182 protein-coding genes and 9 pseudogenes (2 of these 191 running past the window's edge) are annotated in these 230,686 nt (G+C 48.5%); 152 read left to right on the top strand and 39 right to left on the bottom strand.

Annotated features, from left to right (window positions below; translation table 11 throughout):
- The 3 genes from IEY46_RS21095 to IEY46_RS21085 all read left to right on the top strand — a co-directional run.
- Positions 1–231, top strand: the final stretch of a protein-coding gene (locus IEY46_RS21095) for a M20 family metallopeptidase (RefSeq protein WP_188994729.1). 1,095 nt of this gene lie to the left of the window's left edge; only the last 231 of its 1,326 coding nucleotides appear in the window; the start codon falls outside the window, past its left edge; it ends in the stop codon at positions 229–231.
- Between the two features lie 148 nt (positions 232–379).
- The gene (locus tag IEY46_RS21090; RefSeq protein ID WP_188994727.1) at positions 380–1,138 is read left to right on the top strand and encodes an SDR family NAD(P)-dependent oxidoreductase; all 759 of its coding nucleotides are present in this window, start codon (positions 380–382) and stop codon (positions 1,136–1,138) included.
- A 106-nt stretch (positions 1,139–1,244) separates the two neighbouring features.
- Positions 1,245–2,222: a Gfo/Idh/MocA family protein gene (locus IEY46_RS21085; protein WP_188994724.1), complete on the top strand. Its 978-nt coding sequence runs from the start codon at positions 1,245–1,247 to the stop codon at positions 2,220–2,222.
- A gap of 145 nt (positions 2,223–2,367) precedes the next feature.
- Here IEY46_RS21085 and rbsK read toward each other — a convergent pair whose 3' ends face one another.
- Together rbsK and rpe are read right to left on the bottom strand one after the other, a co-directional pair.
- Positions 2,368–3,303, bottom strand: coding sequence for a ribokinase (rbsK, locus tag IEY46_RS21080; RefSeq protein ID WP_188994722.1), 936 nt, complete (start codon positions 3,301–3,303; stop codon positions 2,368–2,370).
- 37 nt (positions 3,304–3,340) lie between these two features.
- Complete coding sequence (gene rpe / locus IEY46_RS21075; RefSeq protein WP_188994720.1) at positions 3,341–4,009, bottom strand: ribulose-phosphate 3-epimerase; 669 nt, start codon at positions 4,007–4,009, stop codon at positions 3,341–3,343.
- 251 nt (positions 4,010–4,260) lie between these two features.
- Between rpe and IEY46_RS21070 the strand changes: the two genes are divergently transcribed.
- From IEY46_RS21070 to IEY46_RS21025, 10 genes are all read left to right on the top strand, one after another.
- Positions 4,261–6,024 (top strand): cache domain-containing sensor histidine kinase, encoded by a 1,764-nt coding sequence (locus IEY46_RS21070; protein ID WP_188994718.1) that lies wholly within the window; start codon positions 4,261–4,263, stop codon positions 6,022–6,024.
- Positions 6,025–6,029: 5 nt separating this feature from the next.
- On the top strand, positions 6,030–7,478 hold the full coding sequence (locus IEY46_RS21065; protein WP_188994716.1) for a response regulator transcription factor: 1,449 nt from the start codon (positions 6,030–6,032) through the stop codon (positions 7,476–7,478).
- A 121-nt stretch (positions 7,479–7,599) separates the two neighbouring features.
- Positions 7,600–8,919, top strand: coding sequence for an ABC transporter substrate-binding protein (locus tag IEY46_RS21060; RefSeq protein ID WP_188994714.1), 1,320 nt, complete (start codon positions 7,600–7,602; stop codon positions 8,917–8,919).
- Positions 8,920–8,987: 68 nt separating this feature from the next.
- Positions 8,988–9,872, top strand: coding sequence for a carbohydrate ABC transporter permease (locus tag IEY46_RS21055; RefSeq protein ID WP_188994712.1), 885 nt, complete (start codon positions 8,988–8,990; stop codon positions 9,870–9,872).
- A 13-nt stretch (positions 9,873–9,885) separates the two neighbouring features.
- Positions 9,886–10,698 (top strand): carbohydrate ABC transporter permease, encoded by an 813-nt coding sequence (locus tag IEY46_RS21050; RefSeq protein ID WP_188994710.1) that lies wholly within the window; start codon positions 9,886–9,888, stop codon positions 10,696–10,698.
- 32 nt (positions 10,699–10,730) lie between these two features.
- Positions 10,731–12,971: an FAD-dependent oxidoreductase gene (locus IEY46_RS21045; protein WP_188994708.1), complete on the top strand. Its 2,241-nt coding sequence runs from the start codon at positions 10,731–10,733 to the stop codon at positions 12,969–12,971.
- Positions 12,972–12,993: 22 nt separating this feature from the next.
- Positions 12,994–14,049 (top strand): NAD(P)-dependent alcohol dehydrogenase, encoded by a 1,056-nt coding sequence (locus IEY46_RS21040; RefSeq protein WP_188994706.1) that lies wholly within the window; start codon positions 12,994–12,996, stop codon positions 14,047–14,049.
- A 243-nt stretch (positions 14,050–14,292) separates the two neighbouring features.
- On the top strand, positions 14,293–15,252 hold the full coding sequence (locus tag IEY46_RS21035) for a phytanoyl-CoA dioxygenase family protein (RefSeq protein WP_229750441.1): 960 nt from the start codon (positions 14,293–14,295) through the stop codon (positions 15,250–15,252).
- An 82-nt stretch (positions 15,253–15,334) separates the two neighbouring features.
- On the top strand, positions 15,335–17,479 hold the full coding sequence (locus tag IEY46_RS21030) for a glycoside hydrolase family 36 protein (RefSeq protein ID WP_188994702.1): 2,145 nt from the start codon (positions 15,335–15,337) through the stop codon (positions 17,477–17,479).
- Positions 17,480–17,527: 48 nt separating this feature from the next.
- Positions 17,528–18,631, top strand: a complete 1,104-nt coding sequence (locus IEY46_RS21025; protein ID WP_188994700.1) for an aldose 1-epimerase family protein — start codon at positions 17,528–17,530, stop codon at positions 18,629–18,631.
- Positions 18,632–18,695: 64 nt separating this feature from the next.
- Here IEY46_RS21025 and IEY46_RS21020 read toward each other — a convergent pair whose 3' ends face one another.
- Positions 18,696–19,382, bottom strand: a complete 687-nt coding sequence (locus IEY46_RS21020) for a GntR family transcriptional regulator (RefSeq protein ID WP_188994698.1) — start codon at positions 19,380–19,382, stop codon at positions 18,696–18,698.
- A 317-nt stretch (positions 19,383–19,699) separates the two neighbouring features.
- On the opposite strand from IEY46_RS21020, the gene iolC reads away from it, so the two are divergent.
- The 12 genes from iolC (at position 19,700) to IEY46_RS20960 (ending at position 37,202) form a co-directional block, all read left to right on the top strand.
- Positions 19,700–20,707 carry a 5-dehydro-2-deoxygluconokinase gene (gene iolC / locus IEY46_RS21015; RefSeq protein WP_188994696.1) on the top strand — a complete coding sequence of 336 codons (1,008 nt, stop codon included), beginning with the start codon at positions 19,700–19,702 and terminating at the stop codon, positions 20,705–20,707.
- Positions 20,701–21,543 carry a class II fructose-bisphosphate aldolase gene (locus IEY46_RS21010; RefSeq protein WP_188994694.1) on the top strand — a complete coding sequence of 281 codons (843 nt, stop codon included), beginning with the start codon at positions 20,701–20,703 and terminating at the stop codon, positions 21,541–21,543. Before iolC ends, IEY46_RS21010 begins: the two co-directional genes overlap by 7 nt.
- Entirely contained in the window at positions 21,543–23,003 is a 1,461-nt protein-coding gene (locus IEY46_RS21005) for a CoA-acylating methylmalonate-semialdehyde dehydrogenase (RefSeq protein ID WP_188994692.1), read from the top strand. The genes IEY46_RS21010 and IEY46_RS21005 overlap by 1 nt, the downstream gene beginning before the upstream one ends.
- Before the next feature lie 28 nt (positions 23,004–23,031).
- On the top strand, positions 23,032–23,796 hold the full coding sequence (locus IEY46_RS21000) for an SDR family oxidoreductase (protein WP_188994690.1): 765 nt from the start codon (positions 23,032–23,034) through the stop codon (positions 23,794–23,796).
- Positions 23,797–23,909: 113 nt separating this feature from the next.
- Positions 23,910–24,881 (top strand): ABC transporter permease, encoded by a 972-nt coding sequence (locus tag IEY46_RS20995; RefSeq protein WP_229750440.1) that lies wholly within the window; start codon positions 23,910–23,912, stop codon positions 24,879–24,881.
- A gap of 13 nt (positions 24,882–24,894) precedes the next feature.
- Positions 24,895–25,788: a carbohydrate ABC transporter permease gene (locus IEY46_RS20990; RefSeq protein WP_188994686.1), complete on the top strand. Its 894-nt coding sequence runs from the start codon at positions 24,895–24,897 to the stop codon at positions 25,786–25,788.
- Between the two features lie 42 nt (positions 25,789–25,830).
- Positions 25,831–27,465 carry an extracellular solute-binding protein gene (locus tag IEY46_RS20985; protein ID WP_188994684.1) on the top strand — a complete coding sequence of 545 codons (1,635 nt, stop codon included), beginning with the start codon at positions 25,831–25,833 and terminating at the stop codon, positions 27,463–27,465.
- Positions 27,466–27,549: 84 nt separating this feature from the next.
- Complete coding sequence (locus IEY46_RS20980) at positions 27,550–28,425, top strand: SMP-30/gluconolactonase/LRE family protein (protein ID WP_229750439.1); 876 nt, start codon at positions 27,550–27,552, stop codon at positions 28,423–28,425.
- A gap of 24 nt (positions 28,426–28,449) precedes the next feature.
- A complete protein-coding gene (locus IEY46_RS20975; RefSeq protein ID WP_188994680.1) occupies positions 28,450–29,421 on the top strand; it encodes an aldo/keto reductase in 972 nt (323 codons plus the stop codon).
- Between the two features lie 41 nt (positions 29,422–29,462).
- Positions 29,463–30,275: an SDR family NAD(P)-dependent oxidoreductase gene (locus tag IEY46_RS20970; protein WP_188994678.1), complete on the top strand. Its 813-nt coding sequence runs from the start codon at positions 29,463–29,465 to the stop codon at positions 30,273–30,275.
- The gene (locus IEY46_RS20965) at positions 30,276–32,294 is read left to right on the top strand and encodes an alpha-galactosidase (protein WP_188994676.1); all 2,019 of its coding nucleotides are present in this window, start codon (positions 30,276–30,278) and stop codon (positions 32,292–32,294) included.
- A 48-nt stretch (positions 32,295–32,342) separates the two neighbouring features.
- Positions 32,343–37,202, top strand: a complete 4,860-nt coding sequence (locus tag IEY46_RS20960) for a carbohydrate binding domain-containing protein (RefSeq protein WP_188994675.1) — start codon at positions 32,343–32,345, stop codon at positions 37,200–37,202.
- Between the two features lie 259 nt (positions 37,203–37,461).
- Here IEY46_RS20960 and IEY46_RS20955 read toward each other — a convergent pair whose 3' ends face one another.
- Positions 37,462–38,301 (bottom strand): AraC family transcriptional regulator, encoded by an 840-nt coding sequence (locus tag IEY46_RS20955; RefSeq protein WP_188994673.1) that lies wholly within the window; start codon positions 38,299–38,301, stop codon positions 37,462–37,464.
- 264 nt (positions 38,302–38,565) lie between these two features.
- Between IEY46_RS20955 and IEY46_RS20950 the strand changes: the two genes are divergently transcribed.
- Together IEY46_RS20950 and IEY46_RS20945 are read left to right on the top strand one after the other, a co-directional pair.
- Positions 38,566–41,688 (top strand): family 78 glycoside hydrolase catalytic domain, encoded by a 3,123-nt coding sequence (locus IEY46_RS20950; RefSeq protein ID WP_505813641.1) that lies wholly within the window; start codon positions 38,566–38,568, stop codon positions 41,686–41,688.
- Entirely contained in the window at positions 41,637–43,805 is a 2,169-nt protein-coding gene (locus IEY46_RS20945) for a family 78 glycoside hydrolase catalytic domain (protein WP_188994669.1), read from the top strand. The genes IEY46_RS20950 and IEY46_RS20945 overlap by 52 nt, the downstream gene beginning before the upstream one ends.
- Positions 43,806–43,955: 150 nt before the next feature.
- On the opposite strand, the gene IEY46_RS20940 is transcribed toward IEY46_RS20945, so the two are convergent.
- From IEY46_RS20940 to IEY46_RS20930, 3 genes are all read right to left on the bottom strand, one after another.
- Positions 43,956–44,684, bottom strand: coding sequence for a VOC family protein (locus IEY46_RS20940; RefSeq protein WP_188994667.1), 729 nt, complete (start codon positions 44,682–44,684; stop codon positions 43,956–43,958).
- A 60-nt stretch (positions 44,685–44,744) separates the two neighbouring features.
- Positions 44,745–45,677: a sigma-70 family RNA polymerase sigma factor gene (locus tag IEY46_RS20935; RefSeq protein WP_188994665.1), complete on the bottom strand. Its 933-nt coding sequence runs from the start codon at positions 45,675–45,677 to the stop codon at positions 44,745–44,747.
- A gap of 218 nt (positions 45,678–45,895) precedes the next feature.
- The gene (locus IEY46_RS20930) at positions 45,896–48,334 is read right to left on the bottom strand and encodes a DUF5722 domain-containing protein (protein ID WP_188994663.1); all 2,439 of its coding nucleotides are present in this window, start codon (positions 48,332–48,334) and stop codon (positions 45,896–45,898) included.
- Between the two features lie 338 nt (positions 48,335–48,672).
- Here IEY46_RS20930 and IEY46_RS20925 point away from each other — a divergent pair, with 338 nt between their 5' ends.
- From IEY46_RS20925 to IEY46_RS20825, 20 genes are all read left to right on the top strand, one after another.
- Positions 48,673–49,806, top strand: coding sequence for an ABC transporter ATP-binding protein (locus IEY46_RS20925; protein WP_188994661.1), 1,134 nt, complete (start codon positions 48,673–48,675; stop codon positions 49,804–49,806).
- A gap of 14 nt (positions 49,807–49,820) precedes the next feature.
- Positions 49,821–52,808 (top strand): extracellular solute-binding protein, encoded by a 2,988-nt coding sequence (locus IEY46_RS20920; protein ID WP_188994659.1) that lies wholly within the window; start codon positions 49,821–49,823, stop codon positions 52,806–52,808.
- Positions 52,795–53,757 (top strand): carbohydrate ABC transporter permease, encoded by a 963-nt coding sequence (locus tag IEY46_RS20915; protein WP_188994657.1) that lies wholly within the window; start codon positions 52,795–52,797, stop codon positions 53,755–53,757. The genes IEY46_RS20920 and IEY46_RS20915 overlap by 14 nt, the downstream gene beginning before the upstream one ends.
- Positions 53,750–54,616 (top strand): carbohydrate ABC transporter permease, encoded by an 867-nt coding sequence (locus tag IEY46_RS20910; RefSeq protein ID WP_188994655.1) that lies wholly within the window; start codon positions 53,750–53,752, stop codon positions 54,614–54,616. Before IEY46_RS20915 ends, IEY46_RS20910 begins: the two co-directional genes overlap by 8 nt.
- Positions 54,617–54,637: 21 nt before the next feature.
- Complete coding sequence (locus IEY46_RS20905; protein ID WP_229750436.1) at positions 54,638–56,785, top strand: YIP1 family protein; 2,148 nt, start codon at positions 54,638–54,640, stop codon at positions 56,783–56,785.
- Positions 56,782–59,049: a DUF5696 domain-containing protein gene (locus IEY46_RS20900; protein ID WP_188994653.1), complete on the top strand. Its 2,268-nt coding sequence runs from the start codon at positions 56,782–56,784 to the stop codon at positions 59,047–59,049. Before IEY46_RS20905 ends, IEY46_RS20900 begins: the two co-directional genes overlap by 4 nt.
- Complete coding sequence (locus IEY46_RS20895; RefSeq protein ID WP_188994651.1) at positions 59,039–59,896, top strand: carbohydrate ABC transporter permease; 858 nt, start codon at positions 59,039–59,041, stop codon at positions 59,894–59,896. The genes IEY46_RS20900 and IEY46_RS20895 overlap by 11 nt, the downstream gene beginning before the upstream one ends.
- A 39-nt stretch (positions 59,897–59,935) precedes the next feature.
- Positions 59,936–60,841, top strand: a complete 906-nt coding sequence (locus IEY46_RS20890) for a carbohydrate ABC transporter permease (protein ID WP_188994649.1) — start codon at positions 59,936–59,938, stop codon at positions 60,839–60,841.
- A gap of 224 nt (positions 60,842–61,065) precedes the next feature.
- Positions 61,066–62,388, top strand: a complete 1,323-nt coding sequence (locus IEY46_RS20885) for an ABC transporter substrate-binding protein (protein WP_188994647.1) — start codon at positions 61,066–61,068, stop codon at positions 62,386–62,388.
- 107 nt (positions 62,389–62,495) lie between these two features.
- Positions 62,496–67,601 carry a DUF5722 domain-containing protein gene (locus IEY46_RS20880; RefSeq protein WP_188994645.1) on the top strand — a complete coding sequence of 1,702 codons (5,106 nt, stop codon included), beginning with the start codon at positions 62,496–62,498 and terminating at the stop codon, positions 67,599–67,601.
- A gap of 139 nt (positions 67,602–67,740) precedes the next feature.
- The gene (locus IEY46_RS20870; protein WP_188994642.1) at positions 67,741–70,953 is read left to right on the top strand and encodes a discoidin domain-containing protein; all 3,213 of its coding nucleotides are present in this window, start codon (positions 67,741–67,743) and stop codon (positions 70,951–70,953) included.
- 355 nt (positions 70,954–71,308) lie between these two features.
- Positions 71,309–72,562, top strand: a complete 1,254-nt coding sequence (locus IEY46_RS20865) for a DNA polymerase IV (protein ID WP_188994640.1) — start codon at positions 71,309–71,311, stop codon at positions 72,560–72,562.
- Complete coding sequence (locus IEY46_RS20860; RefSeq protein ID WP_188994639.1) at positions 72,559–73,029, top strand: YhjD family protein; 471 nt, start codon at positions 72,559–72,561, stop codon at positions 73,027–73,029. Before IEY46_RS20865 ends, IEY46_RS20860 begins: the two co-directional genes overlap by 4 nt.
- 324 nt (positions 73,030–73,353) lie before the next feature.
- Positions 73,354–75,735 carry a glycoside hydrolase family 95 protein gene (locus tag IEY46_RS20855; RefSeq protein ID WP_188994637.1) on the top strand — a complete coding sequence of 794 codons (2,382 nt, stop codon included), beginning with the start codon at positions 73,354–73,356 and terminating at the stop codon, positions 75,733–75,735.
- Positions 75,736–75,811: 76 nt separating this feature from the next.
- Positions 75,812–76,093 (top strand): hypothetical protein, encoded by a 282-nt coding sequence (locus IEY46_RS20850; RefSeq protein ID WP_188994635.1) that lies wholly within the window; start codon positions 75,812–75,814, stop codon positions 76,091–76,093.
- 385 nt (positions 76,094–76,478) lie between these two features.
- A complete protein-coding gene (locus tag IEY46_RS20845; RefSeq protein WP_188994633.1) occupies positions 76,479–77,294 on the top strand; it encodes an AraC family transcriptional regulator in 816 nt (271 codons plus the stop codon).
- Between the two features lie 131 nt (positions 77,295–77,425).
- A complete protein-coding gene (locus tag IEY46_RS20840; protein ID WP_188994631.1) occupies positions 77,426–78,730 on the top strand; it encodes an ABC transporter substrate-binding protein in 1,305 nt (434 codons plus the stop codon).
- Between the two features lie 101 nt (positions 78,731–78,831).
- Positions 78,832–79,719, top strand: coding sequence for a carbohydrate ABC transporter permease (locus tag IEY46_RS20835; RefSeq protein ID WP_188994630.1), 888 nt, complete (start codon positions 78,832–78,834; stop codon positions 79,717–79,719).
- 5 nt (positions 79,720–79,724) lie between these two features.
- Positions 79,725–80,546, top strand: coding sequence for a carbohydrate ABC transporter permease (locus IEY46_RS20830; RefSeq protein WP_188994628.1), 822 nt, complete (start codon positions 79,725–79,727; stop codon positions 80,544–80,546).
- 153 nt (positions 80,547–80,699) lie between these two features.
- Positions 80,700–81,449 (top strand): phytanoyl-CoA dioxygenase family protein, encoded by a 750-nt coding sequence (locus IEY46_RS20825; RefSeq protein ID WP_188994626.1) that lies wholly within the window; start codon positions 80,700–80,702, stop codon positions 81,447–81,449.
- 163 nt (positions 81,450–81,612) lie between these two features.
- Here the strand turns inward: IEY46_RS20825 and IEY46_RS20820 are convergent, their stop codons facing one another.
- Positions 81,613–82,554: a helix-turn-helix transcriptional regulator gene (locus tag IEY46_RS20820; RefSeq protein WP_188994624.1), complete on the bottom strand. Its 942-nt coding sequence runs from the start codon at positions 82,552–82,554 to the stop codon at positions 81,613–81,615.
- Between the two features lie 114 nt (positions 82,555–82,668).
- Between IEY46_RS20820 and IEY46_RS20815 the strand changes: the two genes are divergently transcribed.
- Complete coding sequence (locus IEY46_RS20815) at positions 82,669–83,394, top strand: alpha/beta fold hydrolase (protein WP_188994622.1); 726 nt, start codon at positions 82,669–82,671, stop codon at positions 83,392–83,394.
- A gap of 58 nt (positions 83,395–83,452) precedes the next feature.
- A complete protein-coding gene (locus IEY46_RS20810) occupies positions 83,453–84,337 on the top strand; it encodes a phosphotransferase (RefSeq protein WP_188994620.1) in 885 nt (294 codons plus the stop codon).
- A gap of 130 nt (positions 84,338–84,467) precedes the next feature.
- Here IEY46_RS20810 and IEY46_RS20805 read toward each other — a convergent pair whose 3' ends face one another.
- Positions 84,468–84,905, bottom strand: coding sequence for a MarR family winged helix-turn-helix transcriptional regulator (locus IEY46_RS20805; RefSeq protein WP_188996067.1), 438 nt, complete (start codon positions 84,903–84,905; stop codon positions 84,468–84,470).
- 208 nt (positions 84,906–85,113) lie between these two features.
- Here IEY46_RS20805 and uvrA point away from each other — a divergent pair, with 208 nt between their 5' ends.
- From uvrA to IEY46_RS20775, 6 genes and pseudogenes are all read left to right on the top strand, one after another.
- Entirely contained in the window at positions 85,114–87,636 is a 2,523-nt protein-coding gene (uvrA, locus tag IEY46_RS20800) for an excinuclease ABC subunit UvrA (RefSeq protein WP_188994618.1), read from the top strand.
- Positions 87,623–89,149 (top strand): MDR family MFS transporter, encoded by a 1,527-nt coding sequence (locus tag IEY46_RS20795; RefSeq protein WP_188994616.1) that lies wholly within the window; start codon positions 87,623–87,625, stop codon positions 89,147–89,149. Before uvrA ends, IEY46_RS20795 begins: the two co-directional genes overlap by 14 nt.
- Before the next feature lie 151 nt (positions 89,150–89,300).
- The gene (locus IEY46_RS20790) at positions 89,301–89,645 is read left to right on the top strand and encodes an ArsR/SmtB family transcription factor (RefSeq protein WP_188994614.1); all 345 of its coding nucleotides are present in this window, start codon (positions 89,301–89,303) and stop codon (positions 89,643–89,645) included.
- A 1-nt stretch (position 89,646) separates the two neighbouring features.
- Positions 89,647–90,171: an SRPBCC family protein gene (locus tag IEY46_RS20785; RefSeq protein ID WP_229750435.1), complete on the top strand. Its 525-nt coding sequence runs from the start codon at positions 89,647–89,649 to the stop codon at positions 90,169–90,171.
- 108 nt (positions 90,172–90,279) lie between these two features.
- A pseudogene (locus IEY46_RS20780) lies at positions 90,280–90,645 on the top strand (pyridoxal-phosphate dependent enzyme); the annotation flags it as partial.
- A 295-nt stretch (positions 90,646–90,940) separates the two neighbouring features.
- Positions 90,941–92,728, top strand: coding sequence for a glycoside hydrolase family 36 protein (locus IEY46_RS20775; RefSeq protein ID WP_188994608.1), 1,788 nt, complete (start codon positions 90,941–90,943; stop codon positions 92,726–92,728).
- Positions 92,729–92,734: 6 nt separating this feature from the next.
- On the opposite strand, the gene IEY46_RS20770 is transcribed toward IEY46_RS20775, so the two are convergent.
- The 3 genes from IEY46_RS20770 to IEY46_RS20760 form a co-directional block, all read right to left on the bottom strand.
- A complete protein-coding gene (locus IEY46_RS20770; RefSeq protein WP_188994606.1) occupies positions 92,735–93,319 on the bottom strand; it encodes a TetR/AcrR family transcriptional regulator in 585 nt (194 codons plus the stop codon).
- A gap of 17 nt (positions 93,320–93,336) precedes the next feature.
- Entirely contained in the window at positions 93,337–94,095 is a 759-nt protein-coding gene (locus tag IEY46_RS20765) for an alpha/beta fold hydrolase (RefSeq protein WP_188994604.1), read from the bottom strand.
- 119 nt (positions 94,096–94,214) lie between these two features.
- Positions 94,215–95,060 carry an AraC family transcriptional regulator gene (locus IEY46_RS20760; protein WP_188994602.1) on the bottom strand — a complete coding sequence of 282 codons (846 nt, stop codon included), beginning with the start codon at positions 95,058–95,060 and terminating at the stop codon, positions 94,215–94,217.
- A gap of 231 nt (positions 95,061–95,291) precedes the next feature.
- Between IEY46_RS20760 and IEY46_RS20755 the strand changes: the two genes are divergently transcribed.
- Positions 95,292–96,827 (top strand): ThuA domain-containing protein, encoded by a 1,536-nt coding sequence (locus IEY46_RS20755; RefSeq protein WP_188994600.1) that lies wholly within the window; start codon positions 95,292–95,294, stop codon positions 96,825–96,827.
- Positions 96,828–96,840: 13 nt separating this feature from the next.
- Positions 96,841–97,824 (top strand): zinc-dependent alcohol dehydrogenase, encoded by a 984-nt coding sequence (locus tag IEY46_RS20750; RefSeq protein WP_188994598.1) that lies wholly within the window; start codon positions 96,841–96,843, stop codon positions 97,822–97,824.
- Between the two features lie 328 nt (positions 97,825–98,152).
- Here IEY46_RS20750 and IEY46_RS20745 read toward each other — a convergent pair whose 3' ends face one another.
- The gene (locus IEY46_RS20745) at positions 98,153–98,428 is read right to left on the bottom strand and encodes a hypothetical protein (protein WP_188994596.1); all 276 of its coding nucleotides are present in this window, start codon (positions 98,426–98,428) and stop codon (positions 98,153–98,155) included.
- Between the two features lie 209 nt (positions 98,429–98,637).
- On the opposite strand from IEY46_RS20745, the gene IEY46_RS20740 reads away from it, so the two are divergent.
- On the top strand, positions 98,638–99,177 hold the full coding sequence (locus tag IEY46_RS20740; protein WP_188994594.1) for a P-loop nucleotide/nucleoside kinase family protein: 540 nt from the start codon (positions 98,638–98,640) through the stop codon (positions 99,175–99,177).
- Between the two features lie 5 nt (positions 99,178–99,182).
- Here IEY46_RS20740 and IEY46_RS37080 read toward each other — a convergent pair.
- Positions 99,183–99,344, bottom strand: a pseudogene (locus IEY46_RS37080) (hypothetical protein); the annotation flags it as partial.
- A 178-nt stretch (positions 99,345–99,522) separates the two neighbouring features.
- Between IEY46_RS37080 and IEY46_RS20730 the strand changes: the two are divergent.
- The gene (locus IEY46_RS20730) at positions 99,523–99,975 is read left to right on the top strand and encodes a VOC family protein (RefSeq protein WP_188994590.1); all 453 of its coding nucleotides are present in this window, start codon (positions 99,523–99,525) and stop codon (positions 99,973–99,975) included.
- Between the two features lie 208 nt (positions 99,976–100,183).
- Here IEY46_RS20730 and IEY46_RS20725 read toward each other — a convergent pair whose 3' ends face one another.
- On the bottom strand, positions 100,184–100,795 hold the full coding sequence (locus IEY46_RS20725) for a TetR/AcrR family transcriptional regulator (RefSeq protein WP_188994589.1): 612 nt from the start codon (positions 100,793–100,795) through the stop codon (positions 100,184–100,186).
- 155 nt (positions 100,796–100,950) lie between these two features.
- On the opposite strand from IEY46_RS20725, the gene IEY46_RS20720 reads away from it, so the two are divergent.
- The 3 genes from IEY46_RS20720 (at position 100,951) to IEY46_RS20710 (ending at position 103,735) form a co-directional block, all read left to right on the top strand.
- Positions 100,951–101,310 (top strand): DoxX family protein, encoded by a 360-nt coding sequence (locus IEY46_RS20720; protein ID WP_188994587.1) that lies wholly within the window; start codon positions 100,951–100,953, stop codon positions 101,308–101,310.
- A 264-nt stretch (positions 101,311–101,574) separates the two neighbouring features.
- On the top strand, positions 101,575–102,018 hold the full coding sequence (locus IEY46_RS20715; protein ID WP_188994585.1) for a cell wall hydrolase: 444 nt from the start codon (positions 101,575–101,577) through the stop codon (positions 102,016–102,018).
- 214 nt (positions 102,019–102,232) lie between these two features.
- Positions 102,233–103,735, top strand: a complete 1,503-nt coding sequence (locus IEY46_RS20710) for a leucine-rich repeat domain-containing protein (RefSeq protein WP_188994583.1) — start codon at positions 102,233–102,235, stop codon at positions 103,733–103,735.
- Positions 103,736–103,841: 106 nt separating this feature from the next.
- Here IEY46_RS20710 and IEY46_RS20705 read toward each other — a convergent pair whose 3' ends face one another.
- Positions 103,842–104,753, bottom strand: a complete 912-nt coding sequence (locus IEY46_RS20705) for a helix-turn-helix transcriptional regulator (protein ID WP_188994582.1) — start codon at positions 104,751–104,753, stop codon at positions 103,842–103,844.
- Positions 104,754–104,917: 164 nt separating this feature from the next.
- On the opposite strand from IEY46_RS20705, the gene IEY46_RS20700 reads away from it, so the two are divergent.
- The 3 genes from IEY46_RS20700 to IEY46_RS20690 all read left to right on the top strand — a co-directional run bounded on the left by IEY46_RS20700 (position 104,918) and on the right by IEY46_RS20690 (position 107,606).
- Entirely contained in the window at positions 104,918–105,379 is a 462-nt protein-coding gene (locus IEY46_RS20700) for a VOC family protein (protein ID WP_188994580.1), read from the top strand.
- A gap of 286 nt (positions 105,380–105,665) precedes the next feature.
- On the top strand, positions 105,666–106,499 hold the full coding sequence (locus IEY46_RS20695) for an AraC family transcriptional regulator (protein ID WP_188994578.1): 834 nt from the start codon (positions 105,666–105,668) through the stop codon (positions 106,497–106,499).
- A 117-nt stretch (positions 106,500–106,616) separates the two neighbouring features.
- Complete coding sequence (locus tag IEY46_RS20690; RefSeq protein ID WP_188994576.1) at positions 106,617–107,606, top strand: aldo/keto reductase; 990 nt, start codon at positions 106,617–106,619, stop codon at positions 107,604–107,606.
- A gap of 91 nt (positions 107,607–107,697) precedes the next feature.
- Here IEY46_RS20690 and IEY46_RS20685 read toward each other — a convergent pair whose 3' ends face one another.
- On the bottom strand, positions 107,698–108,549 hold the full coding sequence (locus tag IEY46_RS20685; protein ID WP_188994574.1) for an aldo/keto reductase: 852 nt from the start codon (positions 108,547–108,549) through the stop codon (positions 107,698–107,700).
- Between the two features lie 173 nt (positions 108,550–108,722).
- Between IEY46_RS20685 and IEY46_RS20680 the strand changes: the two genes are divergently transcribed.
- Complete coding sequence (locus IEY46_RS20680; RefSeq protein WP_188994572.1) at positions 108,723–109,172, top strand: MerR family transcriptional regulator; 450 nt, start codon at positions 108,723–108,725, stop codon at positions 109,170–109,172.
- Between the two features lie 221 nt (positions 109,173–109,393).
- Positions 109,394–110,161 (top strand): DeoR/GlpR family DNA-binding transcription regulator, encoded by a 768-nt coding sequence (locus tag IEY46_RS20675; RefSeq protein ID WP_188996065.1) that lies wholly within the window; start codon positions 109,394–109,396, stop codon positions 110,159–110,161.
- A 124-nt stretch (positions 110,162–110,285) separates the two neighbouring features.
- Here IEY46_RS20675 and mraY read toward each other — a convergent pair whose 3' ends face one another.
- Positions 110,286–111,239, bottom strand: coding sequence for a phospho-N-acetylmuramoyl-pentapeptide-transferase (gene mraY / locus IEY46_RS20670; RefSeq protein WP_188994570.1), 954 nt, complete (start codon positions 111,237–111,239; stop codon positions 110,286–110,288).
- A gap of 353 nt (positions 111,240–111,592) precedes the next feature.
- Here mraY and IEY46_RS20665 point away from each other — a divergent pair, with 353 nt between their 5' ends.
- The 17 genes from IEY46_RS20665 (at position 111,593) to IEY46_RS20585 (ending at position 131,160) form a co-directional block, all read left to right on the top strand.
- Positions 111,593–112,795 carry a Gfo/Idh/MocA family protein gene (locus IEY46_RS20665; protein ID WP_188994568.1) on the top strand — a complete coding sequence of 401 codons (1,203 nt, stop codon included), beginning with the start codon at positions 111,593–111,595 and terminating at the stop codon, positions 112,793–112,795.
- Between the two features lie 493 nt (positions 112,796–113,288).
- On the top strand, positions 113,289–115,367 hold the full coding sequence (locus IEY46_RS20660) for a HelD family protein (RefSeq protein ID WP_188994566.1): 2,079 nt from the start codon (positions 113,289–113,291) through the stop codon (positions 115,365–115,367).
- A gap of 467 nt (positions 115,368–115,834) precedes the next feature.
- Entirely contained in the window at positions 115,835–116,992 is a 1,158-nt protein-coding gene (locus tag IEY46_RS20655) for an ROK family transcriptional regulator (RefSeq protein ID WP_188994564.1), read from the top strand.
- A gap of 31 nt (positions 116,993–117,023) precedes the next feature.
- On the top strand, positions 117,024–118,028 hold the full coding sequence (locus IEY46_RS20650; RefSeq protein ID WP_188994562.1) for an asparaginase: 1,005 nt from the start codon (positions 117,024–117,026) through the stop codon (positions 118,026–118,028).
- A gap of 81 nt (positions 118,029–118,109) precedes the next feature.
- Entirely contained in the window at positions 118,110–119,717 is a 1,608-nt protein-coding gene (locus IEY46_RS20645) for a glutathione ABC transporter substrate-binding protein (RefSeq protein WP_188994560.1), read from the top strand.
- 112 nt (positions 119,718–119,829) lie between these two features.
- Positions 119,830–120,753 carry an ABC transporter permease subunit gene (locus IEY46_RS20640; protein WP_188994558.1) on the top strand — a complete coding sequence of 308 codons (924 nt, stop codon included), beginning with the start codon at positions 119,830–119,832 and terminating at the stop codon, positions 120,751–120,753.
- 86 nt (positions 120,754–120,839) lie between these two features.
- Entirely contained in the window at positions 120,840–121,742 is a 903-nt protein-coding gene (locus IEY46_RS20635) for an ABC transporter permease (protein ID WP_188994556.1), read from the top strand.
- 13 nt (positions 121,743–121,755) lie between these two features.
- Complete coding sequence (locus IEY46_RS20630; RefSeq protein ID WP_188994554.1) at positions 121,756–122,778, top strand: ABC transporter ATP-binding protein; 1,023 nt, start codon at positions 121,756–121,758, stop codon at positions 122,776–122,778.
- Positions 122,756–123,748: an ABC transporter ATP-binding protein gene (locus IEY46_RS20625; RefSeq protein WP_188994552.1), complete on the top strand. Its 993-nt coding sequence runs from the start codon at positions 122,756–122,758 to the stop codon at positions 123,746–123,748. The genes IEY46_RS20630 and IEY46_RS20625 overlap by 23 nt, the downstream gene beginning before the upstream one ends.
- A 41-nt stretch (positions 123,749–123,789) precedes the next feature.
- Positions 123,790–125,238: a M17 family metallopeptidase gene (locus IEY46_RS20620; protein ID WP_188994550.1), complete on the top strand. Its 1,449-nt coding sequence runs from the start codon at positions 123,790–123,792 to the stop codon at positions 125,236–125,238.
- Positions 125,235–125,933 (top strand): copper homeostasis protein CutC, encoded by a 699-nt coding sequence (locus tag IEY46_RS20615; RefSeq protein ID WP_188994548.1) that lies wholly within the window; start codon positions 125,235–125,237, stop codon positions 125,931–125,933. Before IEY46_RS20620 ends, IEY46_RS20615 begins: the two co-directional genes overlap by 4 nt.
- 26 nt (positions 125,934–125,959) lie before the next feature.
- Positions 125,960–126,919 carry an ROK family protein gene (locus IEY46_RS20610; protein WP_188994546.1) on the top strand — a complete coding sequence of 320 codons (960 nt, stop codon included), beginning with the start codon at positions 125,960–125,962 and terminating at the stop codon, positions 126,917–126,919.
- A 41-nt stretch (positions 126,920–126,960) separates the two neighbouring features.
- Positions 126,961–128,235, top strand: coding sequence for an alpha-L-fucosidase (locus IEY46_RS20605; protein ID WP_188994544.1), 1,275 nt, complete (start codon positions 126,961–126,963; stop codon positions 128,233–128,235).
- Between the two features lie 389 nt (positions 128,236–128,624).
- Entirely contained in the window at positions 128,625–129,167 is a 543-nt protein-coding gene (locus tag IEY46_RS20600) for a DoxX family membrane protein (protein ID WP_188994542.1), read from the top strand.
- A 113-nt stretch (positions 129,168–129,280) separates the two neighbouring features.
- Positions 129,281–129,778, top strand: a complete 498-nt coding sequence (locus IEY46_RS20595; protein WP_188994540.1) for a DinB family protein — start codon at positions 129,281–129,283, stop codon at positions 129,776–129,778.
- Positions 129,779–129,853: 75 nt separating this feature from the next.
- Entirely contained in the window at positions 129,854–130,855 is a 1,002-nt protein-coding gene (locus IEY46_RS20590) for a helix-turn-helix transcriptional regulator (RefSeq protein WP_188994538.1), read from the top strand.
- Positions 130,852–131,160: a putative quinol monooxygenase gene (locus IEY46_RS20585; protein ID WP_188994536.1), complete on the top strand. Its 309-nt coding sequence runs from the start codon at positions 130,852–130,854 to the stop codon at positions 131,158–131,160. Before IEY46_RS20590 ends, IEY46_RS20585 begins: the two co-directional genes overlap by 4 nt.
- 63 nt (positions 131,161–131,223) lie before the next feature.
- On the opposite strand, the gene IEY46_RS20580 is transcribed toward IEY46_RS20585, so the two are convergent.
- The gene (locus IEY46_RS20580; RefSeq protein ID WP_188994534.1) at positions 131,224–131,505 is read right to left on the bottom strand and encodes a toxin-antitoxin system YwqK family antitoxin; all 282 of its coding nucleotides are present in this window, start codon (positions 131,503–131,505) and stop codon (positions 131,224–131,226) included.
- A gap of 266 nt (positions 131,506–131,771) precedes the next feature.
- Here IEY46_RS20580 and IEY46_RS20575 point away from each other — a divergent pair, with 266 nt between their 5' ends.
- The 6 genes from IEY46_RS20575 to IEY46_RS20550 all read left to right on the top strand — a co-directional run bounded on the left by IEY46_RS20575 (position 131,772) and on the right by IEY46_RS20550 (position 139,934).
- Entirely contained in the window at positions 131,772–133,550 is a 1,779-nt protein-coding gene (locus tag IEY46_RS20575; protein ID WP_188994532.1) for an RNA polymerase sigma factor, read from the top strand.
- 11 nt (positions 133,551–133,561) lie between these two features.
- The gene (locus tag IEY46_RS20570; protein WP_188994530.1) at positions 133,562–134,677 is read left to right on the top strand and encodes an ABC transporter substrate-binding protein; all 1,116 of its coding nucleotides are present in this window, start codon (positions 133,562–133,564) and stop codon (positions 134,675–134,677) included.
- A 461-nt stretch (positions 134,678–135,138) separates the two neighbouring features.
- Positions 135,139–136,659: an FTR1 family iron permease gene (locus tag IEY46_RS20565; protein WP_188994528.1), complete on the top strand. Its 1,521-nt coding sequence runs from the start codon at positions 135,139–135,141 to the stop codon at positions 136,657–136,659.
- A gap of 56 nt (positions 136,660–136,715) precedes the next feature.
- Positions 136,716–137,915: an iron uptake system protein EfeO gene (gene efeO / locus IEY46_RS20560; RefSeq protein ID WP_188994526.1), complete on the top strand. Its 1,200-nt coding sequence runs from the start codon at positions 136,716–136,718 to the stop codon at positions 137,913–137,915.
- A 16-nt stretch (positions 137,916–137,931) separates the two neighbouring features.
- Complete coding sequence (efeB, locus tag IEY46_RS20555) at positions 137,932–139,164, top strand: iron uptake transporter deferrochelatase/peroxidase subunit (protein WP_188994524.1); 1,233 nt, start codon at positions 137,932–137,934, stop codon at positions 139,162–139,164.
- 239 nt (positions 139,165–139,403) lie between these two features.
- Positions 139,404–139,934 (top strand): hypothetical protein, encoded by a 531-nt coding sequence (locus IEY46_RS20550; RefSeq protein ID WP_188994522.1) that lies wholly within the window; start codon positions 139,404–139,406, stop codon positions 139,932–139,934.
- Positions 139,935–140,019: 85 nt separating this feature from the next.
- Here IEY46_RS20550 and IEY46_RS20545 read toward each other — a convergent pair.
- From IEY46_RS20545 to IEY46_RS20530, 3 genes and pseudogenes are all read right to left on the bottom strand, one after another.
- Positions 140,020–141,084 (bottom strand): annotated as a pseudogene (locus tag IEY46_RS20545) (MFS transporter).
- Between the two features lie 323 nt (positions 141,085–141,407).
- Positions 141,408–141,872 (bottom strand): GNAT family N-acetyltransferase, encoded by a 465-nt coding sequence (locus IEY46_RS20535; protein ID WP_188994517.1) that lies wholly within the window; start codon positions 141,870–141,872, stop codon positions 141,408–141,410.
- Between the two features lie 207 nt (positions 141,873–142,079).
- Positions 142,080–143,057 (bottom strand): quinone oxidoreductase family protein, encoded by a 978-nt coding sequence (locus tag IEY46_RS20530; RefSeq protein ID WP_188994515.1) that lies wholly within the window; start codon positions 143,055–143,057, stop codon positions 142,080–142,082.
- A 97-nt stretch (positions 143,058–143,154) separates the two neighbouring features.
- Here IEY46_RS20530 and IEY46_RS20525 point away from each other — a divergent pair, with 97 nt between their 5' ends.
- The 4 genes from IEY46_RS20525 (at position 143,155) to IEY46_RS20515 (ending at position 146,076) form a co-directional block, all read left to right on the top strand.
- The gene (locus IEY46_RS20525) at positions 143,155–144,102 is read left to right on the top strand and encodes a helix-turn-helix transcriptional regulator (protein WP_229750434.1); all 948 of its coding nucleotides are present in this window, start codon (positions 143,155–143,157) and stop codon (positions 144,100–144,102) included.
- A gap of 395 nt (positions 144,103–144,497) precedes the next feature.
- The gene (locus IEY46_RS20520) at positions 144,498–145,124 is read left to right on the top strand and encodes a DUF7010 family protein (protein ID WP_188994514.1); all 627 of its coding nucleotides are present in this window, start codon (positions 144,498–144,500) and stop codon (positions 145,122–145,124) included.
- Positions 145,125–145,508: 384 nt separating this feature from the next.
- Entirely contained in the window at positions 145,509–145,808 is a 300-nt protein-coding gene (locus IEY46_RS36470) for a GNAT family N-acetyltransferase (RefSeq protein WP_229750525.1), read from the top strand.
- The gene (locus IEY46_RS20515) at positions 145,696–146,076 is read left to right on the top strand and encodes a GNAT family N-acetyltransferase (RefSeq protein WP_229750509.1); all 381 of its coding nucleotides are present in this window, start codon (positions 145,696–145,698) and stop codon (positions 146,074–146,076) included. Before IEY46_RS36470 ends, IEY46_RS20515 begins: the two co-directional genes overlap by 113 nt.
- A 129-nt stretch (positions 146,077–146,205) precedes the next feature.
- Here IEY46_RS20515 and IEY46_RS20510 read toward each other — a convergent pair whose 3' ends face one another.
- On the bottom strand, positions 146,206–147,702 hold the full coding sequence (locus IEY46_RS20510; RefSeq protein WP_188994512.1) for a DHA2 family efflux MFS transporter permease subunit: 1,497 nt from the start codon (positions 147,700–147,702) through the stop codon (positions 146,206–146,208).
- Positions 147,703–147,924: 222 nt separating this feature from the next.
- Between IEY46_RS20510 and IEY46_RS20505 the strand changes: the two genes are divergently transcribed.
- From IEY46_RS20505 to IEY46_RS20415, 19 genes and pseudogenes are all read left to right on the top strand, one after another.
- Positions 147,925–148,536 (top strand): TetR/AcrR family transcriptional regulator, encoded by a 612-nt coding sequence (locus IEY46_RS20505; protein ID WP_188994510.1) that lies wholly within the window; start codon positions 147,925–147,927, stop codon positions 148,534–148,536.
- A 96-nt stretch (positions 148,537–148,632) separates the two neighbouring features.
- Positions 148,633–149,439, top strand: a complete 807-nt coding sequence (locus tag IEY46_RS20500) for an SDR family NAD(P)-dependent oxidoreductase (RefSeq protein WP_188996061.1) — start codon at positions 148,633–148,635, stop codon at positions 149,437–149,439.
- A 304-nt stretch (positions 149,440–149,743) separates the two neighbouring features.
- Complete coding sequence (locus IEY46_RS20495) at positions 149,744–151,219, top strand: protein adenylyltransferase SelO (protein ID WP_188994508.1); 1,476 nt, start codon at positions 149,744–149,746, stop codon at positions 151,217–151,219.
- Positions 151,220–151,482: 263 nt separating this feature from the next.
- A complete protein-coding gene (locus IEY46_RS20490; protein ID WP_188994506.1) occupies positions 151,483–152,205 on the top strand; it encodes a response regulator transcription factor in 723 nt (240 codons plus the stop codon).
- Between the two features lie 22 nt (positions 152,206–152,227).
- The gene (locus IEY46_RS20485; protein WP_188994504.1) at positions 152,228–153,958 is read left to right on the top strand and encodes a cache domain-containing sensor histidine kinase; all 1,731 of its coding nucleotides are present in this window, start codon (positions 152,228–152,230) and stop codon (positions 153,956–153,958) included.
- Positions 153,959–154,459: 501 nt separating this feature from the next.
- A complete protein-coding gene (locus IEY46_RS20480) occupies positions 154,460–155,890 on the top strand; it encodes an SWIM zinc finger family protein (protein ID WP_188994502.1) in 1,431 nt (476 codons plus the stop codon).
- Between the two features lie 58 nt (positions 155,891–155,948).
- A complete protein-coding gene (locus tag IEY46_RS20475) occupies positions 155,949–157,889 on the top strand; it encodes a HEAT repeat domain-containing protein (RefSeq protein WP_188994500.1) in 1,941 nt (646 codons plus the stop codon).
- Between the two features lie 55 nt (positions 157,890–157,944).
- Entirely contained in the window at positions 157,945–159,036 is a 1,092-nt protein-coding gene (locus IEY46_RS20470; RefSeq protein ID WP_188994498.1) for an ATP-binding protein, read from the top strand.
- Positions 159,036–161,330: a DUF5682 family protein gene (locus tag IEY46_RS20465; protein WP_188994496.1), complete on the top strand. Its 2,295-nt coding sequence runs from the start codon at positions 159,036–159,038 to the stop codon at positions 161,328–161,330. Before IEY46_RS20470 ends, IEY46_RS20465 begins: the two co-directional genes overlap by 1 nt.
- A gap of 66 nt (positions 161,331–161,396) precedes the next feature.
- Positions 161,397–162,575, top strand: coding sequence for a VWA domain-containing protein (locus tag IEY46_RS20460; protein ID WP_188996059.1), 1,179 nt, complete (start codon positions 161,397–161,399; stop codon positions 162,573–162,575).
- A 193-nt stretch (positions 162,576–162,768) separates the two neighbouring features.
- A pseudogene (locus tag IEY46_RS37075) lies at positions 162,769–162,870 on the top strand (acetyltransferase); the annotation flags it as partial.
- Positions 162,871–162,890: 20 nt separating this feature from the next.
- Entirely contained in the window at positions 162,891–163,874 is a 984-nt protein-coding gene (locus tag IEY46_RS20450) for an FAD-dependent oxidoreductase (RefSeq protein ID WP_188994494.1), read from the top strand.
- A gap of 1,315 nt (positions 163,875–165,189) precedes the next feature.
- Positions 165,190–166,149, top strand: a complete 960-nt coding sequence (locus IEY46_RS20445) for an ABC transporter permease (protein ID WP_188996057.1) — start codon at positions 165,190–165,192, stop codon at positions 166,147–166,149.
- Positions 166,143–167,012 (top strand): carbohydrate ABC transporter permease, encoded by an 870-nt coding sequence (locus IEY46_RS20440; RefSeq protein ID WP_188994492.1) that lies wholly within the window; start codon positions 166,143–166,145, stop codon positions 167,010–167,012. The genes IEY46_RS20445 and IEY46_RS20440 overlap by 7 nt, the downstream gene beginning before the upstream one ends.
- Positions 167,013–167,045: 33 nt before the next feature.
- On the top strand, positions 167,046–168,614 hold the full coding sequence (locus IEY46_RS20435; protein WP_188994490.1) for an extracellular solute-binding protein: 1,569 nt from the start codon (positions 167,046–167,048) through the stop codon (positions 168,612–168,614).
- Complete coding sequence (locus IEY46_RS20430) at positions 168,611–170,902, top strand: FAD-dependent oxidoreductase (protein ID WP_188994480.1); 2,292 nt, start codon at positions 168,611–168,613, stop codon at positions 170,900–170,902. Before IEY46_RS20435 ends, IEY46_RS20430 begins: the two co-directional genes overlap by 4 nt.
- Before the next feature lie 55 nt (positions 170,903–170,957).
- Positions 170,958–171,710, top strand: a complete 753-nt coding sequence (locus IEY46_RS20425) for an SDR family NAD(P)-dependent oxidoreductase (RefSeq protein WP_188994478.1) — start codon at positions 170,958–170,960, stop codon at positions 171,708–171,710.
- Entirely contained in the window at positions 171,707–172,900 is a 1,194-nt protein-coding gene (locus tag IEY46_RS20420; RefSeq protein WP_229750433.1) for a hypothetical protein, read from the top strand. Before IEY46_RS20425 ends, IEY46_RS20420 begins: the two co-directional genes overlap by 4 nt.
- A 45-nt stretch (positions 172,901–172,945) precedes the next feature.
- Complete coding sequence (locus IEY46_RS20415; RefSeq protein ID WP_188994476.1) at positions 172,946–175,240, top strand: NHL repeat-containing protein; 2,295 nt, start codon at positions 172,946–172,948, stop codon at positions 175,238–175,240.
- Between the two features lie 254 nt (positions 175,241–175,494).
- Here the strand turns inward: IEY46_RS20415 and IEY46_RS20410 are convergent, their stop codons facing one another.
- The gene (locus tag IEY46_RS20410) at positions 175,495–176,676 is read right to left on the bottom strand and encodes an epoxide hydrolase family protein (RefSeq protein WP_188994474.1); all 1,182 of its coding nucleotides are present in this window, start codon (positions 176,674–176,676) and stop codon (positions 175,495–175,497) included.
- A 152-nt stretch (positions 176,677–176,828) separates the two neighbouring features.
- Between IEY46_RS20410 and IEY46_RS20405 the strand changes: the two genes are divergently transcribed.
- The 7 genes from IEY46_RS20405 (at position 176,829) to IEY46_RS36800 (ending at position 180,846) form a co-directional block, all read left to right on the top strand.
- On the top strand, positions 176,829–177,791 hold the full coding sequence (locus IEY46_RS20405; protein WP_188994472.1) for a helix-turn-helix transcriptional regulator: 963 nt from the start codon (positions 176,829–176,831) through the stop codon (positions 177,789–177,791).
- Between the two features lie 219 nt (positions 177,792–178,010).
- Complete coding sequence (locus tag IEY46_RS20400) at positions 178,011–178,325, top strand: hypothetical protein (RefSeq protein ID WP_188994470.1); 315 nt, start codon at positions 178,011–178,013, stop codon at positions 178,323–178,325.
- Positions 178,325–178,972 (top strand): RHS repeat-associated core domain-containing protein, encoded by a 648-nt coding sequence (locus tag IEY46_RS20395; RefSeq protein ID WP_188994468.1) that lies wholly within the window; start codon positions 178,325–178,327, stop codon positions 178,970–178,972. Before IEY46_RS20400 ends, IEY46_RS20395 begins: the two co-directional genes overlap by 1 nt.
- On the top strand, positions 178,924–179,436 hold the full coding sequence (locus IEY46_RS20390) for a TreTu family toxin (protein ID WP_188994466.1): 513 nt from the start codon (positions 178,924–178,926) through the stop codon (positions 179,434–179,436). Before IEY46_RS20395 ends, IEY46_RS20390 begins: the two co-directional genes overlap by 49 nt.
- 3 nt (positions 179,437–179,439) lie before the next feature.
- On the top strand, positions 179,440–179,745 hold the full coding sequence (locus IEY46_RS20385) for a hypothetical protein (protein ID WP_229750431.1): 306 nt from the start codon (positions 179,440–179,442) through the stop codon (positions 179,743–179,745).
- 379 nt (positions 179,746–180,124) lie between these two features.
- Positions 180,125–180,430, top strand: coding sequence for a hypothetical protein (locus IEY46_RS20380; RefSeq protein ID WP_188994462.1), 306 nt, complete (start codon positions 180,125–180,127; stop codon positions 180,428–180,430).
- Between the two features lie 293 nt (positions 180,431–180,723).
- Positions 180,724–180,846, top strand: coding sequence for an imine reductase family protein (locus tag IEY46_RS36800; RefSeq protein ID WP_268239532.1), 123 nt, complete (start codon positions 180,724–180,726; stop codon positions 180,844–180,846).
- Between the two features lie 62 nt (positions 180,847–180,908).
- On the opposite strand, the gene IEY46_RS36465 is transcribed toward IEY46_RS36800, so the two are convergent.
- The 5 genes and pseudogenes from IEY46_RS36465 to IEY46_RS36445 form a co-directional block, all read right to left on the bottom strand.
- On the bottom strand, positions 180,909–181,184 hold the full coding sequence (locus IEY46_RS36465; protein WP_308422834.1) for a MerR family DNA-binding protein: 276 nt from the start codon (positions 181,182–181,184) through the stop codon (positions 180,909–180,911).
- Between the two features lie 12 nt (positions 181,185–181,196).
- Complete coding sequence (locus tag IEY46_RS36460; RefSeq protein ID WP_229750429.1) at positions 181,197–181,328, bottom strand: MerR family DNA-binding transcriptional regulator; 132 nt, start codon at positions 181,326–181,328, stop codon at positions 181,197–181,199.
- A gap of 263 nt (positions 181,329–181,591) precedes the next feature.
- Positions 181,592–182,413 (bottom strand): annotated as a pseudogene (locus tag IEY46_RS36915) (transposase); the annotation flags it as partial.
- 107 nt (positions 182,414–182,520) lie between these two features.
- Entirely contained in the window at positions 182,521–183,450 is a 930-nt protein-coding gene (locus IEY46_RS20360; protein ID WP_188994458.1) for an NAD(P)-dependent oxidoreductase, read from the bottom strand.
- 340 nt (positions 183,451–183,790) lie between these two features.
- A complete protein-coding gene (locus IEY46_RS36445) occupies positions 183,791–184,084 on the bottom strand; it encodes a hypothetical protein (protein ID WP_229750427.1) in 294 nt (97 codons plus the stop codon).
- 140 nt (positions 184,085–184,224) lie between these two features.
- Here IEY46_RS36445 and IEY46_RS20350 point away from each other — a divergent pair, with 140 nt between their 5' ends.
- The 4 genes and pseudogenes from IEY46_RS20350 to IEY46_RS20335 all read left to right on the top strand — a co-directional run.
- Positions 184,225–184,656, top strand: a complete 432-nt coding sequence (locus IEY46_RS20350; protein ID WP_188996053.1) for an Rrf2 family transcriptional regulator — start codon at positions 184,225–184,227, stop codon at positions 184,654–184,656.
- A 126-nt stretch (positions 184,657–184,782) separates the two neighbouring features.
- Positions 184,783–185,952 carry an MFS transporter gene (locus tag IEY46_RS20345; protein WP_188994454.1) on the top strand — a complete coding sequence of 390 codons (1,170 nt, stop codon included), beginning with the start codon at positions 184,783–184,785 and terminating at the stop codon, positions 185,950–185,952.
- Positions 185,953–186,578: 626 nt separating this feature from the next.
- Positions 186,579–187,130 carry an AraC family transcriptional regulator gene (locus IEY46_RS37070; protein WP_373288848.1) on the top strand — a complete coding sequence of 184 codons (552 nt, stop codon included), beginning with the start codon at positions 186,579–186,581 and terminating at the stop codon, positions 187,128–187,130.
- Positions 187,131–187,868: 738 nt separating this feature from the next.
- A pseudogene (locus IEY46_RS20335) lies at positions 187,869–188,363 on the top strand (IS256 family transposase); the annotation flags it as partial.
- Positions 188,364–188,502: 139 nt separating this feature from the next.
- Here the strand turns inward: IEY46_RS20335 and IEY46_RS20330 are convergent.
- From IEY46_RS20330 to IEY46_RS20315, 4 genes and pseudogenes are all read right to left on the bottom strand, one after another.
- Positions 188,503–189,534, bottom strand: coding sequence for a S66 family peptidase (locus tag IEY46_RS20330; RefSeq protein WP_188994450.1), 1,032 nt, complete (start codon positions 189,532–189,534; stop codon positions 188,503–188,505).
- Positions 189,535–189,677: 143 nt separating this feature from the next.
- Positions 189,678–189,920, bottom strand: a pseudogene (locus IEY46_RS20325) (MerR family transcriptional regulator); the annotation flags it as partial.
- A pseudogene (locus IEY46_RS20320) lies at positions 189,920–190,193 on the bottom strand (DUF2268 domain-containing putative Zn-dependent protease); the annotation flags it as partial. The pseudogenes IEY46_RS20320 and IEY46_RS20325, both read right to left, overlap by 1 nt.
- 136 nt (positions 190,194–190,329) lie before the next feature.
- On the bottom strand, positions 190,330–191,100 hold the full coding sequence (locus IEY46_RS20315) for a metallophosphoesterase family protein (RefSeq protein WP_188994448.1): 771 nt from the start codon (positions 191,098–191,100) through the stop codon (positions 190,330–190,332).
- Positions 191,101–191,605: 505 nt separating this feature from the next.
- On the opposite strand from IEY46_RS20315, the gene IEY46_RS20310 reads away from it, so the two are divergent.
- Positions 191,606–191,992, top strand: a complete 387-nt coding sequence (locus IEY46_RS20310) for a tyrosine-type recombinase/integrase (RefSeq protein WP_229750426.1) — start codon at positions 191,606–191,608, stop codon at positions 191,990–191,992.
- A gap of 126 nt (positions 191,993–192,118) precedes the next feature.
- Here the strand turns inward: IEY46_RS20310 and IEY46_RS20305 are convergent, their stop codons facing one another.
- Positions 192,119–192,676 carry an NADPH-dependent FMN reductase gene (locus IEY46_RS20305; RefSeq protein ID WP_188994446.1) on the bottom strand — a complete coding sequence of 186 codons (558 nt, stop codon included), beginning with the start codon at positions 192,674–192,676 and terminating at the stop codon, positions 192,119–192,121.
- Between the two features lie 132 nt (positions 192,677–192,808).
- Positions 192,809–193,027, bottom strand: a complete 219-nt coding sequence (locus IEY46_RS20300; protein WP_188994444.1) for a hypothetical protein — start codon at positions 193,025–193,027, stop codon at positions 192,809–192,811.
- A 259-nt stretch (positions 193,028–193,286) separates the two neighbouring features.
- Between IEY46_RS20300 and IEY46_RS20295 the strand changes: the two are divergent.
- The 8 genes and pseudogenes from IEY46_RS20295 to IEY46_RS20260 form a co-directional block, all read left to right on the top strand.
- A pseudogene (locus tag IEY46_RS20295) lies at positions 193,287–193,586 on the top strand (Tn3 family transposase); the annotation flags it as partial.
- A gap of 87 nt (positions 193,587–193,673) precedes the next feature.
- A complete protein-coding gene (locus tag IEY46_RS20290) occupies positions 193,674–195,923 on the top strand; it encodes an AraC family transcriptional regulator (protein ID WP_188994440.1) in 2,250 nt (749 codons plus the stop codon).
- Positions 195,924–196,087: 164 nt separating this feature from the next.
- Positions 196,088–197,029 carry an ABC transporter permease gene (locus IEY46_RS20285; RefSeq protein WP_188994438.1) on the top strand — a complete coding sequence of 314 codons (942 nt, stop codon included), beginning with the start codon at positions 196,088–196,090 and terminating at the stop codon, positions 197,027–197,029.
- A 7-nt stretch (positions 197,030–197,036) separates the two neighbouring features.
- Positions 197,037–197,897: a carbohydrate ABC transporter permease gene (locus IEY46_RS20280; RefSeq protein WP_188994436.1), complete on the top strand. Its 861-nt coding sequence runs from the start codon at positions 197,037–197,039 to the stop codon at positions 197,895–197,897.
- A 36-nt stretch (positions 197,898–197,933) separates the two neighbouring features.
- Positions 197,934–199,472 carry an extracellular solute-binding protein gene (locus tag IEY46_RS20275; RefSeq protein ID WP_188994434.1) on the top strand — a complete coding sequence of 513 codons (1,539 nt, stop codon included), beginning with the start codon at positions 197,934–197,936 and terminating at the stop codon, positions 199,470–199,472.
- An 86-nt stretch (positions 199,473–199,558) separates the two neighbouring features.
- Positions 199,559–201,025, top strand: coding sequence for an arylsulfatase (locus IEY46_RS20270; protein WP_229750425.1), 1,467 nt, complete (start codon positions 199,559–199,561; stop codon positions 201,023–201,025).
- Positions 201,026–201,226: 201 nt separating this feature from the next.
- Positions 201,227–201,637, top strand: coding sequence for a hypothetical protein (locus tag IEY46_RS20265; protein ID WP_188994431.1), 411 nt, complete (start codon positions 201,227–201,229; stop codon positions 201,635–201,637).
- A 700-nt stretch (positions 201,638–202,337) separates the two neighbouring features.
- Complete coding sequence (locus IEY46_RS20260) at positions 202,338–203,219, top strand: copper amine oxidase N-terminal domain-containing protein (protein WP_188994429.1); 882 nt, start codon at positions 202,338–202,340, stop codon at positions 203,217–203,219.
- Here the strand turns inward: IEY46_RS20260 and IEY46_RS36795 are convergent.
- Entirely contained in the window at positions 203,206–203,337 is a 132-nt protein-coding gene (locus tag IEY46_RS36795) for a hypothetical protein (RefSeq protein WP_268239530.1), read from the bottom strand. The two genes, IEY46_RS20260 and IEY46_RS36795, sit on opposite strands and share 14 nt — an antisense overlap.
- Positions 203,338–203,456: 119 nt before the next feature.
- Here IEY46_RS36795 and IEY46_RS20255 point away from each other — a divergent pair, with 119 nt between their 5' ends.
- From IEY46_RS20255 to IEY46_RS20205, 11 genes are all read left to right on the top strand, one after another.
- Entirely contained in the window at positions 203,457–204,593 is a 1,137-nt protein-coding gene (locus IEY46_RS20255) for a copper amine oxidase N-terminal domain-containing protein (RefSeq protein ID WP_188994427.1), read from the top strand.
- 315 nt (positions 204,594–204,908) lie between these two features.
- A complete protein-coding gene (locus IEY46_RS20250; protein ID WP_373288875.1) occupies positions 204,909–205,901 on the top strand; it encodes a cation diffusion facilitator family transporter in 993 nt (330 codons plus the stop codon).
- A 135-nt stretch (positions 205,902–206,036) separates the two neighbouring features.
- Positions 206,037–206,825: an IclR family transcriptional regulator gene (locus IEY46_RS20245; RefSeq protein ID WP_188994423.1), complete on the top strand. Its 789-nt coding sequence runs from the start codon at positions 206,037–206,039 to the stop codon at positions 206,823–206,825.
- Positions 206,826–206,841: 16 nt separating this feature from the next.
- Positions 206,842–207,837: a 2-dehydro-3-deoxygalactonokinase gene (locus IEY46_RS20240; protein ID WP_188994421.1), complete on the top strand. Its 996-nt coding sequence runs from the start codon at positions 206,842–206,844 to the stop codon at positions 207,835–207,837.
- Positions 207,834–208,469, top strand: a complete 636-nt coding sequence (locus IEY46_RS20235; RefSeq protein ID WP_188994419.1) for a bifunctional 4-hydroxy-2-oxoglutarate aldolase/2-dehydro-3-deoxy-phosphogluconate aldolase — start codon at positions 207,834–207,836, stop codon at positions 208,467–208,469. Before IEY46_RS20240 ends, IEY46_RS20235 begins: the two co-directional genes overlap by 4 nt.
- A gap of 35 nt (positions 208,470–208,504) precedes the next feature.
- On the top strand, positions 208,505–210,247 hold the full coding sequence (locus IEY46_RS20230) for a cache domain-containing sensor histidine kinase (protein ID WP_188994417.1): 1,743 nt from the start codon (positions 208,505–208,507) through the stop codon (positions 210,245–210,247).
- An 11-nt stretch (positions 210,248–210,258) separates the two neighbouring features.
- Positions 210,259–211,737, top strand: coding sequence for a response regulator (locus IEY46_RS20225; protein WP_188994415.1), 1,479 nt, complete (start codon positions 210,259–210,261; stop codon positions 211,735–211,737).
- Between the two features lie 183 nt (positions 211,738–211,920).
- A complete protein-coding gene (locus tag IEY46_RS20220) occupies positions 211,921–213,216 on the top strand; it encodes an ABC transporter substrate-binding protein (RefSeq protein WP_188994413.1) in 1,296 nt (431 codons plus the stop codon).
- 44 nt (positions 213,217–213,260) lie between these two features.
- Positions 213,261–214,142, top strand: coding sequence for a carbohydrate ABC transporter permease (locus IEY46_RS20215; RefSeq protein WP_188994404.1), 882 nt, complete (start codon positions 213,261–213,263; stop codon positions 214,140–214,142).
- A 16-nt stretch (positions 214,143–214,158) separates the two neighbouring features.
- The gene (locus IEY46_RS20210) at positions 214,159–214,977 is read left to right on the top strand and encodes a carbohydrate ABC transporter permease (RefSeq protein ID WP_188994402.1); all 819 of its coding nucleotides are present in this window, start codon (positions 214,159–214,161) and stop codon (positions 214,975–214,977) included.
- Between the two features lie 24 nt (positions 214,978–215,001).
- A complete protein-coding gene (locus IEY46_RS20205) occupies positions 215,002–215,922 on the top strand; it encodes a dihydrodipicolinate synthase family protein (protein ID WP_188994400.1) in 921 nt (306 codons plus the stop codon).
- 208 nt (positions 215,923–216,130) lie between these two features.
- Here the strand turns inward: IEY46_RS20205 and IEY46_RS20200 are convergent, their stop codons facing one another.
- Positions 216,131–217,321, bottom strand: coding sequence for an MFS transporter (locus tag IEY46_RS20200; protein WP_188994398.1), 1,191 nt, complete (start codon positions 217,319–217,321; stop codon positions 216,131–216,133).
- A 108-nt stretch (positions 217,322–217,429) separates the two neighbouring features.
- On the opposite strand from IEY46_RS20200, the gene IEY46_RS20195 reads away from it, so the two are divergent.
- The 6 genes from IEY46_RS20195 (at position 217,430) to IEY46_RS20170 (ending at position 228,071) form a co-directional block, all read left to right on the top strand.
- On the top strand, positions 217,430–218,374 hold the full coding sequence (locus tag IEY46_RS20195; protein WP_188994396.1) for a helix-turn-helix transcriptional regulator: 945 nt from the start codon (positions 217,430–217,432) through the stop codon (positions 218,372–218,374).
- Between the two features lie 420 nt (positions 218,375–218,794).
- Positions 218,795–221,926 carry a GxGYxYP domain-containing protein gene (locus IEY46_RS20190; RefSeq protein WP_229750424.1) on the top strand — a complete coding sequence of 1,044 codons (3,132 nt, stop codon included), beginning with the start codon at positions 218,795–218,797 and terminating at the stop codon, positions 221,924–221,926.
- Between the two features lie 308 nt (positions 221,927–222,234).
- Positions 222,235–224,286 (top strand): helix-turn-helix domain-containing protein, encoded by a 2,052-nt coding sequence (locus IEY46_RS20185; protein WP_229750423.1) that lies wholly within the window; start codon positions 222,235–222,237, stop codon positions 224,284–224,286.
- A gap of 275 nt (positions 224,287–224,561) precedes the next feature.
- Positions 224,562–225,494 carry an ABC transporter permease gene (locus IEY46_RS20180; protein WP_188996049.1) on the top strand — a complete coding sequence of 311 codons (933 nt, stop codon included), beginning with the start codon at positions 224,562–224,564 and terminating at the stop codon, positions 225,492–225,494.
- Positions 225,495–225,512: 18 nt separating this feature from the next.
- Positions 225,513–226,394, top strand: a complete 882-nt coding sequence (locus IEY46_RS20175; RefSeq protein ID WP_188994390.1) for a carbohydrate ABC transporter permease — start codon at positions 225,513–225,515, stop codon at positions 226,392–226,394.
- A gap of 57 nt (positions 226,395–226,451) precedes the next feature.
- A complete protein-coding gene (locus tag IEY46_RS20170) occupies positions 226,452–228,071 on the top strand; it encodes an ABC transporter substrate-binding protein (RefSeq protein ID WP_188994388.1) in 1,620 nt (539 codons plus the stop codon).
- 431 nt (positions 228,072–228,502) lie between these two features.
- Here the strand turns inward: IEY46_RS20170 and IEY46_RS20165 are convergent, their stop codons facing one another.
- On the bottom strand, positions 228,503–228,916 hold the full coding sequence (locus IEY46_RS20165; RefSeq protein ID WP_188994387.1) for an NUDIX hydrolase: 414 nt from the start codon (positions 228,914–228,916) through the stop codon (positions 228,503–228,505).
- Positions 228,917–229,043: 127 nt separating this feature from the next.
- On the opposite strand from IEY46_RS20165, the gene IEY46_RS20160 reads away from it, so the two are divergent.
- Both IEY46_RS20160 and IEY46_RS20155 read left to right on the top strand, forming a co-directional pair.
- On the top strand, positions 229,044–229,571 hold the full coding sequence (locus tag IEY46_RS20160; protein ID WP_188994385.1) for a GNAT family N-acetyltransferase: 528 nt from the start codon (positions 229,044–229,046) through the stop codon (positions 229,569–229,571).
- Positions 229,572–229,640: 69 nt separating this feature from the next.
- Positions 229,641–230,330, top strand: a complete 690-nt coding sequence (locus IEY46_RS20155; protein WP_188994383.1) for a class I SAM-dependent methyltransferase — start codon at positions 229,641–229,643, stop codon at positions 230,328–230,330.
- A gap of 168 nt (positions 230,331–230,498) precedes the next feature.
- Here IEY46_RS20155 and IEY46_RS20150 read toward each other — a convergent pair whose 3' ends face one another.
- Positions 230,499–230,686: the 3' end of an ROK family protein gene (locus IEY46_RS20150; protein WP_229750422.1), read on the bottom strand. Its footprint extends 982 nt past the window's final position; only the last 188 of its 1,170 coding nucleotides appear in the window; its start codon lies beyond the right edge, outside the window; the stop codon is at positions 230,499–230,501.

The following is a 230,686-nucleotide window of genomic DNA, read 5'->3' as shown; positions in this document are numbered from 1 at the left end:
GTGCTCGATTTCTCACCAGCTTCTCCGGTAGGTTCACCGTTTGCATGCGACGGCTTTATGTTTAATTTATACAGCCATACACCCGCGCTGGTACTCGGGCCTTGCGGTGGAAACGCACATGCAGCCGATGAATTTCTCGATTTAAATTCCTATGAACAGCTTATTCAATGGTACGCACAGATCATTGTCGATTGGTGCGGTGTTCTTGAAGTGGAAGGGGAACTACTATGAAGCTTGCCTTAGTGGTATTTCAAATCGGACAGTGATTTATGGTACATCTCAACCGCACATCGTAAATCAGATATGGAAGAAACCTTGCAAGCTATAGATCGCGTATTGGTTCAATTATAATGACAAGGAAAGGATGAGTTGTTAGCGCATGAGATTAAACAATAAAATAGCCCTAATCACAGGAGGCTCGCAAGGCATCGGAAGAGCGATAGCCGTCCGTTTTGCTGCAGAAGGCGCTAAAGTTGCTATCTCTGGACGTGGTCTTGAAGCTCTTAAAGAAACAGCTGCTTATATTACAGAGCAAGGTGGCCAAGTCCTTATTTTTGAGGGAGATGTCCAGTATAAGGATCAAGTCAATCAGATGGTAGACAGCGTGATTAACCAGTGGGGACGGATTGATATCCTTGTCAATAATGCGGGTGTAAACCACACTGCGGCTTTTCTTGAAATTACGGAGGAAGATTGGGATTGGCATATGAACATCAATCTCAAAGGTACCTTTCTTGTCTCCCAGCGGGTATCTTTGGAGATGGTGAAGCAGAATCAAGGTGGATCCATTATCCAAATGTCGAGTGTCAACGGTCTTGCCGCCGAAGCCGATCAAGCGCATTATAATACCACTAAAGGCGGAATCAACCTTCTGGCCATGTCGATGGCATTGGAGCTAGCGCATTATAACATTCGGGTGAATGCCCTTTGCCCTGGGTTTATAGAAACGCGTCTAACCAAGCCGCTTATTGATAATCCGCCAGCTATAACCAGCTACTTACAAACCATCCCGATGAAGCGTGTTGGACAGCCCGAAGATATCTCCGCAGCTGCTTTGTTTATGGCAAGTGATGAATCCAGCTATATGACGGGACATTGTATGGTAGTTGACGGAGGTCAGATCATCAAGCTTTCGTAACCTCCTACTCCGAGACGATTAATACCTGACCAAGCTGGTCAGCAAATATGGGGATACGGTATTGAAGCGTTCCGGTTATAAATACAGGAAAGAATAGGAGGCTAACATGAGGAAAGTAGCTGTTATTGGTGGCGGAGCCATTGGTGTCGGCCATCTGGAGGCCTTACAATCTATCGAAGGGTTGACCGCATGTGCCATTGTAGAATTTAATCCCTTGAGAGGACAAGAGTTGGCTGATCGTTTTGGCATTCGTGCTTATGTGCTGGAAGACGACATGTATGGGCAAGAGCGCCCGGATATTATAATTATCGCACTTCCACACGATCTGCACAGGCCATCTGCGATTCGTGCTGCTAACCAGGGCTGCCACATCCTTCTAGAGAAGCCTATGGCTCTCAACGTTCAAGAATGCGACGACATTATGGCAGCGGTTGCACGAAACGGAGTACGCTTGATGGTGGGACATACGCAGCAGTATTTACCCGAGAATCGTAAAGCCCGCGAGATCATCGCTGGCGGAGAGCTCGGTGAACTGATTATGATTCATGATGTCCGCCATGCGGATTATTTCCATCCTGACCGTCCAGCATGGTTTTTAGTAAAAGAGGCATCAGGGGGAGGCATTATTGCCAATCTAGGCTCTCATTCCATCGATAAAATCCAGTGGTTATCAGGCAGTCCCATCGCTAAGGTGAAAGCTTCATTAAGCTTTCATGGCAACCGCGGAAATGTGGAGGGAAGCGGAATGTTATTTCTTGAGACCGCCAGCGGTATCCCTGCTTGCATCACACAGTCTGGCTATCCGGGAGTTTCAAGGAACGAGACAGAACTTATTTTTACGAAAGGCATGCTAAAGATTCAAACAGGTGTTGGCGTGTTTATTTCACGCAATCGTAAATATGAGTTGGTTCCAAGTGAACCTACTGCTTCGCCTCTTCTACTTCAGTTACATGACTTGCTCCATAGCATCCAAGAGGGGAAGGACCCAGAGTGCTCAGGGCATTACTCACGTTCGGTTGTATCGGTGTTGGATAGCGCTTATTTATCCCATGAAACAGGGGTAGAGCAGATAGTAGCACAGTAGATAGATCATAGCAGTTGATATTCGTTGTTAAAAAGTAGCAATAAACCGATAAGGCCGCCGATTACTTCGGTGGCCTTATGTGCATATATCGAGAAACGGCGCAAATCGCCAGAAGATTGATGTCTCGGAATGAATTCAATAAGAGTCAGATATCGAGGGTTAGATTACGCGACAGACAGAACGCCTTTACTTCCTTCATCGTAGGAATACCGTCTTGGGCACCGTGTTTTGTCACTTTAAGGGCACTCACGATGGATGCGAATTTAGCGGCATTCGTTAGGCTTTTCCCCTCTGCCAAGGCAAAAGCGAGTGCTCCCGCATAAGAATCTCCTGCTCCTACCGTATCGACTGCGCGGACGGAAACGACATGGATATGCTCGCATTCTCCATCCTGGTACACAAGGGACCCTTGTCCCCCCAGTTTGATGATCGATTTGGCGATTCCATAATGTTCATGCAGATAGATTGCAGCTTCAATGGCGGAAGGGACATCGTGAACGTCAATATGCGTGAGAACCTTCGCTTCTTGTTGATTCGGGACGATAATGTCCGCATACCGAAGAGAAGCTGTACGGATGCCGTCGGCTGGCGCAGGATCCAGCACGACGGTTATACCATGTTTTCTGGCAATTATCATCGCTTGCCTCGTGACTTCTTCGCGTATTTCCATTTGCACGAGCAATATTCGGCTTTTCCTAATCGTATCCTCGCAGGCTTGAATATCCTCAATCGTCAGGCTATCATTCGCACCCTTCACAACGAGAATGGTATTCTCGGCGGAGGAATCAACCGTTACCTGCGCGATTCCTGTCCTCGCATCGCTTACTGTTTGCATATGTTCAACATTGACATGGTTGCTCTGCAAGTTGCTGAACAGCGTTTGTCCGAAGGAATCGTCGCCGACGCAGCCGATGAAGTAAGTTTCTGCACCAAGTTTAGCGCATGCGGTTGCTTGGTTGGCTCCTTTTCCTCCGGGCGAGTATCGAATTTCTTGGCCGAAGACGGTATCTCCGCGCTGCGGATAATGCTCCGTCCTAAAAACAATATCCATCATGGTGCTCCCGACTACTGTAATCGTCACCTGGTTTGCCTCCTTAATGCTTCGTTCTATCGATCTGCTAACCGGCCTGTTCAATCAGCGCTTTGACTTGTCTCACGGAATGCTCCAGCGGTTGTCCCGGGATAAATATGCTCGATGTGCCGCATACGAGCATTTCAGCGCCATTGCTTATCACTTCGGGAATAATCGCGTTGCTGATATTTCCGTCTACTTCGATAGAGATGTCCGGATTCTCCCGATCGATCTTTTGCCTGAGGTCTTTAATTTTGCGAAGCGTACTCGGAATGAACTTCTGACCGGCGAATCCGGGATTAACGGTCATTACACAGACGTAATCCATGCAATCCATTACGTAATCCAACATGCATAGCGGCGTGGAAGGATTAAGCGCAACTCCGGCTTTAAGGCCATAGCTTCTAATTCGCTGAAGCGCCCTCTGTAAATGCACCTTGGATTCCGAATGGATGGATATCATATCCGCTCCTGCTTCGGCAATCAGCTCTATAAACCTCTCAGGCTCTTCGACCATCAGATGCGCATCGAACGGTTTGTCGGTATGCGGACGTAATGCTCTAAGTAGATCGGGTCCCAAAGCAATATTAGGAACAAAGTTGCCATCCATAATATCGAAATGATAAAAGTCTACCTCGGCTTGATCTAACAGGTGGATATTCTCGAGTAATCGGCCAAGATCCGCGCACATTAAAGATGGACCAATTTTCCCCATTTCACACTCTCCCCTTATTATCCAGTTCAATCATTGGTGGAACGATTTATAATCAAACTATATAAATAGGCGAGACCTAAGAGAATGAACGTATCCAACGACTTATTAGAACAAAAAGTAGCGATTTCGAGGCATGATATCAATGATTTGTGCCATCAAGCTATAAGATTTGTTCCATCAGCATCCTACAGTAATCTATTAAAATAAAAGATAGAACGGATCTTAAGACACAGGGGAAGGGAAGCGCATAAATGATGACGATCTATCACAGAATAAAACCGAAAAGATTAAAGACAAAGCTCTTTTTATCCCTGTTCATTCTCATTATTACTCCCTTAATTTTTTTATATCTTTATTTGTTCAACCAGTTTGAAGTGGCCTTGCAGGACAAAATCGTTTCACAAAGCTCCAAAGGCTTGGATCAAGTCCAGCAATCTACCGAGGATCTGATGAGCTTGGTTTATAAAACCTTAGTCATGGTTCAGAATGACAAGGTGATTTACGATGTGTTGACGAAGCCCGAGAAATATACAGAATTGGATCGGGTGCATCTGATCGAGCGGGTATTGAAAAATATCGATAATAGTATTTTTTTATTTAATTCGCAAATCGTGTACTATACCGTGCTTGATGATTATGGAAGCGTTTATACTTCCTTTCCGCCGCAACAAATGTTAGATTATAACGCCATTAAAAACGAGAATTGGGCGAAAGGGTTACATGTCGATCGTCCTTATTTGTGGATTGCGAATGACCCGAATTATGTTTCGCGGGATGTCTCGAGCAGCAAGTATTTGCTGACGCTAGGATCGACAATGAGAGATACGAGCAATACACCATTCAGCTTAGCCCGAATAAGTATCGACTATGAGAAATGGTTTAAAGCCTTCGTGAATAGCGACGAAGAACATCAGTATTACATTATCGATAAGACAGGGGCGCTTGTTTCTTCTTTTAACAGCGAACTCGTGCTCGATACACAAGTCCTCTCTTTCTTTAACGAAACAAAGGAAAAGAGCGGCTTTTATTTCGATCAAGGCTCGGATTCTCTTATTAATTACCGAAGTATTCCCCAATTGGACTGGTACTTCGTTGATATTATTCCTAGAAAAGTTCTCTTCAATGAGATCTGGGATCTTAAAGTTAAGTTTTTTAGCATTTTTATTGCATTTATTGTCCTGTTCATCGCCATAAATATGTTTATTTCCCACAAATTCACCAAGCCATTAACGGTGCTGGAAAAGAAAATGAGCAATATCGTCAATCAAAATTTAAAAATCACGATTTCGGAAAAGAACTATTCGGGAGAAATTCTTCAACTTATACGTTCCTTTAACAAGATGACAGCGGATATGAACAAGATGGTGAAATTATTGAAAGACGAGCAGAAGCAAAGAGAGTTTGTACATTTTCAAATGCTGCTGTCGCAGATCAATCCCCATTTCCTGCTGAATACGTTAAATACGATCAAATGGATCGCCATCAGACAAGGTGACAAAGACATCCCCGATATTTGCGTCTCGTTAGGCAATATTCTCGAAACGAGCTTACACTCGGAGGTGGAATTAATTTACCTCAAAGACGAGCTTAAACTGATTGAGGATTACTTGCTCATTCATGAATTGCGTTACAATGACCAACTTAACGTTGACTATGAATATAACTCGGGAATGGATTATGCGCTTGTGCCGAAATTAAGTATTCAGCCTTTAGTAGAGAATTCAATTTTGCATGGCATATCTGCGCTTAAGGAACAGGGGAACATCATGATTCGTATTTTTACCGAGAATAAGCTTCTATACATTGAGATCGAAGATAATGGGATTGGCATACAAGAACAAAATAAAGCGCAAAAAGGAAGAAGCCGCAAAGGGATAGGTCTGCAAAATTTGAAGGACAGGCTTCAGATCTTATTCAAAGAAGACGGCAAGCTGGAAGTAATTCCTTTAGAGCAAGGGACATTAGTTCGCATGCAATTGCCTTACTTTCTATCAAGACCTTATGAAGGAGGCTGACAACGATGTGGAAGGTACTTCTAGTCGAGGATGAATTGTTTGTAAGAGAATCTATAAAGATGATTGTTAATTGGGAGGAGCTTGGCTTTACAATTCTGGGGGAAGCGGATCATGGAGCAGAAGCGCTGCGGCTGCTTCAAGAAATGCATTTCGATCTAGTAATTACGGATATTAAAATGCCTGTTATGGACGGAGTCGAACTGTTAAAGCGAGCAAGAGCGCATGATTTGAATTGCAAGTTCATCATGTTGAGCTGCCTGAACGAGTTCGAATATGTGAGACAGGCTCTGGAATATGGCGCTTCGAATTATATCCTGAAGCTGTCCATGAGCGTATCCAGTCTAGTCGAATCCTTATCCAAGATTAAATCGGAGCTTGAGGTGCGTAACCAGTTCGCAGACCAGAAGATCAATTCTTACTATGGGCAGATTTGGCGCAGTATTAACGAGCTGGATCAAGATGAGCATGTACCTTCCGTCATCTCGGAGCTGCAGCATTTCAACCTCACGATCGTATCCGTCATTCGCGGCGAGGAACGATGGGGTGCCCAAGAATATAAGCAGGCTTTGCCTTTTATTCAATTCCGCTGCACAGAAGCAACTCATCTGTACCACAGTGACGGTCTGACTACCGTATTTGTCTGGCACAAGCCGGGAATAGTGATCGTTGAAGCCCCTGCAGCCTATCAGAAATATGCGATCGTGTATGCAACCGATATTCACCATTCGAAATTGAACATGCAATGGAAAAGATTGATTCAACAGTTGGGTTCCGCGTGGTACGAGGGGACGAAAGGGGTATTTTCCGTGGATGACATCGAATACAAGGAATCCGCTCCCTATTTTGCATGGAGAAAAAAACGAGAGCTCGTGTCCAGCTTTGAAAAAGGAGAAGAAAAACGTTGCTATGAGCTAGTCGATGAAATATGGATGGATATGCGCAATAGTCATTTGACGATGATTGACGCGAAGAGAATAGCAGCGGATGTGGATTATACGCTCTATTCGATGATCCAGAAGGGAAGCCACAATCAAAGCGCGTTGTTTGATGCAAGAGATCATGAGGAATTGAAGCAAGCGATGATAACGAAACTGCACGCTTACTTGGAAGCCTATAATCAAACGCAGCCCGCGATCATAACGGATCATCCGGAAGTGAATAAGGTTATTGCATACATCAACGAGAATTTTCACAAAGAGATTTCGGTGAAGAGCATGGCGGCTCTGATTTCTATGGACGAGAATTATTTCAGCAGTTTATTCAAAACCAAGACAAAAGAAAGTCTGATCACTTACGTGCATCATCTTCGGATCAACAAAGCGATGTTTTATTTAACGCAGACAGATCTTACGATTAATCAAATCTCAGACCAGGTAGGGTTTAACAATATTAATTATTTCAATCGGATTTTCAAACGAATTACGGGAACGACTCCTTCGCAATACCGATACTAATACGGAATCGAAATTCAATGGTTTTGTTCTAATCGGTTAATGGATATGTTCATTCTTTTGATCTTCAATCCTTTATATGATGGACAGCGTAAGATCAAAAACAGATGGAGGTCAAAAGAAGATGAAGAAAACAGGCATCGTTCTAGTGCTTATGTTGATTGTAGTATCTGTCTTATCCGCTTGCTCAAGTAACGGCAATAACAGCAAGGATTCGAGCGGGCAAGCAGGAGCATCGACCGAACCTTCGAAAGATGTAGTGAAGCTGACGTTCTGGGGAGGAGTACCGCCCGAAGCGGGTCCGCAAGAGATCGTGGATAACTGGAATAAAGCAAATCCTAATATCCAAGTGACCTACGTTCGATATGTAAACGATGACAGCGGGAACTTGAAACTGGATACGGCTCTCATCTCGGGCCAAAGCGTAGATATATTCGCAAACTATACGAAACCCTTGTTAGCCAAACGGGTATCGTCCGGATCGGCACTCGATCTAAGCCAATTCACGGATTATGGCATCGATGACAAGATGGGTCCGGGTGCAAAGGAATGGGCAGTGGATGATAAATATTACGCTATGCCGACAAAGAGAAACATACATTTCGTATGGATGAATAAGGATGCTCTTGATGAAGCGGGGCTTCCCGTTCCAACGGATTGGACGTTAGCGGACGTTGAGAAATATGCGAAAGCGCTGAGAACCGACACGAGATGGGGATATGCAATGTTTCCGTTCTGGAGAGATATCGTTTCGTTCGACGGATCTTTGGCGGTACAGGGATATGTCAAGGAAGACGGAACCTCTAACCTTGGCGCGCCTATCGTGTCAGAAGCTTTGCAGCGCCAATACGATATGATGCACACTTCTCAGGTGAGCCCGCCTATCAGCTTGATCGAGACGACGAAAATGAATTTAATCGCTGAGTTTTTGGGTAATAAGCTGGCAATGCTGAATGCGGGAGAATGGGTTTTCCGCGATGCTAATAATGGGAAGGATTATCCGCGCGACTTCAAGGTTGCATTCGCTCCATTGCCGCGAATCACGCAGGAGCAAGACGATTTCAGATATTTGGGCGGCTTGGGTGATGCCCTCGCTATTAATGCCAAATCGGAACACAAAGAAGAAGCTTGGCAGTTTTTGAAGTGGTACGCTGACGGCGGCATGCTGCCGATGGCGAAGGGAGGCCGTATTCCGGCATCGAAGGATGCGGATCAAGCTAAGGCTCTCGAGTTATTGCTAGGCGACTCGAAGGATAAGTACGACGTTGAGTCTCTTCAGAGAATTCTAAACAACGATCTGCCTACTTTCCAAGTTACGCTTCCGCAAGAAGTCATTGATATTAGACGCGAAGAGTTCGATAAATACTACATTAAATCCCAGTCCTTAGCGGACACGATTAACAATGTCGTCAAGAGACACAATGATTATATGAAGCGGAAATGACGCTGCATTAACAATAAGAGTAAGGACATTGAAGGTAATGTTCCTTACTCTATTAGGAGAGGCTGTAGATGAAGTTAAACTGGATGAGAAGACAACAACTGACAGGGTATTTGTTCATTGCTCCTAATATGATTGGTGTTTCTCTCTTTATCATTATTCCCGCTTTGTTTTCTATCTTTTTAGCTTTTACGAATTGGGAGTTTCCGCAGCTTAAAGCCGATTTTGTCGGTCTGAATAATTTTACGCGATTGTTTCAAGACGAAGTCTTCTATACTTCATTAAAAAATACGTTGATCTTCCTAGGATCCGTTCCAATATCCGTAGGTCTTGGATTTATGACGGCGCTTGTCTTGAACAAAAGTGTATTTCTCAAAAACGCGCTTCGTACCATGTTCTTTCTTCCGTACATTACAACGGGAGTTGCGATTGCTTTTGTATGGATGTTAATCTTTCAGCCCGAAGACGGACCTATCAATACGTTATTAATGAGTATTGGAATCGATCATCCGCCCGGCTGGCTCTCCTCGACTTCTTCGGCCATTTTCGTATTCGACATTATTTGGATATGGTATCTGCTTGGGTACAACATTATCGTCTATTTAGCGGCTTTACAGGAAGTATCCAACGAGCTGCTTGAAGCTTCCAGGATCGATGGCGCCCGCAAGCTGCATACGATTCGATTCGTAATCTGGCCCTTGGTCAGTCCGACAACGCTGTTCCTGCTTATGACGGGATTTATCGTATCGATCAAGCAAATGGGAATCTTCCAAGCGATTACGGACGGCGGCCCGGGAAACAGCACGACCGTGCTTTCCTTATTTATCTATAAAACGGCCTTCCGATATTACGATATGGGGTATGCGTCCGCAATATCGGTATTCCTTCTGTTTATTATAATCGCAATTACAGCTATACAATGGATCGCACAGAAAAAATGGGTTCACTATTCATGAAGGGATAGAGCATATGCGTAAACTTTTCTCCACCATTATGATGTTTATGTTTGCACTCGTCATGATCTATCCGTTTCTTTGGATGATAAGCACATCCTTTAAGCAGCCTTTCGAAGTGTTTGAGTATCCGTTTCATTGGATATCCAATCAACCCACACTCAAATATCACGAGAATGTATGGACGGGGCATGCTAGCTTTGTAAATTATTATATGAATTCGTTGAAAATATCTCTTATTAGCACGATCGGAGCCGTTTTTCTTGCTGCGGTTGCCGCTTATGGATTCTCGAGAATCGAATTCAAAGGCAGAGACACAATGTTCGTCATCTATCTCGTCGCGATGATGATACCAAATCAAATTATATTTATCCCGAAATTTATTATGTTTAACGCGATCGGGATCTATAACACGCATATGGCATTGATCTTGCCAGGCATATTTACCGTTCTTGGCGTATTCATGCTGCGACAATTTTTCATTGCTGTGCCTAAAGATATTTCGGAATCGGCCATGCTCGATGGCGCGGGCCATTTCGGGATCTTCCTTCGCATGATGCTGCCGATGGCCAAGCCTTCACTAGCTACATTTGCCATTATCGATTTCTCGTGGCATTGGAACGATTTCGAGAATGCGCTTATTTTCTTGTTGGATGAGAAGCTGTACACGGTTTCACTTGGTTTGCAAAACTTTGTTCTGGAGAACACCGTGGATTACAACGGAATGATGGCGGCGGCAACGGCCGGAATGATTCCGATGATTATCGTCTTTCTAATCGGTCAGAAATTTATCGTAGAGGGATTGGCGAGCTCTGCAGTTAAAGGATAACGAAAAGCGGGTTGCCGAAAGGGGTAAATGAAATGAGATTTGAATCGGTGAAGTCGGATGTTACGGTTATCGGAGGCGGGCTGTCGGGAGTGTGCGCAGCCGTAGCGGCCGCTAGAAACGGAAAACAGGTAGCTTTAGTGCAAAACAGGCCCATGTTAGGCGGGAATTCAAGCAGCGAGATTAGAGTCTGGGTGGTCGGCGCCACTGGGCATGGCGTGAATCGATATGCGCGAGAGACCGGTATTATGGGTGAGATGTTTCTTAAAAACCAGTATGTAAACCCGGACGGCAATCCGTATTTATGGGATATGGTCGTTCTGGAGACGGTTAGAAACGAAAAAAACATTCAGTTATTTCTAAATACGGACGTTCACGAGGTTGAAGCCGATGGGCTGCAAGACGAACGGGTTATCCATTCCGTGACAGGGTGGATGATGGGCTCCGAGCGTAAAATCAGGTTCGAAAGCCCTGTGTTCCTGGATTGTACGGGCGATGGTCTTGTCGGTTTCTTGGCGGGAGCGAAATATCGGATCGGGCGGGAAGCCCATTCCGAATTCTTCGAAAAATGGGCGCCGGAAGAAGCGGATGATATTACATTAGGCAGCACGTTACTGTTCTATACGAAGGAAGTGGATCATCCCGTCAACTATATCGCGCCAAGCTTTGCGAAGGATATTACCCAAACTCCGATTCCGATCAAAAGAGTGCTTAGAAGTGGCGATTCCGGATGCCATTATTGGTGGATAGAGTGGGGAGGAGAAATCGACACGCTTCACGATAACGAACGCATTCGGGACGAGCTGTGGTCAGTGATTTACGGGATCTGGGATTACATCAAAAACTCGGGCAAATTCGACGCCGAGCGAATGACTCTGGAATGGGTGGGCAGCATACCCGGAAAACGAGAATACCGGCGTTTTATCGGCGATTACGTCCTGAATCAAAATGACCTCGAAGTCCAAACGCTATTCGACGATTGCGTGACTTTCGGGGGCTGGTCAATCGATTTGCATCAGAAAGAAGGGATGTACGCCGTAGATCACTTGTCCATGCACTTCCATAGCGACGGCACGTTCCAAATCCCATATCGTTCCTTGTATTCCACCAACGTCCGCAATCTGCTCTTTGCAGGACGGAACATTAGCGCGACCCATATCGCGTTCGGTGCAACCCGTGTAATGGGTACGTGCGCTACTATCGGCGAGGCAGCAGGGACCGCTGCGGCTTTGTGCGTGGAATATGGCGTAACACCGCGTGGGTTATATGAGAGTCATATCAAGGAGTTACAGCAAGCCTTATTATGGCAGGATGCTTCGATTATCGGCATCAGGCATGAGGACGAAAAGGAATTGGCACGACAAGCGAAGATTTCCGCATCCAGCTATACTGCGACAATCAATATTGATTCCTCGGATGAGAAGCATCCACTGGTCGCAGATGCGGGTATTCTGCTGCCAGTCGATCCAGACATCGCTAACATTGAGATCCTAATGGATGTCGCGGAAGCGACGACCGTAGAGGTCGAGCTTTGGCGTACAGGCAGACCGGAAAATTACATTCCCGTAGCGCTGCAGGTTAAGGATGCCGTCCACGTTCAAGCAGGCAAAATGCAGTGGGTTTCATTCCATTTGCCGTGGAATCCGGCACAAGCCGAGAACGCATTTATTATCGTTAGAGAAAATAGTAACGTACAACTTCATTTATCGCATAAGCCTTGGAGCGGTGTGCTCTCCTTCGTGAGGGAAAAAGCATTGAACGCGGCCAGAGGATTGGAAGGCCTTGATCCGAATCAGCTTGTGGTTCAATGGAGCATGAGACGAACGGTAAGGAAGCCATTCTGCATGAGGCGGCATGAGCTAACCGAAGTCTATCACCCATCTAAAGCGGTCGATGGTTATATGAGGCCTTACGGCGGTCCCCATATGTGGTCTGCCGAAGCTTCCGGTCAGCCAGAGTGGTTGCACTTAAAGTGGGATGATCCGGTTGCAGTGAATGAAGTGCATCTTACTTTCAACGACGACGTGAATGAGGATTTAATCAATCTCCATCATCATCGTACGCCTTTCGAGGTCATCCCGGAGCTTGTCAAGAGTTACAAGATCGAAATCCATTGCAACGAGGAGTGGGTTATGGTCGCAGAGGTGGACAACAACCGGCAACGGAAGCAAGTCCATCATTTCGAAGAATCGCTTACGATGCAGGAAATGCGAATCGTCTGTACGGAGACGAATGGTCATTCGCAATTCGAAATCGCGGGAATTCAAATTCGTTAGCAGAGAGGCTGGGAAGCAGATCATGGGGAACGTTAAGATGAATGCGGCGATCATGAAGGAAAAATTACGCATCGAAGTCGGGCAAATCGCACGCCCCGTTCCGGGACCGACTGAAGTATTAATTAAAGTACAGTGCATTGGCATTTGTGGATCGGATATCCATTATTATGAACATGGTCGAATCGGAAGATATGTGGTGGAAGAACCGCTGATTCTTGGACACGAGGTAGCGGGAACGGTCGCCGCAGTAGGGACCAAAGTCACCAACGTAAAAGTAGGGGACAGGGTGGCGGTTGAACCCGGAGTGCCTTGCGGGCAATGCGACTATTGTAAGGGGGGAAGATATAACCTGTGTCCGGATGTCTTCTTTCTGGCCACCCCGCCCGATAACGGAGCTTGGGCCGACTATATTGTCATGCGTAGCGATGTCCTGTTTAAGCTGCCAGATACGATGAGCTTCGAGGAAGGAGCCTTATTGGAACCCTTGTCGGTTGGCTATCATGCCATGAATCGTGCAAATGTTAAGCCTAGCGATAAGGTGTTCATCACAGGTCTTGGTCCAATCGGCCTGTTAGCAATCCAAGCTGCCAAGCTGTTCGGCGTACGAGAGATATACGCCAGCGACGTTGTGGCGTTTCGCCGGGAGTTTGCCCTGAAGATGGGGGCAACCGCGGTCTTTAATCCGCTCGAAGATTCGATCGCCGAGGAGATTGCGAAGCTCACGGATAACAACGGAATCGACGTCGTGATCGAATCCTCAGGTAATCGGAGCTCCATCTCAAGCACGGTGAATGTGGTGAAAAGAGGGGGTAGAATCGTATTTGTCGGTTTGCCTCCCGAAAATGAAGTTCCGCTTAACGTAGAAAAAATTATTGATTCCGAATTAAATATATACGGCGTCTTTCGATACGCCAACACCTATGCGGCAGCCATACAGGCCTATGCCAAGAGCGGGCTCGATATTAGCAAGGTCATTACGCATCAGTTCGACCTGCTGGATATTAACGAGGCTTTGCAGCTTTCCAGAACGCAGAAGGATAAAGCGATAAAAATTATGATCTATCCGAAATCGGACTAGCATACTCGAAAACCTTGATGACCGGATACCATGGTCTATCAAGGTTTTTTTGCTTTGTTTAAAATATCCGCATGCAAAGTCAGACGGGATACAATTAATTTATTTGTACACAATTTATGATTATAGTTGAAATAATATATGTTTGGTATAATATAATAAAAGGAGTTATAAAGTGAAAAAGTAAGTGAACGCTTAAGGAAGTTAATTTAGGAATGGTTGACTGATAAGAGAGGGGAGGGGATCTTGCAAAGGTTCCATCACGTTATGTACAAAAACGTGAAAGCGGTTGCTATGGAATCGGATCAGAATCGTGTCTACCTCGTACATAAAGCTGTTCTAGCAGCCGTTTTTATTTGCAATAATTTGATGAGAGGGGAGTTTCCTATTAAACTGTCACAACAGCAAGTTGAGTTTTTTAATACCTTTGGGTTTCTTAAATTGACAGGTATGTTCAAGGATGACATTGACGACATCACAGAAGCGTTTGAACGCGTGCTTCAAGCTTATCAAGAAAAGTCAACGATCCATGACGGAAGTAAACGAACCATGGTCGGCGGATGTGTGGATTCCAGCGCTCGATTGTCTGCGCTGTTGGATGATCCGCGAATCCTTGGTGCATGTTCATCTTTACTTGGCGACGATTTCATTTACTGGGGAAGCGACGGCAACTATTATTCAGGTGATACGGGTTGGCATCCTGATGGACAGGAAGAGAATCATTTGCATATTAAAGTAGCCTTCTACCTCGATCCGTTGGATGGCACGAATGGTGCTCTGCGTGTAATTCCTGGCAGCCACCGTATGGGGGAGCAATACGCCAAGGATATTAAACGCACAGTCATGAACAGTGAGCAATACTTAGGCATTCATGGCTCGGAAGTGCCGGCACAGGTGCTGGATGTCATTCCAGGAGATGTGCTTATCTTCGACCATCGGACTTTTCATTCCGCCTGGAATGGCAGTACCCTTCGCAGGATGTTCACAATGAATCTATGCCGCCAATATCCGGAGGACAAGCTCGATGAATTACGGAGCATGATTGTCAATCATGTTTCATCTCACATCACGGAATATTACGGTATTCAAATGCGTGAAACAGCCGACTCTGAGCGAATGAAGCATCTCGTAACGATGCTGGGTTTAATGGATTGGGATAAGCAAACAAAACATCTTAAAGAAAAAATTTATATATCCGTCGATTAAAAAGTCGCTCGGTTATGGTCTTGAATGGCATTGTCTAGTAAATCGAATCTAGAAGATGAACGGACTTCAAGGAGGTAACAGGGTGGAAAAGGTATTTGTTGATGTACATGTTGGCAATGAGCCATTTTTTATCGTCACTTATCGGAGTGGACTGATGGTGTATGAAGAAGGCTTAGTGGATGGTATTTATGCATCTCTCGGGTGGAATGGTGCGGGATACAGCGGAGTTACGAATAACATCCCTCGTCCGGAAGTGCTGGATATCAAGAAATTTGCCGAGCCGCAGGCTTTTATGGTGGAGATCGACGGGCAATCACTGGGTTCTCATTGGGAATTGGAGCACTATGAGTCTAATAAAGAGTCCAAAGGGCTTCATGTGATCATTACGCTTAAGCATACGATTCGACCAGTAACCGTTAAGATCCATACATTGCTGGATGGAAGTCCAATCCTCACAAGATGGATTGAAATTGTCAATTTGCATAACCAACCAGCCGCACTTGGCCTGGTGGTTCCTCTCGGCGGAGGATTGCAAACGGTGAAAAGATGGAGAAATCATGTGAAGGACCAGAAGAAGCTGTACCGGCTCGGATATATGGAATATACGGAGCATATGCGGGAGGCGATCTTTGCATGGCATGATCTGCCCAATGCGGGGTATTATTTTGGTGGCCGTTTCCTAAGAAATCGATACCGTCATCCGATGTTCGTGTTGGAGGATAAGGCGATGGGCAGCCACTTTATTTGCCAATTTGCCTGGTCGGGTGGTTATCGATTCACCTTCGATCTGAACAGCGAATCCGATGATGCGCATCTGGCCTTCAAAGCGGCGCATGATGCGCCCTCTCCGATTAGAATACTTGAACCAGGCGAACATGTGAACTCGGCTGAGGTTCACATGGGGATGATGTATGGCGACTTCGACGATTGTATCAATGCGATGCACAAGCATGTCAGGGAAAGTGTCTTGCTGCCCCAGGCTCGCGGGCGCGGATTGTGGATCGAATCTGGAATCGGACCAGAGGTGGATATGTCGCAGGAATCAGTGCTGCATGTTATTGATGCTTCGGCAGAAGCGGGTTGTGAAATTTTCTTCATCGATGCTGCATGGTTTAGTGCGCCTGGCGAGGAGAAAACATGGTACGCCAAGGTCGGTGATTGGGAGCCTGACCTTGATCGGTATCCGATGGGAATTGAAGGGATCAGGGATTATGTTCATGCAAAAGGGATGTTATTCGGTCTGTGGATGGAACCGGAACGATTTGGACCCAGCAGTAAAATGTTTGAATTGCATCCCGAATGGTGCACGATTGGTTATGACGGTAAAATAAAAGGCGCTATTGATGGTGGCGGCGGAATGGTCGATCTTGCGAAATCCGAAGCTGGTATATGGGTTGAGCAGCAAATGGCCACCTTAATTGATCGATTTAAGCTGGATTTCTTCCGGTTGGATTTTAATGTCGGGACGATGACGCCTTTCTCATTTAACCTGAAGGACAATTATTTAGAGAATAGTGATTGGCGCTATTATGAAGTATTCTATAGCATAATGATGCGACTGAGGGTCCGATTCCCCGAGGTTGTCTTTGAAGCGTGCGCTGGCGGAGGCGGGCGAACTGATCTGGGATTTACCCGTTATTATGCGCATACCTGGGGAACCGATCATCAGCTTGCCCCACGCAGCTTCGCAATAACAAACGGTCTTACAATGTGTCTGCCGCCGGAGCATGTGGATAGGCTGCTAACCAACCAGGCGGGATTCACGACGGCAAGCTTAGAATTCCAGGCGAGACTCCTTTTGTTTGTTCGGCCAACTATCGGAAGTGCGACCCCGCCAACTTTCATGCCGAATCCTCTTCAATTAGAGAAGATTACACATATGATAGATTTACACAAAAACTTTGTGAGGCCGATGATGAATGCCTCTAATATTTATCACCATACGCCTGAAGTTGACGGGCTTGATCCGAAAGGGACAGGTATTCTGGAATTGGCATCGGAATCGAAAGAGAGAGCGCTCATGGGAATTTTCCAGCTTTCTAATCCGGAGACTAACGACATTCAAGTGGTTTTTAAGGGCGTGAGTGCGTCTAAGCGATATGTAGTTACACTGGATAATAGCGGGGAAACCTTTGAGGTGGAAGGTCATAAGCTTAAGATGGGCGGATTGACAATCAGGTTGGGTAATGCGTTGACTAGTGAACTCATATTGGTCGAGGCACTCTAATTGTGACGGGCCCGGGGATCATTTGGCTCGCGGGAGGTGTGAATAAGAATGGCTGAGCTTTTCGGGGAGAAGTTGGATCGAAGAAATATACTTAGAAAAGCAGGCAGCATGGCCCAATTGAGCTATGTTCGTCCCTTTACGTATAGTGGCAGCAAATCGGACGGGATAAAGGCATATGAAGTTTCCAATGGTACGGGGCTTGACTTTACGGTATTGGAGAGTAAGGGATTAGACATCATTAGCATGAAGTACAAAGGGATGAACCTGAATTACTATCCTAAATCCGGAATGGTTTCCCCGGCGCTTGTCGATAGGAATGGAACCGAATTCATGCGCTCGATCTCTGGTGGGCTACTGTATACTTGCGGATTATTAAACGTTGGAGACGCTTGTGTTGACAATGGATTTGATCAAATATTTCATGGGCGGATGAAAACGACACCTGCGGATAACGTCTCAGCTCAAGCGGAGTGGGAGGGTGACGATTATGTCTTGAAATTGTCAGGAGAAATGCGTGAAGCGGCTATTTTTAATGATAATTTAGTTCTTAAGAGGACCATCTCCGCGAGGATAGGTGACAAGTCAATCGAAGTGCGGGACAGCGTGGAGAATCAAGGCTTCGAAGCCCAAGAATTGATGCTGCTCTATCATGTGAATATCGGATATCCTGTGCTGGATGAGGGTGCCCGTGTGTTGATGCCAAGTCTGGAAGCAAGGGGCAAGGATGAAGAGTCTGAGGCCGAAGTGGAGCGTTATGCAGAGGTGGTCGGACCTATTGATGGGTATGGTGAGCAAGTGTTCAAGCACCGTCTCGCCAGTAATAGTGCTGGTATAACGGGCGCTGCCGTCATCAATGATAAGCTCGGAATCGGTGTGTATATTAAATATGATGCTAATCGGTTACCACATCTCGTCCAATGGAAATCCATGCGATCCTCAGATTACGCTATGGGTATTATGCCTGCAACCTGCTTCGTTAACGGTAGGGTTGAAGAGAAGTCCAACGGCACAATGAAGGTCATCGCTCCGTTAGATACGCTGGATTTCGTGCTAGAGATCGGGGTGCTTGATGGTGCAGCCGATATTACCGAATTTGAGAGTTTTGTAACAAGTACTAAAGAGGGATATCTCAAACGTCAGCAAAAATCATAAGTCGATTTCATAAAACGAGGGGCTTCCCATAAGACATATGGGAATGCCTCTTTTTGGTTTACCCTTAAGATTTAGCTATGTTGTCCTCAAGCCGCTGTATGATAATCTTCTTCGCTTTGCTAATATGTGCAGTCAGTTCAGTCAGACATTCAGGATTTCTCTGAATGATCAGGTTGGCTAAATGTTGATGGTCATCATAAAATTCACGGTAGGTTGAACTGGTCATGTTCGTAATCTCAAGCAGGGTTTGGAAAATATTAGCCATTGTGTTCCAAGCGACCAATAAGGGGTTGTTCTCTGACATTAATAGCAGGCTTCGATGGAACAAAATATCAGCCTGGGAGGTATCAACACTGGAAATTTCATGATTGGCCGAAGTCTCCAAGTGTAACTTCAGCTGATCCATACTCTCGAAGATCGGCCGATATTGGAAGTTGGAATTAAGGATGATGAGCTCTAATGCTTTCGTTTCCAACATTAAACGCAGGTCGAACAGATCGCTTACCTGTTTGACGGAGAACCCAACGACTTCCCTACCGCCGTTTGACAGATTCAGGACAAGTCCTTCTTGGGCTAACAGCTGAAAGGATGTACGTACAGGTGCTCTGCTGGTGCCGAGCTGATCGGCGATCTTAGCCTCGATTAATCGTGAACCTTTTTTATATTTGCCGAGAATGATATCGGTACGCAGTCTCTTGACGATTTCTCTCGTATGATTCGCTCGCAATAGTGGATCATCTACGTTAGCCATCATTATCCCTCGCATATTGTTTTAAATTATCATATCAATTCGCTTTCCGTATTGTCAACTTTATCAGTATGGTGTTTGTAATTTATATATTTGGTATCCTTTGAAAAATTGATTTTTTTAAATTGTAGTTGTTGATTACAAAAATTTAATATTGTATACTAAATTCAAAAGATGTATGTGTAAAATTTTGAGACAAAGCGTTATAGCGCGGAGGGAAGAGGCGAGAATGGGAATTGTGAATAAAGTAGCATTGGTTACTGGATCTGGTAATGATTAACGGATGGGGCGAGTGATTAACAGAGGAAAGGAATTGTTTTATGAGCAGCAGATGGTTTCCCGAAAATAGAATCCTCGATTGCATAGGCCTCGGTCGTCTTTGTATGGACTTGAATGCCAACGAAATTCACAGGCCGATTGAGCAAACATTGACGTTTACAAAATATGTCGGAGGCTCACCGGCCAATATTACGATTGCGATGGCCAAACTTGGACTACGGATGGGTTTTATTGGTCGTATTTCCGATGACGGATTCGGGAATTACATCCGATCTTATCTGAAGCAGTCAGATATTGATGTATCCCAACTGGTTGTTGATCTTTCTGGTAGTGTGACCGGTCTTGCGTTCACGGAAATAAGATCCCCGGAGGAATGCAGCATTCTGATGTATAGAGACAATGTCGCGGATTTGAAACTGACACCTGCTGATATTTCCGAGACTTATATTGGGAGTTCGAGGGCACTGATCATTTCAGGAACGGCGTTAGCGCAAAGTCCCTCCCGGGAGGCCGTATTTCAAGCTTTGGAATATGCAAGGAAACAGGGCACCACCGTAATATTCGATATTGACTATCGGCCCTATTCCTGGAAGAACACCGAAGAAACGTATGTTTATTGCCGAATGGTCGCTGCGCAATCGGATATTATTTTTGGAGGAAGGGAAGAATTCGATCTGCTTGAACGCTCGACTGGACAGTCACCCGATGATGAAGCAACAGCCAGGGAATGGCTGAAGGAACGGGCCAAGCTCGTTGTTGTGAAGCATGGCGGAAGGGGATCAGTCGCGTTCGTCCAATCCGGCGAACGGTTCCAGGCAGGTGTATTCCCCACTCGGGTGGTCAAGACATTCGGTGCCGGTGATTCTTTTGCAGGCGCTTTCTTGTACGCTTTATTGCAGGACTGGGATATCGCCAAGTGCTTGGAATGGGGGTCGGCTGCCGCGTCGATCGTGGTATCCAGCCATAGCTGCTCGGATGCAATGCCAAACAGCAGCCAAATCAAAGAACGGATCGCACAGCAGGGGAAGAAGGAGGAGAGCGAATGCTAGCCGATTTGAGAACAATCGTGGATAAAGCGGCGGCATCCGCCTATGCTGTTGCCGCCTTCAACGTATTTGGGTACGAGGATGCCTATGCGGTTGTGCAAGGAGCCGAACAATTAGGCTCACCAGTTATTCTGGCGGCTAATCTGAATGCGATCCAGCATATGCCGGCACCGGTAATTGGGCCACTTCTGAAGTGTATTGCGGAACGGGCATCCGTTCCGGTCTGTGTGCATCTGGACCATGGGAAAGATTTCGATTACGTGATGCAGGCAATCAAATATGGCTTTTCATCCGTCATGTTCGACGGTTCACAGCTGCCTTTCGAAGACAATGTGCAACAGACTCGGGAAATTGCCAAAGCCGCTCATGCTTTTGGTGTTTCCATCGAAGCAGAGATCGGCTCTGTAGGATACAGCGATCCGGCTGTTAATATGAAGCATCAGCTATCGGACCCTGTGGAGACAGCTTCATTCGTTGAGCAGACCGGTGTTGATGCTGTTGCAGTGTCGGTGGGAACCGTTCACCGGATGGAAGCGCAGAGCGCAGCTATTGATTTTGCACGCTTGGAAGCGATTCAATCGAAAGTATCCATACCGCTCGTCATACACGGAGCAACTGGCGTGCCCGATGAAGTACTGGGGAAGCTTGTGACTATGCGTGTCGGTAAGGTGAATATTGGTACAGCTCTTCGGAGAGCTTTCGGCCGATCCCTGCGGGAGGAAATGGAACGAAGGCCGGATGAGTTTGACCGCATTATGCTATTCCAGGCGCCAATGGATTCCGTTAAAGAGGCAGCTATTCAAAAAATGCGGCTTTTAGGCTGCGGGAGGTTAAGCTGATGAGTAATACCGAGGAGGTTATCCGGATAAATAACTTTATCGGAGGGCAATGGGTCGCGTCCCGTTCGGGAATGGAAGACATCGTGCCTAATCCGGCGACGGGGAAGCCGCTGGCGAGGGTTCCGCTCTCTGGAGCGGACGAGACGACTGAGGCGGTTGCTGCTGCGGCGGCAGCATTTCAGGAATGGAGCAGAGTGAGCGTGCCGAAACGTGCGCGAATTCTGTTCCGGTACCAGCAGCTGCTGGTTGAGAATTGGGAGGAACTGGCCCGGCTTATCACGATGGAGAACGGCAAGAACTATTCGGAAGCTCATGGGGAGGTATTGCGGGGGATTGAATGTGTCGAGTTCGCCGCCGGAGCTCCGACACTGATGATGGGCAGTCACCTGCCCGATATCGCGACTGGGATTGAATCAGCGATGTATCGTTATCCACTTGGCGTCATAGCAGGCATCACTCCATTTAATTTTCCAATGATGGTGCCCTGCTGGATGTTTCCGCTCGCGATTGCTTGCGGGAATACGTTCGTGTTGAAGCCATCTGAGCGGACGCCTCTACTGGCCAATAGACTTGCTGAATTGTTTACTCTCGCTGGTTTGCCTGCAGGCGTCCTCAATATTGTACATGGTGCTAGCGAGGTGGTTAACGAGCTGATCAGCAACGAAATCGTCAAGGCTGTATCTTTCGTTGGCTCTCAGTCGGTGGCTGAGTATGTATACCGGGAGTCGGCGGCGGCAGGTAAACGAGTTCAAGCGCTCGGAGGGGCGAAGAACCATTCCATAATTCTGGAGGATGCCAATCTGGAACTCGCAGTAAAGGAAATTATTAATGCAGCCTTCGGCTCGGCAGGTGAACGCTGTATGGCTTGCTCTGTCGTAATAGCTGTAGGAGAAATTGGGGATCAGCTCGTCTCCCAGTTAAGATCAGCGGCTGGTACGCTTACGATGGGTGATGGTCAGGAAGAGAATGTGTTTCTCGGGCCGGTTATTCGCCAGTCTCACAAGGAGAGGGCATACGGTTACATAGCTTCCGGACTTCAGGAGGGGGCACAATTGTTACTTGACGGAAGAGACGCTGAAGCTATGGCAAGCAAAGGTTATTTTGTCGGTCCGACTATTTTTGACGGTGTTACACAAGAGATGAAAATTTGGAAAGACGAAATCTTTGCTCCGGTTTTATCTATTATACGAGTTGAAACGCTCAATGAAGCGATCAATCTAACGAACGCTTCCGAATATGCAAACGGAGCTTGTCTGTTTACGAACGATGCAAGGGCTATCCGACAATTCCGGGAAACGATTGATGCAGGTATGCTCGGGATAAATGTGGGTGTCCCCGCTCCTATGGCATTCTTTCCTTTCTCAGGATACAAGAAGTCCTTCTATGGGGATTTGCATGTCAACGGGCGTGACGGCGTTGAGTTCTATACCCGCAAAAAGATGGTTGTGGCACGGTATTAATTCTGAGTTTAGTAGGAGGAGGGTCAGAATGCGCACCGACTTATTTGATTTGTCTGGCAAAAAAGCGATTGTTACAGGTGGCGGACGTAATCTCGGCAAAGGAATTGCAGAAGGGCTTCATCTTGCAGGAGCTGAAGTGGTGCTAATGGATATTAGCGAAGACATCTCAAGTGTTGCTGCAGAGATGGGCAAGGAGGGTGCGCGGGTTAGCGGCGTACAGGTTGATCTGCTTGACCGTGGACAATTGAATCGAGCGTTTGAGGAAGCGGTCGGGAACCTTGGCGGCCGGGTGGACATTCTCTTTAACAACGCAGGCATCCATGATCGACGCGCTTGTCTGGATCTTCCTGTTGAAGCCTGGGACAGAGTGCTGGAGTTGAATCTGACCACTGTGTACCAGCTGTGTCAGCTGGCAGGAAGGCGAATGATCGCGCAAGGAAGCGGTAAAATCATCAATACGGGCTCGATGCTCAGCTTCATCGGTGGATTTAACGCCACAGCCTACGCTGCAAGTAAAGGCGCTATTGCGCAGCTCACAAAATCGTTGTCTAACGAATGGGCGGGTTCAGGCATCCAGGTCAATGCGATTGCACCGGGCTATATGGATACCGATATGAATTCGGATCTGAAGAAGGACTCGGTACGTTACCCTCAGGTGACGGCACGTATTCCTGCAGGACGTTGGGGGACTCAACAGGATTTGCATGGCATCGCCATATTCCTCGCTTCCCAAGCTTCGAATTATATTACCGGTACGGTTATCCCTGTAGATGGAGGTTATCTGGTGCGATAGTTTATTGATATTTCGGTACACAAATACAATTGTTTACTTTAATTAATTAATGAGTGGGTACCTATTAATGGAAATGGAAGCGGTTAAAATGTATTTTGATGGAAGGTGAAACTATGGCCCATGTCTCAAGAAAGCAGAATGTGCTGCCTGGATCAACGAATCCCAACGTACATTCTTTCCTTCATACTAGAATGAAGAAAATAAAGCCGAATCTCTCTTTATATGTCTTGATTTCGCTTCCGTTGGCTTACTTTATTATCTTCTGCTATTGGCCCATCTATGGCGTTCAAATCGCTTTTAAGAATTTCAGTGCTGTACAAGGAATAATGGGGAGTCCCTGGGTTGGCTTCGCACATTTCCAAACGTTCTTTGACTCCATCTTTTTTGACAGAGTCGTTTGGAATACGGTCAAAATCAGTGTGTTTTCGATTGTGTTGGGTTTTCCAGCACCCATTATTCTTGCCCTGCTCATCAATGAACTGAAAAATCGGTATTTTCAAAAAGTAGTTCAAAATATATCCTATGCACCTTATTTTATCTCGCAAGTCGTGATGGTAGGAATATTGATTGTATTCCTGTCGCCTTCGACGGGGCTGATTAATCAGTTAACTGCTCTATTTGGATGGGAACCGATTTCTTTCATGCAAGAATCGGGGTGGTTCAAGACCATTTTCATCACATCCGGGATATGGCAAGGTACCGGATGGGGAACGGTTATCTACATGGCTGTACTGGCGGGTGTCGATCATGAGCAGATTGAAGCTGCAGTTCTGGATGGGGCGAACAAATTTCAGCGAATTTGGTATATTTCCTTGCCTTACATTATGCCTACTGCGGTAATCCTATTTATTCTCTCCGCGGGGAGCATCATGAACGTCGGTTTTGAGAAGGTTTTTCTGATGCAAAACTCTTCCAATATGGAAGCTTCGGACGTTATTTCAACCTTTGTTTATCGTAAAGGCCTTCTTAATATCGAATATAGCTTTGCAACCGCAGTCGGCTTGTTCAACTCATTGATCAATTTCTTCATTCTAATTGCAGTGAATAGGTTTGCCAGACGAACTGGAAATATGAGCCTATGGTAAAGGAGGCGGCACAATGGCAAATCGAATCGCAGAGACTAGAGCAGATCGCATATTCGACAGAATAAACATTGTGGGGATGTGCTTCGTTACACTGCTCTTCCTGTATCCCCTTCTATTTATATTGAGTGCATCGGTGAGCGACCCCGCAGCCGTTCTTGGCGGGAAGGTGTGGCTGTTTCCGAAAGGATTTACGATCGTCCCGTACATCAAAGTGTTTCAGAATGCAGAGTTTTTCATCAGCTACTGGAATACGATCGTATACACGGTAGTCGGAACCTTTGTGAATCTGGTATTGACTATTATGGCCGCATATCCTCTAGCCAGGAAAGATTTCTACGGCCGCAACACACTGACCATTATTTTCACATTTACGATGTTTTTCAGCGGTGGGCTAATTCCACTCTACATCGTCATTCAGCAATTACATTTGCTTAATAACTTTTGGGTGATGATATTACCTTCTGCCGTCTCTTTCTTTAATGTCGTCGTGATGAGAACCTACTTTCAGACTTCCATTCCGGAAGAATTATATCAATCGGCCGAAATTGATGGCTGTACGCGGATTGGGGTGCTGCTTCGAATCGTACTTCCCCTTTCTGGTCCAATTATCGCGGTCATGGTTTTATTTTACGGTGTTGGCCACTGGAACAGTTACTTTAACGCGTTGATCTTTCTGTCCGATCGGGATAAATTTCCGTTGCAATTAATTTTGCGGGAAATTCTAATTCAGAGCGATACGCAGAATCTGATGAGCAGCACGACCAATTACATAATCGACTCGGCACAATATGGAACGAGCATCAAATACGCTGTTATTATCATTTCGAGCTTGCCGGTTCTCATCCTATATCCTTTCTTGCAAAGATATTTTGCCAAAGGGGTCATGATTGGAGCAATTAAAGGTTAGTCGAGGAGAAGTTCTCATTATATGATTTGGGGAGGAAATACAATGTTAGGGAAGAAGAAAAAGAAGCTAAGCACCATTCTAGTGATGACGATGTTATTGGCACTGATGTTGCAGGTCGCTTGTAGTAACCAATCAAATGAAGGATCTCAACAATCGTCTACAAGTCCATCTACAAGCACGCCAACCACTACAAGCAAGCCGCAAGAGTCCATAACATTGAATGGGCTTACCTCCAAACACGTATTTCAAGCGGATTGGAATGACATGCTCGTGTTTCAAAAAAGACAAGAGGAAACGGGGATCCATGTGAAATGGGAGAATGTGTCAGAGGACGGCTGGGTTGAGAAAAGAAACCTGCGGATGGCAACAAATGATTTACCCGATTTCATTTCCAGATCCGGATTTAATGATGCCGAAATCGCGACTTATGCCGCTCAAGGGATGATTATCCCGCTTAATGATCTCATTGAGAAACATGCGCCGAACTTGAAAGCGATTTTGGATGCAGATCCCACCAAACGGAAAGCGATTTCAGATTCAAAAGGAAATATTTACGCGTTGCCTGCTTTCAACGGATGGATGGGCGACAATGCTTCCAAGCTATGGATGAATAAGTCGTGGCTTGATAAGCTTGGGATTCCAATGCCGACTACGCTAGATGAATACTATGATGCGCTTGTTGCCTTCCGTGATAACAATCCTGGTGGCAATGGCGTCATTCCTCTAACAGACTTTTCGAACTCCTTCGCCAGAGATTTGCTCTATTTCGCTGGTTCATTTGGTCTGGGTACGAAAGGTCCCAATTTCTTCGGGGACGGTGTCGACTTAGGGCCTGACGGCAAAATGCGTTTCGTCAAAACAGACGAACGTTATAAGTCTCTTTTAGAATTCATGAACAAGCTCTGGAGCGCAAAATTGCTCGATCCGGAATTGTTGACACACGCTAGCGAAGCTTGGACAGCGAATTCCAAAGCAGGCGTAATCGGTTCGTTCGTCCTTGCAGGTCCGGAAGCGAACAACCCTGTTGAATATGAAGTGCTGCCACCGCTTAAGAGCCAATATGGTGATGAAATTTTGAGCATGGTCAGCACTGGACTTCGAAAGAACAACACCGTAATCACAAGCGCCAACAAACATCCGGAAGAAACAATGCAATGGCTGGATTATTGGTATTCCGATGAAGGCTGGGTCAGACTTCAGTATGGTATAGAAGATGTTACGTATAAGGTTGATGAGAACGGGGCTTATGCTTTGCTGCCTGAATATGATCCGGATATTGCACCGATCGAGAAGAGCCGTGGCTTGTATTCCCCCATGTTCGGTGATGGAATCCCTTACAATATGTCCCCGGACGAATTTGATAAGCGTCCAACCCCGGTTAAAGAAGGCTCGGCATTCCCGAAAATACTGGCCGGTGCAGATATGTTGAAGCCATATTATGAAGGAGTCTTAGCTAATGGCGCAGATTACTTCGCCTTTACGGATGAGGAATTTGCGGTCAAAAAGCAATTTGCCGATGAAGCGATGCAGTATATTACTGAAATGGAAACGAAATTTATTACAGGCAAGGAACCGTTCAGCTCTTGGGATAAATATGTTGAGAAAGTAAGAAGTCTGGGTTTGGATAAATATATGGAAGCGTATAACGCAGCACTTGAAAGATACAATAGCCTCTAAAGTTAAGGACGCAACAAGGGACGCAACGAGGGGGGCTGTGGAGTCTCCCCTTGTTATCATCGCAACCGTAGAAGTGAGGGATGAATGATGACAGAAAACGGTGAACCGCTGGTCGGGCATGCTGAATTGGAAGTCGTTGTAGATGGAACGTTATCCGACCCGCAGTTAAATCATCCGGAAGGCATATGCAGTGATGCGGATGGAAACCTGTGGTGCGGTGGGGAACGGGGGGAGATTTACCGGATTGACAGGGTCTCTCGCAGCTTCAAGCAAGTTGCTACTACGAACGGTTTCGCTCTAGGGTTGAATTTCGATGACCAAGGGAAGTTGTATATTTGCGATTCAAAGCATCAGTCCGTATTTCGTTACACACCTTCGAGCGGGGAACTGGTCAACTTCAGCGACGGCTCGGATCTGGCTAAAATGAGGTTTCCGAACTATCCGGTATATGATCCGCTGCGCAAAGTATTATATGTGTCAGACAGCTACGGTTTTGGCGAATCGGGCCCGGGCATATGGCGAATCGATGTGGAGACGGGTGAGACGGTCCTGTGGTGCAGTCGGTCATTCGACTTCGCGAATGGGCTGGCACTTTCACCGGATGGGAAGATTCTATATTTGGCTGAAAGCCGTGGTGATCGCAATATTTACCGGATTCCAATCGGCGCTGACGGAAGGGCGATGGAGGCAGAAGTGATTGTCTGCGTACCCAATGTTATATTAGACGGCTTGGTCTTGGCGAATAACGGTAGACTCTATTTAACCTGCTACGAGCCAAGTCGGATTTATAGGATCGATACGTACAATCCTAGTTCCGGTCTCGAGATCGTTGCCGAGGATCGGACTGCTCATGAGTTGTGCCATCCGACGAATGGGGTGCTTGTTGGCACCGACTTATATGTATGTAATCTCGGTCGGTGGCATATTACCCGCATTCCGCTAGAACGGGTTGGGGTATAACCTGAATGGAAAGGGGGTATTTGAATGCAGCTGAAGCGGCATGTATTGCCAGGAACCGATTTGAAAGTATCTTCTTTCTGTTATGGTGTGATGAAGTTCGGCTCTGTCGTGAAGGGAAGCGAAATGCTTGAGCTGTATCGCCAGTATTGCGCAGCAGAAGGCAACTTCTTCGATACGGCACACAGCTATGCCTGCTGGATTAAAGATGGAGATGGTGCAAGTGAACGCGGCTTAGGCGAATGCTTGCGCAAATTCGGTAACCGCAGCGATGTTGTGATTTTGACTAAGGGAGGACACCCGCGTCAAGGCGATATTTATATCCGTCCCGACGATTGCATGACGATGGAAGTCATTTCTGCGGATATTACGGAGAGTCTGGACCGTTTGCAAATCGATAGCATTGACATCTACATGCTTCATCGTGACGATATCTTGCATCCTGTCAGCGAGATCATCGAGATGTTAAATGAGGAAATCAGGCGCGGCAGAATACGTTATATTGGGGCCAGCAATTGGTCTACCGAACGTTTGAGAGCGGCTAATACCTATGCAGCCGAGAAAGGATTGCAAGGTTTTGTCGTGTCTTCTCCACAGTGGAATTTGGCGCAGCCGAACCATTCTCCCATCGGCTGGGATGGTGAATATGACGCAACCGCACTGATGATGAAGGATGAAGACTTGGCATGGCATAAGGTAAGCAAGTTTCCGGTAATGCCATGGACACCATCGGCTTATGGCTATTTAGCTGGTTCTATGAGCAGCAATGCCCTTTCATTCGACAATTCTGTTAGTCAGGAGAGGCGCGTGCGTGCCAGGCAATTGGCGAGCGAATTGAGGTGCACGCCAAATCAGATCGCACTGGCCTTCTTGTTGGCGCATGATTTCCCGGTATTTCCCATCCTGGGTACGATGAATCTCGAGCATCTTAATGAGTCGCTTGGGGCTGATCAAATCAGTCTAACAGCAGAGCAGCGAGAATGGCTGTTAAGTGGATAAGATGAAATGGATTGGAACAGCTATGAGGAGGAGGCGTCCGTATGATCAGTCTTGGATTAGACGGTAAAATTGCGATTGTAACCGGTGGATCAGCGGGGATCGGCTTCGCTATCGCATCCGAATTGGCCGAGGCGGGGGTTGCTGTGGTACTAGCGGATGTGGCGGAGGAAGGTGCAGCTAAAGCGGAGATGCTGCGTGGGAGAGGAGCGAAGGCGCACTTCGTCCGAACGAATGTGGCGGTTTCGAACGATGTCGTAACGCTTGTCGATGAAGTAATGGCGTCCTTCGGAAGAATTGACATTCTGGTCAACAATGCAGGCATTTATCCGCGCGGTGGGCTGTTGGATACGTCTGAGGAAATGTGGGACAGAGTAATGGACATTAACCTCAAAAGCATGTTTCTGTGCAGTCAGGCAGTTGTTCCTCATATGAAGAAGCAGGGAAAGGGCTCCATCGTTAACCTGAGCTCCAGCCATGCATTCATCGGATTGCCTGAATTGTTAGCGTATTCGGTATCTAAGGGTGGAATTAGCACACTTACCCGCAATTTAGCTGGAGCACTTGCCAGAGACCGTATTCGCGTGAATGGGGTTAATCCGGGATGGGTTGCGACAGAGAAAGAATTAGCGGAGCGACAGGAAGCAGGCCAATCGCTGGAATGGTTGATCGAGCGTGGTAAAGAATTGCCCTTGGGGAGGATGCAGACCGGACAGGATGCGGCAAATGCTGTGCTGTTTCTGGTCAGTGACCTTGCTGACCAGGTCACAGGACAGATTATCCATGCAGATGGCGGCAAAGAAGTAGCGACGCTGTTCGACGATCGAAGTCTGGAAGTAAGGAAGGAGGTACTCTAATTGAGCAGCTTTGATTCGAACGGGGATTCACATAAATTGAGAGCTTGGGTGGATCGGCATTTGCAGCTGAGTAGCGGTGAGTGTGCAGAAGTGGCAACTGAGAGATTGCCATTCTCCTTTCAATATGGTGCTCTAGTGTCCGTGAAATATCTTGCCCGTCTTCCGGTTGAAACCAAGACTTCTGTTCAAGAGAGCAAGAAGCAGACGATTAAGACTTGGAAGGATAAACGTAGCGGTTTGGAAATTCGATATGAGGCAGTTGAGTACACCGATTACCCGGTCGTGGAGTGGACGGTGTATTTCCGTAATATCGGCGACAGTCTAACGGATGTCATACAAAACATACAAGGACTTGATACACTTTTCCTTAAGGATGCTGACGGAGACTTTGTACTTAATGGCCATAAAGGAGATTCGTGTGACACAGAAAGCTATGAGCCCTATTCCAACATCATGGGCGAATCCTTTGAAAAACGGTTCGCTCCCGGAAATGGCAAGTCGAGCGGTGGGGCCGATGGCTGGCCGTATTACAATGTGCAGATGCCTGGCGGCGGAGTAATCGTGGCCATAGGCTGGCCGGGACAGTGGACGAGTACCTTCACCCGCACTGGAGAGGACGGGCTGCACATCAGGGTTGGGCAGGCTCAGACACATCTGCGTCTGCAGCCGGGCGAGGAGATTCGTACCCCGCTCATCGCCATGCTCTTCTGGCAGGGCGACAATATTGTGAATTCGCAGAATGTGTGGCGCCGCTGGTTCTGGAACCATAACTCACCGCGTCCTCAAGGAATTCCGCCTGTGCCGCTTACGAGTATTCAATTGGGAAATTCGGAGCGCGGCTTATGGGAGGAAACGGATAAGTTCATGGCTGCGGGTATCCGTCCCAATATTGGCTGGAGGGATGCCAACTGGTACCCGACGGACGGTGGACCATTCAAGGACAATATGTCCTGGTTGAATACCGGAACCTGGGAACCGGATCCAGTCAAGTACCCGGACGGTTTCCGTGCATACAGCGACTGGGCGCGAGATCGAGGGATTCAATTTATGCTCTGGTTTGAACCTGAGCGGGTCGGCGATCCGGAATCCTATCTTGCCAAGCATCATCCGGAATGGCTGCTGGAGGGTCCGGAAAGCTGCGGCCCTATTCTGAATTTGGGAGATCCGCAGGCATGGAACTGGATAACTAACCATGTGGATGCGATGATCCGCAAAGAAGGCATCGACTGGTATAGGGAAGACATGAACGGTCCCGGTCCCCTTCCCGCATGGACGAACAATGATGGACCCGATCGTGTAGGTATGACAGAAAATCTGTATGTACAAGGCCATCTGGCATTCTGGGACGAATTGGTACGCCGGAATCCTGAGTTGCGCATAGATACGTGCGCTTCCGGTGGCAGGAGGAACGATCTGGAAACGATGCGACGGGCTGTGCCGCTGCTGCGCAGCGATTACCAATTTCCAGAAGACCGGTTTCCCGATCTGAATCAGTCCGATGTCCGTGAAGCGAATCAAGGCCACACCTATGGTCTGGCATCCTGGTTTCCTTATTATGGATCGGGGGCCTATGTGACGGATGAGTACGGTGTACGCAGCTTCTATATGCCTGCATTTGGTGTTATTCCGCAAGCAGGTTGGGAACAGGACAAGCAGGAAACACAAGCTGTTCGGCGGGCTTACGATGAGAATGTTCGGGTTGCCCCATTCATGCTCGGCGATTATTATCCGCTGACACCGTATAGTTTGAGCCAAATGGCTTGGATCGCCTGGCAGTTCGACAGACCGGAATCCGGGGATGGGATCATCCAGGCTTTTCGCCGCAGGATGTGTGTGGAAGAGAGTCTATTTGTTCGGTTATCCGGACTGGATCCTGCCGCTTATTATGATGTTGTTACAGTGGAAGGAAACGATCTGCTGCATGAGCGGGGAAGTGTTCTAATGGAACGGGGCATGGCTGTCAATATCCCCGATGCGCCAGGAGCTGCAATATTATTATATAGGGTAAATAACGCTTGATTCGAATGGACGCCGTTTACAATTGACTTGAAATGGAGAGATGTACTCATGTTAAAGAAGCGAATGATTGGTCTGATTCTAGCTATCTTTATGGTCATCAGCACGGTTTCTTCCATAACCTCGTTACAATATACAAATGCAGCGTCTCCAGCTAATAACATAGCTGAAAACGCTTCCTTTGAATTAGGCTCCGGGACAACACCGACGGGATGGTCATTGGGGGCGAACCATGGGCGTGCAAATGATAGGTCCCATGATGGGAGTTACTCCCTCAAGTCGACAGCGACAACGACGTCTGTCACGGCTCGCACGGTTATCGTACAACCGGATACGACATATAAATTGTCGGTGTGGATATACAAAACGAACAACAATGGTACTGCATATATAGATATGAATGATATTTCCGGTGAAGCGCAGACGGGGACGGGCGTCGGTTTGGGCGCAGGTCAGTGGTCTTACAGCGAAGCACTCTGGAGTAGCGGCAATGCGACCAGCATTACACTTCGAGCCGTAACGGATGCGAGTCCTACTGGAACCATCTGGTTTGATGATATTCGGCTGGTTCCCATTGCTTCAACGAACCTGATCGATAATGGATCTTTTGAATCAGGCTCCGGGACAGCGGCGACAGGCTGGACGCTGGGTACAGGGCATGAACGCAGCGATGACAGATCTTATGAAGGTGAATATTCACTTAAGTCGACAGCGACAAACACCTCGGTATCGAGTCGGACGGTTAGTGTTCAGCCCAACACGTCCTACACATTGTCTGCATGGATCTATAAAATGAACAATTCCGGAACCGCTTACATCGATATGGACAACCGGCCGTTTGAAGTGGAAATTGGAATGGGTGAGGGGCTGGGCGGAGGGGAGTGGAGCTATGTCGAGGCTCTCTGGTATAACGATACTGCGACGAGTATCACCTTAAGGGCAGTTGTAGATGGGAATCCAACCGCAGAGATCTGGTTCGATGACTTTGTACTTGTTCCATTGCCGTCAACAGCAAATAAAGTAGTTAATGGATCGTTTGAAATCGGCTCCGACGACGCGGCAGTGACCTGGACGCAAGGGTTGAACCACTCACGCAGCAACGATAGAGCCTATGAAGGGGAATACGCGCTGAAATCAACTGCGACAAGCACCTCAACGTCTAGCACTACGGTGATCGTTAAGCCAGACACGTTGTATAAGCTATCCGTGTGGATTTACAAAACAAATAATGATGGCAGTGCTTACATCGATATGAACGATATGAATGCCGAAGCTGAGATCGGAACCGGATCCGGCCAGGGAGGCATGCAGTGGAGTTACAGTGAGACGATTTGGAATAGCGGGGCACTTGAAAGTATTACGCTGCGTGCTGTGACCGATGACAATCCAACCGCTGCAATCTGGTTTGACGATATCCGTCTGGAGCCAATCACTGCTTCCAGCAGTTTGGTTGACAACGGTTCTTTTGAAATAGGCTCGGGAACGACAGCGACCGGCTGGATGCAGGTTGCAAGTCATGTTCGTACGAACGATAAGTCACACGATGGCAGCTATGCACTAAAGTCAGTTACTTCAGGCACGGCGGCTTCCGCCCAGACGATTCCGGTGGAGACGAATACAACGTATAAGCTGTCGGGTTGGATCTATAAGTCGAATGGCGATGATATTGCGTATCTTGATATGGATGATCAACCGGGTGAAGCACAGGTGGGAGTAGACGCAGGAGACGGGGAAGGCCAATGGGTCTATGTCGAAACGCTCTGGAACAGCGGCTCAACCGCTTCGATTGGTTTAAGGACCGTTAGTGTCACCAATTCGACCGACGCAATCTGGTTCGATGATATTCGCCTTAATCCGGTTTGGAAACTGCATACCGGGGATACGGATATGATGCTGGAGGTGTCGAATAACCGACCGGCTATCTCACAGTTGAAAAACACGGAGAAGAATTGGAACTGGACGCCGGCATCGACATCCCTGCCCCTGCTTGATCGAGTGGATGTCGGGGGAACGCCCGTCACACCGGATTGGCTATATCAAGATGCGGTCGTTGACACGTCTCAAGGTAAAAAGGTAACGCTGCGCTTCGTAAGCGACACTCCGAATCTTGAACTGAAATCGATCTGGTGGGCTCGTCCGGATTCGGGTCCAATCGAGCATTGGATGACCATCGAGAACAAGACGGGTGGAACGATTACCGTATATCAGCAAGAATCTCTGCAAATCGACGTTAAAGGCGACAGTAATCCAACGCTATGGCGCTTCCATAAGGAGAGCGGACAACCGGATGCAGCAGGCACATACAAGACGTTGTTGACTCATTCAGACAGCTTGTCAGCGTGGACGAATACAAATCAGGATTTCAATTCGAATGGATTTATTCCTCTTGTGTTTTTGGACGTAAATGCTGAGCATGGTTTGTATATTGGTTGGGAATGGCCGGAAGGCAGGATATTGACGGAAACCGCGGCTGCCGGCATACCAGCTGTTATTACGGTTAATGCTGGACTTAATAATGATTTCAAGACGGATATTCCGGAAGAAGGCTTCTATGAAATCCCTTCGGCTTATATTGGCGCCTATAACGGGGATGTGGATAACGGGAGCAATAAATTCAAAAGATGGTTTTTCAATAACAAGGCGCCTGAGAAGATGAGAACCGATACTCGAGAGCCGTATGCTCAAATGGCGGAACAATTGCTCGGGTTGAATTATGATTTGGCCAGTTGGGGCGTGGATTCTATCCAGTGGGATTACGGCTGGTGGCCGGGCAGTCCTTCTGGAGGCTGGAGAACGGGTGAAGGTGACTGGCGATTGGGTAATCCTCAATATTATGAGGGACTTGATGCTCGTGGTCTAACGACCTGGAGCGAATATGGGGAGTATCTGGAAAGTGCAGGGCTGGAATATACGAACTATTTCCTGCTGCACGACGGTTTATCCAGTGATCCGAACGCGCTCTCGTCTATCGGACCTAATGCGCATCCCGAATGGTTCTCAAACCGGCAAATTTCTGCGGGCAGAAGTGTCGATCTTGGGAACAGTGAAGCGGTAGATTTTATGAAACAACGATTGCTGGCCGTCATGAGCGAGAACAAAATTGATACGTATCGGAGCGATTTTGAACCTATTGTGAGAGCAAGCGATAAGACGAACAGACATCAATATTCGTCGGATGTTCAATACTGGAGCGCCAAAGGCTTCTATGAAATATTGGACTACATGTTCGAGAACTTGCCTGGCTTCCGTTACGAGAATAATAGCTCGGGAGGCAGCTTGAAAGATTATGCGACGATGAGTCGTTCCAATGTCGTTGTGTATAATGATACTGCTAATTATGAAGATGCTCGCAAAACATTTTATACGACTTCATATGGTATTCCTTCGGCTCAGTTAATATCGTATATTAATCCGGATCTATTCTCCAGTATACCGGGTGAAGATGATTACGGTTGGCGGAGCATTATTCTCGGTACGATGCACATAGCTAGTCCGGGTGCGGTCGGAGGTCATCTTCCATACAACGGGGATTACTATGCAGAGAAGTATTTCGGCATGTTTAGGGACAAGCTGAAACCGTTAGTACGGAATGCGGACCTATACCATATTTTACCGCGCCCTGATGGCACGCATTGGGACGGTATCCAGTATTTTGACCCGGCTGCAACAGGTGCAGGTGAGATCAAAGGGGTGACCTTCCTCTTCAAACCGGGCAATGCAGAAGGAAATACAAAGACAATTAAGTTCAGAGGACTGGATCCGCTGGAGAGCTATGCGGTGGAGTTCGAGGATCGCTCCGAGCAGAATACGATCAAAACGGGTGCTGAGCTCATGGCTGGACTTGAAGTAACCATTGCAGAAAATAGAGGTTCGGAAATGATATGGCTCAAAGATGACCCCGGGCTCTTTCAGAACAAAATTGTGCAAGGCACCAGCGGTACCGGCACAGCTGAGATTTCCGCTCCTGCAAGCGATTATACGCAGACGCCTGATTTTGCAAGTCGTTATACCCATTATTTCGATCAGCAGTTCAGCGATCAGCCACTGCAGCTGGCGGTCACTGCTCCTGGTATCGTAGCGAGCGGGGATTATACGGTATCCCAGAGTAATAACAGCGAACAACTGCCCAGCTTGAGTTATGGAGGTTCAGTTGAGATCTCGAATTCATATGGTTCTATGTCGATAGGAGATGCCGCCACATTAGGAACAACGGCGATATACAGTGGAAGCTCTTGTGTGATTGGCCCGACCTCCAATCTGGTCATCTACGGCGATGTTGTTTGCAATGGACCCATTCTGTTCAACGGGAACATTGACGGCTTGACTATTCACGGCAATGTGATCGCTGCAGGGGATATTACCTTTAACAGCAATGTAGACACATTCACGATTGAAGGGACGATGAGTTCCCAGGGCAGTATTACTTTCAAAGGGAGTAATGTGACTTCGGGTAACATTGAGGGAGATTTGATCGGACAGGGCATACGATTCAATGGTTTGAATACTCTTGTAGTATCAGGCAATGTGAGCAGTTCGCAGGATTTCATGCCTAGTAATGGAAATTATTCGGGCCTTCTAATCGGCGGATCTTTATATGTATCGGGTAATTCACAATTTTCGACCTTCAGTAAGGTAACCATACAGGGGTCCTATTTTGGAAAGGGTAACATTAATATGCAGGGTCAAATTTCCGGAAATGGCCTCCGGGTAGGACATTCTATGCTTTCCAATGGAACAATTGATTTCCAGGGGATTGGCGGACAGGTATACGTCGGAGAATATCTTGGAGCGTTATACCAATTGAATTTCAAGGGGAACATCTCTGGTGCCATGCATCTCGGTGGAATATTGGCGGGGAAGATCAACATTATGAATAATTATGCTCCGGCTAATATTTTTCTGGACAACTAGTGTGATCGGAAACAATCTTGAGCTTTTCATGTAAGAAGCATGTTGTGAGAAGAAGGGGGCTTGTCGCCCCCTTCTTACTCGATTACGACTCGAATCCCAATGATAGGCCCATAGGTGCCTGTACCTCATCGGCATGGGAATCAACATGGAAGGCAGCCCGGTTCATGGTCTCGTTCGCCCAGAGGGCGGTCACAACCCAATCATTTCACTGGCAGACGCAAGCTTATAGGCAGGCCTCGTATAGCTCATGTCCATTCGATCAAAGGACATGGGTTCTTTTCCATTCGGTCGGGCTCTCCCCGAATTTCTTCTTGAACATTCTGCTGAAGTAATGAATATTTGGAAATCCGACCGTTTCAGCGATTTCCTGTACGCTCATCGGAGTCGATTGCAGATAAGAAGTGGCCGCATCCATGCGCAGCTCGAACAGGTATTGCAGGGGAGTGAGAGTCGTCATTTCTTTGAAGAGACGTATGATGTAGGAAGGTGTATACCCGGAACGTTTGGCAAGATCGTCCAAGGTGATGCCTTGCATGTAATTGTCCTCCATATACCGGATCTGATCGTAGATGTAGCTCTGGGCGGACCATTTGTCCGGGAGAGCTTCTGCAGACAGCAGCTCCTGGGGACAGCGTTGTTTCTGCGCATAATAGTTGACCTGCAGCAGCAGTTTCTGGATATCGCACATCATGATGTGAAGGAAGGTATCGCCTTGTTTTTTGGGGAGGTCGTCAACGATGGCTCGTTGAATCGAGCCTAATGTCGCGCATAAGTCCTCGTTTTCGTTCAAACTCAAGGGATTTTGGCTTTGCGCCACGTTCCATGTATTCAGATTATCGATTCCCGGCACATAGTCCTTATCCTGGGGACGCAATTCAACAAACCAGCATTCCAGGAAGGGGGACACCTGTACGATCTGGTGCGGCGAAGAAGGCGGAAAAATAAAAAGAGCAGGCGCCTTGGCTTTGAATACGCTTCCAAGCCAATGCAGGTTCAATTCACCAACGAGTACGAATAACACTTCATGATAAGGGTGAATTCCTCCAATGACTTTACCTTTAGCATCGGAAACAAAATGGTTGTATTCACGAATGTACATGTTCATTCTCCCCTTCTGTAGTCTGTGAAGGTGTTCGCAGGATATAGAATCAGTATAATGCATTGTCGGCAAGAAGAGAAGTTGTCATGAATAATCCTGATGCGCAGTTTAATATTGTGCAAATTCATAAGCCATCGTCATATAGCAATTGACTTTAAGCTGTCGAATCTTTCCCACAAAAGGTAAATACAAAACAATGCCCTTCCCATAAACTGATTCAAGAAAGGAGTGAGTTGTCTGGGAACTTTGTTTAACATCGAAGAGATGACCTTGGATTACGGAAGGAATCCGATTGGGACGGATCACCCTCAGCCTGCATTTAGTTGGATGCTGCAAGCAGGGCAGGACACCCGCGGTTGCAAACAGTCGGCTTATCGGATCATTGTTTCGAATGAAGAGGATCACATTGTACATAACAGGGGGGATGTGTGGGATACGGGAAAGGTGTTATCATCCCAGTCCCAGCATTTGATCTACAACGGTTCCCCGCTTGCATCATGCACGCGTTATTATTGGAAAGTCAAAGTATGGGACCAGCACGGCGCGGAGAGTGAATGGAGTAAGCCGTCTCATTGGGAAACAGCTTTCCTGTCTGCCTCTGACTGGCAGGCTGATTGGATTACTGCGCCTTTCCTGCAAGATCCGGTTCCCGAGCCTGATCTTCTGAAGGGGGTTCCGGTGATTTGGGATATTCAAGAGCCGGAAATTCCGATAACGGATCCCATCCGGTATTTCCGGTTGAGATTCTCGGTCCAGGAGCAACGGCCGCGTGCGGCAAAATTGCAGATCTACGCTGTGGATTCCGTCTATATCTATGTAAATGGGCAGGATCAAGGCTTGTTTTTTCCCTATGCGCAAACCGTTACACTGGATATATTGGAGTGGACCCGACAGGGAGATAATGTCATCGCAGTCCGTTCCGACGGAGGGGATAAGGGCTTCATTGCCGTACTTTCCATTACTAGCCACCAGGGCATTGAACAGTTGTATACGACCGCTGACGAATGGAAAGTCTCCCACACTCCGGCAGAAGGGTGGCTGGATCCGGCGTACGACAGCGGCCATTGGCGGTCCCCGGTTGCAATCGGCCAGTTCGGAGAAGGGGAATGGAGCAGCTACAAAAGAATCTTGTATCCGGTCAATCGCGGCTACGGGCCCAATCCCGTATTCGGAACAACATTTCATGTGAAGGCCAGTCTGGCGCAGGCCAGATTATATATTTCTGCTCTTGGCATATATAGTTGCCGCTTGAACGGCGAGCCGGTAAGCGGGGATAAATTCGCGCCCGGCTGGACGGACTACCATACCCGCATTCCTTATCAAACCTACGATATCACCCCGCAGCTGTCAGCCGGTGACAATCGGTTGGAAGCGATCGTCGCTTCTGGCTGGTACGCGGGCTTAATCGGTATTTGCGGCCCTTATCAATACGGGGGGAGAACGGCATTGCGGGCACAGCTTCAACTTCATTATACAGACGGCTCGATGGAAGTTATATCGACGGATGAACAGTGGCAGGTGTCGGAAAGCGCTGTCCGGACGTCCGATATGCTGATGGGCGAATGTTATGATGCGCGCATGGAGGAGGCTTCGCCGCCATGGCAAGCTGCGATTCTTCTGGATAATCCGGCAGCCGGAGAGATGAAGGCAGCGGAAGGCCCGCCGATCAGGCATATGCGGAGCTTGCCGGTGAAATCGATAGCACATATTGACGGCTCCAAATACCTGGTGGATATGGGGCAGAACATGGTCGGCTGGGTTCGCCTGCGCATGACAGGTACACGCGGCGAGCATATCCGGTTGCGTTACGCGGAGCGGCTGGATGCGGGTGGGAAGCTGTATACCCTCAATCTTCGCTCAGCCAGGCAAACGGATCATTATACCCTTAAAGGGGGAGGCGAAGAAGTATTCGAGCCCATGTTTACCTACCACGGCTTTCAATATGTCGAGATTGAAGGTTATCCGGGAACGTTAACGGCGGACATGATCGAAGGCATCGTCATTCATTCCGCCTTGGAAGAAGTCGGGCAGATGAGCACCTCCAATCCCATGGTCAATCGCCTGCTCGAGAACATCCGTTGGAGCCAGCGCGGCAACTTCATCGGGGTTCCGCTCGATTGTCCGCAGCGGGATGAACGGCTGGGCTGGACGGGAGATGCCCACGCGTTCGCGCGAACGGCCACCTACAACATGAACAGCGCGGCTTTTTACCGGAAATGGCTGACGGACATCCGCGACGCGCAGCGCGAGGACGGCGCCTATCCGAATGTGGCTCCGGACGTCGTTAGTCTGGGGGCGGGATTTGTATTTTTCGGTGACGGAGGCGTTATTACGCCCTGGACGCTCTATAAAGCATATGGGGACAAAAGATATATTCTGGATAATTATGACGCGATGAAAAGCTGGATCGCATTCCTGAGAAGGGATTGCGACGAGCGGCTCCTTCGCCGGACCGAAACCTTCGGCGATCATCTTTCCTATGGCTCGGAAACGCCGAAGGCCGTCATCAATGCGGCTTTCTTTGCTTACAGCGTAAAATTGATGAGAGAAATGTCGGAGGAAATCGGGGAAACAGCAGATGCCGCCGAATATGGCAGGCTGTTCGAGCAGCTCAAGCGAACCTTCCAGGAGCATTTCGTCGCGGATGATGGGCGGATTGCCGGACATACGCAGACAGCCTATGTCCTCGGGTTGAAGGTGGGACTGCTGTCCGAGGAGAATATTCCGCGCGTCGTGCAATATTTGGTGGAAGATATTCGGCGCCACGACTGGCATATTACGACGGGATTCATGGGAGTCAGCTATATACTGGCGGTATTAACCGATTATGGGCAAGCGGATACGGCATTCCGGCTGCTGCTGCAAGACACGTTTCCATCCTGGCTGTATCCGGTTAAGAACGGTGCTACTACGATGTGGGAACGTTGGGACGGCTGGAATGAGGAGAAGGGATTTCAGGATCCGGAGATGAATTCCTTTAATCATTATGCTCTGGGATCCGTCGGCGAATGGCTGTACCGGTATTTGGCCGGAATTGATGTGGCAGAAGGATTGTACGGATTCCAGAAATTCATAATAAGGCCTATAATTGGTGGAGGATTCACGAATATCAATTGCCGGTATAAGTCGTTGTACGGATGGATCGAGAGCTCATGGGAGCATGCGGACGGCGTGCTGAACATGCTTGTGGAGGTGCCGGCCAACACGACAGCGGAAATTGCCGTTCCTGCCCGTGACAGCGCAAGCGTGACAATCGACGGAGAAAGCGCGACGACCGCTGACTGGTCGGCAGCTGACGGGAGCTGGACGCTGCTGCGCCAGGAGGAAGGCATCGTATGGCTGAGAGCCGGATCCGGGCGGTACAGGCTAAAGTCTACATTAGAATAGAGGCGTTAGAAATGGATGGAATAGACAAGAACCATAAGGCGACCTGGATCTGGTATCCGAATGATTATGAGCTATGGCTGCATGTTCAAGTGTCTATGAAGCGGCAGTTCCGGGGGTATATTTGTCCCCCCTTCTGGCGTATGGACACCGCTTATTCGAATGTCATGTTCCGCAAGAAGCTTAAGCTGGAGCGGCCGGAGAGTCTGACCTTGTCCGTGCAGGGCGCGTTTGTCGTTCATCTGGACGGAAGCATGCTTCCGATGCCATACGAACGGAAGCCAATCACCTCGGTGCTTATTCCCGCAGGCGAGCATGAACTGGTCGTTAAAGTGTTCATGGACACCGCAGTTCCCGCGCTCTATGCGGCAGGCGAGACAATAACATCGGATGGGACATGGGAAGTGACCTGTCATAACGGTCAATGGCTGAATGCGGGTTCAGACCGCTTCGATGATCCGGCCTCTCCTCCCGGGGCGTTCCCGTTTGCTTATGAGACCGTGCATCCTGTCCACGTAGCTAAAGCCAAGGGGACGGTACTTGTTGATTTCGGTCAAGAGACATTCGGTTATGTCACCTTCTTGGAGCTGAAGGGACGTGGCGTCATCCGCCTGTATTACGGCGAATCCATGGAAGAGGCTCTGGCTGGAGAAGAAGCCGAGACGTCAGACGAGCTGGAGATCGATTTTACAGAACCTCAATCCTTGACCACGCCAGTCACCCGTGCTTTCCGATATGTCCAGATTCGTGCAGATGAAGGGCTGACGTGGCAGAGCGTACAACATGAGTATGAGTATTTGCCGATGGAACGCCGCGGTTCATTCCGCTGCTCCGATGAACGCATCAACCGAATCTGGGAGGTGGCCGTTCGAACGCTTCAACTTACGACGATGGAATTCATGTACGACGGTATGAAACGGGATCGTTGGGTGTGGAGCGGCGATGCCTATCAGAGCTTCATGATGAACAATTACGTCTTCTTCGATCAGGCGGTCACGAGGCGGACCTTGGTCGCGCTGCGCGGCAAAGATCCCGTGAACATGCACATCAATACCATTATGGATTATACCTTCTACTGGTTTATCAGTTATCACGATTATTATCTCCATACAGGGGATCTCGCATTTATTTCTTCCTCCTATCCGAATATGCTGTCGTTGATGGAATTCTGTCTGAAGCGCCGCAATACGGATGGGATGATGGAAGGATATCCCGAGGATTGGGTGTTTATTGACTGGGCGGACATGGAGAAGCGCGGTGAAGTATGCGCCGAACAGCTGCTGTTCTGCCGCAGCCTGGAAATCATGGGGACGTTTGCGGGATTGCTTGGTGACGGCGGCAACGAACAGAAATTTACCGATCTGGCGCAGGAGCTGCGCAGCCGCATATTCGAACTGTTCTGGGACGAGGAGCGGGGCGCGTTCCTTCACGGCCGGCTGGACGGCAAGATAAACGATCGCATTCTGAAATATCCGAGTATGTTCGCTCTCAGACTTGGATATTTGAACAACGCGCAGTCTGAGCTTGTCGCGCGGAACGTTCTGCTTAATGAATCGGTGCAGAAAATCACAACGCCGTTCATGCGTTACTTTGAGTTGGAGGCGTTATGTGAAATCGGGCAGCAGACCCATGTTCTGCACGAGATGCGCGAATATTGGGGCGGCATGCTGGACCTGGGGGCGACAACGTTCTGGGAAGAGTATGATCCCGGTCAACCGGCGGAGCTGCAATATGATATGTACGGGGACAAATACCGCAAGAGCTTGTGTCACGCGTGGGGAGCCGCACCGCTGTATCTGCTCGGTAAATATTGGACGGGCGTCCGGCCGGAGGCGTCGGGGTATTCGCAGTACAGGGTCGAACCGTGCCTTGGCGGCCTCGAGTGGTTTGAAGGAACGGTTCCTACACAGGACGGTGAAATTAAAGTGTTCATGGATCGGTCGCGCATCGCCGTCTTCACGAATGCTGTCGGTGTCGGCACTCTGAGGTTCAAGAGTGAAACGTATCCGGAAACGAATGAAGGAGAGATCCGGCAGATTGGCAGCGGCGAGTACGAATTGGAGCTTGTCCGTCCTGCCTTCGCGTATGAGGTGAGGATAAAGCATCCCATATCCGAATAAACAAGCAAGCCCCGAAGCGGATTTTATATTCCGCTCGGGGCTGTTTTTTTTGTTCGACTAGATCTGAAAGGATAAAGTTAACAAAAACGGCTGCCGAAGCAACCGATTATCCACTCTTGTATCTATATGCTATCGTTCTCATCGCCTTTACTATTCTCGATACACAATACGCAACGGTCGATCCGGATACTCGCGGTTAAGCTTCTCGAACGTTTCAACCAGTTGTTGCAATCCTTCTCTGTCCGACTGGCGCAGTTCACTACAACCAATAATCTGGATACGCCGTGACACATCCCGCGATCCTTCACGCACTCTGGCTATGAATCCGCTCAATTCACCGTGAAAGTAGCAATTGACGAAACCGAATCTCTCCTCCAATCTTGTAGCCGCTGGCACTTCGGCTTTGCGCCAGACCATCGTCTGTAATTCCCACGCTGTAAATTTGTTGCCGTCCGGATCATAAAAGTAAAAGCCTATTCCACACCCGTCATTATCCCGCAGTTCTTCAAGCTTCACCTCGCCGCTTTCCAGCAGCTTTTGGTGCAGGTCGACGATATTGTCGACTTCGAAAGACAGCATTGACATTTGAAAGTTGGGCCCCGACCAAACATCAGTCTGGAACGTCATCCGGGATCCTTTTTCCGCTCGTAAAATAAATAATTCCATTCCGTTTCCAAGTTCGAGGGATTCCCCGTTCGTATCCTTCTTTACTTCTTTCGGATGACGCAAACCAAAATGTCGTTCAAACCATTTGATCGTCAGATAAGGATCGGAAGCCGGAACGTAAATGCAGTTTACTCGTTTCAGCACAGGTACCGATGGAGGTACGACTTCATTTGCCGTTAACTCGGCGAACTCCTCAATTGCTCGATTTACCATTGCCTCATCTCCTCAAAAATTCATTTCAATAAACAAGACGAAGAAAACGCCATTATCCTGTCAAACAATCTTTTGGATCAATGAAAATATATGACCGTCCGGGTCCACAAACTTGCTAAGTAATCGCTTCCCGCTCCGTTCAACCATTTCGACGCTCACACCTTTTTGCCGGAGTCGGGCCACGAGAGATGCCAGATCATCCACTTCGAAGCTTAGCAACTCGAATGGTTTCGGATAACCACTGCTCGCTCCGATCGATTTCAATAAGAAAATTTCCATCCCTGAACCGATAGGGAGCGATACGCCGCTGCAGCCCGGTTCCGGTGCCGAACCGGATGAAAGGCCGAAATGCTCGTTATACCACATCGCCGACGAGAAAGGATCGGCGACCGGCAAGTAGAAGCAATTGAGCTGCCTAAACAACAAGGTCGTAACCTGGATACGAAATGCTTCATCCAACTGTCTTGCGGCCAGCGTCTCCCGGGCGAAATCAAACAGCTCTTGCTTAAGAACGGCCTTCGCTCGCCGCAATCGGCTTTCCACCGCACTTGTCGTGGCGCCTACCAACCTGTGGATCTCCGATGCGGACATACCACCAATTAGATGCAAAATTGCCGTCTCGCGGTATAGCTCATTAAGCTTGTTCAAAGCAAGCCATACTTTTTCGCTCTGCTCGTTACTTTCCACGATATCTTCTATGGCATGCGGATCCTCAAGTTCAGGCGAAAGTTCGAGCTCAACCGGGAACCGCCGTCTCTTTCTTTTAAAGCCGAACGCAGTGCGGCGGGTGATGGTATATAGCCAAGTGGCAAACTTCTCAGTATTTTGTAAATCGGGAAGCCCGAGATATCCTTTAATCAGCGCTTCCTGTGCAATATCCTGCGCTAAATGGAAGTCACCGGTAATATGAAAGCCTATAGCATACAACGCGTTCATATAGCGTCCAATCAGCTCTGCATAAGCCACGCCTTCCCCTTGCAGTGCTTGTTCCACCAGTTGCCCGTCCGTCTTCACCTCACTAAAGCCTCCAATTGTATTTTTAAAGATTCTCCGCTTGTTCGCTTAAATTTCCAAATTTTATAATTATTATATATGTAGCGGCTTGTTGCCGCCAGCCTTTGGTGGCTTTTTTCATCCATTTTAAGAGGAGCGATTCATATGCGCGAGTAGCGCTGTATTGAAGGCGGTGAAGCCGGATCTCCTTGGTCCAGTCAATTGGCGGCGAACGCAACGGAGTCGATCAGCAGCTGCCCGGCCCAATTTCTCGTGCTGTCTCCGGCCGCCCAAATTTTGATTCTGTCAATGGCATGCCGGTTGTCCCAATCGCTTAAGTCCAGGGCAAGTGACACCCAGCCCTGAGCGGGATCGATTAAGGCCGTGCCCGCGGCCCACTCCTTCCCGCTGAATGCCTTAACGCGGATATGGTAAGACTCTTCGTTCGAGTAGCCCGTCAGCTTTACGCTCAGTTTCAGGATCGGGGCGGGCGATGCATTGTACGGGCTAGAGAATCGCTTCTGCACGCCGCGCCATTTCTTGGAGGTAGCGGAGAATTCGGCTTGAAGCGTCCCTTCCCCGCTGTGCGCCTCATCATCCGGAATATAGATATGATTCGCATGATCGGCCCGTTCCCAGCCCTCCGTGTCCATTGCGCCCGCGTAATCCGATACAATGCGAAGGGGAACCGAAGCGGGAATCGGCCGTGCCTCTAATGCGCTTGGATCGAAGCCCGGTATGGCCTCGTTCCAATCGGAAATGCCGATAAGGGGTTTGGCGAATTCGGTCAGCTCCAGGGAGCGGTCCGTATCGATATATTGGAACACATCATAGATGTATTTGCGGTTCAGCGGAACGAATCCCTCGGAAGTGGCAGGATCTTGTGTCCATAAGCCCATATGCAAGCCGAAGAATGGAACATCAATATGCGAGAACATGATGAACAAGTCGATCTCGGGCAGGAATTGAGCCTTGTAATAGCTGTAAGCATAAGCGGCTGCTTGTATTCTTTCCGTCTCCAGGGAGTCGTCAGCCGTGTGGAAGCCTTGCTCGGACAGAATGATTCTACGCCGTTCATGGCCGCAGAGCAGTTCGGCTCGTCCCATATAATCGACCAGCACGTGAAGATTTTTAAAGGTGATATGCGGTGTATCCCAGTGATCGAGAGCCTGCTCGTCGTTCCACGTGTCCAAATTTAGGAAATCTTCCGGATAAGCATGAAAGGCGACATGCCAAGGATAATCGCCATGTTTCTTGGACTGCGCATTCACAAGGTCGACGATATCGCGGCCGCGGTAGTATTTTTTTGGATCAAATTTATGGGGCTTCATCCAGTTGTTTGTCAGTGAAAGGAACACCCGCGCCTGGTCGTAATATTTGCGGGATACCAGATAGAAGAGGCGCAGAGCTTGTTCATAGTGGTCGACGAATTGATGAACAGATTTCTCCCCCATATTCTGCCAATCCCACTGGGCGTCGATTTCATTGCCCACGATATAATTGACGACGCGTCCGTACTTCTGATCCTCCCTGGTGTAACGGGCGAACAGAAACTCGGTGGCCGCTTTTATATAACGAAACCCTTCCCCGGTCACAACATTAAATCCGTGAACGCCCAACCCCTCGATTCTTGCAGCTTCGGGATGGATCATGATTTCGGTGATGCGGTGGTGGTCCTTGATCAGAATCAGCACGATGGTAATCAGGACGCCATTATCGGATAACAGCTTGATTTTATGGTCCATCGTTTCGTAGTACGTTTTATTAAAATAATAGGTTTGGCCTTCTAATTCGAATGGAATCGCATCGAGTCTGTTCGTGTCGTCGGGGTTCAGCATCGATTCATTAACGGTAAAATTGATCAGCGCATGGGAAATGCCGAGCTCCTCGGCATCGTCCGTCATCTCCACATTGACTCCCTTCTTGCTCTGCGCGACCGGATAGGGGAAATGATTCACGGAATCAAAATCCATATGCGTTGCATATTTCGCATGATCGACAAGCTGTCCGGGTCCAGAAGCAGCCCCGTCCTGAAGCGCAACGGCGAACTTGGAGTAGTAGCGATCATGATGCCCGTCAAATCGATCGACGACGAACGCGAAGCTGTGCTCCGCAGCAGGCGTTACAGCCAAGGGCGTTGTTAACATGGCCGGATTGGATTCATGCTGATAAGAGGCCAACTCGTACAGAGACAGCGTCTTGCCTTGGAGTTCGATACCGCTTGTGACGATCCCGTTGACCGTAATTGAATCGGTGGAGACATGAACACTTGTAACTTCGCCGATCGGATGTACAGGCGCATGGTCGACTTTGGAGAAAGCCACCTCTTCAATAAGCAGGGAGCTTTCGCCGCCGGAGGCGTCCTCCGATCTGATCTGTAAAGTCGTAATGACGCCGTTCCAGCCCGCAGTATCTGCCAGGCAGATTTCATATCCGGCAGTCTCCGGATGGTTCGGATGCAATGGGATAGCCATCGATTTGTCTTCATTAAAGTGATGATCCGTTTCCGTTGTCCAGCAGAGCAGTGCACTTGAGCATGCCGATGCGTTCCTGATTCTGACGGTTACGAGGTTATGGTCATCGGCATTCAGATTCAGATTCCAGAGCGTTAAGCGCTCTTTCAGGGTTTTGCTGATCCGTCCGTCATTTTCATTCACTTGTTAGAGACCCTCCCGGTATTCTGATTTATTACATCTATTAGACTGCCTTTCCATTGTATGCCAACTGGAAATGGTTGTATTTATCATATCTATCGAAGTTTGCCGGTGCGGCCCTGTGCATAATGGGAAGGAATAAATCCGGATTTGCACAATAATGAACTGATGAACGATGCCCTGGACGTCCCCAGTCCAATATAGTATAAATCAGCTCCTTTTCTTTCAGTTGAACAGCGTTTAATTCCGGCTTTATTTTAATACATAAGGTAAATACTTTCCGAAGACCTTGTGATAGAATCCAATATATGGATAAATTAAGTCGAAAGGAGCATGGATTTATGGCCCGGATTTTGCTCAATCATATTTACAAGAGTTATGGCAAAGAGAAGGATACGGTCGTAAAAGACTTTCATCTCCAGATTGAGGATCGCGAGTTTATCGTGTTTGTCGGTCCTTCCGGATGCGGTAAATCGACCACGCTGCGGATGATTGCAGGTCTTGAGGACATTAGCGAGGGCCAGATTTATATAAACGATCAGATCATGAATGATTTGCCCCCAAAGGACAGGGATATTGCGATGGTGTTTCAGAATTATGCGCTGTATCCTAACATGACGGTATACGAGAATATTGCATTCGGTCTCCGATTGCGGAAAATGCCCAAGCATGAAATCGAGCTGCAGGTGCATAAGGCGGCGAGGGTGCTGGAGATCGAGGCTTTCCTCGACCGCAAGCCGAAGCAGCTGTCCGGAGGCCAACGGCAGCGTGTGGCGCTTGGACGCGCCATCGTCCGGAACCCGCAAGTGTTCTTAATGGATGAACCGTTATCCAATTTGGATGCCAAGCTCAGGGTCCAGATGCGGACGGAAATCATCCGCTTGCACAAATCGCTGGGTGTCACGACAATCTATGTCACCCATGATCAGACCGAGGCGATGACGATGGGCAGCCGCATCGTCGTGATGAAGGACGGGGTGATTCAACAGGTGGATACGCCGGAAAACATCTATAATGTACCGGCAAATATATTCGTCGCGGGCTTTATCGGTTCGCCTCCGATTAACTTTGTAACAGGCAAAATCGAAGAGAGCGGAGAGCATATCGCCTTTCAGACGAAGCGATTCTCGCTGCGAATTCCGCAAGGACATCCGCAGAATGCCAAGCTGAAAAATCTGGTTAACCGGGAAGTCACCTTAGGTGTCCGGCCTGAGAACGTCAGCGTAGAGCGGATCGTCCTCGAAGGCTATCCTGATGCCTCCTTCCGCGGCATCTATCGTCTGGATGAGCTGATGGGAGCGGACCGCTTCATCTATATGGATATCGGAACAAATACAGATCTTATTGCCCGGGTGAATCCACGCCATACCTTCAACGAGAATGAGCAGGTGGAGCTGGCGATGGATATGCATAAGGTCATGTTTTTTAACAGCGCAACCGGACAACGAATTGAATCCGGCGTGGACGTTTGCTAAAAGGTGGTGTCGGGATGTCAGACAAAGGATTGAAACGAAATCGTACAGCGCTGATTTGGCTGGCTGGCGGAATTATATGCCTGTTGATTTTCTTTGGCGTAAGTGGGCTAAACAAGCGTTCTTCCGCAGACGTCGCAAGCCGGGCTATAGGGCCGGTAACGGATGGAATTCCAGTGGCGGAGGTTTCCGAGCAGCAGAAAACCTATTACAGCTATGTTCTGGGTGAGTGGCGCAAGCAGGGATTCACGGATGCGATGCAAACGATAACCGTTCCCGGAGGACAAATCAGCAACCAATCCGAGGGTGCGGATACGACGGTTGGCCCTTACAAGGGCATGAATCAGGCATTGATCTGGAACAATGATAGCACCAACTGGGTCGAGTATGACATCGAAGTGGAGCAAGCCGGATTGTATGAATTGGAGCTCGAGTACCATGCCAATGAAGCGGAAGATAAGGATGACCGTCTCCATTCGGCCGTGCTTGCCGTGAGCATCGACGGCGATTTTCCGTTCCGTGAGGCGCGGGCGGTGGAGCTTCCGTGGAAATTCCGGGACCAGCTTCCGCTTCGGACGAATGCGGACGGCAATCAATTGCAGCCTGGCCAGGTCGGAGTCGAAGAGTGGCAGCGGGTGCCGTTTCAGGATGCGGAAGGCAGATACGCCGTGCCGTTCAGATGGCATTTGACGGAGGGTGCGCACACCATCAGGCTTCAAGGCGTCGATTCGATGATCATCGGAAAGTTACGGCTGCAGCCACCAACCCAAATAGCTGCCTATAAGGATGTTGCGGCGGGGTACCCGAAGACGCCGTCTCCCGCTCGGGACATTATTGAGATCGAAGCGGAGCAGCTGCTGGAGAAAAATGCGATGGCGATCCAGATACAATCGGAGCGGGATGCACTGATGAGCCCGCCGGCAAAGGGAAAGAACATTTTTAACGCGGTCGGGGGATATGCATTGGAAGAAGGTAGACAGACCGTCGTTTGGAAATTCAAGGTACCCAGGAGCGGCATCTATCAAATCGTACTGCGTGCCTATCAAGGCTATACGGCTAGTCAGGCCTCTTTCCGTACGGTATATATCGACGGCAAGGTTCCGTTCGAGGAGCTGCTTGCCTACCGGGTTCCCTATGCGGACGAGTGGGCCAGGACGGCGCTGGAATCCAGTCCGGATCAGCCGTACCCCTTTTATCTGGAAGCAGGAGAACACACGCTGGCATTGGAGGCGACCATTGCCCCGCTTCATGAAGCACTGGTCCTGCAGGAAGATATTTTGCGCAAGCTCAATGAGGTTTCTTATGATTTGAATGCACTTGTAGGGGGTGTCGTAGACCGGAACCGGACCTGGGATATTAAGAATGGATTTCCCGAGCTGTTGAGCGCCTTGCAATCCGTCTCCGGCCAAATGCGGATGATGGCTGACGAACTGCTTGCAGCCAATGGCGGCCAAACGAACGAAAACGTACAAAACGTGAGAACTTCCATCAAGAATATGGAAAGCCTGCTGAAATATCCGAACGAGATTCCCCACAAGCTGGATCAGCTGGGCAATATTCGGGAGAAGGTTGCCTCAGCACAGCGTTCGATGCTGTCTTCGCCGCTGCTGATCGACAAAATTTATATTGCGCCGCTGGATGCGCAGCTGCCCCGCATGAAGGCGAACTTCTTCGAGAAGGCGCGAACAACGACCGCAAGGTTTCTCGGATCCTTCGCATCCGGCAATCGGATTTCCCAAGTTGGCGACGGAGTCGTGGACGTCTGGATGCAGTATGGCCGGGATAATGTTAGCGTGCTCCAGGAAATGGCGGATGAATCATTCACGCCGATGACCGGCATTAAGGTCAAGATCAACCAGCTGGCCAAAGAAGAAGTGCTGGTCATGGCTAACGCAGCCGGAAATGTGCCGGATGCGGCTCTGGGCATTACATCGGCGCAGCCGATTCAAATGGCGCTGCGCGGAGCTGCTGCAGATTTGTCCAAGTTCGCGGGCTTCGATGAACTGGTGCAGTCTTTCGCCCCAGGGTCCATGCAGCCCTATTATTATGATGGAGGTTATTATGCTTTCCCGGAGACGCTGAACTTCAAGATGCTTTATTACCGCAAGGATATTTTGCAGCGGCTGGGTGCCGAGGTGCCCGAGACCTGGCAGGATGTTATACGACTGCTGCCGACTCTCCAGCAAAGCAATTACAATTTTTTCGTACCGCACGAATATGAGTCCTTTGCCTTCCAATACGGCGCCGAATTCTGGAGACAAGGCCGTCTTGAATCGGCTTTGGAGTCTCCTGCAGGTTTGCAAAGCTTTAAGTTAATGACGGATCTGTACCGCAAGTATGGGATTGAGAAGCAGGTATCCAGCTTCTATCAGCATTTCCGGGACGGGACGATTCCTGTCGGCGTATCGGATTTCCAGACGTATCTGCAGTTATCGATAGGTGCTCCCGAATTGATCGGAATGTGGGATGTCGCTCCGGTGCCGGGCGTGCGGCAGGAGGATGGGCAGATCGTCCGCTGGTCGGGAGGCGCTCAATTATCGGCACTGATCATGAAGGACTCGGCGGACAAGGAGGAAGCCTGGAAGTTCCTGCAATGGTGGTTGTCCGCGGATACTCAAGCACAGTTCGGCATGAGAATGGAAAGCTATTACGGGCCGGCCTTCCGCTGGAATACGGCTAATGCCGAGGGATTCGCCCGTCTCCCCTGGCGTAAGGAGGAATTGGATGCATTTCTGGAGCAGTGGCAATGGTATACAACCATGATGCATGTGCCAGGTTCCTACTTTGTCGAGCGCGAGATGAATAATGCATGGAACCGGGCGGTTGTCGGAGGCGTGAACGACCGCGAGTCGTTCCGGATGGCCATTGATAATATTAACCGCGAGGTCAGGCGGAAATCGATAGAGTTCGGGTTGATGGATGAGCAGGGCAAAGTGATTCATTCCATTAAACTCCCACAAATTTCAAAACCATGGAAAGAGGTGTTGGACTATGGCGGCAAGTGAGCTGGTTCTGCACAAACGGAAACAGAGGATCGGCGTCGGCAGAGGCGGCTTGCTCCACCAAATCTGGCAAGCGCGGGTGTCCTATTTGTTGATTGCTCCGTTTGTCGTGGTGTTTGCCGTCTTTATCCTGGTTCCGATTATCTCGGCATTCGGCCTTAGCTTCACTTCCTTCAACGGGGTGGAATCGCCTGAATTCATTGGCTGGGGCAATTTTAAATATTTGCTTTCGCAAGATCAGATATTTCTGCAGCATGTGCTGCCAAATACGATTAAATTCGCTGTCATTGTCGGTCCCGGCGGATACGTGCTGGCCTTCATGCTGGCTTGGGTCATCGCCCAACTGCCAGGCCGCATGAGGATCTGGTTCGCGATGGTTTTCTATGCTCCGTCGCTTGCAGGCGCCGTCGTGCTGCAGCTGGTCTGGCAGCCGCTGCTCACTGGCGACCGCATCGGCTACCTGAACCATTATTTGCTTCAGCTCGGGATCATCAGCGAGCCCCGGCTATGGGTGCTTGATCCGGCCTACTTGATGAATGCCATGATTGTCGTCACCTTGTGGTCCAGCATGGGGATCGGTTTCCTGGCGATGATGGCGGGTATTCTGAATGTCGATCGGACGATGTACGAAGCCGCCAGAATTGACGGCGTCAAAAGCAGGCTGCAAGAGATATGGTACATTACCATCCCGATCATGAAGCCGCAAATGCTGTTCGCTGCTGTTATGGCGATTGTAGGCGCTTTCAAGGGTGGGGAGATCGGCGCTCTGCTATCCGGTCAGAATCCGACACCCGAATACGCGGGTCATTTGTTTCAAAGCCATATTCATGACCATGGGCTTATTCGGTTTGAAATGGGTTATGCCTCGGCGCTATCCGTGTTTCTGCTGGTCATCATTTACTTGTTCAACAAGCTGAGCTGGCGGTTATTCGGCGCGAAGGAGGATGAGTAGGTTGCTGCATCGCATGATCCGCATGGATAGAACGCAAGTGGTAATCACCTTGCTGCTTGTCGTGTTTGGCGTTTTTATGGTACTGCCGCTTTTGTTTATATTCAATAACGCATTCAAGCCCAGATCAGAGTTGTTCATTTTCCCGCCAACCTTATTCGTCCGCGAACCGACATGGGCCAATTTTGCGGCTCTGTCCAGAATCACGGAGGATTCGATCGTTCCGTTCTCCAGATATCTATTCAACAGTATCGCCGTATCGGTGTCAGGGACGCTGGCGGTGCTGTTGATCAGCGCCTTGTGCGCATACGCCCTGTCCAAACACAGCTTCCCCGGCCGAAACCTGCTCTTTGCCGCGATCATTCTGTCTTTGATGTTCGTACAGGAGGCCGTTCAGATTCCGACCTATATTCTGGTCTCCGAGCTTGGCATGATGAACTCTTATTGGGCGCATCTCCTGCCGCATATTGCTTCCCCTGTAGGGGTTTTTCTCATGAAGCAATTCATCGACCAGATTCCGAACGAGCTGATCGAAGCGGGCAAGATCGATGGGGCCCGGGAATTTTCGATCATTATGCGGATCGTTCTTCCTGTGGCGATGCCCGCTGTGGCAACCTCGGCTATTCTTCAATTTCAAACGATTTGGGGAGACCCGAACACCTCGATCCTGTTTATGCAGGACGATACCATGAAGACGCTGCCCTATTTCATGTCCACGCTTATCAGCGCGTCTGCCAACAGCGTAGCCAGACAAGGAGCGGCCGCGGCGGCCGTACTGATCTTATTCGTGCCTACGCTGCTCATTTTCCTTGTATTCCAACGCAAGGTAATTGCGACTATGGCGCATTCCGGTCTCAAATAAAGAAAGAAAGGAGGGGGATCCATGTATGTTCGTAAGCACTTGTTGAAATGCCTGTTGGCTTTAGCGCTCGTCGCGGGCGGACTAATGGTCCAAGCTGAAGCTTATGCGGCAGTGCCATACGATACATTTGCCAGGGATGGTTATGGCAAAATCATTTATGCGAAGTCCGCTTATTATCCCATGCAGATTGTGGGCAAACAGTTTCCGGAAACCGACCCGGAGCATCCGGAGACCAAGATGGCAGCCGCATTATCCAGTCCTCAGGACTTGTTCATCGATTCCCGTGACCATCTCTATATCGCGGATACCGGCAACAACCGGATTGTGGAGTTTAATCCGGCGGGCGGATTCGTTCGGCAGCTGACCGTGCCGGAAAGTCCGCTTTCGAAACCTGAAGGCGTTTTCGTAGACGCAAGCGGCGAGCTGTATGTTGCCGATACAGGCAACGCGCGCATTGTCCGGCTGAGCGCGACCGGGGAGATGATCCGGGAATACAAGCGGCCGGATTCACGTTTCATCCCTGAGGATTTCCAATACGATCCGATCAAGATCGTTGTTGATGAGAGGGGATATCTTTATATCTGTTCGCGAGGCGGCTATTTAGGATTGCTTCAGCTGTCCCCGGAGGGACAATTCCAGCGGTTCTTCGGTGCGAATCCGACGCCGTTCTCCGCGATCGATGCTTTCAAGCGCGCCGTATATACGAAGAAAATGTACGAGAACGAGAAAAGCAAGCTGCCGCCCCCTCCGAACAACGTCATGATTGACGGCGAGGGGCTCGTCTATACGGTTACGAGCCAGGAAAACGCGGGAGTGGATCAAGTCAAGAAATTGAACTATAAGGGAACAAACATCCTGGTCCAATCCGATAAATTCGGCACGGCGAATCGGACGTTCGGGGAAATGACGTCATTGGAACGTTATCGCGAAGCCGGAAAACAACCGCATTTGGTCGATGTTGCGGTCGACCGGGAGGGGAATCTGACCCTGATTGACGACAGCCTCGGTTATGTGAGTCATTATGATGCGAACGGAAGACTGCTGTATTTCTGGGGAGGCGCCGCGAATCCGAATACGACACAAAGGGGATTAATCCGAAGTCCGGTTGCCGTCAGCGTCAATTCGAGCGGGGAGCTGTTCATCCTTGATGATGAAGAGAACGTGGTTCATACCTTTGGTCTGACGGATTTCAGTGCCAATGTCTTAAAGGCTAACCGCCTGAGCATGGACGGCCAATATTTGCAGAGCAAGCCGATCTGGTCGGAAATTTCCCATGCGCTCTCTTCCTATACACCGGCGCTGACAGGGCTTGCACAAGCCGCGTATGAGCAAGGAAATTACAGCATGGCGGCGGAGTTGTTCCGCGAAGCCGGCAACCAGAAGGGATACTCGGAGTCATTCTGGAAAATACGGATCCAGTGGTTTCAGGAGCAGTTCTCCACGATCGCTACAATTGCCGCCCTGCTGCTCATCTCATTCCTTCTTATCGGTAAGCTTACGAAAAATACGAGGTGGAGGTCGGAATGGAGGGACCGCAAAAAGTCCCAGCATCCTTTCTTTGTGCAGTCCCGGCATTGGCTTTACGTGCTGCGGCATCCCTTTGACGGCTTCACCGCGTTGAGATACGAGAATAAGGGAAGCTACATCAGCGCATTCCTTATTCTGGCTCTTGTGCTCGCTTCGATCGTTTTCTCCGCTTATTATACAAGCTTCAGCTTCAGCAAAACGATGATCGAGAGAATCAGCCTTTTGCCGATTGTCGCGCCTTATGTGTTCATTTGGCTGGGCTGGGTCGTTTGCAATTATTTGGTCAGCTCCATCTACCGCGGGGAGGGGCGTTTCCGGGATACCTTCATCGGGAGCAGCTATGCGATGCTTCCAATCCTCATTGTCGGTGTATTGCTTGCGATCATGTCCAATGCGATGACCTTGTCGGAAAGCGCAATCTATTCGTATTTGAACTTGGCCATGCAGATATGGAGCGGATTGCTGCTGTTCTGGAGCGTTCAAACGCTGCAGAATTACCAATTCGGGGAAACGGTCGTCAATGTTTCCTTGACTTTGTTAGCTATGCTTGTGCTCGGAGTACTTGTTTTTATCGTGTTCGGATTAACGAGCGAGCTGCGTTCATTCATCGTGGAGGTTTATCAGGAGGTGATTTGGAGATGAGGAAACAATGGCTGCCTGGCAAGCGTCAGATCGTCCCGCTGCTGGCTGTTCTCCTGATTCTGCTTGCGCTGACGCAGCTTCGGATCACGTTCTATTCGGCCGATAAAGAAGGCACGGCAGCCGGGAGTCCCGCTGGAGCGGTTTCCGGCGGTACTGCTCAAACGAAAGAGGCTGTATTGCCGCAGGACGAGGCGTTCGAGCAGGTGTCGGAAACCGGGGCACTGCGACTCAAGCTGGACCCGGCAAGCGGGCATTTCATTGTAGAGAACAAAAGAAACGGGCAGGTGTGGCGCTCCTACCCGAATCCCGACCAATGGCAGGAAGAGTCTGTCGGCGGCATGTGGCGCAGTCATCTCGCCGCTCCCTTAATGCTGCAGTTCAAAGATTTCACGCGATTCAGCTCGCAGCCCAAAGAAACGAATTTCATCGATGCGAAAGGGTCAGTCGAGCAGATTACACCGATACCGGGCGGTGTTCGATTCGTATTGTCGATGCCTTCGCTCGGCATGGATATTCCGATTCAAATCCGATTGGAACAGGACTTTGTCGAGACGAAAATCATCGATTCCGGATTGAAGGAACGACTGGAAACGAAGCTAATGTGGTTGCGCTTATATCCGTTCTTCGGCGCCGAGCATTCAGCCGGGCAGGAGGGCTACCTGTTTATACCGGACGGTTCAGGGGCACTTATCGACTTTAATCAGAACGGGCAGCACTCCAACCGGATTTATCAGGAATCGATTTATGGCCCGGATTCGTCCTATGAGCAGGGGCCTAACACCCGCGAACGCATTGTGATGCCTGTATTCGGACTCCGTTCGGAGAACAGAGCTTTCTTGGCGGTCGCGGAAGAAGGAGAGGCGCATGCCCAGATTACCGCCTCGCCTGCCGGTGTATTCAGCGATTACAATTGGGTGACAGCGCAGCAATTATACCGTGCTCCGTTCTACCAGGTCGTCAGTAAATCCAAGGATAAAGGCTATATGGCGTACAGCAGGGATGACCGGTTCGAAGGGGACCGCACCTTACGGTACTACTTGCTGGATGAGAGCTCGGCGAATTATGTGGGGATGGCGTCGCGCTACAGACAATACTTGATGGAAGACAGAGGGATTGCCCGATTGGACGGAAACGGCGGCAAGCTGCCGCTCTATGTGACGCTGCTTGGCGGCGACACGGAGCAGGGGCTTGTGAAGGACCGGTATTTGCAAGCCACGACAACCTCCGAAGCGAAAGAAATCGTGCAGCAGCTGCATGAAAGCGGGATCGGGAACTTGTCCATCACTTATAAGGGCTGGCAGGCTGGCGGGTATGGCAAATTCGGCGGATACAGGGCGGTGGCCGCAAAGCTTGGCGGCAATGAAGGAATGAAGTCTTTCATCGATTATGCACATACGCTGGAAGTTCCTGTTTTTCTGGGAATCAATTACTCCGCGAACACAGGCGTGCAAGGATTCAAGGCGCGTTATCATGCGATTCAGAATAAGGCGGGAACCATTATGGACCGTTACTTCGGAGACTACAAGGCCCCGCTTGCCAGTGTGAAATACTCCAGCCGCATACTGTCGGAGGATATTCCGCACTACCAGTCCCTCGGGGCGGATGGACTTGTGCTGATCGGCAGCGCTCAGGCTCTGACAAGCGATTATAACAATGATTATCACAGCAGCCGGGCCGAAGGACAGCAGACCGAGGACGGAATGTTCGCCAGTGTGAAGAGCAAGCTGGGGGCGCTGGGGCTTGAGAATGCCAATTTCTACGCATTGCCCGCAATAGAGCACATCCGGCATCTGGCAGATGATTACTCGTATGATTTATTTTCCACCCAAGCGGTGCCTTTCGCCCAGATTGCGCTGCATGGACTGGTCGAATATACGTCAGAGGATGAGAACGAGCAGGAACAAACCGTTCGGGGCTTCCTGAAGGATATCGAATACGGGGCCATTCCTTCCTATACATTTACTTATTCCGATACCCGGACGCTTCAATATGCCCAGAGCTTGAAGGTCGGCAGCTCATCTTTCAAGGACTGGAAGGAGAGAGCGATTCAGGATTACCGCCGTTATGAGGAAGCGCTTGGCCCTGTGCAGCATGAATTCATTGTCGGGCATCGGCAGCTGTCGGAAGGCGTGATGGAAACGGAATATGCCAGTGGAAGACGAATTGTCGTGAATTATAACAGCAAGCCTTACCGGAGCGGCAATTTGGTTATACCCGGACAAGATTACCGGATCGTCGGGGAGGAGGTCTCTCATGGTCAGTAAGCGCAGATTAAAGGCGAAAGATATTCGCAATATCGAAGGCTCGCTCTTCATTGCGCCTTGGCTTATCGGCTTTCTGGCCTTTGTCGCATTTCCTCTGGGCTACTCCTTCTATATGAGCTTCAATGACGTCAAAGTGCAGGCTACCGGGATCCGAATGGTTTTCCGCGGACTGGAGCATTACAAATATATCTTGTTCACAAACGGAGGCGTACTGTACGAGTATTTGATCCCTTTCTTGCTGGAATCGATGCTGGTTATTCCTACAATCATTATTTTTGCGCTGCTGGTCGCGATTCTTCTGAACCAGAAATTCAGGGGAAGGGGCATATTCCGCGCGATCTTCTTCTTGCCGGTTATCTTTTCTACAGGGCAAGTGGTCACTGAATTTATTACGCAAGGGGAAGGCGATCTGGGCTTTCTCGACCGCTACAATATCGAATCATTCGTCACGGACGCGATTCCGGGCGGCTTATCCGCGCCATTGCTGGCGCTATTGAATTCCTTTGTTATCGTCCTATGGTATTCAGGCGTCCAGGTTGTGCTTTTTCTTGCCGGACGTCAGACGATCTCCTCGAGCATCTATGAGGCAGCGCGGATCGACGGGGCCAATCCATGGGAAAGCTTCTGGAAAATAACGCTGCCCGGGATGACGCCATTTATTTTATTGAATCTCATCTATACGATCGTGGATTTGTTCACGTTTCCGACCAATCCCGTTATCTCGCAGGTTACCTCAACCGATTACGGAAGGTCGAGTGCGCTCGCGTGGATTTATTTTACGATAATCCTGCTTTTTCTCGGCATAGTGTTTTTCGTATTTTCCCGGTTGAGCCGGGCGGAGAAATAAGAGCCGCAAGGCATCCAATATACTTACGGGGGTGGAAGCATGAAACAGATCAGGAAATTGATTTTCGGGCTGGAAGCGGACAGGGGCCTGCTGTTCAAATGTTTTATTTATTTGATCCTGATTGATGTCGCTTATATCTACTTGAATCCGATTCTCTATATGGTGACCACGATGGTCAAAAATCGCTATGATCTGTTGGATCCCGCCGTCATTTGGGCCCCGAGGGAAATCTATCTGGGCGTTATCCAGCAAGCTTTCGACAAGATGAATTATCTCAAAGGATTTATGCTCAGCACATCCATATCGAGCGTCATTGCCATTTGTCAGACGTTATCGTGCGCGGTGGCAGGCTATGCTTTTGCAAGGCTGCAATTTCCGTTCAAGAGACTGCTTTTCTTTTGTCTCATCCTTGCATTTATTGTACCTCCGCAAGTGACGATTTTGCCGATGATTCTAGGTGCTGGACAGCTGCATATTCTCAACACATATTGGCCGTTAATTCTGCCTGCGCTCTTTGGACATGGCTTGAAAGGCGCACTGTTTGTCATTATTTACAGACAGTTCTTCTCCACACAGCCCAGGGCGCTGGAGGAGGCAGCCAAGATGGACGGAGCGAACGTCCTTACGATTTTTTATCGCGTGATGCTGCCCTTAGCCAGACCGGCCATCGTTGTAGTCTTCTTGTTCTCTTTCGTATGGAACTGGAATGACTCCTATTATCCGGCAATATTTGTAGGCAGTAATGGCGATCTGCCGTTGTCGCTGGGAATCTCGCAACTATCCGCCATCCTGGACGAGGAGACGAAGCGAAGCGGTCCCTCGGTCTTTGATGAATCGATGAAAATGGCCGCTTCCTTCCTGATCATTCTTCCCGTTGTCATCCTGTATTCGTTCACCCAGCGTTGGTTTGTCGAAGGCGTCGATCGAACCGGGCTGGTAGAGTGACGTCCGATAGAGCCGTTCAAGAGCGTTTTTCAATATAGTATAAATGCCCGGAAGATAACCCTGATCTGCTTATGCATCGGGCAGGCTATAGAAGCGGATATGTGATAAATACATCTCGATGGAGATGGGATAAACTTGATGATGTCAGGGAGGTGGGCGGATTGGCATACAATCGCCCGGCTGCCCTTGGCAAAGGGCATTTATGAATACAGGAGGGGTTATTTTTGAAAAAGAGGTTTTCCATCGTATTGATCATCGTTCTTGCAATCGCTGTCATAGCGGGATGCTCCGGTGGCAATAACGGTAACACAAATTCGCCGCCGAGTCCGGCAAACAGCCAACCTCCCGCCAACTCAGATGCGAGCGATCCGCCCGCAAATGAACCGGCGCCGGATTCCCCTGTGGTCAACGACGCAAAAGCAACGATCAGCATTGCATGGGTCGCGGATGAAGCCTATGCGGACTTGATGACAAAGAATGAGATTATCAAAGAAAAATTCCCCAACGTGACATTCGAATTCCATGTGGTCGGCGACCTGGAGAAGATGGTGACCGCCAAGGAACAAATCGACATCATCAACTATGGGGATGACGGATTCCTGCAGCTGGACCAGTGGGGATTGCTGGGGGATTTGACCGAATCGATCCAGGCGGCGAATATCGACCTGGGCACCTATCCGCCGGAATTGATTGAAAGGCTGAAGAAGCTAGGCCCGAATGGCGAGCTTTATGCGCTTCCGGAAATTACGAACCCTGGCAAGACGTTCTGGGCAATGGTCTACAACAAGGATATTTTCGATAAATTCGCGGTTTCGTATCCGACGGACGGCATGACCTGGGACGAAGTGATCGAGCTTGCCAAGAACTTCAACCGCACGGACGGCGGTGTTCAATACCGCGGCGTCGAGATGATGTTGAATTTTGATTATCTGATGTATTCGATCAATCCGGAATTCAAGGTCACAGATGGCAAAATCGACTTGTCCGATCCGAAATGGAAACAGATTTTCACAACCAGTAAAGCCGCATACGAGGCGAACGGCGGCTGGCTGCCATGGCCGGGATACCCGAATAATTGGCCGGTCGATAAAACGACGGCGATGTATGTCGGAGTCACGACGCCCATGCTTCACGATTCGCAGAACTTTCCCGACTTGAATTGGGATGTTGTCACCTTCCCTTCCTTTGAAAAGGGGAAACCGACGGTTCCGTTGTTCCTTGGCACGTTCGTCGTTCCACCGACGAGCAAAAACAAGGAGCTTGCACTCCAAGTCATTCAAGCGTTCAACTCTCCCGAGCTCGTAGCCCAGAAGCCTGGAACGGACAAATGGGATAACGAAATTCTGAAGACGAAGAACCAGAACGGCTTTACGAATATTCCACCTTCGCCGTTCCTGCAAACACTTGATATTCAGAAGTCCAAAATATGGGATGTCATGAGACCGTTGATGGAGGAATATCTCACCAAGAACGTTGATGTGAACACAATTTTGCAGCGTGCGCAGGAAGGGCTGCAGAAGAATTACGACTTGGCACAAAACCAATAGGCATGGCATCAAGAGAGGCGGAGAAGAAGAGTGGTTTAGTCTTCCCCGCCTCTTTATATTCACTGAATGAAAGCGCTTTAACACTAACCTTTAAAGGGGGCATTGTAATGAATTCATGGTTTAGAACCTGTTTAACCGCTTTGATTGGTTTGGCCATCGTATTGACGATTAAGCCTGGCGGCGCTCAGACCGCCTATGCAGACCCCATCGAAGTGACGGGGTGGCAGTTCTCCACTGCGGGTAATGCGGAAGGATGGACGGGCAATGGCTCGGTAAGCGGAATCTCCGTCTCGAACGGCAGCCTGTCATTTACAGCCAGCGGCTCCGCACCTGCGTTAACATCCGGGGCTTTCACGCTCAACGCGTCGGAATATAACGTCGTGGCCGCCAATTTGAAAAATTCCACCGCGAATACGCAAGGCGTACTGTATTGGACGACCGCCGCGGATACGGTCTTTAATGCGGCCAAATCAAAACCCTTCAGCTTGCTTCCAGGTGACGGCGATTTCACCGAATACCAGATCCAGCTTAAGGGCCATGCCGCATGGACGGGTCAAATTACGAAGCTTAGAATCGCGATTGCGGACAGTCCGACCGCAACCGGCCAAATGCTGCTCGACGAGGTCCGGTTCGACATTCACGATCGTATACCGGTTAACTACGTTGGAAGTACGACGGGCGTATCGGTAAATACGACCACTATTACCGTCGCCGGTATCACCGGCCCGTCCGGGGGAGGCGCGGGGTCGCAGCTGCAGCTGTATGAGCTGGCTCCCTATCAATACGAGGGAAATATCGGGGCGTTAACCCCGGTCATATCGCAGGCGGCTCCGGCCGGAGGCGGATCGTTCAGCATCACGATTCCGAGATTCGACGGATCGCGCGACCGCTACTATTCCAAATTTCTGGTAACCGAGCAAGTGCCCGGTGTACCGTCTTCGCTTCAATATATCGACCATCCCAAATACGCGACGAATATCCTTTTTGGTGCCAGCCACTCCTTCACTTATCCGACTACCGCCACGAAAAAAGGCATTCTCGCCGAAATGAGCGATGATGCGGAGGAACTGGGCATCGATCACGCCGTCGTTAATGTCGAGCTATCCAATATGATGTACAAGGAGAACTTGAATCCATCCAATACGCTGACTTACGCGATGGATGGCCAAAATTACTATTTTCGCAAGGATACCATCGAATCGCTGGATAAGCAGATTAAGACGCTGTCCGACAACAACATTGTCGTGAATCTTGTCCTCATCCTATATCCGAATTTTCCCACGAACAGCATGACGGACGTCCTCCATCACCCGAATGCGGTGCTCGGCACGGGCGGCGGCGTACTTGCCTTCAATACCGTACAAGCGAATGGTCTACAGGCATTCAAAGCGGTCATGGAATTTATCACGGACCGCTATACGAGAGAAGATCAGCTGTACGGACGCGCGCTTGGCTACATCGTTGGAAACGAAGTGGATGCGCAATGGGAATGGCAGAACATGGGGTATGCGACAGTCAATCAGTTCGTGGAGCAATACGAGCCGGCGATGCGCATTGCTTATCTGGCCGCCCGCAAGCATTATGCGGACGCGCGTATCTATACGTCTTTAACGAACCACTGGGCAAAAGCCTACGATCCGAATCCGAAAAAAGGGTACCGGGGCCGCAAATTGGTCGATCTGCTTAACCGGCAATCCAAGCTTAACGGCGACTTTCCCTGGCATGTCGCGTACCACCCGTATCCCGAAGACTTCTTCAACACGGATACATGGAATGACGCCTTGGCCCCAGACAGCCTGGACGCGAATTATATTACATTCAAAAACATTCACATTCTGAACAATTACATGGGACTTCAGCGATTGAAATTTGGCGCTGACAGAAGACGGATCATCTTGTCTGAACAAGGTTTTCATACGGCGGACAATTCACTTGCGACGGCTAAGAATCAGGCGGCTGCGTTCGCTTACGCTTACTATAAGACCAAATTTCTGGATGGCATCGATTCCTTGATTATGTTCAGCCATGTGGATATTCCGTCTTATGGCTTGAATATGGGGTTATGGACGCAAGATCCAGCCACCACTACCCCTATGGTGCCGAAGGACAGGAAATATATCTACGATGTATTCAAATATATCGACACGAAACAATCCCTGGGCATCACTGATTTCGCGAAACCCATCATCGGGATCAATGACTGGAGCGAAGTGGTTCCCGGGTTCAACGCCAATGCTTTGGACTTGCGCGAGCCGCCGTTGTTGCTGCCGATGGTACAGGAGACGTCTACTCCTGCGGCCGCATCGGGGGACAATTTCAACACATCAACGGATGGATGGATCGCGTCCGATAACGCGGCCGCGGTCATTCGTACGACAGCCGACAAATATGCGGGTGCCGGAGCACTGGAGGTTGATTTCTCCGCTCTTGCTCTCAAGTGGCGGGGTGCGGCGAAGAGTTTCGCGACGCCTTACAATGCGACGGCAACGCCTTATCTTCGTCTGGCAGTTAAGATGACCGGAACGACAACGGGATTGCCTTATCAGGTGAAGGTAAAGGCCTACAGCGGAGACCACGTGGCGGAAGGCGTTGCTTTGGTTGACCCGGCGAGCGGCTGGACATCCCTGACGCTCGATTTGAAGGACTGGAGCTATAAAAATGCGATCGATCGAATTAAAGTATGGGCCGGCTCCAAAGGCAACAGCACCTGGACAGGGAAGCTGCGCATAGATGAGGTGTCTTTCGCGGCGAGCGGGACGGCAACCAGCAACAATACGGGGGTCAACCTGCTCTCGTCGTACGAAAGAATTGTTTATAACTTCGAAGGCTCCGCGCAGGAATGGACGGCAGGGGACAACGTAGATTCGGTGCAGAGCGTCAAGACCATGGCGAATACTCCAGCTGTCCCGGATGTGGGTTCATATATGCTGGAGGCGAAATTCCCGACGGCGGCCGCGGACATCTGGAGGACTGTCTCGGTCATACCGTCTGGCGGATTGAACCTGACCGATGCGGATCAGCTCGTATACGCCATCAATAGCTATGGCGGCAGCGGCGGAACTGGCTACGAGACGCGGGTCCGGCTGCACAGCGGTGTTAACGTGCTGGAGAAAACCTTCACGATCTCTGCCGATAATTGGAATCATGTCGGCATCGACTTGACCGGGTGGGCATATCGCAATTCGGTGACCAAGATCGAGATTTCATTCCGTGCCGTTGGAACTTCAGCCTCGTGGTACGGCTCGAGATTTCAGCTCGATACGATCCGATTTGTTGCCCATGACAATCTGGAGAACGAGTCCAATCTGGAAGCGCTGAGCCTAGCGCCATTCTGGCAGGGAACCACGATGTACAGCGAGTCGGTGCTGATGGTATCGAATGCGGGGGCGCTTCCGGAAGCCGATCTCCTGTTCCCGCCGAATGCCATTTTGTCCGTCAAGAGCGCGCGGCTGGACCGGGAATACGTACAGAATGTCGATTGGATTCTGGACAACGGGAAGCTGAAGCTGACTGCGCAATCGAGCATTCCCTATTTGACGGACAGCGTGGTCTACACTCCGAGCTACATTCCCGGCCTCACGATGCCCAGGAACGGAGGCGGAGGTGTAATCTATCGGGAAGGCTCTTACTTTCACGATAGGCAAATCGTCGTCACATACACACATGCGGCGAACGTCTGGACCGGCCCCACACCGGCGCTGGCGGATCTGAAGCTGACGGGAACCTTCAGCAAACTGCGCAAAGGCGAACCGATTCGAATGGTGCTGTACGGGGATAGCATATCGGTCGGAGCGAATGCCAGCGGATTCACGGAAACACCGCCACATCTGCCTATTTGGGGGCGGATGGTCGCGAACGAACTGGAACGGTATTACGGCTCGGATGTTACATTCATTAATCCAAGCGTCGGCGGCCAAACATCCACATGGGGCAAGGATCAGGCGACGGCGCTAGTAGCCAATCAGCATCCGGATTTGGTCGTCATCGCCTTCGGGATGAATGACGGTTCGGGCACGGGAGCGGGCGACGGCACGGCACCGGCCATCTTCAAAAGCAATGTCCAGTCGATCATTAACAGCGTTCGGGCGGTAAATCCGGCAGCCGAATTCATTCTGGTCGGAACGACCTTGCCGAATGCGGAAACGTTCTTCTACGACGAACAGCCGAATTATTACGCGCAGCTGAGCAGTCTGGCTTCCACAACGAGCGGCGTGGCCGCTGCCGATATTACAGGTGTTCACGCGAAATTATTGTTGAAGAAGAAGTTCATCGATATGACCGGGAATAACATCAATCATCCTAATGATTTCCTGTCCCGGTGGTACGCGCAATTCCTGATCGGCATGTTGAAGGATACGGCCGCCGTTCCGGCCCAGCCTGCGGGAGAGAGGCTGCTGTACAGCTTCGAAAGCTCCGTCCAGGGGTGGAGCACAGGAACAAACACGACATCGGTCAACAGGGTAAACAGCTTCGCAAACCTGCCTAATACGCCTGCCCATGGCAGTTACGTGCTTGAAGCGCAATTTCCGACGCAGGCAGCCGATGTTTGGAGAACAATCAAGGTCACGCCGCAGCATGCGCTGGATCTGTCGGAGGCGGGCAATTTCTTCTACAGGATCAACAGCTATGGAGGCAGCGGCGGGACCGGATACGAAACGAAGCTGCGGCTGCTGAGCGGCGTGAACGCTGTGGAGTTCACGACGGCTATGAACGCGGATGCCTGGAATGTCATCAAGAAGGATATAAGCGGCTGGGCGTACAAGAATAACGTGACTTCCATTGAAATTTCATTCCGTGCGACGGGCAGCTCGGCTACGTGGTTCGGTTCGCGCTTCCAGATCGATTACATCGGCTATCAGACGAGAGACACCCGCCTGTACGATTTCGAAGGTTCGCTTAACGGTTGGACGGCTGGAACCAACGTCACCTCGGTCAGCAGCGTCGACAAAATTGCGAACGTGCCGGCTAAGCCGATCAGGAATGCTTATGCGCTGGAGGCGATATTCCCGACGCAAGCGGCCAACGAATGGCGCACGGTATCGATCACACCGGGGGCGGCATTGAATCTCACCGGGGCCGGCCGATTCTATTATCATATCAACAGCTATGGCGGCAGCGGGGGAACCGGATATGAGACGCGGCTGCGCTATACAGCGGAGCAAATGTGCTGGAACAGACCACGACGATGGGTGCGGATACCTGGAATCGTATAGAGAAGGACATAAGCGGATGGGCATTCAAGAACAATATTACGAAAATCGAGATTTCGTTCCGCGCCACGGGCACCGCGGCCGTGTGGTACAGTTCACGATTCCAAATTGACGATATCGGATACACGGGAGGTTGAGCGAGATGAAGCTGCAATTACCCTTGAGCATTATTCCTTACAGCAGGCGGACAGCCATACGACTGGCTGCGGCCATTGTGATCTTTGTCAGCTGCATGATCTTCCTGCCAAGGCTGGGTCATGCAGCGGGAGAACCAGGGTGGGCTAAGCTCTATTCAAGTGACGGAGCATACAGTGCTGCCGCGATCACATCCGGCCAAACGCGGGGTGAACAATTCTTCTCGGCGAATTCCTTTAATGCCTTGAGAGTTCTTACCCCGAGCTATTCCAATAACATCGGCAACCTGACCCTGACGCTGTATGCCTGGAATAGCAATTATTCGACGACAATCGGAGGAACGCCGATCGCAACCCAGACGTATACAAATTTCGCGGACAATTCCTGGTTGACCTTGAATATGGCGACCCAGCGTTCGGGCCACTATTTATGGGTGCTTAGCGGAGCGACGGAGAATGTTGGGGTATGGGCTTATTCTGCGAGCACCCATCCCTCGACGGCTTATTTTCAAGGAAGCACGTCCGGAGTCCAGAGCTACGACTACATTTCGGAAATTTACGACCTGGGAGCGGCGCCGAACGTCGTGCCCAGCCTAAGGGAATGGGAGAGCCATTCGGGGACGTTTCATCTTGCGGCCGGCTCCCGGATTGTAGTCGATAGTGCATACAGTACGGTACTCATGAACACTGCGAACACGTTCGCGGAAGATATTCTGGCGTTGAACGGGAGGACGCTTAATGTTGTATCGGCAGGGAGTCCGCAGGCAGGCGATTTCTACCTGACCTTAAACAATTTGGATACGGGGATTGGCAGCGAGGGCTATATTCTGCAAGCGGACCAGTTCGTGACCCTTAAAGCGAATTCGGTGAAAGGGGTGTTCTACGGAACGAGAACGGCGCTGCAGATCTTGAATCAAAGTCCGGAGAAATCAGATATTCCCAAAGGAACAGCCAGAGATTATCCGGCCTATAAGGAACGCGGATTTATGCTGGATGTCGCGCGTAAATATTTCACGGTTGGGTTCATCAAAGACTATATTAAATTTCTGTCTTATCATAAGATGAACGATCTGCAAATCCATTTCTCGGACGATTCGGCGTTCCGGCTCCAGAGCGATACCTATCCCGGCCTGGCGGATGCCCAGAGCTACTCCAAAGCGGAATTGCGGGAAATACAGGATTTGGCGCTGAAATACAACGTAACAATCACACCGGAAATTGATTTGCCGAGCCATGCGGCTGCGATCATCAGATTTAATCCGGCTATCAAGACTCAAACTTGGGACAATGTGGTCGATCTTTCACTACCGGCTACCTTTACGTTCATCAACAATTTGCTGGATGAATTCGTGCCGCTGTTTGATGCTCCGGACTTCCATCTGGGTGCCGAGGAGACGCCGAACGATGCCAGGGGAACTACTCCTTACGGCTACTCGCACGTGGATGCGGATCCAAGAACGCATAACTATGCGATCGCTCAAGGCTATTCAACTGCCGGCGAGCTTTATCGGAAGTACATCAATGATTATAATGCGTATCTTCAAAACAAAGGCAAGAACACGAGGGTGTGGGCTTGGTTCGATACGCTTCCAGGCTCTATTCCCATCGACACGGATACGATCTACGATGCATGGCTGGCCGACGGTATCCAGTCCGTATCCCAGAGGGGCTTCAAGATCATCAACTCTTCATCCAAGTATCTGTACAGCATACCGGGATCGGGATGGCAATCGGATAACATCCACCTGTACCAGAACTGGCACCCTTATATGTTCGACTCGTTCAATACGTCCAATCAATTGGCGCCGAGCGACCCGAATATCCTTGGCTTAAAGTTTCACAATTGGAATGACATTTCCTTTGAGAAGGAATTCACCGAACAGGAGATCGACAGAATTGTGGCGATGCCGAATAGAATTGTATCCGAGATTGGCTGGGGAGGACCCCGCTCCACCGAAGGATATCCGGCTTTCATAAACCGGTCGGCATTGGCCGGGGAAGCTCCGGGATTGTCCGCGCTTGGAAACCGTGCTCCGGTCAACCTGGCGTTAACCCGCCCCGTGACGGCATCCTCGGCCGTACATCCTGCGACTGCTGCTGTGGATGGGGGGGCGGCAAAGACGAGATGGGCCAGTGCTGAAGGAGCGGATCCGCAATGGATCTACGTGGATTTGGGCGCGCCATCAAGCTTTAACCGGATCAAGCTGAATTGGGAGGCTGCCTACGCGGCTTCGTATACGATCTCCGTATCCGACAATGCGGCCAATTGGACGACGATTTATTCGACGAGCTCCGGAGACGGCGGTATCGATGAAGTTTCTCTGCCCGTGACGACGGCGCGCTACGTCAGGGTGCATGGCACCCAGAGAGGCACGGCTTGGGGATATTCGCTGTGGGAGCTCGGTGTTTATTATGACGCGCCGAAGGGAGGCAATCTCTCCTTGAACAAGACAGCTCAGGCTTCCTCCGTGTATCCTTCATGGACGAGTGTGGCTAATGTTCTCGACGGCAACGATATGACGAGATGGTCCAGCGTAGAGGGAAGCGATCCGCAATGGATTCATGTCGATCTGGGCAGCGCGATGACGCTGAACAGGGTCCAGCTGAAATGGCAGACGGCCTACGCCAAGTCCTATCTCATTCAAGTTTCAACCGACGCGGTCAACTGGACGGATGTCTATTCCACGACGAACGGCAACGGCGGGACCGATGATATCGGATTTGCATCGACGACAGCCAGATATGTGAGAATGTACGGTACACAAAGAGGCACCGCTTACGGGTATTCCTTATACGAATTTGGCGTATATAATGATAATCCGGCGCAGACGAATTTAGCGTTGTCTAGGGCGGCCACGGCATCCAATGTGTATCCGGCAGGCAATACCGCGGGCAATGCAACCGATAGCAGCTTGTCCACCAGATGGTCCAGCGCGGATGGAGTCGATCCGCAATGGTTATCCATCGATCTGGGATCGGCGCAGAGCTTTAATGAGATCCGGCTTCACTGGGAGAGCGCCTACGGAAAGACCTACAAGATTCAAATCTCCAACAATGGCTCGTCCTGGACGGACATCTATCAAACGTTCACGGGGGATGGCGGGCTCGACGTCATTCATTTACCGAATGTGAACGCGAGATACGTCAGGATGTATGGAGTAGAAAGGGGAACGACCTGGGGATATTCCCTGTACGCGATGGAAGTGTTTAACCGAAATTAGATTGTTTCAGGTCGGATTGCACGTTGGATGTAAACCATCTTGCCTGGACTCACGCGGGATGCATAAGCAGAATCAGCCGGAGGAGAAGCGGTTTTGAGCAGGACTTCTTAAAAGTTTCCCCAATGCCGTACGCGTTTATCCTCTCCAACAAATCTTGCCCAATGCCGACAAATGCTTGTCGTCACTGGGCTTTTTTGTTTTGCATCAAATCTTACCGTAAACGCCGGAGCGTCATCAAGACCTGATTCTTGAAAAATTTGCTCCAAAATCAAACAGGAAATTTTTTACCAGTATACGAACTGAGGTTCCCGTCATATAATATACTAGAACAAATGTTCGTGTAGGGGTGAACGAAATGGAACGGACAATATTTTTGGTTGACGGTCAATCGTTTTACGCGTCGGTCGAAAAAGCAGCGAGGCCTGACCTGCGGGATAAACCGATAGCCGTTGGCGATCCGGATCGTCGCGGAGGAATCATACTTGCGGCCTGCCCTATGGCGAAGGCGCGCGGAGTGACTACAGCCTCGCGCGTCAGTGAGGCTAAGGGTAAGTGTCCCGAGCTCGTGATCGTCCGCCCGCGTATGCAAACGTACGTAACCCTGTCCCTGTTTATTTCCGAAATCTTCGCATCCTTTACGGATCAGGTCGAACCGTATTCGATTGACGAACAATTTCTCGACGTAACAGGCTCCATTAAATATTTCGGTTCGCCGCTGGCGATTGCGCGTCAAATACAGGAACGTGTACTTTTCTCGACTGGCGTATGGTCGCGGGTGGGGATTGGACCTACGAAAATACTCGCGAAAATGGCTACGGATAACTTCGCCAAGAAACATCCGGACGGTATTTTCGAATTGAACCAGAATAATATTGAAACGGAATTGTGGCCGCTGCCGGTTCATCAAATGTTTATGGTCGCGAATCGGATGACACGTCATTTTGTCCGGATGGGACTCCATACAATCGGCGACATAGCGCGCTTGGACTTCGGCGATTTCAAGGCGCGTATGAGGCGCCGAATGGGCCGTCAAAGCGATATTCAAGCGGGTTACTACTGGCAGACAGCGAGAGGGATCGATCCATCGCCGGTTGTATCGAATATCAGGTCGCAGATCAAGAATATAAGTCATGGCAAGACGCTCAGATGGCGTCTGTATACCAAGCTGACAGATATTGAGGTTGTACTGCTGGAGTTAGTCGTAGAGGTGTGCCGGCGGGCGCGGCGTTATGGCTATCAGGGGCGCGTTGTAGCGGTTGGCGCGGGAGAGACGGACGGGGAAAGATCGGCTGGATTTGGCCGGCAAATGACGCTGCATCAACCGACGTCGTTAACGCATGAGGTCGCAGCCGCCGCACATACGCTGTTTGTCAAGCATTGGAGCGGATTGCCCGTCAGCCATCTCAGCGTAACCTTAGGGCAGTTAACCACAGACAGCGTCATGCAGCTGACGTTATTCGAGGACCGTTCCCGCGTTTACCGTAAAGAACGTGCGATCGACGAGATAAAAAACCGGTTCGGGAGCAGCGCCATTATGCACGCCTCCTCGCTTCTTGAAGCCGGAGTAGCCCGCGAAAGATCGGAGCAGATTGGAGGTCATTTTAAATGAGCAAACTCGACGGGAACGAACGGTGGAAGTCGAAAATGCTGCTGACTGAACATGCGGAACAATACGATCAGAAGCAAGCAGCGAGCGCTGTAAAGCATTTAACGACAGAAGAACGAGTCATGATCCGCGATTATATCCTGCTGCCGCATATGGAGAAGATGATTCAGAAAAGCATCTCTGACGTCGAGAGCTCGTCAAACGTGTTGAAACGGCTTTACCTCGCCGCCGGCCACAAAATCTTAATATCGGTAGCCGAAGACTATTATCGATTACGCGGCGAGTTAAAGAAGCGGAACATTCGGGTTATCACAGAAGAACAGGAAGATATGGTCATTTATCACAAATGTTATTATCGGGGGTACGAAGAACGATTCGGAATGACGCGTGACGTTATGCGCTCGGAGATCAGTGTCCGGCTAACGAAGTATACGGCGGAGCTGGTCGCGCGGCTGAAGGCGAAAGGGTAAGCGCGTATCATTAATGTGAAATCTGGAGCGGAGACGCCAGCCATGTCCTCTCATATGCCCTGTCGCAAAGGCCAGGGCATATGAACGTGCGGCGGTATACCAGCTGGTTGCCATTCTAACGCTATTACCGTAATTTGCATTTAATCTTGTTTTTTACAGCTTGATCTTTTATGGTTTAGGTAGAACCATTGCGACTGAAATCAAATAATCCAACTGTATGGTTGGAGCTGAAAAGCAGCGAACGTTAAGAGATATGATAACGGTTACAACCAGGAGTCTCTGTGCATATAGGGACGTCCATGTCTATCATTTGGGGGAGGACTTATGAAATTACATTACAATCATCCGGCAAACGTATGGACCGAAGCGCTGCCTGTGGGAAATGGCCGGCTTGGGGCGATGATATTCGGCAGTGTGGAGAAGGAACGTATTCAATTGAACGAGGATACCTTGTGGTCGGGATTCCCCCGGGATTGGAACAATCCCAAAGCGAAGGAGCTGCTGCCTGAAATCCGCAAGCATATCCAGGAAGGCCGCTATCAGGAGGCAGAGCGCGTCAGCAAAGAAATGATGGGGACCTACACCCAGTCCTACATGCCGCTGGGGGATCTGCTGCTTCATTTTGAGCATGGCGGTCACTTCAACGAATACCGGCGTGAGCTGGATCTGGAGCAGGGGCTGTCGACGGTCAGCTACCGGGTCGGCGATGTGGATTACAGGCGCGAAATATTCGCATCCCACCCGCATCAGGTTATTGTTGTACGGATTACAGCGAGCGTACCCGGCAGGCTTAGCTTTCATGCCCGGCTGGACAGTCCGCTCCGTTACCGCACATCAACCGAGGGGAACCAGTTCGTGCTTCAAGGTACCGCGCCGGAGCAGGTATGGCCGAACTATTACCTGTCCGGGCATCCAATCGAATACGGCGATCCGCAAAGCACGAAGGCGATGAGCTTTCAAGCCCGATTGTTTGCGAGGAATGAAGAGGGGACCTTGCAGGTCGATCACGATGGGATTCATGTCACCGATGCCACAAGCGTTACCTTATACTTCAGCGCCGCGACCAGCTTTAATGGGTATGACCGGATCCCGGGAAGGGAAGGACGGGAACCCGGACCGATTGTCCGGGGCATTCTGGAGCAGGCCGTACAAATCTCATATGACGAGCAGCGCAAGGCGCATATTACCGACTATCAGGCGTTGTTCAACCGGGTACAGCTGTCATTGGGACAAAGCCTGGCACCGGAGGAGCTGCCGACCGACCGCAGAATCGCCGAGTTCGGCGGAAAAGATCCGGGGCTTGTCGAGCTGCTGTTCCAGTATGGCCGTTATTTGATGATCGCAAGCTCCCGTCCGGGAACCCAGCCGGCGAACCTGCAAGGAATATGGAACAAGGAGACCCGCCCGCCATGGAGCAGCAACTGGACCTTAAATATTAATGCGGAGATGAACTATTGGCCAGCCGAAACATGCAACATGGCTGAACTGCACGAACCGCTGCTGGACTTTATTGGCAATCTGGCGAAGAACGGCAGCCGGACGGCGGAGGTCAATTACGGCACCCGTGGCTGGACCGCTCATCACAACTCCGATATTTGGGCGCAGTCGGCACCTGTCGGCGACTTTGGACATGGAGATCCGGTGTGGGCGAGTTGGCCGATGGGCGGCGTGTGGCTTTGCCAGCATTTATGGGAGCATTATGCGTTTGGACGGAATGAAGTGTATTTGCGCGACAAAGCGTATCCGGTCATGAAAGAAGCAGCATTATTCTGCCTGGACTGGCTGGTCGACAACGGCGCCGGTAAGCTGATTACATCGCCGTCCACCTCTCCGGAGCACAAATTCCAGACTCCGAACGGACTGGCCGGCGTCAGTGCCGCGACCACCATGGATCTTTCCTTGATCTGGGATTTGTTTACAAATTGCATGGAAGCATCCGAGATCTTGCAGGCTGATGAGACATTCAGACAGGAGCTGGCCGATGCCAGGGAACGGCTGCTTCCACTGCAGATTGGCAGATACGGCCAGCTGCAGGAATGGTCAGAGGACTTTGAGGATGAAGATGTTCATCACCGCCATGTCTCTCATTTGTTTGGCGTTTATCCCGGCCGGCAGTTGACGGAAAAGAGTGTGCCAGAGCTGTTCGCGGCTGCAAGAACTTCTCTTGAACGGCGCGGGGACGAGGGTACAGGGTGGAGTCTGGGCTGGAAAGTTGGCCTGTGGGCGCGTTTTGGCGACGGCAACCGTGCTCTGGGGCTGATCTCCAATCTGCTGAAGCTTGTCCGGGAGAACGAGCCGGATAACTACCAACGCGGCGGCGTATATCCGAATCTGTTCGATGCACATCCGCCATTCCAGATCGATGGCAATTTCGCAGCGACGTCCGGTATTGCCGAGATGCTGATCCAATCCCATCAGGGTTACCTCCAGCTGCTTCCGGCACTCCCGGATTCCTGGCCGAAGGGATACGTCAAGGGGCTGCGCGCACGGGGCGGCTTCGAAGTGAGTCTGGCCTGGGAAGGCGGCAAATTGACGGAAGCGGAGATTATTTCCCAGCATGGGGGAAGATGTGCGATTGTTACCCAAGAGGCGTTCCGTATCGCCGATGGGGAAGACGCCGTCGTTCAACAGGATGGGGTGTATGTATTTCAGACTGCCCAAGGCAGACATTACCGGCTGTTATTCCGGGAACGGAATCTCCCTTAGATCATAAGGGTGTGACAATGAATCGGAGTAAACTATTAATCGTGCGGCCATCATGAGGCATCCAAGAGGAGAATGTATGAAGACATTTTTGATCAGTACTCAAATTCTTTATCTGCTTTGTACGGTGCCATGGCTTCTGATATGGGGAGTATCTTTTATGGGCTTTGACCAGGGAATAAGCTTCTTTAACGTTGCGCTGGTCATCTTGATTGGTGTCTATCCGCTGGTGGTGGTGGTCTGTTCCATAATCGCCTGGGTCCTCCGAAAACGCAGGCAGCGTATGTCCGTTATCGTGAATCTGGTTCCGATGTTATGGGTTCTCGGAATTGGACTGCCTGTACTGCTCCTTCAATTTTAGGATACGGCCAGACCAGAAGGGATGCCTAATATTCGACTATATGTTCATTTAACAGCATGTACTTATTTCCCAGGCAATTTATTTATGAGGAAACATGTTGTTTTCTGGAGATTTCTGAATGTGGAATGAGGTTGGCTCGGAAGCGGTATCAGATTCAGATCCCGCAGGAAATCTATAACGGCCTGCCCGAAAAAACAAATCGCTGTTCCGGAATGAACGGATCGGGGAGCCGTTTCAGACTGGATATCATAATCTTCATTTATAGTAGAAGACGCCTCCAGTGCGCTGCTGTTCGAGCAGCTGCACATTTTATGGAGGCGTCTTATTATTTTCCGTGTAAGATGGTAGATTCTAAAGGAAAGATCTTGTAAAGGAGATGTTGTTCATGGATAAGAATCATTCATTGTTTTCCAGCGGACAGGCAGCGTTCGCCGATTGCGGTTCAATTGTCTATTCACCCGGAGGACGATATGGGCCGCGTTTTCAAAATGATGTGCAGCTTGTCCTGCTTCACACCGGGCAAATGGATATCAGGGTTAACGGGAGCTCCCATACTGTCATGCCGGGGCATGTGATTCTGCTGAAGCCAGGCTATGAAGAGTATTTTGAATTTGCCAAAGAGAACGATACCTGGCATCGCTGGATCGCGATCAGAGTGGAAAACTTGACAGATCAGCAGTTCGAAGCGCTAAGCCGGCTTCCGTTTCAACTGCCCATATCCGCTGAGCTTAACAAACTAACCGATATTATGAGCGAGCTCAAAACCTTTGCTCCCCTTGATGGCAGTCTTATTCGGCACCTGGGACTGGCTGCTCTCCACCTCTATGCTTCCGAGCATTTGCGGCACTATGGAAGCGCACAGATACAACTCTCCGTGAATGCCGCCAAAAAAATCATTCATGAGCGGTACGCGGAGGATTGGTCGCTGAACGGGCTGGCCCGCTGCGTGAACGTGGCGCCCGAGCATCTGGTGCGATTGTTTCGGCAGCATGATAATACGACGCCGATTAAATATTTATGGAGCTTCAGAGTCCGCCAGGCGATCGACCTGTTGACGCATACGGGGCTGTCGATATCGGAGATCGCCGAGAGATGCGGCTTCAAGACCGCCGTCCATTTCTCCAGGTGTGTCAGGGAGCGAATGGGGAAAAGCCCTTCGGACATTCGGAAAGCGGCATGGCAGAATACAAATGAAATCTAAGTCGATCTGCAGATATCAATTTCAGTTCATTATTGGTCAATAGGGTGGTATTGCTGGAAGACAGAAGCGGTGGTAACCTTTTAGAAGTGGAAAATAAAGCGCTTGCACATTATGAATTCGGGGGGAACAGAATGAAACGAGGGCTGGTTGCTGTAATTATTCTAAGTTTTCTTATTGGTTTAGTTGGTTGTAGCGGGACTGACGGCAGCAGTGGGGATGACGGCAAAACCACCGTTACACTTTGGACGTTTGCGGATACGCATAAGCAATATTACGATGAAATGAAAACCAAATACGAGAAGGAGCATCCGGACGTCAAAATCAAAATCGAGCTGCTGGAGTCTAACGCCTTGTTTGATAAATATACGGTTGTCGCACAATCCGGAGGCAAGGATGCGCCTGATTTAATCGACGTGGAGCAGGGCGCTTTTCCCCGGTATATTAAAGGCGATATTCCGTTCGAACCGCTAAACAGTTATCTGGACCAAGGAGGATTCACGGATGCGTTGCCCAAAGGACGGCTGGATCTGTACACGGTAGACAGCAAGATCTACGGCATTGAAATCGCGGCATGCGTATCGGCCTTGTATTACCGCAAGGACCTGTATGATGCGGCGGGAATCGATGTGTCGAAGCTGACGACATGGGATGCATTCATGGAAGCGTCCAAGCCGCTTCTTGCAAAAGATACATTCATTTTCGGCGGGTCGGAGAAAAGCTTTGACGTCTTTCAGAGCCTGCTCCGCCAGGAGGGCGGAGATATCGTAACGGCTGACGGGAAGCTCGGCTTTAATACCGACAAGGGCAAAATGGTCATGAACCGGATTTTAAGCTGGAAAGAGCAGGGGCTTATGAGCAAGTCAAGCCCGGATGGTCCGCAGCTGTGGGAGGCTTATGCGAAGGGGCGATTCCTGGCCGCAACGGGTCCGGATTGGTGGGCCGGTCAGCTGGTGCAAAATGCGCCGAATTTAAGCGGGAAGTGGGCAGCAGCTCCGATGCCCCTTGGCGGGCCTGATTCGGTGCCGACAACGGTGCTTGGAGGGACGGGTCTCGCGGTCTCGAAATTCAGCAAAAACAAGGAAGCTGCGTTTGATTTTCTCCGCTACACGCATTTGGATGAGGAGAATGTGGTTCGCAGCTTCCAAATCATTAATTTGTTTCCAGCTTTGACGAGTGCGGCACGTTCCGAGGCGATGCACAAGGAAAGCGATATGACCGAATACTTTGGCGGTCAGGATTTGGCATCTTTATACACTCAGCTTGGGGAGCAGGCTCCAAGCCAGAATCAGGCCTGGTGGCGTTCGCTCATCGGCAAAGCGTGGGATAAATATGAACCGGATTTTCAGAAAGGGAAGCTCACGCCGGAACAATTTCTGGCTGATGTGGAAACTGAGCTGAGCAGCCTGATGGCTTCCGAAGAAGCGCGGGAGAAATAAGCTTCGCCAGGACAGGAAACCCCCGAAGCGGGATATGTATGGAAGCAAGAACGAAGAGATGTGCAAAAGATCGCATCTCTTCTTCTACTGGAGGCGGTTAAATGAACGGCACGTTAAGAGCAAAATGGATTGCAGCCCCATTTCTGTTTATCAGTCCTTTTTTTATCGCATATGCGGTATTCGGTTTATATCCTATGCTTTACGGCTTCTGGCTCAGTCTGCAGAAAGGCTCATCCGATTATTCGTTCGCCGGCTTCGCGAATTATTTGTATGTGCTCAAGGATTTATTTTTCTGGAAAGCCATGTGGAACGGTACGCAGCTTGCCTTGGGCAGTCTGGTCATTATTCTTCCTGTCGCGCTGGGGGTGGCGCTCCTGCTGAGCCGTCCTGCGGTAGCGGGCAAAAAAGGATTTTTTGCAACCTTTTTCTTCACCCCTAATATTACCTCAGCGGTTGCTGTCGGGATTATCTTTAAACTGATTCTTGAACGCGACAGCGGCGTGCTCAATAAATTTCTCAGCCTGTTCGGCGTCGAACCGATCGGCTGGCTGAAGGACCCGGCCTGGACCATGCCGGCGCTGATCATTCTCTGTACATGGAAATTTCTCGGCGTAAATATCCTATATTTCCTGGCAGGGCTGCAAAGCGTACCGCAGGAGCTGATCGAGGCCGCGAAAATCGACGGGGCAAAACCCCTGCAACGATTGGGGTATGTCATTTTGCCGCTGCTGCGTCCGATTATGACCTTTGTTGTTTTTCAATGCCTGCTTGGCTCGTTCGGGATGTTCAGCGAAGCGTTCATTCTGGCGGGAAGCGGCTTCGGACCGGAGAATTCGCTTGTTTTTCCTACCTCTTATTTGTACGATCAGGCTTTCCGGAGACTCGACTTTACCTATTCCGCAGCGCTCGGGTACGTGTTTACGATTCTTATGCTGGTCGTCGGGATGATTCAATTGAAGCTCTTTAATGTCAAAAATCAGGGGGCTTGACCGGGATGAACAGACTGTCGAATGCATGGAGCTATATCATCCTTACGCTGCTGAGCCTGCTGTTTCTCACACCGTTTCTGTTTATGATCGGAACGTCCTTCAAGAAATACGAGGATATTGTCGGGGATCCCTTAAACCCGCTGCCGCTGCGTCCGACCTTCGATAACTTCGTCCATCTGTTCGAGAAGCTGCCGTTTTTTACACAGCTGGGGAACAGTCTGATTATCGCGGTATCGCTAACTGTGCTCGCCATTTTGTTTAACGCATTGGTAGCCTTCGGTTTTGCGCGGTATGATTTTAAATACAAGAACGGTTTGTTTGTCGCAATGCTGGCAACTATGATGATACCGGGCCAAATGACCCTTGTTCCATCCTTTATCATGTTCCGTTCTTTTGGCTGGCTTGATTCGTTCTGGCCGCTTATTTTGCCGGGAATAGTTGGCGCTTTCGGCGTTTTTCTTATCCGACAGGTGATGATCGATATTCCCAAAGAGATTTATGAAAGCGCCAAAATCGACGGCTGTACCGAGCTCGGCACCTTCTTCCGCATGGCTTTTCCGCTGAGCGCAAGCGCAATCGGCATCGTGGCGCTGCTCACCTTCATGAATGCCTGGAACGATTATATCGGACCGCTAATCTATTTGACCTCCGGATCGAAAATGACACTTGCCGTGGGACTGACGACCATGAACAACCCGTATCAGATCGACTACGCGTCTCCGGTGACGGGAGCTTTTCTGATGTCATTGCCCGTGCTCGTGCTGCTGAGCATTGTCGGGCACAAGTATTTTGTCGACGGATTAACGGCAGGTTCCATTAAAGGTTGAGAGAACTTCAATCTGCAGAATGCCGAGGATATCAATACCAGATATATATTTAATAATTGGAGCCATTGTTGGGAGTGAAGCTGCGAGGTACGATACAGGTAGAAGATGCGGCGTAAGCAGAGGAGATATTGTACAGAAGGAGAGTGGATTGTTATGATCTCGGAACGAAAAGAACGTTTGGCGCCTTTATCGCCCGAGCAGCTTGAGCAGTATAAGAGGGATGGATATATTTTGATCAAAAAGGGCTGCAGCGATGATCTGATTGATTCGTTTAACAGACATATTTACGAGCTCCGCTCGGCCCCGCTGGAAGAAACGCCGGAGTGGGCGCGGACCTCGGAGAAAGCGCGTTATTCGACGCGGCTGTTTAATCCGCATCAGCATGACAGCTTCTCCCGCCAGGTGATGAAGCTGCCGGTTGTACGCGGGGCGCTCGCCCAGATGATGGAGAAGGAAGCGGTCTGCGTGCAGAGCATGTTTTTCTACAAAGAGCCGGGCTCACCCGGTCAAGCGGCGCATCAGGACTTTTATTATATCAAAAACGACCCCATGACGATGATTGCAGCCTGGATTGCCATGGAAGAGAAGATCGACACGGAGAACGGCTGTCTCTGGGTCATTCCGGGAACGCATAAGCTGGGTCTCCTGCCGCACGGCAAAGTGAAAAATCTCGAGGAGCATGAGGAGTGGACCGACGAAACGGAAGGCATCGATTTAAATCAGCAAATTCCGGTCATTATGGAAAAAGGGGATATTCTGTTCTTCCATGAGCTTTTGATTCATTCCTCGAACCGCAACCGCAGCAAGGACCGCTGGCGCCGGTCGTATGTCTGTCATTATATCCGCGAGGATTCAGCCGTAACGCTGCGCGAGGATCTGCGTGAGAAATATGCGTTAGTTTAACTGCTCAGCCCGGACCTCTTGATGTCCGGGCTTTTGTTTATCTATAAGAGTAGCCCCGACAGGTCACACCCGATCGGGGGTTATCGGACGCCACGGCCCCTATTTCGACGCCATCAGGGGAGCTGTGTGGTGTCCGTCAGGAATGGAAACCCGAACAGAGGGATTAACGGTACTGCGAATTCATGGCTTCCAGCTTTTGTTTCAAGCATGCAACAGCCTCAGGCGGGTTCACAATCCTGGCTTCAGCCCCCAGCCTCCACACCCAGTCCACATAAAATGTCAGGTTTGCAGCCGGAATCCGGATCGTTGCCGCCGCGCTCCCGTCTGCACGGCGTTCTATGAACGGTCCGAACCAGGTATCGCCTTCGAGCAGCCAGGTTCCTTGTGCAGTGAGCTCGATGGATAAAGAAATCTGCTCCGAATGGTTCATTTCAGGAATGTTCATCAGGTCGGACTTCTCCAGCTCTTCCGACCAGGGTATACACTCGCTTAGGACCGCGGAGTGTATCCGGTCCGAGCGGAATAGCCGATGTTCTTGCCGCAGATGACAGTAGGCGGGACAATACCAATAGCCGTCGCTGGAATAGAGGCCGATAGGCTGAATATCCCGTTTGATGAGGCCCTGAGGCGAACGGTATGAAATCGTCACTGCTTTGTGAATCATAATGGCCTGCATGAGGGTCTTGAGAAATTCCGGCGACATAATGCGGCGTGGGCTCCAGATGGCTACTTTATTGCGCAAACGGTCAATATGCTGCCTCACATCAGCGGGCAGATAATGATAAAACTTGTGCAGCGCAGAAGCTGCCCCATCGTCAAAAGGCAATGAGCCGAAATACTGCAAGGACTGACAGGCGAAGAACAAAGCGACGGCTTCACTTTCCGAGAATGCAATCGGAGGAAGGATGCGCTCCCGTAGCAGCTTATAGCCGCCTCCGCGCCCCTGGATGGAATAGATCGGAATACCAAGCTGGCTCAGCTCCTGAAGATCCCGGGTGATCGTCCGGTAGGACAGACCGAATTCATCGGCCAGTTCCTGGACAGTAAATGACTTTTTACTGTTGATGATCATGATAAGCCGGATAAGCCGCTGTGATTTTGCCAAGACGACTTTCGCTCCTTTTTGTCTTTTTTTCATTTTATCATAAAAATAGGACATAAATTGACCGGTTTATATGCTAAATTCCTCTTAACGACTAATTGCTCAGGGGGAATTGAAATGAACACAGAAGCGCAAATCCGGGAAAAGATCGGTTTCGTTTTTATATATGGCGCAGGCTTAAACCGCAGCATTTGGGAGAAGGTTGCGGCTGATTTGGAGCATCCCTGCTTATTGGTGGATTTCCCGCTGCGTGACGGAAGCCGCAAGCCGGAGCAAGGGCTTTCCCTAAATGATTATGTGGCCTATATGAAGAAGCAGGTAGAGGCGTGGCAGGTGCCGAAGTTTATTATTGTGGCGCATTCACTCGGTGGAGTTCCGGCTTTGCAGCTTGCCGAAGAGATGTCGGAGCGTTTAGCCGGGTTTGTCGCGGTTGGGGCGTCTATACCGAGGAAAGGCGGCTCCTTTCTGTCGGCTCTGCCGCTGCCCAAACGGATGCTGATGGCCGTTCTGCTGCGGAGTTTAGGCACACGTCCTCCCGATGCTGCAATCCGTTCCGGCTTATGCCATGATTTGTCGGCCGGGCAGGGGGAGGAGATTGTGCGGAATTTCATACCGGAGTCTGTGCGTGTTTATACGGACAGAGTTGAGGCGGATGTACCGTCGGTGCCGAAACTGTATATCAAGCTGCAGAAGGATAAAGAGTTCAATGAGGCGCACCAGAATAAAATGATTGCCAATTTTGCCCCGCAGCATATTGCAAGCCTGGACACCGGCCACCTGCCGATGCTCAGCGACCCGGATGGTTTGCGTCTTGCGCTTCAGGATTTTGCGGCGAAGCTGTAACGCCGGAAATGCCATGCCTGAATGGGGATAACGATACGTTAAAGAAAGGAGAAGAGTGATGCCGCAACAATCGGAAGAGAGAATCAGGGACATCATCCATAAGCTTAACGGACAGGAGATCATGGAGGATGCCGACCCGGAGATTAAGAGCATGACGGGGACCACCGAGGGTCTTGTTTATATCTTTACGGTGAACAAGGAGCCGAAATACGTTTTGAAGCTGGATCAGTCGCAGGAAATCCTGTTGGCAGAGCAATGGCTTCATACCTACCGCCACTGTGGGCTGCCGCCCAAGCTTGTTTATGCCGATCCTGCTCACGAGTATATCGTGTATACATACACGCCGGGTACAACCTTTCGTAACAGAGGGGTCAAGTCAAGCTGGCTGAGGCTGCTGGCCGAAGGGCTCCTTAATGGGTATGAACCGATGCTGCAGACGGACAAGTGGGGCTACTGGCTTGGAGATTCCTGTCAGACCTGGCGCGAGTTTATAGAACGGGGCGTGGAATATGCCAGGAAGAATGTGGGGGATGTTCTGCCCGCTGCGGATTATGAATACGTGAAATCAATGGCGGGAAATACGGCTATAGGGGGAGAAGACGAGCGGTTTCTGCTCCATGGCGATTGCGGGGTCCATAATTTCGTGTTTCATAATGACACCTTATCCGCTGTTATTGATCCTTGCCCGATTGCAGGACCGGTCCGCTACGATTTTCTTTATGCCTTCTGCTCTTCGCCGGATGATTTGAATCTGGAAACTTTCCTGCAGGCATTCCAATTGCTTGTTCACGAATCGATGGAAACAGCGAAGCTGATTGAAGAAGTCATCATCCAGCTTTATTGCCGCATAGGGATTTGCCGGCAGCATCACCCCGAAGACCTGGAAGAGTATTTAAAGGCATGGGAGTACTGGAAAGATCTTCACAAGGCAGGGTCCCGATGATTATCGGGGATGCACGAAATGACTCCCAGGATTGAGGGGTTTTCCTGCCGGATGCCAGCTGATCATCCGAAAGAAAGGACGATGTCCGGAACGTAAACTTCCGGGGTATCGTCCTTTTTTGGCATAATGTTCAGGAAGAAGATGTTTGGTTTGAGGCGGAGCTGAGCCGTTGAATCTGGTCTTCGAGGACAGAGGAGGCTTTGCCCAAAAACTGCGAAATGAATGCAAGCTCTTCTTCCGTGTAGGAGGAAGCGAGTTCAATCATCGCATCATGAAGAGGGATATACGTATTATAGACCTCTTCTTTATTTTCGTATTCTGGGACAATAATGACTTTGCGGCGGTCGCCCGGATCATTTTGCCTTCGGACATAACCGATTTTTTCAAGCCGGTCAATTAAGGCGGTAACGCTGCCTGTTGCAAGACCGGTCAATTTGGAGAGCTCTCCGGCCGTGATCGGGCCTTTCTCGCGCAGAATATCCACGGATATATAATCGTTATTGTACAACCCCAGAGAAGCCGCGACATTTTGCTGATATTGGACGGTACGGGTTCCGAGTCCGCGCATGAGCAGGGTGAATTTTTCCTGCAGGTCGGCATTATGATTCTGTTGTTGGCTTGACAAGAAGCAAACCTCCTCTTAAGATGATATTATCTTGGTCATCGAGATACTTGATCATCGAGTTGATTTGATTATAACCAAATCATGATTATTTTGCAAAAGGGTTTCCCGATTTTGAGGCAGGATAATGAAGAGCATAGTGAGGAGGATTTGTGTGAAAGATACCATATTGATTAAAGGCGCACGGGAAAACAACCTGAAAAATATTTCGCTTACGATACCCAAGTACAAGCTGGTTGTCCTGACAGGACCGTCAGGCTCGGGCAAATCGACCTTGGCCATGGATACGCTCCAGCGGGAATGCCAGAGACAATATATGGATTCCATGCGGATGTCGGCGGATACGATCGGCAAGCCGAAGGTCGATTCCATTGAAGGCTTGTCCCCGTCGATCAGCGTTGGACAGCATGTCACCAATCGCAACCCGCGTTCGACGGTGGGGACCGTGACGGATCTGTATACCTTTGTCCGTTTTATTTTCTCCAGGCTTGGGGAGCGCAGCTGTCCTTCGTGCAGCGGAATCATCCCGCCTTCCTTTGAACCGGCTGGTAGGCTGGCCGAGGAAGACGAGGAGATGGAGCGTCAGAAGGTGAACTGCCCGCATTGCGGTGCAGAGCTTGAGAAGCTTGGCATGGCGCATTTTTCCTTCAATAAGCCGGAGGGAGCCTGCGAAGCATGCAGCGGACTTGGCCATGTGGCAAGCATCAATGAAGCGGCGGTATTCCATCCGGAGCTGAGCTTGCGCGGCGGCGGCGTAGCTTCCTTAAGCGGCGTCCACCGGGACATTCAGATCCGTATCATGCTGGCGGCCGCCAAGCATTACGGCTTTGACCTGGACCCGGATCAGCCTTTGCGGGAGTTTGGCGAAATCCAGCGAGATTTGCTTTATTACGGAGTTGAGAGCGAAGCGTTCAAGCGTCATTATCCCGATGCGAAGCCGGTTCCAGGAACGAAATTCGAAGGTGTCATCCCAAGTCTGTGGCGGCGTTACAAGGAGAAAGAAGGGGAGTCCGGCGCTCAGGAAAAGGAGGGGGGCTTCTTTCATGAACAGCTTTGTCCCGACTGTCACGGGGCCCGACTGAAGAAAGAGATTCGTCTTGTTCGGGTAGCCGGCTCCTCTATTTCCGACGTATCGGACTGGTCGCTTGGCGAAGTGAAGGAGTGGATGAATGGGCTGACGTCGGAGCTGCAGCCGGAAGGCCTTCAGCTGCTGGAGCCGGTCCTCCACGATATGCCCACGCGGTTGAAACGGATTATGGATGTCGGACTCGGCTATCTGTCCATGAACCGGCAAACGGTGACGCTGTCCGGCGGAGAAGCGCAGCGGCTGCGGCTTGCATCGCTGCTTGGCTCCGGACTGACCGGCGTGCTGTATATTCTGGATGAGCCGACGACAGGGCTTCATCCGCGCGATACGGCCGGTCTCATCCGGGTGCTGCAGCAGCTGCGCGATCTGGGCAATACCGTGCTGGTTATCGAGCATGATGTCGAGATGATGCGTGCTGCCGATCATATTATCGACATCGGTCCGGGCGCCGGAATATACGGCGGAACCGTTGTAGGCGAAGGCAGCCTGGAGGATTTGATGGGAAGCGAGCTGTCTGTGACCGGCGCCTTTTTGCGGGAAGAAAGTCAGCCGGCGCCTGCACGCGTCCGCAGGAGGGGAAATGGACAGCAGATCACGATCAGAGAGGCGAAGGCCCGCAATATCGATATCCCGTCTGTTTCTTTTCCGCTTGGCTGTCTGGTGTCCGTGACGGGAGTTTCGGGTTCAGGCAAATCCACGCTTGTCTTCGATATTCTTGCTCAAGGGAACCAGGAAACGCGCGGGCAGAAGGGATGCAAGGAGATGACGGGCCTTGAGCAGGTCGGCAATATCGTTATTTTCGATCAATCGCCAATGGGCAGAATCCAGCGCTCCAATGTCGCGACCTATACCGATGTGTTCACGCATTTGCGCCAGCTGTTTGCCGGTTTGCCCGAGGCCAAGGCAAGAAAGCTGACCTCGAAGCATTTTTCCTTTAATACGCCCGGCGGGCGCTGCGAGACCTGTCAGGGGCTTGGCGTGCTGTCTGTAGATATGAATTTCCTGCCCGATCTGGAAGTGAAATGTCCTGACTGCAAAGGGAGAAGGTTTACCGATGAAGTGCTCCAGGTAAAGGTTGAAGGCTGCTCCATCTCGGATCTGCTGAATTTGTCCATACAGGAAAGCCTGCCGATCCTCAGGAAGGAAACCAAGATCGCCGGCCTGATCGAGATGCTGTGCGAGGTTGGGCTCGGATATCTGAAGTGGGGGCAATCGGTCAAAACCCTTTCCGGCGGCGAAGGTCAGCGGATCAGGCTGGCGAAAGAGTTAAGCAAGCCATCCAAAAACCATACGCTTTATCTGTTGGACGAGCCGACAACCGGCCTTCATCCGTCGGATATCAAGCGGCTTCATGTTTTACTGAATAAGCTGGTCGATTCGGGAAACACCGTTGTGGTGGTCGAGCACAGCCTGGAGCTGATTCGGGAATCCGATTGGGTTGTTGATATTGGCCCTGAAGGAGGCGCAGCCGGGGGCAAGCTGGTAGCCGAAGGCACGCCGGAGCAGGTGGCGAAAGTGCCGGCTTCATACACGGGCATGTTTCTCAGACGGATTCTGGCGGAGGGAACGATAGAAGATGGCAAAAGGTAATAAAATGGGGGTTATCCTGGGTGGTTTGCTGCTGGCTATTCTAATGGCATCAATGGACAACACCATTGTAGCAACAGCGATCGGTACGATCGTCGGAGACCTGGGCGGCTTCGACAAATTAATGTGGGTGACCTCCGCTTATTTGGTGGCAGAGATGGCTGGTATGCCGATTTTCGGTAAATTATCGGATATGTATGGGCGCAAGCGGTTTTTTGTTTTCGGTCTTATTGTATTTATGATCGGCTCCGCCTTATGCGGTACGGCAGACACCATAATTCAACTGAGTATTTACCGTGCCATTCAAGGGATTGGCGGCGGCGCACTTATGCCAATCGCATTCACGATCATGTTCGATGTGGTCCCTGCCGACAAACGCGGCAAGATGGGCGGCTTGTTCGGCGCCGTATTTGGCCTCTCCAGTATATTTGGTCCGCTTCTTGGAGCCTACCTGACGGATTATATCAATTGGCACTGGATTTTCTACATTAATTTGCCGTTGGGCCTTATTGCCTTCGTAATGATTGCCTTCTTCTACAAGGAATCCGTGGAGCATTCCAGGCAGAAAATCGACTATCTTGGGGCATTTACGCTTGTTGCTTCGATTGTATGCCTGATGTTTGCGCTAGAGCTTGGCGGCAAGCAGTATGCCTGGAATTCGGGTGTAATTATCGGATTGTTCGCCGCTTTTGCGGTCCTTATCATGGGTTTTGTTTTTATTGAACGCCGTGCCGAGGAACCAATCATCACCTTCGGCATGTTCAAGAACCGGCTTTATACCACAAGCAATATTATGGGGATGTTTGCCGGGGCATCCTTTATCACGGCCTCGATTTATATTCCGATCTTTATTCAGGGTGTTCTTGGCGGGTCGGCGACTAATTCGGGTCTTGTTCTGCTGCCGATGATGCTTGGATCCGTCGTTACTGCCGCCGGCGGGGGTTTCTTGATAACCAAGTTCAAGTACCGCTCCATTATGATTCCGACGCTAGCGCTGCTTGTGATTGGCATTGCGCTGCTTACGACGCTGACGACCGGATCTTCGCGCTTCATGGTCACTCTCTTTATGATCCTGGTCGGTCTGGGCATCGGCGCTTCATTCTCTGTACTGAGCAATGCGGCGATTCACGGCTTCTCGGCCAGGCAGCGGGGCTCTGCAAGCTCGACGCTTAACTTCATGCGGTCGCTGGGCATGACGCTCGGTATAACGGTATTCGGCATTATTCAAAGTCATGTGTTTGCGAATAAATTAGCTTCCATGTTCGGAGGAGGCGGCGGTCAAATGCCGGAAGGGGTCGATCTCAGCGATCCGCGTAAAATCCTGACTCCGGAAACCCGTGGACAAATTCCGGCCCAGATTCTGGATACGATCACAGAGGCACTTTCCTCGTCCATCGTTCAAACCTTCGCTTGGGCCATTATCCCGTCCGTCATCGCGCTTATTGCCGCATTCGCCATGAGCAAAGAGAAATTCGATCCGGCTGCCGAAATGGCAGAATATTCGGCCTCCCATTAAATGACCTTATCAGCTAGGGAAATGGCATGTCCCACTGTCACCTGGCCCACGGATAACGTTTAGTACGGTCCCTCATGAAAGTGAGGAGACCGTATCTTTTTTTGCTTAACATTCCTTGACAGGAATATTCCTAATGAGGTATATTCAATGTATGAATTCAACCTTAAGTGCGCTAGCCGAGCCAAACCGGCTCCATATTGTCGAACTTTTGCGCAATGGTTCTTTAACCGTGGGGGAAATCGCCGATCGGCTTGAACTTGGCCAGCCGCAAGCTTCCAAGCATCTGCGCGTACTTAGTGAAGCAGGACTAGTCGAGGTGCAGCCGGTCGCCAACCGGCGGATCTACAAGCTCAGGACCCAACCGCTTATTGAATTGGACGATTGGCTTGCATCCTTTCGCCGCCTCTGGGAAGAGAGATTCGATCAGTTGGATGATTATTTGCTTGAGCTGCAGGAAAAGGGAAAAAGCGAAGATCAAACTGAAGGAGGAAATTAATTTGTCTAACCAGAATGCAGCAAACCAAACGACGAAAGTCGAAGGCCGGGATTTTGTATTGGAGCGCATCTTCGCCGCGCCGCGGGCGCTTGTGTTCCAGGCATTTACACAGGCAGAACATTTAAAGCACTGGTGGGGACCCAAGGGCTGGTCGCTTCCGGTATGCAACCTTGACCTTCGGCCGGGAGGCGTTTGGCACTACTGCATGAAATGCACAGACGAGAGCAAGGACTATTATGGTCAGGAATCCTGGGGCAAAGCTGTCTACAAAGAAATCGTCGAACCGGAGCGGATCGTCTACATCGATACCTTCTCCGATGCCGAAGGCAACACGATTGAAGATATGCCGCAGACGCTGATCACCATGACCTTTATCGAGCAGGAAGGCAAGACGAAACTCATCAGCCGCGCTGAATACGCATCGGCCGAAGATGTACAAAGCGTCCTCGATATGGGTATGCTGGAGGGAATAACGGAAACGTTCGATAATCTTGATCGCCATCTGAGCGAGATCCAGAACTCATAGCCAAAGGAAAGGCATGGCATAGTAGCATGCCAGCCTGTTGAAAATCGGTTGGATGCAATAAGGTACAGTCACTCCTGTGAAAATGAGGAGACTGTGCCTTTTTTTTAGGCCAAAATCATTGCGAAACTGGAATATTTTAATCCCGCGGGCAGTGTTAAAGACCGAATTGGTTATGCCATGATTAAAGATGCTAAAAGCACGTGGACTTATCGGCACAGATTCCGTCATTATCGAACCTACAAGCGGAAATACAGGCGTGGGGCTGGTTTTGTCCCGGCTAACTTCAACCGATCCGTCGTCGATGAGATCGTCCAGGTGAAAAATGAAGATGCCATTCATACGGCTCGGAGATTAGCTCGTCTCGAAGGTTTGCTTGTCGGTATTTCATCCGGCGCAGCTGTGTCGGCTGCTCTCCAAGTCGCCACAAGGACAGAAAATAACGGCAAAATCATTGTTCTACTACTGCCTGATTAAGGAGAGCGGTACTTGTCTACCGATCTATATCCGGAATCGTAATGCCGTCGACGCGGACGAACCGTGGATGGTTAGATACACAATCAAGAGAGAATGAATTACCCCTGCCTCACGTTAACGGCGAAGCGGGGATTTTTGCGTGCAAACATGATTATTTGAAGAAAATAGAAATGTTTACCTGTACCTGTCACCAAGGCAGAAGGAAAGCCGCTTGGGAAAGCGAATCTTAAGTTGTTACAGGATGGAGATCAATACTTGTTCTCGCGGAATCAAAAGAAAGAAGAGGGGAATGGCGATGGAGAACTTTTTAACGCAATCTGATTTTGAAATCAGACTCTCGGACGGGAACGCTGCTGACGGGCTGCTTAATCTGATCCGGGATTGGCAAGAAAATGTATGCGCTGCCAAATTGGTGAGTACAGCTGATGAAGCCATGTCTGTCAAAGAAATTGTGTTGTTCCAGGGAAAGATGCCGTTCGAGCCCTCAGCCCGTATCTATGGGGAAGGGTACAACATGCTGTCTCAATATGGAGGAACGGTCGCAGTTCCCGTGGACATCGGCGGTTATAGCGACCGCAATCATTACAAGCTCCCTGTGACGGATGATTTATTTACCGTATATAATCTGGCATTGTTCAATGCGAAGCAGGGAAAGGGGCTGCTCGCTTTCTCGTCCTGCCGCCGTTTCAGCGGAGAAATCCGTTTTAATGAACACCGTTATGAAATCGTCCTCGATTATGAGAATTTGTTGGTAGAGCCGGGGGAAACGGTGGAGTTGGAGGAATTTTTCTTCCAAATCGGAGAGCAGGCGGATGACTTGTTGCGGGAACTGGCCGCAGCCATTGAACGGAATCATCCGGCTTTGCTTGTCCCTGAAGTGCCGACAGGATGGTGCTCCTGGTATTGCTACGGGGCAGAGGTGACAGAAGATGATATCCGCCGCAATCTGGCAGCGATTAAGGAAAGGATCCCTGAACTGAAATATATTCTGATTGACGGCGGTTATGCGGCTTACGAAGGCGATTGGCTGGAGCCGGGTAAAGCGTTTCCGGGCGGAATCCGGACATTGTGCCTGACCATTCGTGAGATGGGCTTCGAGCCTGCGATGTGGGTAGGACCATTTCTTGCAGAGAGAGTGTCGCGAGTCGCGAAAGAACATCCAGAGTGGTTCAAGCAGGATGAGAACGGCGAGCCTCTTTCTTCCGACCGGGATTCGTTCGGGGGCTGGTATCATGCTCCCTGGTATATGCTCGACGGGAGCCATCCGGGCGCGCAGGACCATCTGCGCCAATTGTTCCGAACGATGCGGGAAGAATGGGGCGTCCGCTACTTTAAGCTGGATGGCACGATGTGGGGGGCGCTTCCCTTCGGAAACCATCACGATCCGAAAGCCACCCGGGTCGATGCATTCCGCGCAGGGATGAATGCGGTCACTCAGGGAGCGGGAGAAGGCAGCTTCCTGCTCGGATGCAATGCGCCGATGTGGCCATCGCTCGGGACGGTACACGGTATGCGGACTTCTAACGACGTTATCCGCACCTGGGGCCAGATCCGCAGCGTTGCGGCGGAGATACTCCACCGGAATTGGCAGCATGGCCGGCTGTGGATCAATGATCCCGATGTCATTGTGACGGCTAATCTGGCGAAAGATCAGATTGGTCCGGATGGCGTGACCATGCAGGTACTGAGCCAAATAACCGCGGATGAGTTCCGCTTTCACGCCACGGTGGTCTATGCATCCGGCGGCATGGTGTTTGCCGGGGATGCTATAACAGATCTTCTGCCGGAGCATCTGGATACGATCCGCAAGCTGCTGCCCCCGGCCAACGCGGCTGCTTTATTTGAGGACGACTCCTTCCGGATCGGCAGGATCCAAACAAGTGGGAAGCTAATGATCAGCCTGTTGAACTGGACGGATGATACGCTGGATGCGCGGATTGCTCTGGATGGCCGGTATCGTATTCGGGAAGTCTGGACAGATCAGGAGCTGGGCCAACACCAGGAGGAACTCCATGTGATGAATCTGGCCCCGCATTCCGGACAACTGCTGGAGTGTATTCCGATTTCCCTCCCTCCGCGTTAAGCGAATTCACTCCTGACAGAAATCCCGGATGATTTGCGCTTTCATTTCCTCCACCGGATAGCTGGGATAGACCGACTTTAGCAGCATGATGCCATGAAGCGTGGAGGAAAAATATAAGGAGCGAAGTTCGGGATTATCGACTCCCATTCGTTGGAAAATTTCGCACTGCACCTCGAATTGTTTAGACATTTCCCGGTTCAGCATTTCACTATACTTGGATAAAACAATATCCTCTTCCGGCTGCGTCTGCAGATGAAGAATAAAGCGGTACGCCTTTGGATTTCGTTCGACGTGGCCCAGCGCTCCTTCGACAATCCGCCTAATTTGATCACCTGCTGACGGGAGTAAGGATGCGTCCTTGATGACTTCAGCGATTTCGATCATTCGGCTGTGAACGATTTCTGCCAACAGCCCCTCCTTCCCTTGATAATAATTATAGATCAGCCCTTTGGCCACGTCGGCCCGTTTGGCAATGTCGCCGATTGAAGAGGCGTGATAACCGCGTTCCAGAAATATTTCCATGGCTGCTGCACCTATATTGGTCATCGTCAATTGACGGATTCGAGCATTCTCTTCCCTGCTGCGCGGCATGTATCGTTCACTCCTGTTTATGGATTGTCATTTAGAAAAGAATGAATATGCGATGCAAGCTCCCCGGCATGTGTCAATGGAAACATGTGATCCGCGCCTTCCAGCTTGGCAAATGCGATCGACGGCAACCTCTTGAATTCCGCCGCTAGATCATTCATATCGCTCCAATCAAGGTCTCCGTACACGAACAATGCAGGCACTGCGATATCCTCCAGACGTTCGATCGCCGGCGGATGCGGCCAGATCAGATCGAAGCTGCGCCATTCCGTAAAGACGCGCGTAAAGTATTGAGTGTGCATTTCAATAAAGAAATCGCGATAGTTGCTTGCCATCACTGTTCGGTAAATGGGTCCGTCCAATGAAAACTGTGTCATCTTGCCGATATCCGGGGCAAGTGAATTCACCTCCCCCATCCAATTCATATAAGTGTCCGAAAAGGCGAATCCCGTCAAGGACGGTGCGATAAGAATCAGACGATCGACCCTTCCTGGATAGGACAACGTAAAATTCGTTGCCAGCTCCCCGCCTATGGAATGGCCGACAAGGGTAACCCGATTCAGCTTAAGAAGGTCCAGCAGCCCGAGTAAATCATCTACAGGGTTCAACGGTTCTTGTGGGGCGGGAGATTGGCCGAGGCCGCGGGCGTCAAAGGTTACGACCCGGTGGGTCCTGGCGAGCAGGGGCACGAGCTCCAGCCATACCCTTGAATCCACACCTCCACTGTGAATGAATACAATTGCAGGGCCGCTTCCATACGTCGAATAGTTTAAATCCATAGTCATAAGAGCTCCTTTCCATTGCTTAATATTGGATGTTTCTGCATCTATATTAAATTATGACTGAACGTACAGTCAACAAAAAAATATAAATAATTTATTGTTGCGTAATCATCGGTCTAGGTAGACATCCACAGCCGGTTTGCTTTGCGGGCATCGGTCGGAGTCATCTGAAACTTGGCTTTGAACTCGCGGCTAAAGTGGAAGGAATTGGCGAACCCGCTTGCAAGAGCGACTTCGGCGACAGATGTATCGGAGGTGCATAGCTGTCTGTAGGCTTCATTAAGACGAGTGGATTTCACATAGTCCATTGGCGTCTGCTGAAATTGGTTGCGGAACAGCTGAAATAATAGGGACCGCGACCCCGCAAATCTGTCCAATAGCGCCTCGATATCGATGGCTTCCGACCAATGATCGCGTATATAAGCCAGCACAGGCTGAAGCTGCTGGGCGATACTGAGTAAGGATGCGCTGGATGCGGAAGGAGCTGCCAGCTCAATCAGCATGGACAAAAAACGATAGGCCAGTTCATTTTTTTTGATTGCAGTAAGGATAGAAGATAAAGGGCTCTGCTCTGTATCTCTCAAAGCAAGCAGCTGCTCGATCAATTCGCCGAATTGCTGTCCCGTCTTTGCATCGCATTTGCGGGGCAGTTCATAAAGCTGGAACAGCTCCAAGCTGTCCAGCAAATAAAATTGAAAATGTATATATCGCGCAGACATGATGCCGGTTGCAGGATCAGCGATATGCTTGATTCGCAAGGGGAGATGGGCAGGAGTCAGGAAAGCTTCCGAGCCTGTCACGACATAGGTCCCGGACTCCGTTTGCAATTCATACGTTCCGCAAGTGGCCTGCGCAATAATCCCGAACGGTACCGTTTTCTCATGCACCCATCCGGGGGGAAAGCTCCCGCTGCCAGCCTCCAGATGATGGATCCGGATATCGATCAAATCTACTCCCCACATCCTCTGAACCCCTTTCTGAATATACGGTGAGATATTTTGGATGGCTGCTGTTTAATGTGAAATAACTCGCATTTATCCAGAATCGAACCTGATTATATTATAAAGGATGAATTGACGTGAGTGTGACCTATATTTACAGATAGATCTTTTGTATTTCTGGCTATTCCGAATTATGGACCGAAAACGTATATTGAAGAAGTCAGATAGGCATGAGAGGAGTGAATCATTATCATGATTAAGGCTTCCACGAAAAAAATAGTACTCATTGCCGGTGAACTGAGCCATGGACCCGGCGCACATGAGTATATCAAAACAGTACGACTGCTTAAAGTGATGCTCGAGCAGTCCACGGCAGGCGGACAACTGCAGGTAGAATATCATTTAGGCGGCTGGCCGGAAGATCCGCAAACGCTGGAGGACGCTGATCTGGTGCTGTTCGCGACAGATGGCCGGGACGGCCATTTGTACCAGGACGTGCCTTTCGTGGCGACGCCGGAGCGGCTCTTGCTGATGGAGCGTTTGATGGAGCGGGGCTGCGGGCTTGTGCTGCTGCACTTCTCCACCTTCTTCACGCGTGAGGAAGGAAAGAAGGTGCTTCAGTGGGGCGGCGGTTATTATGAATGGGAAGATGAAAGGGGCGAGCGCAACTGGTATTCCCGAATTTCTGATGGAGACCGACTTGAACTCGCGACAGCTGTTCATCCGATCGCAAGCGGCGTGGGCTCAACCATTGAATTAAAGGATGAAATATATTGGAAGCTCCGCTTCCTGCCGGATGATCCGCGGCGTACGCCGATCTGGCAGGTGCCGGGCCTGGCTGAGGAAGGCGATCCGCTGGCGAACCAGGTCGGCTGGGCGCTGCAGCGCGATGATGGCGGGCGGGCTTTTGTCACTACCGCCGGACATTTGTATTCGTTATGGGAAAATGATGATTTCCGCAAGGTTCATCTCAATGCGATTGTTTGGGCGGCCGGACTTCCGGTTGCGACTGGAGGCGTACAATCGCGTTTTTATACCGATGACATGGTCGATCATGCTTTAGAAGGTGTGAAGGGGACTGAACGGAGTTCGATTCCCGACTCTATCCATGTCCTGCTTCTATCGGGGAATGAGCATCACAAATGGCATAACTGGGAACAGACGGCGCCGGCCATCCGCGCTGCAATCCAGCAGGATGAGCGAATCACGGTTACGGAATCAACAGATATCGAAGCGCTCTCCGATTGGGATTTATCGGTCTTCCACGTGATTGCATTGAACTACTGCAACTGGCAGGATCCGAATGGATTGAGCGAGCGGGCCAAAGAGGGTTTACTGTCCTATTTGCGCAAAGGTGGAGGGCTGCTCGTTCTCCATTTTGCCAACGGAGCTTTCCATTTCTCGCTGCCGGAAGCCGGAGCATCAGACTGGCCGGAGTTTCAACGGGTGGTGCCGCGCGCATGGAATCATCATGGAAGCAGCGGACATGATCCATATGGCTCATTCGATGTGCGGATCGTTGATCCGGAGCATGCGACGACACGAGGGATTGCCGGGTTCACGGTTACGGATGAGCTGTATTTCAATCAGGAGGGGACCGCTAATATTCATGTCCTCTATGCGGCACAATCCAAAGTAACAGGCAAAGAAGAACCGCTGGCCTGGACTTCGGAATATGAGGGCGCCCGCGTTTATCAAACGCTGCTGGGTCATGATGGGGAAGCATACAAGGTATCGGAAGTCCAGGAAATGCTGCGGCGCGCTGTCAGATGGTCCTGCGGTAAATAAAGAGCGAAGGGAAATGATGATCATGGAAGCAGCCATACGCATTACAGGTAAACAGCTAGCCGCACTCGCCGAGATTGAGAAACCGCAGAGTCCCGCGCCCGGTCACTTATTGGGGAAGACGCGGTATTCGTTAATCAGTCCAGGCACGGAGCTGCACGCGCTGTTTCTAAACGACCGCACGGAACCGGCAGATACCGGTTATGCTTCAGTATTTGAGGTTGAACAGACCGCTGACGATGTAACGGGGTTCCGACCCGGCGATCTTGTATTCTGTATGCATAACCATCAAAGCTTCCAGCATGTTCCTGCCAGCCAGGCGGTATTGGTTCCGGAAGGGCTCGATCCGGCAGCAGCGCCAATATCACGTTTGATGAATGTGAGCATGACAACGCTGATGACGACGACGGCCAGGCCGGGCGATAAAGTTATCGTTTCGGGAGCGGGACCGGTTGGCTTCCTCGCTGCGCATGTATTTAAGCATAATGGATATGATGTGATGGTCATTGATCCGATGGAGAGCCGGCTGGAAACGGTCAGAGCATCCGGCATCTCGCAGGCCGCGGCATCGCTGCCCCTGGAAGATCCAGCCTGGAAACAAAAGGTGGCTCTGGTCGTCGAATGCTCGGGACATGAATCTGCCGTGCTCGATGCTTGCCGCATCGTCCGTCCGCGGGGTGAAGTCGTAATGATCGGCGTACCCTGGAAAAGGTACACGGACCATTACGCGCATGAGCTGCTGTCGCTTGTGTTTCACCATTACGTCGTCTTGCGGAGCGGATGGGAATGGGAGCTTCCGGTGCAGTCCGGACACTTCCAGCCGCACAGCATAATGGGCAATTTGGGCCTCGGTCTGCGCTGGCTCTCGGAGGGTTTTCTGGATGTCCAGGCCTATTCGCGCCTTATGTCTCCTCATGAGGTGCAGGACACCTATGATGGTTTGGCGAGCCGCCGGTTCGATGAGCTGTTTGTATTATTCGACTGGAGCCGCCTTGGGTAACGAAGCAGGATGAAGGCAGATTCAACTTGCCGTTATTTGTGATACGGGAACCGTACCATAAATAACGGCAAGTTTTTTTGCGGAGTTCCTTGCGGGCCATGGATTTGTATATATATATGTGTGTAGGTTTCGAGCTATGGTAACGCTGAAAAGGTACATAGGGCAATTGTATTTTGAATGGAACATCCTCGTCACACCCCACGGAAGGAAGAGAGCTTCGTGAACGGAGGAGGCTCCCCGAGGCTGGAAATGAAAAGTGTCTGAAGTGTCGATGCTGGCAGCGAACGCGCTTCTGACGGTACTTTCGCTTTGCAGAATGAGGGATGCTCTAGATCACGATCGTAAAGGGCAAGGGGTACTTGCATCTGGACAAAGAAAAAGCCCCGTCCACCTTGTCGGTGGAGGGGGCAGCGACGACCAGGCACTGTCGTAGCGTCTCGTCGAATTCCAGTTCAATGCCTCGAAGCTTCTGGCCTTGCTGTACGGCTATCTGCTTCACTATGGTTTGTATTAGGGTCTTCTGTGTTTCGACTGGAGAAGTCTGAAGAAGACCGTTGAAGTCGCTGAGCGCCTTGCGTACAAGCTGGAGCGGGATGGGTTCCATCTGGTTTTCGTCAAGCTGGCGTTCCGCTTAATGATGTAGGAGCTAATTTGGTTAGATCGCGTCAGACAGTCTTTTTTGGCTGAATTCTACCAAATTCGGAGATTCGTGAACTAGGTCACGAATATGATATATATTCCAAAATGTGCTAGAATCGGTTCTAAGCAAGCCAATTGCTTAAAGTAGACTTTACTGAGAGATGGGGGCTCACTATGTTTTTTTTACAAATGTCTGGATTTCCTGGGTCGGGAAAATCGACTCTTGCCAGGGAAATTGCGAAGTTCACTAAAGCAGTTATTATTGACCATGATATTGTGAAAACAGGGTTATTAGAGGGGCTAGAGTTAGAGGGACAAGATAAAAATATAGATCCCAAGCGTGCTGGTGGGGTTGCTTATCATATTGAATGGTCATTGGTCGATTTCTATCTCTCACAAGGACATAGCGTTATACTAGATAGTCCTTGTTTGTACGATGTGATAGTTGAGAATGGAACTACACTAGCAGAAAAACATAGTGCGAAATACAAGTATGTAGAGTGTGTATTGAACGACATTTATGAACTTAACAATAGGCTGAAAAATCGTGAGCGAATGATTACCCAAATTGGTCCAGTCGATATACCTGAAGAAAGATGGCAAGAGGTAATCAACCGTGCTAAAAAGCCAACTCACTTGGAGTGTTTGAAAGTAGACACCTCACAACACGTAGACGATTACATTGGTGATGTTCTCCTTTATATTGATAAATAACCTCTCTAAAGGGCCATCCCACAAAGGATGGCCCTAAAACTTGCCGTTACAGACAGCGCGGGGAACCGTACCACAAATAACGAGGCGTTCCCTAGCTTGGTCTTGGCGTTCAGTTGGTTTGCTATACTTCGCAAGCCTTGTCCGCTCCCGTACATCCTGAAGATTTTCCGTACAAGCTCTAGGAGTTTAAAAAAGGGGGATCTATTTTATTACTACATTTTACTATACTGTGACTTATCTTTGTTATCATGAACTGTGACAAGGTGTTTGGAAGGAACTAGTAATTGTTGAATAGAATAAATAGATGATCAGGTAATAAATTTGTACACATAAGGAGATAAAACTATGGCGAAAAACAAATTACTAAGAATGGACAATGTTGGCATCGTTGTGGAATCCCTTGATGACTCAATCTCTTTCTTCGAGGAGATTGGCTTGAAGCTCGAAGGGCGAGCTACTGTCGAAGGTGAATGGGCTGGTCGCGTAACCGGGCTGGGTTCACAGTGTGTAGAGATTGCTATGATGGTTACCCCAGATGGCCACAGCCGGCTTGAACTTTCGCGATTTCTCACCCCGCCTACTATATCCGATCACCGAACTGCTCCTGTAAATGCCCTCGGTTATCTACGCGTCATGTTCACCGTTGAAGACATTGACGAAATGGTATCCAGACTCGCTAAGTATGGTGCTCAGCTCGTTGGCGAAGTGGTTCAGTACGAGGACTCGTATCGGCTCTGCTACATTCGTGGAAATGAAGGACATCTAATCGGTTTGGCGGAACAACTCGGTAATAAATAAGTAACGTTTAAAAGAAGACTTAACTGAAATATACATTGCTAGAATATAAAATAGAAACAGAAAAGCAGTGCGATAACGGAGACCGATAGTTGAAGAAAGCGAACTGAAGATGGGCCATCCGCGAAGGATGGCCCTAAAACTTGCCGTTACAGACAGCGCGGAGAACCTTACCATAAATAAAATCAAGGTTTTTTCCAACGAACAGACATTAGCTCTTACGGTCCTGCTGCTTGTCTAAGAGGCGCTCGCTTACTTGGGTTAGAAAGGTTGACCACCTGGCTTGAAAATCGTGATCGGTCGAATCATATCCGGTAATGAACTTGGTGATATTGCTGAAGATAATGGGATAAATGGTTAAAGCGGTTAATGCCAGCGTCAAAAGTTCAGGCTCGATCTCCGGCGGTACAAGCCCTTTTTCCTTTTGAACCTTCCAGTACTCCGCATAGGATTGAAGGGCAAGTTCCCCTCCTTTATTCCAAGATGTTGGCTCTGCCCAAGATTCAAGCGCTTCCCAAGCGGCGAACTTAATAAAGTCTGCTCTCACCTGGCTGTTGACCCTGTATCGATGCTCGGCAATATTAACCGGGTTATCAGGGATTTGCGAGACCCATTCTGGTTCGCTAGTTGCAGAGTTAGCCAAAACGGCTTCAAGCAATTCTGTTTTTCCCTTGAAATAATGATAGATCAACTGCTTCTTTACCCCAGCGTTTTCTGCGATCGACTCGATCCTCGCCCCCTTAAACCCCCTGTCGAAAAACTCTTTTTGTGCAGCTTCGAGAATATTCTTTTTCGTGCGTTCTGCATTACGAACTTCTCCCATACGGTTGAACCTCCATACCCAATCTAATAAAGTCATCGTAGTTCATTACTGAAAAGTCGTCAAGTTATAACTTTACAATCGTTAAATTATAACTTGACAATAGTTAAGTTATAACTTACCATTTGTTCAGTAACCAATAAAGGGAGGAAATCCGAATGACTATATTTTCGATCGTGCTTCAGAGCTTGTTGATTTTGTACTATGTCTTTTCGGGTTCTGCCAAGATTGCTGGGGTCAAGTACTGGGTTGATATATTCGACAATTTGAGGATGCCCCAATGGTTTCGCGTTATCACGGGGATCGTTCAGTTGGTCGGAGCTGTAGTACTTGTAAGGGGCTATTGGGATGCGGATGTGATCGCTTGGGGCGCTATTTGGCTTGGAATTACGATGATAGGGGCACTCCTCGCGCACTTAAGGGTCAAAGATTCGCTTGGCAAAACGATGCCTCCTGTTGTATTTCTTCTGTTAATCATCGTTTTAACCATCATGAATGCGGACGGACTGACAGTGTGATTGCTTCACATTACCTTTGTTCCATGATTAGTATCAACAAAGGCCACCCTGGTGTGAACTGGTCAAGTCTTGCTGTTACACCAAGTTTCGCTGCTTAGCGAGAAAGGCGGCTATTATGTAAAACAGCGCTTGTTCATATTATTAAGCTACCCGGTCAGAAGAGTGTGGTGGAACAGCTATTTATTATTGCTCTCTATGTTGCCAGAGTAACATATCCGCTTCACCTATAATATGATGAGTCTAGACATCTAAAGAGGTGAGCCAATGGCAGTCGTAAAAGCCAGGAAACAGGATATTGATATGTTGGCAAGGTTGCTTCGAGCTGAAGCTGAGACCGAAGGCGAAATGGGCATGCTCCTTGTTGGAAATGTTGGCATTAACCGTATAAGAGCGAATTGCTCCGATTTTAAAGGACTCCGGACCATTCCCCAAATGATCAACCAGCCGCATGCGTTCGAAGCATTGCAGCATGGTATGTATTATCAAAACGCAAGAGAGAGAGAACGCCGTCTGGCGCAACGGGCTGTGAATGGGGAGCGGAATTGGCCAGGCGAATTCTCCCTATGGTATTTCCGTCCAGGATCGTTCGAAAATCCCGGACCATGTCCGCCAACTTGGTATAATCAGCCGTTCGTAGGAAGATGGAAGAAGCACTGTTTTTATCAACCGACTGTGGAAGAATGTGAAAATGTATATAATACGTTTTAATGTGTCGGTTGACAAAAACTTTATCTCATGAAGTGCCGCGTAAATCGCGGCTTCTTTGGGTTAAGTGCGCTATCCAACATTCTCCTATTTTGCTAAGGAAACTTCAGGTGTTATAATAGACTGTCGATAGCGTAAAGAATATACATATATCTGTTACTATCAAAAAGCTCGAGGGAATATCAACAAAATACAGTCATCAGAGGGAATGGTAGTCATGAAGAATGGTATTGCTGTACGCTTATTTATGTTTGTTTTTGTCCTGAGTTTGGTCTTTCCAGGACAAGCTTCGATGGAAGAGCTTGCCCAAGAACCGGTTATTAAAGATGAAAATCTCGAACAAGCGATTCATTCCTGGTTAGGTAAAAAAGGTGATGAGCCACTTACCAAAGCGGATTTGGAATCGCTCACCGTTGTATCTTTATCAGGTAAAGGGATCAAAGATCTGCAGGGATTGGAGTATGCCGTCAATGTCACGGAACTCGATTTAAACAATAACGAAATTACTGATCTTACACCGTTAAAGCAACTTTCAAAGATCCGTCATCTCAGCCTTAAAGCAAATCAAATCTCATCCATTGAGGAATTGTCAGCTTTAAAGGAGATGAAATATTTAGAAATAAGTTGGAATCAGATCTCATCCCTGGAAGTAGTGAAACAATTACCCCGTCTGATCGAGTTGGACGCCGACCACAATCAAATTTCGAATGTTCAAGCTCTCCCGGGAGCCTCAGAATTAGCGTATTTGAAAATGCGCGACAATGCGATAGAAAACATAACCCCCCTCGGCAGCATGAAAAAGCTGACATATCTTGATGTATCCAGCAATAAAATCAAGGATTTTTCGCCGCTGCGGATGTTGTCCACAAGCCTGACGTATCTGGGGATTGATGACGGTCAGGTTAGTGATCTTAAGATACTGGAAGGATTTTACAAGCTCGAAGGTCTCTCTGCTAATCACAATAACATCGAGAGTCTTGCCCCTTTAGCGAAATTAACGAACTTGTCTACATTGGATCTATCTTCCAACAAGATTAAGGATCTGGAACCGTTAAATCATTTGAACAAGCTGGGTATCCTCTACTTGGATAACAACCGCGTGTGGAACTTGGAACCGTTAAGAAATCTGAAATCCCTCAGCATCCTATATTTGAACAACAACCGGGTGTGGAGTCTGGAGCCGATTCAAAATAATAGCTATGATTTTCATTGGGATACGGGGGCGGAACGATACGGACTGCAGTTGAACGATAACTACTTGGACTTAAGCCAAGGAACCCAAACCTATAAAATATTTAATAAATTGAATGCGGACCGTTATGGTATTAGGTCTCAGCGTAAGACTCAACGCTTGATTATCGGCAGCAAGACAGCCTATTTGGGCGACAGTATCTACAATATACCAGCAGCGCCATTTATTCAGTCAGGTCGTACCTACGTACCTATTCGTTTCATTTCCGAGAAACTTGGGGCAAGTGTCAATTGGAACCAGAAAACGAAAGAGGTAACGATTCAAAAAGACGGTAAAACGATTCGTTGGTATGTGGGGAATAAGCAGGTTAAGATAAACCAGCAAACCGTCATGTCCGACGCTCCTTTAGTACTGAGAAATAACAGCACTTTCGTTCCTGTACGCTTCGTATCGGAGCAGCTTAATACTTCTGTTGAATATTTAGGCAGCAAAAAAATGGTCATCATCTTCGAGAATAAGACGGCATAAGAGAATTCAATTTTTAGGACGCATCCAAGGAACTTGGGTTGCGTCCTTTCTTTAAAGCTTGCCATTTCAGATAGCGCGGGGAAGCTTCCGCGGTAGAAGGTCGGATTTAAGAATATTTCTCCAACATTTGGTTTAAATAATTCCGAAATTCTTCAACATATGTTTGAGGCTCAACTATTTCCAGATTTGTACCAAAACTCGCTAAAAATTGATAGCCATTACTGTTTTGAGGAACATAGATTGTTGCTAGAAAATATTCAGAACTATGTTTTTCAATACTCCCTTGACCGTACCTTTCAATGAATTGATCCTTTATGCCAGGCGAAATCAATGCCTTAATAGTGACTAGTTGCGGTTGATAACCAGCTTCATGTTCTTGTTCTAATGAATAATCTCTGGGGGTAAATGTTTTTTCATCGATATTAAGATGATCGATCCTGGATAATTTAAATGTTCTATATTTCAGACGATGTAAACAGAATGCCTTCAAGTACCAACTCATTTCGCTAAAATGAAGCTGATATGGCTCGGCAACTCGATTCGTTTTCATGCCATCTTTATCGATATAGTCAAATGAAACCAACTTTCTCTTTAATATTGATTCTTGGCATGTCTTCAAGGTTTGAAGAATCTCAGTCCGACCGTCCCAATCATAAAATGACAGGTGAATGGAGCCTTTCCAGGATGCGGAGCCTACCATCGCTTCAATTTTTTTAAGAGTTAATTCTACTTCATCACTAAATAAAATTTGTCCCAATCCACCCAGTGCGGTTAAAATATTTTCTAAGTCTTTACTGCTTAAAAGCCGTTTGTCTAATTTGTATTCATCCATAATCCCGAAGCCGCCGTGAACGCCATGTATAGAATAAATAGGTATATTGGAAAAACCGAGGGTTTCCATATCACGCAGAATCGTTCGTTTAGACACGTTAAATAATTGTGAGAACTCAGTTGTTGAAACAATATCCTTCTGCAGCAAGATCATTACTATCGATAGTAGTCTTTCGATTTTCTCCATATTATCCTCTCCATCGAACCGTAATAAAGTAACCCATTGAAGGAAACTCATAAAACTTTCTGATAATAAGATAATAAAATTTTTTACAAGGCTATAATAGGTGACAATATAGCTGTCACCTATTATAGCTTATGCTTCATGTAGTACAAGAAGGAGGTTTTATCATGTCAGTTCTTGCATATTTAAATTTTGACGGGAATACAGAGCAGGTCATTGCGTTTTATTCAGAAGCCCTGAATGCAAGCGAAGTAAAAAAAGTGAAGTTTAACGACTCTCCACAAGATCCAAACTACCCCTTGCCAGAAAATGAGTTGAATATGATTATGGAGTCATCGTTAGAATTTGCTGGTGGAAAAATAATGATGTCGGATATTCTACCTTCGATGAAGAAGGTAACGGGCGAGTTGGTTAAAGGCAATAATATACTGATTAGTATCGTTATTGATGATAAACAAACACTGGAAAAATACTTTTCTAATTTGTCTGTGGGTGGTTATGTTATCATGCCGTTATCAGAAATGCCTTGGTCTTCCTGCTTTGGAATGTTGGTTGATAAGTACGGTGTTGGTTGGAAGTTTAATAGTGACGCTGATAAGTTCCTGGATAGAGTCATTTCCAAAGAGTAATAAATAATTAAAAAAGAACAGTAAGGACATCCATATTGGATGTCCCTACTGTGACGCAGATTTAGCATGACTTAAAAACGACCGATCGCAACAAATGCAGTTAACGTGAAGAAGACAAGCCCCTGAACGATCCATAATGCGATGTTCATTAATGATGCCAACCTCCTGACTACATATTCACCATCCACTAAAGGTATAATAGCTCTAGTAATTGATTCTGGATGCGCTATATGGAGTAGATCGCTTGGGGAATGAACCTGGGTGAACCGTGAAGAGGTGGATGTAAATGGCTGTTGTTCAGTATAATCCGGAGCGCCCATTTCGTGAGGGGAATGATCTCTATGTCTCATACTGGGGCAAAGAGGATTGCAGCCCAGGGCATGCTGTCGGGCCGGGGATCCGTGAAATCTACAAGGTTCATTTTATTCATAAAGGCAAAGGGATAGTCAAGGTGGGGAAGGAAACGTATACGCTGCTTGCGGGACAAGCATTTATGATCTATCCTCACGTCATTACATACTATGAAGCGGATGCAGAAGATCCATGGACTTATTCGTGGATTGCCTTTCAAGGCAACCAAATTGCGCATGCCCTTAGTCGAACGAGCGTAGCTCCGGAGGCCCCGGTTTTTTCAATGGATTTACGTGTTATGCCGCGCATATTCGAGCAACTACTGGAGGTTTCAGGTTCTGCACCTAGTGTGGATCTGCGCGTAACGGCGATTTTATTGCAGTTTTTAGCCGCACTGACAGATGGGGCGCCAGCTGAATCGACTAACTCTGTTCCTTCTCAGAAGCATGATCTTTATGTACATAAAAGTATCGAATTTTTCAAGACCCATTACAGTGAGAAAATTTCTGTAGAACAGGTTGCCGCCTCCTTACAGCTGGATCGTAAATATATATCGGCATTATTTAAAAAGGCGACGGGTCTGCCACCTCAGCAGTATTTGCTTCAATATCGCATGGAACGGGCAGAGGAAATGCTTGTAAAAGGGATATATACCATTGGTGAAGTAGCGAGATCTGTAGGTTATCAGGATGCTCTGCACTTTTCGAAAATGTTTAAGAAAGTAAAAGGCGCTTCACCGAAGCATTATTTACCTGATCATTTTGCATAATGCCGTATTTGATCTAATAAACAGACATTATGACATAAATGAAATCCATTCTGATATAGGCGACTTTAGGCTGGTCTGATACCATTAACCTAGTGTTAGACTATGGGAGGTTTTCGAATGGGCTATGAAGCGGAAACAAAACGTTATGATACGATGAAATACAATCGTTCAGGAAGAAGCGGGTTGAAATTGCCTGCCATTTCATTGGGACTGTGGCATAATTTTGGGGGCATCAACGTTCTGGAGAATGATAGAGCCATGCTGCATAGAGCCTTTGATTTAGGGATTACCCATTTTGATTTGGCCAACAATTATGGACCACCTGCCGGATCTGCGGAAGAAACCTTTGGTCACATTCTGAAAAAGGATTTTCTCGCTTATCGCGATGAAATGATTATATCGACCAAGGCGGGTTATTACATGTGGCCAGGCCCCTATGGCGAGTGGGGATCAAAGAAAAATGTAATCGCAAGCTTGGATCAGAGCCTGAAGCGACTGCAAATGGATTATGTAGATATTTATTATCATCATCGTCCAGATCCGAATACCCCCCTGGAAGAAACCATGGCTGCGCTTGATCTGGTCGTTCGTCAAGGCAAAGCGCTTTATGTAGGCTTATCCAACTATAAACCGGCAGAAACCCGCGAGGCTTCAAAAATTCTTAAACGCCTGGGAACGCCATGTTTGATTCACCAGCCCAATTATTCGATGATGTCACGTTGGATTGAAGAGGGGCTTCAAGATGTTTTGGAGGAGGAAGGCATTGGATCCATTGTTTTCAGTCCGCTTCAAGGCGGCCTGTTAACGGATCGTTATTTGAATGGGATAACACCTGATTCACGTGCAGGCGGCCCGAGCCAGTTTCTAAATCCAGATCAAATCACAGAAGAAAAATTGAACAAGGTCAAGCAATTGAATCAAATGGCTGCGGATCGCGGACAAAAGCTTTCGCAAATGGCGTTGGCTTGGGTGCTCCGCGGGGGGAAAGTGACTTCAGCGTTGATCGGTGCAAGCAAGGTAACCCAGATTGAGGATGCAGTGGACTCGCTTAAACAGCTTGCGTTTACCGACGAGGAATTATCACAGATAGATTCCATTTTGAATTAACAGTTAGAGAGCCGTGATTTTCAACAATAGTTGAGACTCACGGCTCTTTCCTTGTAGACAACGTCATGCTGGACTACTCCAACAGTAAGGATTACAGATCCACTCTCAAGGTGCCCAGCATCTTGACGAATTTCGGATCGTGATAGGATAAGAAAAGAGTTTCCCTCGTATCGAGGGCGGAAATTTGTTCGATATCGTCCGCGCTCAACTCAAAATCGAAAATGTCGAAGTTTTCGATGATCCGCTCTTTTCTCACCGATTTTGGAATGACAACGACTTCACGCTGAACAAGCCAGCGCAACACGACCTGGGCGACGGACTTGTTGTGATTCTCTGCGATCGAGGCCAGCACTTCGTTGCCGAACATGTTGTTAAGTCCTTCAGCGAACGGCGCCCACGACTGGTGCTGCACGCCGTACTCTTTCATAAAAGCGGCGCTCTCAGTCTGCTGGTAGAACGGGTGCGTTTCGATCTGGTTGACGGCGGGCACAATTTCGTTATGCACGATGAGGTCCATTAGACGGTCGGGCAGGAAGTTGCTGACACCAATCGCCTTGACCTTGCCTTCGCGGTACAGGTCTTCCATCGCACGCCAAGCGCCGTAGTAATCGCCGAACGGCTGGTGAATCAGGTATAGATCGAGATAGTCGAGCTGCAGCTTCTTCAAGGATTTGGAAAATGCCAGCTTGGCACTCTCGCAGCCGGCATCCTGAATCCAGAGCTTGGTCGTGATGAACAGCTCCTCACGCGGTACACCGCTGCGCTTGATTGCGCGTCCGACCGCTTCCTCATTCAGATAACCGGCGGCTGTGTCGATCAGGCGGTAACCGGCCATCAGCGCTTCATATACCGCGTTCTCGCATTCTTCAGCATCGGGAATCTGGTAGACACCAAAGCCGATGATCGGCATTTTCACTCCGTTGTTCAAGGTTACAGTTTGCATTGTAACTCCTCCCAGTGTTCGAATGTATAACAGCAAACGGCGCGTATCCCGGGAATGGGGCACTGTAGCGGGGATTCCGCTTACGGCTGATTTGCATTACAATAAGCATAGAGCCTTCGTGTTACACGAAGTCAAGCCGTCTTCAAAAAATTATTTTCCAAGGAGGATTTCACATGCATACGGTCAAAGAAGCCGCCCAGATAACGGGACTCACCGAGCACGCCGTCCGCTTTTACACAGATAGAGGCTTGGTGCCAAGCATACAGCGCAATCATAACAACATTCGGATGTTCGACGAAGAATCGATCAACTGGCTGCATGGCGTCAAATGCCTCAAGCAATCCGGCATGCCGATTGAAGTCATTAAAAAGTACATTGATTTATGTCTCGAAGGGGATTCGACCATTCCGCAACGCTGCACACTCATGATGGAGCATAAAGAAGCTGCCCTCGCTAATCTCGAAGAAGCCAAACAGCATGTTGCCCATTTGGAACAAAAAACCGCTCTATATCAGGCCATTCTGGAGCACCGCTCTCCAGACACGACCAATCCCGGCAACTGGAACAAAATTCGGCATATGCATAGCGACGTATTTTACTCGCCCTCTGTTCGGAAGGCGTGAGAGACAGTCGTAGGTACGATTAGAGCAAACAAAGCAGTTTTATTCGGTTTTATTCTTCTCTAGAATACATTCTAGTATATTTAATGCACAAATACGTATAAAAGTGAATATTTTTGGGTCATTTTCGTTGATAAAATGATGATTGTGGAATATAATTGAACTATTACGGCATAAAAATGAACATAACGGAGGTGTAGGACATGAAGGAGGAAGAGTCGGGAATGTTTGCTGAAGAACGTAGAGAGAAGATTCTTACGTTGCTGAACGAAGAAAAGCGGGTGTTCGCCAAAGACTTGGCGGAGAGGTTTCAGATCTCAATCGATTCGATTAGAAGGGACCTTACCATTATGGAGGACCAGGGATTGCTCAAGAAAACCCACGGCGGTGCGATTCCATCCACGAAGGTTCGGCAAGCCCCGCCCCCACCAGAAATACGATACGGTGAAGGAACTCCGCAAGGTAATGCGATTGCTAAACTAGCTGTATCGTATATTCGGGATAACGATACTGTATTTATTGGTAGCGGATCGTTGTCTTATGTGCTACTGAAGCATCTGTCTGACCAAATGCCGCTTACTGTCGTTACAAATAGCATGCGAGTAGCTGATGCATTAAAGGAACGTGAATGGATTGACACCTATCTAATTGGTGGTCGAGTAAAGCCTTCTGGCAACATTACAGATGTCCTAGCGAACGAATTTGTTCGTCAATTTAAATTTGATGTCAGCTTTACCACAGGTGGCGGTATCTCGGAGGAAGGGATTTTTGTGGCCACTCCTGAAGTAGGGGCATTCGGCCGGGCCGTATCTGCTGCATCCCGCCGCCGCATCGGAATAGCCATGCACCATTCCCTTGGCAACGAAGGGTTTGCGAAAGCTGGCCGGATTGAAGATTTAGATTTGTTAATTACAGATGAGGATGCAGACCCGGAGGCAATCGAACGAATTCAAGCACTTGGAATTAAGGTGGTCATCGCCACAGCGCGGTGAACCTTATCACAAGTAGTAGTAAAGCGGAGGATGGAGCTTTGTGTAGACATGAATGAGCTTGTCTGCTGCTAACATGGAAAAATGAATGGAGAAGCAATAATGCGATCTCCATTCATTTTTTGATTTATAGTATGTACTTCCAAGCGATCCATGAGATGAATGCTGATAGCCATGATATAAATCCGAAAACCATTACGATTTTATTCTCACTCCACCCATACTTCAAGCTGAAGTGATAATGAATCGGAGCCATTCGAAATATTCTTAATTTAGTTTTTTTGTAATACCAGACCTGTAAGATAACGGATAATTGTTCAGCTAGATAAACCGAAAATAGAATGGGTATTAAAATTTCTACCTTTTCAATTATAGCTAAAAAGGAGAGTGAACCGCCAATTGCAAGGGAACCGGTATCGCCCATAAAGGCTTTTGCAGGATAGATATTGTAAATAAATAATCCTAGTAAACAACCAATCATTACCAAAGAAAAAGTCTGCACTTCAACTTTGTCTGAAATTACAAAAAAGAAAAAGAATGTTGGTATGGAAACATTTATTAACAGACCATCTAGTCCGTCAGTAAAGTTTATCGCATTGGCGGAGCCAACAATAAATAACATCATTAGTATCAGGTATGCGAAAACCGGCAGGTGGAGAGAAAATCCTTTAAACAAGGTAATATCGGAACTTAAATTGAACTGAAGTAATAGAACAAATAACAATACAGTCGTAAAAATAAATTGGAAAAATAATTTTGTTTTCCCGGATATTCCTGAAGGGTCTTGGAAAGCAGCCTTTTTAAAATCATCCATGAAACCCACTAAGCTAAATAAAAAAAACGTTGTCCCAATGAAAAGAACAAGTGGTTTAGGATGGAAATATACTGAAGTAATAACGCCTGTTAGTAGGATAATGCCTGCCATTAGTGGTGTACCACGTTTGGCTTGATGGTCTGGGGGTAGTTCCACCCTGATTGGTTGAGTAAGACGTAAACTACGCAAACCCCAAATTAAAATAGGTGTAAACATAGCAACAAGTAAAAATGAAATACTTAATGCAACAAGTAACGAAGTCTCCATATAATTGCTTCTCCTCTAACGATTTTCATTCAGAATTATTATATTCTCATTTTGTGGACAAATATTCCTCTTTCTCAGAAAGCCATTCCAAATCAGGATAAGATATAGAAGAAACAATAATCAAATAGAATTACCTAAAATTTTACTGCAATTTAGAATAAACGGCAATGATAATTGCTTTAGATCGCTCGATTTAATTGTATACAAACGACGAAGGATGTTTGACAAAACAGCAGTGGGGTTTAGAATGAATATAAAATAAGTAAGCGATTACGGCGCTGTAAAGGCAATAGTATGATCCGATCGCATCCAGCAGTTTAATCAATTGGTTGAAAGTTCAAGGGAGGATGTCTATGAAAACAACGGTTCGGTTAGCGGTGGTTGGAGGCAGCAGAGGAGCTTATTTCAGCCGATCATTAAATCATCTGGGAGGGCGTGCCGAGTTGGTTGCCGTATGCGACACGGACGAGGGCGTCCTGCAGAAGTGGAAGGAGGATTTTCCGGAGGTTGTTGGTTATTCGTCCTATGAACGATTGCTGGAGGATCCTCAGGTGGATGCCGTGTTTCTGGCAACGCCTCTATTGCTGCATGCGTCACAGGCGATACTAGCCATGAAGAAAGGGAAGCATGTCATGAGCGAAGTGATAGCTGCCCATACGCTGGAGGATAGCTGGGAACTGGCGGAAACGGTTGAGCAGACGGGATTGACTTACATGATGGCGGAAAATTACTGTTACATGCGCTCTAATATGATGATTAAGAACATGGTGAGTCAAGGTGCTTTCGGAGAAATAACTTCTGCGGAGTGCGGCTATATTCATGATTGCCGGAGCTTGCTCCATAACCGTGACGGAAGCTTGACCTGGCGGGGACGCAAGCAGCGGGATTTCTGCGGCAGCACATACCCTACTCATTCGTTAGGACCCGTATCACAGTGGCTGGGAATTAACCGGGAGGGCGGCGATGAATTCGATTCGTTGGTCACGTTCTCATCCAAGAGCCGGTCGACTGCCAAATATTTTCACGAGCATTTTGGCGGTGAGCATCCGGGTGCCGGAGCGGATTTCTGGAAGCAGGGTGATTCGACTGTAACGCTGATCCGCACGAAGAAAGGTGTTGTGATCACGCTGAAGTATGATACACAATCCGCGAGGCCCCATAATATGACCCATTATGAGCTGCAAGGAACGAAAGGCGCCTATTTGTCGCCTCGTTACGACTCGGAGGAACCGCTGATTTGGCTAGAGAACCAATCCGCTGGAGCAGGAGCGGCTGCCCATGCAGGCAGGGAGCCGGAATGGGGATCATTATGGAACCATGCCGACGAGTGGGAGCACCCGTTATGGAAGCGTTGGGGGGAGGAAGCGAACAAAGCAGGCCATGGCGGAGGGGATTTCTTCGTGCTTGACGAATTTGTATCTGCCATTCTGGAGCAGCGTAAGCCGGCTATTGATGTTATCGATGCCATTACATGGAGTTCTGTGTTTCCGTTGTCGATTCAATCCATAGCCGAAGGCGGCCGTCCGGTGAAATTCGTCAATTTCAAACACAAATAATCGGAATCGCCCGATTGCTTCGAATCTGATCTGCCTGGCCACCACGCGAATAGCGGATGTTCAGGCAGATTTTACATAGGCTTGGCCATCCGTGCTTACCGGCCTTCTATTCCATTAGTCCGTGTTTCTTCAATAGTTGCTGCTGATCGCCGGCAATATACGCGAATACTTTCGCCTTCCCGTCCAGGATCTGCAGCAAATAGGTTTCGTCAAATTCGACCAAGCCTAATTACCTCCATAGGACGAAGGTGAATCCAGCATTCAGTGCTAAACAAGATCTAACAAACGGGGAAGTTCCACTTGCTGCATAAGAAAAAACGCCCCAGCTTCTTGTGAAAAAAGCTGGGACGTTTGCGTTTTGTTTTCTTATATTCGTATGCGCTTTTTTGGACCCACGATAATCTCATAATAATACACCGGAAAGTATAAGTCTATACTTTTTTTAATATTTCTCTATACTTGGGATACAATTTCATAAGAATAGAGGGATAAGATGGCTGTTATTGAAACGGAAGCACAAGAAAGACTGCATCTGGAGGAGATGGTAACCCGGATTCGCCAAGCACTTGAGGAACTGGACGAACGAATCCGACATGCAAAGGATGAGATTATCGGAGCCAAAAAATACGTATGGGAGAACAGGGATCAGCTTGATCCAGCAGAAAGGGCCGCGAACGTCGTCGACATTTGGCTTTCTGTTGAACAGGGGGAGACTTCGGTCATGAGACAGAGCAGACTTCAAAAACTGGAGTCATCCCCTTACTTCGGCAGGGTCGATTTTATTGCAGACGATCAGGAAAGGGCGCAAGCATACTACATCGGCGTTACTGCTTTCGGAGTAGAGGCTGATCAAGAGAATGCAATCTACGATTGGCGCTCTCCCATCGCGAGCCTGTTTTACGATTATCAAGTGGGTCCGGCGCATTATACGGCTCCTGAAGGCGAGATCGAAGGAAAGATAGGTTTAAAGAGGCAGTATCGAATTCGTGAAAGCAAGATGGAATATATGATCGAAAGCTCTATGAACATCAATGACGATGTACTGCAGAAGGAACTAAGCCGAACATCGGATGAGAAAATGAAAGACATCGTCGCCACTATTCAGAAGGAACAAAACGAGATCATTCGGAACGATTCCTCACACGAACTCATTATTCAGGGCGTGGCCGGATCGGGCAAAACTTCCGTCGCCCTCCATCGGGTTGCTTATTTGTTGTATAGGCACAAGGCGACGCTGACTTCGCGAAACATATTAATCATCTCGCCGAACAACGTTTTTTCCGACTATATATCGAATGTCCTGCCCGAACTGGGAGAGGAACAGATCGCGGAGGTTGGATTCAACGAGATCGCAGCCAACGAGCTTGCCGGAATATGTGAATTTCAGACCTTTTATGAACAGGTATCGGAGCTTGCAGTGTCAACGGACGATTCCTTGACTGAACGTATCCGCTATAAAGCCAAAATGGATTTCGTTCGCAGAATAGAGGATTTTATCGAACATGTGAGCCAAAGTTATTTCTGCCCCATGGATATCCATTTCCAGGACGTGTCTGTCGATAGAGAACAAATATGGGACGCTTACCAAGCCTCTGCCGGTCTTCCCGTAAAGCTCAGATTAGAAAAGACGGCTTCGTCCATTTCCGGGAGAACACGGGATACAGACGGCGGGAAGCTGACAACTTCGACCGCGAACAAAATCAAAGCGGCGATTAAGAAAATGTTCAGGACGCAAAACCTTCTCGCTATCTATAAGGATTTCTATGCCTATGTAGGAAGGCCGGAGCTTTTTAAACTTAGAAAACCTCGTACGCTTGAATTCTCGGATGTGTTTCCACTTGTTTATCTGAAGATTCGGATGGAAGGAGCGAAAGGATATGCCGAGGTGAAGCATTTGCTGGTGGACGAGATGCAGGATTACACCGTGATCCAATATGTTGTGCTCGCTTCCTTGTTCAAATGCAAGAAGACGATCCTCGGGGACGGCAATCAATCCGTTAATCCCTACTCATCCTCTTCGATCGCCGACATGAAGCAAGTATTTCCTGAAGCCGATACGGTTGAGTTGTTCAAGAGTTACCGGTCGACGAGTGAAATCATCACGTTCGCACAACGAATTAATCCTAGCAGCAAGATTGTTGCGATCAAACGACACGGCACCACACCCCAAATCCGTCGATGCGAAAATGAGGAGGACGAAATGTTCCGAATAGGGGAACTGGTTGCGCAATTGAAGGAATCCGAATGCCGGACTCTAGGCATCATTTGCAAGACGCAGGCTCAGGCGGAAATGCTGTACGAGAAAATAAGCGAGAACGATCGATCCGTTTCTTTGTTGGATTTCAGCAGTGAAAAGTTTATAGAAGGGGTTATAGTCACAACCGTCCATGCGGCAAAAGGTTTGGAGTTCGATAAGGTGATCGTGCCATTCGCCGACTCCTCGAATTATAAGACGGAGATGGACAGAAGCTTGTTGTATATCGCGTGTACGAGGGCCATGCATGCATTGGCGTTAACCTTCCACGCAGAGCCCTCTTCGTTCTATTCGGAAGCGGAGCGGCAGATAAGATAGGCCGTCTTCGTCTCGCTCTCTAACCGGACCTTCTCCGCATCGTAAGAAAAGATACTACATTGGCAGACAGTCAAGGTGTCGAATATACGGCAGTATTGTCTTCGGTCAGCATCCAAGTTAGAGTGGATGGCCTCTATGGTGACTGCAATTTAATAATAAAGTGACAATAGTGGCCTATGCGCAAGCGCATAGGCCCACTCGAGATGCATTCATGAAAATATCCCAAGAATTGATGTCAGGTTTTGTGTCATATGTTCATGAAGTGGAAATAATATCATCCGCAATCTGCCGAAAATTATATGTCATTTATATTGACATGCTATTACAGAGGAATTATTATTAATACCATCAGTGGAGAAAGTAATCTGATATTGGTTCTATAAGGTATGAATTTAAGTTTCTATCATGCTTTTTAAGTGGTAAATATATGTAATTAGTCCAGTGATGAAAATAATAGGAGAATGCCTGTGAAAAAACATGATCAGGATTTTATGAAGCGGCAAAACCGCCTTACCGTGTTTGAAATTATTAAAAGTAATCAACCCATTTCTCGTGCAGCCATTGCCAAGCAGACGGGGATGAGCCCGACGACCATCAGCAGAATCGTTGGTGAATTGACGGAACAAGGTTATTTGCTGGATTCTGATCAGGTATCAGGCGGATTAGGCAGGAAGTCCACACTGATAGGCATCGTTAATGCCTCGGTGTTATCAATTGGTATTGATTTGGACCGCAGCTTAATGTCTATTGGCATCGTGGATTTGCAAGGCAAACTAGTCTGCAGCGGCAAGTATCCGCGGACACCGGATGAAAGTCCGGATACGACGCTTATCCGGATTAGCGAAGCTATTGAGCAGTTAATGGATCAGCAAGAACTGGATAGAACCCGCATCGTAGGCATCGGTGTCGGTCTTCCCGGCATTGTGAATAATGAAAGAGGGATCGTTGTTTTCTCCGTTCAGCTTGGATGGAAGAATGTCAGTCTTGCCGAACGATTGAAGGAGCTGACCGGCTATGAAATTACGGTTGATAATGAGCTCAAGGTACGAGCGCTCGGCGAGCATTTGAAGGGCGTGGCAGTCGGCTCCAAACGAACGGCACTGCTGGGCTTCGGACAAGGTGTCGGTTCCGCCATTATTCTTGATGGAGAAATCTATCGAGGGGTCATGAACAGTGCCGGTGAAATTGGACATACGACTGTAGATCCCAGCGGCATGATGTGCGAGTGCGGCAAAGCAGGCTGTTTGCAAACGTATATTAATATTAACTCGTTACTGTCGGAAGCAAACCGGATTCGTCCAATTGGGACAATCGAGGAATTATTCGAGGCGAAGCAAGCAGGAGAGCAATGGGCGATTCATTTGATCGACCGTGCGCTTATGTACATGGCGATTACCATTAACAATATTGTTTGTATGTACAATCCAGACAGCGTCATTCTGAGTGGAGAACTGGTCGACAAGTTTCCCTATATTCACGATGAGGTTGAAAAAATCTATTTATCACGCTTCTTATGGGAACCGCTTCGTGATTCGTTTGTATTCCATCGTTCGAAGCTGAATGAGAATGGCGTTATGATCGGATCGGGACTGTTGTCACAAAACCGCTTTTTTGCATTGGAGTAAAGGAATGATTATGAATTGGGAGGTCGCGCAGATGGGATTTATAAAATTAGTCGAAGAATATCGCGGCGGCATACTTGAGAATGTCCATTATGGTGCTGTGACTGTAGTGGATGAGAAAGGCAAAATCTTGTACAAGGCCGGCAATCCGGAGCATGTCACGTATCTGCGTTCTGCGGCCAAACCATTCCAGGCTTTACCCGTAATGAAGCGTAGAATCGATGAGGTATATGGATTAACGGGCAAAGAAGCTGCGCTATTCACTGCTTCGCATCGGGGTGAGGCCTTTCATATCGAAGCGCTGGAATCGATGTTTCACAAGATGGGACTGAAGGAAGAAAATCTCCATTGCTGCGCGACCTATCCTCTTAACGAGGATGCCAAAGCGGAACGTCATCGGGCCCACGAGCCGAAACGCAAAATATTCCATAATTGCTCAGGCAAGCATGCGGGACTAATAGGTCTCAGCAAGCATATGGGTTGGAATGAACAAACCTATTACGAACCGGGCCACCCCGTCCAGCAAGAAATTATGGAGATCATGGCCTATATGGCTGAGGTGCATGTGACATCTATCCCACAGGGCATCGATGGCTGCGGGTTGCCGATTTTTGCACTTCCACTGCATAAAATCGCTTATTCCTATTTGAAGCTTGCCTGCCCCGACTTAATTGGGGATACCGATATACGCAATGCTGCAGCAGTAACCGCAAAGCTGATGAATGATTATCCCGATATGATCGCCGATACGAAATTTGTCTGTTCGGCTCTGCTTAGGGATGATAATTTGACTGCCAAAGGGGGAGCGAAAGGCGTGTACGGCATCGGCCTCCGCAAGGAAAGGATCGGCATTTCACTGAAGGTATCCGACGGGTCTGAGCAAGTCTGGCCATGTATTATCGCTTCCATTCTGGAGCGTATCGGTTACCGCAACCAGTCAACCATTGATCGTCTGTATGCACTTACACCGAATGAGATTATTAATGATGGCGGTACGCCAGTAGGCGAGCGCCGGGCTGTTTTTCAATGGGAGCTTTAATTTCTGAGCAAGAATAATCTCCGAGCCGGTCCTTAAGCGGATGAGGAGCTTTTCTAATACATCATCAAGGGAGTGCGGATCATGAAAGTAAAGGGAAAAGTTTGGTCGATGTTTATGCTATTGCTCATCACAGTTGTCATTGTTGCAGGCTGTGGAAAAGAAAACGCAAATAAAGGCAATGGTAACGCTAATGCCACTGACAAGCCGGCTGAGACAACCCCGGCATCCAAAGACAATAAGGATGTCATCATTGCCATTAATGCCAACATTATTACTCTGGACCCTCACAATGCAAGCGACACCCATTCCATTAGCGGAAACAGAACGATGTATGAAGGTTTGATGGGCTTTGATGAGAATATGCAGCTTATTCCCGTACTGGCTGAAAGCTATGAAATAAGTAAAGACGGACTTGTCTATACGTTCAAGCTGAAAGAAAACGTAAAATTCCATGACGGTACGGACTTCAACGCAGAGGCTGTTAAGGCGAACATCGCACGCATCCAGGACGAGGCGAGCAACCTGAGACTGCGCAAAAGCTTCGCAAAGGTTACAAACGTCGAGGCGACGGATTCAAAAACAGTCGTCATTAAGCTCAGCGAGCCATACAACGCTTTCTTAAATAAAGTAGCAATGGCTGGTATGATCAGCCCCAAAGCGATCGATGAAAGCGGTGCTGATATTGCGAAGAAGCCTGTAGGCACAGGTCCTTTCAAATTCAAGGAATGGGTACAAGGCGACCGTATCGTTGTTGAGAAAAATGCGGACTACTGGCAAGCAGGGCTGCCTAAGGTCGACAGCATCACATTCAGACCGGTACCGGAGAATGGTTCCCGTATTGCCATGCTGAAGACCGGCGAGGCTGACTTCATCTATCCGATGCCTACAGAGCAAGTGTCTGAAGTTGAAGGGCAAGAGGGCATTTCTATCGAGAAAACGGATTCGACTATCGTTCGTTACGTAACGCTCAACACGATGAAGAAGCCATATGATGATGTGAAAGTGCGTCAGGCGATCAATTATGCGATCAATAATGAAGCTTTCATCAAAGTTGTGAAGACGGGTCTGGGCGTAAAACTGGATTCCACAATGTCTTCGAAAACGCAATATTACTCCCAGCAAACAGGCTACGACTACGATGTCGAAAAAGCGAAGCAGCTGCTTGCAGAAGCCGGATATCCGGATGGCTTCGAAGCTGAGATCTGGGGCGAGAATGATTCCGAAACGCTGAAAGGCATGCAATTCATTGCTCAGCAGCTGGCGCTTGTCGGTATTAAGCTTGAAGTTAAATCGATGGAAGGCGGTACGCTTTCCGATCAGATCAACTCCGCCGCTACACCTGAAGAAGCCAAAATTCAAATGTGGTATGTGAGCTGGTCACCATCTTCCGGTGATGCAGACGGTGCGACAAGAGGGCTGTTCAGCAGCGCAATGTTCCCACCTGCAGGGTCGAATACCGCTTACTACAAAAATGACAAAGTCGATCAATGGATTGAGGATGCTAATAAATCTACGGATCCGGATGAAGCGAAAGACATTTACGCTAATATCCAAAAAACAGTCTGGGAAGACGCGCCATGGGCATTCATGGGCGTTGACCAAATTATCTCAGGCAAAAGATCCTACCTGGAAGGCGTAAAAGTATATCCAGATGGTTCCATCAATGTTCTAAATGCAGAAGTGAAGTAATTTAAACCGCAAGCATTAGGCTTGGTGTCACATGTAATAAACGGGCCGCTTCTATAGATTGACGGGAAGCGGCCCTTTATATTATTTGTCGAAACAGAAGGAGGCTTTTAAGTTGGGTAGATATGCGTTACAAAGACTCCTTGGGGTTATTCCATTGCTGTTCGTTGTATCTGTACTTGTATTTATGTTTATTCACTTAATTCCGGGCGATCCGGCAAGGCTTATTGCGGGAAAGGAAGCTACGCTTGAGGAGATTCAAGGCATCCAGGTGCAGCTCGGTCTTAATCTGCCGCTATGGCAGCAATATACCCACTACATGGGGAATCTGTTGAGTGGTGACCTGGGAAATTCGATCCGCTCGGGCATGCCGGTAACCGATATGCTGGCGAGCCGGGTTATGCCGACCCTATGGCTGACACTGCTTAGTATGGCGTGGGCGCTCGTTATCGGCCTTCTGATCGGTGTTATATCTGCAGTGTACCGCAATAAATGGCCGGATTATGTCGGAACTCTGACCGCGATTTCAGGCATGTCCATTCCCGGTTTCTGGCTGGGGCTCGTTCTGATTCAAATTTTCTCTGTAGAGCTGGGCTGGGTTCCTACCGGCGGCGTTGACTCATGGAAATCTTACATTTTACCGTCTATTACGCTTGGGGCTGGCATTATGTCCATGCTGGCGCGATATTCGCGCTCATCCATGCTGGAGACGATGAGGGAAGATTACATCCGTACAGGCCGCGCGAAAGGCTTGCGTGAATTCGTTGTTATCAGCAGGCACGCGCTGCGCAATTCCCTTATCCAGGTTGTAACCGTAGCGGGACTTCAATTCGGATTCCTGCTGGGCGGTTCGGTTATGGTCGAGACGGTATTCAGTATTCCAGGTCTTGGCAGGCTACTGGTTGATTCCATTCTTTTCCGGGATTATACGGTTATTCAAGCCTTGCTGTTAATATTCGCCACACAATTCATTCTTATTAATTTAATCGTAGATTTGCTGTACGGTGTACTCAATCCGAAAATCAGGTATTCGTCGTGATGAAGCGAAGAAGATGAGAGAGGGTACCGACTGTTATTCAGGCAACAGTTATTTACAGCGTTTATTTAGGGGTAGGAGGAATAACCATGAGCAACAATTCGACGGTGGGTTCTCCATTATCGGAAGAGGTGCAGGTCGCCGTAAAAACGAAGGGCCGCTTCGGAGTGTTTATTCGCAAGTTCTGCAAACAACGGCTGCCGCTAGTGGGCGCCTGTTTTATTATATTGCTGTTTCTCATTGCAATCTTCGGTCCTCTCCTGTCTCCTTATAATCCGGATGAGCCGGACTATGATGCTTTAATGACGGGGCCGTCCGCGTCCCATTGGGCGGGTACGGATGAATATGGCCGTGACATTCTCAGCCGTCTGATGGATGGTACGCGCTTAACGCTGGCGGTAAGTCTCAGCTCTGTAGCGATCGCGGCTGTGCTGGGTACAATCCTTGGCCTGTTTAGCGGATATTATGGCGGCTGGCTGGACCGGCTTATTATGCGGGGGAGCGACGTGCTGTTCTCGTTCCCGGATTTATTGTTAGCCATCGGAATTGTAGCGATATTAGGTCCAGGTTTAATCAACGTCGTTATTGCGGTAGCGGTATTCGGCACCCCGTCGTTTGCCAGAATTATAAGAAGCGTGACCCTATCCGCGAAGGAGACGTTATTCGTAGAGGCTGCCAGTTCTATGGGAGCGAAGAACAGACGCATTATTTGGAAGCATATTTTTCCCGAGACAGTTTCGAGCATTATTGTGAATGTATCCATGAAAATCGGCGGCGCCATTCTGGCAGCTGCATCGCTAAGCTTCCTTGGAATGGGCGCGAAATCAACAGAACCCGATTGGGGCGCTATGTTGAGCATGGGGCGCGATTATTTGAGCATAGCTCCTCACATCGTCTATTTTCCGGGCATAGCGATCTTCTTGACTGTTCTTGCTTTTAACCTGATTGGGGACGGACTGCGCGATGCTCTTGATCCCAAGATGAAAAACTAAGGAGGGACAAGACATGACAGAGCACCTATTGGAAGTACAAGGATTGCAAACGGAGTTCAAACGCGGCAGCGGCAGTATAACGGCGGTTGCAGGTGTTGACTTTCATATAAAGAAAGGCGAAGTACTTGGTCTTGTAGGTGAGTCAGGCTGCGGTAAAAGCGTTACTTCCTTATCTATTATGCGATTGCTTAAGGATACGCCAGGCAAAATTGCCGGAGGAGAGGTTCGTTTCGAGGGAACGGATCTGACGAAGATTTCAGAGAAAGAAATGCGCCGAATTCGAGGCAACGAGATGGCGATGATTTTTCAGGAACCGATGACCTCGCTTAATCCCGTACTGCGAATCGGTGTACAGCTGGCTGAGCCCATTATGCTGCATTTGGGTTATGGGCGCAAGAAGGCGCGCGAGCATGCGATTCATATGCTGCGGCTCGTTGGGATTCCTCGTGCGGAGGAATTGGTCGATGACTATCCGCATCAGCTGTCCGGCGGAATGAGACAGCGGGTTATGATCGCGATGGCCATGTCCTGTAACCCGAAGCTGCTCATTGCAGATGAGCCGACGACAGCGCTTGATGTAACGATACAGGCACAGATTCTTGACCTCATGAAGAGGCTGAAGGAAGAACAAGATATGGGCATGCTGCTCATTACGCATGACCTCGGCGTTGTAGCCGAATTATGCGACCGGGTTGTCGTCATGTATGCGGGCCGTGTGGTGGAAGAAGCTTCTGTACATGAGCTATTCGCCAGCCCGCAGCATCCTTATACCCAGGGTTTGATTCAATCAGTGCCGAAGATGCGCCAGAAAGTACGGCGTTTGGATTCTATTAAGGGAAATGTTCCTGACCTGTCCCAGATGCCGCAAGGTTGTAAGTTTGCGCCCCGCTGCTCCTTCGTTATGGAGGCGTGTCTGGTGCAGGAGCCGAAGCTGCTTCCAATTGAAGGGCTTAAAGACCGCAAGAGCCGCTGCCTGCTTACCGAGCAGGGAATACGGAAGGAGGAGAACAGGAATGAAGGAGACGCCATTAATTGAAGTGAAAGGCTTGAAGAAGGCATTTGCAGTCAAGAAAGGCTTTCTCGGGACAACGAAATATTTGCGTGCGGTTGATGGAATCTCATTCGCTATTAATAAAGGTGAGACGTTTAGTCTTGTTGGTGAGAGCGGCTGCGGCAAGTCAACCACCGGGAGGCTCGTGACGCGTCTGCTGAGGCCCAACGATGGCGAAGTATGGTTTAAGGGGCAGAACATCAGCCATATATCGGATAACCAAATGCGTCCGCTGCGCAAAGATATGCAAATGGTATTCCAGGATCCCTACGCTTCCCTTAATCCGCGAATGAAGGTAAAGGACCTTGTTGCGGAGCCGCTGCTTATCCATACGAAGCTGACGACCAAAGAAAGGGATAAGCTGGCTTGCGAGCTGTTGGAAACGGTGGGGCTCAGCAGCTTCCATGTCGAGCGATACGCACATGAATTCAGCGGCGGACAACGGCAGCGGATCGGTATCGCAAGGGCGTTATCCGTCCGTCCGAGTTTAATTGTAGCGGATGAGCCGGTATCGGCACTGGACGTATCCATTCAATCGCAGGTACTGAACTTGCTGCAGGATTTGCAGGAAGAGTACGGTTTGACGTATTTATTCATCTCGCATGACCTAAGCGTAGTTGAACATATTAGCGATCGTATCGGGGTTATGTATCTGGGTTCACTAGTGGAAACGGCGGATAAGGATACACTCTACGAGCGGCCGCTGCATCCTTATACGAAGGCATTGCTCTCTTCGGTCCCTGTTCCGGATCCGAGCTTGAAGAAGGAACGAATTATATTGAAGGGAGACATTCCAAGTCCTGTTGATCCGCCAAGCGGCTGCAGGTTCCATACAAGATGTCCTTCCTGCATGGAGATCTGCAAGCAGCATGTACCGGTGTTCCAGGAAGTAGAGCCGGGTCACGAGGTTGCCTGTCATCTATTCGATGAAGAGATGCTGAAATTAGAGCGGTAATCGATATATGTCACACATTTTACAGCAAAGAAGGAATCGTGATGAAGATCTTAATCGATTCTCCTAATTTGACGGATATTCTCGTCTATCTGGCTTTTGAAGAGGAGTCCTTTACGTTCATGTTGGGGGAAGTGAATAAACAGTTTGGCAGGACCACGTGGTTATACGGCCGCTCAGCGGAAGAGTCGGACATCCTTGTTGTAGGAATGGGAAAACGCCTTGATCTGACGCTTGAGAGGATTCGTCGGGCTGGAGGATCGGCAGCCCGTGCCGCACAACGTGAAGAAAGAGGCAGCACAGCGCTTGTCAGCCATTACTCTGACGGTGATCACCATAGAATTAGCGGCGATGAATGGGTGAAAGCGTGGATTGAGGGCTGGCTTCTTGGTCTGTACCGATTCGAGGGGTATCGGGGCGCTACAAAATTGAACGTATCCGTTGATTTGCTGCTCACGTCGAAGGATTGGCCGGAGCTGACTGCTGCAGAGCTGGAAGCTGCATGTGAGACGGGGCAATCTCGTGCACAAGGGGCTATGATAACGCGTGACCTCGTCAATGAAACGCCGGATACGTTGAATCCCAGTCAGTTCACACAATGGCTTAAGGAACACTTCGATTGTGCAGATCAGGCTGTGAAGGTCCATATTTACCGGGGACAAGAGCTTGCCGATCTTCAGATGAACGGGTTGCTGGCAGTAGGAGCAGGAGGCAGGCATGAGCCTGCGCTGGTTGAAATTCGCTATGAAGGAAATCCTGGATTGCCCATGCTGGCAATGGTCGGCAAAGGGGTTACGTTCGATATGGGTGGCATGAACGTGAAGACAGCCGGCGATATTAGTGATGCCCGCATGGATATGGGCGGGGCGGCTGCTGTTGTTGGCGCAATGGATATATTGCTGCGCAAGAAGGCTCATGTGAATGTGACCGCATTGATTCCGGTCGTTGACAATATTCCTTCTGCGGAGGCAACTTTGCCATCGTCGGTTATACGCTACCCCAATGGATTAACGGTTCAGGTTGCCAATACCGATGGCGAAGGCCGGCTTATTCTTGCGGATGCATTAATTCATGCCGCGAATATCGGTGCGGCAGAAGCGATTGATATTGCGACATTGACAGGGAATGTCGGGGCTGCGCTCGGACTGGGTATCGCCGGTATTTGGGGCGATGCGGACATGACACGAAGTCTCGTTGAAATTGGTGAGCGCAACGGGGAACGGCTGTGGCCGATGCCGCTGATGGATGAATATGAAGCCGATCTTAGGAGCAACTACGCGGATCTGCGCAATGTCAGCAGCTCCCCGTATGCCGGTGCGATTACGGCAGCGCTCTTTATCCGCCGGTTCGTAGCTGAATCTATGAAATGGGTCCATATTGACATGGCCGGTACGGTTCAATATAAGCAGGATATGAGCTATTCGGAAGCCGGTGCGACCGGATATGGCGCGCGGCTGCTTGCGGATTATGCAATGAAAGGAGCTTCGTTATGATTCTGGAAGTCATCGCAACTTGCATGGAGGATGCAATAACGGCAGAGCTTAATGGCGCGGACCGTCTTGAATTGATAACCGCCATTACGGAGGGCGGGTTAACGCCGGGCATCGGATTAGTTGAACAGGCTGTACGATCCGTTGGAATCCCGGTTTTTGTAATGGTTCGTCCCCACAGCCGTTCATTTGTTTATTCGGATCATGATATATCGACAATGGCTGCAGAGATCAGGGCGATTGCGGCTGCTGGTGCGGCGGGAGTTGTTCTGGGCGCATTGACATCCGATGGAGGCATCGACGAGCAGGCGCTTCAGACGCTGCTGCCATTAACAAACGGCATGCAAGTGACGTTCCACCGCGCTTTCGATGAGCTGGAAGATCAGATAGCAGGTTTGCGGACGTTAGCGAAATATCCACAGATTACACGGGTGCTCACTTCAGCCGGGCCTGGTCCTGCACCGGAGTCTGTTTCTGCTATGCAACGCTTAGTTAGGGAAGCGCGTGGCGGAGCATTGAACATATTGGCCGGCAGCGGGCTGAAGCCGCATGGCATTAAGACATTTATTGAACAGACAGGGGTCACGGAAGTGCATTTTGGATCGGCTGTGCGTTACGGCAATAACTCGCTGTCTCCCATTGATCCGGTCATCCTGCAGGCATTGTCTAACAGTCTTCGATACAGCGACAGCAAGTAATACTAGATGTGAAAAGGTGAATGGCAATGCATAAGAGTGAAAGTTATGTAGTTGGAATAGATTTGGGTGGAACGAAGATTGCGGCGGCGCTGTTCGACTCGAATGGCATGCGGCTTAATCGGGAGCAAATGGAGACGGCCGACGCTCAAACAGCCGAAGAGGTGGTTGAGCGGATGATCGGAATGATTCGTTCTGTCTCTGAAGGGCGGCAGCTGGCGGGCGTCGGATTAGCTTCGCCGGGGGCTGTTAATAGCAAAGACGGCATTGTCATTAACGGAACCAATTTGCCTGAATGGCATAATGTCCCTCTGAAGCGATGGATGGAAGCAGCGCTCGATGTCGAGGTACAGGTTGTTAATGACGCTAACGCAGCGGCTTGGGGCGAATATGTGCAAGGTGCTGGCAAAGGCGCCGAGAACATGGTTTACGTAACCTTCAGTACGGGCATCGGAGCGGGAATAGTCATGGACGGCAAGCTGTTGTTAGGCACACACTCCTTCGCCGGTGAGCTGGGCCACAATATTATCGATCCCGATGGCCCGTTGTGCAATTGCGGAAGAAATGGCTGCTGGGAAGTGTTTGCTTCGGGCACAGCGATCCGTGATACGGCGATAAAGCTCGTGGAAAACCAATCCTCAATCATTACGGAACTGGCGCGCGCGGATGGGGATAAGATTACATCCAGGCATGTATTTGAGGCGATGAGATTAAACGATCCGGCAGCTGTTCAGGTGATTGACCGGACGACTCATTATATGGCGCTTGGATTAACGAATGCCATTCATACGTTCAATCCGGATCGGATCGTTATCGGAGGTGGCGTGAGCAAAGCGGGAGATCTGCTGTTCCCTGCGCTGCGCAGCAAAACGGAGGAGCTCGTTATGGCACCATACAGAGGAACGTTCGACATCGTATCCGCCGGTCTTAAAGATGATGTCGGTCTTATTGGAGCCGCAGCATTGTTCCATACTTTCGATAAGGAGTAGCGGAATAATTCAACTAGATGATCGATTGGGGGATTAATGTCATGAACGCAAGAGAGGCAAGAACGCATTGGTTTTTGCGGGACAGATTAGGCATGTTCATTCATTGGGGCCTTTATTCGATTCCGGCCAGAGGCGAATGGGTGCGCGGCAACGAACGGATGAGCAAAGAGCACTATATGACGTATTTTGATGAATTTGACGCCTCTCGTTACGATCCCAAGGTATGGGCGAAAGCGGCTAAGGCTGCTGGCCAGAAGTACGCGGTACTGACGACTAAGCATCATGATGGATTCTGCCTATTCGACAGTAAACTGACGGACTTCAAAGCGACCAATACGCCTGCAGGCCGGGATCTCGTTCGTGAATATGTGGATGCCTTCCGGGCGGAAGGGATCGCTGTCGGTTTGTATTATTCCGTTATTGACTGGGACCATGAGGATTATCCGGGCTACGGGGATAAGGCTCATCCTGACCGTGACAATGAAGCCGCAAAAGATAAGCCGATTGATTTCGACCGCTATTTAACCTATATGCACGGCCAGGTGAAGGAGCTGCTAACGAATTACGGTCAAATCGATATCATGTGGTTTGATTTCTCCTACGACAACATGACAGGCGAGAAATGGAAAGCGACGGAACTTGTTCGGATGATTCGTTCGATCCAGCCGAATATTATTATTGATAACCGCTTGGGCGGCAATATTCGGGCTGAAGAGCCGGAAGAGTATGCAGGCGATTTCTTCTCGCCCGAACAAATCATTCCGCCAGGCGGCATTGTTGATGTGAACGGACACTCGATCCCATGGGAAGCATGCATCACGCTCAATGACAACTGGGGTTATTGCTCCGAAGACAAAAACTATAAGTCAGCGAAGCAAGTCATTCGCTCCTTGGTCGAATGTGTTAGTAAGAACGGCAATCTGCTGCTTAATGTCGGACCTGATGCCAAAGGTGAAATGACATGTGAGTCGCTTAATGTGTTGAATGAGCTGGGCGAGTGGATGCGGCTGAATGGAGACAGCATTTATGGCTGCGGTCATTCGCAGCTGGCGAAGCCGGAGTGGGGACGTTACACACAGAAAGGCAACAAGCTGTATGCTCATGTCTTTGACAGAGGGATCGGGCCCATCTATTTCCAAGGCTTAAAAGGAAAGATCAAGAAGGCCAGATTGCTGCGTGACGGTACGGAGCTGAAGATCGAAGTGCCATGGATGGCCGAGGAATATTCCGATATTTCAGGCGGGGCATTCATCACATTGAAGGGCGCCGAACTGCCTGATGAGATGGACACGGTCATTGAACTTGAGCTTTTCTGAAACGATATATAGTGCAGGCTGGAGTTGAACGGGAACCCGAAAGACAGACACTTTGGAAAGTGCCTGTCTTTCGGGTGTTTGTGTTGTTGATTGTATCGAAAGCGTCTGCAGCAGCGAAGAGAAACGTAGTGAATTCATTCACAAACTGTTCAAGTTTTAATCACTTACTTTGTGATTTAAATCACAATAACGGATATTGTTACGTTCTATAATAAAGACATCAACAAGAAGCAATCAACAATCGAAACTAAACGAGGACGGTGATCCCGATGCTGGATATAAAACGATCTCAGCCATTGGCGAGACTCAAGCTATCCTGACACGAATGAGGCTTATGCATTAACAACTAAAGAATTCAAACAAATAATGAAAAAAAGGGAGTGAGTTTCATGTTAAAATTTTGGAGAGAGCATAGAATCGCTGGCATTCTTGTCATTATTGTCCGTTTTGTAGTTGGGTTTGCATGGCTGAACGCTGGATGGCATAAAATTACGGGAGCAACGCCTTTCGATGCAACGGGCTTCCTCAATGCAGCTGTAAAGAACCCGGTAATTGATAAAGCTACAGGAGAAGCGGTTTACCCAACCTACACTGCATTTGTAGAAAACTTTGCATTACCGAATGTTGGTTTCATTAACATCGCCATACCTTGGGGAGAATTATTTATAGGACTTGGACTGATCCTTGGGACCTTAACGGTTACCGCCGCATTCTTCGGAGCTTTAATGAACTTCATGTTTATGTTCGCCGGTACGGTAAGCACGAACCCTTGGCTTCTGCTTCTTGGATTGATTGTCATCTTCGCCGGTGCGAACGCTGGCCGCTTCGGATTAGATCGTTTCGTCCTTCCGCTTATGCACAAAGGTCTCGATCGTCTCTTCCACCGCAAACCGAAAAATCCGGCCACTGGTGCGGGATTGCTAGTTAAATAAACCTGATAGGAAATTTGATTTCCATGCTAATAAAAAATCACTGACCGTAGCTGTCAGTGATTTTTTTGTATGCTTGTAGAGCTTAAGCTAATAATGAAATGGAGGAATAGAGAATGTTTACAAGAATTGAAGATTTTGCGGCGGAGTGGACGAACGAGGCGGAATTAACCGCTAGTGTGCTGGATGCACTTACGGATGATTCTCTTGGACAGGAGGTTATCGAAGGTCGGCGAACGCTTGGGCAAATCGCCTGGCATCTGGTTCGTTCGCTGCACTACATGACGACTTTGGGGCTTGTTTTCGATGAGCCCTCCGGAGGCGAAGAGGCTCCGGCTTCTGCTGAGCATATAGCCTCGGAGTATCGGCGGATCAGCAGGGATCTGCTGCATGCGGTTCGAACGCAGTGGAATGATGAAACTTTGCGTGAATCGGTTGAGATTCATAAGGAAGTTTGGCCAAACGGTGGTTCCCTGCATTATACAATCATGCACCAATCGCATCATCGCGGACAAATGACCATTCTGATGCGCCAGGCCAACCTTCGATTGCCTGATGTCTACGGTCCGACTTACGATACCTGGAGCGAGAAAGGGCTAGCGCCCTTAGTCTAAATTCCTTTACAATGGAACTATTGGATGCGATAGATGATTCTCTAAGAAAAACAGCCCAGGGAGTGAAGAGTGGAAATGTCCAAAGCGGATAATATGTTGTCCATTCTATGGCTGCTTCGTTCGGGGAAACGGGTGACGGCTCAGCAGCTCGCGGACGATTTGGAGATTCATGTTCGCACCGTATACCGATGCATTGATTCACTGTGCGCGAGTGGAGCCCCGATTATTGCCGATTCCGGTCCAAACGGCGGTTACCGGCTGCTCGGCGAATTCATCGATTCTCCGCTGCTCTTCGATGCCGAAGAGCAGAAGGCACTCGTGCATGCGTCAGTTTTCGCACGGGAAGCAGGTTATCCATTCACAGATGCGCTGGCCCGGGCGGTGGACAAGCTGAAGCGGTACACCAATGAAGAGCAGCTCGAAAGGATTAACAGGCATAGCAGCGGGCTTGCTGTGATCCAGACACCCACGGACGCGAGAGAGCTTGAATTGCTTAGACAGTTAGAGGAGGCCGCAGCCCGGGGAGAGTCGCTGAACATGGACTATGCCAAAGGACCCGAGCTTACTTCCGGCAATCGAGTCCTCGATCCTTACGGCATCGTGCATTGGAAAGGGAAATGGTACATTGTCGGATTTTGCCGTCTACGACAAGAGGTCCGAAGCTTCCGCGTGGATCGCATCGTCCGTTTGGAAGCGGCGGATACCCGCTTCGAACGTCCGGCCGCCTTTTCCCCGAGGGATTTCCTCTTGCGCTCTTTACTCCCGAATTCGGCCGACGATAAGACGCAAGTCATTGTAAGGCTCCAGGGACATGAACACGCGCTTAACGAATTATGCAAGCATTGGCTGTTCGGGCATGCTCTAGTCGAACGCAGGCGGCCCGGCGAAGTTCTCTTTAAGCTGGAGGAGCTGCCGCTGAAGACATACGTGCCGTACTTTCTTCTTCCATACGGGAGGTCTCTTGAGATACTTGAGCCGCAAATGCTGATCGATAGAATGGCGGAGGTCAGCCTGCAAATGTTTAAGCACTATGAAGTGATGCAAATAAAGATAAGAAAGGATGGGAATAGAAGATGACCAAGTTTACGATGTTCGGTAAATTGACGGCTCACCCGGGAAAACGCGAGGAGCTTGTTTCCTTATTGCTGGAGGCTTCCCGGAATCTGGATGATATAGAGGGCTGCGAGCTCTATATTATCAATGAATCCGTGGATGATCCTGATGTGATTTGGATCACCGAGCTGTGGCGTGATGCCGGGGCTCATGCCGACTCTCTCAAGAACGAGGATGTGCTGGCTGTCATCCAGCGCGCGAAGCCTTTAATCGCAGGCGTCGAGCCGGTTCGGCTCCGCCCCGTGGGCGGCAAGGGATTAGGCGTATAACGCGGCCAAAGCCGGACATGTTCACTTAAGAAAGGCGTATCCTGTGGAATCTGCCCTGTCATTTTATTTTTTATCACGAATGGTAGTTGTGTGTTTATTGCCTTCGTTGTCATAGGTGATCCATTCGCCAACGGGCTCGCCCATGTCAAAATATCCGGAACGCTTAATGATTCCATTGGAACGATACCATTCCCAGTAGCCGTCCGGCTTATCCTCAATCATTTTTCCCTTGGACCATACTGTTTTTCCGTTCGCATGGTACTTGATTGTGAAGCCATCTATTACTTCCAGCTTTTTCTCCTTGACACCGTTTGGGTGTATCAAGTCACATTTTTCATTTTCCATGTTTGACCTCCGGTAATCAGCTTTTGTTAATAATATCATATTCAATGATAATGATTAACTCTGGCGCAAGTAACCCCTGAACACCTGGAACCAGCAAGCCGGTAAGCTCTCCCAAAAGGAGGCTGCCGGCTTTGCTGGTTTTTTAGAGGATTAGAGAAGGAATATGCAAAAAAACAGGGAAATCAGTTAGAATGTTGTTCAAATCGGAGCGGTTATTGGCATCTAACTTAGTAAGGCGGAAGGAAAGACATGGGAGGTGAAGACGGGTGGAGTCGTGGAACACGGTTGAGCCGGACGGGATGAGGAAAGCGGCAAGCCCCGAAACTGAATCCGAACAAGCATTGGTGGAGCGGGCACAGCTTGGCGACACGGAGGCGTTCGGCGAGTTATTCGAGCAGCATCGGGGCCGCCTCCGCGGCTGGGCCGAGCGGATGACCGGGGACGCGTACCTGGCGGATGACATCGTACAGGACGCATTCGTAAAGGCATTTTTGCATCTGGGCACCTTGTCCGATACGAGCCGATTCCTCCCGTGGTTGTATCGAATTACGAGAAACCAAACGAATATGCGCTTGCGCCGCGGGGGTCCCTATCGGAAGGAAAGCCCTTTTTCGGTCATGCAGTCTGACATGAAAGGCCATTTCGCAGAGGATTGGGAAGATCTGGACAATATGCTCTACCATCTTGCGCGCAAGGCATCCGACGCGGCACTCTTGGAGCAGGATCCAGCCGAGAGCTTGCTCCGCAAAGATCTGTTCGAAATGATTCATGCCTTGCTTCATTGTTTGAATGCAAAGGAGAGAGGGATATTCAAAGCCTACTTCTATCGCCAGCTCAGCCCAGAAGCCATCGCCGCCTTATACGAAATGCCGATCGGCTCGGTATACACGTATATTTACCGCTCCCGTAAGAAGATCGGCAAGGAACACGTCCGCGTCTCTTTAAGCCTGATGTCAGAGCAGAAAGGAAGTGGAGGCATGCAAAAAAGCAAAGTGTTGCAGCTGCCGGCTTGGACAACGCAGTCCCCCTTACGGGCCTCGTTAGTAGATAGCGTCGGCCGAATGCTGGCCATACGGGAGGATCGGCAGGATCCGGCGAAGCTAATGGGGATATCGACGGTTGCTTTTTCCATGAAGATTTCCAATAGAACGACTTTCGCGGACGGCATTTACGTCTTTGATTGGAAGCAAACGGTGCATGATTTTTTCGGAAAACTCGGCTACCGGATCACCGTGCTATGCGGTCAACTATCGAATTCGCCTGTGCCCGTGCTGGGGGCGGTCGAGCGTTTCCCGGTCGTCCTTCCCATCGAGGAGGCGGTCATTCCTTTTATCCGAAAGTATCTTAACCAGGGACAACCGCTGCTTTACTTCGATACGAGGGCTTCCAAACCGTACGTTCATGAGTGGTCGATGATTTACGGTTATGACGATGAACATCGGGTGGTTTATTTAACGGACCCGATGACGCCCGGGGGAAAGACGCTCTCTTATGACGATGTCATCCATAATCCGGTGCGCTTCCTAGCGGGTATCGAAGGGGAGACGGCGTGCGAGGAAAGCGGTCGGCAGACGGAGGAAGCCGTGAACCGGGAGCTCGCGGAGCAGACGATCCGGTTCGCGGTGGAATATGCAAGGAACGGCTGCAGGTATACGCCTTCGACCATCTACTTGCAATATACTTCCGGTCTTGATGCCTATGATCGTTGGATCGGTTTTCTTCGCGACCCGTGCCACCTTCCGAATCGGTATGGGATCGGCCATTTGTTCGCTTATTATGGCGAGATGAAACGCTATGCTTCGCAATATTTACGCACTGCTGCGTTCCGAGAAGAAGCGATGAGATTAACGCTCCTGGCTGCGGAGGCTTACGAACAAGCGGCTGAGGAGCTCGATGGACGGAGCGCTGACGTCCCGTTTATCCGCACGTCCGAGATGCTCTCTGCCGACATGCGCTCCAAATGCGCGGAGTCGCTGAGCAGGGCAAAGGAATTCGAGCATGCCGCAATCGGCTATCTGGAGAAAGCCTTAAACCATTTGAGATGAGGGAGCCTTCCATGATCATTCGTTTTATGACGGAAATCTCGTATAACATGCAGCAAGTGCTTGCAGCCAAAGCGTCCTTTGAACAAGCTAACCCCGATGTGCAAATTGAAGTCGAACAGGTGAACGATAATTTCGAGATGATGCAGGCCTTTCATTCCGATGAAGCGCCGGACATTATCGAAACAGGGGGCTTCCCGGTCGGCAACCCGGATGGCCTCTTTATCGACTTGGCCCCCTATGTGGCGGAGACGAACGGCTTGGAGGAGGACCTGTACCCGGGGCTCATGCGCGTCGCCAGATTCGGCGGAACGCTGCCCGGCTTGCCTATCGAGATCAGCCCGCCGTTGGTCCTATATAACAAAGAGAAGTTCGATCAGGCTGGATTTGCTTACCCGGACGAATCGTGGACCTGGGAGGACATGGTTGAGCTGGCGAAACGGCTTACGATCCGCGACGCACAGGGTGTCGCTTCGCAATTCGGGTTCGGACTTGGCGTCGACATCGAGTGGTTCGAGCCTTTCGTCATGCGCAATGGGGGGGATTATATATCCCCGGACGGTTTGACGGCCAGAGGATTCGTGGACAGCGCAGCCACGATCGAAGCATTTCGGATGGTCATCGAAGCATTTCGCGAGCACCGTATCATCCGTAAACCGGATGAGCCTTGCTTGACGAATGTCTGGTATGAAGAGAGCGCGATGCTATTCGCCTTCAATTGGGTTGCGCATCATTGGCTCCGGGAGCGGCCGGAGGCACAAATCGGTGTCGTCGGATTACCGAACATGCCGGGCCAAACGAACGTCAACATGATTTACATGGGAGGAGCCGGGGTTACCTCGAAGTCACAAAATCCCCGTATCGCGTGGGCGTTTCTGCGGCATTATCTTCTGGACTGCCATTCCTGGATGCCTCCGGCTATCCAATCTCAGGCGGAACAACGCGGATTAACCAGCCATCCCCTATGGTCCCGTTACTTGGAGGAAATCGATCATGTGCAGATTAGCGGTTTCTTCAAGAACAGGAAGTGGAACGCCTCCCGCCAATTGATCAACGAGGATATTCGTAAAATGATTCTGGAAGGTGCGGACGTTGCTCAAACCTTAAAGTCCTGGACTAGATATACATAGGCCGGATCAAAAACACCCGCTATTTCCATCATTGGAAATAGCGGGCTTCTTTATATGTCAGCAATCTTTCCGACGGGAGTAAGGATCAGCTCTCAAGGTTGCCTGAACGACTTGAAAGGGGCTTAATTCAGCTAATACTAATGATAGTGGAGTATCTGCAAAGTAGGCCACTGGTGATGACGCAATATTTGTCCAGGGGGCTAATTAAATACAAAGAAGCATGGTCGAAATTGTAGGATTGACAGTAAAATAGTTCTTGATTATGATTGAAAATGTGTTAAATTGACAATGAGATTCATTATCAAACAATTCGCTTGTCGCTTTCGAAAATAGTGAATAAATTGGTTCATGGAGCGGTTGGATAAAAGCTTGCCTATTACGTTTGTGTGACGAATGACTTGGAATAATTACGATAACCCTATAATCAATTTCATTGATAATTGTTATCAATTAGGAAACAAATGCATGGTTATGGAGGTGAGTTTACCATATTAGCAGATTCAACCAGGGTTAACGTAAAGATGTTTTATGGCCTAATTGTGTGGCTCGTCATCGTCATCTGGGTCGCGCTGTTGATTTCGCCGCTTTGGGCTGTTGCTGCATCGAAGGACACTGGAACCGGTGTCGCATCAACCCAAATTGAAGCGCTCATCAAGCATATAGAAGAGGGGAACGCCGATGCAGCGAAACAGGATTTCTCCATCATCAAAAAGTGGTGGGTAGCCAACAAAAACGACATTAAGCAGCGATCGCTTAGTCTTGCCTTGGAGATCGATAGTCAGATTGCAGGCATCTCGTTGGCGATGTTGAATCAGAAGTTTGACGAAGCATCAACGCTGGCAACGAACCTCAAATTCTCGATCACGAATTTGAAGGATGGGGCATTCGCCGATAATGATGGGAAAAGCCAGATGACGCTCTCCACTTATATTCTGAAACTGCGGGAAGTCGGGGATTTGGTCAATAAAAAACAATGGGGGGAAGCCCAAGACCAAGTTAAATTGCTACAACAGCAATGGCTGTCCGTCGAAGGAGATGTGGTCAGCCAATCTCAAAGCGTGTACAACAATTCTGAACGTGACCTGGTACTTTTGGATGGTTATTTGAACAGTGCGAACAAAAGAGAGCAGGTCACTCCGATCATTGAGCGAATGGTCAACGCATTAGCCCCTTTGGCGGATGCACAATATTCATGGTGGGATGCCGCGCTTATTCCAATTCGCGAAGGGTTCGAAGGTCTGCTTGTAATCGGCGCACTGCTTATGTATGCAAAACGAGCCGATTCCAAACAAGCAAAACGCTGGGTTATTGGAGGCTCGACAGCCGGTTTGCTTACCTGTATAGTCGTCGGTTCTGCGGTAGTGCTGCTTCTTTCGTCCAGCGCTTTTGGAAAGAATAACTTGCAAATCAATGGATGGACGGGTATCGGAGCAAGCATTTTATTGCTCTATGTAAGCTATTGGCTGCATCGCAATTCAGACGCCCAGCGCTGGAATCGATTTCTGACTGAAAAGAGTTCTCAGGCTCTTTCAGGTGGACATATGTTTTCGCTAGCGCTTCTTTCCTATTTTGCGATTCTACGGGAAGGGCTCGAGACGGTAATCTTCTTAATAGGAATGGCAAGTAAAATGTCTTCGTTGCAGCTTGCCGCTGGTATTTCATTCGGAATTGCGGTCCTCATTGTGGTTGCGATTGTAATTATGAAAGCCGGGACGCGGTTGCCAATTCGACCCGTCTTCTTGGTATCCAGCGTTATCGTGTTCTACTTGTGTTTTAAATTTATGGGGTCCGGCATACATAGCCTGCAAATGGCTGGTGTGGTACCTGCGACAGTGGAAGAAAACTTGCCTGACATTGCCTCTTTAAGCTTATATCCATCGTGGTACAGCACATTTCCGCAGTTGATCTTCCTTGCAGTTGGCTGCATCACGGTTTTGAATTCAATAGTATCAGCCAAGCGTCAGCACCGTGCTTCTCTTTGAACGTTATTATTAAAAAAAGGCGAACATCGCCATATTAATTGGAGGGTCTTTCTCTTATGTTAAAACCGATTGTTAGCGTACTCGTTTTAGCGAGCGCATTAGCTTTAACCGCTTGTAACAGCAACGGATCCAATAATACCAGCAATACGACCATGCCGACTGAGCAGTCCGAAACGGGCTCCGAATCGTCTCCGGCCAATTCGAATAATTCGAGCAGTTCTAATGTCATTAAGGATGGCACGACAAAAATGCTGGACCAGGCGAATCAACTGCAAGAAGCCATCGATAAACAGGATATTGCCAGAATAAAGTCACTGGGCAAGGACATTAATGATACATGGTTGTCATACGAGAATATTGTCCGCCAGACGTTTCCGCTAGAATATACGGATGTGGAAAAATACGAAATGCCGATTTTCTCCGCTTCTGCATACGACAAAATTGATTTTGATTCACTAAAATCAAACGCAGCAGATATGATTATTGCCTTAACGACGCTGCAGAATGCTAAGCCTTCCACTGCCAGCTCGTCTGAGCTGTTGACAGAAGCAGTCAAGAAATATGAGCAATACGTAGTCGATCAAGCCAATCAACTGACGACCCAAACGCAGGTTTTTGTTGATGCTGTAAAGGCAGGAAATATTGAGAAGGCGAAGGTCGAATATGTAAAAGCGCGTGTTTATTACGAAAGTATTGAACCGATTGCGGAGAGTTTTGGCGAACTCGATCCTAAGATTGACGCCCGCCTCGCCGACGTGGATGATTCGAGCAATTGGACTGGATTCCACGAAATTGAGAAAGCACTTTGGGTTGATAATTCGCTCGTTGGCCAGGACAAGTTCGCGGACCAGTTGATTACCGATGTAAAGGCGCTCCAGGAAGAACTGAAGGCGTTAAAGCTGGACCCGAAAACGGTCGTCGCAGGAGCGATGGAGCTTCTGAATGAAGCGGCAACGTCCAAGATTACAGGCGAGGAAGAATTGTATTCTCACATCGACCTTGTCGACCTGGCATCGAATGTGGACGGTTCGAAAACGGTGTACTTGTCTATCATTCCAGCACTGAACGAGAAGAACAGCGAGTTGGCTGATAAGCTTGATAACGCATTTCAAACCATGGAGCAGAAGTTGTCCGAATATGTGAAGGATGGACAATATGTCCTTTACACGGAACTGACGACGGACCAAATTCGCGAAATCAGTGATCAGCTTAACACGCTTTCCGATTTGATGTCGCAAACTGCAGCTATCCTCTAAGAGGAGGGGAGATCAGATGGAATCAAAGCAAGGTATTTCTCGCAAAGATTTCTTGAAACTGTCCGCAGCAGCGGGTATGGGGATCGCAATTGGTGCTTCTGGCGTCGGTGCAGTGCTCGAGATAAACAATTCTACTGCGACATCAAAGAGCACTTCGGCCGTAAAGGAAGACGACATGATCCCTTTGTATGGCATTCACCAGCCCGGCATTATAACGCCTCAACAGACATATATGTATTTGGCTGCCTTCCGCATTACAACGAAGAGCAAGTCGGATTTAATCGTCATGCTCAAGAATTGGACGAAGTTCTGCAATTTAAGTGCGGCAGGTGGCACAATGAAACTTAGCGATAACTCGCTCTTGCCGCCAGCGGATACCGGTGAGACGTTGGATTTGCTGCCGTCGAATCTGACCCTAACATTCGGCTTAGGTCGCAGTTTCTTTGTAGACGATGAACATGACCGGTTTGGCATCGCTCAAATGGCGCCGAGGTACCTGAACGATATTCCCCGCATGCCGCGGGATAACATCGATCCTGCGATTTCGGGCGGAGATATCTGTGTGCAGGTTTGCGCGGATGACCAACAGGTTGCTTTTCACGCTGTACGCAACCTGATCAGGTTGTCGACCGGGCAAGCGTCATTGAAGTGGATGCAGGAGGGATTCGCCAGTGGCACTCCAGGGAAGACGCCGCGGAATTTGTTTGGCTTCAAAGACGGAACAGCGAATGAACTGCATCTTTCATCTGCAGGTTACGATCAGGTCGTATGGGCGGGCGACGATGAGCCAGACTGGATGCGAGGTGGCTCTTACCTGGCTTACAGGAAGATTCAAATGAAAATTGAGAGTTGGGACCGTACATCTTTGGCGGATCAGGAAGCGACCTTCGGCCGGAGTAAGGTGTCAGGAGCGGCATTTGGAGCACATGGTGAGTTTGATTCCGTTGACCTTTCTCAACAGCCTGCAAATTCACATGTTGCCCTGGCTAAGCAGACGAAACAGCAGATTCATCGAAGAGCTTATTCCTACACAGATAAGGTTGACCCACGCACAGGCAATGTCGATGCCGGACTTTTGTTTATCAGCTATCAGCGCAATCCAGACCAGCAGCTACTGCCAATGCTGCGCCTGATGCAAAACAAAGATGCGCTAAATAGTTACGTTTCACACGTCGGGAGCGGCATGTTCGCCTGTCCAGCCGGATTAAAAGAAGGCCGCTACTTCGGTCAAACCATTTTAGAAGCGTAGTCCATTAAAATGAGGAACAAAACGAGGGTGCCCTTTTGGGACACCCTCGTCTCGTCTTTATATGCAAGCCTTACAGAAGAGCGGCCAATACAATCGCCAATTCGCCTGCGGGTCAGCTGACCTCCACCGTCATCGTTACAATAAATCACCGTTCCCTCTAAATTATAGCTATTTTTTAGAATGCACCGAGTCACATACGTGCTATAATATGTAAAAGTTTATTCGATTGGAGGGATATTTTGGACTACATACGTGACTATACGATGTATGCAGCGATTTTTGGCATGTTCAGCTTTAGCTGGTTCGGCTGGGCGCAGGAGAAGCCAAAGGCCAGCTGGCGTATATATATTGGCATCGCCTCAGGAATTGCGCTTCTCGTCTGCTTGCTGGGTGTTTATTTAAGTATCAACAACTGGAACGAACCGTCGGCCTTATCAGACAAAACTTCATTTACTGCATATTTGATTACCGTTTTTATCGAATTTTTTGTGGCTGGAACAGGGGCTTTCTTATTCATCAGAAAAAAACAAAAAGAGTATGTCGCGCCTTGGATTGCTTTTATCGTCGGCATCCATTTTATAAGCTTGGTTAGCGTTTTTGATGATCCCGGCTTGTACGTGCTGGCTGCTCTTCTGGTCGCCGTATCCATCCTTGCGGTTATCGTGGCGCCCAAACTTCGGGTTGCGACCAGCGCGATTACGGGGATTGGGTCAGGCACGGTTCTGTTTGGCTTCGCCGTTCTGGGCTTGATTCGGTATTTTTCCGTTTAGTGAATGGACGGTCCCCTACAGGTGTTCAGCAAGCGGAAAAACTTAGAAGAGCGAAACCCGATCTAAGAGGTTTCGCTTTTTTTGTTTAGAATAATAGTTTCGCCACATATAAACAACACAGCAGATCACCAGCAAGCCCTGCATCAACCAAATCCCATAATGAAGTCATCTTAGCAAGTAGTGGTATAAATCCAAATCCTGCTAAAAATCCACATCGTGTTACGAGCGTGTTTAGACCGAACAAACGACCGCGAATATTTTCGTCACTGCGCTGAAGAAGTGTATAGTGACACACTTGTACCAGTGCTTCAGTAGCTCCTACAAGTATTAGAATAAGAAACGTGACGGGTGTTAAATCATAAATAAACGTGAGAGATACGAATGTTGCAAACAAAAGTATACTTACTAAATAACGCCACTCGTTTACAACGTGTTTTTTAATAATCAATGAACAAATAAATGAACCACAAGCTATGGTCGACCACATAAAGCCATTATACAAATCCCCGTGTTCCTTTACAGATGCGATAAGCGGTAGAGCATATTGATATGCAGAAGCTGCAAGTGGATACACAAATCCGACCATCAGCAAGAAAGTATATCTACCTGACTGTAAAGCGTTTCGCACAGTTTGTTTCTTTTTAACGGGCTGGATCGATTTGGTATGTTCTACCCAGTGGACTTTTAATAAAACAATGGTTGATCCGATATACATCACACCGTCAAACACAAGTAAATACTTGTAAGAAAAAAAGGCCGATATAAGACCACCAGCAGAAAACCCAACAATACTCATTGTGGCCCCAAGACGCACAAGCAGGATGTTGATTTCCGTAAGTCACTCTTCGCCAAACATTATTGGAATGGATGACCTAAAACTCACATCGAAAAATGTATAGGTGATACCAAGTATAAAAGCAGCAATCACAATAAACATCGGATGTTCGATGAAAAGTAAACTCAACACAGCGATTCCGCTTGCAAGTTCTGAAATAATCATCGTTCGGCGCTTTGAATAACGGTCGGCAACGATGCCGGCAAGATAACTTATAATCATGCCACCGATTTGTCTCCCTAAAAAAAAGAGCATTACATATATTTCAGGATGCGTACTCATTAACAGTGCGCTCGTCAAACCGATAAACTGCATGCGTGAACTAAAATCAGAAAATGCCTTCGTATAAAAATAATGGATTGGTTTCATCATAGCCTCCATCTGGCGGCTAAAGAAGTGTATGTCCCCCTATTAAGGACGTACACTGAGGAATGTATGCATAGTAATACCTCCAAAAAAGTTACAAACAAAAAAATAAGCGCGGAAGGGACGTGCTTCCATTGCTCGCCTTGTATTCGGTATCGATTACAATTTCATCAGAATTTTTATAGGTAATTCCATACTACGGCGCAATTCTTCGGCATGCGCATTCTTTCGTATTTTCAATATTCCACAATCGTGCGCTTTAAGTCGTTTCATCAAGGTCGGGCAAGCGTGACATCGAGGTGCATCCGCGGCGCCGGCCCACCCTGTGTGTTGGCGACGCCGCTGACGACGAAGCCAACGGATTCGTAAAACCCTATCACGTGCGGGTTGGCGGTCACTTCTACACGCATACCGCGCCGCGCAATGTCTTCGATTAGGTTGCTCGCGACACCTTGGCGCATCCAATCAGGATCAGTGAACAGATCCTCGAGTTCGAGGAAGTCGTCGACAGGTCGTGCCGATGCAAAGCCGACGACCCGCCCGTCAATAACAGCGACACGCACGAACGGCAGCATCACGTCGTCCCACACGAGCCACTCAGGATGAGTGACGATGAGATCACGGTTGCCCTCGACTGTCAGCGACGCACGGCGAAAAATGTCGCGCAGCGTGTCGGCATCTTCGACGACTGCGCTTCTAATGATGCGGTTAGACGAACATAAAGCTTCTTCATTCACGGTCAAGTCTCCTTTTTATGGAAATTCCATTATAGTACTATACTACAATAATTATTAGAAAAGTAGCCACGTATTGTATCGATATAATTACACTTTACCGATACCTGTTGTACTGTTCCCTGCGCTGTTGGTATTTGAGGTATGCTTTCTGTCTGAATCGTTCATCCATTGGTCAAGCGTAATCCCATCCCCCGTTGGCGCCGCTATTTAATCAGCATTTACTTTAAGGCATAATTTTCCGATATAGTGGTCATTAAGCGAAACATGTGCATCATGTGCCTCTTCCAGCAAAAACGTGCGGCTGACAAGAGCGGTAATTTGATGATTTACAAGGTAAGAATAGAACCGGCTAATAATATCTGGATCCGGTTCACCGTTATATCCATATGCTTCTATACCATCGTGGGCTTGCGGTTCGGGGTGTATCCCGTTGGGATATGCGATGCGTCCTCCCGGCCGAATACATTTCATTGCAGCATGAACGGAATCTCCGCCTGCTGTAAACAGGGCAGCATCCAAGCCTTGAGGAGCGAACTTCATGGCGGCCTGGGCAATATCCTCTACGCGGCCGTTTATCACCGCATCACTGCCGAGCTTCTTGATCTGATCCACACCGTCTTCACCTGAAGCGACAGCAAGTACGCGAGCCCCTTTTTGCTTTGCAATCTGCACCGCCAAATGGCCTACTCCTCCGCTGGCGCCAATAATTATAATAGACTCTCCTTGCTTAAGTTGTAAAACATCTTCAAGTCCACGCAGCGCAGTAATCCCTACCCCCGAGATTACTGCTGCTTCCTGAGCGGTCATGCCATCGGGGATGAGAGAAGCATATTTGGCTGGAACAGATGCATATTCTGCATAAAATCCTCCACGGGGATTAAGAAAGGCAGGAGCAAATACGTTGTCGCCAATGTTGAATTCCACAACTTTTTCCCCTGTTACAGCCACCGTTCCGGCTCCTTCTGAACCTAAAACATAAGGAAACCTGGGCTCTATGCCATGCATTGCTGCATAACCGCCTTGACGTTCAAACGCATCCCACTCTCCCACACCTGCATATTCAACACGAATCAGTACGTCCTCTGGCCCGATCTCAGGCAATTCAATCTTCTGCATAACAAGTTCTTCAGGACCACCGAACCTATTAAGCACCGCAGCTTTCATGGTATCCATCTTAGCGTTCATGGTTAACGCCTCACTTTTTCTATAGTTTAATTGCAATTTAAAGAGTATCGGAATAACATGACAGTAGCTGACATGTTTAGGGTAAGGAGGAATTCATTTGTCCAAGACAAAACTCTTATTTAATCTCATGATGTATGTTAATGCGAAGCGCGCTTTTACGGCACAGGATGTGGCCTATGAATTCGATATTTCTGTTCGAACAGCTCATCGGTATTTGACAGAATTAAGTGAAATCGGCGTACCCCTCTATACCGAACATGGTCGAAACGGCGGTTATAGGGTGCTGAATAATAGGATACTGCCACCCATTATTTTTGACGAAAATGAAGCATTCTCCATTTTTTTTGCCTTTCAATCTCTTAAATTCTATCAATCACTGCCCTTTGATATTGAAATGAAATCTGTTTCCGTCAAGTTGTATTCAAGCCTTCCTAATGACGTGAAGAGAAAAATAGACCGGTTGGAAGCGGTACTCTCATTCTGGAATATAAAGAGAAGCGTCCCGTCACGATATCTAAAAGAAATCATCGACGCTGCTGCAGAGAAACAAATCCTGCAAATCGAATATATTTCAAAAGCAAATAATACGATCCGTGACGTTTCCCCAATCGGGATCTACGCATATGATGGCTTCTGGTATATGCCTGCCCTTGACTTGGCCAATGATGAGGTGAAACTGTTTCGGACAGATCGGATTGTTTCCTTGAAGACTATGGACAAGGAGCATGACCAGCAAGTCACGATTAGTGAATGGTTGAACAGTCATACAGCCCAGATACCGTCGGATCCGATTCGTTTGTTCGTTGAATTGACCAGGGAAGGGCTGAGACAATGCCGCAGTCAGCCCTGGTTAGAGCCTGAGAGTGTGGTAGGTGATGAGGATCAAGCATACATAGACACCGTAATTGATAAGAGTGAAGTCGAATTTGTAGCCAAGTATTTTCTCCAATTAGGTACTTCCGCCAAAGTCATTGAGCCGCGTGAAATAGTTGACCGTATTCGTGCGCTGTCCCAAGAACTACTCCTGCAGTATTCTGATATGTAACTATGAGTCTTGTTGCAGTAGCAGGTAGCGCCCCTATCCCAAAATGTCATTATTGGATATTCTTCCACCATGCTGGTTAGAATTCCCCTACAAAAAAGACGCTAAAATATTCATTCCCAGAAATTGTACCGGCCTAAGACAGGAGTCCATTATCCTTGGAGAAGTTCGCTTAACCAATATGACCAATCTCCGTTCTATAAAGCTAGTCGCAGGTCCAGATCCATGTGAAACTCACCATACGGATTAATATGGTTGTAAATAAGGGGAGTTTGATTAATTTGTAAAAAAGTTTGATAAGAATGGCCTCTTGAGATATTGGGATCTGTGTAGCAATGGAACCATGTTTGTGAAAATTCGTATATAATGATGCGATTTTATGTTGAAGGAGGAAATATATGACACAAGCATCAAACACTATTCCTGGAACCGCAGTGCGTGGAACGGCTTCTGGTGTATTTTTCATGGCGTTCTTCGGTACTCTATGGGCGTACACAGGTGTTATGGGATTGCAGGGCTGGGGGGGAGTTCCGTTGTTGTTAGTTGCTGCTGTTACCATAGGTATAGCACTGTTCATCGGTGGTGTTTCATTAATACGTGCATCGAGAGGATTAAAGAATCAGGTTTCAAGTGCAGATTTAAATAGCAGAAAGAGTACAAGGTTCTGGTTTAACATTATTTCCGCAGCACAGGGTTTGGCTATTGTCATTACGATTGTTGTTTGCAACGCTACTCGTCATCCTGAACTTATACCTCTCATAATAACTATTATTGTCGGTGTTCATTTTCTCCCATTGGCCCATCTTTTCCAGGTCAGACTCTATTATTTTACAGGCGCACTCCTTTGTTTACTTGCCATTATTACATTGCTGTTTGTACCTGAGAAGGTCACGCTGGGGGAACATCAGATAGATGCTTTTATGTCTGTAGTAGGCCTTGGCTCTGCCCTGATCTTGTGGGGAACTAGTCTGGCAATATTGCTAATAGGTAAAAGACTGTTATCGGGCGCTTTAAGTCCGAGGTAAGTCCATAAACGGCCATACAGCTAGGGGAAAATGTAATGGTGCGGATACACACGAATTAAAAGGTACTTATAGACTCTTTGAATAAGGAGTTTAGCCAATTTCTATATCGAATTGGTTTCTATCCATAAAGAATACATACCAATCATCATTCATTTATCCCCTGTGGCCACTTATGGAGTTATCTCGGATCATCCCCGAAAACAAACGGGAAGCATAGGAAACGAAGGATCGAATTCCATCATGCAAACATGCATGCCTGGGATCAACTTAAAGAAATCGCTAAAACAGGTTGTGACCCTGAAAAGCATTTAGTATAATAACTGGAATAATTGCTAGTATCGTCCAATTGCTTTTGCATTCGAATCATTAAATGGAGGAATTCAAATGACAAAGGTGATGATTACCAAACGTTTGACATTACGGCAGCTTGAGCTTCACGACGCTGAAGCAATCGAAAAATTGGCTGGAGAAAAAGAGGTAGCAGATACGACACTGAATATGCCTCATCCATATCCAGCGGGTTTGGCCTCAACTTTTATTAACGCAAGGCATGAAGCTGCAGCAAGAGGCGATGGCTTTTCGTTCGCTGTTACTCTTACAGAAGGCGGGGGTATTCCTCGGAGTTGTGGGGCTGCATGTAAACAAGACTCACAATATGGCAGAACTGGCTTATTGGATTGGTAAGCCATACTGGAGGAGCGGTTACTGCACAGAGGCGGCGGAACGGGTCGTTCAGTTTGCATTTGATGAGCTGGCGTTAAACCGGGTATTTGCTGCAGCAATGACGCGAAATCCTGCTTCGTATAAAGTAATGGAGAAAATAGGAATGAAACAAGAAGGTATCTTGCGCAATCATATTCGTAAAGGAGAAACTTATGAGGATCTGAGGTACTATGGGATTCTCCGAATCGATACACAATCCACTCCTATACCTCAAATTCCGGCTCAATAATTGCGAAGACCAGATCTGCATCGCTGCACAAAAAAGAGCTTCTCCGGCTTTATTAACCGGAGAAGCTCTTTCGCATGTTTATTTAACACTCCATAAGCGAGGGCCTGGCTCGTTTAACCTTATTTCAGCCTAAGCTTCCCTGACTTTTGTTGGTTCCATTTTCTTACCGACTTGAACTTCTTCGACGACTCCGGTTCGTTTAATAAAGAACGAAAGGAGCAGGCCGACAATTCCGATTCCGATAATGACCAGATAAGCATCATTGATGCCCTGAATGGTCGACTCCATCAACATATGCTCTTGTGTTCCGTTACCCTCGCCTCCGGTTGCCATCATATCCTGGAAGTGGGATTTGGTACGGGTACTCATAACGGTGACTAGCAGAGAGGTGCCGATTGCGCCAGCCACTTGCTTGATGGTATTGGAAATGGCGGTACCGTGTGCATTCAGTCTTGCAGGCAGCTGGTTCAAGCCTGCTGTGGTGATCGGCATCAAGAACATGGCCATCCCGAAACGCCGTCCAGTAGACATGAGCACCAAATAGGTATAGCTGGTCGAATCAGTCAGATTGACGAAGCCAATAGTGGTCACAATCGTGATGGCCATACCGATAATGGACAGCCACTTCGCACCAAACCGGTCGAACAGTTTTCCGGTTATCGGCATCATAATCCCCATCAAGAGCGCACCCGGGAGCATCAGCAGTCCGGACTCCAGCGCTGTATATCCCCGCGCGTTCTGCAAGTACAGGGGAAGCAGCATCATATCTGCGTACATAACCATCGTTACCGCGATATTAATAACCGTCGTCAGGGAGAACATACTGTATTTAAATGCCCTGAGATCCAGAAGCGGACTTTCGGAGATCAGCTGCCGCCAGACAAACAGTATTAGGGAAACAACGCCCGCAGCTATGGTAACAATGACCTCTGCGCTTGACCAGCCTTTGCTGCCGGCGCTGCTGAAGCCGTAAAGCAGCGCGCCGAATCCGATTGTTGAGAGAAGGACACCCAGCATATCAATTTTGGGATAAAGACGTTCCGCAACATTTTTCAAATAAATGAAGGCAACGGCAATGACAATCACAACAAACGGAATCATGCCGTAGAACATGGTGCGCCAGGAATAATGCTCGATGATGTACCCGGCGACTGTAGGTCCGATGGCAGGTGCAAAAATAATGGCGAAACCGACCATTCCCATAGCGGCTCCACGTTTGTTGGCCGGGAATACGGTCAGGATCACATTCATCAGCAGCGGCATGATAATACCGGCGCCCGCAGCTTGAATCAAGCGGCCAACAAGCAAAATATCAAAGTTTGTGGCCACTGCGGATACAATCGTGCCCGCGAGGAAAATAACCATGGAAGTCTGGAACAGCTCCCGGGTCGTAAACCGCTGCATCAGAAATGCGGTAATCGGGATAAGCACCCCGTTAACCAGCATATAGCCGGTTGTCAGCCATTGGGCAGTGGACGCCGCAATCTCGAAATCGACCATCAGCTCCGGCAGTGCAACACTCATAATCGTCTGATTCAGAACGGCGATAAAAGCCCCCAGAATCATGACGAACAGCAGAGGTCCTTTCTTAATGGAACTGCTGTCAAACGCTAAATCTTTACTCATCCTGCTCAATCCCTTCAAATTTACCCTTAACTAAACAACACTTTGTTGTATAATAGGCTCAATGTAAAAAATTATAATGATCTCGATTATTTTTCACAAGCAACAAGTTTTAAAAAAATGTTTTTTAGTTTACACATGAAAGCCATCTGTTGCAAAGATGGATAATAATCTACAAATCAGATAGAAATTGTCGTTCAAAACCTGTAAGAGGAAGGAGATCCTATGTCGCCCACAAAATTAACACGTACGGATCCGCGTGTACTTCGTACAAGGCAATTGATCCGGGACGCTTTTCTTGATTTGCTTCAGGAGATGGAGCTTGAGAAAATTACCGTCAATCGGATCGCGGAACGCGCAACTATTAACCGCGTTACCTTCTATCTGCATTACCGGGACATTGCGGATATGATGGAGCGGATGGCAGATGACACGATTGAAGAAATTCAGGCGATCTTGAAAGATGTTCCGAATCAGCCTCAGCCTGCACCCACGGATAAAGTATGGCCCGTGCTGGTCAAAATGCTGGAGCATATTGCGGAAAATTCAAATTATTACAGAGTCATGCTCGCCTCAAAACGGATACCTGTGTTCACTGAACGACTCCTTAAACTGATGGTGGAAGTGCTCACCAATAAAATCGAGAAAGGGGACATTCCTTCGTCTTCTTTTTCCGTAAGTGTTCCGAAAGATATTATCATCTGGTATGTCTCATCCGCTTTTATCGGTACAATCGTCTCCTGGCTTCGAAACGATATGCCATACACGCCGCTCTATCTCGCCAAGCAGCTCTATTTGCTGGTACCGTTGAATTCAGAATCGTCTAGTCAAGAATAAAAGGGACCGTTAATTAATAGCAGGCATAATTGACGTATTGTGAGAGCATACTACGCGAATCAAGAGAGTTTCCTCAAGAAAGGAACCTGCGAAATAATGGCGAGAATGAAGGATAAGGTGGCTCTGATTACTGGAGGCGCCTCGGGCATAGGCTTGTCCGCCGCCAGCTTAATGGCAAAAGAAGGAGCTCAAGTAGTCATTGCCGATTTTAATGTTGATGGCGCTAAGGAAGCGGCAGAGAATATTAAAACCCAAGGCGGCGATGCAGCGGGCATATTTGTTGATGCCGGAAATGAGGATTCGATCAAGAAAGCCGTCGGATTTACGGTACAGCATTATGGCAAAATTACTTGTCTGTTCAACAATGTTGGCTTGACAAACCTGAAGAAGGATCTGGATGTTGTTCATGTTGATCTTGATGAGTGGGATCGACTCATGAATGTTAATTTAAAGAGCGTGTTATTGGGATGCAGGTTCGCGATCCCCCATATGATTCATGCTGGCGGAGGCTCGATTATCAATACAGCCTCCATGGCGGGTTTCACTGGAGATGCGGTCCGGGTTGCTTACGGGGCCTCGAAGGCAGCTGTCGTAAATCTAACGAAATATATCGCCACCCAGTATGGCAAGAATAACATTCGTTGTAATGCAGTCGCACCTGGATTGATATTGACGCCGGCAGCCGAGAATAATATGCCTCCGGAGGTATTGAATATTTTCGCGAAATACAACGCGCTGCCCTACCACGGAGAACCGGATGATATCGGGAATACCGTCCTGTTCCTGGCTTCTGATGAATCCAAGTTTATTACCGGACAGACGATTCAGGTGGAGGGCGGGCATTATATTGCCAATCCAACTGTTCCCGAGTTTGAGCAATTTATGGAAAAAGCTCAGCCATAACAACAGCTCGGAGATTGTGTCCATGCTGTCAGGTGTACTGGCGATTACAGGATCTGCAGTTCGCTCGCGGATGGTGGATACTCAGTCCAATAGCGTGTAAGATGACGACAGCCCCTTAATGATATTTAGGGGCTGTCGTTTATGTTTAAATAACAGAAAGTATAAAATTTTGGCCTATTCTTTTCTGATATTTCGATGGGAAGAAACGTATTGCGCCACAGCGGGTGATTTATATTAGGAAAGCGGGTAATATATACAATAGATATCAGAACAGAAGAAAATACCCGGAACAAAAGGAGCTGCAATGACAGACCATAACACAGCCTTGGAAGCAGGCTGGAATTTCGATAACAGTTACGCCCGCCTGCCGGAACTCTTATTTACAAAGGTGAACCCGACTTCTGTGCGCTCGCCCAAGCTGGTGATTCTGAATGACGCCCTGGCCACATCGCTGGGCTTGAACCCGCAAGCGCTGCAAAGCAAGGAAGGCATAGAAGTATTTGCCGGCAACCGGATTCCTGAAGGTGCAGATCCTCTTGCGCAAGCTTATGCCGGACATCAATTCGGACATTTTACGATGTTGGGAGACGGGCGGGCGATCCTGCTGGGCGAACAGATCACTCCTGGGAGCAAGCGGCTTGACATTCAGCTTAAAGGTCCGGGCAGAACGCCATATTCCCGCGGAGGAGATGGCCGGGCGGCGCTAGGTCCGATGCTGCGCGAATATATCATCAGCGAAGCGATGCACGGTCTCGGCATTCCGACCACCCGCAGCTTGGCCGTCGTCACAACCGGCGAGCCCGTCCGCCGGGAAACGGTGCTGCCGGGTGCCGTTATGACCCGCGTGGCAGCCAGTCATTTGCGGGTCGGCACTTTTCAATTTGTTGCGAATTGGGGCACCTCCGAGGATCTTCGGGCGATCGCCGACTACACTTTGGCGAGGCATTTTCCGCAGGGGGATGTACAGGAGAACCGCTATCTGTTCCTGCTTCAATCCGTTATCGCGCGTCAGGCCCAGCTGATCGCCAAGTGGCAGCTAGCGGGCTTTGTCCACGGGGTGATGAACACCGACAACATGGCTCTTGGCGGGGAAACCATCGATTACGGTCCTTGTGCATTCATGGATTCCTATGACCCGGCAACGGTGTTCAGTTCCATTGACAGAGATGGACGCTATGCTTATGGCAATCAGCCGCGTATCGCCGCGTGGAACCTTACGAGATTTGCCGAGACTCTGCTGCCGCTGCTGGATCCCGACGAGGCGCAGGCGGTCAAATTGGCCGAGGATGCCCTTTCTGATTTTGCCGGGCAGTATGAAGGAAGCTGGCTTGCGGGAATGAGGGCTAAGCTGGGCTTGTTTGATGAGGAGACGGAGGATGAAGCGCTGATTGAAGACCTGCTTGGCATGATGCAAAAGCATAGGGCCGATTACACCAATACGTTCCGCGCCTTGACCTTCGACAATCCAGCGGATATTGTCATGTCCGGCACGAGTGAATTTTCTGCCTGGCAAGAGCTGTGGCAGCGTAGACGGGGCAGGCAGCAAGAGCCTGAGACCTCCTCGGATCAATTGATGCGCAGCAGCAATCCCGCTGTTATTCCCCGCAACCATCGGGTGGAAGAAGCCTTGGAGGCAGCAGTGGAACATGAAGATTACAGCGTAGTGGAAGGGCTGCTTGGCGTTCTTGCGAACCCTTATGCACATTCTCCTGAACAAGCCGACTACACCGCTTCGCCTGCCCAATCCGACCGTCCTTACCGGACATATTGCGGGACGTGAGACGGCTACCGCAATAGCAGCCGAATAAGATAACTGAGAGCCTTGCGGGGTTCTCTTTTTTTTTGTTGACTTGCCAAAAGTAACGACTATATGAAACAGGGCTGCTATTTTTGATCGTTTGAGAATCATTTATATGAAAGCGCTGATCATAATCGTTAAATTTCTGACATTTCATCACCGGAGGTGCCTATCTCCTGCAGGGGTGCGGCTTTATAATAAGAAGTAAAGGCACGTGACTTTCTGCGAAAAACGGAGGGGTTGCAGTGAAATACACCAAGGTGATCATTGTGGATGATGAAGTACCGATCCGCGAAAATTTGCGCATGTTCTCCTGGGCCAGCCATAATTTCGAATTGGTCGGCGAAGCGCGTCACGGGCAGGAAGCTCTTGAACTGTGCCGAAGCAAAGAACCCGATATTGTGGTGACCGATATCGTGATGCCGGTGATGGACGGACTGAAGCTGACCCGCCAGTTGAAGGATTGGAAGCCTGAGCTTCAGGTGATTCTGCACACCTGTCACAGCGATTTTAATTATGCCCGCGAGGGATTGGTGCTGGGCGCTTGCGATTATTTGCTGAAAGGCACCTATCGGGAGCAGGAGCTGCTTGCGGCGCTCAACAAGGCCAGAAGCTTACTGCCGCAGCAAAACCAGGAGGAGCCGGACCAACGCTATGAGATCAGATGCGCCGCCGAGTATGTGAGGGAGCATCTGAAGGAATCCTTCGGTATCCCGGAGGTCGCGCGGCATGTGGGTCTGAGCACCAGTTATTTCGGCATGCTGTTCCGCAGTGAAACGGGGGAATCGTTCCAGGATTATGTGAAACGGATCAGACTGGAGAAAGCCTCCTATTTGCTGCGCCATAGTCCGATGAAGGTATACGAAGTGGCCTCTGAAAGCGGATTTCCCAATTATCGTTATTTCACCGATGTATTCCGTCAGCAATTCGGCAAAGCCCCGCGTCAATTCAGAGGAAGCGATGGTTAGCTCACAGCGGTTTTTCAGGAGCATGTACGTCCGGCTTTTCCTGACGCTGGCGCTGGCCAGCCTGCTGGTGTTTTCCGGCTTGCTTTACAGTGCGCTCAGCAGCTCCCGGGCGGCGTTGATTAAACAAAAATCGGCGGATATGACGCTTTTTCTGGAGCGGACCGGGCAATATCTCGATCTGTATCTGCAGAATATCCGGAACATTTTAATTAACGCCGCAGCCGATATGGACCAAAAACTGCTGAGCGATCCGGCTAAATTGCAAAGCGCCCTGCAGGGATATATCGCTCCGAACGGTACGATTATATCCCATATGTTCGTATTGAAGCAGGATGGGACGGTTATTTCAAGCAACCAACTGGCCTACGATATCGTCGGTCATGCGGAGCTGCCCAAGATCGCCCGTGTCGCCAATGAGAATCCCGGTCTGGTCAACTGGAGCGAACCTTATTATACGCCGCTTCAGGTCGGACAGACGATCGCTTTCGCATTGGCTCTCAAAGGTGGGAGCGGCATCCTACTGGCGGAAATCAATACGGCACAGCTGACCAAGCGGCTAAACGAGCTGCTGTATAAATCGGGACAGGGATTTGCACTGTTTACCGGGAACGGGAATATCGTATCCTATAATCCGTACAGCACCATCGTGCCTTATAAGCCGGCGACTCTTCCCCCGGAGATGGAGGACCGTTTTACCGAGGAACTGACCAAACTTCCCAACGGGGTCAGCCGCATCCAAGGGGCAAGCGGGCCGCTGATGGCCGTGAAAAGCAAACGGTACGAGCTCAGCTGGTACCTGGTCACGCTGGCGGACGAACGCAAATTCAACGAAGCGGGACATTCGCTTTATATCCGGTTTCTTACAATAGGCGGGCTGTGGTTCTCCTTGCTTATTGTACTGACCCTCGTCATCAGCCGCCATTTCACGACGCCGATCAATCGGCTGGCGCTCCAGATGAACCGGGTGCGCGGAGAGCGCGTGGCCGTGCAGCCGCGGCAAATTGAACGAGGCGACGAAATCGGCCGGCTCACCCAAAGCTTTTACACGATGATGGGCCGCATTCAGGAGCTGCTACAGACGGTCAAGGAAAACGAAGAACGAAAAAAAGAGATCGAGCTGCAGCTTTTGGTCAACCAGATCCGCCCCCATTTCCTGTATAATACGCTCGCCTGCATAGGCAGTCTGGCCAAACAGCACCGGGTTCTGGAAGTGGAGGACACGATTCGTTCCCTTATTGAGCTGCTGACCTACAGTATCGGAAAAAGCGATCATGCCCCTCTGGAAGAAGAGCTTCATTCACTGCGCGCCTATGTGCAGATACAGAAGGTCCGTTATGGAGAATTGTTTCATTATGTGGAAGAAATTGATCCCGGTCTAAGCGGGATTCCCGTACCGAAGCTGATACTCCAGCCGCTCGTGGAAAATTCGATTTTTCACGGCATAGCCGGAAAAGGGGCAGGCACTGTCCGGATTCGGGCCATCGCCGAAGACAGGCAGCTTAAGCTCACGGTGAGAGATGACGGGCAAGGGATGACCCGCAGCCAGATTGAAGAAACGCTTGGCTCTCTGACCGCTGAGGCCGCAAAGAGCGGGGAACAAAATCAGGTTGCCGGTACGCCTCACGGCATTGGCCTGTTCAATGTACAGGAACGGATCCGGATTAATTACGGCCTCCCATATGGACTCCATATCCGCTCCGAACCGGGGCGCTGGACGGAAGTGACCATTTCGCTTCCGCTGCCGCAGGCGTAAGCCTGCGGTTTTTCTTTTGTGCAACACGCATGTTCCAGCCGTCAGTAGGCGGCAGTCGGAAGACCTGCCTTTGCAGCCGGGAGGCAGCGCAACCGTGAAACGTCTCGTTGTCGGCTGCAGCAAGGAATTTCCCAGTGGCGATGCATTAAAGGCGACATGAAAAGCGCCGGGATTTCGTCTTCTCTTTTGAGCCTGTTAACAGGGCATCTTGATTTTGATCAAGCGGGACATGGAGGTTGTTACCCGCTTATCTCCATACCTGAAAATTGTGCCTGATTCATTGATGATGGACTGCAGAAATATCGACGGAACGGCGCTTCAGAAACGGGGAGACAGGCTTCTGGATTAAACATTAGCTATGAACGATGACGGATAAGCCAAAATGTTCATATTCCTATATACTGGAATATTCTATAATCATTAATAGAGTCATATTCTTGTTCCTATAACATAGCCAGCCGCTGAATCAGAATACATCCTTGTATGACCAGGAGGTACACCATGCTAACGATTACGAATGAATGGATTACAATGCTAGCTCCCAATGCAGCAGCGATTGCGAATGCCAAGAAGATTTCGCAGAAGGGAGGCTTTGTAAAGCTCTATAAGTCTGAAGATAATAGCTTCATGATGGGCGAATGCAGCGGCAGCGGAAAATCAAACTACAACACAACTGTAGATTCGATCAATCCGGAACAGCCGGTCTTCGGCTGCAGCTGTCCGAGCAGACAGTTTCCATGCAAGCATGGACTAGCATTGCTGGTAGAAGCAATGGCGGGCAAGTCGTTTGAGAGCTGCGAGATTCCCGAAGACATTATCGAGAAACGGACGAAGAGGGAAACTAGACGTGAGAAGCAGGAGTCGAGCGAGCCTCCCAAAGTGAACAAGTCTGCATTAGCCAAGAAGATGAAGAAGCAGCTCGAAGGCCTCGGACTGGCCGAGCAATGTATGAATGACATGTTGAATGCTGGCTTAGGCACCATCAGCGGCAATTCGCTCAAGACGTATACCGATCTGGCCAAGCAGCTTGGCGATTATTATTTGCCGGGACCACAGATTCTCCTGAAGCGAATCATTCTGGAGATGGAATCGTTGAAGGATGATCCCAGCCATGCCGAGGAGCGATATGCTCATACCGTTCGTTACATGGTTCAGCTCCAAGCTGTCATTAAGAAGGCGCGGCAGTTCTTTGGCACCAAGCTGGAATCCGATCAAATTGAGGTAGAGGATTCGACTTTATATGAAAGCATCGGTTCTGTTTGGAATGCGGCACAGCTGAAGCAGCTTGGGTTATACCAAGAGAATAGTGAACTTATTCAGCTCTCATTTACGATATATTTGGATCAAGCCCGCGAGGAGTATGTGGATATCGGGTATTGGCTGGAGCTTGCGACGGGCGTTATCTCGAAGACGATTAATTATCGGCCGCTTCGTGCGCTCAAGCATGTGAAGCAGGACGATACGAGCTTTGATGTCGTGCAGGCGCGCGAGCTGTATTGCTATCCAGGCGACCTGAACAAACGCATTCGCTGGGATGAATTCTCGATACGGAATGCAGGTGTAGCAGATATACAACGGATTATTGAGCATGCCCATCAGGATATTGCGGCGGTTTCCAAGCTCGTGAAGAACCAGATCAAGAACACGCTGTCGGATAAATTCGCAGCCGTGCTGCTCGCCTACAAGCGTATCGGCAGGATTGGCGAGGACTATGTGCTGGAGGATCAGAATGGCCATACTTTATTGCTGAAAAATATACCCGACGGCATGACCGAATCAACTGTGGAGCTGCTGCATTATGTGCCAAGTGATGCTTTATTGGAGCAGCAGGTATTGTTCGGACTCCTATACTATGATCACACAACGAAGAGAATGGTCATGCAGCCATGTTCCATTATTACAGATGAACAGATTATGCGATTAATGTATTAGGAGATATAGCTTGCCTGATGAAAGCCGACAATCTGATAGAGATGGGAGAAACGACACAATGAGTATTGCCGCACTTTACGAATTGCAGGAACGGCTTAACAGCTCCGCTATTGCGGGGGTGAATATGATTAGCGAGGATTTCAGGCTGAAACGTGCTATCGAGCAATTTAGTGAAGCTGCCGTAGCCTCTCCGGTATTTCAGCGAATCGCGCAGCAGCTGCAGCCTCTGATCCAGCGCGATACGTCTAATAAGGCCGCAGTCCTAATGGATGCGCTCGCTTTGATTGATGCTGTACTCTATACGCAAGGGGCTACCCAAGTGAATGGGGAATTGGAGACAATCGCATCGACGGGGACTCCCTATGTGGCCAGCCGATACAGCGAGCTGCAGCCGTTGAAGCAAGCTTTAACGGAAAAAGGCTCGGGGCGTTACGAGGTTGTTCATACGGCTTATGAGTCACAATCACCGGCGCTGCATGATTTTCGTCTTAAAGCGAATCTTGTTGCAGCCCTTTGTGACAGCTATTCGGATATGGCTGATCTCGTCAAGAACGTTCTCATCACGGAGGACGAGGATGTCATTCCGCTGCTGAAGCAGCAGTTTGATCCGAAGGGCAAACGGGAGATGGCGCGCAGGGTGGAGATCATTGAGCAGCTTGCGAAGGGACGGGAGAATGATTTTTACATCAACTTGCTTGAAGGAAGCTCTTCAACCGTGAGGGAGGCGGCCGTTCATGCGTTGAAGCATGAGGAGCAGAACACAGACATCTTAATTCAATTAGCGGAAACGGAAAAGAGTGCTGTGAAGACAGCCGCTTATTCCTCGCTTGTCCATATGAACAATGATCGCGCTGCCACGCTTTGGTTGAAGCATGCCAAGAAACATCCGGCAGATGTCGAGGAATATCTCGATGATAATGGCAGTGATGCGATATCGGATGTTGTTGCCGGGAAGCTGGATGAACTTGTGGCTCCCCTATTAGAGGAGAAGCGCTTCGAGCTGGAGCCTAAGGAAGTCGAACTGCTGCGGACGTTGGTTCGCATGACGATTAACAAAACCTCCGTTTTCTTGATCGCCTTGTATGAGAAGCTGGCCGAGCATCAGAAGGGGCTTGGCAATCTCCGGGACAAACAGACCGCGCAGCAGCTGACCCTTGGCAGAGCGGACAGCAGCCTGCTGGAGGAAATCAATCTGAAATTGATCGAAGGCATGATCGGTGGATTGAATGAAGAAACCCTTCCTGCAGCGGAGCTGTTGTACCGCAACCATAAACAGGTATTCCTGCATGCAGGCTTTGCCGCTGCTCTGTTAAGCAAGCCGGCTGAGGCTGTGTATGATGAATTCGCACCCAAGCTGCGGGATAAAACCTGCCTGGATACGATCGCGGCTTGTCTATCCCAGATTTGTTACGATGAGAAGAAGCAGGCTTATTTCCTGTACGACAGCAGCTACAACGGGAGCAAGTATTGGCGGAATGAGGATGCGAGACAACTATTCGCTTCCTTGGACCCTCGCTGGATCGAATTGCTGACGAGCCCCGATATCTATAAAGCATCGAAGTTCAAGCGGTTAGGGCAGATGATGAGCTATGTAGATAGCGTCTACACCGGCAGCAAAATCATGGAGAAATACGATGCCATGCTGATGGGGCTCATCAATCCCGATAACCCGGCCAATTCTGCGGTCTTGTATCGATATTTTCTGCAAGGCTCCGAGGAGCTGTATTCCGATATCCAACTTTATGCGCTGTATCGTTTGGGTCATCGCGAGTTCCATGACCTGCTGCTGCAGCTGGTGCAGAAAGGGAATTTCTCGTCATATCAGCTCCAATCTGTGTGCAGGGATCTGCATCTGTCGCGGGAAGAGGAGATTAAGCTTCTCCGGGGGATGATTGCACTGAACGAAGAAGGGAATTTGAAGAACCGGTATTATACCGTTGAGCGGTTAAGAGCCCTTCAGGAAAAGCTGCAAGCTGGCGAGGAAGTCACGTATTGGTAGAACGGAAACCGTATCATGGAGCGATCACCATTTTGAAAAATAGGAGTGACTATAGATGTCAAGCACAACAGAGTTTCAACGATTGCCGGCTGAGGCCATGTATCAGCACGAGATGGACACCCTCATCCAAGCCGAAAGCGATCCCATTCCAACAGGGTGGAAAATGTCGCCCAAGTCGGTGCTTACTTATATTACGGGCGGAATGGTTAATGGAGTAGAGATTTCACCCAAGTACCTCGGACATAAGCGGCTTATTGAGATTGCAATTGCAACGCTGCTTACGGACCGTTCTCTACTGTTAATCGGTGAACCCGGAACAGCGAAATCATGGTTGTCCGAGCATCTTACCGCGGCAATCAATGGCGACTCCACGAAGGTTGTCCAAGGAACGGCAGGAACGACGGAGGAGCACATCCGCTATTCGTGGAACTACGCGATGCTGATCTCGCAGGGGCCTTCTAATGAGGCGATGCTGAAGAGCCCGATCTATCGCGCGATGGAGAGCGGAACGATTGCACGGTTTGAAGAAATTTCGCGCTGTGCTTCCGAGGTACAGGATGCATTGATCTCGATCCTATCGGAGAAACGCGTCTCCGTGCCTGAGCTGGCATACGAGCTGCCGGCGAAGAAGGGCTTCTCCATTATTGCAACGGCCAATACACGCGACAAGGGCGTCAATGAGATGTCGGCTGCGTTGAAGCGCCGCTTCAATATCGTTGTACTGCCGTCACCTGCAGACATTCAGACGGAGATCGATATCGTAAAGACGAGGGTAACGCAGCTTTCCGCGAATCTGGAGCTTCAGGCTGAGCTGCCCAGCGATGAGCTGGTGGAAAAGGTCGTGACGATCTTCCGAGAGCTGAGAGAAGGCGTCACCTTGGACGGCAAGCAGAAGCTGAAGACGACGAGCGGCGTGCTCTCCACAGCTGAAGCGATTTCGCTGCTTGCCAACAGTATGGCATTGGCAGGCGGCTTCGGTACGGGAACAATCACCGATTATGATGTTGCAGCTGCCCTGCAGGGAGCTGTCGTCAAGGACGAGGATAAGGATAGTATTGCGTTCAAGGAGTACTTGGAGAATATCGTGAAAAAGCGCGGCGAAAAGTGGCGTGATCTGTATAAGGAGTGCAAGGGGTTGAACGGATAGTGACTCAAGAGCCTACAATATTCGGAGTACGACATCTGTCTCCTGCCGGCTCCTGGCATCTATTAGAGCTGCTGAACCGCTTGAAGCCTGACCTGGTGTTAGTGGAAGGGCCGAGCGATTTGACGGATCAGCTCATTCATATCTGCGCACAGGAAACGAAGCCACCGATTGCGATTATGGCATACAGCGAGACCGTGCCGATTCGCACGATTCTATACCCGTTCGCGGTCTATTCACCCGAATATCAAGCGATCAAATGGGTTTATGAGAATCAGCGGGCCTGCCGCTTTATCGATCTGCCCTCATCCGTATTCTTGGCGATTCAGGAGAAGCGGGCTGCTATTGAAGCGCAGCAAGCGTCAGAGGAATCGGGTTCGGGTGTGGTGGCAGTGGAACCCTCTGTGAGTGTGAATAAGGGGATTGCCGAGCTTACAGGCGAGGATAGTCAGGAGACCTTCTGGGAGCGGCACTTCGAGCATAACCAGAGCAGCGGCGCTTATCTGCGCGGCGCTAGTGAATATGGCCGCCAGCTTCGTGAATGGAGGGATGAAGATCCGCTGGACGAAGCCGAGAATCTGCTGCGAGAAGCGTACATGAAACATCAACTCGAACTGGCCATCGCGGAGGGATACGATCCGGATAAGATCGTCGTCGTCACTGGTGCTTATCATGTCGATGGAATACGAGCGACAACAGCGCTTAGCAGCGAGGAGATTTCTTCCCTGCCGGCTATTCCTGCGCAGACAACACTGATGCCCTATTCCTATTATCGCTTATCCTCGCGCTCCGGGTACGGCGCTAGCAACAAAGCGCCAGCCTATTATGAGCTGCTGTGGGAGAGCTTGAATGCGTGCAAGCCGGAGCATACCGCTTACACGTATATGGCTAGACTGGCGGCCTACCAGCGACAAGCGGGGCATATGGTATCCGCGGCGGAGGTTATCGAAGCCGTACGGCTCAGTCAGACGCTGGCTCAGATGAAAGGCTTCACCGTGCCGTCGCTCCGGGATTTGCGGGATAGTGCCGTAACGTGCATGGGTCACGGGCATTTCTCCGAGATCGCGCTTGCCGTTGCAGATACCGAGATCGGTACGAAGCTGGGCAGCTTGCCTGACGGCATTAGCCGGACCTCCATTCAAGCGGACTTCTACCGGGTCCTGAAGGAGTTGAAGCTCGACAAGTATAAGTCGACGGTAGCACAGACCTTGGAGCTGGACCTGCGCGAGAACACGCGGGTGAAGTCGGAGCAGACGGCTTTTATCGACTTGTGGCGGTCCTTCTTTCTGCACCGTCTGCAGATGCTGGGTATTAGCTTTGTACGGAAGCAGCGGATCGATCAGGCCAAGGCGACTTGGGCGGAGACTTGGACTATGCAGTGGAGTGTGGAAGCAGAGATTCAGCTGGTCGAGTCTGCCCTAAAGGGGGAGACCGTGGAGCTTGCGACGGCGTTCATCTTCAAGGAGCGCATCGAGCAGAGTCAGACCATATCCGAAGCCGCGGCCATTATTGCGGATGCGTGCATGTGCGGCATGCCGCAATCGGTTCAGATTGCAACCTCAGCGCTGCAGAAGCTGGCGATCGATGCGGCTTCCGTGAAGGAAATCGCGGATACCGCGCACAGCCTTTCTATTGTCATTCGCTATGGGAGTATTCGCAAGCTTGATTATGAAGCGCTCGTGCCTATTCTGCAGCAGCTATTCTTCCGAGCTTGCTTGATCATGGCGGACAACTGCAGCTGCGATAACAAGGCTGTGACCGATATCATTGCCGCGATGGATCTATTGAATGAGGTATCAAACCATCATGATTTCCTGGATGCCCAGAAGTGGTTGGATGTATTAGAGGAACTGTCCAATCGGGACGATATCAACACGAAAGCCTCCGGCTTTGCAACAGCGATACTCCTGGAACGCGGCATCATGGACAATCAATTGCTTGCGGTTGAGGTTGAACGCCGCTTATCGAAGGGGATTCCTGCGGACTTGGGAGCAAGCTGGTTCGAAGGATTAGCGCTTAAGAACAAGTATGCCCTCATTGCAAGGCTTAGCTTATGGGAGAAGCTAAGCGAGTATTTGGATACACTTGACGATCAGGAATTCAAGCGCGCGTTGGTCTTCCTGCGCAGATCTTTCTCTCATTTCTCCGCCAAAGAACGCAGCGATATCGCGGAGAACCTCGGCGAAGTCTGGGGACTGAACGTGCAGCAGGTCAGTGATGTGTTGAACCGCGGAACGACAGAGCAGGAGCAAACGATGCTGTCGGAGCTGGATGACTTCGATTTTGGCGATATATAGAGAAGTATGGTGAACAAGCTGTCCGTGGAAGGCAAAGATGAAATATGGTTAAGGGGCATGATGAATATGGAGCAAGCGAAGCGTATCGCACGATGGCGTTTGATCCTGGGAGCAGACAGCAGCGCCATGCTGGAGCAGCTATCCCAACAGCCATGTCAGCTGACGGCTGAACAGGATCTGATGGACCAGGCTTTGGCTGCGTTATATGACAATACGGGTGGAGGCGGCTTAGGGCAAGGCGGTGGCAAGGGCCCCTCATCACCTCAGATTACAAAATGGCTGGGTGATGTGCGATCGCTGTTCGATCAAGAAATTGTCACGATCATTCAGAAGGACGCCATTGAGAACAAAGGCTTGAAGCAGTTAATATTTGAACCGGAGATCTTGCAGCAGTTGGAGCCGGATATCAATCTGGCCTCCACGATTATGATGTTGAAGGATCATATTCCGAAGCGATCCAAGGAGAGTGTCAGACAATTTATTGGGAAGATTGTCGATGAAATCAACAAGCTGCTTGCAGAAGACATTCGCAGGGCTGTAACGGCAGCCTTGAACAAGAAGCAGCATTCACCGATTCCATCTGCCGCAGCGATCGATTATAAATATACGATTAACCGCAATCTGAAGAATTATAATCCTGAGCTGAAGACGATCATCCCCGAGCGGTTTTACTTCTTTGACCGCGCCAACCGCACGAACAATTGGACGGTCATTGTGGACATTGATCAGAGTGGTTCAATGGGTGAATCTGTTATATACTCGTCCATCATGTCCTGCATCCTAGCAAGCATGAACGCGATTAAGACGCGAATCGTGGCATTCGATACGGAGATCATCGATCTGACGGAGAAGAGTGATGATCCGGTGGATCTGTTGTTCGGCATACAGCTTGGCGGAGGTACGGATATCAATAAATCCGTGGCGTATTGCCAGCAATTTATCGAGAATCCTTCCAAGACGTTATTCTTCCTCATCTCCGATCTGGAGGAAGGGGGCAACCGTGCGGGATTGCTGCAGCGGATCGAGGACATGAAGTCCTCGGGCGTGACGGTTATCAGTTTGCTCGCGATCGCTGATGGGGGCAAGCCCTACTACGATACTCAGATGGCACAGCGAATTTCTGCTATGGGTGTTCCTTGTTTTGCGTGTACGCCTGCGCTGTTGCCGCAGTTACTTGAGTTAGCTTTTAAGGGGTATGATTTGAAGGCGTTTGAGAAGAGTTTTGAGAAGAAGGTTGGGCTGTAGGAACAAGCAAGTGCGGGGGTTGCAGGCGGAGCATGCAGTCGACACCTGAGGCTGCAATTGTTGGGGTGCAGCAGGTTGATATGTTCCCGCTTAGGGTTCTAGCTCCGGATAAAAATAAGCTTTATCCAAATGAAAATATTAGAACAGTTTGTTACATTAAAAATTTACCAAGCAGGCCAAACGTTGAGCGAAAGAACAATTGCCTTTCAAAGGCGATATTTTGATTGGTAATGATGTATGGCTGGGACAACATGTCACGATTATGCCGGGGGTAAAAGTTGGCGACGGAATCATCCGGAGTCGGCGAATTGGGCGTTGGATTGGTTTGGCTTCTTTCCTGGTAAACGAGAATCACGGCGATTTATTGGTCAGCATGTGCTGACTCAGAACGATCTAGAGCAATCTGTTGATTTCGATGATGTAATCGCTTATGGCGGGTGGCCGATGGACACTCATCCGCCTCTTGGGATTTACGAAAAAGATTCCGACCCTTGTATTCAACCTTACTCGCCCTATATTTATGGTATTCCCTTGCGATCTTTAATAAGTGTTAATATCGATAATTTGATGTTCGCTGGTCGGAATATATCGGCAACACATATAGCATTCTCCAGTACCAGGGTAATGGCGACCTGTTCCTTGATGGGAGAAGGTCTAGGTAAATTCGCGGCAACGACTATTTCAAGTAACATGTCTTTACAGCAAGCTTGGAGAGATCCAGCTATCGTTAGAAAAGCACAACAACAGCTATTGAGGCAAGGGGCATACTTACCGGGTAGGTTACTTGAGGATTATAATCTGGCTGAGGAAGCCAGCATAACGGCTTCCTCAGAGCAGAATATGGGTCAAGCCCTATTAACTGTCGACCAACATACTCGCACAATACATGGCAAGGGAGGTGTTCGCCCTGAGCTTACTGAACCGGGTATGCATCGGTGGATGTCTGAGCCGGGGGATAGCTCACCTTGGTTAGAATTGAGTTGGAAGCAGCCAATCACCCTGCAACGTATCACATTAATCCTTGATTCAGGGTTGCATCGCCCTTTGATGCTGACACATGAAGATCGGTCGCATAGGAAGGTCATTTGGGGTCCGCAGCCGGAAGTATTGAAGTCATTTATCCTGTCGGTAAAGAGAGACGAACAGCCGAATTGGACCTCAGTAGCGAATGTTCAAGATAATTATTCCCGTCAATTGGTGTTTAAAGTTCAATTGGAGCAAATATCTAAGCTTCGTCTGGATGTTATTGAGACGAATGGTCTTGATCATGCACGAGTTGTTCAAATTCGTTGTATGTAAGTCAATTTCATAAACTCATTTTCCCAATATACAGAGCTGCATGATCTGAAGCAGGTGCACAGCCGCCAGCAGCTAGATACGCAGGTTTTACATCACTCGAATTGCGGGAGCCAGCATGCCTCCCATGACTACCAACAACAGCTAGAGGCCTATGCTATGATTGGCTGAATGAGCCGCAAAGGAGACAACAATATACCTACAAGACTTACAAGGATATATTGTTAAGCAGCAACTGCCCCCTTAGAAATATAGATAAGGGGCAATTATATTTGACTGAATACTTAAGTTAATGACATTGTTATAAATCAAGGCTTTAGCTGACTTCAACAAACACAAGCGCCAGGGATGCAGCTAGGTATAGCAGATACAATGGCTCCTGTGATAGCTATTTCTGAGTTACAGGCTGGAGAAAGCTATACCAACCAAGTGACTCCTGTACTCGAAAAGATTGCCCCGCTATACAGAGACGGCGGACGCCCGCCGGTGGATCCAAGAGTATGCTTCCGGATGCATTATCTGTACTTTACACGACCGGAAATTTCCCCATTTCAGGAGCTGGAGAGGCAATTAAAAGAGCCAAAAACCAGGTTGGCGCAACTTTATTGGTGTTCCTAACATCGATAAAGTTGCGCCTGTTCACAGTTGCTTGAATTACGCAGCCCACTCATGTGGAGTGCTGTGTGTTGTTGGTTAGAGAGTGAATTCAAAAGCCACACTTACCTCCTTACAGTAGCACCATCGTTTGAGCCTCGTCCATGTTCGCAATCGCGGCACGAACGGGGCTTATTCGCGTGCAGCAGCTTCAGCCCATCAAAATTCGTCTATTGTTTAAATATTGTCCATATAGGATTTTTTGATCGTTGGATATAATGGTGACCAACAACCGCTCGAAAATACTGTCGCATCGAGTAGGGTGCCACAACTGGGAGGGATGAGAATGCTATGAGCGGGAATCATCTTATCAAGCTTGTGGTTGCACTTGCGGTCGCCGAGGGAACGGTGCCGCTGTCTTAGTCGGTTCACGCACAGGATACGAGCATCGACCGCCATCTTGCCTTGGATCAGGCGTTAAATTTCGGCCGAGAATCTCGGAATCGCGCTGGGCGGTCGGCTCGCATGGGGAGAAAGCTATTATCTGGATAGGTACATGACGATGTACGAGGCCGCTCTGCCATGGGCGGCTTCCCCCTATCGGCATAAAACATTGAAAAAACTGACAATTTCATGGCGGAGCTGTATATTTTCCGGCATTGTCTTCCCGCTATAATTAATCTTGTCAGCAGATGAATTCAAGTGGGGGGAAAGCATGGTCAAGATGCAATCATCTTCAGTCATCGGGACGTTATCCGGCCCCGGATCGCGCCCAAGAAACAAGCTGTGGAAAAAGGTATGGAAATACCGTGCGCTCTACCTGATGCTCATACCGGGACTGGTCTATTACGGGATCTATGTATACGGACCGATGTATGGCGTCATTATCGCCTTCAAAGATTACAATTTCCTCAAAGGAATAACTGGCAGCCCGTGGGCGGACCCTTGGTACAAATATTTCAAAGCGTTCTACGATTCGCCGTATTTTCTCCCAATCATGCGAAATACACTGCTTATCAGTTTGTATAAACTGGTCTGGGGTATGCCGCCAGGCATCATTCTCGCCATTATGCTCAATGAAGTGCGGAATAAGGCGTTCAAACGTGTCGTTCAAACGATTAGCTACTTGCCGCATTTCTTATCGACAGTCATTATTTACGGATTGTTGATCGCGCTGCTGTCCCAGACCGATGGATTGATCAACCAGTGGATTAAGTCGTTCACAGGAGAAGCGATTCCATTCCTGACCTCGACGGACTGGTTCCGCAGCCTTCTCGTGTCGTCCGGAATCTGGCAGAACGTAGGTTGGAGCGCGATCATTTATTTGGCGGCCATCACTGGGATCGATCCGACGCTGTACGAAGCGGCGCGTTCCGACGGGGCGGGGCGGCTGCGGATGATTTGGCATATTACCCTTCCCGGCATCCGCAATGTCATTCTGCTGCTGCTTGTTCTCCGGCTTGGACACGTCCTGGATGCAGGGTTTGAACAGATTTATATTTTCTACAACGTACATGTCTATCCTGTAGCTGATATTATCGATACTTGGGTGTTCCGTGTTGGTCTCGAACAGATGAACTTCAGTCTGGCAACGGCTGTCGGGTTGTTCAAAACCTTAATCGGCATCGTCCTGGTCGTTGGCGCCAACAAGCTGGCAAGACGCTGGGAGGGTTCCATATGGTAGGGACAGTTGCCCTTAAAGACAGAGCGTATATGTTCTTCGTTTATGCGTTTCTTATCGGGCTGTGCGTCGTCGTTGTTTTCCCGCTCTTATATGTCGTCAGCGTATCGCTTACCCCTTACAGTGAAGTGATGAAGTACGGCGGTTTTCTGGTTATCCCGAGAAACATCACATTTGCGGCGTACAAAGCTTTTCTAAGTGATCGGATGATCCCGCACGCTTATTCCGTTACCATCTTCATCACCGTTGTCGGGACGTTCATCAATCTGCTGCTGACATCGATGATGGCTTACCCGCTGACCAAGAAATATTTGCCCGGACGGAATTTTTTCCTGCTGCTGATCGTGTTCACAACGCTGTTCGGCGGCGGCATGATCCCGACTTACCTGATCGTCAAGGCGACAGGGTTGCTGGATTCGGTATGGGCAATGATTATCCCCAGCGCAATCGGATCATTTAATCTTCTTGTCATGAAAGCGTTTTATGAGAACTTGCCGGAAAGTCTTGACGAAGCAGCCCGCATTGACGGCGCGGGAGAAACAAGCATCATGCTGCGGATTGTGCTGCCCTTGTCCATGCCGATCATGGCGACAGTCGGACTGTTCTATGCGGTCGGGCATTGGAATGAATTTTTTGCTGCGATCATCTACATTAGCGACCGTAAGCTTCATCCGCTGCAAGTGATTCTGCAGACGATATTAAAGTCCACGCAGAATACCGGTGAAATTAATGTGGAAGAGACGCTGCCGACCGTATCCCTGCAGATGGCTGCAGTTGTTCTGACAGCATTGCCGATCATCATTGTTTATCCTTTTATCCAGCAGTACTTTACCAAAGGCGTACTGCTTGGATCGGTCAAGGGTTGACATATAACCAGAAGAAGAGAGGCGGTCATTCTTATGAAGAAATGGACGATGGCAGCAACGGTTCTGCTTATGTGCATGGTTACAGTGCTCTCGGGTTGTTCGGGGACAAAAAACGGGGGAGAAAACATCAATCCGGCAGCAACGAAGTCGCCAACATCAAATGCGGACAATCAGGACGATAAGGGGAATCAGGAAAGACAGGGGAATCAGGACAAGGATAAACCGAAGGACCCGGTCAAATTCAGCGTGCTGATTCCGGGCAGCGGCGGTAATCCTCCCCAGGAGGAAGACCCGATTCTGCAGCAGCTGAACAAAGATCTGAACATGGACATGGACTTTAACATCAGTACGACGGAATACAATCAGGTGCTCACCGCCAAGATTGCCGGGGGTACGCCTCCGGACGTGTTCGGAGTGACGAAGGATACGCTGAAAACCTTCGTGGAGCAGGACCTGCTGCTTGATCTGGAAAAATATCTCGACAAGCTGCCGAATATTAAAGCGGCTTATACGGAAACCGATCTGAATAAAGGTAAATTCGGCGGAAAGCTGGTGGCCTTGGCCAAACGGCCCAGCATCCCGATGGAATCCTACTGGATCCGCGCGGACTGGTTGAAGAATCTCAAGCTGGAACCGCCGAAGACAATTGAGGATTTCAAGAAGGTACTTATCGCTTTCACCAACGACGATCCCGACGGGAATAAGAAGAAGGACACCTATGGGTTGACTGGGGCGGATATTCCGGCATTCTATGGCATCTTCTCGGCATTCGGCGTAGCCCCTCCCGGTCACTGGATGATACAGGACAATAAAGTCGTTTATTCCACAACGGCCCCCGTTACGAAGGATGCGCTCGCCTTCATCGCCGATCTGGTGAAAGCAGGAGCGGTCGATCCGGAAATTGTGACGAACCAGAACCCCCTCGACAAAGCGTTCAAAGGGCAAGCGGGCGTCATCCCCATTAACTGGTCGGGGATCTCGACAGCGGCAGCCGTCAAAACCTATACGGATATCAATCCGAATGCGGAGTGGGTGCAGCTTGACGCATTGACAGGTCCGGGTGGCAAATACTACAGCATTTGGGATGTCGGCAGCAATCCTTCGATGATCGTATTGTCCAAGGCGTTGGAGAAGGAACCGGAGAAGCTGGATAAAGTACTTGAATATCTCAACTACATTACCGATCCGGACAAAGGCCAGATGCTCGTCAACTATGGCATTGAAGGAAAACATTACGAAATGGCAGACGGCAAAGTCAAGGTGCTGCCGGCGATTTCGGAGATGGGCTATGCCTGGCAGGTGCAGCTGACCGGCCGCAATGAGATGGAATATTTGAAAGTGAAATTCGCCGATCAGGAGAAGGAAATTGATTTTGCGCTGAATCTGCCCCGCATTAAGGTGTACAGCTCATTCGTTTCACTGCCCGACCAGGTAATCGCGGATGAACGTTACGAGTATGAGGAACTGATTAAATTTATGTACAGCCGGCGGCCGCTGGCCGAATTCGATCAATATGTCGAGAAGCTTAACTCGACCTTCTACCTGCCGGAACGCACGCAGAAAGCGGAAGCGGAGCTCAAAGCGTTAGGATATATCATATGAGTCCCGGAATTCATACGGGGGCGGATGTTCGCGAAAGGGAAGAGCAGTACGACATTGTTGTATGCGGCGGTGGACTGGCGGGCTTATGCGCCGCCGTCTCCGCGGCACGACATGGAGCGCAGGTATGCCTCGTCCAGGACCGTCCGGTGTTCGGCGGGAACAGTTCATCGGAGATACGCGTACCTCCGCAGGGGGCTGCAAGCTTCCATGCTTATGCGCGGGAGACGGGCATTATCTCTGAGCTGCTGATTGAGGAACGCGCCCGCAACCATGAGGAGCCGACATATGACAACGGTTGGATAAACAGCATCTGGGATATGGTGCAATACGATATGGCAATGGCGACGCCAAACCTGACCTTTCATCTGAATACGGCCCTTACGGGTGTCCGGATGAAGGATGAGCGAACGGTAGAGTCGGTAATTGGGCGTGTGCAGCATGCCGAGACGGAATTGACGCTGCGGGCGGATACGTTTATTGATTGTACCGGTGACGGGATAGTGGCGGCTTTCGCAGGATGCGAGTGGCGTATGGGTACGGAAGGACGCAGCGAATTCGGTGAACCGCATGCCCCGGTGGAGGCCAGTCAAGCGGTTATGGGCAGCTCCATCCATTTCAAAGCAAAGGATATGGGGCGTCCAGTACCATTCACTGCACCTCCCTGGGCCGTTACGTACGACAATCCCGATTTCTTCTACAAGCAGGGCCGGTGGCCTGGCGAGCTGCGGGGCGGGTATTGGTGGATCGAACTATCGGTGCCCTGGCATACCATCTACGATAACGAGCGGCTGCGCCATGAATTGTCCCGGCATGTTTTGGGCATATGGGATTGGATCAAGAACAGGGACCCGGAGCTGAAGGATTACGCGGCCAACTATGCACTAGATTGGATGGGGCAGGTGCCCGGGAAGCGGGAGAGCAGGAGGATCGCCGGTCAGTATCTGATGACCGAACACGACCCTCTGGAGCGCAAGGTGTTTGCCGACGAGATCGCGTACGGGGGATGGTTCGTTGATCTGCATGAACCGGGAGGACTGCTGGCTGCGTTCAGCGAGCGGTCTGCATTCGAAGGGCATTACAGCCCTTACACGGCAAAAAGCTACGTTGGGCCGTATGGTATTCCGCTGCGGATTCTGATCGCCAAAGACAAGAACAACCTGATGATGGCCGGGCGCAATGTCAGCGTGACACACGCTGCGCTGGGGACGACCCGCGTTATGGGAACGACTGCGCTGATGGGGCAGGCGGCGGGCACGGCGGCGGCGGCGGCCGTCCGGGAAGGTGTGCCGATCGGGTCTATTCCAGAGCAGTCTATCCGGAACGTGCAGCAGATGCTGCTTCGGGACGGATGTTTTCTCCCGAATACGATAAATGAAGACCCGGGCGATATGGCCCGTTCGGCCATAGTCCGCGCGAGCAGCGAAGCGCAGCTCTCCGGAGCGGCCCCCGCAGAGGAGCCGTCCGACAAGGATGCGCTTACGCAAAGAAGGGCACAGTGGATTGCTGTCGGAAGCGGCAGGATCGACCGGTTATCCGTGTTTCTTGGGAACGGGACGGATAGCGTTCAATCCGTTGAGGCGCGGCTGTATGCGGTAGACCATATCTGGGATTACCGGACAGAGCCGGGAACGGCCCTGGCAGCGGCAGCACTTTCTGTTGAGGCAGGAGCGGAGCGATGGGTGGAATGGCAGCTTGACCTGGATGTGTCGGCGCTGCAGGGGAAATACATGCGGCTTGATCTGCTGGAACAGCCTCATATTCATTGGCGCAGATCCGATACGATAGAACCCGGTCATGTCAGTGCAAGCGATCAGGGCAATGGTCAGATGAGGCGTTTCGGCACGGGAGTGATGCTAAGCTTCCGGGTAACTCCAAGGCAAGCTTGTTATGGGGCGGGCCAGGTGCTCAGCGGTGTGACCCGTCCCTACCGGTCGGCCAACCTGTGGCGTTCCGACCCATCGGAACCTTTGCCCCAATGGCTGGAGCTCTCATGGGAGCAGCCGGTTGTGATTGGCCGGGTTGAGCTGACCTTCCCGGGCCATCTGCTGCGGGATTATCGTTCCTGTCCGGCGCTTTACCGCGATCCGCAGTGTCCGATGGACGTCATAGTGGAAGCTTATGTTGACGGCGGATGGCTTGTTATCGGAACGATAACCGGCAATTACCAGCGCCAGCGGCATGTCACTGCGGAGCAGCCCGTTACTTCAGACCGGTTGCGGATCACCGTACTTGCCACAAACGGCGATCATTCGGCAGCTATTTATGAAGTCCGGTGTTATTCACCATGAACCAGGAAGATTTCACGAGGAGTGGTTCGGGCTTTAAGAGAAGGAAGGGGATGCCATGAGTTCGCTGCAAGGCAAGGTATTGCTGATAACGGGCGGCCTGGGCACGCTTGGCCGCTCGGCAATCCGGATGTTTCTGGATCGGGGAGCTGTTGTATTCGCATGCGACCGCATCGCACTGGACAACTGTCCGGATATCGGCCTGCTGGCAGATCAATACAGCCGGGACAGGTTCATGTTCATGCAGGCCGATATGTGCAGCGAAGAGCAGGTCATAGCGGTCGCGGCTGCGGTTCATTCCAGATACGGGCGGTTGGACGGAACCTATCATAATGTATATACAAATGTGTGGAAGCCCGCTTTATCGCTGTCTTTGCCGGAATGGGAGGATACGATCCGCGGCACGCTTACCAGCACCTTTCTGTTGTGCAAATACGCGCTGCCTCTGCTTGTTGCGGCAGGCGGGGGTTCCATTGTAAATACCTCATCGGTCTTAGGCCAGGTCGTGCAGAAAGAATGCCTGGCCTACGGGGCCGCCAAGGCGGGAATCAACCAGTTCACCCGCGTTCTGGCAGCCGACTATGCACAATACGGCATCCGCGCCAATGTTCTTGTTCCAGGTGACTTCAAGCCGGATGAAGTGCTGGCCAGGCAGACCGAGCATCCAAGCCGGGCTATTATGGACTGTACCTGGCTGGGACGCAGCGGTAGAGCCGACGAAATTAATGAAGTGGCCGCTTTCCTGCTGTCGGATGCTTCCTCCTATGTAACCGGCTCTACATATTCGGTAGACGGGGGATTCCATATATGAACCAGCAGGGATACACCCGCGAGGAAGCCGGAGAGAACGCCAGGCAGGATAACATGGAGGATATCATGCTAGTGAGGAAGCAGCAGCACAACTCCCAAACGGCGAAAAAAGTGGCGGTCATTGTAACCGAATACCGTTTTAATTCGCATGCGGATATGATCCTGGGACGACTGCTCAGCGACCATTCTTATTTCCCCCGGGTTGAAGTGGTGTCTATTTATACGGACCAGGTGCCAGCTAACGATATGAGCAGGGAGGCAGCGGCGCGTTTGGATATCCCGATTTGCCTGACCATCCGGGATGCGGTAGGAATGCGCCGCTGCGGCGTTCATGTCGACGGCGTTATCATTATCGCAGAGCATGGGGTGTACCCGGATAATGAGAAAGGACAGACTCTGTATCCTCGTCTGAGAATGCTGGAGGAAACGCTGACGGCCCTTGATGAGTTCGGCTTGAATGTCCCCGTTTTCTCGGATAAGCATCTGTCCTGGAACATGGAGGATGCCTTGTGGATGTTCGATCAGTTGAAGAAACGGGATATCCCGTTCATGGGCGGCTCTTCTATTCCTCATGCCGATCCCGTGCCCCATTTCGAACCAGCAAGCCTGCTCAGTGTGAAGGAAATCGTGGTGGTCAGTTTCTCGAACTTAATTGAAGCCTATGGATTTCATGCGCTCGAAGTGCTGCAGTCGCTTGCCGAACGCCGGGCGGGCGGCGAGAGTGGAGTGAATGCAATCGATGTTCTGCAAGGCGCAGAAGTGTGGCGTGCCTTGGACCGCGGGCTGTGGCCGGAGGATCTGCTGCTGAAAGCCTTGACCGCTTATCCCGGACTTATAGGCGGGCATCCGCGAGAGGCTGAACCGTCGCCGATCCTGTTCATAATCGAGTATAAGGACGGGCTGCGAGGGTTTGTGATCCAGTTTCAGAGCCTCGTTGAACAGTGGGGGTTCGCTTTCCGGTTCGGGGACAATCAGATGATCGCAGCGCGCTGTGACAGCGATAATGAACGGCCTTTCGGACATTTTGAACGGTTGACCCGCTTGATTGAGGATTTTATCATTACCCGGACACCGCCGTTCCCGCCGGAACGGACCTTGCTGACTACGGGGATGATCCACTTTATCATCGAGTCCTTGCACCGCGGCGGCGGGAAGATAGAGACACCGGAGCTTGCCATTGATTATGAATAGAACAGGACGGATGGACCCAAAAGCGAAATCTTTGGAGGCAAGGAAATGAATAATCGTGAACTGTTGAAGGGTATACCAGCTGAGCACACCCGATTCATCAAGCTGGCAAACGACAAAGGCCATAACTCCGTATGGGATTTCGTACGGGCGCCGGACGGGCGTTTCTATCTCAGTATTTGCGGTGAAGATGAACAGCCGTTGTCGGCGCTGTTGTATGAATATTACCCCAAGACGGGCGGCACCAGATTGATTTTTGACCTGGAAAAGGTATGGATCGTCTCTCCGGCGGAGATGCCGCCCAGTAAAATCCATACGAGCATTGACTTTTTGCCGGATGGCAAGCTGATTATGACCACCCACAACACGGCTCCGGCGCCGGGCCATAAGCGATGGCTGTATGAGCAGCATTACGAGCATCCGTGGGAAGGATTTCCAGGTTCGATCGTAATCATTGCCGATCCCGATACTAATGATGTGAATATAAGAGGAATTCCTGTTCCAAGGGAAAGCCTCTATGGAGGCGTGCTCGGAGATAACCCGGATTATTATTATTTTCTGGGCTATATGAGGGGCCACTTCTACCGGCTGGATCTGCGTACGAACGAAGTGAAGGATTACGGGAAAGTATCGGAGTTCTCCAGCTGCCGGCTCATCAAGGATGATGCTGGAAGGATATACGGCGGATCGTATACGGGCAGCCTTTGGAGACTGGACCCGGTTAAGGATGAGATTGAGGACTTGAAGATCTATTTCGAGTCGCCGCATGGGACAAAATACCGGAGGCAGTTCATATACGGACTGAAGTCCCCGCGGGGGACGCTGTTCCTGACCGACAATGTGGATGGCGAGCTGATTGAGCTTCATCCGGAGACACTGGAAGTTATCCGGCACGGTTACATCCATCTCCGACCGGAGCAGCCCAGGAACCCTGTTGTCGGATACGCGGTGGGAGGCTTCGCTGCGGACGATAATTTTGTTCTTTACTATGGCTTGGAAACCTTCCACGGCAATGATATTATGCGGCTGGCCAGATGGGATATTCTCGGCGGAGGGGAGCCTGAAAATCTGGGGCTGATCGCTCCTGACGGAAAGCAATCGCATTATGTATGCGAGATGTTGTTTGACGATGATGGCTGGCTTCATATTGTGGATGTGTGCGGGGAATATTCGCCTTATATTCTGGCTGTGGATGTCGGCAAGCTTGCGCAAATTCAGGAGTCCGGGAGTGAATGGGAGCTGCAGCCGGAGAATCCCGCAGCTCTGGACTCGAAGCCCGATCCTGCAGTCGAGCCAAATATGCATATGAATGAGAATAGTCAATATTTTATGCATATGGAAGCCGGGAAGATCCGCACGCTACCGCTGCATCGGCATATCGGATGGAAGAATTCCTCTGTGAAGCATATGAGTTTGTCGGAAGGAACCATTCAATGTATAAGCGGAACAGATGCAGTCTATCTGCTCGCAGGCGATGATTTCAGCGATCATTGGGATCAGCCGGTTGTGTTATACGGCCAAGGCTGTCCCCGATCCTGCATCCAGCTGCATCCAGGCGGGACTGCGATTCTGACATCGGACAACAGCCTGCTTGTGGCGGACCTGAACCATGCTTCGATTGATAAGATCATCCGGCTGCCGATGGAGCAAACCTGGGACCGGATTGTGTGCCGGCAGGATGAAGCCGCGCTTGTAATCAGCGATGCGGATGGCAGGCTTGCAGTCATTCGCATCGCTGACGGAAGCGTCAGCTTGCTGCAAGGGGTCCGCCTCGCGGCAACAGATGCGCATGTTATTCCTCTGGACGAGGCGCTTCTATTATTGTCGGGAGAGAATGACCGGCTGATCGTTTACGATACTGCGCATATGAAATCAGATCCATTAGAGATTGCCGCTCCGTCCATCAGAGGCAGAGCTTTTCAGGCGGTCGTGACGGGCGGCATCGTTATGGGAGACGGTTCCGTGGCAGCAGGTACGCGTGACGGTTTATTCTTCCTGATCTCTGCAGATCTGTCAAGCACGACCAGCTTCGGACGCTTGTATTCCGCTGGCGGACTGCGCGATTTCATTTCGTTCAGGAATGATATCGTAGGAATATACGGGGATGAGCGGGATGCGGGGCATGTGTTTTATTTTTCACCGCAACGGGGATTTGTTGATTTGGGCCGCCCAAGAGTCATCAAGGACAACAGCCGGCTCGTTCATATCGATTCCGAATGGGCGAGTATCCATCATATTGCGTGTCTGGCTTATTCTACGGAAAACGATCTGCTTTGTGTCGCTTCCGCGGAGCGTTATGGCTGCGTGATCCGTTACAGGAACGTTGTGACCGACTGGAGCTAAGCGGCGGAATGTTCAATATTTGAGCTTAAGTGTTTCAATAATAATTGGTATTCGTATGTAGAGAACGTAGCCCGGACCATAATCCGGGAGCGTTCTTTTTTTATGAGTTGTTATCGTTAAGAGATTCGATATTGAACAAATTAACGTCCATCGCTTCAAAAAAACTATTCATGATGAAGAGACCTGAATGTAGTATAATGTGAAATAATTCTTCAGTGAAGCTTATTAAGATGAATATCCAAAATTGGCTGTCCCTACTGCTGTATCCTCCGGAAGAACGTCCGGATATCTGCAATCATTAAATCCGGCGCATCAATGGCTGCAAAATGAGTACCTCTCTCAAATTCATTCCAGTGTACAATGTTGTTGTTCTGCTCGGCATAGTGGCGGATCGCTACATCGGACCGCTGGAATACGGCTACGCCAACAGGGGTTGGGGATGGCGCTTTGGGAGACCAGGCAGAAGGATCATGTGCTCCTTCATAATACATCCGGGCGGAGGAATTTGCGGTTCCGGTGATCCAGTACAACATAAGATTGGTTAAGAAACGGTCCCGGTCCACAGCCTCCACAGCGTCTCCGAAACCATAGAACATTTCGCATGTCCAGGCGAGCAATCCGACCGGGGAATCATGAAGTCCGTAGGCCAGCGTCTGAGGTCTTGTCGATTGAATATGATTGAAACCGAATCTTTCTTGCATAAAATGTCCCAATCGGGCGAGCCGGACCTTCTCCGCCTCCGTTAATTTTGCGAACACCTCATCTTCCACCCGGCCAAAAGGAACGAAGCCCATCGTTGCTGCGTTGACATGCACGCCCACCACACGGGGTGCCGCGATGCGGCCGAGCTCAGGTGCGATCATTGCGCCCATATCGCCGCCTTGCACGCCATAACGTTCATAGCCTAACAGGGTCATCAGTTCTGCTAAAGCTTTGGCCGCACGGGCGGAAGTCCATCCCACCTCTGTCGTCGGACCGGATAAGCCAAAGCCGGGAATGGACGGAATGACTAAATGAAAGGAGTCTGCCGCATCGCCGCCGTAAGAGGTTGGATCCGTAAGCGGTCCGATAAGATCGAGAAACTCTACAGGTGATCCAGGCCACCCGTGAATGAGCATCAGCGGCATGGCATCCGGTTCAGGGGATTGTATATGGAAGAAGTGAATATTGGTTCCATCAATGGTAGTCGTACATTGAGGGAGTTCGTTCAGGCGTTCTTCCTGCTTGCGCCAATCAAACGACGTTCTCCAGTATTCAGCCATTTCCTTCACAAAACTCAGAGGCGCGCCATAATTCCACCCGGATCCCGGAATTTCGTCAGGCCATCTTGTCATCATTAAACGCTTGTTCAGGTCGTCCAGATGGGCTTGCGGCGTGTTGATCCGAAACGTTTGGATTGTGTTTGGGCTGGTTGTGATCGTATGATTTGCGTTCATGCTTTATTTCCTCCTCAAATGTGGTTAACTTATATCCTTATTATAGGACCCCGTCCCTGACAGCTATTTGTCAGGGAGATTTAAGGAATTAGAATAACGATTATTTTCTAAACCAGGAGTATTATGAGGGATCAAGGAAGGAGAGACGAACCTTGAAGGTACAGCGGTTACTTGGCATTACTATGATTCTATTATCCCAGCGTCGTGTTAACGCCCAAGCATTGGCGGATAAATTTGAGGTATCCATCCGGACGATTTACCGCGATCTGGATACTATCAATACAGCCGGCATTCCTATTGTTTCCTATACCGGCAACGACGGCGGCTATGAAATTATGGAGCAGTTCCGCATCGACCGGCAAATTGTCACGCTGGACGATTTGCAATCGATTTTGACTGCGCTTAAAGGTGTACAGGCATCACTGGATGATCAGGAGATGGATGGCTTGTTGACCAAAATCCGGGCCTTGGTGGCCAGATCCGAGCAAAAGCAGCTGGATGAGGCCGGTGAAACGCTGATTTTCGATTTGAACCTGTGGCATGGAGGCGGACTTAAGGACAAGTCCATTCTGGCTCTGCTTCGTCAAGCATCCAGGAACCGGTCTGTCGTATCCTTTCAATATACAAATAGGGAAGGGATCGGCGAACAGCGGGAGACCGAGCCGATCGGGCTGGCCTGGAAAGGATATGCCTGGTACTTGTACGCATACTGCAGGCTTCGCAGCGATTACCGGACATTCCGCCTCTCCAGGATAAGCGGCTTGCGTATTCATTTGGAGCATTTCGCTAATCGCGGTGTTCGCATGGAAGAACTGGACGCCCGCTGGGGAAATAAGGAGACGGGAGCTATTGTTCAGCTCGTGCTGCTTTTTCGCTCACGGTTAAGAGTACGGGTGGAGGAAACCTTTGCCCCGGAGAATATCGAGATTCAGGAGGACGGGTCTTTGCTGGTCAGAACCAGCTATCAGGACAATCATTGGATGTATGACAGCCTGCTCGGCTACGGGCCGGATGTTCGTGTACTTGAGCCCGCAGTTGTGGCGGACAAGATCCGAAGCCTGGCGGAAAAGATAGCTGCCAACTATATAGAGACAGTAAATACATCCGTTAAATGAGGCAAGTTAGATGAATCGGGAAAGATGGAGAGCACACCAAAGAAAATCGAAGTGTATATCATTGCACGGGATACTGCGAAACTCGGATATGTTTTCGAGCCGGCCGTTTCATGGGTCGATCGAACGTATACGAAACGCGAAATTTACAATGGAAAGGAGCGATTGAGTAAGAGGACCACATTTCAGGGGTGGAAGTGTCCTTGCTGCGGCGGCCAGCTCATGAAAGAAGAAGAAGGCAGCATCGTGCCGATGGAGCATGGGGATTACTTTAACAAACACGGCAAACCCACGCGCCGAAAAAACAATCTTTTCTGCAAAAGCCTTGTTCGTCTCTACAAAAACAGCGATCCGGAGAAAGATGAGTACCAGGAATGCAGGACTCCCTTGTGGCAGGCCAAGAACAAAAACAAACGCAGCTTCTCTGGCGAATCCCAGTCATCCGGAGGTGCATCACCTCGTAAAGTATCGCCTGCGGACCTGTTTAAACGTTATTTCAAAAACAAGTTCGACCTCGGAACCGGTTGGCCAGTGTAGTGCTACCAAGCGGAAGTGTAACTTACCGATACAACGGGGATGGACTGCTATGGGAGCGAACAGAGAGCGGGCAGACAACCCGATATTATGGGGACGGGGATCAGGTAGTGGCCGAAGCAACTGTCTCCGGGGGAGTGGCAACGTTGAAAGCCCGTTACATTCGCGGCCAGGGCCTGATCGCTCGCGAAGATGATAGGAACAAGGCTTATTATGTGCAGAACGGTCATGGCGATGTCGTCAACCTGGTCGGTCTAACTGGGATGGTCATAGGGATTAGTTACAGTTATGATATTTTTGGTAATATAGCTGAGCAGAAGGAAACGGTTGCGCAGCCCTTCAAATATTCCGGCGAGATGCAGGATGCCTCAACAGGACTCCAATATTTGCGAGCGAGATGGTATGATCCCAGTATCGGGCGGTTTATAGGGGAGGATACCTATAAAGGGGAGATTAATAATCCTTTGACGTTGAATCTTTATACGTATGTCGGGAACAACCCGTTGATTAGAACCGACCCAACGGGGAACAAATGGTATTACTTGTGGGTTGATGATGCAGCTGAAAATATTGGAATGCAGCTGAAAGCAGAGCAAGTGCCATGGAAAGTAACCCTAACTGGTATACTATTGGTAACTGGGCGACACTAGGCACTTTTGATACGGTAAAGGGAACCTTTGCACCTGAAAAACCTTTATCGTTACAACATTGGATTGATTCTGGAGGAACAGTATTGATAGTAACTGGACCTCTTACATCGACACCAACAAAAGTTACGACAACTGTTGCAAAAAGTGCGGTTGATACTACTAGAGTAGGACAATGGATGTCTAAGTCAGAATATAACAGCTTTCTAAAAACAGGAGAAATACCGAGAACAAACGTTCTAACAAAGGGCAAGGGAGGTTACGAGAAACAAGCGGATAAAGGAGACTACTATGTAGAATTCGATATTAATCCATCATTATTGATGACAAAGGATGCGGACTTAGGTTGGTCATTAGTAAAATCTAAGAACCAAACACATTTAAAGTTAGCAGAAAAAAAGGGAATAACCCTCCCAGCCCCAATTGGTACAAATATTAAACATGTGGATACAAAAAGGCGAAGGTGAAGAATGATGGACAGTAAAATATTTGAAATTATTAAGGATGTTGTTAACAGCTATTTACTTGAGTTGGATCAAGTTGTTGTTATTGAAAGTGAAGTAATTTACGGCAACAATAAGATTGAATATGCCTTGTCTTCTGATGAATACATGGCGTCAATTTCAATACTACAGAATCTTACTTATGATTTTTTCGTTTTAGATATCGAAAGTGAAACGGCGATTGTGAGTAAAACTGAGCAATTTAAGGAAATCGATGAGCTGTTTTGTGACCTTAAAGTAGATATTGCAAGTTTTGCAAATTTCAAAAAATAATAGCAACTTGTTTCCTAAGCCACATGCGAGTGTAACAACTCCATGTGGCTTCTTTTTATCGAGGCGATTGAAACGGTAGTTAGCTTATTTTATATTCAGAAAGTATTACGTTGGCACCCAGAACGTCCATATTGACCCGGATTCCTCTCCATGACAACGGATATATAAATATATGGAGAGACATAAGAACGACTTAGATTGCATCATGGAAGCTCAAAAACTAATGAACTCTACGGCACATAGTCGTAGGAGTTTTTTCTTTCTTATATTTCTTATTCAGTTAACAAAATCCAGACAATGTATCGCCGCTTATGATTAATCAATGCACGTCTTGCGGCAAAAAGTGGTGCTTCCATTTTGATGGATATGGAACCAACAAATGTCCAAGCTGTGGAAACGGCGCTTCAATGCCTGTAATCATTCAAGATTAATCGGTTTGACTGTAAAAAGTGATTTAATAATGAACCATTTTCATCTGCATGAGATAAAATGGCTCTCGAATCACGAGCTTCATGCAGCGATGTTTTTCATAATAAGTAGAGCAAAACAAGTAGACCGTTTCTTCTTTGAAGAGGCGGTTTTTTTTTTGAATTTTTTTGAAAGCATTATATATCATGTTGTTGTGTACCGAATGATTGTAAGAAATGATATTCCCTCTTCTGAAGATGAAAATCAACAGCGATGAATTTGAGATTGAAGATTCCCAAGCACAACGTAATGGAATGTACTACATTTATTTATACGAAAATAGTGGTGAATATGGACCACCAGTCCAATTGGATGAAATCCAGGATATTTTCAATTTCTGCGAAATGAATAAAATGAGCCATAAAGAAATTCGGGTTGTTGACCCTATTGAAGATACCCTTGTCATCCAAGTGATAAGTGGAAAATATGTGTTTCCCCCTCAATTGCTCAGATTCAATAACTAATACCAAAAAATCGTATGATTAATAAGGAATGGGGGGACGAGCTCAGATGAAGGCGCATGGCATCGATACCAGCGTACTGATTGCAGCAAACGATATCGCCAAACGAGCGATCGACGCCGGCCACGGTACGGACGGGTATGCCTCTCTAACTGAAGTTATTCGAAAGTAACAGGGTTAAGCCCAAGGCAAAAAGCGGAAAAGCCCGATCCAAAGATGGAACGGGCTTTTCCGCTAGAATGTTGATTTGCTTGTTGGCCCGGCAGAACCGCTTACCGTACTCATTAGCGATTGCCGGACTCTCATCTGTTTAATGCGTTGGTCCAACCGATGCTGAACGGAAGTCAGCGTTTGAATTTGTTGGATTATTTCTTTGCGTTTTTCCTCATAGGTTTCGAGCATTTCCTCACAGTAACCATCGCTATCGGCATATGAGTCGTACTCATCATGGCACTTCAAGATTTCAAGAATTTCGTTTGTCGACATCCCAAGCTCCAAATAAATCTGGATTGTGTTGATTCGCTAGATGTCGGCCTCGTCGAATTCTCGATAATCATTATCTAATCGCCTTGCAGCGAGCAGATTTTTCTTTTCGTAATATCTGATCGATCGGGCGCTGGCACCGGTTGCTTTCAAAAGTTGGCTTATTTTCATCGGATTACTCCTTTCATAGATGTGTTACACAAATCCCATTATATTGGTATCATCCCCTTTCTTAAACGCTGGCAAGACATTTTTATGCAATTGAAAGGTTGTCCCTTGATTTCATTCTCCTTTTTGTTATCAATCATTGAGCAAACGGGTACGTTAGTTGAACTTCGCTTGTTATTACAAAAACCGGATTCCCTTGCAGAGTAAAGGGTCCGGTTTTTTCATGCAATGTATGCTTAGCGTACGATTTTTTCCGTTTCGTGAGGTGACCCTTTGTAGATGAGAGTAATCCCTTCGATGATCCAGTCTTCATCCACATAACGCGTCCAATATCGGCAGGCTTGAACTTCTTTGGCGAGCCGCTTCGTCCATTTGAGCTTGCCGCCGATTCACTTGTTTTCCCTAGAGGCTATAGAATTCTTCGCCACCAAAGCCTTTATCGAACCGGGCAAACTTCACCTTGCGCTCGCCGAGAAGCTTGAAGGTTTGCTGCACGAAGTCAGCGGCGTCCGTAGAAAAATGCGTGTTGCCCGGCCGGAGGACCGCATTCAAATTCAGGCGGATTTGGCCTTCAAAGGCCAGAAGTGGATGATAGCTTTTACGTCCGGGCTTGTGCGGATTGGTGCCCTTGGTTGCGCCAGCCTGATCGCCATAAACGGTCTCCACGGTGGAACCAGATCAAGAATGAGATCAGAGGGCAAACAAGGGCGAATGATCTCTAGATTGAGGTCCCGTAGTTCGATCGAAAGAGTAGGACACAACCGCCCCAGTCTTATCAGTTCCTTGTACAACAGACTGCGATGCGGACAGCGGCCTCCCAGGAAGCGACGGAGTAACGCGTCATGTTGCAGGTTACGAAAATGGAAAATCCGCTCGCAGCCGAGCATCCAGCCGACGATGAAGTAGAGTAATATACTATGAACAGGGAAAACCGAGTTGTGCGCTTTGCCGCCGGAGAGGCTGCGCATCGCTTGGGCAAGCTTGATTTTTTCGAGAAAGGCCAGAAAGATTTTGATGCCTCCGAAGCTCGTAGCGTTTTTCAAAGAAAATTCGGACTTGATTTTGCTGATGGATGTGGTAGACTTCACCTAAAAGTGCTCCTCTCTTTGGGTGATGTTGTTCGGGCAAACACCATTCTACCAAAGATTTGGAGCCCTTTTCACGTTTTCATAGAGTTGTACTTTCGAAATTCAGGTTAATGGTTCTTCGAATGGAGAAGTACCTCGACAAGGCGAGTAAAACCATCGGTACCTTGGCCATCATCGATTGCCTTTTGAGCAATAGCCCGTGTCGAACTTAATACACTTACATCGATTCCATTAGATTGGGCAGTATGGATAATGTGGTCTATCCCTACTTTTGCAGAGATAATGTTGGATTCATCGCCAGGATAATGTCCAGTATCAACCTCATCTGCAATCAGAGACATAATTTCCGGTACACCTGGAAATATATTCACCATACGTTGAGCATAGCCTACTATATCCTTTGCTGCTATGTTTTCCGTTTTAGCAACAGCAAGTGCGTGAATATATCCGATCATAGATGTCCAGAACAAGTCAAGCAGAGAAACATCATATGCGGCAGCTCTTCCAGGATCAGAACCAAGGTAATCAGCAGTTCCTCCCAAACTAGCTAGTGTTGTATGATAGGTCTTGAAAGCTTCTTCTGTTCCGCTGTATAAAATAAGTGCAGAAGGATTGCCTAGGCTTGGAATCATAATCGCCCCATCAAGATAGTCGATCCCGTGTTCAGAGGCCCAAATGGCGGTCTCACGTGCTCGTTTTGGTGAATCAGCTGTAAGATTCACAAGTGTCCGTCCATTTAAATCATCTTCTACTGGTTTGAGGATTGCATGCACAGCATCATAATCCAATACACAAATGACTATAAGTGGACTAGCCTGAACTGCATCAGTGATGCTACCTGCCAGTACCGCACCTTGTTTAACAAGATTCTTTGCTTTCTCCGCTGTACGATTCCATACAGTCGTAGGATGACCATTTTTTAAAAATGTTCTAGCTATTGATTGTCCCATTGGACCTAATCCTAGAACGGTTACAGAGGTGCGTTCTTTATCACGTTCACTAATACCTTCTGCTTGGTTTATTTTTATGTTTTTCATGACAATCATCCCTCCAAAAAATGTTTACAAATGAATTGTAAACTATGACACTAGTGTCAATGTCAAAAACATATTTATGATGTAAAAATGATCTAGGCCACTATTTTCCTCCTTTCTAGAGTGTTGAGCAAAAACACCATAAACTGATCCAACTTCAGATGTCATTCTGCCAAACTAAGGCATTGACCAATGTGTTTAGATGCTATACACTCAGTTCATGAAAACTGAAAATAAAACATCAGAACGACAGATCGGTGATATTCTCTTAGACATCATCACCACATTTTCTCAATCTATTCGCAAAAATACAGATTATGGGATTGATACACCTTTATATCACTCAGAAATACGTACACTTAGTGAAATAAAGGAACATGAGGGTATTCATATATCGGCACTGAACAAACGGGCTGCATTCCGCTTTGCCAAGGGCACGACAATTGCAAGTCGGTTTGCTTCGGGGATACGCCGATGTGACAAGTGCTGTCCCATCGCCTGCGACGGTCATCGCAGAAAAATCCCCGATCAAGCCAAGCCGAGCAGATACAGTAAGAATCTGCTCTTGGAAGAAGGTAAACAGACGATCAGCCGGCAATGCCGATTCCAGATACAAATAACGCAGCATCCACTCCACGAGACGCTTGACTCGTCCAGGAGGGGAATTTCTTATTCTACTTTTTAGAGGCGTTGGGCAAAAACACCCATATCGACTTTTTTGCTTGACATCAAATGTAAATAGAACTAAATTGGTTTTATTTAAGGGGGAGATAGTTGATGACCGTGGTGAGTCGGTATACGATTGCTCTTCACAGTTTAACGTTTATTGCTTTGATGACAAAAGAGAGAGATGAATTTGTGATATCGGATCGAATTGCTATCAGTGTCAATACTAGCCCAGTCTTTATCCGGCGTATTTTAAGAATGCTTGCGAAAGCCAATCTGGTCATCGTCCAGCAGGGGGGGAAAGGTGCAGGGTGGAAACTTGCAAAGGATCCAGAGGAGATCACGCTGTTAGATGTATACGAAGCAATTGTGGAAAAACCACTGTTTGAGCTACATCATAGTCCACCGAACCCTAATTGCCAAATTGGAAAAAGTATACAACCTGCACTAAATCATATTTATAGCAACACTGAAAGTACCATGAAACAACAATTGAGACGAACAACGGTTTCTGATTTGTTGGATGAGACGATCTCTAAATAACAATGCTCTTTTTTTTTATACACAAATAGAACCGAATCAGTTCTCTTTATAAGAAAGCGATATTTTTTTTGCTTTCAAATGAAACTAATTAAGTTGCATTTAGATCAATAAAAGGGAGTTGTATTTATGAATTATCGTATTTTTTTATTGGCGATTGGTACATTTGCCATCGGTATGGAAGGTTTTATGATCGCAGGCTTGCTTCCAGCGATGGCTAAGGATTTCAATATTTCTTTATCTGTTGCAGGACAACTTGTGACCGTTTTTGCAATTGCTTATGCGATTGGTTCACCTGTTTTAACAACAATGACAGCATCAATAGAAAGAAGAAAATTACTTTTTTGGTCTTTATTCTTATTTGCTATCGGAAACATTTTATGTGGGGTTGTCTCGAATTATTGGATTCAAATGGTATTTCGGGTTATAACTGCTTTGGCTGCAGGAATATTTGCTCCTGCAGCCACCAACATAGCAGCAAAATTGGTAAAACCTGAGATGCGTGGTCGAGCGTTATCTATTGTAATTGGCGGACTTACCATCGCTCTTGTTCTTGGAGTTCCAGTTGGGGTGTGGATTGCTTCACTTTCTAGTTGGAGATGGACATTTTGGATTGTAGGGATTGTATCTTTAGTAGCAGCTATCTTAATTCGTCTTTATTTCCCAACGGTTACTGTCACGGAACGGGCTGTATCCGTAAAGGAACGTCTCTTATTCTTGAAGCATCCTTCCATATTGTCTTCTCTACTGGTTACTTTAACATGGTCCATTGGTATTTATATTGTCTATACGTATGTCACTGATATTTTTGGAAAGGTTGGAGCAACTGAACAGACCATCACCTTGGTGCTCTTTATCTCTGGAATTGCTAGCTTTCTGGGAGTAACTTGGGGGGGTTACTCATCTGATCGTTTTGGTCCAATACGAACAATTCCGTTTTCCCTTTCGTTGCTATTTGTTGCAGTTACAACCCTATCCTTTATCCAAGGGATTGGTCTTGGGATTTTAGCCATGGCGTTGTGGGGGTTCAGTGGTTTTACATTTAATCCTGCACAACAACACAGATTGATTGAAATATCTAGAGAAGACTCTGATGTAGTTCTTTCTTTGCATAGTTCATTTATTTACTTGGGAAGTGGATTGGGATCACTGTTCGGCGGAATAGTATTGAACTTTGGATCAGTGACCAGCCTTGGGTTTATAGGTGGAGGATTTGTGGTGATTGCACTCCTCTTCTTTTGGTTGAGTGTTCACTTAGTTAAACAAACACCTGAATCATCCCATTTACGTAAACAGTGAAATTGCAGGAGTATCCTCATGTCGATTCAAGTTAAGAAAAAAGATTCCCCCAAGTTGGGGTCACCGTACATACCCATCGAAGTGGAATGTCCCTTTGAATGGCTTTCCGCGCTCTAAAAAGGCTTGTCCATGGCTTTCTTCTTTAGAAATATCTAGACCGATAACTGGATTCATATCATCTCTCCCTGTAAGTTTAGATTTACCTGTAGCCCCTAAGGATCTTATTGTCGCTCCATAGCATCGCTTGTTATACGGGATCATGCGTCCCAACCAGCCTCAATCATGGTCATGACAAGTAGGGGGGAACATTATAGCGCTCGGGATCGGGTCCCACGGGCAGTTATGTTCGACCAGGCTACCTTAATCCTCTTTGCAAATGAAAAAAGGATCAACCAGAAAGAACTGGTTGATCTCATAATACGAACGGGCAGTTTAGCGCAGGAAAATTTACATAAAGAGGATATTACTCACTTGTATATTAAGGGAAGAAGCTATTATAAGTTGGTTTTTCCCGCTGCTGCTCGTTGATGTTGTCACCGCTCAAATAGCTCGATTTAGAATTAAACTGTGGAGAAACAGAAAAAACGTCGATTTTTCACAATACTCCTGATGTTGTTCTATGTTAGATGTCATCGCTTGATCAGAAGACTATGCCAGTCACTGTCCCACGTGATGGAATCTGGCTCCGCCTTGCCCTCACATTGGAGGGAACGGTACGCCGCAGTTCTTATGCCAGGCAAATCCTTTGCTCGCAGCAATTTAACGTCGCGCGAACGTGCTGGACTCTTGCCGATTTGAATTTTCTGCGATTTGTACTACAGCTGATTTACAATACACAAGGTCAAATCCGTATGAGTGCACTTGCCACAGAGTGCATTCTCTCATTGCGTCAATTTGAACGACGATTTAAGCAGCGCATAGGCGTGTCGCCCAAGGTGTTCGCACGTTTCCTTCGTTTCGAGGCATTGCTTACCTCATTGTTACAAGAGCCAGCGACTTCTCTCGCTGAGGTCTCTTCCCATCTTGGCTATCCTGATCAAGCCCATGTCATCCATGAATTCAAGACATGGGCGGGATGCACGCCAGCGGCATTTCTCGTACGAGCCAAACAGCGGGAGATACGAGGGCCTATCGTTCCCGACCCTCGATATGTATTTGTGCCCTTATATATTATCTAAAAAAGAAGAGGAGCAGAAAAAGTAGGTCTCACACAGAGCAATCAATTCAACTTCCCTGGAATGGTATTCACCACATTGCCTTGAATACAGCGGATCTGGATGCGACTATTGGCTTCTACCGGGACGTGGCAGGCATTGTCTCATTTTCTTCAAACCAAAAGACGGCAACGAATGCGGCTTCCATTTCTTTGAACGCCCGATAGAAAAAACAACGCTCGGCGCTTCAGACACTCACCCACAGAGTTTCGTCCCTCATGTTGCCCTGCGGCTTCCAGATGAAACTACCGCACACGCCTTACGTGAGCGTTTGAGCAATGCTCATGTCTCCATTACAGATATTCCTGAGCTTGGATCATTTGTGTTTTTTGACAACAATCATTTGTGCTTAGAAGTCCTCTGGCCCAAGGGTGAAAGTGTCTCTTAGTGAAGAGGCTTTGGTAGTTTTGCGATCGTACCGATGGCATACATAGCGAAAAGGGGCAGCGCCGGTAGACAGAAATGGCACAAAAGCGTGGGGGCAGCGACGTACGGGATACGATAACATAATTACGACAGGTTGGTGCACCACTAGGTGTCCTGATAAGCTAACAGAGAACGTTCAATAAAGCAGCAGCAGTCTAGGACTTTATTTTCTCAGTCCATGGCTGCTGCTGTTTCGTTTTTGGGGTTAGTCTAATACTTTATTTTCTCAGAACATTTGGAGCAAGCAGGCGATTCAAGAGTTAGTCAAGGAGCATAAATTCCAGTATTGCGGCATGCTACCCGAAAACCGATATTCAAAAGTGCATCGTCCACCAGATTCGGAACTCGGTCCGTTACGTGTCATACAAGGACCTAAAGCGAGTCACGGTGGATCTGAAGCCCATATACAAAGCTGCTACGGAAGAGGCGGCCTTGCTGGAGCTGGATCGATTTGAGGAGATGTGGGGCCAGAAGTATCCCTTGATCGTGAAGTCCTGGCGTCAGAACTGGGACGAGCTGTCCACGTTCTTCATGTATCCGCCGGAACTGCGCAAGATGATCTACACCACCAATATGATCGAGGGCTACCACCGCCAGCTGCGCAAGGTGACCAAAGGCAAAAGCATTTTCCCGACCGATGATGCACTGTTGAAAATGCTGTATCTAGCCGCCATGGATGTGGTGCGCAAATGGACGGGACGCGTGCAGAACTGGGGACAGATCCTGCTGCAATTAACCGTATGTTATCCAGACCGCATACATGTACGCTAAAGTGGCTTGAGGTGGAGGGGGCGGGTCTGGTAGGCTGATGCCCGGCGCGACAGTTACTAGATTCTGGTTTCAAAGATTACAAAAAGTATAAAGACAAATTAATCAAATAGTATCGATTTATCCCTTTACCTTTTTTAATTTATTCCACTCCATTTTCTAGAATTGTGAAAGTCCTCTTACTACAATTAATTTCTGCCATTGCGCCATATGGTAAAATAAACTTCGGTTCAGTATGACCAAAATTCAGGTTATAAAGAATAGGCAAATCCTCCAAATCAAATTCCTTCATGACTTTTTGAATTTCTTCTTTATACTCTTCGTAATACTTCTCATCTTGTGGTTTACCAAAAATGATTCCATTTGCTTTTTGTAGAATGCCTTGTGCAGCATAATTTCGTAACCAATACTTGATAAGGTCTGGTTCTGGCATTTCTTCAGATGTTTCAAAGAAAAGAATGCTATTCTCCCAATATTTTTTCTCAGGCCAAAGGTCCGTTCCTTTTACGAACTCCAGTATTTCAATACAACCTCCAATCAAACGTCCTTGTACGATATCTGAGCCTTGAAGTAGTTCATATTCAGTATTCTGTTGCATAGTACGCCGTTGATTCTTGTTAGATTCTATCCATTCTAAACGCTCACTCGTCCATTCTTTAGCAGGTTGAATTTCACCAATAATCTCATTTGAAAAGACCGTTCGATTCACCATTTCAATCGTATATGGATCCATCCCAATGTTTTCAGCAAAATCTGTTAAAATTGCCGGACCGTAAAAAGAAGAAATTCCTGCTTTATGACAAAATAAATGTGAAACAGTCACATCAGAGTAACCCATAAAAATTTTGGGGTTTTCACGTATAACATCAAAATCAATATAAGGAAGAAGGCGAATACTATCTTCTCCACCAATATTTGCAAAGATTCCTTTAATAGTTTTATCTTTAAATGCCGTCATCAAATCTTCCGCACGAGCTTGTGGGTTCTCATAAATATAATCTGACCCTTTCAAACTATTCGGCATCGATACAACCACAAGACCAAAAACTTCTTCTAATCTCTTTATTCCTTGTTCATAACGCCATCTAATTCCAGGATCACCTGCCCCTCCCCAAGAAGGACTTACTGTTGCAACACAATCTCCCGGATGCAATTTTTTTGGCTTAATTAACACATTAACTCCCACCCTTATATAAGCTCACGATTAACTTCGACTATACGACCCGTATAGTTGAAAAACATAACACATGATTTTAATTTCTACATGAATTTCGCTTCATATACTAGTAAAATTGAAGAATGATTAAAAATACTTTAGTTGTAGATATCTTTTCCCGATACATACTTATCTAATGCAGTAATAATTGTTTCTAATCGGTGTTTTTTTAACAATAAAGTTTGGATATGTTTTTTTAAAAATAGTTGTTGTTCTTCTTTCGTAAGATTCAAAATACCCTTAATTTCCTTGAGAAGGAAGTTCATCTCTTTTAAAAACAAAATCATTTGTAATTTTGCTAAACTATTTCTATCGTAGAGTCGATAACCATTTTCCGTAAGGTAAGTTTTGCTAATTCATCACCGTAAAGATACGGCCCCAAATTCTCAAAGCCACTTAGTTGTGATTTTTCCTTGAGCACAGGTTTAATAGGCTTATTCAGCGTTTCCATATCTGTTTTCGATACCCAATGTCCGAGCAGCTCCTCCCCAAAAATAGAAGTAGCAAAGTTTTCGAAACCCTTCACTAACAATTAATTCACCTAATGTAACGGCGAAATGATCCCATTGAATAAATTGATAGCGCACATTATGATTACACTCATGAGCTAAAGCTGCGAAGGTTCACGCCATGCTCTGTAAATAAGGAAAAGCTTTTCTTAACGGGCCTAGAGAGAGGGTAAACCAGCAACCATGTTACAAAGTGCACTTCGCCCAAGAAAATGAAATTTATCGGCAGGTCTACTGGGGAATCCTAACTATCCTTTTTCCTTCGTTGTTCTGCCAGCTTTTCTATCATATTTATCGCCTGATCTTCTTGCATCGTATTCTTAATATAGTTTTCTATAAATTCTTCTGCCTCTGGATCACCGCTTTTAAGGATTGCTTTTGATGCTTCCTCTAAATCATAAGAAGTATATTTTAATTCGAATCCATTTTCATCGATAAGTGCCCAATATGCACCTGGATTTCCAGTATAAGGCATGCCAACACTACCAGGATTAATAATCTGCTTATCGTCTATTTTCCGGACAAATGGAAGATGTGTATGTCCACAAAAAATAAAAGGTTGCTCTACAGAGTGAAAAAGCGTTTTTACATGTTCATCTGGGGTTAGAGGAGTGAAAATTTCCTCATCACTATGTGGTGTTGCATGGCAAAAGAGAATTTCACCCAATCCATTTGCAGTTAGCACCTTCGTTTCGGGTAAACTAGCCAAAAATTGTCGATCAGATGAAGTTAATTGTTTAGCAACCCACTTTTGTTTCTCGATTCCTTTTTTATCTAAAAAGGGAATCGTCTTCCCTTCTAATACCTCCGCCACTTCTCGTTCTCCATTTCCACGAATCATCTGAACATTACCTGTAAAATTTCTTAGTGTTTGCAATGTCTGTAGTGGCATAGGTCCTGAAACAATATCTCCTCCAATAAAGAGGATATCAGGTTCGATAGATTCTAATTCTTTAAGTACAGCATGAAGAGCTGGATAATTTCCATGAATATCATATAAAGCTGCTATCTTCATATTTGTCATCCTTTCGTTGAAAAAGATTGAATAAATCCATTTTACCAACAAAGATTCAATTTTTCAAAAATGCCGAGGACACATAAGTATACAAGCAAGAACACAGAAGCCACGATATAAAGAAGCAGAACGATCATATCGGCCTAGTGACAGGATTCCTACCATAGACCGAAGGGTTATTCCCTGAATATGTAAAAACTACCCCCTTTCTTAAAGCCAGTTCAACTTATCTAGCATTGTTTTCCGAATAAAGGGAACCTACAAAAAGCAAATGTAGAAATGGCCAATCATACTATCTACTACTTTTGATTCACCCATTTGAAAACTAATATTTTTTCACTCTAATATGAACGTCCCTCCTCCAACAACGCCGCGGAATGTCATCGCATACGAGGGTTGATCCGCTTCTCACCACTCCGCAGGTCAGGTGCCATCCAGAGGTTGAGTTTGACAGTCTTCGAATCGCTCCTCACCAGCGTGTACTCCCATTGGAAGGTGAATTGGCATGATTGAAAAACGCGTATCTGCAAAAAAGAAAGCCCGGGAGCTGGCGAAGTACATTCGCTCAGAACGACCGGACTATGCTTACTTAAAGAGTTTGTTTCAACATTTAAGAAGTGAGCTTGAAATTGAAGTTCCTAAATCAAATAAAAAGCTGCCTAACGTACCTGCAGAGGAAGAATTAAAAAGATACTATGAATTGGTTTGGAAGGCCAAGAATTTTCAAGACATGATGATTGTGAAGACCCTCATGTATACAGGTGCCCGGGTCAGTGAGTTAATCAGCATTAAGCTGGCGGACATCGATTTTCATTACTGTCAGATCCGGATCAACAAAGGAAAGGGCAGCAAAGACCGCATTGTTCTTTTCCTCAAACTTTCAAAGAGCTAATAGCCATGCACACTGATTCGATGAAAAAGAAGCAAGCGGCCTATCTGAGGTAATACCAGCATCATATAACTGGATTAGGCGCGAATCCAATCCAGCTTATCGGAACTTATTCGGTTGGTTTGAGTATTAACGCAACGCTTTTAATGCACCACTCCAAGCGATGACTTGATCGAACAGCGTGTTGACGGCTGCTTCCTGACGTGGTGCCGGTTTCAGAATGCTGTGGTTTTCAAAATCAGTAAAGAGCGATAGGCTCACCTGAGCACTTACGTCAGCAACATGCAGCCCACCCAAGATGAGTCTCAGGATTTCTGCTGCTCGAGCCCCACCTGTGCCGCCACCATAGCTGACAATGCCTGCCGCCTTATCTTTCCATTCATTAAATAAAAAGTCAATGCCGTTTTTGAGCGCTCCGGAGATGGCATGATTATACTCGGGAGTCACGAAAACATAGCCATCGTACGAATTAATTGCTTCGGACCAAGCCAACGTATGCGGCTTCGTATATTGACCCAATATTGGCGGCTTTGGTTCATCATATAGCGGCAAATTGAAATCTGCAAGATCCACAATTTCGTATACAGCATCGCTGCGTTTTTGTGCTATGTCGTGTACCCACTGAGCGACTGTTTCACCTCTACGTCCTGGGCGCGTGCTGCCAATTATGATTGCGATTTTTAGCATTTAATCTCCTCCAATATGTTGGGGTGCCGTGTGGCATTTCGATGTTTTAACTATTGTCTTCGTTAGCGTAATGATATCAATCTGAGTGGTGCGGTTTGCAGCCACTGAATAGTTAAGATTAATTCGTAAAGGTCATTCTTTGGCTTGTGAATTCTTCCCCTCATGATAATCTTCCCATAGTGGGCCGATGTATTTTTCTAATGTTTTTACGACGTCATCTCTGCGGCTCTTCTCGACATTTTTAGTGTCATTTGAAACATCATTTCTAATTCGTATGAGCACGAATAAAGGGGGTAATGCGGCCTCACGGAGAGCCTTAATCATGTTTTCTTCTTGTGGAGTAATATCCATAACGTATCTTATTTCCTTTCCAGTAGATTTCTGCTCGAGATAATTTCATTATAAACCCTGACCTTAGTGTTAGGGTCAAGAGGAAGTAAGCTATTCAACTTCCTGCCCGTCCCCATTAATAAACTGGGAACTGGACGAATTAATCGAGCATTTTACGATCCTACCGAACGAGATGAGGTTGATCGAGAACAAGAAAGGGGAAACCAGGCTTGGATTTGCCGTGCTACTCAAGTTTTTTCAAAATGAAGCCCGTTTCTATTTTCGTTCTAATAACGACGTTCATCGTCCGGTTATCCTCGCACTTGAACTAATCAAGAAATACAATCAAACGGGAATGCACTATTTTCCCTTAACCGACGAAATTCCGATCAATGGGGTGATCCGCAATAACTACAAAGAAATTATCATCGAAAAAGATGAAAAGGGACAAGAAAGAGTAAACAGGATCAACTATGAAATCAGCGTCTTACAAATGCTCCGGGATAAGTTACGGTGTAAAGAAATATGGGCGTCTGGAGCGAACAGGTATCGGAATCCTGATGAGGACCTTCCGGTTGAAGGTTCTCATTTCCAACGTGCGACTTACGGGGGAGCGTGGTATCATTTAGGACACAGGGTTCTACGACAGACATAAGGGGGTACTGAATTGAATTGGGAACCACAAAAACTGTTACGCAAATCCGCCTTTCGCAAGCATCTCATATTATTCTTTCTGACAATTCTCATTCCGGCAGTTCTATTCCTCTCCTTTAACTTGTACCGCTCATCCAATCAATTAAGAGGTGAAATGGAGAGGACTTCGGCAAACCGGCTGGACCGTATTGGGCGCAACATAGACAGTTTAAGCGACAATGTGAGCCAACTGTCGACTCAGCTTTCCTTAACCCCTTCCATTAACGATCTGTTAAAACGCCCCTATGATCTATCGATATACGATTATTCGGTCATTAAAGAGCAGCTTAGGGGGTGGACAACGTCCAACTCCATCTTCCATTCCCTGGCGCTGCATGTTTACCAGAATGATAAAATACTTACGACAAGCGAAGGGCTGTACAACACCTCCGACTATTATGACAGCGCTTTTATTACGGGTCTAAGGGAAGAGGCGAAGGAACGGCATAGCTCATGGACGGGCATCCGTACGGTGAAAGGGAGCGCAGGCACACCGGATGAGGAGATGTTGACCTTCGCCCGGTCGGTTCCCGCAACCTTGCAAACGCCTCTGGGCATGCTCATCATCGACATTCAGAAGGACAGCTTTATGCAAGCCATTCTTAATTTCCCAGAGGGTACGGCGGAGCCTACTGTAGTGCTTGATCCCTGGGGAAAGCTCGTTTCCGGTTCGATAGATGGGCTGGATACCGAAGGATTGGTCCGGCAATTGAAGCTGGGGGAGCTGCGGACGGATGTCATGACTGCGGCTGGCGGCCCCTATTTTGTGACGGCGCGCAAAGGGGAGGTGTATGGCTGGACATTGCTGCAGTTAACGCCGTACGGTGACTACAGCGCACAGATGAAGAAGGCCGCAAGCCAAGCGCTGTTTATTTTATTTCTGATTTTGCTTGCCGGGCTAGGCGTATCCTATTTGTTTGCCTCTATCCTTTACGATCCGTGGAAACGAATGGCGGAGCGGCTGAAGGAATTTGTGATCCGTCCGTTCGACACGGGCAAGATCGATGCCTTTAACCTTGTGGACGATGCTATCGGCCATCTGATTACAACGGTAAGGCAGAATGAGCCGATCATCCGGGATCATTTGGTGCAGGAACTTCTGCATAATCGTCTGCCTGGCGATCACGATGTTCTCGAACAATTTGCCCAGACTGGGCTTCGCTTCAAGCACAAGAATTTCCTTGTCCTTCTTCTTGTCGCGCAAACCAATTCCCGGGAAGACGAACAAGGGAGCAGTGTTTATTTGTACAGCCTGGCTGAGGACATGCTGACCTCCCAATTCCCGGTAGCGGGGTCTATCCTGGATCGGGGCATGTTCGGCTTTATTCTGAATGTGAATACGCCGGAGCTTCAGCCTGCGGATCAGGAGAGTTTGGAGCGGTGCTGCCGCCAAATTCAAGAGGAAACCCAAGGACGCTGGTCGGTGTGGCTGCATGTGGTGGTCGGAGGCATCCGGTCTGTGGAGAAGGTGCACGAAGCCTATGAGCTGGCGCGCCGGGCCGTCACGTACAAAGCATTTCTGGCAAGCTCTGATTTGGTTTATGCAGATGGAACCCGGGAAGAGCTGCAGTTTGACTACCCGGCCTCCTACCAGAAGCTGTTTCTTAACACGATATTGGCAGGGGACAAGCAGGCCGCCGAAGAATTAGTGACCCAGCTGTTCGAGAAATACATTCATCAGAATCGCTATGCGCTGCCCAAACTGCAGCAGATGTTCGTGATGCTCATGAGCCATATGCTCGGTTCGCTTGTCCAGGAAGGTTATGATATTGGAGAGCTGATGGATGAAGTGAGCTTGCTGAATTTGCAAAAATACAGAGACAGCTCCGAGCTGCAGTCCTATATTCGCTCGACCATCGGCCTCATGATGGATTATGTTCATGAGGTTCGGAACGAAAGAAGCTCTCCGCCATATATACGGGAAGCCATGCTGTATATGGAACAGCATTATGAACGCAATATCGCCATCTCGGATGTTGCCGAAGTCGTCGGAATCAGCAGCGGACATCTGGGCCGGCTGTTCAAAGCGGAAACAGGCAAACCTCCGCTGGAATATTTGACTGAATACCGTTTGCAGCAGGGCAAGAAACTGCTATTGGATGCCAGTAGATCACTACAAACCATCAGCGAGGCGATCGGCTACAACGACGTGCATACCTTTATCCGGTATTTTAAAAAATATGAGGGGATTACCCCCGGCGAATACCGCAAAAAGATTATGTAGCTTCTGCGATACGCATGTAAACTTTTGAACATACCGGAAAGAAAGCGTTTTTTTCCCCATTCTGATCGCAGAGTGGGGATTTATTGTTTTTAAGAAGCGATTAGAATGAAAGCGTGACCAAATTGTTGTGCACAGGAATAACCAAAAGAAAAGGAGGGTGGGATATGAACGGATTACCTTCGGTCCCTGCAGCCAAGTCCAAGCCGCTATCCGGATTAGGGCTGCATTGGAAAGAATGGAGGAAGCACAAGTACTATTTTGTTCTTCTGCTGCCAGGTTTGCTGTACTTCGCTTTATTCCATTACTGGCCTATGGCCGGAATCACGATCGCGTTCAAAGATTTTCGCTTGCTGGATGGAATCTCGGGAAGTCCATGGGTTGGACTGAAATGGTTCCGCATCTTATTTGAGGCTCCCGATTTCTGGACCGCGCTTCAGAACACGATTATTATCAGCTTCTATAAACTCATTATTAATTTTCCGGCCCCGATTCTTCTCGCATTGCTGCTAAATGAGGTATACAATTCGACCTTCAAGCGCATTGTGCAGACAATCGTGTACTTTCCGCATTTCCTGTCCTGGGTCATCCTGGGCGGAATCTTGTTCTCGCTGTTCTCTTCAGATTCCGGCCTGATCAGCTTCCTGGGGATGAAAACATCGCCGCTGATGGACCCTGGCTCGTTCCGCAGCTTTCTCGTCCTCAGCGAGATGTGGAAGGAGATGGGATGGGGGACAATCATTTATCTGGCTGCCATCTCGGGCATCAATCCGGAGCTGTACGAAGCGGCCCGAATAGATGGAGCCAGCAGGCTGCATCTGGTCAGGCATATTACATTGCCATGCATAGCCAGCACGATTGTCATTCTGTTGATTTTACGTACAGGGCAAATTCTGCATGTGGGCTTCGAGCAAATTTTCATCTTATACAATCCGCTTGTCTTCGAGGTTTCTGACGTCCTGGACACGTATGTGTACCGGCTCGGTTTAACGATGGGGAGATATTCCTTCGCTACGGCTGCCGGGTTATTCCAATCCTTCGTAGGCTTGTTGCTGCTGCTCGTCACCAATTGGGTGGCCAGACGTATGGGCGAACGCGGAATATGGTGAGGTGCTTATGAATAAAACATGGTCTTCCAGACTGTTTGATGCGGGGAACGGAATGTTCCTTATCCTGCTGAGTGTCATTACTCTTTATCCCTTGTGGCATGAAATTTCGCTTTCGCTAAGTTCAAAGGCAGAGGCGCTGCAGGGAGGGTTCTTCTTCTGGCCCCGTGCGTTCACCATGCAGGCGTACACCAGTGTATTGACCTCGGACTACATTTGGGTCGCTTACGGAAACACGATTTTCGTAACCGTTGCGGGTACGGTGCTATCGTTGCTCGTCACGTCGAGTATGGCATACCCACTCGCCAAGAAAACACTGCCATGGAAAAATGTATGGCTGAGCATTGTTGTCTTTACGATGATATTCAGTGGAGGCATGATTCCCGTATATTTGGTCGTAAAGCAGCTTGGTTTGCTGAATACCTTGTGGGCACTTGTGCTTCCTAACCTGGTCACCGCTTTTAATGTTATTATTGTCATTAACTTTATCCGTGGAATACCAGAAGAGGTTGAGGAATCCGCCATGATCGACGGTGCTAATCCAATCCGTATCTATTTTTCCATTATCGTGCCTTTATGCAAACCTGTGTTGGCTACGCTTGCACTTTGGATTGCAGTCGGGCAATGGAATAATTTCTTTCAGGCTCTTATTTATTTGAATGACAAAGCGCTGACGACGCTGCCCTTGCTGATCAGACAAATAATCGCAGGCCAGCAGCTCGCCGAGGAGACAGGACAATTAGCGGATTCATCCACCGAATCGGTCATTGCGGCCACGATTATCCTCTCTATCATTCCCATATTGGCGGTTTATCCGTTCCTGCAGCGGTATTTTGTCAAAGGTGTCATGCTTGGTTCCGTAAAATCTTAATGTGTAATCTTCGATATCACCCAGGGAGGTCTTGATATGTCAAAGAAGTGGAAAAAGTCATCTGTTGCAGCTGGTATTTTGATTCTGACCGTAATCGCTTCCGCTTGCGGAAATTCGAATAATACGGGCAAGGAGGCTGGAAACCAGTCGGCCGATGATAAGACTGTAACCTATAAGTTTCTGCGCAGCAGCGGGATTGCCGAATACCCGGTAGATGGCGGCGAAGCAAGAAAAGTCATTACAGAAGCTGCCTCAAAAGCCGGTGTGAAGGGCGTGGACTTTATCGCGCAGCAGGCTCCCGGGGACGATTATCAGACGAAGCTCAACCTGCTCGCATCCTCGAATGATCTGCCGGACTTCTTTGATATCGACGCGTTGACACTAAGCCGGTTTGTGGATCAGGGGCTGGTGCAGCCCATTGATGAGTATTTGAAGGCTGCTCCTCACCTGATGGAGCTGATTCCCGAGTTTTATTGGGATCAAGTCACCTTCGATGGCAAAATCTATGCGCTGCCTAATGGCATGAGATCGGAAGCTTTCAACAGCCCGAACGTCACGTCGGTTCTGGTGCGTCAGGATTGGCTCGATGCGGTCGGTTTAAAAGAACCTGCTACCCTGGATGAGCTGCATGAGGTTCTGAAGGCTTTCGTTACGAAAGATCCCGATAAGAATGGCAAAAATGACACCCAAGGTTTAAGCGGTACCAAGCTTTCGCGCTTTAATTCGATCTTCGGAGCGTATGGCATCATTCCGAATTTCTGGATGGAGCGGGACGGTCAGATTCAGAAAGGCTTTACGCTGCCGGAAACGAAGCAGGTGCTTGCTTTGCTCCAGCAATGGTACAAGGAAGGCTTGATCGATCCGGATTTCCCGGTCATGGAGACGAAGCAACTGAATGAGAAAATTATTAACTCCAAAGTCGGTTTTTTTGAAAATGACGCCTTTCTGGTTGACCCTAAAGCAAATCCGACTCCCGAGGCATTAAACAAGACCACTCCGACCTCCAAGCTGTCTCTCATCGCGCCTCCCATAGGGCCGGACGGCAAGTCGGGAAATCCCGAGACGAATGCGGTAGCATCCGCTCCGCTGCGCGCTTTGTCCGTGAACGCACAGGACCCCGAGAAGCTGTTCCGTTTCCTGGATTGGATGGTTGATAGCGGCGAAGGGGGAGGTTTCGACCTGGCGCTGTATGGCATTGAAGGAACCGACTATACGTTTGACAAAGAGAAGAATCTGATCACCCAATCAACGAGCTATGCCGATCTGTACAAGAAAGGTTATAATAACCCCATACGGATGGCGTTTATTATTGACAGAAGGTGGACGACTCAGGAAGTTCGGACCGGCATCGAAACCGCATCGAAGTCGATCATATCGAATGCTTTATGGAGGACGGTTCCGGCTGAGCTTGACTACCCGGATCTCGAAACCAAGCTGTGGGCTGAATATTTCGTGAAAATCGTCACTGGCGTATGGCCAGTCGATAAGTTTGACGAGTTCGTGAAAAAGTACAAGCAGCAGGGCGGACAGGAAATCCAGGAACAAGCCAACACCGAATGGAAAAAAAAGAAATAAGCGAAGTAACGTAAGCAGACGAACGCTTGCGCATGCTGTTCTACCAAGCATCCGCAAGCGTCAGGTTGATGGAGGAGGTCTTCCTATTGAAACCGAATATATTATTCATTACCGTGGACCAAATGCGGGGCGACTGCTTAAGCGCTCTTGGTCACCCGGTCGTGCAGACACCGAATCTGGACAAGCTGGCGGCAGACGGCGTGTTGTTCCGGAATGCGTATTCCGCGACGCCAACCTGTATTCCCGCGCGGGCCGCGCTCCTGACAGGGATGAGCCAGCGCTCCCATGGACGGGTAGGATATGAGGAACACATTCCCTGGACGTACGAGCATACGCTGCCCGGTGAACTGGCCAAGTCCGGATACCATACGCAGTGTATCGGAAAGATGCACGTGTACCCGACCCGCAGCTTATGCGGCTATCATAATGTGGTGCTGCACGATGGCTACATGCATTACAACCGGTACAACGACCGCACGGCGCATGCGGAGCATTTCAGCGAATGCGATGATTATTTGAACGGGATCAGGAACACGGAGAACGTTACATACGATCTGATGGACAACGGTCTCGACTGCAATGCCTCAACGGTTGCCCTGCCTTGGCATCTTCCGGAGCGGCTGCATCCGACGAACTGGGCGGTAACCCAGTCGATTGATTTCCTGCGCAGACGCGATCCGGGCAAGCCGTTCTTCCTGTGTACCTCCTTTGTGCGTCCGCATCCGCCTTTCGATCCGCCGCAGGCCTACTTCGATATGTATCTCCATGAAGATATGCCGGATTCGCCCGTGGGCAGCTGGGTCAATGAGCAGAGAGCCCAGGAGGGATCGAATGATCCCACGACTGCATTCGGCCGGATTCCGAAGAAACGCATGGACCGGGCGAAGGCGGCGTATTACGCGCTTATTACCCATCTGGACTTTCAGATCGGCCGGCTACTGAATGCACTGAACGAGTATGGCGTGCTGCGCAATACGGTAGTCGTGTTCACCTCTGATCATGGCGAAATGCTGGGCGACCACCATTTTTTCCGCAAATCGCTTGCCTACGAGGGCAGCGTGAAAGTGCCCTTGATCGTGGCGGATTATACGGGCCGGTTGGGACTTAACCGGGGTGCGCAGGATGAGAGGGTCGTCGAGCTGCGCGACATCATGCCAACGCTGCTCGATGCAGCCGGAACGGATGTGCCAGACACGGTGGAAGGACAGAGCCTGCTGCCGCTGTGCCGTGCGGAAGCTGATGTTCCGTGGCGCGAGTATGTGCATGGGGAGCATGCTTACGGCGAATGGTCCCATCACTATGTCACAGACGGACGGGAGAAATACATCTGGTATTCGCAGACCGGCGAAGAGCAGCTGTTTGACCTGACTGCCGATCCCGCAGAATTGTTGAATAAGGCGGATGACCCAGCCTGGTTACCGTCATTGCAAGGCTTTCGGGAGCGGCTAGTACAGGAGCTTGCGGGCCGGGAGGAAGGTTATGTTGAAGAGGATAAACTCGTGGTCGGACGTAAGCCGAGGACGGTGCTCCGTCATCTCGTGAAGCTACAGTAAGATGCGAAAGACCTTCTCGATTCCAAACAGGGCACCCGGCAGGGCAATGTCATTAAGATAAGGCGTAGGCCCATAAATCAAGAAAAAGAGCTGGCTATCGAAGATAGCCAGCTCTTTTTTTGCACGAAAAAAGAAAAAAAGACTTGACAAGCAGATAGAAAGGTGTGGCGAAGCCCCTTGAAAAACGAGGAGGTTACGCCATTGAGTGAGTACGCACATTCACTAAAAGAAACGCTGACATCCCTCATACGAGAAATGGCAGCTGCACCCGCATCTTTTGTCAAAAACCCTGAAAAAGATTTTACCCGCAAGAAAAAGTTGCCCTTTGAAACGGTTATGCAACTCCTAATCTCCATGGGAGGCAACAGCCTCTATAAGGAACTTTTGGAATCGCAGGGCTATGACGTGAACACCGCAACCACTTCTGCTTTTGTCCAGCAACGGAATAAAATTCTGCCGTCTGCTGTGGAATTCTTGTTTCACGCATTTACGCAATCGTATACGGCGATCAAGGACTATCGTGGGTATCGATTACTTGCTGTTGACGGTTCGGATTTGCATATCGCAACGGACCCTGCGCACACGAGGCGATGGACCCCCGCTCAATGTTGAAGCGCTGTTCGCAAGAACATTTTGCCGATTCGACCCATTCACCCCGGGCAGAAGAATACGCGCAAAATCCGCTGGAGATCAGTCGTTAGCTTCGTCTATAGAGTAGCATAATTCGGTTCACAAGAACATTTTTTAAGCGGGTCGTCCATCCGCTTTGTTTGCTATACGCTTTTTTCCTTGCTTGCCCCAGAAAACAAACGGCACAGGACTTTTTCCCATGCCGTTTCCTGGAAGGCAGTTGTGTCTCTGAATGGAAGAGGATTTCTTTCTTTCTTTGGTATACTGACAAGTAAATACCTGCAGAAAGTCACCATACCACCCATTAAAGGGCTAGATATCGCCATCTAAGAGGCTTTGTCTTCGATAGCGTCCGCGTTTTCTTACATCCGAACGTACTCTCGAATCACATCTGTACTGATTCCGACGGTACTGACACAGACACAGATCCTCGTACCCATAGGTGTCGTCTGCTCCTGTGTTTCATTTGCGGAAATCGATCAAATACCATGAACGCGCTCTTCTCCTTCAGGTATCCAATGACGAAGGAAAAAGCCGAGATTCCAGAACTGCAATTTATAGGTGTTTATGGGTAAGGGTAACTAATTTCGGGTAATCTGCGTCTGTGGAGATAGGAAACGGAAGCGATTGGAGTTTAAGGCACAGGTAAAGGAAAAACGATAAGACTTAGGAGGGAGAAAATTTGAAAAAAATTGTCATCGTACTTGCCCTAGTTAGTTTTGGTTTAATGGGCTATGCTCCTGCTCATGCAGCGGTGGATTATAATAAAAGGCCTGTGGAGATAATCGTAAATGGGAAGTTTATTCCAATGGATGTACACCCGATTATGGATAATAACCGCTTGTTTATCCCGATCCGATCATTAGCGTCGCTAGGGATTCATTACAGCTATTCTTCTTCAAGAGTGACTTTAAAAAATGAAAACGGAGAATACTTGAAGATTACTGTAGGCAGTAAGGTCGCCTATAAGGGCAATCAAAAAATACAAATGGATCAGGCTGCAAAAAATCAGGACGGCCGTGTGCTTGTCCCTATTCGATTTGTAAGCGAGGCATTAGGCTATCATGTAGAATACGAAACCCTTCGCCAAATGGTTTTTGTGAACTCCGACAGTTATAAATTTGATCAGAAACAGATTACTCAAGAGGACTTGCAAGCGGCACGTAAAGCGGCAATTTCTTTGCCTATACAGTTTGATTTTAAACCGCTTGATTCATCTGGAGTCCACCATAATTATTCTTTCCCTGTAGGAAGAGCAGATGTATACATGTTACTGGACAGTCGGAATACGACTCTTGTTAACATTAAAGATGGGAAAGCAACGGCTGTCGGTCAATTTGCGGTTTCTGATCGATCCCATACATCTGGTGATATTCCTCCCAATTTTATTTTTGATACCGATCCCCTCTTTGAGGCCTATCACAATAGTAACGTCTTGTTTATAGAAAATAGAGACGGCACAGCGAGAGCTATTCACAAAGATGAAAATGGCAAATCGGTGGAGTTAAAAACAAACATCCATGTTTATTCCGATATTATTCAAAAACTTCCTAATCAACAATAACAAAAAGAAGGGAAATCCATCTAGCGGATTTCCCTTCTTTTTTATTAACTTTTTTGATCGAAGCAATCAGGCTTCCGTTACCGGCAGAAACCAGATCCGGGCGGCTCATTGATTTCATTCGTCGTCTTCTCTATATATAACACGACATAAAATGGTATAATAGGAGAGAGGGAGTATGATACATCTTATACATATATTGTTAACTTAAAGCTAATATACAAAAAGAGAGGTGTATTTATGAAGTCAAAGCTTTTATTAACTATTGTTTCTTCCACATTATTTTTTTCCTTAATGGGTACGATTGAAGCAGAGAGTATTCAAACTAAAAATGAAACGAGTACTGATTTTAAAAACACGATGGTTCTTTCCCTGGACAGTTCCGTGGCATTAATCAATGGTCAAAAGGAATCGGCTGTAAAACCGATTGTTAAAGATGGCAGAACATTAGTGCCACTTCGTTTGATATCTGAAGGATTTGGTGCAGTAGTAGATTTCAATACAAAAAGTCAGTCCATTCGCATTCAGTATTCAAATAAAACAATTTTAATGAAAATTAAAAATAAAAACATCACTATAGACGGTAAAACCGTTGTTATGGATGTACCTGCAAACATTTACAATGGCTCAACCTATATTCCTCTAAGATACATTGGGGAGGCTCTGAACAAAAAAGTAGTATATCAAAAAAGCACTGAAACTCAGCCATATAGACTTATTATTATAAGGGATGTCAATACTTCAACGATTGAAGAGTCCAAACTAATTCGCGTCTATGGGCTGACCTACGAAGGTAAGAATGTTATTTATAGTGATAAATATTTGGTTGTAACAAAAGAGAACAATAAATTACGGGTAAGCAATGATTTCTATACGTTCAACGACTTTAGTTATCATGTAACAAATGACGACAAGAACTCAGTTCATCTTGGAGATATTTGGTTCAAAACTGAGAAGAGTGACTTCTATCTGAATTATGACTACAATACAACGCAAAAATTTATTTTATATCAGGTAAATGGAGAATCGATTTCAAGAGTAGCTACTGAAAATGTGCCTATAAAGTCGGTAAAAACATATTTAAGCAATGTCTATTATCTAACTCAGTATCAGCGTGGCTTGCAAGATGCCGATCAAACAACCAATTTGAAATATGCAACACACAATAATGGACAATGGTCTTCAGATTATTTAGGTAAGCCTGGATTTTATTATGGGTTTGATACCTTAGGTAAGGTCTATGATTGGACCATTGATAAAGATGGGATCTCTACATTCGGTTATCAACGCGCTGGAAACCTAAGTTCAGATGAAAGGGAAAAAACGTTTGGACAGTACAAAATCAAGCTGAGTGGGCACCAACACGAGCTATTGTAGCCATAATGAATTACCATCTTGAGTAAAATGGGTTACCCACGAGTTTGCCGCAAGGCAAAGTTACAATTAATTAGGGCTCGAAGGTCTGCTTTGATTCAACTATGAAGGCTCTCCAATTGGACCCGGCAGGGTGCCCTGTTTGGTTTTTAGCTTTCGGTTGAATCTCGCATCGGAGGGATATGTATATAACATTGACAAATCAATGTGCTTCATGCATATTTATATTAACATATGAATACATGCTCATATGTAATTATAAATAAAGGTGGAGGGTTTACAATGAAGAGGGACGCGAATCACACCGAGCATCAACTTATGGAGCATGATCATATGACTAATAATGACAATGGGCATTCACGCAGCCATTCCCATAGTCACTCACACAGCCATGGACACGATCATGGACATGGCGGTCATCATTCACACCATTCTATCGATTCCAACGGCAATAAAATGGGCTTAATCATAGCGTTGACGATTACTGTAAGCATTATGTTTTTAGAGTTTTTTGGCGGATTAATGACGAATAGCTTGGCTTTGTTGTCAGATAGCGGGCACATGCTAAGTGATGCAAGTTCTTTGGCGTTGAGCTTAGTAGCGGTATGGTTTGCGGCCAAAGCAGCTTCTCCACAAAAAACGTATGGCTATTATAGATTTGAGATTTTGGCTGCTTTGTTGAATGGCGTGACATTATTTATTGTTGCTGGATTTATTGTTGTAGAAGCGTACGAGCGTTTTTTTGAACCACCTACAGTAGCCAGCGGCTCTATGATGTTGATTGCAAGTATTGGTTTGTTAGCTAATTTGGCAAGTGCTTGGACGTTGATGAAAAAAGGGGATGTGAAAAACAACATTAATCTTCGCAGTGCCTATCTACACGTTCTTGGGGATGCGTTGGGTTCGGTGGGTGCTATTGTTGCTGGACTCATCATGATGATATTTGGTTGGTATGCTGCTGACCCGATCGTCAGTGTGTTTGTCGCTTTGCTTATTCTAAAAGGAGCTTGGGGTATTATCAAACATACACTTCATATTTTGATGGAGGGGACGCCAAGTACGGTGAATCATGCTGATGTCATGCAAACATTGAGGGGCATCGAAGGTGTGTTAGATGTCCATGATCTGCATATTTGGACGATTACATCGGGACTGGATTCTTTAAGTGCGCATGTGCTAATCGATGACAAATCTGATCATCAGATGATTTTGCAGCAGGCGTTACAAGTGATCAATGATAGATACAACATTCAGCATACAACGCTGCAAGTTGAAACAGACCGTATTCAGCACGAGAAGCTCAAAGTGTAAGGTTTGAATGGGTTATAATTTCGAAGAAAACCGTCATCTTATTAGGTGGCGTTTTTTGTTTTTAATAAATATTTGCGTAATACGATAATAATTCCTATAATATGATAATATATTTTATAAAATGGTGGTGATTATGTGAAGGATAGTGGAGCCCAAGCGCCGACACAAAGTGTAGTACGAGCATTAACTATTTTATCTTGTTTTTCAGATGAGCAACCGGAGGTGAGAGTGAGTGATGTTGCTAAACAGTTGGATTTAACCATTAGTAATGTTTCGCGACTGTTAGCGACGATGGAAGCGATGGGATACGTTGAGAAGGATGAATTCTCTGGATTCTATCGATTAGGGACGAAAATTGTCACCTTGGGTGGAATAGCTTTGAATAATTACGACATTCGTAAGCAGGCACTGCCGGAATTGCACGCATTAGAGCAGCAGCTTGGATTGGGTGCGAATCTCGCTATGTTAAAAGAAAACCAAATTTTCTATTTAGCTCACGTCGATAGTCATCATTCACCACGAATGTACACGTTGATCGGCAGAAGCAATCCATTGCATTGTACAGGAATTGGCAAAGTACTGTTAGCACACATGGGTAGTGACCAACTTGAGAAGGCGTTATCTCCGGATCAGTTATTCGCTTATACAAGCAAGACCTTAACGAGCAAGGAACAGCTTATGGAACAGCTTCATTTGATTCGCGAACGCGGATATGCGATGGAAGATGAAGAATTGGCATTAGGCAGAGCGTGTCTTGCAGCGCCTGTTCGGAATCGTAAGGGAGATGTGATTGCGGGCATCAGTATTTCAGGTTCATTATCTGAGATTCGCCTGGAGCAAAGAGAGCAGGAGCTGAGTCGAATTTTAATCGAGGTGTCTGATCATATTTCGATGAAGATGGGCTATATTACAATGACAACATGAGAGGAGCAATGCCATTATGAAATTATTATTAGTCATTGATTCTGGTACAACAAATAGCCGTATCCGTTTAACCGATGGCACTAATGTCTTGGCTACCGTTAGCCGTCCTGTCGGTGCGAAAGATGTTGCTGTCACCGGAAGTACACAAGTATTGGAGGCTGCCTTACGAGAAGCGATTGAGGAACTTCTCACAGCGCAGCAGCTTACGATGGATGAGATCGAAGCGATTATTGCCTCTGGCATGATTACATCCAATATGGGACTGTTAGAAATTCCTCATCTCCCTGCACCTGCGGGAATCGACGAAATGAAAGCAGGAATGATTAGTCGGACCTATCCATCCGTTACAGATCGTCCGATTTTGTTTGTTCCCGGGATAAAAACAGGATTTCAAGCAGAAGCGAATCTCATGGAGAAAGATATGATGCGCGGAGAAGAGGCGGAGATTATCGGTTATTTGCATGAAATTGGCGAAGCGGCTCAGGAGCCGATGCTATTCATGCACTATGGTTCTCACCATAAAGGCATTTTGCTTGAAAATGGCCGAATCGTAGGCTGTGCAACCTCGGTTACGGGTGAATTGATGATGGCGATTCAGCAGCAGACGATATTGAAGAATAGCCTTGTGTCACCAGCGGACGTATTGCCTGATCTGGCGATTGTAAAGCAAGGACTTGCGATCGCCAGAGCATCCGGCTTCGGACATGCTTTGTTCCGATCCCGGATCATGCATGTCATGGATGGTGAAGATAAGCAAGCTGCTACAAGCTTGTTTTTGGGTGCTCTAATCGCTTTGGATATGGCGATGCTTGAGCAAATGATGACGGCAGAGACGAAGCATATTGTTTTGTATGGTAAAGAGCTTTTTCCTTCGCTATTCCATATCCTTCTGAATGAGCAGTACCCGCATATAAGGGTGACTGTCATTTCGGAAGCTTTGTCCGATCAATTGAGCGCCAAAGGCGCTGTTCAATTATATCAAGCTTACAAGGAGGGACGAAACGAATCGTGACATCATCCTTATTACTTCCATTAGAGCAGCATAAAGTCGTTGTTATTATTCGAGGCATTGCACCAGCTTACATGAGCGATTTGTTCCAAGCTTTGTATGACGGCGGTATCCGCATGGCAGAAATCACTTTGAATTCGGAGCACGCATTGGAATCGATCAGCATGATGCGCAAAGCCTATGACGGACGAATGATGGTCGGAGCGGGTACGGTGCTGAATGAAGCCAGTGCCAAAGATGCGATTGCTGCTGGTGCACAATTTCTTGTTTCGCCGAACGTGGATGAAGGCATGATTCGTTATGCTGTCTCGAATGGTGTTCTTCCTTTGCCAGGAGCAATGACGGCAACGGAAGTGGTTCAAGCCGTGCGCTTCGGTTCGCCGGTAGTCAAAATCTTCCCTTGCGCAAGTCTTGGCCCTAACTATATAAAAGAATTGAAGGGACCACTGAACGATATTCCTATGCTTGCTGTTGGTGGGATCAATGAAGATAACGTTGCTGATTACATGAATGCGGGCGCCATCGGTGTAGGAATTGGCGGCAGCATGGTTAACAAAGAATGGATCCATTCAGGACGCTTTGATTTGATACGAGACTATGCGACTAAGCTTAGAGCGAATATGGGAATAAAATAAACAACTTAAGATCGGAATGTCAGGAGGAAAGTAGAATGGGTCGATTGATCGATCATATCTTGCCTACTACGCTAAAGCTTCGCTTGTTCGTAGCTTTTATTGTGCTAATCCTCCTGCCTTTCTCACTATTAATGCTGCATCACTTCAGCAATGTGGAATCTGTGTTGCAGCGTACTTTTAGTGAGCAGAGCATGGAGCAAATGCAAAAGATTAACCAATCCTTTGATGAGATGATTAACGATGCTTATCGTACGTCTGTTTTGTTAAATCAAGATTCATTAGTGCGGCGCGTGCTGCAAAAACCCGAACAATTCAATGAGATTGAACGCGTTTCACTCATCGAGGAACGTTTTCGAGCCATTAATAATAGTTTATTTCTCACAACGCCGCAAGTGTTTTATACAATCGTAGATTTGCAAGGTCATGTGTATTCCTCCTACATGCCAGCAGAAGCTTTTTCATCTCAAACTCAATTACAGCAATCGCCGAGATTTCAAGAAGCATTGAAAGGCATACTGCCTTATACGCTGGCCATTGAACCGAATTATGTTCACGCTGAAGTTTCTCGCAGTCCGGATGTTCTCTCTATTCACGTAGCTTTGCTTGATGGAAGCTATAAGCCTTATGCTGTCGCACGGATCAGCATTGATTATTATCAGTGGTATCAGAACCTTACACATGCTTATTCATCCGAACATATTTATGCGATTGTACGTCCAGATGGCATTATACAATCATCGACAACCGATCCTGTACAAGCTATATCTTTCGAACAGTTGGATGCATTCGGTACAGCGCAGGGACACTATGAATCAGATGGTTCCATCATTAACTACAGCTTTATGCCCTCCATGGGATGGTATCTGGTGAAGCAGGTGCCAACCGATATTGTATTTGCTGAAGTGAAGCACTTGAAACGCTCCTTTTTTATTACGTTCTTAGTGTTTACGGCGGCTTTTATTGGCATGACCTTCTTAATTGCTTCTGCGGTCACACGTCCGTTGAAACGATTCCAGGAAAGCATGTCGCAAGTAGCGCAATCGCAGTTGAAAATTCATTTGCCAGAAGAACAATATCGTGGTGAAGTGCTGCAGTTGGCTACGTCCTTCAATCAGATGGTAAGTGATATTCAAAAGCTGGTGAAGCAACTGAACCAAGAAGAGCGGATGAAAGAAGCCGTTCATTTTCGCATGCTGCATTCCCAGACGAATCCTCATTTTTTGCTAAACACATTAAATACAATCAAATGGATCGCGATGAATGATCACAATCAACGCATCGTAGACATCTGTTTGGCGCTGGGCCGATTGCTGGAGGCTGGGCTGAATTCGGAAAGAGAACTGATTCATTTGAAGGATGAAATTGAACTTGTGAATGCCTTTATCCAGATTCAGTGCTTCCGTTATAACAAGCAGTATGAGATAAACTGGGAATACGATGATACGGTATCTTTTGCCCTGGTGCCCAAGCTTAGCTTGCAGCCGCTAGTGGATAATGCCATTACCCATGGATTCACAGGGAAAAGTACAGGGATCATTCAAATTCGCATTACGGCAGATGATAAGTTTTTGGACGTTGCTGTGCTTGATAATGGGATTGGACCTGAAGCCTCCAAGAAACATAGCAGTAACAAACATAGCGGGATTGGTTTGAACAATTTACGAGAGCGCTTGCACTTGTTATTCAAAGACCAAGCGAGTTTAGAGATAACATCGACGAATGAGGGGACACTCGTTTATTTTCGCATGCCGCTGCTTATTTCAGAACCCTATGAATAGGAGGATATCGAATGTTAACCGTTCTACTGGTGGAAGATGAAATTTTAGTTCGTGAATCCGTGAAACGGATCATCCCTTGGGAATCGTTAGGGTTTCAAGTCGTTGCAGAAGCCGATCATGGTGAAGAGGCGATGATTTGTATTCGTCAATTCAATCCGGACCTTGTTATTACAGATATTATTATGCCGATTATGAATGGAGTCGACTTATTGAAAGAGGCACGAAAAGAAGGCTATGAAAGCCGTTTTATCGTTTTGTCTTGCATGAGTGATTTTGAATATGTGAGAGAAGCGATGGAGTACGGTGCTTCCAATTACATTTTGAAATTATCGATGAACATTGAGTCGCTGACCGAGGCTTTGCAGAAAGTAAAGTTGGAGTTGCTGAAGGATTCTAGTCAACAGGTAACTTCACTGCAGCCATTCTATGAACACATATGGAGACAGATTGGTGAGCAGGTGATTGTTCAGCAGTCGGATATTCGCGAGCGTTTTCCCTTGACGGGTTTTGGGGGGGTGCATTTGATCGTGTTGGTTTCCACCCATGGTTCAGAAACGTTCGATAAAAATAAGCTGCTGCGTATGGAGCTCTGGTCACATGTCCAGCCACAAACGATTCATACCTTTTCGAAATGGGGCCAGACGGCTTTTTTTTGTTGGTTTAACACTGAGAAAGATGCGGAGCATGTATTAGAAAACCTTCGTAAAACACAGCTTATGCGATACCGAATCGAATATAGCTCTGTCGTTCGTTTGGAGCAGCTTTATGAGGCTTGGGGTCAAGCATTATCTCGCTCAGATCGATACTGGTATGAGGAAAAAAGGGACAATGCTCTGTTAGAAGATCCTTCTACCTTTGCGGGAGAACAGGATTTGTGGAAAATGGAACGCATCATCATTCTTGTATTCGAACAAATGAAAGCCGACCGCTGCTGTGAACGACTGATTCAATTGTTTGACCACATGAGAATACAGCAAAAATCGATGTATCGTGTGAAAGAAACGGCAAGGCGATTAAGTCAAACGTTCAGTCGTATTATGAACCAACCGTTAGAGCTGCAAAGGGAGATTGCCTTATGCGGAAGTCATGAGCAGCTTTGCTCCATGCTGATCGGGATGGTACAGACGAAGCTGCAACAGTGGGAGCGCAACTTCCCTATTTTAACGGATCATCCTGAAATCAATAAGGTCGTCGATTATATTCGAATGAACTATCATCAAGAGATCACAGTAAAGAGTATGGCGAAGCAGGTTGCGATGGATGAGAAATATTTGAGCGGTTTATTCAAGAAGAAAACGGGTGATACCTTAATTCATTTTCTTCAACGCGTTCGAATCCGCAGAGCAGAAAATTATTTGCATACAACGGATTTAAGTGTGAATGAAATTGGAGCAATGGTCGGGTATCCGAATGATAATTACTTCATCAAGGTTTTCGATCGGTGGACGAAGCAGACGCCAAGTCAATATCGGAAAAGTGCGATGACCTAATATAGGGGCAGAAAAAGCGGGAATCGTACGATTGTCTAGGGTTATGTTCTATTCGATCAAGGCATGAAAGCTGCAAACGGCTAAGAACACGAATCTGCATGATGAATGAAGGAGTTTGTACGTGACGAGACATGAATGAAAGCTGTTACAATCAGGAGGAATTCAACAAGGGGGTCATATCCAATGAACAGAAAACAGATCATATCAATGGTACTTGCATTCGCGATGGTGGCAATATTAGCAGTGGGTTGTTCTTCCAAAGAAACAGACAAGTCTAATAAAGGCGAAGACCAGAAGAAGCCAGTGAAGCTGGTCTTTTGGGGTGGTGTACCTGCAGATGCGGGACCGCAAAATGTCGTTGATACATGGAATAAAACAAATCCGGATGTACAGGTTGAATATAATCGTTTCGTTAATGATGACGAAGGGAACTTGAAATTGGATACCGCATTGATCACGAATCAAGCAGTGGACGTTTATTTCAGCTACAATGTTCCTCGTTTACAAAAAAGAGTGGATGCGGGTACCGCTTTGAATTTGAAAGATTTTAAAGACTATGACATCGAGGACAAAATGGGGCCGTCTGCGTTGGACTGGAAAATTGGCGAAGATTATTATGCGATCCCAACAACTAAAAATGTCTATATGATTTGGTTGAATGACAATTTGCTCAAAGAGCATAATTTGGCAGTGCCTACCGCATGGACTTGGTCAGAAATGCAAGAATACGGGAATAAGTTGAAAACGGATAAGCGATACGGATTAGTGCAATTTTTGGAATCATATGCCGATCCGATGGATTCTATCTTGAGTCAATTCGGAGAAACAAAAGCAGACGGTACATCCAACCTGGACCATCCTGGAATTGCGACTTGGTTAACAACGTTGAATGAAATGATGGGCACTGGTGCAACAGTACCACTTGGAGAGCAGTTGACCTCCAAAATGCCGGTTGAAACGATGTTCTTAAAAGGCGAAGCTGCAATGTTGAACGCAGGTCCTTATATATTCCGCTCCTCGAACAACTTAACTGAAAATCCACGTGAGTTCAAAATTGCTTTTGCACCTGTTCCTCGAATTACAGAAGATCCAGCAGAGCATAAGCAAAGAAATGGACTGGGTGATGGACTAACGATTAATCCTAAATCCAAACATGTGGATGAAGCATGGGCTTTTTCCAAGTGGTATGCGGATGAAGGAGTGATGTTAATGGCAGCGGGTGGAAGAGTTCCTTCCTCCAAGGACGTTGATCGTGAAGCGGCAGTGAAATTGATGATTGAAGGCGTTGAAGATTTGTACGATGTGGATTCCTTACAGAACGTATTGTTCGAGCAAGAGAATACATTCACGAGAAAGACGCCACAGCAGGTGCTTGATTTACGCAGAGAAGAGTATGAGAAGTTCTTTGTTGGCAGCCAACAACTAGAACAGACTATTAATAATATGGTGAAACGTCATAATGATTATCTTAAGCAATAATGCAAGTGTTCATGTTCTAATCCATCAAGGAGGGGACTGGTGAAATGAAGAACAGTTGGATAAAACGGCAAAGGCTGACCGGTTATATATTCGTCGCCCCAAATATGATTGGTGTGCTTGTCTTCTTCATATTACCGGCATTATTCTCGTTAGTGCTTGTCTTTACGGATTGGCAGTTTGGCAGTCAATCCGTAAACTTCATCGGAGTTGAGAACATTACCCGTTTGTTCAAAGATCCGGTGTTCTATATCTCTTTGAAAAATACGCTCATTTTCTTGGCTTCTGTACCCATTTCATTAATGTTGGCCTTTATTGTCGCAGTTGTGTTGAATAAAAGTGTTTATTTTAAAGGCTTGCTCCGAGTGTTATATTTCATGCCGTATATTACGAGCGGCGTAGCAACAGCATTCGTATGGATGCTTTTGTTCCAGCCAAGTCAGGGGCCAATCAACGGTTTCCTTAGAAGCATTGGAATTGAAAACCCGCCAGGCTGGTTAGCTACAACTACGACATCAATGTTTGCAATTGATATTATTTGGATTTGGTTTATGCTTGGTTACTTTATGATTATTTATTTGGCGGCTTTACAAGAAGTTCCGGCGGAACTGCAAGAAGCAGCCAAAATGGACGGAGCAGGCACCTATAAAACGATCCGTCACGTCATGCTGCCAATGGTTAGTCCAACTACGTTTATGTTGCTCATTAGCGGACTCATCATGACCATTAAAACATTCGGAATCATTCAAGCGATCACGCAAGGCGGTCCCGGGAATAGTACAACGATCCTTTCACTCTTTGTCTATAAAACAGCATTCAGTTACTACGAGATGGGTTATGCTTCAACAATTTCATGGGCACTATTTCTTATCATTGTCTTGATCACAGCAGTTCAGTGGATCGGCCAGAAAAAATGGGTTCATTATTAAAGGGAGGTCATCTAGCATGATATGGAAAAAAGCAGGGCTTACCGCATTCATGCTGCTTTGCGCCGGATTGATGATCTTGCCTTTCATATGGATGTTCAGTACATCATTGAAATCGCCCCTCGATGTTTTTCAGTATCCGATTCGTTGGATTCCAGATAAATTTGTGTGGGATCATCACATTAAAGTATGGACAGGTGAAGAGAGCTTCGTGCTTTACTATGCCAACTCATTAAAAATCGCCCTTATCGCAATGGCGGGGGCAACCTTCTTATCTGCATTCGCGGCATACGGCTTTGCAAGAACGCAGTTTAAAGGAAGGGAATTGATGTTCTTCATTTATTTATCCATGATGATGGTTCCGCCGCAAGTATTATTCGTACCGAAATTTATCATGTTCGAATGGGCAGGAATTTATAATACGCATTGGGCAATCATTCTTCCTGGTTTATTCACGATCTTCGGTGTATTCATGTTAAGACAATTTTTTATGAAAATACCGATGGAAATATCAGAGTCAGCTTTCATCGATGGTGCAGGACATTTCCGTATTTTCTTCCAACTGATGCTGCCGTTAGCCAAACCTGCCTTGGCCACGCTCGCAATCATTGATTTTTCATGGCATTGGAACGATTACGAGAATGCACTCGTCTTCCTCATTGATCCAAAGCTGTATACGGTTCCGCTCGGATTGAAAAATTTTATATTGGAGCACAGCATTGATTATAACGGCATGATGGCTGCAGCTACAGCGGGGATCATCCCGATGTTGATCATATTCTTACTCGGGCAGCGGTTCATTATCGAGGGTATATCTAGTTCGGCAGTAAAAGGCTAATTTATCAAAAAGGAGAAGATCATTTTGTCACACACACATCAAGTTTTGGAAGGCGTGTATCCGATACTGGCTACTCCCTTTACCTCAAGTGGGGAAGTCGATGAAGCGAGTTTGCGTGAGTTGGTTCGCTTTCAATTAGCAGCTAAAGTTAATGGCATTGCGTTGTTCGGTAATGCTAGTGAAATGTATACATTGCTTGATAAAGAACGTGAAATGATTGCATCTGTCGTTATGGAAGAAATAAACGGGCAAGTTCCTGTCGTTTTCGGCAGTGGTCATACGGGGCTTGAAGGGGCGGTTCAATTAAGCAAGTGGGCGCAAAAAGCAGGCGCGGATGCGTTGATGGTATTGCCTCCCTACATGGTAAAGCCAGACGGTAAACGAATGGTTGAATACTTTGGAGCGATAGCCAAAGCTGTGGATATTCCCATCATGCTGCAAGATGCACCCATTGCGAGCGGAATAAGTATTCCAGTTCCTGTGATGGTGAATTTGGCTAAAGAATATGAGAACATCGTATATGCGAAAGTGGAAGCCCCGCCTACTACAGTCAAAATTACTGAAGTGATCGAGCAATCGGAGGGACGTTTGGCGGTATTCGGTGGATTGAACGGCAACTATTATTATGAAGAGCTATGCCGCGGAATTGTTGGCACTATGCCGGCTTGTGAATTCCCTGATGTTTGCGTGAAAATATTCCAATTGTTCCGTTCTGGAGAACGGGATGCCGCGAGAAGATTGTTCTATCAGTATTTGCCTTTCATTCGCATTGGGACGATTCCGGGCTATGCCATGGCGGTTCATAAAGAGATTTTGAAAGAAGGCGGCGTAATCGAGTCTGCCTACGTGCGTAATCCGAATGCTCCGATAGATGAAACGTTACGCCGGGAAGCATTGGATACTTTGCTTGATCTGGATCCTCTTGTTTTGAACTGGAAAAAGTAGTGATCCTATGTGAACTATAACGGAACAAAGTTGAAATTAGAACAGAGGAGTGGAACCAACACGGAATTAGTGTCGGTTCCACTCCTCTATTATTTAGCTGCGCTAGTTGACTACAGTACAGCTTGCCGATAAAGAGGTCGGAAAATACCTGGAAGGATCCCCGTTAATGCATGAATCGTTAAAGAGCTGTTCACGAATTTACCGATTTCTAGACCCCTGCAGACTCCTTGTCGGTTCGCGCTGATCGTCTTCCCAAGACGCCGCTGGACAGGAACATCCAGAGAGAGAGTGCAAGGCAGACCCCGGCAAAAATGCCAATGGATGAGTAGCCCCCGAACTGAACATAGAGCACACCGGCTCCCCATGCGCCGAGCGTGTTCGCGCCGTTCATTGTGGCGTTGGCCAGACTTGAGATCGTTCCCCGGATAGAAGCATTCAGGGAAGTGAGCGCACCCATGACAATCGGGAAAATCATCCCGAGTATGGTACAAATGGTGAAATAAACGGTCGTCACTACAGAGACCCCGGCCAGACGGGGCATCACCATATAAAGGATAACAAGCACGATCATACCCATCGTAACTGCCTTGACGGCTCCGCCCAGCTTGCGGGCTGCATAAGCACTGATCATGCTCCCCAGCAGATTGCCGAGCCCGAGGAAAATCATCACGGTGCCGATCTGCCCGACCGGAAGCCCGAAGCGGTCAGCCATCCACCTGCCAACGAAGGTGAATGCGGTACCACACCCCAGATGAAGGAGCAGGTAAGCGAAGAAGCCGCCTCTTGCCTTGCCGCTTGTGATTAGCGGGACATACCGGCCCAGGATTGACGTCCGCTCGCCTTTTTGCAAGCTGGGCTTCATGTCGGGCAGCATGTAGAAGACTACGACGGCAAGCAGCAGCGAAACGCTTCCAATCGTCCAGAACGGAACGGACCAATTGGCGGCCGCCAGCCAGCTTCCGATGGGCACGCCAAGAGCCTGGGATGCGGCGAGCCCGGAGAAGGCGATGCCCATTGTTTTCGATATTTTGGATGCAGGCATAACAGCGGGAATGGATGCCCACACCTGCGGAGCGGTGAATGCCGCACTGATGCCGGCAAGTAAACGGAACAGACACATGGTCCAGAAGCTGTCCGCAAAGCCGCATAGAATGGTCGAGATGGAGAAGCCGAGCAAGCCGCACAGAAGCACGATTCGGCGGTTCCAGCCGTCAGACAGAGGTCCGGCGATCAAAGCGAAAACGGCCGAGCCGAGCGTATAGGCGCCAAGCATCCATCCGGCGATATCCGTAGACACACCGAATTGTATCTGCAGCGTCGGAAGCAGAGGCGAGATCAGGAACGTATCGGTTCCGATCATGAACATGATGAGGAAGAACAGTACAGAATATTTACGCATGGTCAATTCACTCCCAGGGTTTAGCGTTGCTTGCGTTTATTATCATAAGCTATAATAGTGACAACATTTGTCATGAACTTAACCATGCATGGAAAAGAGGCTGATCGGATGCCCAAGTCCAAAAGATTGATGGAATTGATGATGACCGTCAACCGGAAACGGCGATTCAAGGTGCAGGAGCTCGCCGACGAATTCGGCGTCTCCACGCGCACGATACTAAGGGATCTGCAGGAGCTGAGCGAGATCGGGGTGCCGCTTTATTCGGAGGTGGGTCCGCACGGGGGTTATCAGGTGCTGAGGGAGCGGGTCCTGCCTCCGATCGCGTTCACGGAGGAAGAGGCTGTTGCGATGTTCTTTGCGGTGCATGCCCTGCGCCATTATTCCTCTCTGCCGTTCGAAGCGGAGTCCGCTTCGGCGCTGCGCAAGTTCTATCTGCATATGCCGGGGGACGTCAGGGACCGAATCGACGGCATGAAGGACCGGGTCGACTTCATTACGCCCGCAAGACGCGGGCATGCGCCCAGCCTGTCCATTCTTCTCGATGCGGCCGTACACCAGAAGGTGCTTGACGTCGTATATGAGTCGAAGGAAGACGAGGCGGGCAGCCGCAGGATTCAACCAGTCTGTATCTATGCCAACAACGGCCTCTGGTACTGTACGGCCTATTGCTTCCTGCGCCAGGGCTTCCGCGTGTTCCGTTGTGACCGGATTCGCGAGGCTGCTTATGCGGAGCCCGGCACAGAGCCGCTTGATCTGGGCGACATCCGTCAAAGCAGGAGGGAGGCCGCAGAGCCGAGTGAGCCTGTCCGCCTTCGTGCGGAGCTGAGCCGGGCAGGCGTTCAGCGCTGCGAATCGGAGCTGTGGCTGGCTCCCATGCTGTATGTGCACGAAGACGGCAGCGGAACGATCGATAAGGATGTTTCCCGCGGCGAACTGCCCTTTTATGCGGAATTCTTCATCGGACTTGGGGATGAAGCCGTCTTGGAGGAGCCTGGTGAGTTGAAGGATAGGATCAGGAAGAGACTTACGGAGCTGCTGGCCCGATATTCATAAACAAGTGGAAGGATACTGAGCCTTGAACTGGCGGCCTCTGCCAAGCAGGAAGGGGCTGACCCAAAAGCCAATTTGTGATTTTTGGAGCCCCACTTACAGCTGAAATTCGATCATACAAAGGACCTTAATCTCCACCTTTAGGTGGGTTTTAAGGTCCTTTTGCATTTGAAATGGGATGTTCCTATGTCATGCGAACACATTTGGGACAGCCCCTTTTGTTTGACTCTATCATAGCAATCTTGTACTGCCGTCTGCCTCCCCTCCCCTTGGCATGAACGGCCGCCCGGATGGCAGTGATTATCACGTTTAAAGGCTGATATCATGAGTATTCGTGTATGCCATTAAAATTCGAATGTTTGTTAAGCCGCAAAGTATAGTACTTTAATTTTAATTCAATCTTTATTTAGAGAGGGAGGCGGCATGATGAAGAAAATAATCGTTCTGTTGGTAACGCTTGCAATGGCCTTCAGCGGTTATCAGGTTACCGCTGCAGCAGGAAAGACGGTCTATTATTTCAAGGCTTACGATTTGACCGGTTACCAGGACCCGGAGACCGGCCTGCCGAGCAAGCTGCTCGGCATGTCCGACTATGTGGCGTTAAAGGTGGTGCAAGGGGTTGTAAACCGGACGGATGCAACGCTTCTGATCGATCAGAATTTGAATTATTATACGGATAGCGATATACATTGGAAGGTCTATTATGAAAGCAAAGGCTATACCTTCATTACGTTGAACTCGATTGCAGACGTTTATCAAACCTTTAAAAGCCGGTTTAGCGGCATTGTCACTTACAATCATACAATGACCACGGACCTCTATCATTGGCCGGAGCTCGATATGGCTGCGGTGGTCGGCTCGCTTACGGATCGCATTCCCGTTCTATCCTCGCAGGTGAGCCGTTTTCAAACCGATTACGGTCTTGCTCCGGCAGCGACATTGACGCTTACCGACAGTTTTTCGGATTATCCTGACGCTCCTGGCACGATCAGCGGAAGACTGGAAACCTATGGCTGGACGACTCCGCTGCAGGCTTATCAATGGGGCTACGATCATCTGCTGAAATATTGCAATCCGCATGAGTTTCATCATATGGCGGAAGAGTCTTTTGACCTTGCGGCCGAAAGAAAAATGTTCTATGCCTACCTGCTGTCGGGCGATCCCGCGCAATTCAATCTGTTGAAAAATATTTACAGTTATTATGATTCCAGAAATGCTTCGTTTCCCGTATGGGGATGGGTGCAGCATGAAGATGTGGACCTAAATGCCATGGCTCCCTACGGCGGTTATATCAAAATGGCGGGCAGCACCAATTTGTCTTTTCATAATAAGGCAGCAGCTTCCTCGAATGTATTCGCGCATCAGTCCAATTATACGGTGGCGAATACAACGGTACAGCAAGACAAATATTACATCACCTTCACAGCTTCCGAGAATGATACGCCCAAAGCGGTCACGACCTTTCAGCACGGCGCCTGGCTCGACGCCAACAGGGGCAATGTCCCGATCAACTGGGGATTCGAGGCCAGCATGGCGGAAGAAGCCCCGGCTTTGGCTGAATATTATTATTCCCATGCGACCAGCAACGATTATTTCTTCAGCGGTGGAGCGACGCCTCTGGGATTTGCCGATTATGACGAGATGCCCGCAGACGTGAAAAATGAAATCAAGCTGCGCGGAGCGGCCTTGATGCAGAAGGTCGATCAACGATTTCTCGATCTGTACAGCGGATATGGGGCGATCGGTCCGCTGAGTCCCGTTGAATACGGCGACTTGGGAGCGGCGTTGGGAGTGGATGCCCTTATCGCGGAGACGCCGAACGGCGAGCATCAGGTGTGGGGAAATACATTCGTTTCCGGCAGATCCAGCATGTATCCACTCAGACAGACCGACTTCAGCGATGATTTCTCAAGCGGCACCGGCAAATGGACAACTACCGGCGGCAGCTGGGCTATTGAAGGCGGCGAATTCAGTCAGAGCGCCGCAACAGCCTCGCCAAGCCTGGCATATGCGATTAACGGTCTGCACGGGTATGTGAATGCGGATGCGAGGCTCAGCAAACAAGCGTCCGTATCGGGGATGTCCGGTATCGCGTTCCGGAAAGGAACCGGCGACAATTATTACTGGTTCTATTTGAAGGACGGCAGCAAAGCCGGATTGATGAAGGTCGTCAACGGGGTGAGGACGGTTATCGGAACGGAAGTGGATTTCACGCATGTGAAGGATACCTTCTATACGTTAAGAGTGGTTGCGTCAGGGTCTTCGATAAAAGGTTATATCAATGACAAGCTGGTGCTTGACCGGACGGATGGGACGTTTGCGACTGGCAGGCTGGGACTTGCGACCCTGTCCTCCCACACGCATTTCGATGATGTCAAAGCGGTATTTACGACGCAAGCCCAGCAAATTATCAATGATATCAAGAGCCGGACGGTTGATATCGCCCGAGCGAAGCCCGCATTTCTGTCCGGATATTACGGCTATATGTTCACCGGGGAGCATGAGAAAAATCAGTACGGGCATGAGCCGGGCGCCGGTCAGGTAATGGCCGTCAACCCGACGATCCTGAAGGAGGTACAAGATACGCTGAATGCCTCCTACCCCGGACAATACAAATTTGCCAGACTGGACGAAATGGTATCGGCGCAAAGGCTTTATGCCGACAGCCTCAACACCGATATGACCGATGAACTGAACGACTATTCGAAAATGTACAGCCACAGCGCGAATCTGTTACTGGATGCCAACAATCAAGCGGCTTTTAACGGGGATGCATCGAGGCTCGCCAGGAGCTCGAATACCGAGGAATACATTATTTACAAGACGCCTTCTCAGACGAGGGATATAACCGGTTTTACAGCAGCAGGCTGGTATTGGCCGGATGAAGCAGTCACGGACTTTGCTTTCTATGCTTCGCCTGATGGGGTGACTTATACGCCATTCACGCCAGCGAAAACAACGGTGAACGGTACCGGGTCAATATGGAACAAAATGGTCTACAAGGGCGCAAGCTTGCCGGGGGGGACAAAGTTTATTAAAATGGTGTTCAAACAAAATACGGCGAATTATTGGAATCCGCAGCTGGGAAGCGTCGGCATCTCCACCGCTCCCGCAACGGGAACCGTCATTGATAATTTTAATGATTGGACGAAGGTATACAGCCACAGTGCGAATCTCGCGGTGGATACCAGCAATCCGGCTGCTTTTAACGGAGATGCCGCAAGGCTGGTCAGATCGGCCAATACCGAAGAGCATGTCGTCTACAAAATCCCCTCCGCATCGCAGCGGATGACGCGGTTCTCGGCAGAGGCCTGGTTCTGGCTCGATGAGACGATTACCGATTTTGCATTCTATGTCTCACCCGACAATATCAACTATACGGCGATTATGCCGACGAAGACATTGACAAGCGCGGTCGGGATCGTATGGAACAAAGTTGGCTATAAGGCGAATTCATTGCCTTCGGGGACCCAATATCTCAAAATCGTCTTCAAACACAGCACGTCTAATTATTGGAATCCCCAAATCGGAAAAGTGGAGTACGCATTTCAGTAACAGGCCGGAACAAATGATACGTGGCAGCACATTGGAAGTCCGGGAAAAATAGGTGAAGCAGGCGGAAAACGATCTGGAGAAGCGTTAGCTGAAAGCTTTCAGAAGGAAAGCTGCTTCGGAAGCATCCGCTTACGGCCTTTGTACCCCGAATTTTACCCCTAGAGTGCAAATCGGTTCATAATACAAAGAATGAACCGTTTGCACTACAGGTATCCAAATTCAAAAATTCAGGGGTACAACAGCGATCGGAAGACGTTTCCGCATGCGCAGCCTAAATAGACCACCGGGCTTTTAGGGAGACGACAGCATTGAGACCGTTCATCTATTTCATGAAGCAGAACAAAACCTTGGTCCGGATGATCCTCATTTTGACAACGGCCTGCGCGATTCTGTTATCCTCTTTATCCGCTTTTCTATTTAAGCAATATTCGGAGAAAAGCGTCCGCGATGCCTATGGCATCTCGGCCGAACAGCTGGAGCAGACCTATCGGATGATCGAAGCCCAGCTGATGAATGTGTACAATTATTATGCCAGATTTTATTCGAGCAGCAGCCATGTATTCAATGCGTTATATGCGGATCAGTTTAATTCGGAAGAGATGTACGAAATCAACAAGACGCTTAAAGATTCCATGCAGGTCAGCCCGCTCGTCTCCTCCGTTTACATTATTAACCGCAATGCGGATGCGGCTTTTTCAAGCGGCTCGACGGTGAAAGCGATCGGGGATTTCTACGATACCGACATCGTAAGCGACCTGAAGGCAGGTTATGCTGTCAACCATCCTGTTTTCATTCCGCGGGACGTGCGTTACCGCATATACGACAAATGGGAGGAGCACCGGTTCATCTCGGTTATTTTCTCTGAATCGTCCAGTGCCAATACGGCAGATTCCGCGTTGGTGATTAATATCAGTCAGGATAAGATCAGAGAGATTATGGCCATGAAGCCCGAAAATGCCCAGACGCATAAAATGATTGTCGACCATGCGGGCGTGGTTGTCGTCCAGACGGAAAGTCCGATGCAGATGAAGTTGGAGGAAACGTTCTTTCATACGATTCAGGCGCAAGGATCCGGCAGCGGGTACTTCACGGAGAAGATTCAAGGGAAGAACTATTTTATTACCCATCTCAAGTCCAGCAGCATCCTGGGATGGTATTTCATTAATATTATGGAATATGATCAGCTGGTATCGGGAATATCCAGCTTGCGCGATGCTGTTTTTACCATTACCGGCCTATTTATTCTCCTGTCGGCTATTGTTTCCCTGTTTTTTATCCGGAGCTTGTATAAACCGGTCCATCGTCTGATTCATAAAGTCAAATCGGGGGGACGAATGGGAGTGCGTTCTTCTTCGTCCGGCGAATTCGAGTTTCTTCGAGATGCGTTTGATCATTTGACGGCGGATATTTCCGATCTGAACCATAGCAAGGAGGATGCGGTCCTTTTCCTGATCGGCTCGACCGACGGAAAGCCGCTGCCGGGCCTTCACGGAACTTTCAGCGGCATACAGGAAGAGATCGGGAAAAATTTGAAGCTGTCCGTTACCGTGGCATTCGGTCCTGTGTTCAGTCAGCTTTCGGAGATCCGGAAATCTTATTTCGGCGCTTTAAATGCCGCCAATTGCAGAATCAGGCTGGGAAAAGGCGCCATTATCGATCAGGATGCCGTCCTGGACAATGGCAAGGAGCCGTACATTTACCCCCATGAAGCGGAGAAGAGGCTGCTGAACAGCTTGAAGCTGGAAGAAGAGGATAAATTCAACCAGTCGCTGCACCTCTTCGTTCAAATGGCAAGCCAATTCAGCTACGATGAGATGATCTTATCCTTTACCCAGCTGACACTGGCCGTCATGAAGACGGCGACAAGTCAGATGCAGGTCGATCCTGAGCGATTGGATATCCAGAGAAGCCATATATCGAAACAACTCGCGGAACGGGAGACCTTTGAGGAAATTCAGATTTGGTACCGGGAGCTTTATGCGACCATCGTTCAAGCGGTGAATGAGAGAAAGGATTCGAAGCAAAGCGACATGGTCAAGCAGCTTGTGGACTATATCTCCGTTCATTATGACGATGCGAATCTGAGTGTCGAAAGTCTTGCCGATCAGGTTCAATTGTCACCCAACCACCTGCGCCTGATTGTAAAGAAGCAGCTGGGGAAGTCGCTCTCCGAGTATATTACGGATATCCGTTTCATGCATGCGATGCGGATGCTGCGGGAAACGGATGAACGGATTAAGGATATCGCGGAAAAAGTGGGATTTGTGAACACTGGCTACTTCTACACAAGCTTCAAGAAATATGTCGGAGTAAGTGCGGCCCAGTACCGGGAGGATCACAAGACGGAGCAAAGCTCCTGATCTTCCCCGCACGAGAACGCCATCAAGGACCCGAGTGGGGCCAGGATGGCGTTCTTTTTTACGTGGAAATCATCAAAAATCGACTTCATGACGAGAAATAAGCTGCTTGATCATGAACGATTAGGGATTTCATTAAAAAACAAACTATTCATCGGGAAGCCAGGTGTGTAGATTAAGAGTCATCCGGAACGATCGGCAGAGCGAAAGACGTTTCCACATGCGTAGCCTAATTAGATCACCGGACTTTTAGAGGGGGAGGAAAGACATTGGAACAGATGAAAGCAAGAGGAAGGCTTCGTTCCTTTATTCATGAATTGGCCGTCAATAAATATCTCTATTTAATGGCGCTGCCCGGTTTGATATTCGTATTGATTTTCAACTACGTTCCGATGCTGGGCATCTATGTGGCTTTTCTGGATTTTAATCCGGTTAAAGGGTTGACCGGCAGCGAGTTTGTCGGTCTGCGCAATTTTGATTTTTTCTTCAGCGGGCTGGATTGGCCCAAGGTCACGCTTAATACGATTTATCTCAATCTCCTGTTCATTCTGGGGGAAATTCTGTCGGCCATTGTATTGGCTGTTATCATTAACGAAATCAGCGGAAAATGGTTCAAGCGGGTGACGCAGTCGGTCATTATCCTGCCCTTCTTCATCTCCTGGGCGGTTGTTTCCATCTTTATGATCGCTTTACTTTCGTCGGATGGAGGTATCATCAACAAGATGCTGGAGGCTATGGGGTTTGATCCCGTGAGCTTCTATTCGTCTCCCGAGGTATGGCCGGGCATTCTGATCGCAATCCGGATATGGAAAAGCGCCGGTTACGGAACCATCATCTATTTGGCGGCAATGGCGGGGATCAACAACGATTTGTATGAATCAGCGAGGATCGACGGCGCCAACCGCTTGCAAATGATCCGTCATATTACACTGCCTCTGATGAAAAGCATTACGTTCCTCCTTGTCCTGCTTGCCCTTGGACGGGTGTTCTACGGCGACTTCGGGATGATCTACGCGCTTGTCGGCGACAATTCGTTCTTGTACCCAACGACAGATGTCATCGATACCTTTGTTTACCGGTCGCTTCGCACACTAGGGGACTTTGGCATGGCTTCCGCTGTCGGGCTGTACCAGTCCGTGATGGGGCTTATCCTGATTCTGATCACCAACAGGATCGTCAAATTCTACGACAAAGACGCAACGATCTATTAAGCTGCCGGGAGGAACGATATGAAGACGCAACACACAAGCGACAGAATTTTGCTGGGGATTTTCTACTTCGTTATTACGTTATTTGCTTTCGTCTGTGTGTTGCCTTTTCTGCTGCTGATCGCAAGCTCGGTTACCGATGAGCTGTTACTGGTGCAGAAAGGGTACAATCTGATCCCTGATCATTTATCTTTTGAGGCCTATAAACTGATCCTCCAGACAGGTACGATCTATAAATCGTATCTGGTGACCTTGACCGTGACGGTCGTCGGAACCGTGATCAGCATGTTCGTAACCAGCGGGATCGCCTATGCCATCTCCGAGAAAAGATTAAAGTATGCGAGCGCGATTTCCTTCTTTCTTTATCTGACCATATTGTTTAACGGTGGACTGGTTGCCTATTATCTTCTCATTGTCAAATATCTCCACATGAACGATACGATATGGGCGCTTATTCTTCCTGGCGTTCTAAGTCCTTATTATGTCTATATGCTCCGTAATTTTTTCCGTACGGTTCCCGAAGCCCTGTCGGAGTCTGCCCGGATAGACGGCGCCAGTGACGTGACGGTGCTGCTGCGCATCATCATTCCGGTATCGCTGCCTGCCATGTCGACGATCGGGTTGTTCTATGCGATCGGATTCTGGAATGAATGGTTCCGGGCGCTATTGTTTATTGAGAAGCCCGATCTGTATCCCTTGCAATATATCATTATGGCGATTATTCGAAACGTCGAATTTGCCAGCAGCATGGTTAACGGCAATCAGCAGATCGTATCCGTCGTGCCCGCGCTTTCTGCGAGAATGGCGACAACGGTTATTACGATCGGCCCGATTATTTTCCTGTACCCGTTCCTTCAGAAATATTTTATCCGGGGATTGGTTATGGGTGCAGTGAAAGGCTAGATCCGATATCCGGTTTAGCATAGATGACTTATAATAAAATGTGGAGGGGTTAGAAGAATGAAGAGCAAAGGTAAGAAGAGTACGGGATTGCTGCTCGCTCTGGTGTTGTTGGTCAGCATGCTGGCGGCATGTTCGCAAAACAACGAGAAGAAAGGAACAGAAAAAGCGAACACGACGAATGGAAATACGCAATCCGAAGCAGGTGCTTCCGCGCCGGATCCGGTGGAGTTGAATTTCATGCTCTGGGGGGATAAGCCGGCGGGGATGGATGAGGTACTGGCCGAATTCGAGAAAAGAACGAAAGATACACTGAATATGAAGATCAACATCTCCTGGACGCCGCTGAGCGATTTCTCTAACAAAGTGAAGCTGAAGCTGTCGGCAGGCGAAGAGGTGGACGCCGTATTCGACGCACCATGGGCCACCATGATCAACAATATCAATCAGGAGCTGTATCAGGAGCTGGATACCTACTTCTTAAACGATGAGTATCTGGGATTGAAACAAGCGTTCGGCGAGCAGTACGTCACCAATAACAAATTCAACGGCAAGCTTTACGGCATTCCGTTCACGCAAGGGTATAAGGAAATCTACGGTTATTTCATCCGCAAGGATTTAAGGGAAAAGTACGGCATGAATAAAATTTCGAGCCTGGGTGAGCTGGAGCAATATTTCGATCATGTTCTTAAGAATGAAAAAGGCGTTATTCCGGTAGCCGATGACGGCAATGCCTTGAGATGGAACTATGGACTGACGGATGAAAACGATTATTTTTTTGCTAAATCCAATATATTCACGACGACTTTAGCGGGCGGCTTATCCGCAACCTGCCAGTTGAGCGAGGACAGGAAAGCATGCATAAGCCTGGAGCTGCCTGGGGACAAAGAGACTCCATTCCCGGGAATCCCCTATAACTTTGTCGAGCTGTCGTCCAATTGGAAAAGCAAAGGCTATTTCGAGAAGGATCTGCTGACACAGCAAAATGCAACTTCCATGTTCGTAGGAGGAAAAGCAGCATCCCTGGCCCATGGCATCAGTCAGTTTTCGGTGTTAAACGATCAGATCGCCAAAGCGGTTCCGGGCGCGCAGCTCGAGTTCTTCGCTTCAAGCGACTCGCAGCGCTCGCTGCAGCCTGCCGCAATGAAAACGGATTTCAAGGCGTTTAACTTTATCAGCATTCCGGTCACTTCCAAGAAAGCGGATTCGGTGATGAAATTTTTTAACTGGCTGTTCTCGGACAAGGCCAATCACGATTTGTTCGAACGCGGTATCGAAGGCGTGGACTGGGTGGCGGACGGGGATTCGCTCTATAAAAACCCGGAAAGCGGACCGAGATACGTATTTCCTGGCTATGAGATGACCTGGAATCCGAATTTGATCCGGAATTTGGCTGGCATGGACGAGCAGGTCTATAACATTCTTGATTACAGCATGGATGTGGACAGCTACTATCAGACTCCGCTTGCGGGCTTTACGTTCAACTCGGAGCCCGTAAAATCAGAAATCGCCAAAGTAACTCCCGTCATGGACCAGATCGGTCAAGTATATGCTTCGGGAGCGGTGAAGGACGCGTATGCCAATGCGCACGAGCTGAACAAGAAAGCTGTCAAGCTGGGTCTGGAGAAAATCAGGGAAGAAGCCTTGAAGCAGATTAACGCCTATTTGGCTGGGAAGTAGAAGGAAAGCAGGCTGAGGCTGCCTTTGGGCGGCCTCTGCTGCCATACCTTCGTAAATCGCTCGTCCCAATAAGAGAGTGACGCTAGAAAATAACAAATCCGTTTGAAATTTTTAGTGGCTGTGTGGGGAAGAAAGAACTCTTCTGATGCTTCAGAAACATCAGTAACACTAGTGATATTTTAGACGGATTTCTATTTAATAAATTATTGATCTCTGACGCTTTAACAAAAAGTCCCCTGGTCTGCAACCGAAAACCAACACTGCCGCTGCTCCGCCAGAGCACCCCTGACCGGATGGGATCGTAACGGATTCCATGTCCTTCAGTCAATTGTCCGTTAGCTTTTCGGATGTCTCTGAACCCGAGAGTTCCATTACACAGAGCAGGCTGCCTATGGCGGCCTGTTTTTGCGTTGCATTAACGGCATATTCGGCTATGGCAGATCAGCGCTATCCTGATTGGGAATGTGCGAGGGCTGGTCATTCGTTTCTTGCAAATACAGCATCAACATGGGCGTTGTAATTCCATCAAACTTCTCCCTATCGTTCAGGTCAATCCAGGCAAGCTCAATAATGTCCTGATTCCAGTCTTTTGTGGTATCAAGAAAGAGACCTCCTCCGATGATTTCGGCGATGTACGTGTATTTTTCATTTTCGACATGCAGCAGACCTGTGATTCGGACATTATAGCCGGTTTCTTCATACAATTCCCGGATACAAGCTTGTTCAGGGGATTCATGGTCTTCAATTCCGCCGCCGGGGAAATTCCAAACGATATCGCCGCGCTGGACAGCCTGCCTGACCATTAGCACTTGATTGTCTTGAATGACGATTGCCTGAGCAATCATATAGCCATCTACCTCTTTCTATATCCATATATAGTCATATGTCATGCAGGTATAATAAGGGACATATGTATTTATGTTCGTTATGTTAAACCATTATCCTGCTTAACTGGCCTGGAGGGATTGTTTGATGGAGTCGAAGGAGCGAAATAGCAAAAAGCTGCTAATCCGGAATATAAGCAGGGACGAGATTGGACAGGTAGCTATGATACTTGAAGAAGCGGCTCTCTGGCTGAAGAGTATCGGCCAGGAAATGTGGGAGGACCACCAATATTCCATCGCCGGGATTCTGTCCTGTTACAATATCGGGCAACTTTATCTGGGCTGCTTGGAAGACAGGGCGGTGGCCGCTATGATCCTTCAGGAGGAAGACCCCTTCATGTGGCCGGATACCGGCCGTACAGATTCGCTGTTCCTGCATAAGCTCGCTGTGATGAGTGCATACAGAAAGAACGGATTTGCTGTCGAGATGCTCGACTGGGCGAAGGATTTGGCGAGATTGAGGGGCAGACGGTATGTCAGACTGGATTGCGCTTCGGACCGTCCCAAGCTGTGCGGGTTTTATGAGAATAACGGGTTTGTACGAGTCAGGGAGCAGCTGATTATGAACCGGTTTCCGACCGCATTCTATGAATATGAAATCGGAGATCATAAATAATCTTGACCTTCCCCTTGCGTCAAGCTTTAAGATCATCCTGTAAACATGATCCCAAGGAGGAAATGAAGAATGCCCAATCACGAAGAAATTTATGAAACACAGGCTGATACGTATGACCTGCTTATTTCGAAGCAACCCAATCTGTGTGAGGCAATCGAAGCCATACGGGCGGTTGACGATTTGGATATATTAGATATGGGAGCAGGCTCAGGGAGATTGACCTGTGTCCTGGCCCCAAAAGCCAGGTCAATCCTGGCACTTGATGAATCAGAAGCAATGTTGAACGTTACGGCAGCAAAGCTGAAAAAAAGCGGATTGCAAAACTGGAAGACCCAAGTTGCCGATCATAGATCTCTCCCTGTAGCGGATAAAAGTGTTGATTTAATCGTATCGGGTTGGAGTATATGTTATCTGGGGAGCACGAATGTTCCTAATTGGAAAGAAAACATACGGCAAGTGATGACAGAAGTCAAACGTGTGCTTCGTCCTTGCGGTACTGTAATCGTTTTTGAGAACTTTGGAACAGGTTCGGAAACTCCCGATCCTCCTGCTTTTCTAAAAGACTATTTTAGGCTGCTGGAAAATGAATATGGTTTCTCTCATAAATGGATACGAACGGATTATCATTTTGACAGCATGGAAGAAGCCGAAAGGCTTACAAGATTTTTCTTTGGGGATGACTTGGGGGACAAGGTTGTCAACGAACAAATGATTCGTTTTCCCGAATGCGCGGGAGTCTGGTGGCTAACCATATATTAATTCAGCAAATCACGGTATATCTCGAGTGCTCCGCTAACGAATGCGACAGCACAATAAAACATAAATCGAATTGTTCTCGCACAAAAAAGACCTTAGCCAAACAACAAACAAGCGGCCGCGGCCGCTTGTTTGTTGTTTACATAGATACTACGGCGCGCTGGAATTCCGCTATAAAGGCAGACCTTTGCGGACAGCCAGGGCTGCTCCCGTTGCGACCGCGTCCTCGCGCAGCTCGCCTTTGGAGAAATCCGGGCGGTAGACCGGGTCGTAATAGGTGTTTTTGCGGGCGATCCGGATCGCGGTCTGGTAGAAAGACTCGCTGGCGCTTACAAGGGCCCCGCCGAGAATAATTTTCT

The organism is Paenibacillus nasutitermitis (assembly GCF_014641075.1).
In the GTDB taxonomy this organism is placed as follows: Bacteria; Bacillota; Bacilli; order Paenibacillales; family Paenibacillaceae; genus Paenibacillus_Z; species Paenibacillus_Z nasutitermitis.
Note: the sequence above shows the minus strand (reverse complement) of the source record. Positions and strands in the feature narration are given on the sequence as shown.

Coding starts and splice junctions, on each gene's coding strand:
- IEY46_RS21090 (WP_188994727.1), top strand. CDS start 380: ATGAGATTAAACAATAAAATAGCCCTAATCACAGGAGGCTCGCAAGGC.
- IEY46_RS21085 (WP_188994724.1), top strand. CDS start 1,245: ATGAGGAAAGTAGCTGTTATTGGTGGCGGAGCCATTGGTGTCGGCCAT.
- rpe (WP_188994720.1), bottom strand. CDS start 4,009: ATGGGGAAAATTGGTCCATCTTTAATGTGCGCGGATCTTGGCCGATTA.
- IEY46_RS21070 (WP_188994718.1), top strand. CDS start 4,261: ATGATGACGATCTATCACAGAATAAAACCGAAAAGATTAAAGACAAAG.
- IEY46_RS21065 (WP_188994716.1), top strand. CDS start 6,030: ATGTGGAAGGTACTTCTAGTCGAGGATGAATTGTTTGTAAGAGAATCT.
- IEY46_RS21060 (WP_188994714.1), top strand. CDS start 7,600: ATGAAGAAAACAGGCATCGTTCTAGTGCTTATGTTGATTGTAGTATCT.
- IEY46_RS21055 (WP_188994712.1), top strand. CDS start 8,988: ATGAAGTTAAACTGGATGAGAAGACAACAACTGACAGGGTATTTGTTC.
- IEY46_RS21050 (WP_188994710.1), top strand. CDS start 9,886: ATGCGTAAACTTTTCTCCACCATTATGATGTTTATGTTTGCACTCGTC.
- IEY46_RS21045 (WP_188994708.1), top strand. CDS start 10,731: ATGAGATTTGAATCGGTGAAGTCGGATGTTACGGTTATCGGAGGCGGG.
- IEY46_RS21040 (WP_188994706.1), top strand. CDS start 12,994: ATGGGGAACGTTAAGATGAATGCGGCGATCATGAAGGAAAAATTACGC.
- IEY46_RS21025 (WP_188994700.1), top strand. CDS start 17,528: ATGGCTGAGCTTTTCGGGGAGAAGTTGGATCGAAGAAATATACTTAGA.
- IEY46_RS21020 (WP_188994698.1), bottom strand. CDS start 19,382: ATGGCTAACGTAGATGATCCACTATTGCGAGCGAATCATACGAGAGAA.
- iolC (WP_188994696.1), top strand. CDS start 19,700: ATGAGCAGCAGATGGTTTCCCGAAAATAGAATCCTCGATTGCATAGGC.
- IEY46_RS21010 (WP_188994694.1), top strand. CDS start 20,701: ATGCTAGCCGATTTGAGAACAATCGTGGATAAAGCGGCGGCATCCGCC.
- IEY46_RS21005 (WP_188994692.1), top strand. CDS start 21,543: ATGAGTAATACCGAGGAGGTTATCCGGATAAATAACTTTATCGGAGGG.
- IEY46_RS21000 (WP_188994690.1), top strand. CDS start 23,032: ATGCGCACCGACTTATTTGATTTGTCTGGCAAAAAAGCGATTGTTACA.
- IEY46_RS20995 (WP_229750440.1), top strand. CDS start 23,910: ATGGCCCATGTCTCAAGAAAGCAGAATGTGCTGCCTGGATCAACGAAT.
- IEY46_RS20990 (WP_188994686.1), top strand. CDS start 24,895: ATGGCAAATCGAATCGCAGAGACTAGAGCAGATCGCATATTCGACAGA.
- IEY46_RS20985 (WP_188994684.1), top strand. CDS start 25,831: ATGTTAGGGAAGAAGAAAAAGAAGCTAAGCACCATTCTAGTGATGACG.
- IEY46_RS20980 (WP_229750439.1), top strand. CDS start 27,550: ATGATGACAGAAAACGGTGAACCGCTGGTCGGGCATGCTGAATTGGAA.
- IEY46_RS20975 (WP_188994680.1), top strand. CDS start 28,450: ATGCAGCTGAAGCGGCATGTATTGCCAGGAACCGATTTGAAAGTATCT.
- IEY46_RS20970 (WP_188994678.1), top strand. CDS start 29,463: ATGATCAGTCTTGGATTAGACGGTAAAATTGCGATTGTAACCGGTGGA.
- IEY46_RS20960 (WP_188994675.1), top strand. CDS start 32,343: ATGTTAAAGAAGCGAATGATTGGTCTGATTCTAGCTATCTTTATGGTC.
- IEY46_RS20955 (WP_188994673.1), bottom strand. CDS start 38,301: ATGTACATTCGTGAATACAACCATTTTGTTTCCGATGCTAAAGGTAAA.
- IEY46_RS20950 (WP_505813641.1), top strand. CDS start 38,566: ATGACCTTGGATTACGGAAGGAATCCGATTGGGACGGATCACCCTCAG.
- IEY46_RS20945 (WP_188994669.1), top strand. CDS start 41,637: ATGGCTGAGAGCCGGATCCGGGCGGTACAGGCTAAAGTCTACATTAGA.
- IEY46_RS20940 (WP_188994667.1), bottom strand. CDS start 44,684: ATGGTAAATCGAGCAATTGAGGAGTTCGCCGAGTTAACGGCAAATGAA.
- IEY46_RS20925 (WP_188994661.1), top strand. CDS start 48,673: ATGGCCCGGATTTTGCTCAATCATATTTACAAGAGTTATGGCAAAGAG.
- IEY46_RS20920 (WP_188994659.1), top strand. CDS start 49,821: ATGTCAGACAAAGGATTGAAACGAAATCGTACAGCGCTGATTTGGCTG.
- IEY46_RS20915 (WP_188994657.1), top strand. CDS start 52,795: ATGGCGGCAAGTGAGCTGGTTCTGCACAAACGGAAACAGAGGATCGGC.
- IEY46_RS20910 (WP_188994655.1), top strand. CDS start 53,750: ATGAGTAGGTTGCTGCATCGCATGATCCGCATGGATAGAACGCAAGTG.
- IEY46_RS20905 (WP_229750436.1), top strand. CDS start 54,638: ATGTATGTTCGTAAGCACTTGTTGAAATGCCTGTTGGCTTTAGCGCTC.
- IEY46_RS20900 (WP_188994653.1), top strand. CDS start 56,782: ATGAGGAAACAATGGCTGCCTGGCAAGCGTCAGATCGTCCCGCTGCTG.
- IEY46_RS20895 (WP_188994651.1), top strand. CDS start 59,039: ATGGTCAGTAAGCGCAGATTAAAGGCGAAAGATATTCGCAATATCGAA.
- IEY46_RS20890 (WP_188994649.1), top strand. CDS start 59,936: ATGAAACAGATCAGGAAATTGATTTTCGGGCTGGAAGCGGACAGGGGC.
- IEY46_RS20880 (WP_188994645.1), top strand. CDS start 62,496: ATGAATTCATGGTTTAGAACCTGTTTAACCGCTTTGATTGGTTTGGCC.
- IEY46_RS20870 (WP_188994642.1), top strand. CDS start 67,741: ATGAAGCTGCAATTACCCTTGAGCATTATTCCTTACAGCAGGCGGACA.
- IEY46_RS20865 (WP_188994640.1), top strand. CDS start 71,309: ATGGAACGGACAATATTTTTGGTTGACGGTCAATCGTTTTACGCGTCG.
- IEY46_RS20860 (WP_188994639.1), top strand. CDS start 72,559: ATGAGCAAACTCGACGGGAACGAACGGTGGAAGTCGAAAATGCTGCTG.
- IEY46_RS20855 (WP_188994637.1), top strand. CDS start 73,354: ATGAAATTACATTACAATCATCCGGCAAACGTATGGACCGAAGCGCTG.
- IEY46_RS20850 (WP_188994635.1), top strand. CDS start 75,812: ATGAAGACATTTTTGATCAGTACTCAAATTCTTTATCTGCTTTGTACG.
- IEY46_RS20845 (WP_188994633.1), top strand. CDS start 76,479: ATGGATAAGAATCATTCATTGTTTTCCAGCGGACAGGCAGCGTTCGCC.
- IEY46_RS20840 (WP_188994631.1), top strand. CDS start 77,426: ATGAAACGAGGGCTGGTTGCTGTAATTATTCTAAGTTTTCTTATTGGT.
- IEY46_RS20835 (WP_188994630.1), top strand. CDS start 78,832: ATGAACGGCACGTTAAGAGCAAAATGGATTGCAGCCCCATTTCTGTTT.
- IEY46_RS20830 (WP_188994628.1), top strand. CDS start 79,725: ATGAACAGACTGTCGAATGCATGGAGCTATATCATCCTTACGCTGCTG.
- IEY46_RS20825 (WP_188994626.1), top strand. CDS start 80,700: ATGATCTCGGAACGAAAAGAACGTTTGGCGCCTTTATCGCCCGAGCAG.
- IEY46_RS20815 (WP_188994622.1), top strand. CDS start 82,669: ATGAACACAGAAGCGCAAATCCGGGAAAAGATCGGTTTCGTTTTTATA.
- IEY46_RS20810 (WP_188994620.1), top strand. CDS start 83,453: ATGCCGCAACAATCGGAAGAGAGAATCAGGGACATCATCCATAAGCTT.
- IEY46_RS20805 (WP_188996067.1), bottom strand. CDS start 84,905: ATGCGCGGACTCGGAACCCGTACCGTCCAATATCAGCAAAATGTCGCG.
- IEY46_RS20795 (WP_188994616.1), top strand. CDS start 87,623: ATGGCAAAAGGTAATAAAATGGGGGTTATCCTGGGTGGTTTGCTGCTG.
- IEY46_RS20790 (WP_188994614.1), top strand. CDS start 89,301: ATGAATTCAACCTTAAGTGCGCTAGCCGAGCCAAACCGGCTCCATATT.
- IEY46_RS20775 (WP_188994608.1), top strand. CDS start 90,941: ATGGAGAACTTTTTAACGCAATCTGATTTTGAAATCAGACTCTCGGAC.
- IEY46_RS20770 (WP_188994606.1), bottom strand. CDS start 93,319: ATGCCGCGCAGCAGGGAAGAGAATGCTCGAATCCGTCAATTGACGATG.
- IEY46_RS20765 (WP_188994604.1), bottom strand. CDS start 94,095: ATGGATTTAAACTATTCGACGTATGGAAGCGGCCCTGCAATTGTATTC.
- IEY46_RS20760 (WP_188994602.1), bottom strand. CDS start 95,060: ATGTGGGGAGTAGATTTGATCGATATCCGGATCCATCATCTGGAGGCT.
- IEY46_RS20755 (WP_188994600.1), top strand. CDS start 95,292: ATGATTAAGGCTTCCACGAAAAAAATAGTACTCATTGCCGGTGAACTG.
- IEY46_RS20750 (WP_188994598.1), top strand. CDS start 96,841: ATGATGATCATGGAAGCAGCCATACGCATTACAGGTAAACAGCTAGCC.
- IEY46_RS20745 (WP_188994596.1), bottom strand. CDS start 98,428: ATGGAACCCATCCCGCTCCAGCTTGTACGCAAGGCGCTCAGCGACTTC.
- IEY46_RS20740 (WP_188994594.1), top strand. CDS start 98,638: ATGTTTTTTTTACAAATGTCTGGATTTCCTGGGTCGGGAAAATCGACT.
- IEY46_RS20730 (WP_188994590.1), top strand. CDS start 99,523: ATGGCGAAAAACAAATTACTAAGAATGGACAATGTTGGCATCGTTGTG.
- IEY46_RS20725 (WP_188994589.1), bottom strand. CDS start 100,795: ATGGGAGAAGTTCGTAATGCAGAACGCACGAAAAAGAATATTCTCGAA.
- IEY46_RS20720 (WP_188994587.1), top strand. CDS start 100,951: ATGACTATATTTTCGATCGTGCTTCAGAGCTTGTTGATTTTGTACTAT.
- IEY46_RS20715 (WP_188994585.1), top strand. CDS start 101,575: ATGGCAGTCGTAAAAGCCAGGAAACAGGATATTGATATGTTGGCAAGG.
- IEY46_RS20710 (WP_188994583.1), top strand. CDS start 102,233: ATGAAGAATGGTATTGCTGTACGCTTATTTATGTTTGTTTTTGTCCTG.
- IEY46_RS20705 (WP_188994582.1), bottom strand. CDS start 104,753: ATGGAGAAAATCGAAAGACTACTATCGATAGTAATGATCTTGCTGCAG.
- IEY46_RS20700 (WP_188994580.1), top strand. CDS start 104,918: ATGTCAGTTCTTGCATATTTAAATTTTGACGGGAATACAGAGCAGGTC.
- IEY46_RS20695 (WP_188994578.1), top strand. CDS start 105,666: ATGGCTGTTGTTCAGTATAATCCGGAGCGCCCATTTCGTGAGGGGAAT.
- IEY46_RS20690 (WP_188994576.1), top strand. CDS start 106,617: ATGGGCTATGAAGCGGAAACAAAACGTTATGATACGATGAAATACAAT.
- IEY46_RS20685 (WP_188994574.1), bottom strand. CDS start 108,549: ATGCAAACTGTAACCTTGAACAACGGAGTGAAAATGCCGATCATCGGC.
- IEY46_RS20680 (WP_188994572.1), top strand. CDS start 108,723: ATGCATACGGTCAAAGAAGCCGCCCAGATAACGGGACTCACCGAGCAC.
- IEY46_RS20675 (WP_188996065.1), top strand. CDS start 109,394: ATGTTTGCTGAAGAACGTAGAGAGAAGATTCTTACGTTGCTGAACGAA.
- mraY (WP_188994570.1), bottom strand. CDS start 111,239: ATGGAGACTTCGTTACTTGTTGCATTAAGTATTTCATTTTTACTTGTT.
- IEY46_RS20665 (WP_188994568.1), top strand. CDS start 111,593: ATGAAAACAACGGTTCGGTTAGCGGTGGTTGGAGGCAGCAGAGGAGCT.
- IEY46_RS20660 (WP_188994566.1), top strand. CDS start 113,289: ATGGCTGTTATTGAAACGGAAGCACAAGAAAGACTGCATCTGGAGGAG.
- IEY46_RS20650 (WP_188994562.1), top strand. CDS start 117,024: ATGGGATTTATAAAATTAGTCGAAGAATATCGCGGCGGCATACTTGAG.
- IEY46_RS20645 (WP_188994560.1), top strand. CDS start 118,110: ATGAAAGTAAAGGGAAAAGTTTGGTCGATGTTTATGCTATTGCTCATC.
- IEY46_RS20635 (WP_188994556.1), top strand. CDS start 120,840: ATGAGCAACAATTCGACGGTGGGTTCTCCATTATCGGAAGAGGTGCAG.
- IEY46_RS20630 (WP_188994554.1), top strand. CDS start 121,756: ATGACAGAGCACCTATTGGAAGTACAAGGATTGCAAACGGAGTTCAAA.
- IEY46_RS20625 (WP_188994552.1), top strand. CDS start 122,756: ATGAAGGAGACGCCATTAATTGAAGTGAAAGGCTTGAAGAAGGCATTT.
- IEY46_RS20620 (WP_188994550.1), top strand. CDS start 123,790: ATGAAGATCTTAATCGATTCTCCTAATTTGACGGATATTCTCGTCTAT.
- IEY46_RS20615 (WP_188994548.1), top strand. CDS start 125,235: ATGATTCTGGAAGTCATCGCAACTTGCATGGAGGATGCAATAACGGCA.
- IEY46_RS20610 (WP_188994546.1), top strand. CDS start 125,960: ATGCATAAGAGTGAAAGTTATGTAGTTGGAATAGATTTGGGTGGAACG.
- IEY46_RS20605 (WP_188994544.1), top strand. CDS start 126,961: ATGAACGCAAGAGAGGCAAGAACGCATTGGTTTTTGCGGGACAGATTA.
- IEY46_RS20600 (WP_188994542.1), top strand. CDS start 128,625: ATGTTAAAATTTTGGAGAGAGCATAGAATCGCTGGCATTCTTGTCATT.
- IEY46_RS20595 (WP_188994540.1), top strand. CDS start 129,281: ATGTTTACAAGAATTGAAGATTTTGCGGCGGAGTGGACGAACGAGGCG.
- IEY46_RS20590 (WP_188994538.1), top strand. CDS start 129,854: ATGTCCAAAGCGGATAATATGTTGTCCATTCTATGGCTGCTTCGTTCG.
- IEY46_RS20585 (WP_188994536.1), top strand. CDS start 130,852: ATGACCAAGTTTACGATGTTCGGTAAATTGACGGCTCACCCGGGAAAA.
- IEY46_RS20580 (WP_188994534.1), bottom strand. CDS start 131,505: ATGGAAAATGAAAAATGTGACTTGATACACCCAAACGGTGTCAAGGAG.
- IEY46_RS20570 (WP_188994530.1), top strand. CDS start 133,562: ATGATCATTCGTTTTATGACGGAAATCTCGTATAACATGCAGCAAGTG.
- IEY46_RS20565 (WP_188994528.1), top strand. CDS start 135,139: ATGCATGGTTATGGAGGTGAGTTTACCATATTAGCAGATTCAACCAGG.
- efeO (WP_188994526.1), top strand. CDS start 136,716: ATGTTAAAACCGATTGTTAGCGTACTCGTTTTAGCGAGCGCATTAGCT.
- efeB (WP_188994524.1), top strand. CDS start 137,932: ATGGAATCAAAGCAAGGTATTTCTCGCAAAGATTTCTTGAAACTGTCC.
- IEY46_RS20530 (WP_188994515.1), bottom strand. CDS start 143,057: ATGAACGCTAAGATGGATACCATGAAAGCTGCGGTGCTTAATAGGTTC.
- IEY46_RS20520 (WP_188994514.1), top strand. CDS start 144,498: ATGACACAAGCATCAAACACTATTCCTGGAACCGCAGTGCGTGGAACG.
- IEY46_RS36470 (WP_229750525.1), top strand. CDS start 145,509: ATGACAAAGGTGATGATTACCAAACGTTTGACATTACGGCAGCTTGAG.
- IEY46_RS20515 (WP_229750509.1), top strand. CDS start 145,696: ATGGCTTTTCGTTCGCTGTTACTCTTACAGAAGGCGGGGGTATTCCTC.
- IEY46_RS20510 (WP_188994512.1), bottom strand. CDS start 147,702: ATGAGTAAAGATTTAGCGTTTGACAGCAGTTCCATTAAGAAAGGACCT.
- IEY46_RS20505 (WP_188994510.1), top strand. CDS start 147,925: ATGTCGCCCACAAAATTAACACGTACGGATCCGCGTGTACTTCGTACA.
- IEY46_RS20500 (WP_188996061.1), top strand. CDS start 148,633: ATGGCGAGAATGAAGGATAAGGTGGCTCTGATTACTGGAGGCGCCTCG.
- IEY46_RS20495 (WP_188994508.1), top strand. CDS start 149,744: ATGACAGACCATAACACAGCCTTGGAAGCAGGCTGGAATTTCGATAAC.
- IEY46_RS20485 (WP_188994504.1), top strand. CDS start 152,228: ATGTACGTCCGGCTTTTCCTGACGCTGGCGCTGGCCAGCCTGCTGGTG.
- IEY46_RS20480 (WP_188994502.1), top strand. CDS start 154,460: ATGCTAACGATTACGAATGAATGGATTACAATGCTAGCTCCCAATGCA.
- IEY46_RS20475 (WP_188994500.1), top strand. CDS start 155,949: ATGAGTATTGCCGCACTTTACGAATTGCAGGAACGGCTTAACAGCTCC.
- IEY46_RS20470 (WP_188994498.1), top strand. CDS start 157,945: ATGTCAAGCACAACAGAGTTTCAACGATTGCCGGCTGAGGCCATGTAT.
- IEY46_RS20460 (WP_188996059.1), top strand. CDS start 161,397: ATGGAGCAAGCGAAGCGTATCGCACGATGGCGTTTGATCCTGGGAGCA.
- IEY46_RS20445 (WP_188996057.1), top strand. CDS start 165,190: ATGCAATCATCTTCAGTCATCGGGACGTTATCCGGCCCCGGATCGCGC.
- IEY46_RS20440 (WP_188994492.1), top strand. CDS start 166,143: ATGGTAGGGACAGTTGCCCTTAAAGACAGAGCGTATATGTTCTTCGTT.
- IEY46_RS20435 (WP_188994490.1), top strand. CDS start 167,046: ATGAAGAAATGGACGATGGCAGCAACGGTTCTGCTTATGTGCATGGTT.
- IEY46_RS20430 (WP_188994480.1), top strand. CDS start 168,611: ATGAGTCCCGGAATTCATACGGGGGCGGATGTTCGCGAAAGGGAAGAG.
- IEY46_RS20425 (WP_188994478.1), top strand. CDS start 170,958: ATGAGTTCGCTGCAAGGCAAGGTATTGCTGATAACGGGCGGCCTGGGC.
- IEY46_RS20420 (WP_229750433.1), top strand. CDS start 171,707: ATGAACCAGCAGGGATACACCCGCGAGGAAGCCGGAGAGAACGCCAGG.
- IEY46_RS20415 (WP_188994476.1), top strand. CDS start 172,946: ATGAATAATCGTGAACTGTTGAAGGGTATACCAGCTGAGCACACCCGA.
- IEY46_RS20410 (WP_188994474.1), bottom strand. CDS start 176,676: ATGAACGCAAATCATACGATCACAACCAGCCCAAACACAATCCAAACG.
- IEY46_RS20400 (WP_188994470.1), top strand. CDS start 178,011: ATGAAAGAAGAAGAAGGCAGCATCGTGCCGATGGAGCATGGGGATTAC.
- IEY46_RS20390 (WP_188994466.1), top strand. CDS start 178,924: ATGGAAAGTAACCCTAACTGGTATACTATTGGTAACTGGGCGACACTA.
- IEY46_RS20385 (WP_229750431.1), top strand. CDS start 179,440: ATGATGGACAGTAAAATATTTGAAATTATTAAGGATGTTGTTAACAGC.
- IEY46_RS20380 (WP_188994462.1), top strand. CDS start 180,125: ATGTCCAAGCTGTGGAAACGGCGCTTCAATGCCTGTAATCATTCAAGA.
- IEY46_RS36800 (WP_268239532.1), top strand. CDS start 180,724: ATGAAGGCGCATGGCATCGATACCAGCGTACTGATTGCAGCAAACGAT.
- IEY46_RS36460 (WP_229750429.1), bottom strand. CDS start 181,328: ATGAAAATAAGCCAACTTTTGAAAGCAACCGGTGCCAGCGCCCGATCG.
- IEY46_RS20360 (WP_188994458.1), bottom strand. CDS start 183,450: ATGAAAAACATAAAAATAAACCAAGCAGAAGGTATTAGTGAACGTGAT.
- IEY46_RS20350 (WP_188996053.1), top strand. CDS start 184,225: ATGACCGTGGTGAGTCGGTATACGATTGCTCTTCACAGTTTAACGTTT.
- IEY46_RS20345 (WP_188994454.1), top strand. CDS start 184,783: ATGAATTATCGTATTTTTTTATTGGCGATTGGTACATTTGCCATCGGT.
- IEY46_RS37070 (WP_373288848.1), top strand. CDS start 186,579: ATGTCATCGCTTGATCAGAAGACTATGCCAGTCACTGTCCCACGTGAT.
- IEY46_RS20315 (WP_188994448.1), bottom strand. CDS start 191,100: ATGAAGATAGCAGCTTTATATGATATTCATGGAAATTATCCAGCTCTT.
- IEY46_RS20310 (WP_229750426.1), top strand. CDS start 191,606: ATGATTGAAAAACGCGTATCTGCAAAAAAGAAAGCCCGGGAGCTGGCG.
- IEY46_RS20305 (WP_188994446.1), bottom strand. CDS start 192,676: ATGCTAAAAATCGCAATCATAATTGGCAGCACGCGCCCAGGACGTAGA.
- IEY46_RS20300 (WP_188994444.1), bottom strand. CDS start 193,027: ATGGATATTACTCCACAAGAAGAAAACATGATTAAGGCTCTCCGTGAG.
- IEY46_RS20285 (WP_188994438.1), top strand. CDS start 196,088: ATGAACGGATTACCTTCGGTCCCTGCAGCCAAGTCCAAGCCGCTATCC.
- IEY46_RS20280 (WP_188994436.1), top strand. CDS start 197,037: ATGAATAAAACATGGTCTTCCAGACTGTTTGATGCGGGGAACGGAATG.
- IEY46_RS20275 (WP_188994434.1), top strand. CDS start 197,934: ATGTCAAAGAAGTGGAAAAAGTCATCTGTTGCAGCTGGTATTTTGATT.
- IEY46_RS36795 (WP_268239530.1), bottom strand. CDS start 203,337: ATGAAATCAATGAGCCGCCCGGATCTGGTTTCTGCCGGTAACGGAAGC.
- IEY46_RS20255 (WP_188994427.1), top strand. CDS start 203,457: ATGAAGTCAAAGCTTTTATTAACTATTGTTTCTTCCACATTATTTTTT.
- IEY46_RS20250 (WP_373288875.1), top strand. CDS start 204,909: ATGGAGCATGATCATATGACTAATAATGACAATGGGCATTCACGCAGC.
- IEY46_RS20240 (WP_188994421.1), top strand. CDS start 206,842: ATGAAATTATTATTAGTCATTGATTCTGGTACAACAAATAGCCGTATC.
- IEY46_RS20230 (WP_188994417.1), top strand. CDS start 208,505: ATGGGTCGATTGATCGATCATATCTTGCCTACTACGCTAAAGCTTCGC.
- IEY46_RS20225 (WP_188994415.1), top strand. CDS start 210,259: ATGTTAACCGTTCTACTGGTGGAAGATGAAATTTTAGTTCGTGAATCC.
- IEY46_RS20220 (WP_188994413.1), top strand. CDS start 211,921: ATGAACAGAAAACAGATCATATCAATGGTACTTGCATTCGCGATGGTG.
- IEY46_RS20215 (WP_188994404.1), top strand. CDS start 213,261: ATGAAGAACAGTTGGATAAAACGGCAAAGGCTGACCGGTTATATATTC.
- IEY46_RS20210 (WP_188994402.1), top strand. CDS start 214,159: ATGATATGGAAAAAAGCAGGGCTTACCGCATTCATGCTGCTTTGCGCC.
- IEY46_RS20200 (WP_188994398.1), bottom strand. CDS start 217,321: ATGCGTAAATATTCTGTACTGTTCTTCCTCATCATGTTCATGATCGGA.
- IEY46_RS20195 (WP_188994396.1), top strand. CDS start 217,430: ATGCCCAAGTCCAAAAGATTGATGGAATTGATGATGACCGTCAACCGG.
- IEY46_RS20190 (WP_229750424.1), top strand. CDS start 218,795: ATGATGAAGAAAATAATCGTTCTGTTGGTAACGCTTGCAATGGCCTTC.
- IEY46_RS20180 (WP_188996049.1), top strand. CDS start 224,562: ATGAAAGCAAGAGGAAGGCTTCGTTCCTTTATTCATGAATTGGCCGTC.
- IEY46_RS20175 (WP_188994390.1), top strand. CDS start 225,513: ATGAAGACGCAACACACAAGCGACAGAATTTTGCTGGGGATTTTCTAC.
- IEY46_RS20170 (WP_188994388.1), top strand. CDS start 226,452: ATGAAGAGCAAAGGTAAGAAGAGTACGGGATTGCTGCTCGCTCTGGTG.
- IEY46_RS20165 (WP_188994387.1), bottom strand. CDS start 228,916: ATGATTGCTCAGGCAATCGTCATTCAAGACAATCAAGTGCTAATGGTC.
- IEY46_RS20160 (WP_188994385.1), top strand. CDS start 229,044: ATGGAGTCGAAGGAGCGAAATAGCAAAAAGCTGCTAATCCGGAATATA.
- IEY46_RS20155 (WP_188994383.1), top strand. CDS start 229,641: ATGCCCAATCACGAAGAAATTTATGAAACACAGGCTGATACGTATGAC.